The following is a 226,000-nucleotide window of genomic DNA, read 5'->3' as shown; positions in this document are numbered from 1 at the left end:
AACGTCCTTCAGCCCGGCGCTCTCGACGATTTCTTCGCGAGCCTCAATCAGATTGATGTGCTCGTGAATTGCACCGGCGTCAGCCGCGATCGCGACGAATGGAAGAAAGAGAAGTTCGATGAGGTCATAGCAATCAACCTGACGTCCGTCATGGATTGTTGTCGCTTGGGCCGCAGCCGGATGACATCCGGTTCGTCCATCATCAACATTGCGTCCATGTATTCGACGTTCGGCGCCGCAGATCGGCCAGGTTATTCGGCCAGCAAGGGAGCGATCGTACAACTGACAAAGTCGTTGGCGCAGGAGTTTGCGGCGGAGAATATCCGCGTCAATGCCGTCGCGCCGGGCTGGATCGTAACGCCGCTGAGCCGGGCATTGTTTGCCGATGAAGTCGTTTCGGCGCCGATCAGAAACCGCATACCGGCGGGACGATGGGGCGAGGCGGCGGAAGTCGCCGACGCGATCGTCTTTCTGTCGTCCGAGGCAGCACGCTACATAACCGGCGTCTGCCTGCCGGTCGACGGCGGCTACCTGACCTCATGAGGAAGACAGCATGGAACCGGTTTTCTCATCCGTTAAAGTTGCAGGGGGAAGGGATTTTCCGAGCGTTGCCCGCAGCTTGTTCGGCAATGTGCGGCTCGATTTTCAATCGGGTGACGAAGATCAAAGCCGGCTGTTGTCGGCAATGCTCGGCACCTGCCGCCTGACGCTGCTGGAAGCCGATACGCACACGGTTTTTGGCGAGCACGTGACCCTCGGCTCGGACTCTCCCGATGCCATCAAATTGGTTTTCCAGACACATGGCTTTTCGTCCCTCAACCAAAATGGCCGTAGCGTTCCAGTCGGCGCCGGCGCGAGCATCATGTATGATCCAAGCCGTCCCTATGTGCTGACCAACAGAACGGCTGTCCGCCTGCTTCTCCTGCAATTGCCCCGTCGCGCGCTTCCAGTTCAAGCGGTCAACCGGCTGATGGAGCCGTTTGTCGCCATGCCCGAACATGCGGGGATGCAGCGCATCCTGCTTTCGCTGATGGATTCGACAATCCGGGAGATCGGCAGGTTGGACGACACGGTGCGTGCCAGCCTCGGCCAGACGATGATCGAGCTCGTTCGCACCATGATCGGCGATCCGCAGCGGGAACGATCAAGCGCCCATTCCCTTGACCTGCTGCGACGGCGTGTGAAGGACTTTGTCTCGGACCACATCTCGCGGCCCGATCTCGATGTCGGCATGATCGCGCGCCGTATGGGTTGTTCCATTCGCTACGTCTATCGTGCATTTGAGGCCGAGGGCACGACGCCGGCCGACTATATCTGGAGCCTGCGGCTGGAAAGAGCCGCATCCCGACTACGGGACGCTGCATGCCGCCCGGGCGAAATATCGGAGATTGCCTTTGCGCTTGGGTTTTCTTCGAGCGCGCATTTCTCCCGGGCGTTTCGTGGCCGCTATGCGCTTTCGCCCTCCGATTGGAGAAAGGGCGGCCCGGCGTGAATCCGCGAGGCCGCCACGCGTTTATCGCATTGCGTCCGCTACACGCAGCGTGTCGGTGAATTGTTCGAAGCGCCGGATCTTGTCGTCTGCGACGCTCCAGACGTGAACGACACGCGCCTTGAAGGACTTGCCGGTCTGTCTGTAAGTCCCGGCATAATCACCGATTCCGATCACGTCGCTGCCTGCATCCAGCAGCCGTTCCAGGGCGAACGTGTAGCCGTCGAAGGCTTCTCCGAGTGCGAAAAAAACGTTTTTGAGAACCTCTTGCGGACCGACATAGGTGCCGGCACAGGGAAAGCCATCCATTTCCGTCCATCGGCAATCGGCGGCGATGTCGGCAAGCATGCCGTCCATATCCCGGCGCGCGTTGGCGTCGTAGTGTGCCTTCACGATTTCATAGGCTGTGCGCATCGTTCTGCCTCAAACTGGTTCCTGCCCGGGGAGATAGTAGGTCATCGACGCCTTGCGGATGAAGGCGCCCGCCGGGGTGTTCTGGATATGGCCATCACCAGTGATGCCAAGGAATTTGCCTGTTGAACGCATATCCTTGAAATTGTAGAAGAATGTCGAGGCGACAGCGATCTTGAATTCGCGGAAGGTGAAGATGTACTGATCATCGTCGAACTTGTAGGTGGTCGTCAGGTCGACGTCACCGTGCCCGCGTTGCACGCCGACAAGGCATTGCCATGCATAGCGTTGCGACGACAGATAGGTATGTTCGTAGACGTGGTTCGGGCTATAGGTGAAATGCGCCCTTAGCCCGATCAGATCCCGGCTTTCGGCGGGCACCGGTCCGCTGACCGCGCCGCCTTCGAGAATACCGGGTCGGAAAATCTGCGCCACCTGCGGCTCTCCGACGGATTGCTCCTTTTCGCGAACAATCGAATAGATCGAGAGAACGCGGCGGCTGGAAACGTTCAGGATCAAGGTCTCGGCTTCTTTGGGTCGACCCGCGAAAATGACTTCGACGAAGAAGGTGTCGGGCGCAACCTCGATGACTTCGACCTTGTCGGTTGCGCTGTCATCGCCGTCCGACCATTGCACATTGTCATCGTGGAAGGTGAGTTGAAGCTTGCGTCCGTCGTCAAAGGCGATCGCGTGGGATGAGCCGGAAAGGGCATTCGTCGCCGGCAGTCGGTTCGCGTCGATCCCGTATGCGAACTGATCGTAGGTTTTCCAGTCTTTCGGATTCTGGTTCATTATTGTCTCCTCCTCAGGTGAATGCGAGCGTGGGCAGATCGACAGTCCCGGCTCCGCCGTCGACGGTCAGGATGGCGCCGTTGACCATTGCGGCTTCCGCCGAGGCCAGGAAGCAGACTGCATTGGCGACATCTTCAGGCGTTGCGGGACGGCCAAGCGGCACGTCCTTCGTCACCAGGGCATAAGCGTCCTCGATGCTCTTCAGCTTGAATTTTTCCATGATGAATTCCATCTGCTCGTCGGCCATCGCCGTCGTCACCCAGCCGGGGCAGACGGTGTTGGTCCTCACGCCAAGACGGCCGTAGTCCCGAGCCAGCGACTTCGCCAGGCCGATACACGCATGTTTCATAGTGACGTAGCCTGCGGCATCCGGACCGGCAAAAAGCCCCGCTATCGAGGCAAGTACGACGATATTACCTTTGCTCTCGATCAAATGCGGCAGCGTTTCGCGCGCACTGACGAAGGCCGTGTTGAGGTTGAGCCTGATGGCCAGATCCCAGGTCTCGTCTGACATGCTGACAGTAGGGCCGACACCATGGCCGCCGGCATTGGCCACGAGAATATCCAGGCTGCCGAACTGCTCGGTGACGGCAAGAGCGGCAGCCTTCATGCTGGTGCCGTCGGCTGCATCGGCGACAACGACCGAGGCTCCGATCTCTTCGGCAACTGCGTAGAGTGGATCGGGACGTCGCCCTACGAGCGCGACATTCCCACCCTCCAACCGAATCCGGCGGGCGACCGCCGCACCGATTCCCGTTCCCCCGCCCGTAATCAAGGCGGTCTTGTTCTTAAAGCGCATGATGTCTCCTCTCACCTTGAGGAATATCATGGCCCAAAGCGGCGGAGCCGTCGTGTCCACTTCTGCAGTAAGTTTTGACTGAGAGTGCACAGACCACGGTGAGCAGACGATGTCGATTGGCCTGCCTGCGCCTAGGCCACCATATGCATTCCATATATAGGCGTTACGCCTCAGAGATATCCTCGAATCTCGACCAATTTTACAAGTCTCTGTGCGATCAGGCCCCCGCAACCAACGATACTTGAATATTTGCCCATGCAAGTCGCTTGACAGAAAGCTCCTCCGCGTAAGCGTCGAGGAGCTTTTTGCGTTTCTGCTGGGTGTCCAGTTCCCCGGACGCCAGCTGACCTGCCACGGAACTTTCATCAGGCAGCGATGAGAGCCTCGGCGGTTTTTGAACCGCAAGATGGCGTGGTGCAACCGGCGGAAACGCGAAGCTTTCATCTTGCACAGCGAACCACTCGTCGCAAAACGTCCTGAGCCCGGACACATCATAACCAGCGACGACATAACTGCGACGGCATTGTATGAGGTGCGTCGCCGTTGTACCATGTAGTCTGACAAGTGCGCGCGGTGCTCATTGTATAGCCGGAGCCAAAGTCCGGTCGTGCGCTTCAACCCGATGAATAAGTAGCCGGGATCATGGAACTTATCGTCGCCCTTGGCCTGATCGTCTTGAAGGTCGCGTTGCTGATTGCGATCCTGCTGTTGCTACCCTTGCCGCTAACCTGGCTGGAACGCAAGATCGCCGGGCACATGCAGCAGCGGATGGGGCCGATGCGCGTGGGATGGCACGGGCTGTTGCAGCCGGTGGCGGACGGAATCAAGCTCCTGACCAAAGAGGATCACATCCCGGCCGAGGCCGACCGGTTCCTGTTCAAACTGGCGCCAATCCTGGCGCTCGCCCCGCCCTTTGTGGTGTTCGTCGCGATCCCCTTCGGCGAAACTGTCTCGGTCCTCGGCCACGAGATCACGCTCTACGTCTCCAACATGAATGTGGCGCTCCTTTTTGTTTTCTCGGTGATCGGGATCGAGGTTTATGGCGTCATCTTCGGCGGCTGGGCCTCCAACAGCAAGTACGCTGTTCTGGGCAGCCTCAGGACCTGCGCGCAGATGATCAGCTACGAGATCCCGATGGGGTTCGCGGTCATCGGCGTGGTCATGCTGGCGCAATCCATGAGCCTGCTCGAGATCGTGCGGGCGCAGGCCGATGTCTGGAACATCGTCTACCAACCGGTCGGATTCTTCGTGTTCTTCGTCGCCGGGCTCGCCGAAGCGCAGCGCATTCCCTTCGACCTGGGGGAGGCGGAGGGTGATCTGGGGGCCGGGTTCCATACCGAATACAGCGGTATCCGCTTTGCCTTCTTCATGGTCAGCGAATATGCCATCGTATTGCTTGTGTCGGTCCTGGTGGTGATCCTGTTCTTCGGCGGTTGGAACGGAGTTCTGATTCCCTTGCCACCGCTCCTGTGGTTTGTGCTCAAGATCGCGTTCTTCGTCTATGTGTTTATCTGGTTCCGCTTCACTTTCCCCCGCTACCGCTACGACCAACTGATGGCGATCGGATGGAAAGTCTTGCTTCCTCTTTCAATGGCGAACATAATTATAACCGGTGTACTTTTAGGGGTCGTAGCGGCTCCGTAGCGAGGCGGCGATGTCGCGCGCGCAGGACAGAGTTGGAACATGGATTGGTTGGGCGTTCTTTGCCGATCTGGCGAGCGCCTTGGCTCTGACCTTCGGCTACATGTTCTCCAGATCCGTGACCATGCAGTATCCGGACAAGGAAAAGTGGCTGCCCTACTCCCGCTATCGCGGGCATCACTTCCTGACGCGTGATGAAGAGGGCGAGATCAAGTGCGTGGCCTGCGAACTCTGCGCGCGGATCTGTCCCTGCGACTGTATCGAAGTCGTCCCCTACGAGGACGAGAAGGGCAAGCGGCACCCGGCCAAATTCGAGATCGACACGGCCCGCTGCCTGTTCTGCGGGCTGTGCGAAGACGCCTGCCCGGCGGACGCGATCGCGCTTGGCCAACAATACGAATTCTCGAGTTTTTCCTCAGCTGACCTGGTGATCGGGCGCGATGATCTGCTCGCCAAGCCGGGTAAGGCGGCAACCGGCGGCGGCGTGGTTGCCGCGCGCCTGAATACGAAGAAGGACGTACTTGTCGAGACGAAAGAGACGCAGGGCTACAACTGGTGGCGGAATATCCGGCGAACATGAACGCGCGCCAGCTGTCAAACCGAAGCGCTCGAAAAGGAGGCTCAGATGTTTGTCGGTGAAATCATGAAAAACAAGGGTGTCGGTGTCATCGCAGTTGCTCCCGATCAGACGATGGTGGAGGTACTGCGGCTGTTTCGAGACAACAATATCGGCTTCGTCGTCGTCAGCCGATCGAACGGCAGATACCTCGGTACGCTGTCGGAGCGGGACTGCTGCAATGCGGTGGCGGAATACGGGGCCGAGGCGGCGGCAAAGCGGGTCGCGGACATCATGAATCGCAATGTGGCGACGTGTTCGACACAGGATTTGCTGCCCGTCGCGATGGGGATCATGACCCAGCGGCGTACGCGCCATGTGCTGGTCACGGATGGAGGCGACGTTGTCGGCGTGGTCAGCATCGGCGACGTGGTTAAACACAGGCTCGACGAAGCGCAGCGTACAGAGCAGGATCTGCAGGATTACATTTGCGGGACCAGGTATCACTGACGTCGCCAACTCGATGTGAAGACGCTGGGGCGGGCAGCTTGCCGCCGAGCCTTGCGGTGCCCCGACCCCAAATCTTCAGACCCCACGCCAGATCCGGCCTGGGCGGTCGACCTCAGGAGTGGCATGCGCCTTCTGGACTTCCACCGCGCATGGATATTCGCCCCGCCGCAGCAGGCTGTTGAGACGCAAGGCTCTATAGTTTTCCGGAACGAAGACGAGGCCCTTGGGAAACCGCCTGTCGACCTTGAGCTGCGCCGTCAGTTCGCCCTGGCCGGAACGCACGATTACCTGATCGCCATCCGAAAGGCCAAGCTCCGCGGTATCCTGCGCGCTCATCGCGACATAGGGATCGTTGGCGACCGTGTTCAGGATGTCCGACCGTTCGGAAAGATATCCGTTGTGGAACAGGCAGTCGCCGGTGATCAGCATGAGCCGGTCGGCTGCTGTCGGGACGGGCGGCGGCGCAGGGAGCATGCCAGCCGGTAGTGTTGGCACCGCCTTGGTGAAAGCGCCGTCGGCGCCAAGCCCGTCCTGCGTCAACCCCTGATAGGCCGGAACCAGCCGGGCAATCTCGTCGAAAATTTCGGCTTGCGTCGATGGCCGCAGCGCCTGGTTGCGTAGCGCCGCGACGAAGTCGACAATCGCCAGATTGCCTCGCGCCTCGAAAACGGGCTCACGGAATTTGCGAACATTCTGGATCCGACCCTCGTTGTTGGTGAACGTTCCGGATTCCTCGCCGTAGCCCGCCGCGGGCAAGACGACCTCGGCCATGCCCGCCGTATCCGTGAGGAACGCGTCCTGCACGATCAGGAGATCGGCGGCGCCAAGCGCCCGCGTCGCAAAGTCCCGGTCGGGATAGGCGACCAGGGGGTCGGTTCCGACGATGTAGAGCGCGCCCATCCGCCCACCGACGCAGAGTTCCAGCATGGCGTCGAGACCCGCGCCCGGCTCAGACGGGATTTCGGCGCCCCAGTTCCGTGCAAGAGTTGCGCGCGCCGCATCATCGGCGACCGGCCGCAGCCCCGGCAGAGCCGCTGGCAGACCCCCCATGTCCCAGGCGCCCATCTGGTTGGCACGGTCGAAGAGAAACTGCATCGCCGGGCCTTTGCCGAGCAGGCGGAGAACGTGCAGCAGGTTGTTGAGCTGCTGCAGCGTCGCGCGCGCTTCGGGTGATCTCAGGAGGTCGACGCTGACAAGCACGGTGACGCTGCGGCCTTCCTGGAGCGCGGCGGCCAGGCGATCCGGCCCGTCACTGCCGGCGCCCGCCGCCGGCCTGCCGATTGCCGCGTCGATGTCCGCAAAAGCGCCGCCCGGCAAGGCCTGACCAGCTGCCGCCACGAGACCGGCCACCACCGCCGCAAGGCTTGCCGCTTCACCGCCCGGAGGCACACGAACCACCACCCTGGCATCGGCGTCCAGACGCGATGGCCGCGCCGATAGCATGAGCAATCCGGTCTGCCGCCGCCGCGCGCCGTCCCGCAGCAGGTATTCGGTGACCGGGTTCTCCTCGGTTATATTGCCTCCGACGACGAGCACGCAGTCGTTGCCGATTACGTCGTCCAGCGGCGTGCGGCTGTAGAAAGTTGCCAATAGCGGGCCGAGCGTATCGAAGGGCGCGGCCCAGCGTGACGAACAATCAATGTTGTTGGTCCGGAATACTGTTCGCATCAGCTTCTGGAACTGATAAAGCACCTCGTTGGGCAGGCGAGGCGAGGCCAGCCCGCCGGCATCCTTGCTCTCGACGGCCAACAGTCGCCGACGCAGATAGTCCCCCGCTTCGTCCCAGGAAACCGGAACCAGGGCGCCATCCTGACGGATCATTGGCAGCTTGATCCGGTCCCGGCTTGCAACGAAATCGAGGCCGAAGCGTCCTCGCACGCAGAGAGTTTCGTGGTTGACACCTTCGTCCCACTTCGAGCGCACTCGCATGAACTCGCCCTTGCGCGTGCCCACCGTCAGCTGGCAACCGGTGCCACAATGCGGGCAGACCGTGTCGGTCTCTACGAGATCCCAGGGGCGCGCCTTGTAGCGGTAGGGGAAGCTCATCAGCGCGCCGACCGGGCAGACCTCGACGCAATTGCCGCACTGGTCGCAACTCGCCAGACTGCCCTCGAAGCCGGTGACGGCGGTATCCATGCCTTTTTCGACGGTGCCCAGCGCCACCGCACCGACGACCTCCTCACACATCCGGACGCAGCGCTGGCACTGGATGCAGCGGTTGACGTTCATGATGATGACCGGGCTCAGACGAATGTCCTCGGAGTGGAACACACGTTTGTCATCGCGGAATTGGCTTTCGCGGGGCCCGTAGGCCATTACCATGTCCTGAAGCTCGCATTCGCCGCCCTTGTCGCAGATCGGGCAGTCGAGGGGGTGGTTGGCGAGCAGCATGTCGAGCATGGAAGAGCGCGTTTCCTCGATCAGAGGCGTGTTCGTCCGCACGACCATGCCATCGGTGGCCGCAGTGGCGCAGGACGGCTGCAACCGCCGCACGCCCTCGATCTCCACCAGGCACATGCGGCACGAAGCCAGCGGCGGCAGCCGCTTCAGATAGCAGAAGGTCGGGACGTCGATGCCCAAACGCTGGGCGGCCTGCAGCACTGTCGAGCCAGCCTCAACTTCCAGCGTTTGTTCGTCGATCGTGACTTTAAGCATGGTTTCCTCACAACCCTGATCCAGCACACTCCTTCAGTGAAACGGGCACCTCCGCTCCTCGACATGGGCGACGAATTCATCTCGGAAATGCGCGAGTGCTGCACGCAATCCCATCGCTGCACCGTCACCCAAGGCACAAAACGTATTGCCGAAAATGCCCTTGCAGAGCATCTCCAGCTGCTCCAGATCGCCGGGTGCGCCATCCCCGCCTTCAACCCGGCGCAGGACCTTCACGACCCAGTTCAATCCTTCCCGGCAGGGCGTGCACTTGCCGCAGGACTCATGGTGGAAGAACTCGATGATCCTGGTGGCGACCTTGACCATGCAGGTGCTATCGTCGATCACGATAACGCCAGCCGAACCGAGCATCGAGCCGGCGGCAGCCAGCGAGTCAAAATCCATCCTCACGTCCAGCCCGTGCTCAGGGATGACCGGCGCTGAGACCCCGCCCGGGATCACCGCCTTGATCTTGCGTCCCGGCAAGGCCCCGCCGGCATGTTCCTCGACCAGTTCGCGCAGTGGTATGCCCATCGGCAACTCGTAGAGGCCGGGTTTGCGCACCTGCCCACTGAGGCAGTAGAGCTTCGGGCCGGGGCTCTTGTCCGGGCCGATGCCGCGGAACCAGTCCGCGCCCCGCGCCACGATATGCGGCACGCAGGCCAGCGTCTCGACATTGTTGATCACAGTCGGGCTGGCGTAGAGCCCGGCCACGGCCGGAAACGGCGGCTTCAATCGTGGCTGCGCCCGCTTGCCCTCGAGCGACTCGAGCATCGCAGTCTCCTCGCCGCAGATATAGGCGCCTGCGCCGCAGTGGATGTGGACGGCGAAATCGAAATTCGAGCCCAGAATGCCCGTTCCCAGATAACCCTTTTCGTGTGCCTCGGCGATCGCCTGCTCCAGGCGACGGATCGCCGTCACATATTCTCCGCGGATGTAGACATAGGCGGTTTTGGCTCCAATCGCATAGGCGCTTACCGCCAGCCCCTCGATGAGTTGATGCGGATCGCGCTCCATGATGATCCGGTCCTTGAAGGTGCCTGGCTCGCCCTCATCGGCGTTGCAGCAAAGATATTTCGGCTTGTCGACCTGCTTCGGCACGAAACTCCATTTCATGCCCGTCGGGAATCCGGCACCGCCGCGACCGCGCAGGTTGGACTGTTTGACGAGGTTAACCACCTCGTCAGGCGTGTATTCGCGCAGCGCCTTCGCCAGTGCCTGGTAGCCGCCGCTAGCCTCGTAAGTCGACAGCAGGTGACTGTCCGGCACGGCGACATTCTTGAGGAGAACCGGCTCGAACATGGCGCTACTCTCCCTGCGGTCGCGCAGAGGGCTCGATGCTCGCGACCCGTTCCGTCGTAGCCCGCAGGTTGTCCAAAAGTGCATCTATCCGCGCGACATCAAGGGCGCCATGGTAATCGTCGCCGACCTGCATCACCGGAGCCATCTCGCAGGCACCGAGGCACTCGACGGAGGAAAGCGTGAACAGCCCGTCCGGCGTGGTGTCGCCCTTCCTGATCGCCAGCGCCGTTTCCAGATGCTTCAGCAGGTCCTCGGCTCCGCACAGCATGCAGGAAACATTGTCACAGAGTTGCAGGTGGAACATGCCCACCGGCTCGGTATGGAAGAGCGTATAAAAGGTCGCCAGCTCGTAGACCCAGATCCGTTCGACTCCGAGAGTGTCGGCGACTTCTTCCAGCACCTGACCAGGCAGATGGCCATGCTCCCTCTGCGCGATCAGAAGCGCGGGCATGATCGCAGAGCGCTGGTCGGGATACCGCGCCGCCGCCTCTTTTATCTTTTCGCGCATGGTCATCGCATTCAAATCCTTGCTACTTGTCCACCTCCGCCATCACCGGGTCGAGGCTGCCGAGCACGGCGATCATGTCCGCCAGATAGCGGGCGTTGGTGACCCCGAAGAGGGCCTGAAGATTGACGAAGGAGGGTGCCCGCACCTTCATGCGGAACGGTTTTGGCGACCCGTCGCTGATGATATAGAAGCCAAGCTCGCCCTTTGGCGCCTCGATCGCCGAATAGACCTCGCCCTTCGGCACCTTGAAACCATAGGCCGACAAGTCGAAATGCTGGATCAGTGCTTCCATCGAGCAATGCACCTTGTCCTTGTCCACCGGGAAGGCGATTGTTGGCATGTCGATCTGGAACGGCCCCTCGGGCATCTGGTCGAGGCATTGTTCGATGATCCGGACGCTCTCGCGCATCTCATCGACGCGGCATCGCCAGCGCGCATAGCAATCGCCCTCATCGCGGGTAATGACGTTGAACGCGAGCCGGTCATAGATCTCGTAGGGCTCGTCGCGGCGGATGTCCCAATCGACGCCCGAGGCGCGCAGGTTCGGGCCGCTCAGGCCAAGATCGATGCCGTCCTCGGCGGAGATCACGCCGATCCCCCGCGTGCGCTTCAGGAACACCCGATTGTTATCGACCAGCCGTTCATAGTCGCGAATCCGGTTCGGGAAGATGTCACAAAACTCCCGGATCTTGGGAAAGAACCCGTCGGGCAGATCCTCGCGCACACCGCCGACCCGGCAGAAGGAAGTGTGCATCCTCGCGCCGCTGATCATCTCCAACAGATCCATGATCATTTCGCGCTCGCGCATGACGTAGAGCAACGCGGTCATGGCGCCCAGGTCCAGCGGCAGCGCGCCGGTGATCAGGAGATGACCGGAGATCCGTGCCAGTTCGGCCATCATCACGCGGATATATTGTGCGCGGATCGGTGCTTCTATGCCGAGGAGTTTCTCCACTGCCAGCGCGAAAGCCAGGTTGTTCGAAGGCGGGCAGAGATAGTCGAGCCGGTCCGTCAGCGGGAAAATCTGGGTATAGGTGAAGCTCTCCGCCAGTTTTTCGGTGCCGCGGTGGAGGTAGCCGATATGCGGGTCGACGCGCTGGACGTACTCGCCGTCCAGTTCGAGGACGAGCCGAAGAACCCCATGCGTGCTGGGGTGCTGCGGGCCGAGATTGAGAAGCACTTCCTTGGTATTGAGCGCTTCATCTTCCGGCCTGCTGAGTTCGGTGACTTCGGTCATCTCAACTTTCCGGCGTAGAACGGCCTCCCTTACGGAATGTCCCTGGTGGCAAGGTCGGGCTGTGTTGGCGGCGGACCTTCGGCCCCGAAGGGGTTCAGCTTGTCCTTGTAGCCCCTTAAGGGGAAATCCTTGCGCTGGGGAAAGCCCTCGAAGCCTTCCCACATGTAGATCCGGCGCAGATCGGGATGCCCCGCGAACCTGATGCCATACATGTCCCAGGCCTCACGCTCGTGCCAGTTGGCGGTGCGCCAAACTCCGGTGACCGAGGGAACCTGTGGGGGATCGCCAAGCCGGCACTTGATGCGAACCCGCCAGCCGTTGGGCAGCGAATAGAGGTGGTACACCGCCTCGAACCGCGGTGTTTCGGGATAATGATCAACCCCGCAGATGTCCGAGAGGAAGTTGAATTGCAACGCCGGATGTTCTTTCAGAAACCGGCAGAACTCGACGATCTTCTCAGGTGGAACAGCAAACGCGTGAATCCCGTGCGCGGCGCCGAGGTCCTCGACGGCTTCCCCGAAACGCTCCATGATCGGAGCGCGATTGAGGGACGGCTCCACACTCATGACGCTACAACCCGATCCAGAGGCGTCCCGGCCAGCGCGCGGGACCTCTTGATCTTCTCTTGAAGCAGGAGGAAGCCGTGCATCAGCGCCTCGGGCCGCGGCGGGCAGCCGGGCACATGCACGTCCACCGGCACGAAAGTTTCCGCCCCCTGCACCACGGCATAGGTGTTGTAGACCCCGCCCGAGATGGCGCAGGTGCCCATGGCGATGACCCAGCGGGGTTCCGGCATCTGGTCATAGAGCCGGCGCACCACGGGCGCGAACTTCCGCGTTATGGTGCCGGCAATGATCATCACGTCGGACTGACGGGGCGATGGCCGGAAGACGACGCCGAACCGGTCGAGATCGTAGCGGGCGCACCCCGCCGAGATCATCTCGATGGCGCAGCAGGCAATTCCGAAGGTCTCGGGCCACAGCGCCGACTTTCGGCTCCAGTTGATCAGGCTGTCGGCCGTGGTGAACAGCACGCTGTCGCGAATCGCGTTGTTTACGCCTCCCATTCCAGCGCTCCCTTTAGCCAAGCGTAGGCGAAGCCCACGAGAAGCAGCAATATGAAGATGAACATCTCGACATAGCCGACCAGCCCGATCTCTTTCAGGACGACGGCCCAGGGAAAGAGGAACACCGTCTCGACATCGAAGACCACCAGCAGGATCGCAAGGATAAAGAACTGCACCCTCAAGCGGCCCCCGGCGGCGTCGCCGGCGGCGTCCATGCCGCATTCATAGGGCATGTTTTTTGCGGGATACGGATTGGACGGGCGCAGGAGCGAGGAGACAAAAAGCGTCACCCCCGCCACCAGAACAACTCCGGCGACCATGAAAAGAACCGGTAAAAATTCCATTGCAGCCATATCGCACTGCACCGGTCACCCATCGGGGGCTTTCCTCACGCCGCGACCGACCCCGTTCGGGACCGGTAATGCGGTCGTCCTGGGAAGCGACCTGGGCAATCCTTTCTTGAGTTGCCAGTTTATTCCGTCGGGTTGATCATTGCAAATCCAATCGATTAGCCACCAAACACTGCATGCTGAGCAAGCCTCAGAAACCACGCCGGAAATAGGCCGATGCCGATGGTGCCGGCGGCGGTGAAGGCCAGCGTGGCGCGCACCAAGGGCGTCAGTGCGGGGTCGAACGTCCTCTCCGGCTCGCGCATGTAGATCACCATGACGATGCGGATGTAAAAGTAGGCGGCGACGACACTCAGCAACACTGCGATCACCGCCAGCATGACGAAACCTCGCTCGACGAGCGCGACCAGCACGTAGAACTTGGCGAAGAACCCGGCCGTCGGCGGAATGCCGGCCAGCGAGAACAGATACAGCAGCATCAGAAGCGCCAGCCCGGGATGCGACTTGGCGAAACCCGCATAGTCTTCGATAATCTCGCCCGAGAAATCGCCATTCCGCATCATGATGACGGTGGCGAAAATGCCGAGATTCATGAAAGAGTAGATCAGTAGGTAAAGCATCACGCTGGCGATCCCGTCCGCACCGCCGGCGGCTACCCCGAAAATGGCGAACCCGGCATGGGCGATGCTCGAATAGGCCAAGAGACGCTTGAAATTGTCCTGCACCAGCGCCACGAAACTGCCGAGTGCCATCGTCACCACCGCAATGACGGCGAGGATGATCCAAATGTCTGAGGCTGCGACCAGAGGATTGAGGAACACCCGCAGGATCACCGCAAACCCCGCTGCCTTGGGGCCCACCGACATGAAGGCGGTGATCGTCGTCGGCGCACCTTCATAGACGTCCGGCACCCACATATGGAATGGAACCGCGCCGACCTTGAAGACTAGCCCCGCGACAATGAAGACCACCGCAAGCAGCAATCCGGGATCGAGCGGATCGTCGGTCACGGCCGCAGCCATCCCGTCCAATTGCGTTGTGCCGGTGAGCCCGTAGACCAGCGAAACGCCGTAAAGGAAAATCCCGGTCGAGACCGCGCCAAGGATTACGTATTTCAGTGCTGCTTCGTTCGACCGCCGCTCATGCCGCAGGAAGCCGGTCAGCACATAGGTGCAAATCACCATCAGTTCGAGGCTCACATAGATCGACAGGAGATCGGTCGCGGAGGCCATGATCATCATGCCCGAAAGCGCGAAGAGCAGCAGGACATAGTATTCGCTGCTCCCGATCCCTTCGATGTCGGCATATTTTCGCGAAAGGAGGAACGTCAGAACGGTGGCTAAGTAGAAAACGAACTTGAAGAAGACCGCGAAGCGGTCGGCGATGAACATGCCCGTGTATGCCGGCCGCACTTCGCTTGCCAGCATGAGTGTCGCCAAGGCGGCAGTCAACACGACCGCGACCGACGCCCAGACAAGGAAATGTTCCTGTCCCTTTCGCACAAACTGTCCCAGGATGAGCAGGATGCAGGCGCCGGTGATCACCACGATCTCGGGCAGGCTCGCTAGGGCCGACTGGAAAAGCGTGGCGGCGGTCATTGGCCGCTCCCCCTACTGTGCACGTGCGTCAGCAGATGCTGCACCGAGGCATCGATGACGTTGAGAAAGGGTTTCGGATAGAGCCCAACCCAGAGTACGAAGACGGCCAGCGGCAGGATCGCAACCATCTCACGGGCGTTCACGTCGCGTATCGTCAACCGGGCGCCGACGCTGGCCGGGCCGAGCGCGACTTTCCCATACATGCCAAGCAGATAGGCAGCCCCCAGCAATGCGCCCAAAACGGCGGCCGAGCCGGCGACCAAGTTGGCCGCAAACCCGCCTGACAGCACCAGCAACTCGCCGACGAACGAATTCGTTCCCGGCAGCGCCATCGACGATAGGGTAAACAGTGCCAGAAACGTGGTGTAGACCGGCGCCACCTTCATCAACCCGCCATAGTCGGCGATGCTGCGGGTATGGGTCCGCTCGTAGATCAGCCCGACGAACAGGAATAGGGCGCCTGTCGTCACGCCATGATTGAACATCTGCAGGATACCGCCCTCGAGCCCGCGGAGGTTCAGCGCAAAAATCCCCAGCGTCACGAAGCCCATATGGCTGATGCTGGAATAAGCCACCAGCTTCTTCAGATCGTCCTGCGCCAGCGCGAGCAATCCGCCATAGACGATCGCAAGCGCCGAAAGCGCCAGCATCAGCGTCGAATAATACATCGATGCCTCCGGCAGCATCGGCAGCGAGAACCGCAGGAATCCGTAGGCGCCCATCTTCAGGAGCACTCCGGCGAGGATAATGCTGCCCGCCGTCGGCGCCTGCACATGGGCGTCCGGCAGCCAGGTATGGACCGGCACCATCGGCACCTTGACCGCAAAAGCGATCAGGAAGGCGAAGAACAGCCAAGACTGGACCCGGAACGGCAAATCCTGCGCTGTGAGGGCGAGGATGTCGAAGGTCTCGCCGCCGTTGAAATAGAGCACGATGACACCGATCAGGAACAGGACGCTGCCCGCCAGCGTGTAGAGGAAGAACTTGAATGCCGCATAGACCCGGCCGTCGCCGCCCCAGACGCCGATGATCAGGTACATCGGGATCAGCATCGCCTCCCAAAAGACGTAGAACAAGAACAGGTCGAGCGCGCAGAACACCCCCAGCATCAAGGCCTGCATAGAGAGCAGACTGATCATGAACTCCTTCACCTTGCGCTCGATCGCGACCCACGATGCGAGGACGCAGATCGAGCCCAACAGCGTGGTCAGGAAAACGAAGAGCGCGCTGATTCCGTCGACGCCGAGCGCATAAGTGATCCCGAGCGTGGGCACCCACGGGCGCGTCTCGGTGAACTGCATCTGGTGGGTCGTGGTGTCAAAGCTCGTCAGCATTGCAATGCAGAGAGCGAGGTCGACAACGGTGACACCCAGCGCGGTCCACCGTACGGCATCGTCGCTGCGGAGAAACATCAAAACCGCTGCTCCGGCGGCCGGCGTGAATACGATGAGGCTCAGTAGCGGGAATCCCATCGCACCCCCTACCGCCACACCACGGCGAAGACGATGGTGGCCGCGACTACACCGGCGATCATCGCCAGAGCGTAATGGGTCACGACGCCGGTCTGGAACCGCCGCAGCGCGTCGCCGCCGCGCAGGATCGAGCGGGCGACGCCGTTCACGACGGCGTCCACGCCGGTGAGATCGATCCACAGTCCCGCCCGTGCCGCCCCATGCAGGAGGGGTAGCGCTGCGGTCTCCGACACGTCACTCACCGCCTTTTCGTAGCGTGCCAACGGTTTTTCGGCGAACCACATGAAGAGCCGCGCGCCCTTGCGATAGAACCAGTCGGTGTCGAGGCTGATCGTGTTCTCGGGGTCGAGCGCCCTGAGGAACACCACGAATCCCAGGGCGGTGAACATCAGCAGGCCGAGGCTCTCCGTGATATGGGGGCCTGTGTAGGGTTCGAAGTCGACTGGATAGGGCAGAAGCGCATAAAGTGGCTGGGGAAACACCCCGATTGCAATGCAGAGCACCGCCGCCATGCCCATTGCAACCAGCATATTGCGCGGCGGCTCCCGCGCCTCCAGTTTCCGGTCCACGCCGAAAAACATGTAATACGGGAGCTTCAAGCCCGTGTGCAGGAACGTCCCCGACGACGCCATCGTCAGCGCCAGCACGACAAACGCCCGATGATCCTGTCCGGCAGCCGCAATCACCATCGATTTGGTGACGAAGCCCGAGAAGAACGGGAACGCCGAGATCGCGAAGGCGCCGACCATGTAAAGCGCCACGGTCAGCGGCATGGTCTTGTAAAGCCCGCCGAGCTCGGTGAGTTTGCGACGGCCGGTGACGTAGATGACTGCCCCGGCACCCATGAACAGAAGTGCCTTATAGAGGATATGCGCGAAGGCGTGGCCGGCAGCCCCATTCACCGCCATCTCGGTCCCGATGCCGATACCCGCGATCATATAGCCCACCTGGCTGACGATGTGATAGGCGAGCAGCCGCCGGCAGTCGTTCTCCAGCACGGCGTAGATGACGCCGTAGAGTGCCATCGCGGTGCCGAGCCAGACCAGAATCTCAGTCCCCGGAAACGCCCGCGCCAGCACATAGACGGCGGTCTTGGTGGTAAACGCGCTCATGAACACCGCCCCGGTGACGGTCGCCTCCGGATAGGCATCGGTCAGCCAGGCATTGAGCGGCGGCACGGCCGCGTTGAGGATGAAGCCGGCGAGGATCAGGTAGTCGCCGACCCCCATTCCCCCGTTGGTGAGGCTCCCCGCGATCGGGCCGAAAAGCAGTGAACCGGTGGCGAGCCCGTGGGAAATGATGCCGCCGAGCAGGACGACGCCGCCGGTGATATGGACCATGAGATAGCGGAACCCGGCCCGGATCGCCGGCCCGCCACGCTGCGCGAAGACCAGATAGGCGGAAGCGAACGCCATGCCCTCCCAGAACAGGTAGAGGGTCAGGTAGTCACCGGCAAACACCACGCCAAGCGCGCTGCCGACATAGACGAATGCCGCCACGTGCTGGCCGGCATCCGTCAGATGCAACGCGTAGACCATGCCGATCAGCGCCATGATGGTGAAAACGGTGGCGAAGACGATGCTGAGCTTGTCCACCTTTGCGATCAGGATCTCCTGCCCGATGAACCGCGCTTCGCCATAGCTGCCCGGCTCCATCGCAAGCACGACAAGGATCGCCAGCGCAGGGATCAGAAGCAGATAGGCCTTGCGGACCGACCCGCTGAGGAACGGGATCGGTAGGGCGCCAAGAATAAAGAGCAGAGCTGGATGGATGAAGTTAGTCATAATAGTCCTCGCGCCGCATCAGCCCGACGCGATGGCCGAGAAACTTGGAAACGAAGATAAGCAGGACGCAGGAGACGAAGCCGTAGACGGCCGACCAGCCAGGCACGCTGTCCCACAGATATTCGGCGTGTTCGCGGAAGACCAGGAAGTCGGCGACGACGATCAGGACGAGCACCAGATAAAACAGCCGGCGGCGGCGTGTCGCATATGCCTCGTTGCCGAAATAATCGACGATGCTATTGATCATCTGACCACTCCTTCCGCCAAAGCCAGAAAATAGCCCGGGAAAATGCCCATCAACACCGACAGGAGGGCGGTTACGACCAGCGGGATCGTCATCATTGGAATTTCACGGACCGTAGCCGAACTTTCCTGCTCTTCCGTCCCGAAAAAGGCGGCATAGCTAACCGGCAGGAAGTAGGCGGCGTTCAGGACCGAGCTCACTAAGAGCACGATCAGGAACGCAATTTCTCCCGCCTCCACAGAGCCCAGCGCCAGATACCATTTGCTGACGAACCCCGCGGTTGGCGGCACGCCAATCATGCTGAGCGAGGCGACGAAGAATGCCCCCATCGTCCAGGGCAGCCTGCGGCCGACACCGGCCATGTCGCTGATGTTCCTTTTGCCGGACGCGCAATAAATCGAGCCGGCGCAGAAAAAGAGTGTGATCTTTGAGAATGCGTGAGCCGCGATGTGGATGATCCCGCCGACCATCGCGACCGGCGACAACAGAACCGCGCCCAGCACGATGTAGGAGAGCTGGCTGACCGTCGAATAGGCGAGCCTGGCCTTCAGGTCGTCCCGCGTCAGGGCGTAAACCGACGCCATCAGGATCGTGAACGAAGCCAGATAGGCCGTTACGATGCCGAGGCCCAGCCCGCCCACTAGCCCCGTGCCGAAGACATGGAACACCACCCGCAGCACGCAGAACACGCCCATCTTGACCACTGCCACTGCATGCAAAAGCGCGCTGACCGGTGTCGGCGCGACCATCGCGGCGGGCAGCCAGGCGTGCATCGGCATCACAGCGGCCTTGGCGAAGCCGAAAAGATAGCAGAAATAGACGACCGTCAGCAGCGCCGCCGAGGCATCGCTCCCCGCCAGCAGCCCTCCCGCGACAAAGTCGAGCGACCCCGCAATATGGTAGGTCAGCGCCAGTGCGGCGAGCAACGCGCTTTTCGAGGCGCCCATCAGATAGACGAGGTACTTGCGGCTGCCCCTCCATCCCTCTTCGTCCTCGTGGTGGTAGACGAGCGGATAGGTAACGAGGCTGAGCACTTCGTAAAAGATCACCAGCGTAAACAGATTGGCGGCGAAGGCGCCCCCGGCGGCGGCCGCAAGACTGCTGGCGAAGCAGGCGAAGAACCGGGTCTGCGCATGCTCGTTCAAATGCCGCATGTAGCCGACGGAATAGATCGCCGCCACGATCCACAGCAGCGACGAGACGGTGGCAAACACCATGCCGAGCGCATCGACCCGGAAAGCAAAGTCAATCCCCGGCAGAATCTCGAACAGGCGCAGTTCGACCGTCCCGCCCGCGAGCACCGTGGGCGCCATCGACACGACAATCGCGAACATGGCGATCGCGGCCAACGGCGAGACCAGATCGCGAAGTCTCTCGCGCTTGTTCAAAAGGAGAACGGCAAGGGCCGCCAGACCGGCGACGGTGACGGCAAGCAACGGCCGGATCGATACAACCGGGTCCAAAGCCGCTATCCTTTCATCACCGTCACGTCGTCGACCTTGAGGGTGGATTTGTTCCTCACGAGGGCGACCAGGATTCCGAGGGCGACGGCAACCTCCGCCGCGGTGATTGCGATGACGAAGATCGCGAAGATCTGCCCGCGGAAATCGGCGTGGTAACGCCCGAAAGCGATGAAATTGATGTTGACCGAGTTGAGCAGCAGCTCCAACGACATCAGTACGACTAGAATATTGCGCCTGAGCAGCACGCCCGCCGCTCCGATCACGAACAGGACCACTCCGAGCACAATATACCACCAGAGCGGAACCATCACCCCTGCTCCTTCCGCGCCAGCATGATGGCGCCGACCAGGGCTGCCAGCAGGATTACGGAGGCGGTTTCAAACGGCAGGAGATAGTCGGCGAAAAGTGCTGTGCTAAGCTGCCGGATGCCATCGCCGCCGCGCATGACGACGGGCTCCATGACCGAAAAGCGGTCGCTCCAGAGCAGCAGCACGAGCATCTCGACCCCGAGCAGGACGAGCAGTACCAGAGCCGGGAGGTTGCCGCCCGGCAAGAATCGCTGCAACACGGCTTCGCGCACATCGATCATCATGATCACGAACAGGAACAGGACCATGATCGCGCCGACATAGACGAAGATCTGGATGACCGCGAGCAACGGTGCCCCGAGCAAGACGAAGATTGCCGAGACCTGCAGGAAACACGCCATCAGCGCCAATGCGCTGTGAACCGGATTGCGCGCCAGGACCACCGTCAGGGCCGTGATCACGGATACCGCAGCGAACAGAAGAAAGAACCCCTGATCCATCGACGCCGACCCTCCGACGCGAACTGGTACCCGGCGCGAGACGGCCGGATTCGAGATTGCGCCGCAAATTCCGATGCGTTCACAAATTGTGCCCTAATATCGGATTTTTCACAAGATTATTGTCATTGGCGGAGCAAACCAGGCCGGTCCGGATGTGGCGAAGGTCGCTTGCGAAGCGCGCGCTTTCGATAGCGCCGTACCGATTTTATTGTTCCATAGGCAAATGGCTTGGGCCGGTCGGTACCGACGTTTTGTTACGGCGTAGTGGGAAATTTCTTCCAAATCACACCGGCTGTTCCGCCGAAGTTACAAGTCTCTGTGGCTTCAGGCCCCCGCAACCAAACTTTCCTTCCAAAAATCAAAGCGCTCCTCGTGGAGCAGCCCGCTCGGCGGGCAATCGATTCACTGGATCGATTGCTTATCCGCCTCGCCTCGTCAGGCTCATAACCTGAAGGCCGCAGGTTCAAATCCTGCCCCCCAACCAGAATTTACCAATTATCTAATTATCAACAAGAAAGCCCTCCCATCGTGGAGGGCTTTCTTGCGTTTAAGGCCTGGCACACGGCTAGCATTGGGTAAACGCCTCGGGCACGAGCGTCACCTGATTGACCAAGGTGCGGGGAAATTCGCGCTTAGTGCGGCTGCAAAGCCGATGAAAGATAGTTGATGAAAGTTCAATACGGAGAAGAAGTGGCGAATCACTCTGACCCCGAGTCATGCGGGGCACATCGCGAGGTGTGCGTCGAAGCGTTGACAGGGGAAACCGGCAGGCCGGCCATTGAGCCGCGAAATGATCAGTTCGGGATGCCGACGCTGTTAAGCGAAGCGGAAGGCAACACGGTGCATGGCGTCAATCGCAAGCCATGCCCCGATCCCGCGCGGTCGGAGACCCTGTGCATGCCGGGAAGTCTTTCATACGGAAGCAGCGAGATCTCATCAGTGTCCAGTGCAAATGGACTGGACGGGACTGGGAAGATCGTTGATCACAATCCAGTCGTCAACGCTGATGAGAAGTCGGATACGCCCATAGTACTGCAGAAGTTGCCGAACAAGGGAGATGATCCTGCGGAGGCGATGGAGGGAAGGGGTGTAATCGGAGGGAACGCCTTCGAAACTCCAGCGTGCCGGACACAGAGCCGGATAAGACACGCTTCGATGGGGATTGAAGGTGTACGGGAAGCCGCCAAGCGGAACCCGAAGATGCGTTTCACGGCGCTGATGCACCACGTCACTCCGACGCTGTTGGTGAAGAGCTTCCATGCGCTTCGCAAGCAGGCGGCGAGTGGAGTGGACGGCGTGACGTGGTACGATTATGAGAAGACCCTCGAAGGGCGCGTGCACGAATTACATCTGGAGATTCAGTCCGGTGCGTATCGTGCACAACCGTCCCGACGGGTCTACATTCCGAAGAATGACGGAAGACTCCGTCCCCTCGGTATTGCAGCACTGGAAGAAAAAGTCGTGCAGATGGCCGTGTCCACGGTTCTGAACGCGATTTATGAGCAAGACTTCCTGGGCTTCTCATACGGGTTCCGACAAGGAAGGGGGCAGCATGACGCGCTGGACGCCTTGTGGGTTGGGATCGACAAGCGGAAGATCAACTGGATACTGGACGCGGATATTCGCTCGTTTTACGATGAAATCGATCACGAGTGGATGCTTCGTTTCCTGTCGCATCGAGTGGGTGACCGCCGGCTGATACGTCTGATCTACAAATGGTTGAAAGCGGGCACGATTGAGGATGGCCGCCGCGTCGCATCAACGCGAGGAACTCCTCAAGGCTCTGTAATTAGCCCCGTGCTATCGAATATCTATCTGCATTACGCATTGGATTTATGGGTCCAGCAATGGCGTATCCGAAACGCTAAAGGCGACGTGATCATTGTACGTTATGCCGACGACAGCGTGATTGGGTTCCAGTACGAAGGAGAGGCGCAGCGCTTCCTGCAAGCATTGCGGGAGCGTCTCGCTCAGTTTGGCTTGCAACTACACCCGGAAAAGACGCGGCTAATACGCTTTGGGCGGTATGCTGCGCGAAACTGCCGGGAGCGTGGGATCCGCAAGCCAGAGACCTTCGACTTTCTGGGATTCACACACTGCTGTGGTAGGCGGCGCAATGATGGGGGCTTCAAGATTGTCCGTCTGACAATCAAGAAGCGCATGCGCACGACGCTGATGGCCATTCGGGAAACGCTAATGCGAAGACGCCATGAACCGATCGCAGTAGTAGGTCGATGGCTACGGCAAGTGTTACAGGGGTATTTGAACTACCATGCGGTGCCAGACAATCTAAGACGATTGGGAGGGTTCCGCTGGGAAGTTGGTCGAGCTTGGCGACACGCTTTGATGCGTCGAAGCCAACGAAACCGGCTGTCTTGGGATCGTTTCCAAAGGCTGCTTCGCAAATACCTGCCGCCATGTCGCTTGTTGCACCCGCATCCAGATGCTCGGTTCACCGTCACAACATCCGATAGGAGCCGTATGCGGTAGTGCCGCACGTACGGATCTGGCCGGGGGGCGATGGGTAACCATCGTCCCTACCGGGACCACTCTTCCGGTGCAAATCGAGATTGTAGTTCTCCAGAATCCGTGAGATTCTTCAAAGTCGGATGAAAATAGCGTGCGAACAACAAAGCGTCTCGACGTTTTCGGCGGGCGTCCAAACGCAGGTCGTGCCCTGATTGTCTGACGGGCTGCTTAACCCGCCAAGGGAGGACGACAATGACTGTACGGCCAGACCGGACTTTCCACGCGACTGCCAAGCTCGCAATGCAGGCTCCAGTCGAAAATTTTGCGTACACTTTGATGTTGAGTCCCGACTTCTCTCGGCCTGATGGATTAGCAATAGTTGACGTAGACCCGAAGTCAAAGGACTACGGCAAGGTCGTCCATAGCGTGATAATGCCAAACAAGGGCGACGAGTTTCACCACTTCGGCTGGAACGCGTGCTCTTCGGCCCTTTCGCCGCTGAACGGTCACCCGTTTCTCGAGCGCCGGTTTCTGATCATTCCCGGTATTCGATCTTCGCGCATCTACGTAATAGACACCAAGGGCGGACCGACCAAAGCCAAAATCCACAAGGTCATCGAGCCAGAAGAAGTGTTTGCCAAGACGGGCTATTCTAGGCCTCATACGATTCACTGCGGTCCGGAAGGTATTTATGTCTCGACGCTTGGGGGCGGTGGCCCTGAGGGCACCGACGGACCTCCCGGCATCTTTGTCATGGATTGCGAGACGTTCGATGTCATCGGGCGCTATGAGATCGATCGTGGGCCACAGGACAAGCAGTATGATTTCTGGTGGAACCTGCCACGCGACTACATGGTATCGAGCGAGTGGGCACTTCCGCCCCAGTTCGAGAAGGGCATCGTCCCGGAAGATCTCCTGTCGAACAAATACGGACACCGGGTGCATTTCTGGGATTTGCGCGAACGCAGGAACGTGCAGACCATTGATCTGGGAGTCAATCACCAGATGGCACTGGAAGTCCGCCCCGCCCATGACCCGGTAAAAGAATACGGTTTCCTTGGAGTGGTCGTTGACACGACAAACCTTGAGGGATCGATCTGGACATGGTGGCGCGAGGATGGCAAATTTCATTGCGAAAAGACGGCGACTATCCCGCCCGAGGCAGCTGCGAAAGATGACCTTCCCCCGCTTTTGCAGGGCTTCGAGGCGGTCCCGCCGCTGGTAACCGACATAGACCTATCGCTCGATGACCGCTTCCTCTACGTATCCTGCTGGGGGACCGGTGAGATGCGCCAATATGACGTCACCGATCCTATGAAGCCTAAGCTTGCAGGGTCCGTCCATATTGGCGGCATCACGCGCAAGACCAAGCATCCCGGCGGCGGCGACTACAGGGGCGGCCCGCAGATGGTCGAGATCAGCCGCGACGGCAAACGCGTTTACTGGACCAACTCTCTGTATTCGACCTGGGACGACCAGTTCTATCCCGATGGTATCCCGGCAGCCATGGTCAAGGCCAGTGTCGGCGAGAACGGTGGGATCACCCTGGACAAGGACTTTTATGTCAAGTTCCCCGAGGGGTATCGCTCGCACCAGATTCGTCTGGAAGGCGGCGATTGCTCGACGGATTCATTTTGCTATCCATCGGTGTAACCGACTGCTCGGGTCAATGAAGCGATGAGCGAGTGGACGACTGCCGGGTCTCTCTGGTTGGCCGTCATCGCCAGCGGCATTTATCACGGCGTCAACCCCGGCATGGGCTGGCCGTTGGCCGTCTCGGCCGGATTGTTGGACAGACGTGCCAGCGAATTGTTCCGGGCGCTCGGCCTTTTGGCAATGGGCCACTTTGTGGCGATGATTGGCATCCTGCTGCCCTTCGGCGCGATGCTGACGCTGATTGTCTGGGAACGACAGATCCGCATCGCGGCCGGGTTGATCGTGATCGCAGCCGGAATCTATCTCTTGATCAACCGGCGCCACCCGCGTGTTCTTGCCCGTATACCGCCGGCGCAACTGGCGTTGTGGTCCTTCGCGGCTGCCACCGCGCATGGCGCCGGGCTGATGCTGGTGCCGATTTATCTGGGCCTGTGCTTGGCCGGGGAACCGGATGTCGGACACCAAGCGGCTGCCACGCTCATGACTGGTAATCTGATCACCGCCACGGCCGTCTCCGTGGTCCACGCGGCCGCCATGATTGTAAGTGGCGGCGTTATCGCCATTGCCGTCTATCGATGGCTCGGACCCAAGTTCATCTCACAAAGCTGGTTCAATCTCGATATCGTGTGGGCCGCGAGCCTGATCCTGGTGGGGGGAATTGGGATCGCGAGTCTCGGATTCGCTCAGTAGGCCCGAGGCCCTCGATGGTAACGACAAGCGCATAGCACATGATGTTGTAAGCGCAATTGCTGAGCAACGGTCCGCGAGCGAGCCAATGGTTGCATACGGGCCCAATCATATCGGCTGGATCGCCACAGAGTTTCTGACAACTTTCGCGGGTTCTGCCGATGACCGCTTCTGCTTGGTCTTCCGGTCCGCCTGATCGCCAGTCCCGGCCAGCGCCACGACATCGCGTTGGCCGAGGATCTCATCGACGGCATCAATGCCGATGCAGCCATTGCCGACAAGGGATATGACGCAGACCATCTCGTCGACAAGATCACCGGAGCCGGAACCCAAGTCGTCATCCCGCCCAAGTGCAATAGGAAAATCCTGCGCTCTTACAACGTCGATCTTTACAAGGAGCGCAACAAGATCGAACGCATCTTCAACAAGCTTAAGCAGTTCCGACGCGTCGCAACCAGATACGACAAGCTCCTCGCCAACTTCATGGGCTTTGTAAAACTCGCCGCAATCGCCATCTGGCTCAAATAGTTAAATCGTCACTACGACCTAGTATCGATTGAAACTTTTTGCATCGGAATTACGCCGCCAATTTCGGTACATAGCGTTCGACTAATCGCAGGAATCGGGTGTTGCGAGCCCCCGCAACCAAATTCCTCTCTAAAGATCAGCACCTATCTTTTTATCGCTGGCGGAAAAGCTTCGCTTTCCCTGGCGATGTTAGCTCCTCGTTCGCAGAGCTCACCATAACCTGAAGGGTGAGAGGTCGATCGGGCCCCGCCCGATAAAACAGTCCAGTGGACTGTTTTAAGACCCGAACGGGGCAAAGCCGGCCCCCGCAACCAAACATTCCCAAATACACATACTTAAAAGCCCCGGACCGCAAAAACGGCCGGGGCTTTGCTGCTTTTGCCAAATGACGTGGCCATGCGAGATTTGACGTTGGGAACCGCTGCAGCAAACTCAGCCACGTTCCGGCAACTGTCGTGAAACATGCCCGATCGGTCCTCGGCGCCTTTCCTGGTCGGGATACTGTTTCCAGACAGCGTATCGCCACACATTGCGCTTTACAACTATATAACATAGTTGCTACGTTTCTAGCAATAGCGAGGCGGGCCTGCTGACCGGTTGTTTGGGCTGCCGTTAATGAAGGAAGCTGCGACGATGTCTGGGGCCTATGCTACTTTTTCCGACGATAGTTTTGCAGGCCGAACCGTCCTTATCACGGGCGCAGCGAGTGGAATGGGTCTTGAAACTGCAAGGGCGTTTGCCAGCAAGGGCGCGGAAGTCGTCATGGCCGACTGTGATGAGGCGGGGCTGAAGCGCTACGGTGCGGAACTGTGTAATGGCGGCGCGGTTGTTCACACGGTGACGGTGGATGTCAGCAATCAGGAAAGCATCGATAAGGCCTTCGACTATTGCGACGCCAATCTGGCGCGTCTCGATAACGTCGTGACATGTGCGGCGATCATCACAGCCAAGCGTATATTCGAGCAGGATCGGGCGCATTGGCACCGCGTGCTCGATGTCAATCTGCTCGGCACCTTCTTCGTCGTGCAGGGCGCAGTCAAGCGCATGCTCGACAACCCCGATGGCGGCAACATCGTCTGTATCGCCTCGGATGCCGGCGTGCATGGCGGCGGCGGCCTGATTGCCGATACCGCCTATGCGGCATCGAAAGCCGGGACCCTGTCGATGGTCAAGTCGGTGGCGCGCGAACTTGCGGGCAAGAAGATCCGCATCAACGCGCTGAATCCCGGGCCGACGGATTCCCCGATGCACTCGCATATCGATCAGTCGCTGAAGGACCGCATCGCCGGTAATCTGCCGATGCGGCGCATGGGGCGGCCGGAGGACATGGCGGCGGCAATCATGTTCCTGTGCTCGGATGCAGCCAGCTTTACCTACGGTGCCGCGCTCGATGTCGATGGCGGATCGATGTTCCGCTAGACCGGGGAGGGGATACAGGCATGCAGCAGACAGCCCGCCGTTACGCCTATTCGGCTGATATTCCCGAACTCGATGATGTCGATGTGCTCGTCATCGGGGGCGGACCATCGGGATTATCGGCTGCGGTCGCGGCGGCACGTCTTGGCGTGCGGGGACGCCTCGTGGAGCGCTACGGCTTCCTCGGCGGCAACCTCACGGCGGGCCTCGTCGGCCCCTGCATGACCTCCTATTCGCTCGATGGCAGCCAGCAACTGATCCGCGGCATCTACGAAGAATTCGTTCAGCGGATGATGGCGCTTGGCGGCGCGCTGCATCCGAGTACGATCCCGGCAGGTTCGGCCTATTGCGGCTTCATCGTCTACGGCCACGACAAGGTGACGCCTTTCGAGCCTGAGGCGGCGAAGGTCGCGGCGCAGCGCATGTGCATCGAGGCGGGAGTGGAATTGCTGCTGCACACCATGGTCGTCGATGCGATCGTCGACGATCATGATGCGGACAATCCCCAGGTGCTCGGGGTTGTTTGCGCCGGCAAGGGCGGGCTGAGGAGCATTCGTGCCAAGGTCGTCGTCGACTGCTCGGCCGATGGCGATGTCGCCCATTATGCCGGAGTCCATACCCGCCAGGGGCGGGAAAGCGACGGCCTTTCCCAGCCGCAGACACTGTTCTTCCGCGTGCAGAACGTCGATGACCAGGTGGTGGAGGATTACATCCGCGCGCATCCGCAGGATTTTCGGCCCTTCGCCTCGATCGTCGCCAAGGCGACGGCAGAGGGCCGCTTTCCCGTGCCTCGCCGCGGCATCGGTCTCTACAAGACCATGGAACCCGGCGTCTGGCGCATCAATACCGGCCGCGTCTTGCGCCGCAATGGGGCTGACGCCCTTGAGCTCTCGCTTGCCGAGGTTGAAGGCCGGGAGCAGACCGTGGCGCTGCTCGATTTCTTCCGCAACAACCTGCCCGGCTTCGAGCAGGTGGAACTGCGGGACACGGCAACCCAGATCGGCGTGCGGGAAACGCGACGGATCGATGGCGCCTACGAACTGACACTGCAGGATCTGCATTCCGGCCGCGCCTTCGACGATGTCGTGGCGTTGTGCGGCTATCCGCTCGATATTCACGACCCCACAGGCTCGGGCGGTGGTACCGGTGGCGCGGGGCTTGATGCGGCCAATATCTACCAGATACCTTACCGGGTCATGCTGCCGCGCTTTCATGAGGGCCTGCTGGTGTCCGGCCGCGCCGTTTCGGCGACGCATGAGGCGCTCAGCGCCATTCGTGTCATGCCGCCCTGTTTTGCGCTCGGTCAGGCAGCTGGTGTTGCCGCGGCGCTTTCGGTCGGTAACAGGGCCAGCCCGCGGCATGTCGACTACGCGGATTTGCGCAGGGAACTTCTGGCCCAGGGCGCCTATCTTGGCTGACGGAAGGAGAAAGCGCGGAAGTTATTCCCGCGTTTTCTCAAATCAAGCCTTCAGATGAAGGGTCACCAGCACGGTGCATTCAGCGCCATCGGCAAAGCGGGTTGCAACGCGCAGCCAATTGCCGAAGGTGTTGAGCCGGGCCACGGCAACGCCGTCCTGTTCGCCCGGCATGGCGAATTCCGTTCCTTCTCGAACCCAGTGCATGCCGTCAGGCGAGATCTCCACCCAGCCCTTGGGTGCAGCGCCGATGGGAGGCTTCAATGCCCGAATAAAGAACACGGCTTCATGCGCCCAGCCGGCCTCATAGGGTTCGCTCGCGGCGTCACCGCTCCAGCGCTCATTGCGGGTTATCACCGCCGTGATGTTTTCGGGAAGCATCAAAAATCCCCTGAAATGCAGATGGAATCGACGTAGAGAAAGGCACGCTTGGCGACATCCGTCTCGGCGAACAGGCAGAAGTTCAGCATGCACCAGAGGTTTTTCATCGCCGGAATCCGGATCGACTCGAAGCCGGATACGTCGAAATTCCGGTCGTTGCACTGCAAGCCGATCGCCTTCATGGAGGCGAGGTCGAAATCGAAGCGCATATAGCTCCAGTTCACCTTCGTCGGGATCTCGTTGTAGCAGAGCCGTTGTTCACCATCCGGCAAGTCCAGCCAGCCTTCGGGCGCCAGGTGATAGTGGCTTACGGTCTTGTCTTCCCGGCCGATGGCGGTGAAGGACGTGGTCTCACGTTTGTACTGCCATTTCTGCAGGTGCTTGCCGTCGAGTGCGTTGAGAAAGCGCAGATGTGGCATAACCCGCTCGCCGTCTCCGTCGCGATCGCCGCATTGCAGGTCGAACAGGAAGCCGACCGATCGCACGTCGGTTTCCGATAGTTTCAGCTCCGTCGCCTCCGGCTTGAACGTGAAGAAAATCTCGAAGCGGATCGGCCCGCGCTTGCGGAAGGTATGACGCTTGATTGCAACGTTCTGGGCACCCGGTTTTGCCTTTGTGGCGATCTTGAGCGCATAGGACGAATCCATGCCGCCGTGGGAGCCTGCATCCCAATGCCCGAGAGTTGAGAGCATGGCGCTCGAGTGCTGGGCAAAACCGGGCAGCATGACGTCGAGTGTGTCCTCGTAATTGCCGACCAACTGTGACCAGCCGCAATGCCCGCGCGAAAAATCGTCAAACGACAGGATGCGCGGCAGAGGATCGAAACGGCTGAGCGCCGGATCTGCGCGAAGCATGGCGAGCCTCATGGCTTCCATTATGTCGGCTGTGGAAGAGGGGGCTGATGTCGTCATTATGGTGTTGACCTCACTGTACGCGGAGCCGTTTGACGGCGTCCCAATCGATTTCGATGCCGAGACCCGGCCGTGTCGGCACGTCGAGCTGGCCATTCTTCTGGCGCAGGCAGCCGGGCGCCAGATCGGCCAGGTCGCGCTTGAAGGGGCTAAGATCGCATTCGCATTCCATCACCCGGAAATTCGGAAGGGCGGCGGCCAGATGCGCGCTGGCCGTCTCGCAGATAATGCCGGACATGCCGATATGCGGGGCGTAGCCCACATCATGGAGAGCGGCATAGTCGGCCATGCGCCGTGTTTCGGATATGCCGCCGGCACGAGCGACATCTGGCTGCAGGATGGAAAGGGTGCGGTTGGCGACAAGACGCTGCGCCTGATCGGCGGTAAAGTTGCTCTCTCCGGCTGCGAGCGGCACGTCGCAGCGTTTGCGAAGTTCTTCGTAGCCTTGCTCGTTTTCCGGCGCCAGTGGCTCCTCGAACCAGAAGTAGCCGTTGGCCGAAAGTGCCCTGCCGACCTCGATCGCCTGGTCCAGATCATAGGCCCAGTTGGCGTCGACACAGAGCTCGATATCGTCGCCGGCGCGTTTGCGCAGCCGTTCGATGCGCCGGCAGGCTTCCCTGACGGGATTGGCCATCTTGACTTTGATGCGCGGGAATCCTTCGCCGATATAGCGCTCCAGTTCCCGATCTGCCTCAGCATCGTCGACCCAGTTTACGGCGGCGGCATAGACCTCGATTGCTTCCCGACCGATGCCGCCAAGCAGCTTGGCGATCGGCATGCCGGCGGCCTTGCCCATGATGTCCCACAGCGCAATGTCGACGCCAGCGATCGCCTCGATCAGCATGCCGCCGGCGCGGCCTGACAGCGAGCGCCGCATGGATTGCCAGAGCGCGCCGATGTTGCGTGCGTCCTGTCCGATCAGCCGTGGTTTTAACGAGGTTTCGATCAGTTCCGCATAGGCCTTGGGCGAAAATCGGGCCAGCACCTCACCGACGCCGACGGCATCGGTGCGCACCTCGATGAGAACCATCGAGACCTTGTGATAGGTGCCCCAGGACGTGACGGTCGGTTTGGGCAGCATCTGGCTGAGCGGATGAGCGACGACATCTGAAATGAGGATCGCCTGTCCGATCGAACGTTGCACGGAATCCATCGGCTCTTTCGTTCCCAATGTTTTGCTTGTTGCTCCGGGTTTTGCTCGCTGCTTTGGGGCGCGTCTGTTATTCCTAGCTAGATGTTGGCGACTTGGCAACTGATAAACCTAGTTGCTAAGTTGGAAACTGCATGTTAGCTTTGTGAATATGAGGACCGAGATGACTGAAATTCCCGAAAGGAAGCCCGTTTTCACCGCCAAGCCGCCGAACCCTTCTCGGTTGGCGGATGGGGTGTCCGATGCGATTGCCGCAGCACTCTTTGATGGGCGCATTTCGCCTGGCGAGCCGTTGCCGCCCGAAGGGGAGATCGCCAGGGAGTTCGGCGTCTCGAAGCCGATCGCCCGCGAGGCGCTTCGTCAACTGACGGCGGCCGGGCTGATCTTCACCCAACAAGGCAAGGTTGCCCGCGCCAAGGCGCTGAGCGGCGACTCGATGGACAAGATTTACGGCTACGCGGTCCGCTCCAGTCTCAAGCGGCTGCGCGAAGCCAATGAAATGCGCCGCGTCGTCGAGACGGGAATTGCCCGGCTCGCCGCCGAACGTCGCGATCCGGAAGGTCTGGATATCATGCGGCAGGGCCTGGCGGGAATGCTGGCTTCCGTGCAGGAGCCCTCCAGCTTTACCGCCGCCGACATCCTGTTTCACCTTGGCCTTGCCATGACGACGGGTAATTACATGATCCGCGTGCACATGGAGAGCATGCGTTCCGTGCAGCGCGAGGTGTCGGAATTGTTTTCACGTCGCGCCAATCGCAGCGACGCTGACTGGCGGGCAACGATTGACCGGCATCAGGCGATCTACGACGCAATTGCAGCTGGCGATGCCGACCTCGCCGAGCAAAAAATCCGGGAGCATTTCGAAGCTGCCGACATTGCCTCGCTCGAGGTGGCCGACAAGCTGAAAGATGCCGAGTGATGAGCGCCGCGCGCTTCTCATTGAAAGGCCGGCGGGTGCTGGTAACCGGTGCCAGTTCCGGCATTGGCCGGGCTGTTGCGCTTGGCCTTGCGGAGCATGGAGCGGAACTGATCCTGCATCATTTCGGTAATAAGACGGGCGCGCGTGAGGTGGCCCGGGCGACCGGCGGCACAGCGCCGGTACTGGAAGCAGACTTCACCGACGGGCGTGCGACGCAGGCTTTTGCCGATGAAGTGCTCAAAACACACGGCCCGATCGATATCCTCATTGCCAATGCCGCCATCGAACATCGGCGGCCCTGGCAGGAATTCGATGAGGCGCATGTCAGCGCTCATGTGGCATCGAATTTCTCGGCGCTGCTGATGCTGACGGCAAAGCTGGTTCCGCCGATGGCCGAGCGGGGTTGGGGCAGGGTCGTCGCCACAGGCAGTATCATGGCGGTGCGGCCGCGGGCGGAAACGGTTGTTTATGCGTCGCTCAAGGCGGCGCAGTTGACCGCGATCAGGTCGATTGCGCGCGAAACCGGCCATCGCGGCGTCACGCTGAATGTGGTTTCGCCGGGTGCGATCGAGATCGAAGCCAATGCCGCGCGCTACGGCGACCCGGCGTTCCGCAAAGCGGTTGCCGCCAAGATCCCTATGGGCAGGCCGGGCCAGCCGCAGGACCTGGTGGGGGCGTTTGTCTTTTTGTGCAGCGATGCTGCCAGCTACATTACGGGTGCAAATATCCCGGTCGACGGAGGATGGTCGATTGGAGACGCGCCCGGGAGCCTTCCGCACGCTGCCGGGTGAGCGGCCTGCGGCAAGGTTTTCGAGATCATGCGGCGAAGCCATCCGCCGCAGCTTGCAGCCAAATTCCAGGCGAATGCCGTTTGCATTCAGTCGGCGAAGGCTGCTTGCCCACGACCAAAAAGGGAGGAAACCATGAAGGCCGCATTAGCAGGTATCGCAGCATCCGCGTTGACATTGTGCATATCGACGTCTGCCGTCTTCGCGACGGATCTCCGCATGACGGTCTGGACCGGGAGCGAGGCTCATCTGAAGATGCTGAATGGCATTGCGGAGAGCTTCAAAGCCACGCATCCCGACGTGAACGTGAAGTTCGAGACCGTGCCAGTCAACGACTACACGCAGAAACTGACCTTCCAGATCGCCGGCGGCAATGCTCCCGACATAGCCTGGATGATGGAAGATGCCGCTCCGGCTTTCGAAAATGCCAATCTTCTGATTGACCTCGGCCCGACGCTCAAGGCGGCGGAAGGCTATGATTTCGACGATTTCTCGAAGCCGGCCATGGGCCTCTGGCAGAAGGACGAAACAGTCTACGGCATTCCGTTCTCCACCTCGCCTTTCATGATCTACTACAACAAGGACATGTTCGACAAAGCGGGACTCGAAGATCCGCTGACGCTCGCCGCCAAGGGCGAATGGGACATGGACAAGTTCCAGGAAGTCTCCAAGAAGCTCGCGCAAGCCAATCCCGGCAAATGGGGCTTCGAGTTCAAGGATGGCGAAGGCTATGCCTCTCGCATGACCCATGCCCTTCTGCCGCCAATCCGCGCCTATGGTGGCGATATCTGGTCGAACAAGGAATGCGGCTTCGACAAGCCCGAGGCAGTCAAGGCGGTCAAGCAGCTGCATGACATGGTCTTCAAGGACAAGTCCATCGTTCCGCCGGGCGAACAAGGAGACTATTTCTCCGGCAATTCGGCGATGACGGTCAACCAGATTTCCCGTGCTTCGAAGATGGCGGAAGCCGGCTTCAAGTGGGGCATCGCACCGTTGCCCACCGGCCCAGGCGGTGAGTCACCCGTTATCGGCCAGGCCGGTCTTGTTGTGTTCGCCCAAGGCAAGAATACGGAAATCGCCGCAGAATTCGTGGCGCATATGACCAACAAGGAAAACGTCGCCACCATGGCGCAGTTCTTCCCGCCCGCCCGCAAGAGCGTTCTGCAGGCCGATGCATTCATCAACGGCAACAAGCTTGTATCGCCCGAGATGATGAAGAATGTGGCTGCCGCTATAGAAAAGGGCCGGGTGGTCTCGGCTAACGAAAAAGCGCCACAGATCCTTGCCGCCATGGCGCCTCGTGTCGATGCTCTGTGGAAGCCGGATGCCGATGTCGATGCCGCCATCAAGGGCATCTGCGCAGCAATCCAGCCGCTGCTTTGATCAGAACGAAGATGGCCGATACCGTTCATAACTCCGTTCGAACGGGCCAAAAGACCTGGCTGACGTTGAAGGTGAGAGAGATGATGGAGGCGTGGCTGTTCGTCAGCCCCACCTTCATCGGGTTCCTCATCTTCTTCCTCGGTCCGCTCTGCGCAGTGGTCTATTATTCAATGACCGAATGGAACCTGCTCAGCCAGCAGGCCACCTTCGTAGGCCTTGCCAATTTTCAGAATGCGCTCCTCGAAAACCCTGACTTTTGGCTTGTGGTACGCAATTCGGTTATTTTCGCGATCGGTCTCGTGCCGCTCAACATGGCGCTCGCGCTCGCCTTGGCGCTTGCCCTTTCCCGGCCGTTCTTTGGCGTCGTATTCTTTCGCACGGTGTTTTTCGCTCCCGTCATCACCTCGGCCATCGCCTGGGCGATCGTCTGGAAATTTCTGCTGCAGGGAGAAGGCGGTTTCATCAACCAGGTACTGGCGCTGGTCGGAATCACCGGTCCAAACTGGCTGCGTGAACCGAACTGGGCAATGGCGGCGGTCATCGTCACCCGCGTCATCAAGATGGTGGGCCTCAACATGATCCTCTACATTGCGGCGCTGCAGGCGATCCCGCGGGACTATGAAGAGGCAGCGCGTCTGGAGGGCGCCTCGCGCCGGCAGATCTTCAGCATGATCACCTGGCCGTTGCTGGCGCCGACCACGCTGGTCATCATGGTCATTACGACAATCGGCTCTTTCAAGGTCTTCGATCACATATACCAGATGACCAGTGGCGGCCCGGAAAACGGCACGCTGGTGCTTGCCTTCTACATCTACCAGCAGGGCTTCAAGTTCTTCAATGTCGGCTATGCCTCGGCGCTCGCCATGATCATGTTCGTGATGATCATGGCGCTGACCCTGGTGCAGGTGATGCTGCGGAGGAAGGGATCGGAGTGACCCAGCGCCAAATCCAGATCCTCTACCGCGCCTGCTGGACGATCGCACTGCTGATCGCCGCCATTCCTTTTGTTTTCCCATTCGTTTGGATGGTGTCGGCCGGCTTCAAGAGCGTGACCGAGATATTCGGCGCGCCGACGCTTATTCCGCGCGTCTGGCGCTGGCAGAATTTCGTCGAAGTGTTCACATACCAGCCGTTCGCGCGGCAGTATTTCAACTCGCTTTACATCGCGATCGTTGTAACGGCGCTCACTCTCGTCATCTCGTCCCTGGCCGGCTATGCGCTGGCGCGCATGCGGTTTGCCGGTGCCGGGCTGCTGATGCTTTTTCTGATCTCGGCGCTCATGGTGCCGGAGGAAGTGACGATCATTCCGAACTTCTTCCTGATGCGCTGGTTTGGTTTGGTGGATACTCACTGGCCGCTGATCCTGCTGCCCACCTTCGGCCCTCATGGGGTGATGGCAACGTTCCTGATGCGCCAGTATTTCCTGGCCCTGCCCAAGGAACTGGAAGAAGCCGGCAAGATGGACGGGCTCTCACGCTTCGGCGTCTGGTGGAAGATAGCGCTGCCGATGGCGCGTCCGGCCCTGGCTGCGGTTTCCATCATCACCTTTCTGTTCTCGTGGAACCTGTTCCTGGAGCCGCTGATCTTTCTGAGCTCGCTCGACATGTTCACGCTGCCTTTGGCCTTGTCGAACTTCAACGACAGCTACGGCTTACCGTTGTGGAACCTGCAGCTTGCCGCTACCAGCCTTGCCGTGGTGCCGATCCTGATCGTCTATCTGATCGCCCAGCGGCAGATCATCGAAAGTTTTGCGTTATCAGGCGTGAAGGGATGAGGAATTTTCGTTCATGAGCAGTGTATTGCTTAAAGGCATCGAAAAACGTTTCGGCGCCGTCGAGGTCATCCGCGGCGTCGATCTCAGGATCGATCCGGGCGAGTTCGTCGTATTCGTCGGTCCGTCGGGCTGCGGCAAGTCCACCTTGTTGCGGCTGATTTCGGGGCTGGAATATCTCAGCGGCGGTGAACTTGCGATTGGCGGCCGGGTGGTCAACGAAGTGCCGGCTTCGAAACGCGGCGTGGCCATGGTCTTCCAATCCTATGCCCTCTATCCGCATCTGACCGTCCGGGACAATATGGGTTTCGGGCTGAAGGTCCGCAAAGTCCCGGCACAGGAGCGTCAGAAGCGCGTCGATGAAGCAAGCGCCACGCTGAAGCTCGAAGCACTGCTCGATCGCTACCCCCGCGAGCTTTCCGGCGGTCAGCGGCAGCGGGTCGCGATCGGCCGGGCCATCGTCGGAAATCCTGATGTCTTCCTGTTCGACGAACCGCTGTCGAACCTCGATGCAGAGTTGCGCGTGCACATGCGTTCTGAAATTGCCGCTCTACACAAGCGGCTCTCCACGACGATGATCTATGTAACGCACGACCAGATCGAAGCGATGACGCTCGCTGACAAGATCGTGGTTCTGCGCGACGGCCGCGTCGAGCAGGTCGGCTCCCCCCGGGACCTATACGAGCGGCCGGCAAATACCTTCGTGGCGCAGTTCATCGGAAGCCCAAAAATGAATCTGCTCCCTGCAGATATCGCGCCTTTGCTGACAGGCGCAACGGCAATGGATGCCGCCGCCGAGACCATCGGGATAAGGCCGGAGCATCTGACGGTCGTGGAACCTCGAGACGGGACGCTACGCGGAACCGTCGGGCTTTGTGAATATACCGGGGCGGTAACGCTGCTCCACGTCAAGCTGCCGGACGGGCACGATTGCCTCGTCCTGCACGACGGTCATGACACGAAGGCGGGAATCCAAATAGGGCTCACCGCCGATGTCTCGAAGGTGCACTTTTTCAAGGGCAACGGGCAGACAACAAAGCGGACTGAACGAGGTCGGACTGCTTGAACGTACGGCCGCTCTTGGCGCGCTCGAGCCGCGGAAATCTCTTAAGAGCCGGGTTCGTCTACTCGCCCTGTCGTAAGTTGCGAAGTCGGTCGAAAAGGACGGCGAGCACGATTGCCCCGCCGATAAAGCAACCCTGCCAGAATGCGTTGATGCCGAGCAGGCCAAGACTGTTACGAATGACCTCGATGAGTGCGGCGCCGACCAACGCTCCAAAGGCAGTGCCGACGCCGCCGGCCAGATTGGCGCCGCCGATAACCGCGGCGGCAATGACCTGAAGTTCCATCCCGGCGCCGATGTTTGTGGTGACGGCGCCGAGCCAGCCGGTTTGAATGATGCCGGCAACCCCCGCCGACAGGGCAGAAATCATATAGACGATGACCTTGATCCTCGGCACGGGAACACCCGTCAGTGTCGCGGCGTGCTCATTGCCGCCGATCGCAAAGACATAGCGGCCGAACTTGGTCCAGCGCAGCACGAAACCGGTAATGAGTGCCAGCACGACCATGTAAAGCACTGGATTGGCGATGCCGAAAACCCAGGCGCCGCCACCGAGCGCCAGGAGCTTGTCGTGATCAGGCCCGAACTGGAAAACGACCGTATTGTTTGACGCAACCATCGCAAGGCTGCGGGCAATCGACAACATGCCGAGTGTGACGACGAAAGGCGGGAAGCCGAGATAGGCAATCAATACGCCGTTGAAAGCGCCGACCAGAAGAGCAGTACCGATTGAGGCGGCGATGCCGACTTCAATACTGTATCCCGCATGCATGACGACCGCCAGCACCATGCTGCACAGGCAAAGCACGGAGCCAACGGACAAATCGATGCCGCCGGTAATGATGACCAGCGTCATGCCGAGCGCGATAATGGCGACGAAAGTGACGTTGCGGGTGATGTTGTAGATGTTCTTCGCCGTCGCAAAGGAGTCCGTCGCCGTCGATAGAAAAATGCAGGCGAGAATGACTGCAATCAGTACCCAGAATGTCTGGCCGCCCATGATCGTCGCAAGCCAGCTCCGTTGTTTCTGTCCGATCGTTTGGTCAAGTGTAATCGCCATCGTCGACCTTCTTCCTTCCTGTTGCAACGGATAGCATCGATCACACCTGTTCAATGGCGCCGGTGATCAGTCCCGTCACTTCCTCCGGCGAACTTGCCGCAATCTGCTTGTCGGCAACTTTTCTGCCTCGCCGCATCACGATCACACGGTCGGCGACCGAAAAGACGTCGGGCATGCGGTGGCTGATCAGGACAACGACAATGCCCCGGTCCCGCAATTGGCGGATCAGGTTCAGAACCTCAGCCACCTGGCGCACTGAAATGGCTGCTGTCGGCTCGTCCATCAATACGATTTTGGCTTCAGACAGCATCGTGCGGCCGATTGCCACCGCTTGCCGCTGGCCACCTGACATTTGCTTGACGAGATCGCGCGCCCGCGTTTCGGATTTGAGCTCGCGAAATATCTCAGCGGCGCGCTTGTACATGCTCTTGTGGTCGAGGATGCGAAGAGGCCATACGCCGCGGCGCAATTCTCGGCCGAGGAACACGTTCGCTGCCGCCGTCAGATTGTTGCAAAGCGCCAAATCCTGGTGAACGATCTCAATGCCATTCAGGCGCGCTTCCTTCGGCTGATGAAGCACGAGATCGGCGCCGTCGAGCCGCATGGTTCCATGACTCGGTCGAAAGTTACCGGCAATCATCTTCACCAGTGTGGATTTGCCAGCCCCGTTGTCGCCCATCAGGCCGACGACCTGCCCCGCTTCGAGCGAAAACGAAACATCGTTGACTGCCTGGATGGCACCGAAATGTTTGGAAATATTGCTGAGCTCAAGAACCGCCACCAGCCTACGCGCCTCCCAAAACCTGCGGGCCATCCATCGCTCCGAACCCTGCTTGTCTTCGACGCAAGGCTCCGGCGAGTTCGCCTTTCCAATATCCTCCCAGGAAAAACGATTGGGAGCATTTACGCAAAACCCTGCGACAGCGTCAACTCATTGTCCCGGCCATTGATCTTATTGTCGCAAAAATCTGTTTTGTCAGACAAATATCATTTGACGAGAGTGGCGCCCGGATATTAGCTATCAATGGGGGAGAAAGAGCATGCTAATCCTTGTTACCGGTGCGACGGGCAAGGTCGGGCGGCGCTTCATTGCTGGGCTGCTTGACGATCCGAGATTTTCCAAGGCCCGTATTCGTGCGCTTTGTCATAATCGTTTGTACGAGGCGACCGACCGTGTCGACGTTTTCCAAGGCTCGATCGCTGATCGCGATGTCGTGGCAGCGGCGCTGGATGACGTTACCCATGTCGTGCATCTCGCCACATGCAAGGAAACGCCTGAAGACGTCATGGATGTCACGGTCAAAGGTCTCTTCTGGCTGCTCGAGGAGTTCCGTACGAGCGTCACGGCACGCCAGTTCATCCTGATCGGTGGTGATGCGGGTGTGGGACATTTCCACTATCGCCACGACGGCCCGATCACCGAGAACGCCCGCCATTGTGCCTATCCGGGAAGCTATGCGCTTTCCAAAGTCCTGGAAGAGGTCATGCTGGAGCAGTTTGGCATTCAGTACGGCCTCAATGGCTGTTGTCTGCGCGCGCCCTGGATCATGGAAAAGGACGATTTCAAGTATTCGCTGTCTTTTGGAGACGATATCTTTGGCGGTCCGGACTGGAAGACGCTCGTTCCCGAAGACGCGGCGCGGCGTTATGCAGCGATGGGTACGGTGCCGCTGCTGCTCGATGCCGATGGGCGTCCGCTGAAACGCAACTTCGTGCATGTCGACGACCTTGTATCGGCAATACTGGCAGCGATCGATAACCCGCGGTCGGAGCGGCAACTCTTCAATATCTGCATGGATCGACCTGTCGACTATGCTGAGGTCGCCGCCTATCTCCTGCGTACGCGCAATCTCGGCTCCATCGACATACCAAGCCGCTTCCATTCCAATTGGATGGACAACAGCAAAGCGAAATACCTGCTGGATTGGCGGCCAAACTACGATCTCGAAATGCTTATCGACTCAGCCTGGCAATACGAGCGTTCGAAGGAGGAGCCTCGCATCGTCTGGTATCCGGGTTGATTTCGTGTGGCGGGCACGCGGTGTCCGTCTGTTTCAAGGGAGGAAACTATGAGGAAGGCATTACTACTTACAGCCGCAGTCTTAGCACTCACCGCCGGGCAGGCCTTGGCCAAGAAGCAACTCGTCATCGTCGTCAAGGGCCTCGACAATCCGTTCTTCGAAGCAATCAATCAAGGTTGCCAGAAATGGAACAAGGAGAACCCCACGGCGGAATACGAGTGCTTCTACACCGGTCCGGCATCGACATCCGATGAAGCCGGCGAAGCGCAGATCGTTCAGGATATGTTGGGCAAGGCAGACACGGCAGCAATCGCAATTTCGCCGTCAAATGCAAAGCTCATCGCCCAGACCCTGAAGACGGCCAATCCAACGGTACCGGTGATGACGCTCGACGCAGATCTTGCCGCCGAGGATGCAGCCTTACGCAAGACCTATCTTGGCACGGACAATTATCTGATGGGCGCCCGCATCGGGGAGTACATCAAGAAGGCCAAGCCGAACGGCGGTAAGATCTGCACGATCGAAGGCAATCCGGGCGCAGACAATATTCTCCGCCGCGCACAAGGCATGCGCGACACGCTCACTGGCCAGAAGGGCTTGACCGCGCTGAAAGGCGAGGGTGGTTGGACTGAGGTTGCCGGCTGCCCGGTGTTCACCAATGACAACGGTGCCGCGGGTGTTCAGGCAATGACCGATATTCTCGCGGCCAATCCCGACATGGACGCATTCGGCATTATGGGTGGCTGGCCATTGTTCGGTGCGCCGCAACCCTATCGCGACCTGTTCAAGCCGATGGCCGACAAGATCGCCAGCAACGATTTCGTCATTGGTGCGGCCGACACGATCGGCGACGAGGTTGCCATTGCGAAGGAAGGTCTGGTGACTGCGCTGGTCGGCCAGCGGCCATTCGAGATGGGCTACAAGGCACCTTCGGTGATGATGGATCTGATTGCCGGCAAGCCGGTTGAAGATCCGGTCTTCACCGGGCTCGATGAGTGCACAAAGGATACAGTCGACACCTGCATTCAAAAGTAGGTTCACGGTTTGGCGCACCCGGTTCAAGGGTGCGCCGACTGTCCTCACGAGACGGATCGAGAGATCCGCAGGACTTGACGCGCCCTGAATTCCGCGCTTTGTGCCGGCGTCAATCGCAGGCGACTTCCTCGTTATTACGATTGTTTTGATCATACGTGCAGACAGTCGAAAGAATGCTGAGGCAGTAGAAATAAATGCCTGACAAAAAATCGGGAAAGCCAACGGCTGCGGTCGAGGTGGTGATGGTTGACCGCTCGGCCACCACAAGGCGCCCAAATTCTCCCCGCATGACTGGGGCGAGTGTTCATGTGTCTTTGGCAGGCGAGATCGGTCTCCGGATCGTGCGCGGCGACTATCCGCCGGGTACGATCCTGCCAAATGAGGCAAAATGGTCGGAAGTCTTTGACGTCAGCCGATCAGCGGTGCGCGAAGCGATCAAGATGCTGATGGCCAAGGGCCTGCTTTCTTCCCGCCCGAAAATCGGCAGCTGGGTCGAACCCAAGGAACGTTGGAACCTGCTGGATCGAGATGTCTTGGGCTGGTATGCCGCATCTCCTGATCGCGAATCCTTTCTGAGGGCCGTCCAAGAACTCAGGCATATGATCGAGCCGGAAGCGACTGCGCTTGCTGCGGAGCGCCGAACTGACGAGCAAATGAACGCGATCAGTCAGGCCCTGCATGACATGGATCAGGCGACATCGCTCCAGCAGCGAACAGAATCCGATGCGCGATTTCACATCGCGATCTTACGCGCCTCCGGAAATGATCTGTTGGTGCCGCTCGGCGTCCTGATCGAATCGGCGCTGAATCACCTCTTCGCCCATGTCACGCGGGAGGAAGACAACCTGCGATATGCGCTGAAACTTCATGAAAATATTGAGAAAAGCATTCGATTGCAGCGACCGAACATGGCGCGTAACGCAGTCCGCAAGGCGCTGGCAAATACCGACGACATTATAGCCCGGTGGTCACGCTAGACGGTTGTATCCTGTCGGGCTAGTTCCCTGAGGCCAGTCTTTCCTCGAGATCGTTCCGCACCTCGGCAAGATAGTGCCGGGTCATGAGATCGAGAACTTCCTGGAGCGCCACGATGCTGGCGATGAGGCCATGCACCTGCAACGCCCCGGGCCGATGGAGGGTGTCTCGCCGATCACGCGTTTCTCGACAAATTGGAGGACGATCGGAATGGCCGTCCGTTTTGTATCCTCTTCGCGCCCGTTGCTGGCTCGGAATCGGCTGGCACCATGCCGGAGACCGTCTATAGCAACATACCTCGAGGTTATTTCCTGAACCGCAAGGTTATGGATCTTTGCTTCTGCGCTGCAGGCGACCGATCAGGGGGAGGATAGCTGCGGTCGGCAAGAATGCGACAAGCGTAAGCAACTTGGCTGAAATGCCGGGCACAACGCGGCGACGGCCGGAGTTGAAACCGCTCCAGGCCCGCTCTGCGACATATTCAGCGTCCAGCTTGGGCAATATCTTGAAGAGAGCCGCCCGGTTCGCGCCGGCCTTTTCGAGGAATTCGGTGGACACCGGTCCGGGCGCGACACATGTCACCGTAACGCCAAAGCGGCGCACTTCCTGATGGAGCGCGTCCGAAAAAGAGTGCACGAAACCCTTGCTTGCGTAGTACAACGCCATATACGGCCCGGGAAACAAACCGGCTATGGAGCCGAGATTGATCACGCCGCCGCGTCCGCGCGCAAGCATTCCAGGCAGGAAGCGAAGGGTCAAATCCGTCAGGGCGCGTATATTGAGATCGACGATCCCAAGCTGATCGTTGAGGGGGAGTAATGTTGCTGCGCCTCGCAGGCCATACCCGGCACTGTTGACCAGCACGCCACAGACCAAATCATTGGCGGTCAGAAAAGCCTCGAGACGCTCGGACGCGTCGGCTGCAAGCAGATCCAGCTCCAGCGTGAAGGCCTCACCGCCGGCCTGCTGTACGTCGGCTGCCGCAGCGGTGAGGCCTTCAGGCGAGCGTGCGATGAGCACGACGACGTTGCGGTCGCGTGCGGCAACCTTTGCGATTGCTCGTCCAATGCCGCGGGAACCGCCAACCACGACGACAGCCGAACGGAACTCGTCGTGTGGGGTCACTTCGATGTTCCCACCGACGGTATGATGGTCATGGCTCCTCTCTGGACGAGGCTTTTTACTTCGTCGGTGACTTCGCCGTTCAAGATCCTTTCGAATCGTTCCAATGCCCGTGCCACATTCGCTCCATCCATAACCCTGTGGTCGTAGTGAATGCGGACAGTAACCGATCCATCCTCGCCGATCGGGCCGTAGTTGAAAAGTGTGGTCAGCGGACTGAGAGGGTTGAGAGACTCTGCTCCGAGACCCGAATAGACTGACAGTTGGAAGGTGCCGAAATAGCGCGCTCGCTTCCGTCCTATATTGAGTCCGAGCCACATGAGCAGCCACCTCACAGGGGCAGGTGCGCGAGCAAGCTTCAGCGCGCGCCGAAACTCCTTGATCTCCAGAACCGGAAGTGACCTCGCCGCACGGATCAGCGTCTCCAGCTCGGTGATTGAGCGTTGCTCGGGACCTTTGATGGTGCTCAGCAGAACGACCCGCTCTCCGTCATGCTCGCGCTCATGGGCAATGGAGGCCACGCTGGCCGGATATTCATAGAGTTGTGGCCACGGAAACTTGATATAAGCACGCCGCAATTCAGGAATTTCTTGAGAGAGCAGAGCGTATCCCTTCAAGAAAAGCACTGTCCAGGACGGCCGGGCATCCGCTCCGTCTCTTGCATCCAGGAGGGGCCGAAGGTTCATTTGCCGCTGGACCGTCACACGCGGCACCCCGATCGAGAATCTCATCAGATCTCCGACAAGGCGTCGCGATGCCGAGAGCTTGATCGTTCGGCCTCTCATCTTGCCACCTCTAATAAAGATAAGGGATGATGCGCTTGGTCTTCGCCATATACGCTTGATATTGAGGGCCGAAAACTTCCAGCATCATACGTTCTTCCTTGTCCACCCTTAGGAAGAATAGAACGGCGAAGCCGATCAGGCCCGCCATGCCTGCCACCCAGTTCGGCAGCAGAAACGCTTGTGAAAGCCCCATCAGAAGAAACGACGTGTACATCGGATGGCGGACAAGGGCGTACGGGCCAGCGCATATCAATTCGTGCTGCTGGCGGATCTCCAGTGTAATCGACCAGTTTCGTCCTAATTGCTTGTGGGTCCTTCGAAAGACCCACATCGCGGCGCAGAAGAGTATTGTCCCGATCACGACGGCCCACAAATGGGCGGTATAGTCGGCTGCCTCAGGGATGCCGGTCGCGACGTAAAATCCCGGCACGATCGCAAGTCCGGCGAGGGCTGCCGCAAGCCCGACCGCCTCTGAACCGGTACGGCGGTTACTGACGACCGGCACTCGCTTTGCGCGACGCTCAAATGGGTATCGAATGATGCACCATGCAACAATTCCGAGAACCCAGATGACCTCGCCGACGACGGCTGCTGATAAGTTCAAATCAAGTCACCAGAACCTTTCCACGATCTGCCTTCTTTGATGCCCGGTAATCAACCTGTATTCATCTCCCGAAGGTTTGTAATGAACTGTTGCGGCCTTAGCCAAATGCTGGGCGCCTTATAACCCATGTGCCGTGCGATATCCGCCACAAAGGCATTGCAGTTGTATACCGATGCCTCCCAGAGACGAGAGGTTGCCTGCAGTTTGCGTATATACGCAACTGTGTCGTTATATTCATTATCACTCAGCATCACACGCCAGCTTGCTGATCTGTACTGCTCTTCCAGGTCACCGTCCGTCGCTCCGGTCGTGGCCGGAACCGGTATGAAGTGGCCTATTACATACTGCGCGGCATCGGGAGAAGCTGGGGCAAGCCCTGCAACTTCGGGATTGATCATATTTCCGTTTTTATCCGCCTGCCCAAAAACGACGTAGGTGTGGCCGTAGGTCAGCGCATAGCGTGAGCGGAATTCGATGAAATGCCGATTTGATTTGTTTTCAGCCGCATTGATTGGAGCTACGCCTCTGCCATTCGACGTATAATGCGGTAAAGGCCTTTTGTCTTCTGTCTGGCATGACGATGCCACGACCGCCAACATAATAAATAGCGACCTACCGCCTCTTCCAAGCGCCATCACTAAGCTCCATATGCAGGCCCTGACGAATGGGAGCCCGACGTCAGCATATAAAATGCCACTCGTGCGCTGTGAGTCGCGAAGGAGCGCAAGCCTGGCGGTTTATGGTGCAAGAAGAGGAAGGGTCTATGTGACCCTTCCTAAATTTCAAACGCGATATGCTACTTATAGACTGCCTCTGCCGGCGGTGGGGCTTTCCCCTTGCCTTTGCCAATCGACCCGCAAGCACTCAGATTGGCCACCGCAAACATCGCAAGGATTACGATTAGAATTCTGCTCATCAAGAAGTCCTCTCCTCATCATGGCATAGCCTTCTAAGCTACACCTTAAAGTTTAGCGACACTCAGTACCCTGGATAGGGCAGACATGATGCAACATGCAACGAATCTACATTAGCAGATACATATTGCTATGGCCAACCCCACGATTTCAAATGGTAAACACCATCAGATGACAACCACGCGCGTGCCTACGCGTGCACGGGAGTAGAGGTCGACGATGTTTGCGTTCGTCAAGCGAATACACCCATTCGAAACAGCACGGCCTATCGACCAGGGGGCATTCGTTCCGTGCAACCGGAACAGTGTATCTTGTCCGCCTTGATAGAGGTAGAGGGCCGCTGCACCGAGAGGGTTGAGCGGTCCTCCCGGTACCCCATCGGCATATTTGGCCAGCCGGGGCTTGCGCTGAATCATGTCATTGGTGGGCTTCCACGAAGGCCACTCTGCCTTATAGCCGATGGTGGCCTCGCCCTTGAAACTCAGTCCTTCCTCTCCGACGGCAACGCCATAGCGAGTCGCCAGTCCGTCTGCCTCCACGAAGTATAGGTAGCGGCTCGCCGTATCGACGACGATAGTTCCGGGCGGTTCACTCCCCGTATAGGCGACCTCCTGTCGTCGATAGCGGGGATCGGAATCCGGATCCCTTGCGAATCGGTAGCCCAGTGGCGGTCCATCGCCCGAAGTACATCCAGAAAGCATGAGAGCCAGGCTCCCCAGCACGAGCCCCCGGCGTGTAATATGCTGTTTATCCATTTCCACCTGCCCAGTAATACCGTCGATCCCGTTCATTCCAAATTAGCCCGTTCATTCCAAATTAGATTGCGACATCTTTTGATAAAGACACTCAACTCTGTGGAGGATGAGTTCGCAACACTGGCAACATCTGAAGCTGCGCAATACCATGCCCCTCTATTTATCCGTGAAACCCCTTGCATCAACAATCGCGCCGATCGAATATTAGCATATCAACAAGGACGGAGACGATGAAGCTTTGCCTGGAAGGAAAAATCGCGATCGTAACGGGCGCAGGTTCCGGAATTGGTGCCGCCGTTTCTCGACACCTCGCTGAGGAGGGTGCCGAGGTTGTTGTCGCCGATATCAATGCTGACGCAGCACACACGATTGCCGCCGCGATCAGATCAGAGGGAGGCCGCGCCCGTGAATTTGTCGTCGATGTCAGTGACAGTGAAAGTGTGCAGAGACTTGTCGATTTTACCGTCGAGACATGTGGCGGCATGGATCTGGCGGTCAATAATGCGGGAATCGATGGGGTGCGCGCAGCGGTCGCAGACTATCCGCTCGATAATTGGCACAAGGTGATGAACGTCAATCTGAACAGCGTTTTCTATTGCATGAAGTCCGAAATTGGCGCGATGCTCAAGCTGGGCGGCGGCGCAATCGTGAATATGTCTTCCACTCTCGGGACCGTTGGATTACCCACCGCGGCGGCATACACCGCAGCCAAGCACGGGGTCGTTGGACTGACGAAAGTCGCTGCGATGGAGTATGCGAGATTGGGTATCCGCATAAATGCCGTCGGTCCCGGCTGGATCGAAACGCCACTTTTGTCGGAGCATCTTGAGGCGACGAGCACGCGACGCATGGCATCGCTTCAACCAATGGGCAGGCGTGGAAAACCGGAAGAGGTCGCAGCTCTTGTGTGTTTCCTTTTGTCCGAGCAGGCCAGCTTCATCACTGGAGGGCACTACCTAGTGGATGGGGCCTATACTGCTCACTGAAGAAAGGGCTTGAGAAGGATGCGACGATGTCCAACCTGTCTCTATTTTGCCAGATGGCGTGGCTGACTGGGATGGCCCGTGTTTTACACGACATCGCGGTCCTCTCTGGTGATCCTGTCGGCTATCGCCATCACCGTAGCTGAGATTGGAAATAGCGCGCAGCAACCGAATCGATGTCTCGTATCAAGCGGAATACTCACGATACGCGCTGCTTTCGCGAGGTTTTCGGTCCAAGCTCCTCCATCACGCCCCCCCCCGCTAATCTCGGTTCTTCAAAGAGAAGGCGAAGACATAGTCGCCGATATCCTTCGAATAGGGTGCGCCACCAACCGATATCAGAACATATTGCTTGCCTGTTTTCGGTGAGACATAGGTCATGGGCGTCGCGCTCGAACCGACCGGCAGGGGATATTTCCAGAGTTCGGTACCGTTCTCGGCATCATAGGCACGGATATAATAGTCCTGGAAGCCAGCGAAGAAGACGATTCCGCCGGCGGTCGCCGAAGTGCCGGCGTAGCTCGGCAGGCCCATCTGCATGGGCAGCTTGGTTTTGATCTTGAACGGCCCGAGTTCTTCGGCTGTGCCGGCCGGAACCTGCCATGCGATCTTGCGCGTATTCAGATCCACTGCGGTGACGGTGCCGAAGGGCGGTTGCGTGCAGGGAACGCGAAGCCTCGATGTCCACATCTCGGTGGCCATGGCGTAAGGCGTACCACGCTGGGGGGCGGAGGGGCCGTGCGCGGTTGTGGTCAGGGCAAAGTCGACGTATTCGGCGCGCGGAATGAGTGCGAAGAGACTGGGCACGCGAATATCGTTCATGAAGACCCTGTTGTTGGGCAGGTCTACCGATACGCTTCCCCAGTTGAGACCACCCAGATTTCCCGGCTGCTGGATCGCATACTGCGTGCCGATCGGGGTGAAATCGCCGTCGTAGCGCATCTTGCGGAATGCGATGCGGCATGCCAACTGATCGAACATCGTCAGGCCCCAGGCCGTCTGCTCGGTCACGCGTTCTGCACCGATCGTCGGCATGCCGACTGAGTAGGGCTGCGTCGGGGAGAGTTTCTCGTCCGGCGCGCCGCCTTGCTGCGGCACCGGCTTCTCCTGAACTTCGGCAAGGGGTGTGCCGGTTTGGCGGTCGAGGAGAAAAAGCTGCCCGCGTTTGGTGGTCTGCAGCAGAGCAGGCACGGTGGCGCCATTGCCGTCAGGCAGGTCGATCAGGATGGGTTGGGCCGGCAGATCATAGTCCCAGATATCGTGATGCACGGTCTGGAATTTCCATTTCTCCCGACCCGTCGTCACATCGAGCGCCACCAATGTCGCGTTGTATTGATCGGCGAAGGCAGGGCGATTGACGCCGTAATAATCCGGCGTGGTATTGCCGAGCGGTGCATAGATGAGGCCAAGCTTGTCGTCGAATGCGGCCGTCGTCCACATGTTGGGCGTGGCTCGCGTATAGGTCTGGCCCTCCGGCGGGAGTTTGGTGATCTCGGGGTTGCCAAGATCCCATGCCCATTCGAGCTCGCCCGTGACCACGTTGAACGCGCGGATGACGCCCGAGGGCTCGCCGACCTCCTGATTGTCCGTGACCCAGCCTCCGACGACGATCAGGTTGCGGGCAATCAGCGGCGCTGATGTCTGGAAGTAATAGCCTGTCTTGACTTCGCCCATGCCCTGGGAAAGCTGCACGGTGCCATTGTCTCCGAAGCCTTTGCAAAGTGCGCCGGTCTTGCTGTCGATCTCCAGGAGACGGGCATCAATCGTCGTCTGCACCAAACGCTCGTTACAGAGACCATCGGCGGACTGGGTTTCCTTTGGCATCTTGTAGTAGCCGAGGCCGCGGCAGCGCTGCCAGTAAGGCGCCGTCGCCTTGGGGTCAAAGGTCCAGCGGGGTTTACCCGTATCTGCATCGAGCGCTGCGATCACATCTGTCGGCGTACAGGTGTAGACCGTATCGCCGATCTGCAGAGGCGTGTTCTGATCGGCGCCATCGCTTTTTCCGGTGCGATATGTCCAGGCAAGATCGAGCTTGGACACATTGCCGCGGTTGATCTGATCGAATGGCGAATAACGATCTCCTGCGGTGGTGCGGCCATAGGATGTCCAATCGGAGGGAGCGTTGTCACCCTTGGCGATCTTGTAAGCGGTGATGTCGGCGGTGGGACGGATGATCCCATGCGGCACGAAGCTCAGGCCGAAACCGGCGACGAACAGGATCGCCGTGATCAAGGCGCCGCCATAAAAGAGCTTCCGGTTGGCGGTCGGGGAAAGTGACGGCGCAAAAAAAAGCGCAAAGCCCGCCAGCGCGATGGGGGACATCAAGCGGGCAAAAAGTGCCCAAAAATTGAGACCCGACTCCCATAGCGCCCAGGGAAGGGTGAAAACGGCGACAAGCAGGACGATGAGGCTACCTGACATCTTCCGCCGCCACAGCAGAAACGCGCCAACCACATAAGCAAGCCCAACGATCGCGTAATAGGGCGAGCCGCCGAGGCGCAACAGCCAGGCGCCGCCTCCGATCAGCCCCAATCCGATAAAGGCGAGAACAAGACAAAACAGGGTGGCCAGAAAATTCATAGTCTCCTCATCCAATCCGCTGCCCGATCACCTGGATTCCAACTCCGACCGTCGCAGGGCACCTCGGGAAGCACAGGGCCATGGGTTGATGGTCAAATACGCATCTTCGCGAGAGGGGCGCTCTCGTTCAATTTTTAGCTGATGTACCTGTGGTCACTGACACACGGCCACCATCCGGCAATGATGCGGTCGCCGCTCTGCTACGACGGCTTGCCATCCAAATCGAGTTAATACTTCTGAAAGGGGCACAGATGTTTCTCGGCGAAAAGCTTGATCAAGCGAACGGGCGACCGACAGGATTCGATTATATGCGATTACTGTTAGCCTTTTCAGTGCTTTGGATACATACAGCCCGCGTCACGTACGGCGATGACCTGTTTCTCTGGGAGTCACCCTTCCGCCCTGTTATCAAGTCAGTGCTGCCCATGTTCTTTGTCCTGAGCGGGTTCCTGGTGGCTGGCAGTCTTGAACGATCGAAGACATTGATCTCCTTTCTCGGTAACCGATTTATCCGGATCTACCCTGCTCTTGCGGTTGAGGTATTGCTGGCTGCCTTTATACTCGGAGCGATCTATACAGAGTATGACCTGCGTGACTATTTCACCGATCCTCAGTTCTTTACATATCTGATGAATGTCACAGGGCACATTCACTTCAATCTTCCCGGGGTATTCCTGGATAATCCTGATGCCGCGATGGTGAACGGACAGCTCTGGACGGTGCCCTTCGAGCTTGAGTGCTATGCGGTGATCGCCGCCCTCTTCTTGCTGGGCGTGGTCAGGCGGCGGGTGATTGCCCTTATCGCAACGCCGGCCTTGATCATAAGCTTCGGTATCGCAAGATATTGGAAACATGAAAGTGATTGGGCGAATATGCCGACGACCGCGTCGGGCAATCTGCTCATTTGTGCTTTTCTTGTGGGGGTGACCTTCTATCTCTACAAGGACAAGGTTCTTTGGGATATCCGAATTTTCCTCGCCTCGGTGGCATTCATACTGTGGGCCTATTGGTTCACCTCCTTTGGGGACTTTGTTGCCATTCCGGCCATGGGATATGTCACGGTCTTCCTTGGTCTCACCTCGCCCCGCAAGCTTGGCGTCCTGCGTGGAGCCGACTACTCCTACGGCGTCTTCCTCTATGGCTATCCGATCCAGCAGGCGTTCGTAGCGCTCGGGCCTTGGGCGCATAACTGGTGGCTGAACGGCATTGTCTGCAGCATCATTGCCACTTGCTTTGCCGCCTTCTCGTGGAGATTCATCGAAAAGCCGGCGTTGAAATTGAGGAAACAAGTCACCTGGCTGGAAAACCTCAGTCTCCAACGCGTCGCAAAACGGCAATTGGCCGGCGCGGTCTCGAAATAGGCTTGTCGACACCGGCCTCGATGCCGGCAATTCATCGCAGGTGTTCAACCGGCAAGGACATCAGCGGGGCTCGTCATAGCGGCGGGCCCTGTTTCGTTGTTGCGCGCCGATCACCTCAGATGAACAATCCGGGTCCATCGTAGGAGCCGAGTTTTGCGTAGGCTGTTGCTCAACCCTGATGCCGTCGCGCTTGCCGGACGAGCGTAAGCCCGATCGTTGCCAGCGCACATGCGCTCGAGCGTAAGCCTATGGCCAAAATTCATCTTTTCAGGAACACAACAAGTGAACGTTCAGTTCGGCGAGAGAACGCCGGAGCTGCATTGCCGGCTCCTGTATAAGCCGCCGGTGCCTAAATCTTTCTGACTGCAATATCCAAGGATTTCTTGGGTTTAATCGGTAGAGCGGCCCTGCTGGGTGAATAGTCGAATATTATCCGACGTGGTTCAATCGACTTGCTGGGCGGATATTAGCAATATTTTAACCGTAATAGATAAAATACTTTGATCGGACTTCGTTTCGACTTTGGGTTTTGTCATGTCATTGAGGGCTGGCGGTGGCTTGAAGGAGGTGTGAAGAGAGGATCAGAATAATGCTGAAGAGCACGCTCGTCGTGGTTGCCGTCTCCATCGCTGCCGGAGCGACCATTCGCGCCTCGGCCTTTGCAATTTTTGCATTTCTGGTGGTCACGGCCTTGGGCGGCGTGATCCTGCTGAAAGGTACCTCCTTGACGGAGGCGGTCGTTTCCTGTGTCGAAGTGCTTGTATTGATGGAGATATGCTATCTGGTGGGTCTATTTGCCTTCTCCTTGTGGCATATTCAAAAGCGCCGGAAAAAGAACTCCATCACGGAGCGCTCCCATGTCACGGGCAAACGTCCTCATGGGTAATGACATGACCGAGGCCGCCGGATGCTCGGCCAAGCGAGGCGCGAAGCTGAAAGATTGCGACGCGCTTTAGGAATCCACCCTGGGCAGTAAGGCGTGCCGGGAAAGCAGGGCGGAGAGCGTCTTTGCCATGATCACGAAATCCAACGCCAGCGTCCATTTGGACAAATACTCGACGTCGAGGGAAACTCTATTCTGGTAGCTGACGTCATTGCGCCCGCTGGTCTGCCAATGGCCAGTCAGGCCGGGACGGACGGCCATGTAGGCGTAAGCATGTTCACCGTAATGTGGCAGCTCTTCTTTGCTAATGGCGCGGGGCCCGACGAGGCTCATTTGACCCAGCAACAGGTTGATAAATTGCGGAAGCTTGGCGAGGCTCGATCGTCTCAAAATATCGCCGACGACAGTGACCTGTGCTTTGGCCGTTGCGTCGGCTCTTGTCGTACGAAACTCGAGGCAACCAAACTCTTTTCCCTTATGACCGAGCCGACGATGGGAATTGAATACAGGCCCCCGATCACTTAGCGTTATGATGACTGCCACCGACAGAAGGAGCGGCGACAGAAGGAATAGGACACTTGCCGCAATGATGATGTCAAATGCACGCTTCAGAATTCTGCTGATCCTATGGGATTGTGACGAATTGAATGGACGCCTTTCCTGTCGAGCCCTGGCGAAATCCCGCCAAGGTTTGGTCGGGTTGACGCCCTGATTTTTTCCCGCCATCCGCGTCTCCGTTAGACAAACCCCAGAAATCACAGCCAAAGCTTGTTTTAATGCAAGTTTGATGTCTGTGACCGAGGTCATAATCTTCAATAAATTCCTTATACTCTGAAGAAATTCTTTTGACTATTTAAAATATTACCTTTGTTATTGAAATATATAACGGAGGCGTCATTCATATTTATTTTATATTCTTATATTACTCTTATAGTTGTTAACTTATTCTACAGGTAGGCAATTGTCATAAATTGTATAAAAACCGTCGCGCAGCTTCAAGGATTTTCTTGTGATAGAATTCAATATGAATTTTATTATATATAAATGTGAGGAGTCGTCATAATTATGTATAGTTTAAACACGAGATTTTTATTTTATTATTGTTTGACTTTTTAATTCAACTTATTACGAATGTCTCTCGAGATAGTAAGTCAATTAGTCTGCGTGGAGTTGCACTTATGGATGGGGCGATTAGCATCAGAGACGACAGGACTAGAGGAAGCGCGGCGCGAATTGGCGAAGCGATTACTTTCGGGACTGTAGGTATTGTTTACGGCGACCGGGGGGATTTGGATCACGAGTTCCCGTTTTGCCGCTCGAGTGTTCGAAAGTTTCGTCGCGGTGAGCTTATTGCCAGCGCCGGTGTTCTCATCGACATGTTCGCCCGCGTGCAGCGCGGAATGGTGAGTGCAAGCACCCCGCTTGCCGATGGACGAGAGTTCATCGTCGAAATCATTCCTAAAGGTGGCTTGATCGGCGAATTGGAGGTGCTGCGCAAGCAGTCTCTCAGTTTGGAATATCGGGCCTCCTCGGACTGCGAACTCCATTACTTCGACGGTCGGTTACTGCGCGACTTGTGTGCGAACGATCCGCAATTTCAGGTGAAGATCCTGTCAAAGGCGCTGGCGCGTGTTTCCGAACTCGAACTGCGGATCATTGCCAATGCCGGATCGAGTCTAAGGCAGAGAGTGGCCCGGACGCTGCTGCGTCTTTCTGCCCTGTACAGAATGGATGCGGAGAGTAGCGGCGATGAGCTGATCATCTCCCAACATGACCTGGCCGCAACGCTGCCGGCGTCGCGTGAGAAGGTCAACCAGTGCCTGCGGCGTTTGCGCGAGAGCAAAGTGGTCGACGGGACACAGGGCAAAATCCGCATTCTCAACCGGAAGGCGCTAGAAGCTTACGCCGAGGGTGTGACGTCTCTCGTTTGAGGCGGCGCCTCGATAAAATAAACGGAACGGCAGAAGCCTCAACAGAACCCGCCGCCGGCGGGTTTTGTGTTTGATGGGGATTTGATAGTCAGACGATGCAGGCTGAAAGCTCGGGTTGACGTGTTGGCTCTTGTCTTCATGCGCGTCGTCCCAAAACCGCTGCGCATTTTTGGGCGACTTGCATTAGACTTCGGTCTCGGAAGCATTCCTCCAGTATTTCCAGCCTTCACCCTGTATGAGCCCGTGATCGGACAGGTCCTTCCAGCTTCGGTAGGTCCCCGTATCGTCATGGACGAAGTCATCCATGTCCTTGCCTGAGGAGTATACGGTGTATTCTTCCGTATGTTGGGACCGGTGTGCCGCATCGGCAACCTTGTGCACGAAGGTCGACAGAAACTTGAAATGCAGAAGGGCGCCGGATACGCCGAGCGCTCCGCGCATGTCGCCCAAATTCAGCGAGAGCGGCCAGACCTGGTGCGATGATTTGAGAAACAGACGTTCACCCTGGACATAGACGAGAGGTATCTTGTTGAGCGCGGGGCCGTCCCACAGCCGGTCGTGGAAGTAGACCCGCCCGCGAACGCCACCCTTGATCCATATTGTTCGGTCGCGTTTGTCGAAATGCGCGACGTAGCCGGATCGGTCGAAGAGATTGCAGACCTCGAGCGGGTTGCGACCGGGCTCGCAGATGTTCTCGAGAACGGGATGCGGGCTATACATGTCGATCATGACCGAGCGGAGCGAGTGGCCGCCCATGGATTCGATATAGGCGGTCAATTGATCGATCGGCCGGGTGTCGCAATGGGGATAAACCAGAAATTCATCTGCATCAACGTACAGGACCCACTTCTCCCGGCAGTGCCGGTTGATGACTTCGTTGATCCAGTCGTTTCCGAATCTCGCCGCCTTGTAGGACCCATGAGCTGAAAGAAGGGAGACGTCGTCGAAGCTGGACAGCAACTCGGCCGTGCCGTCGTTCGAGCCGTTGTCGATGCAGATGAAGTGCTCGAAGCCGAGATCACGATAATACCGCAGGAAGAAGGCCAGGCGGTGCCCTTCGTCGCGGATGACGCAGATGACGACGTGACGCGCCTGCTTGAGCCCGCTGCGCAGCAGGTCATAGCGAACCTGCCGAGCCTTGAGCGACCGGCGCAGGCGGGCTTTCACATAATGCGAGATACTGGCGGCGGAAGCCCTATAACTCATATTCTGTCCTGAACATTATCCATTCCTGGAATGAATGGATGAATACTTGCGCTTCCGTCTGCAAATCCACGGCTCGACCGGCGACGCTAAGTTCAGTTTCGCGAACATTCAGGTCGGACCAGCAATACATCATCATACGGCATAATCGCCAACCAGCAGGCTCTGAACCCGAGGATTGGATTCGTTTTTCTCAATCGCGTGTTCGATGCGCGCCCGTATCGATCGATATTTATACAGCATCTTACGGTCGAAGCTTATTCCGCGATACAGCGAGTTGTAAATCGGATGTGCTTTGCGCAGGTCGACGTACACTTGGCTTTCTTTATCGGTCCATGGAAAGAAGGTTCCGTGCCATGGCTTCGGATGCGCCATATAATGGACGATCGACAAGGAGGACATGGTCACCAGATGAAGGAACTGTTTGGGGAAGTTCCACCGGTTCGATACGAGGATGAGCGATGAACCGCAGACATAATTCAAAGCGCCCTGATCATGTTTGCCCTCGCAGGCCTCGGGATTTCTAGCAAAAAGCTCAAGCGCCTCCTGTCCGATCCAGCCGTGGCGATGGAATTTCAGGACCCCTGCATTGAAATAGTGGCTGTCCTTTCCTGTGTCGAGGAAGTCATGGATCGCCGTGTAATCGCGCGCCGCGAAAAACCTGCCTTCGGGCACAGTTGTACTTTCGAAAGCACCCAGATCGCTGACGATCTGGGTATCCCCATCGAGGTAGATGATCTGGGTATAATGGGCAGGCAGGATCTCGCAAAGGACCAGCTTGGCCATCGTGCTGACGCTGATGCGCCCCTGGAAATGCGAACTGTCGAGCTTGCCGAGCGAGTCCTGCAGCGCCTCAGTCGCATCGATCAATATGACCCCGTTCGTTGCGAGCAGGCCTTTCAGCTCCTCGAAATTGTCGAGATGTTCCGACATGAGGACGCAGACATCGGTCGCGGGGCTTGCGAATTTGCGAGCCTGAAGCGCCGAGAGAATGGTCGGAAATGAATACTCGACATCCGTGACGTAGACGACGCACTGATTGTTCATGTCATCACCCTTCCGATTGTGCGCAATACGATTGAATCGGCATTGTCTTTGCGAGGCGAGGGAACAGTTGTGAATTGAGCCGACAGCTCTGTCATATGAAGGCCCTGTTCAGTATATATTGCCGACATCCAGTCCAACTGGTGCTGAATCGGTGTCTCGCTGACGGCGGCTTTTGTGTGTTTCATTGTTGAGGTATTCATTGTGAAGAATGCCTTGTCTGTCATAAGGCTGTGTTTCGACATATCGTTTCGCGGTACGACGATTGGTGCCGGGACGTTTGGTGGAATGCGGAGGGGAGGGGGATTGTCATGTTGATCACCATACTTGTGGCAGCCGTCATTTCGATCGCTGCCGGGGCTTCCATCCGCGCCTGGGCTTTCGCAATTTTTGCATTTCTCGTGGCAATCGGCTTCGGCAGTGTGGCTTTCGCCGACGGGTCTTCGGTGATTGCGGCAATCCTCTTTGGTGTCGCCATTCTCTCGCTTATGGAAATCGGCTATCTGGCGGGCGTGTTCCTCTCGGGGTTTTTGCGACGCAGTGCCAGGCTGCGGGAAAACAATTCCGCTGCAGATAGTGTCGCGACCACCCGTGAGCGCCCGCAAGGCTAATATCGACATAGAATCCGCCGCATAGCCCTCTGCGGATGGCCTTGCGGGACGGCGTTCGTTGGCCAGGTTGTTTTTACAGGCGATTCTTGAAAGATGCGGCGCGGCCGGCCGGCTTCGGCCCCGTGCCGGCGCGCCAACGGCTTGATGAGATTGCCATGCTACGCCATGGCGGAGCTCCACAGCGGGCGTCATCGTGTTGAGAACATCGGCGCTCTCATCAGAGATGTCGATGTCTCCAGTGGAGTCCGGTTGGCAAGCGATCGGGTCGCGCGGCGTGGCGAGGTATTGGTTGCCGCCAGGCAGCCGGCCGCCAGACCGGCCGTGGTGCTGAACAGCAAACCGAGATCGGTGCCGCTTCCCGATATCGCCGCCGAGGCGACCTGGGCGATGGATGCCATCACCGCCGCGTTTCCGATCGCGTGCATCTCCCGATCGCCTGACCTATGCCGGCCGGAGGCTCTCACGAGGCTGTACAGGAAGGCGGCGAAGAGAAGAGTGCCGGTCAATCCGACATTGGAAAGCAATGCAGCGATGAAGCTCGATGCTCGAACCGTGCCGAGTCCGGCGCCGAAGGTGGCAGTATCGACGAATGCGATCAATGCCAGCGTGTTCCAGGCAGTGCGCTCTTCGCCGGATTGCGATTGAAGCTTGTCCGACAAGGTGGTGTTCACCAGGCCGGCGATGGAATCCCACGCATCGGGGACAAGGCTGAGCGCGACGATGGCGCAGGGAATCAAGAACAGCGTGATCACCAGGAGTGTCACGTGCGGGGTCGTGGCCGGGCCGCCGATCAGTCGCTTCAAGCAATACAGCACGAACATGCAGACAATGAAGATGCCGGCGATATAGGCGGTTGTCGATGTGCAAAGGACGATCGTCGGGCCGATGAAAAGCGTTGCAAGTCCCGCCATGCGGCTTTGGACGCGCTCCAGCCAAAGCATGAGCGTGAAGGAAAAATAGGCCAGTGCGACCGCGCCATAAGTGCTTGCTTCGGGGAACGAACCGACGATGCGTTTGAAGCCACTGATCGTCTCGGCCGTATGCATCGTATAATTCGCATTTCTGATGACATCGAGCAGGTAGGACTGGTCAGTCAGGAACGTTCCGATATCGATCAACGCCAGGGCAAAACATGCGATCGAGGCGACGATCAACTGCAGTGCGATAAAACGGGCATAGCCGAGCCTGGCAAGCCCCGAGATGACGGCAAAGCAGGCGAGGTCGCCGAGCAGGTAGACGGACTGGCTGAGATTAGACGAACCCGGCGACAAGGGAGCGGCCACCGTCGACATCATGCCCGTGGCGTCTCGTGCAGAGGAGTAGACCAGGGTCGCGCCTGCAAAAATGCGGGGCAAAAAGAAAGACGATGCCACAGAAAACAGGATGTAGGCGGCAAACCAGAAACCGGGACCCGGATAGGCGAGGCTGGTCAGCATGGCCTGTGTTTGAGCCGGGCGCAGCAGGGCGGCGGCCACGAGAAAAAGCACCAGAAGATGGCTCGGCTGGATGCTGCTGCCGCCGAGCGCGGGCAATTGGAGAGCCGCTGCGGCCCCCAGCAGCGTCGACAGGCAAAGGGTCGCGACCGCAAAACGCGCGCCGTTGACCATGCCGAGCAGGCCGAGCAGCAGAACGATGAAACCGATCGGTTCTATCGACATGCTTCAGATCCCGATCCGGACGGCGAGCGGCGGAGGCATCGGTTTTGCCGAAGACCGGCATCCGCCTTTCGGCGCGATGCTTGAGGCGGAAGCCGCCAGCTGTCGTCGATGCTCACAACCGCCCCCTAATTCGATCCCGTCTGGGATATCCAGCCGGCAGCCGCTTGATTATCGCCTGCCACATTCGACAGCGGGACGGTCGAGCTTTGCTGCTGCGGTACGGACTGCAGCTGCAGCGGAGGCGACGGCGTCTGAAGGTCGGTGTCGATGCCGATTTCGACGACATCATGCGGCCGCAAGGTGGTCGTCTCGTCCGCCTCGATGTTGCGATAAGTGCCGTCTTCGTTGCGACGCACGATCCTGTAGTTCTTCTGCGCTCTGCCAAGACCCGGCGTTTCCGTATTCATCTGGGCGAGCTGGGCGCTGTAGCCAGCCTGCTCGCCCAGAAGCTGGGCCACCTGGATATCGATCGCCGCCCTGCCGATCGCCAGATTGACCTGGTTCAGCAGTTCCTGGTTTTCGCTGTTCTGCCGGTTGACGATATTGATCTTCGAACGGTCGGCTTCGCTGAGCCCCTGGCGAGCCGTGGTCAGGGCGACTTCGAGATCGATCAGGGTACCTTGCGCATCCGCGACCCCGCGGTCGACCGAGACCTGACGGGAATTGCTGACCAGGCCCTTGCTCACCAGGCTGTTGACATTGTCCAGTTCCTTCTGCGCCAGGTCGATCTGCCGTTTTTGCGAATTGATCTTGGCCTCGAGAGACTGGACCTGCTGGCCGTAGAGACGGCTGAGGTCGTTTGCCGCTTCGATCTGGCTTTCGATATCGACACGTCGCAGCCGCATCAGGTTCAATTCCTGCGCCTTCAGCTTGTCGACATCGGGCGTTCCGGCGAGCTCGGCAGGGATCTCGAAACTCTGTTCGCCGGCAATCTCGGCGCGCAACCGCGCCTGGCGCATCAGAAGATCGCGCCGGTTGAGAATGGCGGTTCGATAGGCGCCGGCGGCCTGGATCCGGTCGCGCTCGAAGACGGTATTTTCCTCGCGCTCCCGAAGGAAGCCGCCAGCGATGCTGACAGCCTTCATGACCGTCATATCGGCCTCAAAAGCATAGCGCCCAGGGGTCTGCACGGTTCCGGTTACGAAGATCGGTGCATGTTGAGCGATCTCCACCGCGATGAACGGTTTTCCCGGCAGTTCGGCCTTTTCGGAGAGCGCAGTGGCGATCGCATCGGAAACCTGTTCCGTCGTCTTGCCGATCGCCTGCACCTGGCCAGCGATCGGGATCGCCAGATTGCCGGTATCATCGACTGTATATGTCCCGCCGAGTGCCTCCCAGCTGGCATACCGGGCATCCGAAGATCGCCATTCGACGACACGCAGTCGCACCTGATCTTCCGGCACGAGGGTATAGTTTTCCGCATGAGCGACGCTCCAGCCGGTCAGGCAGGAAGATACCAGCAAGGCAAGGGCGGCGCAGATGAGGCGATCGGACAAGGATGTGCGCTGCATGTCTGCTATCTCCGTTTCGTTGCGATCGGCGGCGAAGGCATCTCGCGCGGCGAGGGATTGCCGAATTCGAGAATGCGGGACGGAGAGGCGCGACCGACAAGAAGATCGGACAGGGCCAGCAAATTGCCGTTCAAACGTCCCCAACGGTCGATCAAGCGATCATTGAACAATAGGCCCCGCGTATTCGCCAGGATGTTACGGCCGATCTGTGCAACGGCACGGCCCTTCGACATCGTGCCCTTCCGGATCAGGTAGACAGGATTGGCAACCTGCGAATAGCCGAGTCTTCGGCCGGGTTGGCGCCCGGACCTGACGCCGAGATGCACCCCGCGGGCACCTTCGACACGTACCGACCTGCCATAGCGGGCGATGGACCGGCTGAAATCGACATCCTCGAGCCAGCCGTAGAGCGGCAATTGTTCATCAAAGGCCAGCGCGTGCTCGAGAATGGGTGAAAGGCGAACCGCCATGTTGCATCCGTAGGCGTTATAGACATCCGTCACCTGCTCGGCTCCTTCGGCCGCAGTTTCAAGAACCTGCAGGGCGTTTGACATGCTGAGGCCGCCGTCGAGGATGCCATCGGCCAGAACTTCACCGGTGGCGATCGCCACGTCGGGGTTTGCCGCAAAGACAGCCGCCATCCGCGACAGGAAGGTCGCGGCGGGAATGAAGTCGTCATCCAGGAAGATCAGAACATCCGTATCGGCGGCGGCCGCCTGGATGATCCTGTTGCGCTGAGAGGTCAGGCCGCGGCTGCCGACGATGACTTCCACGTCGCGGCGGTCGGCGAGCCCGGCTGCGTCGTCGATCACGGGCACGCAGACGATCAGCCGCTTGGCCTGATCCTGCAGGGCCGTGAGATAATCCACCGTCTCCCGCAGTATCGAGGGGCGGCCGGCCGAAGCGATCCCCACGGCCATTCGCAATGGGCGGCTCGCGTACCCCGCCATGGCTTCAGCGCCGCAAGGAACAGGCGCCGGTCCGATCGCGCTGTCCTGCCTGGTTGCTTCTGCCGAAGGTGAGGTCATGACTCTATTCTTTTCGGTGCATGATTGATGATCGCGCCGAGGATCTCCGCGCCGACATTCCGCAGGGTGTCGATGACGCGCATGGTGTCGTCGATCGAGGTGCGCCCGTGCGAAGTGACCACGAGGACACCGTCCAGTTCCGGCGCGATCGCATTGGCATCCGGCGACGCGGAGAATGCGGAAATGTCGACGAATATGGCGTCGAACTCCTTTTTCAGGTCGGCGAAACTCAACTGCGTGCGGCGGGAACTGAGGCGTATGGCTGGCGTCACCGCTTCGACCTTGCCGAGGGGAAGGAATTTCAGCGTCGGGGTGAGGGCCAATGCCGCCGTCTGGATCAGTTCGCCATTTTCGAGAACTTCGACGAGGCCTGTGGAACTATGGGGGGCAATCGATTTGCTGAGCGACGATTTCTGTGCGGCTGCATCGATCAGCAGCGTGTGAGCGCCTGATATCGAGGACAGCGCCGCAAGTTCGCATGCTATGGTCGACGCCCCGCCGCCGGGATTGACGGCGACGATTCCAATGACGACCCGGCGTTTGCGCCGAAGACCGACGACCGTCGCGCTCAGTTCCGCCATGCCTGGTATGACAGGATAGGCGGCTGTGCTGCTGCTGCCAGTACCGGCGGCGAGGAAACGTGCAGGATGACCATTGCGGATCCGCCTCGATGTCGCCAGCAAAGTGACAAAGGGCAGTCCACCGGCTTCCGCGATCTGATGAGGGCGGATGATCCGGCGATCGCCGGCGTGCCTGATCATGGCGAGTGCCAGGCCGACGCCAAGACCAACCGCCGACGCAAAGGCGATGATGAGCGCGCTGCGTGGTCTAGCCTTCGAAAGAGGCAGTGTGGCCTGCGAGACGATCGTGGCATCGGACACCGGGTAGGTGATGCGCTGCCGGGCTTCCGTCAACTGGTTCAAGGTGTTTTCGTAGAGGGTGCGGCGGGCGTCCGTTGCACTCTGCAGCTCCGCTAGCTTGAACTGATCGCGCGGGTTGCTCGTGAAGCTGGCCAGGGCGCTGGCAGCTTCGGCCAGTCCACGCTGCTGCTCGCTTACGAATCTTGCCAGCCATTCGCTGTATTGCCGGGAAGCACTGGCCTTCATCGCGATATTCTTCTGGATATATTGCCTGGCGAGCATATCGGCGATGTCGACGGCCCTCTGAGGGGTCGACGCAGCAGCCGAGATCTCGATGATCGTCGAACTCCCGACCCGGCGTATTCCTATCATGCTCAGCAGCGTAGCGATCGCCCGATCCTGGATCCGCTCGTCCTCGGCCTGCGGCTGTGCTTGGCGCGGCCCTGTGCCTACTGCTTCCTGCGATTCCGTATCCGATTCAGAAGAAATCCCCATCAACCAGTTCTTTGCCCTATCTTGCAGCGAAGGCGCCTGATCGACAAAGTCAGGATCGGTATCGAGACCAAGTGCCCTTACCGTTTCGCCGATGACATCGCTGGATCTGGCGATCTCCAGCTGTCCCTCTATGAATGCGTCTTCGGCGAAAGACCTTTGTGCTTCGGTGCCGCTCACCTGCGGGAAAATCACAAGTTGCGTGCTGGCAACGAAAGTCGGCTCGGCGGTCAGCACATAGATCCCTGCCATTGCGAGGAAAACGAACGTCGTCGCCACAATCCACCGCCAGCGCATCCTGAGAAAGAAGAGCATATCTCGCAAGGTCAGCGGCGAATTTTCGCCAGTGGCTGCGGCAGGCAGAGATATCGGAGAAACACCGCTGAAGATCGTGCTTGAGGTCATGTCGTCCTAATCCAAAATGGCGAGATCACGGAGTAACCAGGGAGTGGCAGCTTGGAGGGGACGGGGGCAGCGTGTCTTCCGATTTCAAGCATGGTCGGCAGCTTCCCCTTGAATGCTCAGTACGAGCCGCGCTGCGAAAACAGAGCGGGAATGGTCTTGGCAATGATGACGAAGTCCCGGCCGAGCGACCAATTGTCGAGATAGTGAACGTCGAGGGAAACCCGGTACTCATAACTGACATCGTTGCGCCCGCTGGTCTGCCAGTGACCGGTCAGGCCCGGACGGACGGCCATGTAGGCCCAAATATGCTCGCCGTAGCGCGGCAATTCCTCGGCCGTGATCGGCCGGGGGCCGACAAGACTCATGTCGCCACGCACGATATTGATCAGCTGGGGAAGCTCGTCGATGCTGGACCGCCTCAGGATCTCGCCGACGGCTGTGACCCTCGGATCGTCCTTCAGCTTGCGTGTCTCTTCCCATTCGCTTCGCGCAGCCGGGTTGTTTTGCAGCAATTCGGCAAGCTGAGCACTCGCATCGGTCTTCATCGTGCGAAACTTGAGGCACCCGAACGGTGCTCCGCCGACGCCGATACGCGTATGGGAATAGAAGACCGGGCCGCGGTCGCTCATCTTCACGATTATTGCGACGATCAACAGAAGCGGGGAAAGCAGGATCAGCGCCGTGATTGCGATGAGAAGGTCTATCGCGCGCTTCGACGATCTGCCTGCCGCACGAGGCCGGGACGAATGGAGATCGCCGCCTTTCGCGGACCGTCCGACACGCGACCAGGCCTCGAAACTATGTGCTTCCCATGTCATCGGTGGTCTCCAAAATATTCCGATTAAGAACCGTTCAAAGTTTGCTGCGCCGCACTCTGGTTGTCTGTTACCAAGGTCATAATCCTTAATAAATTCTTTATGCTACTAACGGGCAATAGAGAATTTGGATTACATCTTGATGGCCTTCTTTTCATTTCAAACGACAATCTAACCTAATTCGGAGCGATTATCTGCTGATACTTATTTATCAGTTTTGATATCATCATTTCGATTATTGCTTTTTTTAATTCAGTAAGCCGTTTTAATAGGCAGTCATATTCGATCACAAGGCGGTTTTTTGGCTTCATTGAGATTTTGAATTCAGTTCATGATGTATATTTTGTTTTGAATCTAAATAGATGCTTTATCTTTACGTCAAATTTCGGTGATGTTGTTTGACTCTCATATTAAGACAATATAAATGATGCAGTGCAGCATTTTCTATGGTTATTCGAGTACTCGGAGTTATGCGCATGGATGGGGCGACACACACATCAGATCGCAGGGCCGGCATCGGCAAGCCGGCGATATCGGCTAACGGCAGCATTCATCTCAACAGCCGCATCGTCATCGACGACGAATTTCTTTCCTGCCGGTCGAGCGTCCGGCGATTCCGGCGCGGCGAAGTCATCGCCGGGGCCGGCGTCCTCGTCGATACCTTCGCGCGCGTCCATTCGGGGGTGGTCAGCGCCAGCACGATGCTGCCCGACGGCAGGGAATTCATCGTCGAGATCATTCCGAAATCCGGCCTCATCGGCGAGCTCGAGGTTCTGCGCAGGCAGACGTTGAGTCTCGAATACCGCGCCGGTTCCAACTGCGAACTGCATTTCTTCGAAGGCCGGCTGCTGCGCGACATGTACGCCAGCGACCCCTGCTTTCGCGAAAAGGTTTTCTCCAGGGCGCTGGCGCGTATTTCAGAGCTTGAACTCCGGATCATTGCCAATGCGGCGTCGAGCCTGCAGTCGAGGCTGGCCAGCACGCTGCTGCGGCTCTCCGCTGTTTATGGAAAAGATGCGGCAAATAGCGGCGACGAACTAATCATCTCGCAAAATGACCTGGCCGCGACGCTGCCGGCGTCCCGCGAGAAGGTTAATCAATGCCTGCGGCGCCTGCGGGAAAGCAAGATCATCGACGGGGGGCAGGGCAAGATCCGCATTCTCAACCGCAAGGCGCTGGAGGCCTGTGCCAATGGCGCGGTTTCGGTGAAGTAATGCGCCCATCGCTTCCCGAGGCTCTCCGATCCGCAGCAAGCGTCGGCCGCTTTCCCGGCCCAGGCACGACAAAGATCGATCGCGTGGTCATCATCGACGACTACTCGGTGGCCAGAGGCGGCGCGACGGCGCTGGCGGTGCTGTCCGCCAAGCTTTTTCGGGGGCTCGACATCCCCGTGACCTATATTTGCGGGGATGACGCCGCCAACGTGGAGCTTGTCGCGCTCGGGGTTTCGATGGTCGGTCTGAACAGCCGCGACCTGCTCAGCGCCGAGCGTGCGAAGGCTTTCGTGACCGGCATTCACAATGGCGCCGCCGTCCGTATGGTCGCGAACTGGATTGCCGCAAACGACACCGCCAATACCGTCTACCATGTCCATGGCTGGCACCAGATCCTGTCTCCGGCGATTTTCAGAGCACTGGCGCCGGTCGCCGGACGATGCGTGGTTCACGCGCATGATTTCTTTACCGCCTGCCCCAACGGCGCCTTCTTCGACTATCAGGCGCAGGAGATCTGCCTTCGGCGCCCGCTCGGCGGAAGCTGCATTGCGACGGCTTGCGACAAGAGAAGTTATTCGCACAAATTGTGGCGGGTCGCCCGCGGCTCCAATATCCTGCGGCTGCTGAAGGATCAGGCCGATTTCGGCCGGATCATCCTGCTGCACGAGAAGATGGCTGGCTTTCTCGTCGGCGCCGGATATCGGCCCGAACGCCTGACGACGATCCGCAATCCCGTCGCTCCGCTATCCATCAAACGCATCGAGGCGGAGGCCAACGACGAGTTCGTCTTCATCGGGAGGCTGGATGAGGAGAAGGGCATAGAAGACGCCGTGGCCGCCACGCGCAAAGCCGGCGTCCGGCTCTGCGTGATCGGGGACGGGCCGCTGATGCCGCTGGTCGCAGCTTCGGGAGATGACGTCAGGGCCGTCGGCTGGCAGTCGCATGCGGAGATCGGCCCGATCATCCGCAAGGCGCGCGCACTGTTGATGCCGTCGCGCTATCCCGAGCCGTTCGGTCTCGTCGCTATCGAAGCGGCCAGGAGCGGTCTGCCGGTCATCATGTCGCGCAGCGCCTTTCTCGCCGAGGAAATGCAAAGAGCCGGCATGGCGCTTGCCTGCGATACGGCTGACGAAAGCGCCTTTGCCGATACTTTGACGAGATTCAGCCAAATGCCGAGAGATGAGGTCCGCGCCATGAGCGAGCGGGCTTTCCGGCTGTCGCCGGATCTCGCCTCGACACACGAGGAATGGCGCGACGCGCTTCTTGCCGAATACCAGAGCCTGATTTCGACGAATGCGGTTCCCGAGCTGACAGACGGTGTGGTGATACAAGGAGTATTGAGTTGACTCTTAAAGCAACAACCTCTCTTCCCGACGCGAGGGCATTTCTCGGCGATGCGCCTGTCATGGCGAAAAGACGTGTCGCCGAAGCCGGAGGCGCGAGCGACACAAAGCAGCTTCGTGTCGCCATCGTGCATTATTGGCTCGTTTCGATGCGCGGCGGCGAGAAAGTCGTCGAAGAGCTGTGCCGCATGTTTCCGCAGGCCGACATCTTCACCCTCGTCTGCAACCGGGATCGCATCAGCGATTTTCTGAAGACGCGGAACATCCGCACGTCCTTCCTGCAGAAGATCCCCGGCGCGCAACGGCATTATACCAAGATGCTGCCGCTGATGCCCTTCGCGCTCGAGCAGTTCGATCTGCAGGACTACGATCTCGTGCTGTCGAGTGAATCCGGACCCGCCAAGGGCATCATCACGCGCGCCGACGCGCTGCATGTCTGCTACTGCCACTCGCCGATGCGCTACATCTGGGATCAGTTCCATGTCTACCGTCATGGCCTGCCCTGGGTTGGGCGCGCCTTGATGTCGATCACCGCGCCCATGTTGCGCGCCTGGGACGTGACGACCTCCTCGCGAGTCGATGTGTTCGTCGCCAATTCCGATTATGTCGCAAGCCGCATCCGCCGTTTCTACGACCGGGAATCCATCGTCATCCATCCGCCCGTTGCGACGGACGATTTTGCGGTCGGGAAGGGAAAAGGTGAATTCTATCTCTATGCGGGGCAGCTGACCACTTACAAGCGGCCGGATATTGCCGTTCGCGCCTGCACCGAGGCCGGGCGGAAGCTGGTCGTGATCGGCGAGGGAGAACAATTGGCTTATCTGAAGTCGATCGCCGGACCGACCGTTGAGTTCCTCGGCCATCAGCCCTTCAACGTTCTGCGCGACCACCTGTCGCGATGCCGCGCCCTGTTGTTTCCGGGCACGGAGGATTTCGGCATCCTTCCGGTGGAAGCCATGGCATCGGGGCGGCCGGTCCTGGCTTTCGACGCCGGCGGCGCCAGAGAAACCGTTTCCTCGCCGCAGGTCGGTTTTCGCTTCGGGCAGCAGACCACGGAAGCTCTGTTGGAAACGATGGCGGCGTTCGAAGAGGTGGAGGACGATATCGATCCGCATGCCATCCGCGCGCACTCGCTGAAATTCTCTTCCGCCGTGTTCCGCGACCGTCTGTCCAGCCTGATCGAACAACAACTGTCCACCCATGGCGACCGATCCGCCGAGGTCTTCAGAAGACGGCCGGGCTGACGGGAAAGGGCGGAGCTGCCTGTCTTGCCGCTGCGACCGAAACCGTCTCAATCCGTCGACGAGGAATAGAAGATAGATCATGTCAAGCGTATCTCAGAAGACGGCGACGGCGAGTATCTGGACCATCGGCGGAAAATTCCTGGCGCGACTGCTCGATTTCGTCAGCCTCCTGATCCTCGCACGGCTTTTGAGCCCAGCGGATTTCGGCCTTGTCGCCATCGCGACCTCGGTTCTGGTCATCGTCGAGACAATCCTGGACCTGCCGCTGACGCAGGCCCTGATGCGCCAGCCGTCGCCTTCGGACGATATGTTTGCCACGGCCCTTACCCTCAGCCTGCTTCGAGGCGTGGCCATCAGCATACTGATGATGATCATTTCCTGGCCGATGGCTTTGATCTATGACGATTCCCGGCTTTTCTCGCTTGTCGCCGTGCTCTCGATTGCGCCTGCGATGCGCAGTGTGATCAGCCCACGCATGGTTCTGTTCATGCAGCGGTTCGATTTCAAACGCGAGTTCGCACTCGATCTCATCACCAAGGGTTCCACACTGCTGTTCGGTGTCGGGGTGGCGGTCGCGACCGGCAGCTATTGGGGACTGGCGATCGGCGCGGTTGCAGGCCCGACCGCTGCGGCGATCACCTCCTATGTCTTTGCACCGATGCGACCGAGATTCAGCCTTTCCGAGTGGAAGCACTTTCAGGACATGATCAGCTGGAACACCGTCTCGCAGGTGCTGAGTTCGATCAACTGGCAACTGGACCGGCTGCTTTTGCCACGCTTTACCGGCTTGTCGACGTTCGGCGCCTTCAGCGTCGCCGACAATATTGCCGGTATTCCATACCAGACCTTCGTCGGGCCATTGTTGCGCCCGCTGATGGCGGCATTCTCGACCGTCGATGACCGTCGTAATCTGATCACTGCCTATCTGAAGGCGACGAACGCGATCACCTTCGTGGCCGCGCCCATCCTCATCACGCTCGCGCTTCTTGCCGAGCCGGCCGTACGGATCATCGTTGGCGAGAAATGGGCATCCGCCGCGCCGATTCTGCAATGGCTGTGCATCGTCAGTCTGCTCGGTCTTCCGACGAATATGATGCCGCCGTTGGCCATGGTCCTGAACAAAACCCGTTATCTCGCTCTCCGGATGTTTGCCGAGTTTGCCGTCAGGGTTCCGGTCACCGTCTTGGGCATTGTCTATTTTCAGGTGGCAGGAGCATTGGGCGCGCGGATCGTGGCGGTGCTTGTCGCCTATGCCGCATCGCTCATCATCACGCGGCGGCTGATCGGCGCGACGTTTGCCGCTCAGTTGCACGCCTTTTTACGGCCTCTGGCCGCGAGCTTGCCGATGATCGCTTTCCTGCTGTGGATGGCGCCGATGCTCGCCGTCATGCCTGTCGGCCTCAACCTTGTCGTCAGCCTGGCGCTTTGCGGCGGAGCGGCAGTCACGATCTTCTGGGCCTTTGCGCTGCTGCTGTGGCAGATTCTGGGAAGGCCCGACGGCATCGAGACCATCGTCGTCCAAAGGCTCATGCCGCGACGAAACGGGGTTCTCACCTTTTGATCGAGACAAGTGTAGTCCAACGATTGGTTTGGCGTTTTCGGAGGAGCAGGATGCGTTACGGGATATCTTCTAAGGCTCTGGGTTTGCTCATCGTTCTCGGTCTGGGGGCGTTGCCCGGCCAGCCCAGCGTGGCTCAGCAACCACTCAATATCAATGCGTACCAGCTAACGTTCGAGGAGAGCTTCGATAGTCTGGACGTCTCGGCCTGGGGGGAGAGAAGCTCCCGCTGGATCGCGCATACGCCCTGGAACGGCGATTTCGGTGACGCCCGGTTCACAGATCCGGCGCCGGGCTTTCCGTTTACCACCGATCAGGGAGTTCTGAAGATCGAAGCGCGCAAGGAGGCCGATGGAACCTGGCGCTCGGGCCTGTTGTCGTCGGTGAACCCGAAAGGCGAAGGATTCTCGCAGCAATTTGGTTACTTCGAAGCGCGGATGAAGCTGCCGCCGGGCAAGGGTGTCTGGCCGGCCTTCTGGCTCATCGGGCTTGACCGGTCGAAATACACCGCCGAGATCGACGTCCTGGAATATTATGGACGCGCGCCCTACGAATTCAGCATGGGCTTTCATATCTGGCGTCAGAGCCAGGGCGGCCAGAACACGACCGGCGGCCATTGGCAAACCGTCCAGGACGGAATTTTGAACAGCGAATACCACACCTACGGCGTCGATATCCAAGCTGACAAGACGAGCTTCTACCTCGACCGTCAGTTCATCTGGAGCTTCGATACGCCGAAGGAGTTCCACATGCCGTTCTATCCGCTGGTGAACCTGGCACTCGGCTCGGGTTGGCCGATCGATGAAACGCCGAATCCTTCCATCCTGCTCGTCGACTATATTCACGTCTACCAGCGGAAGCCGACTGACGCAGCGAATTGAACAACTGACGGGATAACCGTTCGGTCGCTAAAGCGCGTCGCGATCTTTCAGATTCGCTCCTCGCGCTTTAGGTCCTTGTTTTTACGCATGTCGTTGTCGCAAAACCGCTGCACACTTTTGCGCGACATGCTCTAGCGGCCGCAGCTGAGACCTGTTTCCGGGTCGAAGAGATGCATTGCCTCCTCGTCGAAAAAGAGAGTGAGCTTTTCGTTGTCGCGGATCGGCGTGCGTGGCGGCAGACAGGCCATCAGGCGCTGATTTCCGGCAAGGGCGGTGACGACGAGTTCCGGGCCGGTCAGCTCTGCGACCTCAAGGGTTGCCTCGATCGACGGGCCGGCGCCGTCCGTGCGAAGCGCCTCGGGACGGATGCCGAGGATAAGGTCGCAGCCATTGCCGGCCGCTTCGCGGAAACGGGCGGGCAGGGGCAGGATCGCATCCGAGCCTGAAAGCGCCAGGCGACCGTCGCGCGCCGTCGCCTTCAGCAGGTTCATCGGCGGCGCGCCGACGAAGGTCGCGACATAGAGCGTTGCCGGATGGTTGTAGATCTCCTCCGGCGGGCCCAGCTGCTCGATGCGGCCGTCGCGCATGACGGCGATGCGGCTTGCAAGCGTCATCGCCTCGATCTGGTCATGGGTGACATAGACGACTGTCGTCTTCAGCATCTGGTGCAGCCGCTTGATCTCGGTGCGCATCTCCATGCGCAGCTTGGCATCAAGGTTGGAGAGCGGCTCGTCGAAGAGGAATACCTCCGGCTTGCGCACCAGCGCACGGCCGATCGCGACGCGCTGGCGCTGGCCGCCGGAAAGCTGGCTCGGCTTGCGGTCGAGGAGGCTTTCGATCTGCAGGAGCTTTGCGGCATCATGCACGGCCCTGTCGCGCTCCGGCGCCGGCACCTTGCGCATTTCCAGGCCGAAGCCGATGTTCCGGTGCACCGTCAGATTGGGATAGAGCGCGTAGGATTGAAAGACCATGGCGATATCGCGGTCCTTCGGATGCACGCTAAGCACCGAGCGGCCGCCGATCCTGACATCGCCGCTCGTTGCCTCGGCAAGGCCGGCGATGATGTTCAGCAGGGTGGACTTGCCGCAGCCGGAGGAACCGAGCAGCACCAGGAACTCGCCGCTTTCCAATGAGACGTCGATGCCTTTCAGCGTCTCGACGTCGCCATAGGTCTTGCGGATGTTCTGAATTTCGAGCGCGCTCATCGCACAGGCTCCTCAGGAGATGACGGGCCGCCGTAGTTGCGGGGAAGGGTGGAGATGGCGCGCGAGGCGACTGCGGTTCCCGCCTCCAGGCAGGACATCAGCGGCTCATCGCTTGCGAGTGCGGCGAGGAAAGCGGCGTTGAAGACATCGCCGGCGCCGATCGTATCGACGACCTCGACAACGGGTGCCGCCACCGAAACCAACAGGCCGTCCGGCCCGATCGCGAGAGCGCCGTCCGGGCCGCGCTTGACGACGATGATTGCACCCTCCGGCATATGCGACCTGATGTGACGGGCCGCCTCGATCGGATCGGCGATGCCGGCAAGCGTCGTCGATTCGACCTCGTTCAGCAGCGCGATACCGCTGCGGGAGAGCCAGGCACGTGTCGCCGCGCAATTCTCGTCTGTCCAGCCGTCGAGCGGCCAGCCGGTATCAAGCGCGACGGTGATGCCATGGCTGTCGGCCCAGTCGAAGAAGGCGCCATAATCTGCTGTCAGGTCGTCGGTCAGGAACGAGCCGCAGAGAAGGGCGTAGCCGCCCTGCAGCCTTGCACCCTCGATGACCGCGAAGACATCTGCCAGGCTGAAGCGCGGCAGGTGGCCTTTTGTGGTGAAGAAGGTGCGCTCGCCGTCCGGATGGGTGATGCCGACGGAGAGCGTCGTTTTCTCCGGACGTACCGGCCACTTGTCGGAACGGTGGCCGAAGGCTTCGCTCAGCCAGCGGCCGAACTGGTCGCTGCCGATATTGGCGGCGATCTCGAATTCGACGCCGAGTGCCTGCCAGGCGAGCGCGCTGTTGCCGGCGGCTCCGCCGACCCGCAACTCGTCATGATTGACGATGATTTCCGTCCCTGCCTTCGGCCAGGGGGCGGCCGGTCCAAGGATCAGGTCGATGTTGACGTTGCCGATGACTGCAAGCGGCTGCATTCATTCGCTCCGGGTGATCTTGGTGGAGCGGACCGGCGTTCCGGCATTCACCACGCGGGCATCGGCAAAGGCGATCATCAGCCGCTGGGCGACCGGCAGCATGGCGAAGATCGCGGCAAGACCGGTTGCAGGCGCAAAGCGGATCGTCACCGCGCCGGCGACCGGCGCTTCGCGCGAGGCGTCGAACAGGATGACCGGGGCGCCGGTCTCGACGGCGGATGTCGCCATCGCCGTTACCAGGCCGGCCGTCTCGTCCAAGCCGCGGAAGAGCACGACGCCGATCTCCGATCCCAGCATCTCCATCGGTCCGTGGCGCAGCTGGCCGCCTTCAAGCGAGAAGCAGGGACGGCGCGACAGCTCGGTCAATCCGAGCGCGAGCGCCTCGGCAACACCCTGCAGCCGGCGGCCTGAGGTGACGACGGTCGCGACGTTTTCGAGTGCCGAGAGGGCGGCGGTGATGTCACGGTCTTCCGGTGCCTTGAGGGCGGCAAGTGCGGCGTCGGGATTTTCGCCGAGGCCGGCGAGGATAGCCAGATGCAGGGCGAAGGTCACCGTCAGGCTGCGGGTCGCGGCGAAGGCTAGCTCGGTGCCGCCGGCGCCGACCAGCGACGGGGCGGTTCTTGCCAGGAAGGAGCCGCCTTCGAGCGTCAGGCCGAAGGTCTCTTCCGTGCCGCCGGTCTCGTCGAACCAGCGCACGACCTCGGCGCTTTCGCCGGATTGCGAGGTGACGAAGATCGTTCTGCCGGCGATCGGCAGCGGCTGGCCAAGCTGCTCGGACAGCGGCAGGGCGACGGCATCGATGCCGAGGGCCCGGTAGAGCGGCTCGACGGCGCGGTTGACGGCATGCGAGCCGCCCATGCCGATGAGCAGCAGCTTGCCGGTCTTTTTCAGCGAGGCGGCGGCCCTTGCCGCCATTGGCTGGGCCGCTTCATAGGAGGCGATCGCATCGGCATGCTGGCGTGCCATTTCGCGATCGATCGCGGCAAGCCCGGCCGGCCGGGTTCTTTCTGCTGTCATGATCATCCCTTGACGCCGCCGCTGGTGAGCCCCGAAATCAGGGCGCGTTGCATGACAAGACCGATCAGCACCGGGGGCAGGGCGGCGAGCACGCCTGCCGTCGCAATCAGTCCGTAATCGGAAACGCGGCCGCCGGCGAGATCGGCAATGGCGACGGTCAACGTCTTGGCGCGCTGGTCCGAGGTGAAGAGCAGCGCATAGAAGAATTCATCCCAGGCAAGCAGGAAGGCAAAGAGGCTTGACGTCGCGACCACGGGGGCTGCCAGCGGCAGCGTGATGATCCGCAGCGTCTGGAACAGGCCGGCACCGTCGATCATCGCGGCGGATTCGATCTCGCGCGGGATGGAATCGAAACCCGATTTCATCAGCCAGGTGGTGAAAGGCGCAAGGATGGTGAGATAGACGAGGGCGAGGCCGAAGACGTTGTTCAGCAATCCTAGATAGGAGAGGCCCATATAGAGCGGCACGGCAAGCGCCACCGGCGGCAGCATGTAGGTGGCGATCACCATCGACAGCGACCAGCCGACCGAAGGCGTGCGCGACACAGCCCAGCCGGCCGGAATGGCGAGTGCAATGGCGGCGATCGTCGCCATGCCCGCCACTTCGATGCTGTTTCGCAGCGACGAGGTGAAGGCGTCGCCGGCGCTGTTTTCGAGCGTCGAGAGCAGCACGCCGTAGCGAGAGAAATCCGCCGTCTGCGGCCACCAGCGCAGCGGCTTTGCCGCAAGGTCGGCGGCCGGCGAGATGCTCATGATGAACAACCACAGGATCGGCGCCAGGATGACGGCGGCAAGCAGCAATGCGCAGAGGTGGATGAAGGCGGAAAAGAGCGGGCTCTGGCGTTCCATCAGGCCGCACTCCCCGCCGTCTTGCGCACCAGAGCGGCGTAGCCGGCAGCAAGCAGCGTTACCAGCAGCGTGACGATCAATGCCAGCGAGGCGCCGGAGCCTGCCCGCTGGAAGGAGAAAGCTTCCTGATAGACCAGGATCGACAGCGTGCGCGTGCTGTTGGCCGGGCCGCCGCGGGTCATGACCCAGATGATGTCGAACACCTTGAAGGCCTCGATCGTGCGCAGCACCAGCGCCACCATCAGCGGACCGGCGAGATAGGGCAGAATGACGAAGCGGAAGCGGGCGAAAGCGCCGGCGCCGTCGACCAGCGAGGCGGCGGTGATGTCGCGCGGCACGGCCTGGAGTGCTGCGAGCGCAATCAGCGCCACCAGGGGGAAATTCTTCCAGCAGTCGGCGACGATGAGGGCCGCCAGCGCGGTGCCCGGTTCGCCGAGCCAGGAGCGGTAGGCCTCCAACAGGCCGAGTTGGGTCAGCGCGGCGTTCAGTGCGCCGTATTCCGGATTGTAAATCAGCCGCCAGAGCGTGGCGTTGACGACGGTCGGCAGCGCCCAGGGCAGGATCATCAGGGCGCGAAGCGCAGTGCGGCCGCGAAACTGCTGGTTCAGCAGCAGGGCGGCAAGCACGCCGAGCACCATTTCGGCGGCGACCGAGACGATCGCGAACCATGCAGTGGTAATCAGCGTGCGCTGGAAATTCGAGCCTGAGATCATCTTCGCGTAATTGTCGATGCCGACGAAGTTTCCTTCCGTGCCGACGAGCTTGGCATCGGTGAAGGAGAGGCCGACGGTATCGATCAGAGGCCAGCCGATGACTGATATCATGACCACGAGAAGCGGCAGCATCAAAAGCCACGCGCGGGTTGTCAGCCAAGTGCCCGACATCAAGGCGACCCTTCTTCATTACAGGTTTTGGAGACCGGGCGACGGCAGGCGCCGCCCGGGTTTTCATGGCTCAATCAGAGGCCGCTATTGTCTGCGGCCGACTTCAGCGCGTCCTCGGGAGAGGACTGGCCGAGCAGCGATTCCTGGATCGCCTGCTGCAGCGCGGTCGAGAGCTCCTGATATTTCGGCGTCGTCGGACGCGGATACATCGCGGCCAGGCCGATCTTGGCGGCGGAGATCAGCTCTTCCTGGCCCTTGGTGACGGCTGGGTCCTCATAGGACGACGCCCAGATCGGCAGGCTGAGCTTGGCATAGGCATTCTGCGTCGCCTGCGAGGTCATGAAGGTGATGTATTTCCAGGCCTCATCAGGATGCTTGCTGGCCGAGGTGATGCCGAGGCCCATCGAACCGTTGACGGCCGAAGCCTCACTCTTACCGGCAACACCCGGCGCCGGCACGACGCCGACCTTGCCCGCGACCTTGCTGTCTTTCGGATCGTTGGCCATGTTGTACATGTAGGTCCAGTTCAGCGCGAAGGCGGCATCGCCGTTTTCGAAGACCTTGCGGACGTCCTCTTCCAGGAATTCCTTGGAATTCGGATTGGTCAGGCCGGAGGAATAGCTGGAGACCATGTACTTCAGGGCATCGAGGCCGCCGCCGGTCTGGAAGGCCGGCTTGCCATCCTTCAGGAAATCGCCGCCATAGGCGCTGACGAGCGTGGTGTAGTCGCAGATCGCGGCTTCGGCCTGTGACCAGCTCCAGGCGATCGGCGTGGCAAGCAAGCCCTTGTCCTTGATCGTCTTTGCCTGTTCGGTCAGTTCGTCCCAGGTCTTGGGCGGAGCCTTGATGCCGGCCTTTTCGAGGATTTCCTTGTTGTAGAACAGATATTTGGTGTCGAGGATCCACGGCATGCCGTAATATTTGCCGTCATATTGCACGGTGGTCCAGGCACCCGGCAGCACGCCCTTCTTCATGTCGTCGGTGACGCGAGAGGAGACATCGACCAGCACCTTGTTGGTGGCGTATTCGGCCGGCCAGATGACGTCGAAGAGGACGACGTCGTAGCCGCCGCCGGAACCTTGCGCCAGCACCGTCTTGTCGTGCAGGCCTTCATAGGGGACGAATTCGAGATTGACCTTGATGTCGGGGTTCGCCTTGGCGAAGGCGTCGGTCATGGCGCGCACGTCGGCCTCGCTATAGGCGGCCTGCGCCATGAAAAGCGCGTTCAGCGTCGTTTCGGCGAAAGCGTGCGGCGCAAGGGATGCGCCGATCAAGGCCGCACCCAGAAGCGTCTTGTTAAAGGATTTCAGCATTGCAGCCTCCAGTTTTTGACATTTACGCATTGCCGAGGGCGGTCCTCCGCCATCGGTGTTCGAGAAGGCACGCGCGAAAACGTGCCGGTTCGTCGTCTCGGAGCGTCGTCGGAGCGCCTTGCGGGCTCCTGCGTTCCCTGGAACTCTCCGGTTCCTCATTAAGTCAAGTGTCTTGACTTATTACTTCTTCAACATTCTATTGGAGTCAAGAGGGAATTGCACATGAATGACAGCCGCCCGATCCGGGCCAAGAGCGGCACCAATCACGAAGGCACTAGCGCGCATAACCGGCGTGTGATGATCGATGCCCTGAGGATCAACGGTGCGCTTTCACGCGCCGATCTGGCACGGGCGACGCGGCTGACCAAACAGACGGTGTCCAATATCATCGAAGAGCTCGAGCGCGACGGTCTCGTCAGTTCGCAGGAGGCGGTGAGGAGGGGCAGGGGCCAGCCGTCGACACCCTACGGCCTGGTGCCCGAAGGCGCCTTTGCGATCGGCTTGCAGATCGACCGACATGTGACGCGAGCGGTCGCCGTCAATCTCGTCGGTAGCGTTCTCGTGCGTGATGAGGCAGGCCTCCCACCAGGCGGTCCGTCGAACGGGACGAAGGTCGTCCTCGATCTCGTTGCCGGTGTGCGGTCAAAGCTTGCAGGGATCGTCCAGCAGTCGGAAAAACGGCTTGTCGGTCTCGGCGCCGCCATGCCAGGGCCCTTCGGGGTCGCCGGCAGCGGCGACGATCCGTGGATGATGGAGGCCTGGCAGAAATTTCCGTTGTTGGAAACGCTGACCGCCGGCACCGGGCTCGATGTCGGCCTGCAGAACGATGCGGCGGCGGCGGCGACCGCCGAGCGCATGGTGGGAGCCGCCCATGGCCTCGATCATGCCGTCTGCCTCTTCGTCGGTTATGGCATTGGCGCCGGCCTCATTCTGAACGGCGAGCTTTACCGCGGCACCAACGGTAATGCCGGCGAGATCGGCATGGCGCTGTTATTTGCCGACGGCAAATCGACGCCGCTCGAACATCGAGCTTCGCTCGCCTCGCTTTATCAGCATCTATCGGTCGATCCCGCCGATCCTCATCTGCACGCACATATCAACGATCTTGCCTTGAGAGGCGATCAAAGCATCCACGCCTGGGTCGAAGCAGCGGCATTGGACCTGCGCTGGAGCATCCATCTCATCGAGACACTGTTCGATCCACAGACGGTGATCCTCTGCGGCAGCGCGCCGGAAGCGCTGGTGAACAAGTTGATTGCGGCAATCGGGCCGTTGCTGCCCTCGATCGCCGAACGTCGTGGCCGGACGCTGCCGCGCCTGCAGCCCGGCATGGCCGATCCCTGGTCGGTGGCGCTTGGCGCTGCCGCCGGACCGATCAGCCGTGCATTCGATCCGCGTTTTGCGGCGATCCTCAAGGATTCCCTTCAATCCTGAGGCCTAAACCCTGAGGTTGCACACCAGTGCAATGGCGAAAATGCCAGCGTTTTTACAAGTTTCGTTGCGGCGGAGTAGCCGAATAAAGGCACTCTGTTGCAATATAAATAAATATTAAATATCCCCTAAAATTCCATTGTTTCGAATATAGCTGTAATTTATTGGCAATATGCTGAAGCAAGCTTCGAATTTTCTCTAAATATTTCCCTGAGATTTGCGAATAATGGTTGTGTGAAGGTTTTATGACAACTGTATTTAGATAATTTCATGTCATGTAATATTCATTGGCCGCGGCAATTTGAACCAGCTAATAGGGCGTGCGCTGAAAGTGCGCGTCCCTTTTACGTTCGAGGTTCTCATGCAAGCCAAGCTTCTCGGCGCCGTTGGCGCCCTTCTCGCTACAGCGTTTCTTGCTGGTCCCGCTGCCGCCGCCGATAAGACCAAGATTGACTTCTGGTTCGGCAATTCCGGTGACATCGCAAAGCGTGTCCAGGAGCAGTGCGATCGCTTCAACCAGTCGCAGGCCGACTACGAAGTCGTCTGCACCAGCCAGGGCAGCTACGACGCGTCCCTGCAGAACACCATTGCTGCCTTCCGCGCCGGCAAGCAGCCGACCATCGCCCAGGTCTCCGACGCCGGCACCCTCGACATCATGCTCTCCGGCGCCTACTACCCGGCCAACAAGCTGATGACCGACATGGGCTACACCGTCGACTGGAAGGACTACTTCTCCGGTATCTCCGGCTACTACGCGACATCGAAGAGCGAGATGTACTCCTTCCCCTTCAACTCCTCGACCGCTCTTCTCTACTGGAACAAGGACGCCTTCGCCAAGATCGGCAAGGATCATGCTCCGGCGACCTGGAAGGAAGCAGGCGAGGACCTCAAGGCTCTGAAGGATGCAGGCTATGCTTGCCCGCTCGGCTTTGACATATCCAACAACGAAGTCTGGCAGTACATCGAGCAGTTCGAAGCCGTAAACGGCGAAGCCATCGCCACGAAGAAGAACGGTTTTGAAGGTCTCGACGCCGAGCTGGTGTTCAACAAGAACCCGCTTCTCGTCAGCTACGTCAAGGATCTCAAGTCCTGGTACGACAACAAGCTTGCGATCATCAAGAACAAGGCTGTCGGCCAGACCTTCGTCGAAGCTTTTGCCGCTGGCGATTGCCAGGTCATCCTGACCTCGGTCGGCGACCACGGCAATGTTGGCCGCACCGCCAAGCAAGGCATGAACTGGGACGTTGCCATGCTCCCGACCTACGGCGACGCAACCCGGCACAGCTCTTACGTTGGCGGCGCTTCGCTCTGGGTTCTGAAGGGTCATTCCGACGCTGAATACAAAGCTGCCGCTGCCTTCTTCAACTTCATCGCAAAGCCGGAAGAAGCTCTTACCTGGTCGACCGTTACCGGCTACATCCCGGTTCGTAACTCCGGCTTCGAATATCTGAAGAAGCAGGGCTTCTACGACAAGGCTCCTTATGCCGGCCGCGAACTCGCCATTCAGAGCCTGACCGCATCGCCTGCTGGCGATGCTGCTCCGCACGGCATCCGCCTCGGTGGCCTGCTGCAGGTCCGCACCGAAATCGCCAATGGTCTGCAGGCAATCTTCGTCAACAATGCCGATATCCAGGCTTCGCTCGACAGCGCTGCTGAACGCGGCAATACGCTTCTGCGTCGGTTCCAGCAGACCTATAAGAACGTTCAGCTCCCCTGATCGCTTGATATGAGCCGCACCCGGCCCGCGTTTCGCGCGCCGGGTGCGTCCTTGTAAGTTATTTAGCCAGCCGCGGATGCGAACTTGCCGCCCGCGCCTAAAGCGCGCCGCAATCTTTCAGATTCGCTCCTCGCGCTTTAGATCTCTATTTTGACGCATGTCGTTACCGCAAAACCGCTGCACATTTTTGCGCGACATGTTTTAAACCAAACCAGGACGAAAACGACCACTCATGGAAAAGCGCGTCACTTTCTCCTCAACGACGATCGGGCTGCTCTTCGCATTTCCGATGCTGTTGCTGATCTTCGTCTTCTTCTATTGGCCGAGTGCGCAGGCGCTCTATTGGGCGTTTACGCTCGAGCAGCCATGGGGCGGCGGTAATGCCTGGGTCGGTTTCGACAATTTTAAACAGCTGCTCACCGATCCGATCTATTGGGACTCGATCACCCGCAGCATGATCTTTGGCTTCAGCTCGACGGCCATTGCCATGGGGCTGGCGCTTATCCTGGCGCTTTTGACGGATCGTGAACTGCGCGGCCACAAAGTCTACCGGTCAGTCTTCATCTGGCCTTACGCAATTGCGGCTCCCGCTCTCGGCCTCGCCTTCCGCTTCATCCTGGCGCCGGAGGCCGGCCTTCTGTCGGTCATCAACCACGTCTGGCCCGGCCTCTGGAACCCCGCACTCGACGGCAAGGATGCGATGATCGCCGTCATCGTCGCCTTCTCCTGGAAATATATCGGCTACAACTTCATCTTCTTCCTCTCGGCGCTGCAAGGCATTCCACGCTCGCTGATCGAGGCCGCCGCGATGGATGGTTCGGGGCCGATGCGCCGGATCTGGGATATCCAGCTGCCCCTGCTGACGCCGACGCTGTTCTTCCTGCTCGTCATCAATATCACCGAGAGCTTCCAGGATTCCTTCGGTATCGTCGACGTCATGACGCAGGGCGGCCCGGCGCGCGCCACCGAACTCATGGTCTACAAGATCTATTTCGACGGCTTCAGAGGTCTCGATTATTCGGGCGCCGCAGCGCAGTCCATCATCCTGATGGTGCTCGTTGTTCTTCTCACCATCTTCCAGTTCCGCTTCATCGAGCGGCGCGTGCATTACAAGTGAGGTCGCGAACATGATCGAACGCACGCCGATATTCAACTTCATCTGCTATACGCTTCTCGCGCTCGGCATGGTGATCGCGCTTCTGCCTTTCGCCATCGTCATCATCGCGTCGACACTCGATCTGGAGACGGTCAATCGCGTGCCGCTGCCGCTGGTTCCAGGCTCGCATTTCTGGGAAAACGCGCAGACCGCCTGGGTTCGCGCCGATCTCGGCAACAAGCTGTTCCACAGCATCATCTTCGCCGCAACCGTCGGCGCCGGCAAGGTCATGCTGTCTTCCATGGCAGCCTTCTCGATCGTCTACTTCCGCTTCCGTGGCCGGTATGTGATTTTCTGGATCATCTTCATCACGCTGATGCTGCCGCTGGAAGTCCGTATCGTGCCGACCTATTCGATTGCGGCCAATGCGCTGCAGCCTTTCCAGACGATCCTCGACGTTACCGGCATAAGCTGGCTCATTGCGCAGATCACCGGCGTCCAGATCAAGCTCGAATGGGGTCTGCTGAATTCCTATCCCGGTCTCGTTCTGCCGCTGGTCGCAACCGCGACCGGCACCTTCCTCTACCGGCAGTTCTACCTGACGGTTCCGGACGAGCTTGCCGAGGCTTCGAAGATGGACGGATCGGGCCCGGTCCGGTTCTTCTGGGACATTCTGCTGCCGCTCTCGCGCCCAAATATGATCGCGCTCTTCACCATCATGTTCGTCTGGGCCTGGAACCAGTATCTCTGGCCGCTGCTGATCACCACCGATCCGAATTTCGGCATCGCCGTGACGCAGCTCAAGACCCTCATCCCGTCCGAATTCGGCCTGCCCGACTGGAACGTCGCCATGGCCGGAACCCTGATCATCATGTCGCCGCCATTGATCCTCGTCATTCTGATGCAGCGCTGGTTCGTACGCGGCCTTATCTCCACCGAGAAGTGAAGGAGTACTCCCTTGGCACCGATCTCCATTCGTGGCGTGAAGAAAAACTACGGCAAGACCCCCGTCGTTCACGGCGTCGATCTCGACATCCAGTCGGGCGAGTTCATCGTCATCCTCGGCCCGTCCGGGTGCGGCAAGTCCACGCTGCTGCGTATGATCGCCGGCCTCGAGGAAATCACCGGCGGTGAAATCGCCATTGACGGCCGCGTCGTCAACCAGCTGGAGCCGCGCGAGCGCGGCTGTGCCATGGTGTTCCAGAACTATGCGCTTTATCCGCATATGAGTGTTGCCGAGAATATCGGCTACGCATTGAAGGTGGCCGGCGTCTCGAAGGCGGAGCGTCAGCGGCGCATCGGCGAGGTCGCCAAGGCGCTCAGCCTCGAACCCTTCCTCGACCGTCGGCCCGCCGCTCTTTCCGGCGGTCAGCGCCAGCGCGTCGCCATGGGCCGCGCGATGATCCGCGAGCCGAAGGTGTTTCTCTTCGACGAGCCGCTGTCGAACCTCGACGCCAAGCTGCGCATCGCCATGCGCGCCGAAATCCGCCGCCTGCACCGCCGCCTCGGCGCCACGTCAATCTTCGTCACGCATGACCAGACCGAGGCGATGACGCTGGCCGACCGGCTGGTGGTGATGAATGGCGGCAGGGTGGAGCAGGTCGGCACGCCGGAAGAGGTTTATCATCATCCGGTCTCGCGTTTCGTTGCAGGCTTCGTCGGCACGCCGGCGATGAACCTGCTCGAGGGCACAATCAATGACGAGGGCGTCTTCGTCTACGATCAAAGCCGCAAAGTCGCGCTGCCGCGCGAGCGCGCCGCACCGCTGAAAGGCAAACGCGTCGTGCTCGGCATGCGCGCCGAGGCCGCCCGGCTGGTCGCCCCGGATGCTCCCGGCGCCCTCACCGCAACGGCCGATTTCATCGAAGAGCTCGGCGCAAGCCGCGTCGTCCACGCCGATTTCGATGGGCTGCCCTTTGCCGTGGCGCTGACTGAGGCCGTGAAGGTGAAGTCGGGCGATCCGATCGGCATCGCGATCGATTACGACCAGATCCACCTCTATGCCGCCGATACCGGCCGGGTCATCGAGAACCCCGCCATGAGCGGTGTCGGTGCTGTTCACGCCTAAAGCGGTCTGCGATGATCCTTTGCGAGGATCTTGGCAGAGCGTTCGGCGGCTGAGGATGTCAGCCGCTTGCTCGATCGTGAATTGCTCTATCGGTGGATCGGGTCGATCCACGCAACGTCTTCCGGCTTTTCGACCGGCTCGATGTCGAGGTTGACGACGACCGGTTCCTGGCCTGAGCGGACGAGAACGCACTCCAGCGTCTCGTCGCGGCTGGCGTTGATCTCTTGATGCGGCACATAGGGCGGAACGTAGATGAAGTCGCCGGGGCCGGCCTCGGCGGTATATTCCAGATGCTCGCCCCAGCGCATGCGGGCCTTGCCCTTGACCACGTAGATGATGCTTTCGAGATCGCCGTGGTGATGGGCGCCAGTCTTGGCATTGGCATGGATCGTGACCGTGCCGGCCCAGATCTTCTCGGCCCCGGCGCGCGCATTGTTGATCGCGGTCGCGCGGTTCATGCCCGGCGTCTGCGTGGTGTTCGGATCGAGCGAATTGCCGGGAATGACCTTGACGCCATGTTCCCGCCAGTCGACATGATGATGCTCGTGATCGTCGCTCATGCCTTGCCTCCAGCTTCGATTTTATCAGTCTAGGCTCGAGCTGGGCGGTGGCCAAGTGGATTTGCGGCTGTGCTGCCGCACATAGCTTCTGTGCACAAGGAAAGGACGGACCCGATGAGCCACCTCCCGCAGATCGATTACGATACCGCTTCGGAAGAGGTTTGTGCGGCGCATGACGAGGAAGTCAGGCTGCGCGGGCGGATGACCAACATGAAGCGCACACTGCTGCATTCGCCAGCCGCCCATCGCATCTATGCCGAATGGTTCACGCTGCGGGCCGAGCTTGATCCTGCTGTCAGCGACCGGGCGATCTGGATCTTCTCGCATGCGATCTCGAAGGCGGCGAAATCGAAGATCGCCATCACCTTCTTTCGCCGGGCGCTGATCAACAAGGGTTTCAATCCCGATGCGCTGAAGTTTTCAGACGAGGAAGCGCTGCTCGACACCTTCGGCAGGGCGATCGTCGCGGATTCCAACGCCGTTCCCGCCAAACTCTGGGCAGAGCTGAAAGAGCGCTACGAGACCAAGGTGCTCGTCGATCTCGTCGCCTTCGCCGGCATCATGCTGGCGACCGCCGTCTTCAACAATGTCGTCGAGGTCGATTTCGATCCCGAGCTTGAAGCCTTTGCCGAAGGCGCCAGTTCATCCGCATCCTGAAGTTTCAGCTATCAAGCGGCAGGATCAGCACATCGCGCGGCGGCACCTCGATGCCACTATTGCCGATATGGTCCATCGGCCAGACTGCCTGGCTTTGCGCAAGCGTTCCCCGGGCGAGCGTCACCTCGGTCTTCTGCGCCGCCCTTGTCGGATTGACGAGCCAGAGGAAGCTGCCCTTTTCTCCCTCGTGGATACGGGCGAAGAGTGCAGCATTCGACAGCGTCACGTGGCGCTTCTTCCCGCTCCATCTCAATAGCTCGGCGAAGAAAGCGCCGTTCGCCTTCCCCTGCGTGCGGTAATAGGCCACGGAAGGATTGGTGCCGATCAGCAGCGTGCGGCCCTTGCCATAGGCATTTTCGACGACGGCAAGACGGCCGTCGGTGAAGTGGCCGCGTCCCGTTCCGCCGGTCAGCCGATAAGACTGCAGGAAGCCGCCACCGTCGACCGCCGCGCCGTCGAGATCGAAATGGATGCGGTCGCCGATATCGGGCATGAATTCGACGTCCTCCTCGCGCGCGCCGAAGACCTCGTCGAGGCCCATGTTCGGCTGCACGGTGCCGACATGGCCGCGATCGCCGAAATAGCCGGGGCATGCCTCGGCAATCAGCGTGCCGCCGTTTTCGACCCAGGCTTTCAGGCTCCTTGCCTGCTCCGATGTGAACATGATCGGATAGGGGAAATAGAGGAAATCATAGGCTGCGATATCGTCGATATGCACCCAGTCCGGCTGCACGCCATTTTCGAGAAAGGCGCGATAGGCCCCCCACATGGCTTCGGGATAGGGCTTTTCCTTGCGGTCGTGGTTCAGGAGGTGGTCAAATTCCTGCGTTTCGCGAACGACGAGGATGCCGACCTCGCCGCGCACGGGCTTTGCTTCCCAGAGGGGGCCTTGCGCCTTGTCATTTGCCCATTTCGCCATGGCGCTTGCCATATCGGAGCGCGGCGTGCGCGAGCCGTCCATGCCGTAGGAGCCGAAAGCGCCGAAGAGCGGACCGTCGAGCAGCGGGCGCCAGCGCAGATTGATCACGCCGCGGGCGCCGCCGGCAAGTGAGGTCATGCTCCAGAGGCGGATATCCTCGGGCTCGACGACGCGGCCATCCTCCTTGTCGCGGCCGATCACCTGCGGCTGCAGCCAGAGCGGGCCGCCCTGGCGTTCGGCATGCCAGAACGGCTTGCCGCGGGCGGCGGCGCGGTTGATGTCGACGCCGTACCAGTTCCTCCAGGCTTCCGACCCCTTGCGGGCCTGGATCCAGGTGAAGCCGTAGACCTCGACCTTGGAGGCGGCGAGCCAGTCGTCGCAGCCGTTGGCCGCCATGTTGGGAATTGCGCCCGATATGCCGTGGGCGGCGATCACATTCTTGCTGTCGACGGCGCGGATCGTGTCGATGCGCCACTGCATCTGGTCGTAGAAATTGTCGCGCTTGAACTGCAGCCAGTCGATGCATTCGGGATAGGGCGCCATGTGCACCGGCGGCTCGATATCGTCCCATTCGGCATAACTGTAGCGGTACCAGGCTTTCGCCAGGACCTTCAGGCTGCCGTATTTCTTTTCCAGCCATTTGCGAAAGGCTGATTTGGCATAGGGGCTGTAATCGACATCGGCGGAATAGTTGCACTCGTTCCAGACGTCGTAGCCATAGATCGCCGGATGATCCTTATAGCGGGTGGCGAGCGCGGTCAGGAACTTGCCGGCGGCTTCCTTCACTTCGGGGCAGTTTAGCGTCAAGGCGCCGGCGCCGCCACCATTGTTGGAGAAGCCGCCGGTCGCCGACGAGACGCCCATATAGGAACCGAGTTTCGTGCCGTCGGCATTGACCTGCAACGCATAAGCGTATTTGCGCACCGCCCAGTCGGGCACGGCATGGATCAGCTCGGCGATAATGGTCTTGATGCCGTTTGCGGCGGCAAGGTCCATCTGACGATCATATTCCTCCCAGTCATAGACGCCGGGAGCAGTTTCGATCGCGCTCCACATAAACCAGTGGCGGAAGATGTTGAGGCCGTCCTGCCCAGCGGTGGCGTAGTCGCGTTCCCAATCCTCGCGGGGCGGATTCGACTTGCGGAAATAGACGGCGCCGTAGGGCAACTGGATATCTTTGTTGAGCATTTTCCTATCCTTTTCTATCGATGCCCGGACATGGCTTCGCCGTCCGGAAAGAAGGCTCCGGCAGTCGGCAATCGAAGATGTCGTCCGGTTATTCTAAAAAGCGTTGATCTAGCGCGGTCCTCCGGCGAGGAGTTCCAGGGTGCGGATGAGGGCGGAATGGTCGCGTTCGCCGTCGCCATTGGCGATCGCCGCATTCATCAGCTGTTGCGTGGCGGCCGTGTTCGGCAGCGACAGATCGAGTGCGCGGGCGGCATCGACGGCAAGCGTCATGTCCTTGCGGTGCAGGCGGATGCGGAAGCCGGGCTCGAAGGTCTGCTTGACCATGCGCTCGCCATGCACTTCCAGAATGCGCGAAGCGGCAAAGCCGCCCATCAGTGCAGAGCGCACCTTGGCCGGATCGGCGCCGGCACGCTTGGCAAACAGCAGCGCTTCGGCAACCGCCTCGATCGTCAGACCGACGATGATCTGGTTGGCGACCTTGGCCGTCTGGCCGTCGCCGCTACCGCCGACATGGGTGATGCTCTTGCCCAAATTTTCGAAAAGCGGCTTGGCGCGCTCGAATACCTGCTCCTTGCCGCCAACCATGATCGTCAGCGATGCGGCCTTGGCGCCGAGCTCACCGCCGGAAACCGGGGCATCGAGATAGTCGCAGCCGAGCGCCTCGATGCGTTTGGCGAAAGTCTTGGTGGCGACCGGCGAGATCGAGCTCATGTCGATAACCAGCTTGCCCTGGGAGAGGCCGGAGGCGACGCCGTCTTCGCCGAACAGCACCGCCTCGACATCTGATGTATCCGGCAGCATCAGGATGACGATGTCGGAGGCGCGCGCCACCGCCCTGGCGCTGGCGGCGGCTTTGCCGCCCTTGTCGACAAGATGTTGCGAAGCCTCCTTCACCCGGCTCAGGTGCAGCGTGTGGCCGGCGTCGATCAGGTGTTCCGCCATCGGGCGGCCCATGACGCCCAGTCCGATAAATCCGATGTTCATGCTGTCCTCGCTGACTTCAGATAGGGTTTCATCCAGCCGAGGCCTTCGCTGGTGCCGGATTTCGGCTTGTACTCGCAGCCCACCCAGCCGTTGTAACCGAGGCGGTCGAGCTCGGAGAGGATGAAGTGGTAGTTGATCTCGCCGGTGCCGGGTTCGTTGCGGCCGGGATTGTCGGCGATCTGCACATGGGCGATCTTCTCCTTCAGCCTTGTGAAGGTGGGGATCAGGTCACCCTGCATGATCTGCATGTGGTAGAAATCATACTGGATGTAGAGATTGTCCGAGCCGACCCGGTCGAGAATGCGTTCGGCATCAGCGGTGGTCGACAGGAAGAAGCCGGGAATATCGCGCAGGTTGATCGGCTCGACCAGCAGCCTGACGCCGACGTCGGCACAACGCTTTGCTGCATATTTCAGATTATCGACCAGCACCGTTTCCAGCGTTTGAAGGTCCGCACCCTTCGGCGCCAGCCCGGAGATGACATTCACCTGCCGGCAATCGAGCGCTGCGGCATAATCGAGCGACTGCGCGATCCCGTTGCGGAACTCCTCTACTCGCTCCGGCAGGCAGGCGATGCCGCGCTCGCCGCCGGCCCAGTCGCCTGATGGCACGTTGAAGAGCGCCTGTTTCAGGCCGCTCGCCTTCAGCGCCTCGGCGACCTTCTCCTTGGGTTCGGCATAGGGGCCGAGATACTCGAGGGCGCCGAAGCCGTCCTTTGCGGCTGCCGTGAAACGGTCGAGAAAGGGCAGGTCCTGGTAGAGGAAGGAAAGGTTGGCAGAAAATTTCGGCACGGGATCGTCCTTAAATATTGGCAGGCGCGACGAAACGATGCCGGTGCAGCATGCGCTTGTCGCGAGGGTCGGGATTGGGCACGGCGGAGATGAGGCTCTTCGTATAGGCCTCTTCGGGAGCGGTGCAGATCTGTTCGGCCTCGCCAAGTTCGACGATTTTGCCGCGATGCATGACGGCGACGCGATCGCAGAAATAACGCACGACCGAAATATCGTGCGAAATGAAGATGAAGCTCAGGTTCAGCCGCTGACGGATATCGAGCAGCAGGTCGAGGATCTGGCTGCGGATCGAGACATCGAGTGCCGACGTCGCCTCATCGGCGATGATGATGCGCGGATCGAGCGCAAGGGCGCGGGCGATGCCGATGCGCTGGCGCTGCCCGCCGGAGAAGGCATGGGGATAACGCTCCATAGCTATCGGGTCGAGGCCGACCAGACGCATCAGTTCAGCGACGCAGTCCTCCAGCGCCTTGCCCTTGGCCAGCCCGTTGACAACAAGCGGATCGCCGATCACTTCCTTGACGGTCATGCGCGGATTGAGCGAGGCGAAAGGGTCCTGGAAGACCAGGCGGACCTCGCGGTGGAAGGTGCGGAGTTCGCGCTTGGTGAGTTTCGTGACGTCGATCTCGCTACCGTCCTTGCCGCGATAGCTGATGCTGCCCGATGTCGGCTCGACGGTGCGCAGGATGAGCCGGCCGAGCGTCGTCTTGCCGGAGCCGCTTTCGCCGACGATACCGAGGTTTTCGCCGGGATAAAGATCGAAGCTGGCGTCGTCGACGGCGCGCAGCGTGTTTGATTTGCCGTGCCAGCCGTAGATCTTGCCGAGATTGCGGACGGACAGGATCGGCTGCGGCGCCTCCGGCGAGAGCGCCACGGCGGGCAGCCGGCCTTCGACATGGTGGGTGAGCTTGATCGTCGAGGCCAGCAACTGCCGGGTATAGGGATGCTCGGCGGCATGGTAGATCGCATCCACTGGGCCGCGTTCGACGATGCGGCCGAAGCGCATGACGGCGACGTCATCTGCCACTTCGGCGACGATCCCCATGTCATGGGTGATGAGCAGCATGGCCATGCCGCGTTCGACCTGCAATCGCTTGATCAGGTCAAGGATTTCGGCCTGGGTGGTGACGTCGAGCGCCGTCGTCGGTTCGTCGGCGATGAGAATGTCGGGATTGCCGGCAAGCGCCATGGCGATCATGGCGCGCTGGCGCATGCCGCCGGAGAACTCGAAGGTGTAGCGGTCGGCCATCTTGTCCGGATTCGGAATTTCGACCTGGCGCAGCAGTTCGATGGTCCTTTCGCGGGCGGCACGCTGATCGAGATTGCTGTGCAGGCGCACGGCCTCGATGATCTGCGAGCCAATGGTATGGACCGGTGACAGCGAGCTCATCGGCTCCTGGAAGATCAGGCCGATACGACGGCCGCGGATGGCGCGCATCGCCCGGTCGGACGGTTTCAGCGCGGCGATATCGGTGATGCCGTTACTCCCGGTGACCCCGTCGCCGTTGCTAAGCAGGATGCGGCCGGAAACGATGCTGCCGGGGCTGTCGACGATCTGCAGGAGCGAGCGGGCGGTGACGCTCTTACCGGAGCCGCTTTCGCCGACGAGGCAGAGCGTCTCACCGCGCTTCAGCTCGAAGCTGACATTTTCGACGGCGTGCAGGATGTGGGTGCGCAGCCTGAAATCGATCGAGAGGTTTTCGACGGAGAGAACGACGTCTTCTGAAAGATCGGTCATGGTTTCCTCCTCAATTGTCATAGGGGTCGGCGGCATCGCGCAGGCCGTCGCCGAAGAAATTAAAGGACAGGACGGCGATGACGACTGCGAGCGACGGCCAGATCAGCAGCCACGGCGCGGTCGCGACGGTGCGGATGTTCTGCGCATCTTGCAGCAGTACGCCCCAACTGACGACCGGCGGCTTGAGGCCGATGCCGAGGAAGGAAAGCGAGGTCTCGGCGACGATCATGGTCGGCACGGCCAGCGTCACGACCGCAAGGATATGGCTCGTCAGCGATGGCAGGATATGACGGAAGATCAGCCGCGCCTCGCTCGATCCGTCGAGCCGGGCGGCAACGACGAAATCCTCGCTGCGCAGAGCCAGGAACCGGCCGCGCACCTCTCGCGCCAGGCTGGTCCAGCCAAGCAGCGAGACGATGATCGTTATGACGAAGTAGACATTGACCGGCGACCATGTCAGCGGGATCGCCGCCGCCAGGCCAAGCCACAGCGGAATGGTCGGCATGGCGCTGACGACCTCGATGACACGCTGGATCAGCGTATCCACCCAGCCGCCGTAAAAGCCGGAGATGGAGCCGAGCACGACGCCCAGGATCAGCGACATGGCGACGCCGACGAGGCCGATCGACATGGATACGCGGGTGCCGTAGACGAGGCGCGAGAAGACGTCGCGGCCGAGCCGATCGGCGCCGAGCAGATACATCGGGTCGTTCTGGTTGAGCGGGCCGATCAGATGCCGGTTCATCGGGATCAGGCCCCAGAGGTCATAGGCCGCGCCTTTGACGAAGAAGCCGATCGGCACCACCTTGGTATCGTCGACGACGAAGGTGCGGCGCAGCGCCACCTTGTCGATCTCGACCTTGTAGCCCTTCACATGGAAATTGAACTCCGAACTGCCGTCCGGCTTTTCCACGAAGAAGCTGAAGCCTTGCGGCGGGGCATAGGTATATTGCGGCCGAGAGGTCATCGGCAAAGCCGGCGCCAGGAATTCGGCGAAGAGGCCGACCAGATAGAGGAAGAGGATGATGGCGCCGGCCACCATCGCCACCTTCTGGCGGATCAGTTTGCCGGCGACCAGCCGCCAAGGGCCGATCGCGGCGGTCGAGACGGTCTTGCCCTGTTTCAGCGGGCTGATCGACGGGCCATCGGCAACAGTGTGAAGCGGACCCGCGTGGTTTCCGAAGGTTTCGTGCGTGCTCATCGCGTCCCCCTCAATTGAACCGGATGCGCGGATCGAGCAGCGCCAGCAGCAGATCCGACAGCAGCATGCCGACGAGGGTGAGCGCGCTCAGAAGCAGGATGAAACTGCCGGCGAGATACATATCCTGCGAAATCAGCGCGCGGAAAAGCAGCGGGCCGGCGGTCGGCAGGTTCAGCACGATGGCGGTGATCGTCACGCCAGAGACGAGGTGCGGCAGAACCCAGCCGATCGCCGAGACGAAGGGATTGAGCGCGATTCTGACCGGATATTTCAAGATGACCTTGTATTCCGGCAGTCCCTTGGCGCGGGCGGTGACGACATATGGTTTGTGCAGTTCGTCGGTCAGGTTGGCGCGCAGGATGCGGATCATCGCTGCCGTTCCGGATGCGCCGATGATAATGATCGGGATCCAGAGATGGGCGAGGAAATCGCCGACCTTGGCGAGGCTCCAAGGCGCCTCGGCATACTCAGGCGAGATCAGCCCGCCGACGCTCTGGCCGAGATATTTATAGGCGATGTACATCAGCGTCAGCGCCAGGATGAAGTTCGGCACCGCAAGGCCGATGAAGCCGAGAAAGGTGAAGACGTGGTCGCCGATGGAGTGGCGGCGGACAGCGGAATAGATGCCGATCGGCAAAGCCACGACCCAGACGAAGAGCAGGCTCAAGAGCGAGATTACCAGCGTCGAGCCCATGCGCGCCCAGATCAGCCCGGAGACGGGCTGGCCCCACTCGAAGGAGTAGCCGAAGTCGCCGCGGCTGACGATGCCCCAGATCCATTTCAGATATTGGACATAGAAGGGGTCGTCGAAGCCGTAGATTTCCTTCAGCCGCTCGATCTGCGCCGGATCGACGGTCTGGCCGCTGTCGCTCATGGTGGCGATCATCGACGTTAGATAGTCACCCGGCGGCAGCTGGATGATCAGGAACGAGATCAGCGACATGCCAAACAAGGTCGGGATCATGTAGAGCACGCGCTTGAAGATATAGCCAAGCATCGAAACGTTTCTCCTCCCGTCGGGAACGCTGTGAGGCGATTCCCCCGGATCTTCACCCGCCTTCGGCCCTCCAGGCCGAAAGCGCTCCTCCGTCGCGTGTCACCTCATTTCCAGGTGATGTGCAGGACCTCCAGCCGATCGATACCAGGTACCTCCACCTGGGCGCGGCCATTCCCGAAGCTGAAGCTTGCGGCGCGGTCGGCAACGACGAGCCACGCCTTCGCCACCGATCGGCCCTCCGGAATCTCCACCGAAACGGTCTGCGCTGCCAGAGGGTAATTGTCGCGGATCGGACCTTTCATCATCATCGGATTGGTGAGGTTGAAGAGGCTGAGCGCCAGGCCCTCACCGTTTTCGCGCAGCGCCAGATCGATGACGCCCTTGCCCTTGACGGTGACACGCGGCGTCTTGCCGAGTGCCCAATGGACGGCGTTGGCGATGAGCCGCGCATGATCGACCGCAAAGACCTCCCAGAAGATCTCGCCGATGTTCCAGGGGATGTAAACCGTGCGGCCACCCTTGCCAGTCTCGCGGGCGATGACGGCAGCGCCTTTCGGCTCTTCACGCGGATAGACCTCTTCCATCGGCAGATCGGGAAAGTCGGGGATATAAAGGAAGGGAGTCTTGGCATCGGCCGACGGTTCGGCGTGGATCAGGCGGGTGCCGCCCATGATGCGTTCGGCGTCGTCGAAATCCCGATTGATCGGGTGATCGCCGGAAAGGGCGACATAGGTGTTCTTGACGATGCCGCGCGGGCCGGAGACGTATTTGGCGCCGAGCACGTCGGCCAGGCCGAAGTCGGCACGCCTCTTGCCGAATTCATCACGCAGCGAGGTCTCATAAGAGGCAATCACGCTGCCGCCACGATCGACATAGGCGCGGATCGCCGCGTTCTGCGCATCCGAAAGGCAGGAGGCGTTGGCGAGAATGATCAGCTTGAAGCGGTCGAGGTTTTCCTCGGTCAGCACCTGGTCCGAGAGCAGCTCGAAGGGCAGCCGGGCTTCGACGAGGGCGTGATAGAGACCGAGATCGTGCTTCTCGGCGGAATGCCGCTCTTCCGGCGCCCAGTGGCGCAGCGTTGTCGAGGGATCGATGACGGCGATTTCAGCGGTCGGCTTCATGCTTTCCAGCACGGGCTCGACGGCTGCCTGCAGGCCGAAGGCGTCGGCCACCGGCTCGACCCAGCGTTTGTCGGGCACGACACCGTTGAACTTGGTGAACCAGGCATAGAGACCGTGGGCAGTGCCGTCATTGATCCAGAGCTGCATCTCCTCACCCGAGGTGACGGCATCCTTCCAGCGATATTCCTCCTCCGGGCCGATCGAGGTGATCAGCACGACCGGGCGGTCGGGGAAGGTGGCGCGAATGCGCTTGCCGTTGCGGCCGGCCGACCAGCCGAGCTCGAGCCCCTTGCGGCCCTGATGGTCGACGACGAGGAAGGGGCAGTGCCTGGCGATGACCGAGAGGTCGAATTCCATCAGCGACGCGCCGCCCATGTTCGGAATGAAGCTCGCATGCGGGCGGATCGCTTTGACGGCATCGTCCCATTGCGCGATCATGTCGGTGAGCACGCGGCGGCGCCATTGCACCCAAGCCTGCCAGGCCGGATCCTCGGCATCGGGTTTTACCGGCAGGGCGTGGCCGGACATATCCTTGAAGCGGCGGGCGCTGTCTTCGCTATAATCGACGCCGTGGCCCTGCCAGCGATTGGCGAAGACCGCATCGATATCGTATTTGCGGACGATCTCCTTGACCACCTCAGGCATGAAGAGGCTGTTGTAGTCGCCATAGGCATTGGTGACCCAGACATCGGGATAGGCCCAGTGGCGGCGCGGCGTGCCGTCGGCATTGATCATCACCCATTCCGGATGGGCTTTGGCGGCATCGTCATGGATCGCATGCGGGTCGACGCGGGCCATGACATGCATGTCGAGCTTGCGGGCGGCGTCGACGAGCGCGCCGAAGATGTCCTTGTCGCCGAGATATTTGCTCACATAGTGGTAGGGCACGTCGCTCGGATAATAGGCGATATAGCCGCCGGCGCTGAGGCAGACCGCGTTCGATTTCGTGCGTTTGAAGACATTGATCCAGAAGGCCGGGTCGTATTTCTCCGGGTCGTCTTCCACGAAGGTCAGCTGGGTCCAGCGGGTCGCGGTCTTGAACCAATCCGGCGTCCTCAGCGTGTGGGTGTTCTGTTTTCTGGCGTCGAGCATCGTCTTCATCCAATCATTGGCAAAGAAGGCCCCCGGCGCCGACCGGCTCGTCGGGCGCCTGGTATGGCTCATGAGGTTGAAGGCCATTAGGCCTTGTAGAACTGCTCCGGCATGGTCGGAGCGGGCGTCGGCCAGCCGAAGGAGTTCGGCATGATCTTCGTGATGTTCTTCATGTTGTTCTTGACGATGCCGTATCCATCAGGCGGCAGCGAGATGCCGAAGACATAGAAGTTGTCGGCGGCGCCTTGCAGGATCTGCTTCATGACCTCGCGCTGGCCTGATGAGTCGGAAGTCGCCTTCAGCTTGTCGTAGAGCGCAAGCTGGCTCTTCGTGCTTTCCGGCGGTTCCTCGGCATTGGCATTGGCGCGGTCGCGATACCAGAGTTGCCAGGCCGGGGCATACATGGCGTTGGCATCGGTCGGCACGTAGTAGCGTGGGTCGAGCATGGCGGCGACGCCGCCATTTGCGCCGAACTGGTGGGCGGTCGCGTCGAAATCGCGGCCCTGGCGGACGCGCGTCTCCCAGAGCGAACGGTCCATCGAGCGCATCTGCGCATCGATGCCGACCGCCTGGAACATCGGAATGACAAGCTGGAAGAGATCGAGGAAGACGGCGCGCGCCTGGTCGATCTCGAAGATGATCGTCAGGCGGCGGCCCTTTTCGTCGAGGCGGAAGTTCTGGTCGTCGCGCTTCGGCACGATCTGGTCGAGCATGGCATTCGCCTTGTCGACGTCATAGGCCGTGAACTGCGTGGCGAGCTGCTCGTTGTAAAGCGGATCTTCCTTCTTGATCGACGGCTGGGCAGCCGCCCCCTGGCCAACGAGGACGGCATCGATCAGCGACTGCCGGTCGAGTGCGGTCGAGAGTGCCGCACGGAAATCCTTGTTCCGGAAGAGCGTCCGCTTGGTCTCGTCATTGTGGTTCAGGTTGAAGATGAAATTCATCACATTGGCCTCGGTCGAAGTCAGCGTGTAGAAATCATAGCCGCCCTGCTCGCGCGCATCGTAGAGAACCGACTTGTTGTTGGGTGTGGCGATATACTGGTCCATCAGGTCGACTTCACCCTGCATGGCCTTCAGCAGCAGAACCTGCGGGTCGGCGACCATCTGGTAGACGATGCGGTCCATATAGGGCAGCTGGTTGCCCTCGGTGTCGACCTTCCAATAGTAGGGATTGCGCTCGGCAACGGCGCGTTCGGTGTTTTCGCCGGGCGCTATCGTGAACATCCAGGCATGCACGCAGGGCTTCTTCGAGGAGTTCAAGAAGAAGGCGTTGTCGTCCTGGAAACCGGCGGCCGCCTGGAAAGAGGCGATCCAGCTTTCGAAGCCGCGTTGCTTGGCGAGTTCATCGGCCTTCGGATTGAAGTCGATGTGGAACTGCTCGAGATAATGTTTCGGCGTGCGCGTCGTCTGGTCGTTGTTGGCCCAGGCGACCTGCAGCGGGAAAAGACCGTTCGGCTTGTCGAAGGTGACCTTGAAGGTCTGCTCGTCGACGATCTCCAACTTGGCCGGCTTGCCGCCGGACTTCCAATGATCCTGGCCGACGAAGGCGACGCGCTTGTCGGTAAAGACGGTGTCGTACCAGAACTTGATGTCGGCGGTGGTGTAGGGATGACCGTCCGACCACTTCATGCCCTTGCGCAGGCGGATCGTATAGACTCTGGAATCGGCGTCACCCTCGAAGGACTCGGCAACGTTCAGCGTCACGCCGGACCAGTCGGGCGTATAGCGCAGCAGCGGCTCATAGGCCTGGTAGCGGAACAGCATCGACAGCGAGCCACCGCCGACCAGCGCCATGTTCCAATCGCCACCGTATTTGCCGACGCTTTCGACCGGTTTGACGACGAGCGGATTTTCGGGAAGCCGGTCCTTCAGGGCCGGCAGGGCGCCGCTCGACACCTTCGTTTTCAGGATATCGGCTTCCTTGAACTCTGTGGCGAAAACCGGCAGCGCCGGCAAGATGAATACGGCCGATGTCCCGGCCAGAAACGCACGTCGTTTCAGCTTGATCATAGGGGTTATCCTCCAAAAATCCGTGCCCTTATTCATTATTTTGCTGTTGGGCTTGGGATGAGGGAAAGATTACATTTGGATATTGTTAGGTAAAGCGTTATGTTTTCGTTAGTGCGAAAATTTGCTTTTGGGATGCGGTTGATATAGCCAGCGTCCCATCAACCGAATGTAGGGGTGCCACGTGGGAAGCAGAGGCCGGGTTACATTGCAGACGATCGCGCGGGAGGTCGGCCTGTCGAAATATGCGGTGTCGCGGTCGCTTGCCGGCAAGAGCGGCGTCAGCGAGGAAACGCGCGCACTGATCCGCGAGACGGCGCAGCGCCTCGGCTATACGAGGCCAGCCGGGCAGGGTGCTGCAGGCGAGGTCGCCGTGGTCTTTCACGACCTGGATGCCGTCAATAGCGAGCTTTATATGCAGGTTCAGAACGGCGTGCAGCGCGAGGCGCACCGGCTGGGCATGACGCTGCGCCTCCGCTGGACCCATAATCAGGGGCAGTTGGAAGAGCTGGCACGCGCCTGTGACGGACTGATCCTCGTCGGCCCCCATGACCGCGAGGCAGTGGCGGCGGCGAGTGCCACGGGCGTTCCGATCGTACGTTTTGGCTGGGTCGATCCGCTGGAGCAGGCCGACCAGGTGACGGGTACGGATCATGAGGCGGGGCAGGCGGTGATCGAATATCTGGCCGGTCTCGGCCATCGCTCGATCGTTTATGTCTATGGCACGCCGGGCTTTCGGGGGCGGCAGGAGCGCTATTACGGTGCCCGCGAAGTCGCCGAACGTTATTCCGATGTTACCCTACACGTTATGCAGTTCGACGAGCAGAACGGCTTCGCGACGGCCTACCAGGCACTGAAGCAAAGGGGCATCCGGCCAACGGCCTTCTTCTGCGCCCATGATGGGTTGGCGCTGACCGTGGTGTCCGAACTGCTCGGTCAGGGATACCGCATTCCCGACGACGTCTCGGTCGTCGGTTTCGGCGATTTTTCGCCGGCGACGCAGATCTCGCCGGCGCTGACGACGGTGCGCATGGAGGGGCAGGAGTGTGGCGCCGTCGGCCTACGTCTGCTGCTCGAACGCATCGAGAATCCACGCCTGCCGGGCATGCCGGCACGACGCATCATGATCGCCTCGCGGATCATCGAACGCCGCTCGGCCGGCCCCTGCAAGGTGGCTGTGAGCCTCGACGTTGCCGATGCCTAGCCAAGCGAAGCGATCGCTGCCTTGACGGCGTCCGCACCCGGCTTTGTCGGCCGGTATTCCAGACCGACTGCACCGTTATAGCCATTAGCGAAGATCCAGCCGAGGCGGCGGGCAAGGTCGATGCTGCCTGAGCCCGGTTCGTTGCGACCGGGATGATCGGCGACATGGACATGGATAACGCGGTCGAGGCGACAGCCAAGCACCTCCTCGGTGCTCTCGTCCATGACGGCGGAATGGTAGATGTCGTAGACGATACCGATCTCGGGGCGGGCGACGGCATCGATGATGTCGAGGCCTTCGCGGGTTGAATCGAGGAAATAGCCGACATGGTCGATGCGAATGTTGAGCGGCTCGACGCCGAGGCGCACACCGCTGCCTTTGAGGATATCGGCGCCCGCTCTCAGCGTTTCGGTGATCGCCCGGCGCTGTTCTTCGCGGGTCAGGCCCGGGAGATCGTCGCCCGCCTGGGCAATCAGCACCGGCGCGCCGAGGCGCTTTGCGACAGTGACGGATTCGGCAAGACCTTTCAGCCAGGTCTGCCGGTTGGCGGCGTCGGTCAGCGCGATCATCGGTTCGGCGACGAGGCTGGAGACGGCAAGGCCGGTTTCCTTCAGCGCCGCCTCGATCGCGTCCAGATCCTTGTCGGTCCAGCGCCAGAATTCGATCGCCGTCAGGCCGGCCGCATGGGCGCGGCGGATGCGATCGGGAAAGCTGTCGCCCTCTTCGGCAAACAGCCACTCTATGCAGGCTGAATAACGTCGCATGAAAACTCCTCCCATCAGTTGATGCAGGCATGCGACAGATCGGCGTCTGCCGCAAGAGGAGCGCGGGCGCTTGACGCCCGGTGTTCATTGGCGGAACACTCAGCACATCAGGCCGGGATCTCCGGCCGTTTGCGGAGGAAGACATGGATCTCGGATTGAAGGGAAAGACTGCCGTCATAACGGGTGCGTCGGTCGGCATCGGACTGGCGATCGCCGAGGGGCTGGCGGCCGAGGGCGCCGACCTCGTGCTGGCAGCACGCGGCGGCGTACGGCTCGAGGCGGAAGCCGCCCGTATCGCCGATAAGTACGGCGTCAGCGCCGCGGCTGTCGCAGCCGATGTGGCGACGGTTGGGGGAACCGAGGCGATCATCGCGGCGGCGGCCGCAAAAGGCGGCGCCGATATCCTCATCAACAATGCCGGCACCGGATCGAACGAGACGGTGATGGAGGCGCCCGACGAGAAGTGGCAGGACTATTGGGACCTGCATGTGATGGCCGCCGTGCGGCTGGCGCGCGGCATCGCGCCACAGATGAAGGAACGGGGCGGCGGTGTGATCCTGCACAACGCCTCGATCTGCGCCGTCCAACCGCTCTGGTACGAGCCGATCTACAATGTCAGCAAGTCGGCGCTGATGATGTTTTCGAAGACGCTCTCGACCGAACTCATCAAGGACAATATCCGCGTCAACTGCGTCAATGCCGGCCTTATCCTGACGCCCGACTGGATCAAGACCGCCAAGCAATTGACGGCGGAAACCGGCGGCAACTGGGAAGGCTATCTGCAGAGCGTCGCCAACGAGCACGCCGCCTCCAAACGGTTCGGCACGCCGGAGGAACTGGCAAACGTCTTTGTCTTCCTCAGTTCGGAGCGTGCGAGCTATTGCATCGGCTCGACCTATTTCGTCGATGGCGGCATGCTGAAGACGATCTAACCGAAGAGGTCGGAAAGCGCGCGGCGGCCGGTCTTTCTCGAGGCTGCCGGGCGTTTCTGTGGACGTTGCCGATACAAGCTATAAATAATAGCTATTTTGTTGTATGTTCACGCTTTTGACGCTATTTGCCTGCTATTGGCAGGATAAATACTGCGATTTCTACAAGGCGACGACGATGCTGACGAAAAAGGGAAAATACGGGCTGAAGGCGCTGGTCGACCTGGCACGGCTGGCGCCGGGCGAGACCGCCTTCATCAATGACATCGCCGCCCGTAACAATATCCCGAAGAAGTTTCTCGATACGATCCTGCTCGAATTGCGCAATGTCGGCATCCTGCGCTCGAAGAAGGGGCCGGGCGGCGGCTATTCCCTGTCGCGGCCGGCCTCTGAAATCCGCATCGGCCATGTCATCCGCACGCTCGACGGGCCCTTAGCGCCGATCCGCTGCGCCAGCCGTACGGCTTACGAGGCCTGCGACGACTGTGCCGATCCGGAAACCTGTCAGGTGCGGCGCTCGATGACCGATGTTCGGGACGCGATCGCCGCCATTCTCGACAATATGACCCTCGAGCAGTTCGTCGCCGACGGCGGCCGCGTCGAAGGCGCGAAGGAAGAATTCCCAATCTCCGCGGCCAGCTGAATTAGAGCCTGCCGGGCTTCGACATATATTCGCCTGCGGTGTGCAACAGCTTATCCCGCGGCAGCGATAGCGCGTGAATGCGGGCATTGCGCCAATGGCGGTCGAGATTGAGGCCGATGCCGGCCGATGTTTCTCCTGCAAGTTCAAACAGCGCGTTTGCGGTGTCGAGTGCCGTTTCCCCGGCAAGGATTGCGGCGGCCGAGGCGGAAAAATGTGCGTCCGCCATTGCGGCCTCCACAGGATTGACCTGGGCAATGTCGAGTTTGCGGCCAGCCCGTTCCAAGGCTGCCGCCGTCGTTTCGATGCGGATGGCGTGCTTGCCGATCCCGGGCAGGACGGGCGTGCTGGGATCGCCGATCGCGGTCATCAGGTCGCTCCATGCAGCCCGGGCGATGCCCAGGCTAACGCCCGCCTTCAGCAGCAGGCCGAGCGAGATGCCGGTCGAATATCCGGACGAGGGGGCAGGGACAATCGCATCTGCATTGACGTGAAGCGTGCCGACGATCGCCGTCGCCGATCCATTGGTGCGCTGGCCGAAGCCATCCCAATCGTCGACCACCTGCACGCCTTCGTCGGTGCGTGCGAGGTAGAGTGTCACCGGGCGGCTGGGCGGAGCGGTGGCGGCAGCGGCGATCCAGTCGGCGAATAGAATACCGGGTGCCTGCCGCGTGCGCCCGCTCAGGCGGTAGCCTGGGCCTTCGGCGGTCAGTTCGGCCCCGTCGGTGAAGGCGGCGCCTGAAAGGCGGTCGCCGAGCAGCACACGGGCAAACAGCGATGCCTTCAAATCCTCGGCAGCCTGGGTGCGGAGCGTTTCCAGCGCGCAAAAATGATTTTCCAGCGCCTCGCCGATCGAAGCATCGCCCTCGGCGATGATTGCAACGATTTCGGCGAGCAGGGCGTTCGACACGTCGAGCCCTTCATGGTCTGGCGGAACAGTGATTGCCGTCAGTCCCGATACCGACAGCGCATCAAGCTCGGCAAAGGGCAGGATGCGGTTGATATCGCGCTCGCTCGCCTGATGCCGGAATGCGGCGGCGAGGCCCCGGGCCGTGGATATCGCCTCCTCTTCGCTTTCGATGCGATGCGCGGGAGGCCTCAGGCTCTCATGAAACTGCGATACCGTTCCCATCGGTCACTCTTTTCTCGACGGATACAGGAGTGAGGGATTGCCCCTCGAATGATAAGGCCGGTTTTTCTACAAAACGCGGGTGCTTTGAATTTTCTTACCAGCTTGATTGCCTTGTCCTTCACTCTACTTACGGTTAGGTGGGGCTTCCTTGATCGAGAAATATGATGAGCGACTCTCGTGCTCGCAACAGCGAGGTTTCGAAAATGGCACGCCAGCCGAGACCGCGCCTGACGCTGGATATTGCCGCTATTCCAACCTATGCGATCGGCGACATTCACGGTCGGTACGATCTGCTTGTGAAAGCCGAAGAGGCGATCCTGCGTGATGGCGCGCAGTTGCCCGGGCGTAAGCTGATCGTCACGCTCGGCGACTATATCGACCGCGGCCCGGAATCGTCACAGGTGATCGCCCATCTTATGGAGCCACCGCCAGATGGATTCGACCGCATCTGCCTTGCCGGCAATCACGAAGTCGCCATGCTCGACTATGTCGACGGCTGGATCTCCTATGACGATTGGATGCAGATGGGGTCAGCGGAGTCGCTCAAATCCTATGGCCTCGATCCGGAGCACCTGCCGCTGGTCTTTCCCTCCGGCGCGAAGCTCGATGCCTTCATCCGCCAGTCGCTGCTGCGGACGCATATCGATTTCATGCGGGCGATGCCCGTGCTGCTGGAGACCCCGAGCGTGATTTTCGTGCATGCCGGCATCAATCCGAAGCTGCGGCTCAGCGAGCAGACGGACGAGGATCTGGTGCTCATCCGCCAGCGGTTTCTCGAAAGCCGGGTGCCGTTGCCGAAACTCGTCGTTCACGGTCATACGCCGAACGACGAACCCGACATACGGCCGAGGCGGCTCAATCTCGATACGCGCGCCTTTCGCAGCGGCAAGCTCACCGTCGCCCGCTTGTGGCAGGGCAAGGTCCATCTGTTTTCGACCTGACTTCTGTGCCTGTTTCCCAGCCGATGCGTCGATTCAAAGCGTTGCAGCGTCCTTTGCGCGTCTGAAAAGACGCGCGGCGCTGCAGAGCCGGGCGGGATCGTCTCAGACGACCCCTTCCTCGACCGGCTCTGTCTTCGCTGGTTCTACAGTGGCCGGGCGGTTGCGGCGCCAGCCGCGCAGCACGACGTAGAAGACCGGCGTCAGGAACAGGCCGAAGAAGGTCACGCCGAGCATGCCCGAGAATACGGCGGTGCCGAGCGACTGGCGCATTTCGGCGCCGGGGCCGGTGGCGATGGCAAGCGGCAGAACACCGAAGATGAAGGCGAATGCCGTCATCAGGATCGGGCGCAGGCGAAGATGGCTGGCCTCGATGGCCGCCTCCACCGGCGACTTGCCCTCGTCTTCCGCCTGCCTGGCGAACTCGACGATCAAAATGGCGTTCTTGGCCGCAAGGCCAATCAAGACGATCAGGCCGATCTGCGTCAGGACATTGTTGTCCATTCCCCTCAGCGAGACACCGATCAATGCCGCGAGCACCGCCAGCGGGACGATGAGAATGATCGCCAGGGGCAGAACCCAGCTTTCATATTGTGCCGCCAGCGCCAGGAAGACGAAGACGACGGACAGGGCGAAGATATAGATGGCGGTGTTGCCGGTGTGGGTCTCCTGATAGGCAAGTTCCGTCCATTCGAAGGTGGTCCCCTGCGGCAGGATCTTGGCTGCCAGCGCTTCCATCTTGGCGATGGCATCGCCCGTCGACGTGCCTGGCGTCGGATTGCCCTGAAGCGGCACCGAGACATACATGTTGTAGCGCTGGACAAGCGCCGGGCCGCTGGCATCCTGGATGTCCATCAAGGTTCCAAGCGGAACCAGCGCCCCGGTCGCCGACCGGACCTTCAGGGCGAGGATGTCTTCCCGGTCCATGCGGTATTGCCGGTCGGCCTGGGCGCGAACTTGGTAGACGCGGCCGAACGCATTGAAGTCGTTGACATAGGCGACGCCGAGATTGATGGAAAGGGCGTTGAAGATATTGGGAATCGGCACATTCAGGAAACGCGCCTTGTCGCGGTCGATCGCCAGGAAATATTGCGGGCTTGCATCGGAGAATGTCGTAAAGACGCCGGTCAGCCCCTCGGTCGTTGCCGCCGCACCCATCATCTGCCGAGCGAGGCCGAGCACGCGCGTCATGTCGGCGTTTTCGAGATCGGAAATCTGCATCTTGAAGCCGCCGGAATTGCCGACGCCACGCACGGATGGCGGGGGGATGGCAATGATGAAGGCTTCCTGGATGCTTTGCAGCTTGCCGTAAAGCTCGCCGATGATCTTGTTGGCGTTCTCCCCGCCTTCTTCACGTTCGGCGAAGGACTTGAACGGGACAAAGACGACGCCGGCATTCGAGGCATTGGTGAATGTCGCTCCGCTGAAGCCGGCAAATTGCACGGCATTGCCGACGCCGGGCACGGTGCGGGCGATATCGCCCACCTGTTTGACGACGGCATCGGTACGGGCGAGCGAGGCGCCGTCCGGTAGCTGTATGACGATGATGGCGTAACCCTGGTCCATGGTCGGGATAAAGCCCGCGGGAACTTTCGTGCCCATATACCAGGTTGCTCCCAGCAGGCAGACGAAGGTGACCATCGCGGCTGTCAACCCTACCCAACTGCTGACCAGATGCCGAACGGTCCACGAATAGCCGGAACTCAGCCGATCGAATCCATGATTGAAGCCGTCTGCAAGCCCTCTTCCCAGACGGGATGCGACATTCGTGCGCTTGGTTTCGTGGTCATGGGTTTTCAGCAATATGCCTGCGAGCGCGGGCGACAGTGTGAGCGAATTCAATGCGGAAATTGCAGTGGTGACGGAGATCGTGACCGCGAACTGCCGGTAGAACTGGCCAGAGATACCTGGAATGAAGGCTGTCGGCACGAACACGGCGATCAGCACCAGCGAGATGGCGACGACGGCGGTTCCGACTTCGTCCATCGTGACATGGGACGCCTGCTTCGGCGTCATGCCGCGTGCCAGATTGCGCTCGACGTTTTCCACCACCACGATCGCGTCGTCGACGACGATACCGATCGCCAGCACGAGACCGAACAGGGTGAGCATGTTGAGCGAGAAGCCGAAGGCGAGCAGGACGGCGAAGGTGCCGATCAGCGATACCGGGATGGCAATGATTGGAATGATCGCGGTTCGCCAGGATTGCAGGAAGACAAGAACGACGATTGCTACCAGGATGGCCGCTTCGGCGATGGTTCTATAGACCTCGGTGATCGAATCCGAGATGAATTCAGTCGTGTCGTAGACGATACGATATTCCAGACCCGGCGGGAAATTCTGGGATATGTCCTTCATCAGCGTCTGGACTTGATGGGCCGTGTCCAGGGCGTTGGTTCCCGGCCGGGCGAAGATGCCGAGAGCAACTGCGGGATCGTTGTTGAGATAACTGTTGGTGACGTAATCCTGTGCGCCGAGTTCTATCCGGGCGACATCCTGCAACTGCACGAGCCGGCCCGAAGTCGTCGATTTCACAATGACATATCGGAACTCGCGCACGTCGGAGAAGCGGCCGTCCGTTCGCACCGTATATTCGAATGCATTCTTGCCGGTGACGGGTGGGGCACCGATCTTGCCGCCTGATACCTGAACGTTCTGGTCTCTCAATGCGGAGACGACGTCATCTGACGTCATCCCGTAGGCGGAGAGCTTTTCCGGATCCAGCCAGATTCGCATCGAATACTGGCGTTCGCCAAAGATCTGCACGTCGCCGACGCCGTCTAGGCGCACGAGAACGTCGCGGATGCGGTTGCGGGCGTAGTTCGAGACGTAAAGCTGATCATAGCGGTGCGACGGCGAAAGCAGATGCACCACCATCATCAGATCCGGCGAGCTTTTGTCGGTGGTCACGCCAAGTCGCTGGACTTCTTCGGGAAGACGGGGAAGGGCGATGGAAACGCGGTTCTGGACGAGCACCTGGACCTTGTCGAGATCGGTGCCGAGCTTGAAGGTGATCGTCAGCGACATGGCGCCGTCGGCGCTGGAGTAAGAAGACATATAAAGCATGTCTTCGACGCCGTTGATCTGTTGTTCGAGCGGCGTCGAAACGGTATCGGCGATCGTCTGTGGGTCGGCACCCGGGTAAGAGGTGCGCACGACGATGGTCGGCGGCGCTATCTCCGGATACTGCGATACCGGCAATTGCGTATAGGCAATGCCGCCGACGACGAGAAGAAGGATCGAGATCACGGCCGCAAAGATCGGCCGGTCCACGAAAAAATGAGCAAATCTCATTGTCCGCTCTCCGCGCCGGCGGTTTCGGGCGCAGTGTCCTGCCGCTCCTGCGGCAGTTCGGTCATCTGAGGCGTGATCTTTGCACCTGGCCGGGCGCGCATCAGGCCGTTGACGATTATCGTCTCGGTGCCATCAAGGCCCTCGCGTATGACCCGGTAGCCGTAGAGACGCGGTCCGGGCCTTACGGGCTTGGTCGAAACCGTGCCGTCTTCGGCGACGACATAAACAACGCGCTCATTCTGGTCCGAGCCGATCGCCTCGTCGGGGACAAGAATGGCCTGGTAGGTGTTGGAAGCTTCGACTTGTATGCGACCGAAGAGGCCGGGCTGAAGGACGAGATCGGGGTTGGGGAAGCGGGCACGCAGACGAATGGTGCCGCTCTCATTGTCGACCCGATTCTCGGCGAAATCGAGCTTTCCCTTGAATGGTTTGGCATTGGGATCGGAGATCGTGACGGATACATCCAGTCCGCCACCGCCCTGCTGGAGATCCTTGCCCAGCTTGCGCGCCGTGTCGGCGAAATTCAGCAGGCGGCGCTCATCGACGTCGAAATAGAAATCGATAGGGTCGAGAGAAACGATCGTCGTGAGAATGGTCTGGTCGGTTTGCACGAGGTTGCCGGCGGAGATCAGCCGGCGGTCGATACGGCCGCTGAGCGGCGCTTTGATTTCGGTATATTCCATGTCGAGAGATGCGCGATCGGCGGCAGCCTGGGCGCCGCGGACATTGGCCTGGGCCGAATCGAATTCGCGGCGACGATCGTCCAGCGTCTGCGCCGATTGGCTGCCGCTCGAAGCAAGCGATTGCGCGCGCTTATACTGCGCATCGGCAAAGACCAGGGCGGATTGCGAGGCTTCGAGTGCTGCCTTTGCCTGATTGAGCGCGGTTACGAACGGCCGCTGGTCGATGACGAAGAGCAGATCGCCCTGCTTGACCAGGGCGCCGTCCTGGAAATGGATTTCCTGCAGGTAACCACCGACGCGCGAACGGACGGAGACTTCGTCGACGGGCTCGAAACGGCCGATGAACTCGTCGCTGTCGACGACATCGCGCACGACAGGCTTGGCGACGGTGACGGGCGGGGGCGGCGGGGCGCTCTGGGCCAGCGCGGGGAGAGGCATGAATGCGGCAATACAGCCAAGCACCACCATCTGTCGAAGCGCGTAAGTCATACCGGTCCTCCAATCTCGACGGCCGATTCACTGCCGCCAACCTCAAGATGAAGTGATGCTGTTCATGTCTTGCTGCTTTGAACGAGGGTCTCTGCCCCCGTGATTCCCCCGGCATTCAATCCCCTGGAAAAGGAAGGCCGGCACGCAATGCACATCGGAAAAATCGTAACCCTATGGAATTGGACTATAAACGGCAGCGGCGAAAAATTGCAAATGCCAATTGGTAACGATTCCGGAATCCATCAAAACGTCACAGAGGGCATCAGCTCTCGACGATCTCGTCTCTGCCGGGGTGGCAGGGCGGCGAGTTCGGCCCCAGTCGAGCTCCTGTTCCAGCATGTGAAAGACATCATCGTCGATCTCGTCGGCGCGAGAGAAAGGGAGGAGCCGCAGATATGCTTGACCCAGTCTGCGGCATTTTCGCCGCTGCCGTTGAATCTGCCGTTCATGCCCTTGTACAAGGCGCATGCTCAATATATCTACCGATATTATAAGTATGCTTATAAATAACGGTTACAGGTTTTCATGAACGCCACTCCGACCCTCGGTTTCCTTCTCCACGATGTCGCACGGCTGCTGCGCAAGCGGTTCGAGCAACGCGCGAAGTGCCTTGGGCTGACCCGGTCGCAATGGCAGACGCTTGCCTATCTCTCGAATAACGAAGGCATTCACCAAGGCGGCCTTGCCGAAATCCTCGAAGTCGAGCCGATCACGCTGGTGCGCATTCTCGACAAGCTCGCCGAACGCGGGCTGATCGAGCGCCGCCAGCATCCGACCGACCGCCGCATCTGGCTGCTCTACATGCGCGACGAGGCGCACCCGCTGCTCGCCGAAATGCGCGAGCTCGGTGACACCACCCGCGCAGAAGCGTTGCAAAGCGTTTCGGCCGAGCAGCGCGAGCAGCTTTTCCACATCCTATCCGTAATGAAGACGAACCTGGTTCAGGCATGCCGGAGCCCGGTTGACGAGAATGAGACGAACGATGGCTGATCAATCTCCCCTCCGCGTCGTTGCCGACGCCAATGCCAAGATCACGACTCCTGTCGAAGAAAACCAAGCGAAACAGCAGGAAACGGTAGCCGAAGCGCCTTCATCCAATTCAGCGCCGGCTGCCGCCGTGGCTGCGCCTGGCGGCAACAAGGTCCGCCGCCGGCGCAGTCTCACGCGGCCGATCCTGTTTGCATTGCTGCCGGTGGCGCTCGTCGTCGGCGGTTATTATTACGTCAATGGTGGTCAGGTGATGTCGACGGACAACGCCTATATCCAGGCCGATATGGTCGGGCTTACCACCGATGTCTCGGGCATCGCCGACCAGATCAACGTGCATGAGAACGAGGCGGTCAAGGCGGGGCAGGTGCTCTTCCGCCTGCGGTCGGATTCTTTCAAGATCGCGCTCGATGGCGCAAAGGCGCAGCTCGGCGCGCAGCGCAACCAGATCATGAATCTCAAGGCCAGCTATCAGCAATCGCTTGCCGAGATCACGCAGGCGCAAGCCGATCTGCCCTATTATCAGGATCAGTTCGACCGGCAGCAAAACCTCGTCAACAACGGCAGCGCGACGCAGTCGGCCTATGACGAAGCCAAGCACAATCTGGAAGCCGCACAGCAGAAGGTTGCCGTCGCCAAGGCGGAAGCCGCAACGACGCTCGCCCAACTCGGCGGCAATGCCGACCAGCCGGTCGAGGAAAACCCGCTCTACCTGCAGGCCAAGTCGCAGGTCGACAATGCCCAGCGCGAACTCGACCACAGCGTCGTCAAGGCGCCGTTCGACGGCATCGTGACCAACGTCAACGCGCTGCAGGTCGGCTCCTACCTGGAAGCCTCGCAGCAGGCCTTCTCGCTCGTCGGCACCAACCATCTCTGGATCGCCGCCAGCCCGAAGGAAACCGAACTCACTTACGTCAAGCCCGGCCAGACGGCCGATATCTCCGTCGACACCTATCCGGGTGTGGTCTGGAAGGGCAAGGTCGAGAGCATCAGCCCGGCCTCCGGCTCCAGCTTCTCGCTGCTGCCGGCGCAGAACACCACGGGCAACTGGGTGAAGGTCGTCCAGCGCATTCCGATGCGCGTCAGCATCGAGGACACGGACGGCAAGCCGCCGCTTCGCGTCGGCATGAGCACGGTCGTCGATGTCGAGACCGGCCACGTCCGCGGCCTGCCCGATTTCGTCAACGCACTTCTGGGCCGGCCTCAGGGCAAGGGTCATGAGTAACGCTCCCGCTTCCCCGGCAGCCCCGATTGCCAATCGGGGTGCGATCACCGCCTGCGTCATCCTCGCTGTCATCATGCAGGCGCTCGATACGACGATTGCCAACGTGGCGCTGCCCTATATCCAGGGCAGCGTGTCGGCCTCGGCCGACCAGATCAACTGGGTCCTGACCTCCTATATCGTCGCGGCGGCGATCATGACGCCACCTTCCGGCTTCCTTGCCGCCAAGTTCGGCCGCAAGCGCGTGCTGCTCGTCGCCATTGTCGGTTTCGTGGTCGCTTCCGTCCTCTGCGGCCTTGCGCAATCGCTGAACCAGATCGTCGCCTTCCGCCTGCTGCAGGGCTTGTTCGGCGCATCGCTGGTGCCGCTTTCCCAGGGCATCCTCCTCGACATCTATACCGTCGAGGAGCGCGGCTCGGCCATGGCCCTTTTCGGCGTCTCGGTCATGGTTGGGCCGGTGCTTGGGCCTGTCATCGGCGGCTGGCTGACCGACAATATCAGCTGGCGCTGGGTGTTTTATATCAACGTGCCGATCGGCGCGCTCGCCTTCATGGGCATCGTCGTCTTCGTCACCGAGACCAAGCGGGATCTGCTTGCCAAGCTGGACTGGTTCGGCTTTGGGATGATGAGCCTCGGCATCGCCGCGCTGCAGCTCTTTCTCGACCGCGGCGAGCAGCTCGACTGGTTCTCTTCGGGCGAGATCGTCATCGAGGCGCTGATCTGCGCTGCCGCCTTCTATCTGCTGGTCGTGCATACGCTGACGGCGGAGAAATCCTTCGTAAACCCGAAGCTGTTTCTCGACCAGAATTTTTCGATCAGCATGATCTTCATCTTCGTGATCGGCATCACCTATCTCGCTTCGCTGGCGCTGATGACGCCCTATCTGCAAACGCTGATGGGCTATCCCGTGATCACCGCCGGCATCGTGATGGGGCCGCGCGGGCTTGGCACCATGCTCTGCATGTTCATCGTCGGACGGCTGATCGGCAAGGTCGATACGCGCTTGCTGCTGGTGCTCGGTCTCGGTCTTACCGCCTGGGCGATGTACGACATGACCGGCTGGACGCCCGATGTCTCACAATGGACGATCGTCTCCGTCGGTTTCATCCAGGGCGCCGGCCTCGGCTTCCTGTTCGTGCCGCTGACGACGATCGCCTTTGCCACGCTGCCCGCCCATATGCGCGGCGACGGCACCGGCCTCTATAACCTGTCGCGAAACATCGGCTCGTCGGTCGGCATCTCGATCGTCTCGGCGCTGATCGTCGAAAACACACAGAGCAATCATGAATCAATCGCAGCCTATGTGACGCCGTTCAACCACGCCTTCAACGCGGCGGCGGCGCAGGGGCTCAGCCCGCTGACGGCGGCCGGACGCGCGTCACTCAACGAGATCATCACGCTGCAATCGACGATCATCGCCTATATGGACGATTTCAAGCTGCTGATGCTGATGTCGCTTGCGGTCATTCCGCTGGTGCTCCTGCTGCGCAAACCCAAGGCAGCGCCTGCCATCGACCACAGCGCGGTGATGGAGTGAACTCCAGGCGTTGCCGCAATTCCGGGGAAAACCGCGTCGCACTTTTCGGCATCATGTTCTAGCGGAACGGCTTGCTGAGATATCGCGATCCCTGAATGCCGAAGCGCCATGGTGCTTCGGCATTTTTGGTGATGCCGATGCGTTTTCCCGAGACGATCGGCACGGGCGCGGACGGCGCGATCACATAGGGCGGGCGATCGAGCAGCCTGTCATTGATCGTTATATCGATGCCGAGCGCCTGGCAGAGCTTGCCGGGACCGCTGCAGAGCGACGTCAGCATATCGGTGCCGCGCCGCGCCATCATCACAGGGATTCCCGTTTCCGGCTCCAGGGCGCGAATGAGGGCAGCCGAGCCCGGATGGCAGACGAAATTCAGGCACCAGTACATGCCGTAGATGCGGTAGATATAGACGTTGCCCGGCTTGCCGTACATGGCGCCGTTGCGCTTGGTCGGGCCGCGGAAGCTGTGCGAGGCCTCGTCATCGGGGAAATAGGCTTCGGTCTCGGTGATGCGTCCGCCGACGCCATCCACGGTCAGATGGCAGCCTAGCAGGTCGCGAGAGACGGTGATCGCATCGCGCTCGAAAAATTTTCTGAGGCTTTCGCCGGCAAGTGCGCCGACGCCGATCGCGCCATTCGTCATTGCATCCGTCATGATGAACGCCGATAGCATTCCCCTTGCCGATCTGCCAAGCCGCGTCTAACGGCCGGCATTCGGATCGCGCATCGGGATCGACGATGAGGTGACCGAGATGGGGTCGCTCGCGGGGAAAGAATCTTCCAGACCCTCCTCCAGCTCTTCTTCGAGCAAAGCGGGATCCTTGCCGCGGGCGCTGTCGCCATGGGCAGGTTCGATCGCCGCTGCGAGCAGGGCCTTGGCCCGCAAGACGGCGTTTTCCGGCGTCAGTTCAGGCGTGCTGCGCAGCGTCACTGCAACGCTGTCTTCGCCTTCGCCGCCGAATTCGACAACGAAGCCGTCCTCCGTTTGGTAGACGGTGATATCGTTGAGTGCCATGGCCGTTCTCCGAGGGCGCTCATATTAGCAAAGCGCATTTTAGTGAAGCGCGTTTTCAGAATTTTGTCGAGCGAAGACCTTCACCAGCCAGTCGATGAAGACGCGTACGCGCGGCGAAAGCTGGCGGTTACGGGGATAGAGCAGGGACACCGGTGTTTGCATCGGCGGAAAATCCGGCAGCACTTGGACCAGCGTGCCTTCGGCCAGATCCTTTTCAGCGTGATAGCGCGGGATCTGGATCATGCCGAGGCCCAGCCTGGCCGCTGAAATATAGCTTTCGGCGGCATTGACGGCGACGGTCGCCGGAATGCCGATGTTGGCTACTGCGCCGTCGACGATAAATTCGAGCGGCAGCAGACTGCCGGTGCCGCTGGAGCGGAAGCCGACCATGCGATGGCCGGCAAGCCGGTTCGGATGCTGCGGCTGGCCGTGACGGGCGATATAGGCGGGGGAGGCGAGTGTCACCTCAACAAGCATGGCGACGCGCCGGGCGATCATGTCGCTGTCCTGAGGCGTGCCGACGCGCAGCACGCAGTCAATGCCCTCGCGCACCAGGTCGACCAGCCGGTCGCCCTCGCTCATGTAGAATTCGATCTCAGGATAGGTCTCCAGGAAGGACGGCAGGCTCGGCAGCACGAAATGGCGGGCCAGCGTGCCATGCACGTCGACGCGCAGCATGCCCTTCGGTTTGGCGCCGGCAAAGGCGCCTTCGGCTTCCTCGATATCGGCGAGGATCGACAGGCAGCGCTGGTAATAGGCTTCGCCGTCGAGCGTCGGGCTGACATGGCGCGTCGTACGCTCGAGCAGGCGCACGCCGAGACGGGCTTCGAGCTGTTTCACCGCATCGGTGACGGTCGAGCGCGGCAGGCCGGTATCTTCGGCCGCAAGAGTAAAGCTGCGGCGTTCCACGACGCGGGAAAAGACCCGCATGGCATCGAATCTGTCCATCTTGTTTGTTCGTCATTCCCGGATAGTGATGCCGGATAATGCCTGATTATCCGCCCAGAGAAAAGCGGCATCTTCTCCTCATCGAAAACGCGCTGCGGCGCATCCCTGAAGGAGAACGAAAATGGCCAGCAACGAAAACAAGGTCGCACTGGTGACTGGCGCTTCCCGCGGCATCGGCGCAGCAGTCGCAGAGCGCCTCGCCAGAGACGGCTTTACCGTTGTCATCAATTATTCCGGCAACGCCGCTCCGGCCGAGGAATTGGCTGAGAAGATCGAGCAGGCGGGCGGCAAGGCACTGACGGCGAAGGCCGATGTCGGCGATGTCGAAGCCGTCCGCCGCATGTTCGATGCTGCGGAAACCGCCTTCGGCGGCGTCGATGTGCTCGTCAACAATGCCGGGATCATGATGCTGTCTTCACTTGCCGAGGCCGACGACGTTAATTTCGACCGCCAGATCAGCGTCAACCTGAAGGGCACCTTCAATACGCTCAGGGAAGCCGCCAAGCGTCTGCGCGACGGTGGCCGGGTCATCAATTTCTCGACATCCGTCGTCGGCCTGAAGCTCGAAACCTATGGCGTCTACGCCGCTACCAAGGCTGCCGTGGAAACACTGACGGCGATCATGGCCAAGGAGATGCGCGGCCGTAACATTACCGTCAACGCCATCGCGCCCGGTCCCGTTGCAACTGACCTCTTCCTCAACGGCAAGTCGGACGAACTCGTTGCCCGGATGGCGAAGATGAACCCGCTGGAGCGTCTCGGCACGCCCGACGACATCGCCGCTGCGGTCGCCTTCCTCGCCGGCCCTGATGGCGGCTGGATCAACGGCCAGACGCTGCGCGCCAATGGCGGCGTGATCTGACGAAAGACCGACGACGGTCTTCCGGCCGTCGCCCGCCCAAGCTTCCACTTCAGCCAACCCCAATCGAACCTAGAAGGAATACGATCATGAGCAAGCAAGTCATCGTCATAACAGGCGCTTCCAGCGGTTTCGGCGCTCTTACCGCCCGCGCGCTGGCCAGGGCCGGTCACACCGTCTATGCCGGCATGCGTACCACGGAAGGCCGCAACGCTGCCGCCGTCGCCGACGCTGCTCAATTCGCCAAGGACAATAATGTCGATCTGCGCAGCGTCGAACTCGATGTCGCCTCCGACGCTTCGGTTGTATCAGGCATCGCCAGGATTATCGCCGATGCTGGTCGCCTCGATGTCATCCTCCACAATGCCGGCCATATGTCCTTCGGCCCGGCAGAAGCCTTCACGCCGCAACAGTTCGCCGAGCTCTTCGACGTCAACGTGCTCTCCACCCAGCGTGTGAACCGCGCTGCACTTCCCTATCTTCGCAGGCAGGGCAGGGGCTTGGTGGTCTGGGTATCGTCGTCGAGCAGCCGTGGCGGCACGCCTCCCTATCTCTCGCCCTATTTCGCCGCCAAGGCGGCGATGGATTCACTTGCCGTCTCCTATGCCAGCGAGCTTACCCGCTGGGGCATCGAGACCTCGATCATCGTGCCTGGCGCCTTCACCAAGGGCACCAACCATTTCGCCCATTCCGGCTCGCCGGATGATACTGCCCGCGCCGCCGAATATAATGAAGGACCCTACAAGGGTGTGCCGGAGCAGGCGCTGCAGGGCCTGGCAGCGCTTGAACCGGCCGACGCCGATGCCGGCGCGGTAGCCGCCGCCATCGTCGATGTCGTCGGCAAGCCCTTCGGTACGAGGCCGTTCCGCGTCCATATCGATCCGTCCGAGGACGGCGCGGAGATCGTCAACGGCGTTGCCGACCGTGTCCGGGCGGAATTGTTCCGCCGCATCGGCCTCGAGGACCTGCTGAAGCCGGCTGTCAGGAATTGAAACCTGGACCGCCGCCCCGCGCGGAAACATGGGAGCCAGGCCCTCATCGCAATTATGTGAACGCGATTGCGGAATTTTTTCTTACAATCCTGCGGGGAGTGCGTATATCTGTTTTATCGCGAGAGAGTGGAATTCCCTGCCGCTCTCTTCCGAACCTCCAGAGCCTGCCGCGCCCTTGCTACCGTGCGACAGGCTTGATGTTCAAAGTTGTACATTGCGGCCCGTCGAAGGTTCCCCTGCCTTCCGGGCCGTATTTGTTTTGGCGCTCAGACGTCGTTCAGTCTCGCCTCGACCAGAAGCTTCACCAGCCAGTCGACGAAGACGCGGACCTTGTTGCTGAGGTGGCGGTTCGGCGGATAAACGACATAGAGCGGCAGCGGATCGCGACGCCAATCCGGCAGCACGCGGACGAGCTCGCCCCTTGCCATCGGCTCGCGCGCCATGAAGATCGGCACCTGCGCGATGCCGAGACCCGTCAGCGCAGCCGTCAGATAGGTGCGGCTATCGTTGACCGAGGCGATGTAACGCGGACTGGTCTCGATCACCTCGTTGTGCCGGCGAAATTCGAAGGGCAGCGTCCGGTTGTTCTGGGCGCGGAAATAGTTGACGGAGTAATGATCCGCCTCCAGATCTTCCGGCCGCTCGGGCATGCCGAATTTCTGGATGTAGCTCGGCGAAGCACAGGTGATCATCTCGACTTCGGAGACGCGCCGCGCAATCAGCGACTGGTCGGCCGGCGTGCCGGCCCGCAGCGCACAATCGACATTTTCTGCAAGATAATCGACCGTGCGGTCGCCGACACCGAGGTCGATACGGATATCGGGATAACGCTGATAAAAATCGCATAGTGCGGGGACGACGATCCAATCGGCAAAAGCGCCGGCCATCTCGACGCGGAGCCGCCCGCTCGGCAGGCTCTGTGAATTGGAAAGGCTGCCGTCGAGTTCCTCCAGTTCCGAAATAATCTGGGCGGCGCGTTCGTAATAAAGCGCGCCGTCCGTGGTCACCATCACCCGGCGCGTGGTACGATTCAAAAGCTTGGTGCGCAGATGCGCCTCCAGGCCTTGGATGAGATTGGTTACCGTCGCCTTGGGCATGGCGAGCATGTCGGCGGCGCGAGTGAAATTGCCCGTCTCCACGACGCGAATGAAGACGCGCATTGCCGAGAGCTGATCCATCGGTTTCAAATCCGCAGTTTGCGTTGCACCATTGTTCGAGATCTGGAACAGTGTTATCGCGATATAGCTTCTTATTCCTTGGTTGGAATAACAATATCTTTTTTGTACAAAATGCAAGCGGCAGGCGTTGTCTGCTTGTGGCCGACGCAAAAGAGACCGGAAGCATGACGGTGGAATGGAAAGATATGATGCTGGACAAGGTGGCCATCGGCCCCGTTTCCGCACGCATCTACCAGGGCGCCGATTACGGCAAGGGTCCGCCGATTGTGCTTTACCTGCACGGCGGCGCGTTTCTGGATAGCGACAAGAACGTCGACCGGCCGGTGGCGATGAGTCTCGCCAAGGCTGGCGCCATCGTCGTCGCTGCTGACTACAGCAGCCTGTCCGGCAACCTATTCCCGCAAGCGCTGGAAGTCTCCTTTTCCGTTTTCACCTATCTCGCCAACAAACGCGCCGGTCTCGGCGACCGGAAATCGTTGCTCTTCGTCGCTGGCGAAGAAGCAGGCGGCAATGTCGCCGCCGGTGTGGCGCTGAAGGCGCGCGACCAGATGCCGGACGCGCTCGACGGCCAGATCCTGATTTCGCCGCTGCTCGATCCCTTCATGGGCACGTCCTCGATCCGCAAGGCCGAAGCCATCGGCATGCGCCAACGCTGGACGGAGGGCTGGAGCCACTATCTGAGCGGCGGCGGTTGCCACCCTTATGCGGCGCCTTGCCTCTGTTCTCGTATTTCGGGCGTCGCGCCGGCGTTGATATTCACTGCCGAGGACGATCCTCTGCACGACGAGACAATTGGTTACGGTGCCCGCCTGAAACAGGCCGGCGTCGGTGTGCGCCAGCATGTCCTTCCCGCCGGGACGGGCTGGCCCTCGATTTATGGTGGGAAATCCGATGGAGCGCCCGACTGGCAGGAAAACGTCAGCCGCCATTTCGGAAGCTTCCTTCGGGACGTAAGCGTTCAACCGCAATTGCATTGAAGAAGACCTGATATTTCGGCGGCCTTGAGCCGTAAGGAGAGTACCGATGACGTCCAGAAAGAAGCGCTGGGCCCTGGTGGGCGCCGGCATAGGCCTTGTTGCGTCCGTGTCCGGCGCCGCATTGTTTTTCGAATTGCCGATGAGCACGACCGCCACGGCCGCTTCCGCCCCTGCACAGGCTCCCGCTGTGCCGGTGACGGTGGCCGTCGTTGCGGCGCATGATGTGACGGCCTGGGAGAATTTCTCCGGCCGTCTGGAAGCCGTCGATCGTGTGCAGGTGCGTTCCCGTGTGGCCGGCGCCATCCTGTCGGTGGCTTTCCGTGAAGGGGCGCTGGTGAAGCAGGGCGACCTGCTCTTCACCATCGACCCGGCCCTCTACCAGGCGAGCGTGGCGCAGGCGCAAGGCCAGGTCGCTTCGGCCGAAGCCAAAGTTAGCCTGGCGCAGACTGAACTCGACCGCGGCCGCAGGCTTTCCGACAACCGCACCATCTCCCAGAGTGATCTCGATCAGCGTCAGAGTTCGCTGGCCGAGGCTCAGGCGGGGCTGCGTTCGGCGCAGGCCGCACTGCAGTCGGCCCAGCTCGATCTCGATTATACGCAGGTGCGGGCTCCGGTTTCCGGCCGCATCGGCAAGATCGAGGTGACCGCCGGTAACCTCGTCGCGGCCGGTTCGACCTCGCCGGCGCTGACGACGCTCGTTTCCGTCGATCCGATCTATGCGAGCTTCAATGCCAGCGAAGAGATGGTGACGCGCGCGCTTGCCCAGCTTCCGCAGACGGATAGCGCCCTGCCTGCCGTCGAGCAGATTCCGGTCGAGGTCGGTACGCTGACCGACAGCGGCACGCCGATCAAGGGCAAGCTGCAGCTGATCGACAACGAGGTCGATGCATCAAGCGGTACGATCGGCGTACGCGCCGTCTTCGATAATCCGGGTGGACGTCTCATCCCCGGCCAGTTCGTGCGGGTGCGCATGGGTCAGCCGAAGGCCGAGAACAAGATCGTCATCAGCGACCGTGCCGTCGGCACGGACCAGGACAAGAAGTTCGTCTTCGTCGTCGATGGTGAGAACAAGGTCGCCTATCGGCAGGTCCAGCTCGGCACGCTGGCCGACGGCCAGCGTGTAGTCGAAAGCGGCCTGAACGTCGGCGAAAAGATCGTCGTCAACGGTCTGCAGCGCATCCGTCCAGGTGCAGTCGTCGCACCTCAGATGGAAGAGAAGGTCGCGACCGCGCAGTAAAGACTTTGCCTTCCCCTCCGGGGGAAGGCCAATACCCGAAATGATATGACCCGCCGGCGACTCCCAAACCGCCGGAGAGGGACGTTGCATCCATGTTCACCCCGGAGAGGGCTTTGATATGAACATCTCCAGATTCTTTGTCGACCGCCCGGTCTTTGCCGGTGTTCTTTCGGTCCTCATCCTGGTTGCCGGCTTGATCGGCCTGCGCGCGCTGCCGATTTCCGAATATCCGGAGGTCGTGCCGCCGTCGATCGTCGTGCGCGCCACCTATCCCGGCGCCAACCCGTCCGTCATCGCCGAAACGGTGGCGACGCCGCTCGAAGAGCAGATCAACGGGGTCGAGGGCATGCTCTACATGGCCAGCCAGGCGACGTCGGACGGCGTGCTCAACGTCACCGTCACCTTCAAGCTCGGCACCGACCCGGACAAGGCGCAGCAGCTCGTGCAGAACCGCGTTTCGCAGGCCGAACCGCGTCTGCCGGCGGAAGTCCGCGCGCTCGGCATTACGACAGTCAAGAGCTCGCCCAACTTCATCATGGTCGTCAACCTCGTCTCTGACGGGGGCGATCACGACATCACCTATCTTCGCAACTACGCGACCCTGAACATCAAGGATCGGCTCGCCCGCATCGCAGGCGTCGGTCAGGTACAGGTCTTCGGCGCCGGCGACTATTCCATGCGTGTCTGGATCGACCCACAGAAGGCCGCTGAGCACAATCTCGCCGCCAGCGACATCAGCAGCGCGATCAGCTCCCAGAACATCCAGGCCGCCGCTGGTATCATCGGCGCATCGCCAAGCCAGCCCGGTGTGGACCTGCAGCTCAACGTCAATGCCCAGGGTCGCCTGCGCACGCCTGAGGAATTTGGCAACATCATCGTCAAGACGGGCGCCAGTGGCGAGATCACCCGCCTTCGCGATGTCGCCCGCATCGAGCTCGGTGCTGCGGACTACACCCTGCGTTCGCTGCTCGACGGCAAGCCGGCCGTCGCCGTTGCTGTTCTGCAGGCGCCGGGTTCGAACGCGATCGAAATCGCGGACAATGTGAACGCGACCATGGATCAGTTGCAGCTCGCCATGCCTGCCGGCGTCAAGTACGAGATCGTCTACGATACGACGAAATTCGTGCGCGCCTCGATCGAGAAGGTCATCGACACGCTGCTCGAAGCCATTGCGCTCGTCGTCCTCGTCGTCATCCTGTTCCTGCAGACGTGGCGCGCCTCGATCATCCCGCTGATCGCGGTTCCGGTATCGATTATCGGCACCTTCGCGGTCATGTATGTCTTCGGCTTCTCGATCAACGCGCTCAGTCTGTTCGGCCTGGTGCTTGCGATCGGTATCGTCGTCGACGACGCGATCGTCGTGGTCGAAAACGTCGAGCGCAATATCGAACAAGGCTTGTCCCCGCGGGCCGCCACCTACAAGGCGATGAAGGAAGTCTCCGGTCCGATCGTCGCGATCGCGCTGGTGCTCGTCGCGGTCTTCGTGCCGCTCGCTTTCATCTCCGGCCTGTCAGGTCAGTTTTATCGCCAGTTCGCGCTGACGATCGCAATCTCGACCGTCATCTCGGCCTTCAACTCGCTCACCCTGTCTCCGGCGCTGGCAGCCCTTCTCCTGAAGGGCCATGATCAGCCGAAGGACTGGCTGACGCGGTTCATGGACGCCATCTTCGGTTGGTTCTTCCGCGGCTTCAACCGTGTTTTCGGCGCGGGCTCGAATGCCTACGGCAAGGGTGTAGGTGGGCTCTTGTCGCGCAAGAGCATCGTCATGGTGATCTATCTGGCACTGGTCGGTGCGACCTACAGCCTGTTCAGCACGGTTCCGGGCGGCTTCGTGCCGTCGCAGGACAAGCAGTATCTGATCGGCTTCGCCCAGTTGCCGGATGCCGCAAGCCTTGACCGCACGGAGGACGTCATCAAGCGCATGACCGAAATCGCGCTGGCGCAGCCGGGCGTTGCCAATGCGATCGCCTTCCCAGGCCTGTCGATCAACGGCTTCACCAACTCCTCGAATGCCGGCATCGTCTTTGTGACGTTGAAGGACTTTGAGGAGCGCAAGACGCCTGATCTCTCGGGTGGTGCAATCGCCATGGCGCTGAACCAGAAGTTCGGCGTCATCCAGGATGCCTTCATCGCCATGTTCCCGCCGCCGCCGGTCAATGGTCTCGGCACGACAGGCGGCTTCAAGCTGCAGATCGAGGATCGTGCGGGCCTCGGCAACCAGGCACTCGACGAGGCGACCAAGGCAGTGCTTGCAAAGGCCTATCAGACGCCTGAACTCGCCGGGCTGTTCTCCAGCTTCCAGATCAACGTGCCGCAGCTCTACGCCGATCTCGACCGTGCCAAGGCCGAGCAGCTCGGAGTTTCCGTCACCGACGTCTTCCAGACGCTGCAGATCTATCTCGGCTCGCTCTATGTGAACGACTTCAACGCTTTCGGCCGCACCTACAGTGTCCGTGTGCAGGCCGATGCGAAATTCCGCGCCCAGCCGGAAGATATCGGCCAGTTGAAGGTTCGTTCGGCATCGGGTGAGATGATCCCGCTTTCGGCCCTTCTGAAGGTGGAGCCGAGCACCGGTCCTGAGCGTGCAAACCGCTACAACGGCTTCCTCGCTGCCGACATCAACGGCGGCCCGGCACCGGGCTTCTCGTCCGGCCAGGCGCAGGCGGCAATCGAGAAGATCCTTCACGAAACGCTGCCTGCGGGCATCGACTTCGAATGGACGGATCTGACCTACCAGCAGATCCTTGCCGGTAACTCCAGTATCGTCGTCTTCCCGCTGGCTCTGCTGCTCGTCTTCCTGGTGCTGGCTGCCCAGTATGAGAGCCTGACGCTGCCGCTCGCGATCATCATGATCGTGCCGATGGGTGTTCTGGCTGCCTTGACCGGCGTCTGGCTCACCGGTGGAGACAACAACATCTTCACTCAGATCGGTCTGGTGGTGCTTGTCGGCCTATCCGCGAAGAACGCGATCCTTATCGTGGAATTCGCCCGCGAACTGGAGTTCGAGGGAAGGACACCGCGGGAGGCCGCGATCGAGGCCAGCCGCCTTCGCCTTCGCCCGATCCTCATGACCTCGCTCGCCTTCATCATGGGCGTCGTGCCGCTCGTCGTCTCCACTGGCGCCGGCGCGGAAATGCGCGCGGCCATGGGTGTCGCGGTCTTCTCAGGCATGATCGGCGTGACCTTCTTCGGCATCTTCATGACGCCTGTCTTCTACGTGCTGCTGCGGCGGTTGACGGGCAACCGTCCGCTCGTCCAGCACAAGCCGGACGAACACAAGGAAGAAGAGGCGGAGGTCATCCGGCTCGCGGCGGAATAAACGGAATTCAACCTTCCTTTGTCGGGTAAATCGGGCGGGAACTTCGGTTCTCGCCCGTATCGTTTTCAGAGCATGATGCCGAAAAGTGGGCGCGGTTTTCGGACGACATCATCCGCATCTAAGGACACACCACAAAAATGGGTTACGTCCGTCAAAACGGTTTGCAACGGTGGGCGAGGGGACTATCAAAGACGGACAACAGTTGGGAGGACTGAATGACAGGTTCGAGAAAAGGTGATGAGGGCAGGCGGATCGCCCTTCTCGGCACCGGCCTGATGGGGGCGCCGATGGCTCGCCGGCTGCTTGGCGCGGGCTTTGCCGTCACCGTCTGGAATCGCGATCCCGGCAAGGCCGAGGCGCTTGCGGGAGACGGCGCGGTTCGCGCGAAAACACCGGCGGATGCCGTTTCAGGCGCCGATGTCGTCATCACCATGCTGACTAACGCCGAGGCGGTGAAGGACGTGTTGTTCGACCGTGGCGCGGCCGATGCGATGACGCCTGGTGCTACCGTCATCGACATGAGTTCGATTGCCCCGCATTTCGCCCGTGACCATTCGGCGAGGCTTGCCGAGCGCGGCGTCGATCACGTCGATGCGCCGGTATCCGGCGGCGTCGTCGGGGCGGAAGCCGGTACGCTCGCGATCATGGCGGGTGGCGACGAGGACGTGATCGACCGGCTTGCGGATATCTTTGCGCCGATGGGGCGGGTAACCCGCGTCGGTCCGAGCGGTGCGGGCCAGCTTGCCAAGCTCGCCAACCAGCAGATCGTCGCGGTGACGATCGGCGCCGTCGCCGAAGCGATGATGCTGATCGAAGCGGGCGGCGGCTCGCCGGCGGCCTTCCGGGACGCCATTCGCGGCGGCTTTGCCGAGAGCCGCATCCTCGAACTGCACGGCAAGCGCATGGTCGAGCGGCAGTTTACCCCAGGCGGTTCGTCCAGCAACCAGCTGAAGGATCTGAATGCCGCCATGGAGACGGCCAAGACCCTGTCGCTGACGCTGCCGCTGACGGCGGCGGTGCATGCCGAATTCAGCGAATTCGTCGCCAATGGCAATGGCGAAAAGGATCACAGCGGCCTGCTCCTCCATCTCGAGGAGAAGAATGCCCGGCCGGGAGGAAAGCAGTGACGGACAGCCATTCGCCGAAGCGGCGCCTGCGTTCGCAGGACTGGTTTGACAATCCCGATCATATCGACATGGCAGCGCTCTATCTCGAGCGCTTCATGAATTACGGCATCACGCCGGAAGAGCTGCGCTCCGGCAAGCCGATCATCGGGATTGCCCAGAGCGGCAGCGATCTCACGCCTTGCAACAGAGTGCATGTTGAGCTTGCCAAGCGGGTGCGCGACGGCATCCGCGACGCCGGCGGCATTCCGATCGAGTTTCCGACGCATCCGATCTTCGAGAATTGCAAGCGCCCGACGGCGGCACTCGACCGCAATCTCGCCTATCTCGGCCTCGTCGAAATCCTCTACGGCTATCCGCTCGACGGTGTCGTGCTGACCACCGGCTGCGACAAGACCACGCCTTCAGCGATCATGGCTGCTTCGACGGTCGATATTCCGGCGATCGTGCTCTCCGGAGGGCCGATGCTCGACGGTTGGCACGAGGGGGAGCTGGCGGGCTCCGGGACGGTGATCTGGCGGATGCGGCGGAAATATGCGGCAGGCGAGATCGATCGGGAAGAGTTTCTTCAAGCGGCGCTCGACTCGGCTCCCTCTGTCGGCCACTGCAATACGATGGGCACCGCTTCGACGATGAATGCGCTGGCCGAGGCGCTCGGCCTTTCGCTGACCGGCTGCGGCGCCATTCCGGCCGCTTACCGCGAGCGCGGCCAGATGGCCTACCGCACCGGGCGGCGTGCCGTCGAGATCGTGTTCGAGGATCTGAAGCCGTCGGATATCCTGACGCGCGAGGCTTTCTTAAACGCCATCCGCACCAATTCGGCGATCGGCGGCTCGACCAACGCGCAGCCGCATCTGGCTGCGATGGCGAAGCACGCCGGCGTCGAACTCCATCCCGACGACTGGCAGGTGCATGGTTTCGATATCCCGCTGCTGGCCAACGTCCAGCCGGCGGGCGCCTATCTCGGCGAGCGCTTCCATCGCGCCGGCGGCACGCCGGCGATCATGTGGGAACTGCTGCAGGCCGGCAAGCTCGACGGCAACTGTCGCACGGTGACGGGCAGGACGATGACAGAGAACCTACAGGGTAAGGAAGCACGCGACCGCGAGGTCATCAAGCCATTCGCCGAGCCGCTGAAGGAGCGGGCGGGCTTCCTCGTTCTCAAAGGCAATCTCTTCGATTTCGCGATCATGAAGATGAGTGTGGTCTCGGAGGATTTTCGCCGGCGCTATCTTGAGGAACCCGGGCACGAGGGCGTCTTCAAGGGCAAAGCGGTGGTTTTCGACGGTTCCGAGGACTATCACAAGCGCATCAACGATCCCCAACTCGGCATCGACGAAAATACCATCCTCGTCATCCGAGGCGCCGGGCCGATCGGCTGGCCTGGTTCGGCTGAGGTCGTCAACATGCAGCCGCCGGATCATCTCCTGAAGCGCGGCATCCGCAGCCTGCCGACGATCGGCGATGGCCGCCAATCGGGCACGGCAGACAGTCCCTCGATCCTCAACGCCTCGCCGGAAAGTGCCGCCGGCGGCGGCCTCGCCTGGCTTCGTACCGGCGATGTGATCTGCATCGACTTCAACCACGGGCGCTGCGACATGCTGGTCGATGACGCCGAGATCGAACGGCGTAAAGGCGACGGCATCCCGCCGGTGCCGGCGGATGCGACGCCGTGGCAGCAGATCTACCGCCGCTCGGTTACGCAGTTGTCGGATGGTGCGGTGCTGGAGGGAGCGGCGGAATTCCGCCAGATCGCGAAAAATCCGCCGCGGCACAACCACTGATCTTGAAGCTGCCGTCGACTGCAAGCCCTTTGATCCAAAAAGGGAAAGTCGTAACGAACAGTTCACCTAGTCATTAGTTCGGTGGTCAAGACAAGGCTTCATTAATGGCGGCCTGAGACCATATTGCCGTTATGTAAGCTTCTAAGGCTGGGACCGCGTTGCCAGAGAACAAAGCCACACGATCCGAACGAGAGTTTCAGGATCTTCTGCGTCGGCTCGAACTCGCTCTCGATGCATCCCAGATTGGTGTCTGGGAGCACAGCATCGAGCAGGACGGGATCTTGTGGGATGCACAGATGCATCGCCTTTACGAGACTGGCGAGACCTGCCGGCTGGTGGCGGCATCGCTCTGGTCGAATGCCATCCATCCCGATGATCGCGAGCGGGCCGAACGCGACTTCGAGCAGGCGATCGCGACGCGCGGCGCCTATAACTCACAATTCCGAATCGTGCTGCCGAGCGGCGAAATCCGTCATTTGCGTTCGCGAGCGCATTTCTATGTCGATGCGGGGGGGCTGCCCTCCTTCATCGGCGCCGAATGGGATGTGACGGCCGACGTACTGCTCAACGGGGAGCTGGCGCGGCAGAAGGTGGTGGCCGAGGCGCGGGCGCTGGCGCTCGAGGAAAGCAATGCGCGCATCGAGCATGTCGCCGATCACGACTATCTCACCGGCCTGCCGAACCGGCGCCTTCTCGACAAGCGGCTGGCGGAACTGCCTGCCGACAAGAGCATCACGACGCTCGCGGTCCTGCATCTCGACCTCGACCAGTTCAAACAGATCAACGACAGCCACGGTCATGCGGCAGGCGACGTCGTTCTCAGGGCCGCAGCCCTTCGCATCACCGCTGCCATTCCTGTAAATGGTATGGTTGCCCGCGTTGGCGGCGATGAGTTTGTCATCGTGCTGGTCAATTTCACCGATCTCACTGAGCTGAAGCTGATCACCGAGGATCTCCAGCGCCGGCTGCGGAAGAAGATCCGCTTCGGCCAAGAGATGCTGCAATCCGGCGCCTCGATCGGCGTTTCCTGGAGCGGCGATCGGCGGGCTCGCAACTTGCTTGCCGAATCCGACCTGGCGCTCTACCAGGCCAAGAAGCTCGGGCGGAATCGCGTCGAATTCTTCACGCGGCAACTGCAGGAGGATCTGCGCTCCAAGCGTCGTCTCGCCGAAGAGCTGAAGCTTGGGCTGGAGCGCGGCGAGATCGTTCCCTATTATCAGGTGCAGCTCGACGCCCGGACGCGGGAAGTCATCGGCTTCGAGGCGCTGGCGCGCTGGAAACATCCCGAGAAAGGCGTGCTCGCCCCGGGGGTATTCCTGAAGATCGCCGATGAGCACGGACTTGCGGCGGAGATCGACGCGGCGATCCTGAAAAACGTTCTCGAAGACCGGCTGTTCTGGCTGTTGCGCGGCCTTGCGGTACCGCGCATCGCCGTCAATATCTCGGCGTCGCGTCTTGCTGATCCGGCGCTGCTCGACAAGCTGAGGAAACTCGATATCCCGCCCGGCGTGATCGTCTTCGAACTGGTGGAGACGATTTTCCTCGACGACAGCGACGAAAAACTGCTCGATCATATCGGCGATATCAAACAGATGGGCATCGATATCGAGATCGACGACTTCGGATCGGGCCATGCCTCGCTCATCGGTCTCGTCAAGCTGCGGCCGAAGCGGCTCAAGATCGACCGGCAGCTCGTCACCGAAGTTGTCAGCTCTGCCGAGCAGCGGCGGGTGGTGGGTTCGATCGTGGAAATCGCCAAGGCACTCGATGTCGAGGTGATCGCCGAGGGCATCGAGACCGAGGCGCATGCCGTCGTGCTGGCGCAACTCGGTTGCGACGGCCTGCAGGGTTACGCGTTCGGCTATCCCGCACCGGCGGCCGAGACAGGACGTCTTTTCTCATCGATAACGAGCGGGATTGAAAAGCAGAGGACCGCGATGGGCAGCTGAACCGGCTGATTCGTCAGCGGGTGGCCGTCGTCGTGCCTGGTTGCAACAACGTCCTTGCCGGGTCGCGGAGGTGTTTTCTGCCGAAATGCTCTCCTCGCCGTTCAAATCGCGCAGGCGCTATTTTTTCGGCGCGTCATTTTATTCGCATCGGCAGGAAGATAATTGGCGCGCAAGTAATTTTCTTGAGCTTGCAACGGCATTGTTTCATGGTAATGCGGAAACGAAGATTTCTGCATTGCATCGAAAAATGATTATACGCGTCATCAAGTCCATGAACGCGGCTCTCCATCATTCGCAGGTGCAATCGGGGAGCTGGGACCTGACAATTGCTTTGCCGTTGCCGGGATGGACTTGCGGGACATTCAATCTGGGAAGGTCGCATGAATTCGGAATTTGCCGTTCGTTCGATGCGGCCCGGCGAACTGGAACTCGTGCTCGAATGGGCGCGTCAGGAGGGCTGGAACCCCGGCCTCGACGATTCGCTTGCGTTCCTCGAGGCCGATCCATCAGGATTTTTCGTCGGCTCTATCGGTGAAGTCCCCGTCGGCTCGATCTCGGTCGTCAAATATGGCGAGAGTTTTGCCTTCCTGGGCCTCTACATCGTCCATCCCGATTTCCGCGGCAAGGGTTACGGCAAGGCGATCTGGGCGGCAGGCATCGCCAGTGCGGGAGACCGCACGATCGGTCTTGACGGCGTCGCCGCACAGCAGGACAACTATCGCAAGGCCGGCTTCGAACCCGCCTATTCCACCATTCGCTACGGCGGCGTCGCCAACTCCTTGCCTGTCTCGACGCTTGTCGCGCAACCGGTGCTGGATTCGCGTCTCGAGGGATTGCAGCGCTATGATTCGGCGATTTTTCCGCAGCCGCGGGATGCCTTCCTCACCTCCTGGTGCACCGGTCGCAAGGGTCGCCGTTCGGCGGTGGTGCGCAAGAGCGGCAAGATCCGCGGTTACGGCACGATCCGCCGCTGCTACGAGGGCTACAAGATCGGCCCGCTCTTTGCCAACGATGCCGACAGCGCCGCAGCGCTGCTTGCCGAATTGATCCCCGAGGCGAAGGGGGCCGTGGTCTTCATTGATATTCCCACGGCGAACCACGAGGCAGTCGCGCTTGCCGAAGGGCTCGGTCTTCAACCGGTGTTCGAGACGACACGCATGTATCGCGGGCCGGCGCCGGCCATCCCGCTGAAGCACGTCTTCGGCGTGACAACGCTGGAACTCGGTTAGGCTCTAATCCACGGGTGAGGCGGGCACGGTTTGTGCCGAAGCTTTCGGCCGGCCCTTTTCGGCGATCGCGATGCCGCCCAAGGTCAGCACCAGCGCGATCACATGGAACGACTGCAGCTGCTCGCCGATCAGCGCGACGGAGAGCAGCGTTCCGAACACCGGCACGAGATTGATGAACAAGCCGGCCCGGTTGGCGCCGATTGCCACGACGCCCTTGATATAAAGGATCTGCGCCACCAGCGATGGGAAGATCGCCGTGTAGAGAGTGATGACCCAGCCGGCCTGGTCTGGCCACTGCGCAGCGCCACGGCCGGCCTCCCAAAGGAGCAGCGGCAGCGAGGTCAGCATGGCGCCGAGCGCCGGGACCGCCATCAACGTGCGCCAGTCGAGCGGCGGCTTCCAGCGCAGGAAGATCGTGTAGACCGAATAGGCGGCAATGGCGATCAGCATCAGCCCGTCGCCGCGGTTGAGGCCGAGTTGCAGCAGCGTTGAGAGGTCACCATGCGCAGCGGTCAGGGCGACGCCGATCAGCGTCATGCCGAAGCCGAGACATTGCGCCAGCGAGATGCCGGTACGGAAGAACATGAAATTCAGCAGGAAGATCAGCATTGGGATGCCGGCCTGCTCGATGGCGACGTTGATCGCTGTCGTATATTGCACAGCCGAATAAAGCATGGCGTTGAAAAGGGTGTAGCCGATGACGCCGTAGAAGAGGAGCAGCGGCAGGTTCTTCCTGACGATCGGCCAGTCCTTCCGCAGTTGCGGTACCGAAATCACGGCGATCACCGCCACAGCGAGGAACCAGCGCAGGAAGGTCAGCATCATCGGACTGATATGCCCGAGCGCGAGTTTGCCGGCGACGGAGTTGCCACCCCAGCAGAGGGTGGCGATAACGAGGCAGATATAGGCCGTGGCTTGCAAGAGCGTTCTTCCGTCTTTCCGCGATCGCCGTGCGGCGTTTTGTGAGGGGAAATAGCCTGTCGGCTGCTGATTTGTCACGTAAAAAGCCCAATCTGCTGTGACAACAGGGTCGCTTTCCAAAAAACAAAGCTTTATAGATGCGCGGGTTTGAGCAGGTGCGCGGTTCCGCGCCGGTAACAGGAAGAGTTGGATGACGAACGTAGTCGTGGTCGGTTCGCAATGGGGTGACGAAGGCAAGGGCAAGATTGTCGACTGGCTTTCGGAGCGTGCTGATATCGTTGTGCGCTATCAGGGCGGACACAATGCCGGCCATACGCTCGTCATCGACGGCACCAGCTATAAGCTCTCGCTCTTGCCGTCCGGCGTCGTGCGCCCGGGCAAGATGGCCGTCATCGGCAACGGTGTCGTCGTCGATCCGCATGCGCTGATCGCCGAGATTGGCCGGCTGGAGGCGCAGGGCGTGACGGTTACGCCTGACAATCTGCGCATTGCAGACAATGCGACGCTCATTCTGTCGCTGCACCGCGAGCTCGACGCGATGCGCGAGGATGCTGCGTCGAACAGCGGCACCAAGATCGGCACGACGCGCCGCGGCATCGGTCCGGCCTATGAAGACAAGGTCGGCCGCCGCGCCATCCGCGTCATGGATCTTGCCGATCTCGACAGTCTTTCCGGCAAGGTCGACCGTATTCTGACACATCACAATGCGCTTCGCCGCGGCCTCGGCGTCGCCGAGGTCAGCCATCAGGCGATTATGGAAGAGCTGACTTCGATCGCCGATCGGGTGCTGCCGTTCCGTGATACCGTCTGGCTCTTCCTCGACAAGGAGCGCCGTAAGGGCTCCCGCATCCTCTTCGAAGGTGCACAGGGCAGCCTGCTCGACATCGATCACGGTACTTATCCTTTCGTCACCTCGTCGAACACGGTGGCCGGTCAGGCAGCAGCCGGTTCAGGCATGGGACCCGGCTCGCTCGGCTATATCCTCGGCATCACCAAAGCCTATACGACGCGCGTCGGCGAAGGCCCGTTCCCGACCGAGCTGAAGGATGCGATCGGTGAGTTCCTTGGCGAAAAAGGTCATGAGTTCGGCGTGGTGACCGGACGCAAGCGGCGCTGCGGCTGGTTCGACGCTGCACTGGTGCGCCAATCGATCGCCACCAATGGCATCACCGGCATCGCGCTCACCAAGCTCGACGTGCTCGACGGCCTCGAGGAATTGAAGATCTGCGTCGGCTACATGCTCGACGGCGAACAGATTGATCATCTTCCGGCAAGCCAGGGAGCGCAAGCTAGGGTCGAACCGATCTACATCACGCTGGAGGGATGGAAGGAATCGACCGTCGGCGCCCGCAGTTGGGCGGATCTGCCGGCACAGGCGATCAAATATGTTCGCCAGGTCGAAGAGCTGATCGGGGCGCCTGTCGCGCTCCTGTCCACCAGCCCGGAGCGGGATGACACCATACTTGTGACCGATCCGTTTGAGGATTAAGCTCACGGGTCACTGTGGAGGATGGTTCGGTAGAGTGCCGGACTTCTTGAGAAAGTACTAATGGCGGATTTTATTGCAGTCATTCGGCGGGCCGTCGACGGCCTGGCTGAAAATACCCCTGAGATGCGGGTGAAAGTCTACGAACGTGCCCGCGGCGCAGTGCAGCGGCAGCTCGAGAACATGAAGCCGCGTCCGCCGGAAGCCATGCTGCAACGCCAGCTCGAAAAGCTCGAGGCCGCCATCCGCGAAGTGGAAGGCGAACATTCCGAGGCGATGCCGCTCGATGAGCCGATTGCGGCCGTCACCGCGTCGGAATCCTTCGAAGAACAAGCGGTTCCCGACGAAAGCGACCCGGCGTCGACGCCGGAGACGGTTGTCGAGGAACCGGTCTACGAAGCCTATGCGGAACCGCAGGCGGCCGAGGCCGCCGACGAGCCCGATCACGTGGAAGCCGCCGCGCCAGAGGAAGCTGAGGAAGAGGTCGCTGCCGAGGAGCCCCTTTCCGCGGAAGAACCTGTTCCCGCCGAAATCCCTGTTGTCGCAGAGACAGCGGTTTTGCCGGAGACATCCGGTCCCGCCGAGACATACTGGCACCCCTCGCATGAGGAGGAAGCGCCGGCCGAGGAATGGCATGCCAGTGAGGCGCGCGACGTCGCTGCCGAAGATGTGCCCGCCGAACATGACGGCTGGGAGGCGCCTGCCGAGCATCGCAGCGAGCAAGCCGACGAAGACCGTGCTGACGAGCAGCATCCCGTGGAAGCCGAAGAGATCGCGGCCGAACCGGCGGCGGTGGAAAGCGGGGAGCCGGAGGCCGAGGAGGCTTACGAGCCCGTTGAGCCGTTGCAGCCGACCACCCGCGGCATAGACCATGCATCCAACCGGCTGGTGGAGCCGGTCGCCGATTTCGATCGTCCGCAGGAGTTCGTCGAGCACAGCCGCGAGGAGCCGTTGCAGGCCGACGCCGCGGCGCATTTCGAACCGGTCTGGGCCGAGCCCGTTGCCGAAACGCCGGCTCCGCCGCCCAAGGATGCGGAGACCGAATGGGCCGAAGAGGAACTCCGGCAATATTCGGAGACGGCGCCGGCGCCGATTACTGCCGATGCCTCGGCGCGCGCCTTCGAGGAGGTGATATCGAGCCTCGAAAAAGTGGCCCCCGCGGCCGTCATGCCGGCCGCCAAGGAAAGTTTCTCCTGGGAGACGGCCGCCTTCGACGATCTGCCGCCGATCGAGGCAGGCACCAATAAGAAGACGCCGGTTGCCTCGCATTTCGACGATGTCGATATCTTCGCGGAAGTGCACAACGGCAAGCCGGCGCCTGCTGGCGGCGCGCCGAGCGAGGACTGGCGAGAGGCGAAGGCGCTGCGCGGCTACGACCGCCGCGGCTCGGTCGCCGCTGACGACGATGACGCCAATCCGGCAATGGATATCGATCAGATTGTTGCCTCCAAGATGCAGGGCAAGAATTTCCGTATGGAGCCGAAGCGCCGCCGCTTTGGTATCGGTACCGTGATCACGCTCATCTTCGCACTCATCCTGATCGGTGGCGGCGCCTATGCCGGCTGGATGAACAGAGAGGCGCTGGTGGCGATGGTCGATGGGCTCGTCAGCTCGGCACCGTCGCAGGCGACCAGGAACGAGGCGGCAACGCCGCCGGCTGGTTCCGCGACGCCCGTGCAGCCGGGCGCGGTGACGCCAGCCCAGCCGACCACACCAGGAGCGCAGAATACCCCAGCGACGCCGGCGCAGCCGAACCCGAACCCGAACCCGCAGGTAGCGTCAATGAACAATGACGGCGCTGCGGCCAATTCGAAATTCACCCAACGGCTGCTGACCGATGGGACCGAGGTCGACAGCGGACCGGCAACTGTGCCGGGAACACCGACCGCGGAAGGAAAATCGGTCGCCGAACAGAATGTCGCGGCAGCAGACACGCCGCCTGCCAGCGCGCAGGGCGATGCGGCACCCGCCGAAACGCAGACGCCGAACGGCCCGGTGGCATCGCCGCAGCAGACCGCACCTGTCGGTTCGTCGCAAAAGATGTTTCTCTATGAGGAGCGCATCGGCCAGAGCTCGCCGACGGCGATCGAGGGATCGGTCGTCTGGAGCGTGCAGCACGAGGCCGGCCAGGACGGCCGGCAGGAGGCGACAGTGCAGGGCAACGTTACCGTTCCCGAGCGCAATCTCTCGGCGCTCGTCACCTTCAAACGCAATTCCGATCCGTCGCTGCCGGCAAGCCATCTGGTCGAGATCGTCTTCTCGGTGCCGCCGAATTTTGAAGGCGGCAGCATCGACAGCGTCCAGCGCATCTCGATGAAGCGCACGGAACAGGATCGCGGCGATGCGCTGATTGCGGTTCCAGCCAAGATCACCGACGATTTCCACATGATCGCGCTCAACGACTATCCGGATGCGCGCAAGGCCAATCTCGACCTGATGTCGACCCGCAATTGGATCGATATTCCGATTACTTACCGCAACGGCCGCCGCGCGCTGCTGACGATGGAGAAGGGTGGTACGGGGACGGACGCCTTCAATACCGCGATCAAGGAGTGGACCGCACTTGGGGATGTCTCGACGAGCCAATGATGGCTTTTCCGGGAATGCCGGTGTTGCCGGTAACGGACCGGGGTGCAGCAGAGATCAATGAAAAGAAAAGGCGGGCCGCAAGGCCCGCCTTCTTCAATTCTATCATGCGGCAGGTTTATGCCGTCGCTTCGACGACGCGGACGGCCTTGGCGCGTTCCAGGGCTTCCTTGCGCACGGCGTCCTGCACCTTTTCGAAGGCGCGGACCTCGATCTGTCGGACGCGTTCGCGGCTGATGTCGAACTCGGTCGAAAGGTCTTCCAGGGTCACCGGATCCTCGGCGAGGCGGCGAGCCTCGAAGATGCGGCGTTCGCGCTCGTTCAGCACGCTCATCGCTTTCGCCAGCATGCGCCGGCGAGTGTCGAGTTCGTCCTGTTCGATCAGCACGTCTTCCTGGCTGTCATGGTCGTCCACCAGCCAATCCTGCCACTGGCCGCCATCACCTTCGGCTGCCTTGATCGGCGCGTTCAGCGAGGCGTCGCCGGAGAGGCGGCGGTTCATCGAAATGACCTCTTCCTCCGAGACGTTCAGCTTGGTGGCGATTTCCGAGACGTGCTCCGGCTTCAGATCGCCGTCATCAATTGCCTGGATGCGTCCCTTCAGCCGGCGCAGATTGAAGAACAGGCGCTTCTGGTTGGCAGTCGTGCCCATCTTCACCAGCGACCACGAGCGCAGGATATATTCCTGGATCGAGGCCTTGATCCACCACATGGCATAGGTGGCCAGGCGGAAGCCGCGCTCGGCATCGAACTTCTTGACGGCCTGCATCAGGCCGACATTGCCCTCGGAGACGACTTCGCCGATCGGCAGGCCATAGCCACGATAACCCATCGCAATCTTCGCGACGAGGCGAAGATGGCTGGTGACGAGCTTGTGGGCAGCGTCGCGGTCGCCATGCTCGGCATAACGCTTGGCGAGCATGTATTCCTGCTGCGGCTCCAGCATCGGGAACTTGCGGATTTCGTCGAGGTAACGATTGAGACCGGCTTCGCCGGCGGTAATGGACGGCAAGGTATTTCGGGCCATAGTGCACCCTCCTAAAGTGAATTCCGGTTCCCGATGGAAACGCATCCTCGCGTTAAAAAAGGCAAACCGGGACGTGCGGCTCTCTCCGAGCCCGCACTAAGTCAATGTACAGATAAGTGTGGCGAAACAGCGGTTCAAGATGCCGCTCACGCAGGTGTGAGGCGGGCAGGCGACATTTCGGAGCCGCCTTTATCGCCGCAGCGCTTCGATCAGTTCGACCATATCATCCGGCAGCGGCACCTCGAAATGCATGAGTTCGCCGGTGCGGGGATGCTCGAACTGCAGCATGAAGGCATGCAGCGCCTGGCGGCCAAAACCGTTGACGATCTTGCGGATCTCTTCCGGCAGGAGATTGGCCTTGGTCTTGAAGCCGGCGCCGTAAACCGTGTCGCCGAGCAGCGGATGGCCGATATGGGCCATATGGACACGGATCTGATGGGTGCGGCCGGTTTCGAGGCGGCACTCGACCAGCGAGGCGAACGCGGTCGCATCCGGCTTCTCATGGAAGCGCTCAATCACCTGGTAATGCGTGATCGCCTCGTCGGCGTCCTGACTGTCGGGGCGCTTGACGGCGCGACGCGTGCGGTCGCCGGCGGCGCGGCCAAGTGGCGCGTCGACCGTGCCTGTCAGCGAGCGCGGCCGGCCCCAGACGACTGCCTGGTAGGCCCGCTCCAGCGGCATAGTGCGGCCATGGTCGGCAAATTGCAGCGAGAGGTGGCGATGGGCAATGTCGTTCTTGGCGACGACCATGACGCCTGTCGTGTCCTTGTCGAGACGGTGGACGATCCCGGGGCGGCGCACCCCGCCGATGCCGGAGAGCGTATCGCTGCAATGGTGGATCAGCGCGTTGACCAGCGTGCCTGTCCAGTTGCCAGGACCGGGATGGACGACGAGACCGGAAGGCTTGGAGATGACGATGACGTCATCATCCTCATGGAGGATATCGAGCGGGATGTCTTCGCCCTGCGGCGTGGGGTCTTCCGGCTCGGGCAGCGTGATCTCGAAGCTATCGCCGCTGCGCACCTTGCGCTGTGGGTCGGTGACGGGTTCGCCGCGCAGAAAAACCTGGCCGTCCTTAATCAGCGTCTTGATGCGGCTGCGCGAAAATTCCTCGCCGACCTGCCCCGTCAGCCAGGCGTCCAGCCGGCCTTCGGCGCTTTCATCGGCGGTCAGGACTTTTCTATTGCCGGCTGCTTGTTTAAAGGGGTCGCTCAAGACGCTTCTTCTCCGACGTATTTTTTTAGAACGGGACGCACAGATGACAGCAATCGAGCCAGACGACCAGGAAGAGAAGCCCCTTGATCCGGCGATGGAAAGTGTCCGGCGCAAGATGGTCCGCCTGCAGATCGTATCCGGCGCCATCATGTTCGTGAGCCTTATGGCGGTCTTCGGCGCCGTTGTCTACAAGGCGATGCACAGCGAGCCGAAGGAGACGGCATCCGCTGTTGCCGCCTCCGGCGTGCCGTCGGATGCGCCGCTTGCGGCGACCGTTTCCCTGCCGTCCGGCTTCAAGGTGCAGTCCACATCGTTTTCATCAGGGCAGATCTTGTTCTACGGTGAAACGGTCGAGGGCAAGAACAAGGCGCTGGTCTACGATCTCAGGACCGGCCGCACCGTTGCCGACGTCACTGTCGCGGGCAATTGAGGCCGGCATGGCCGCCGTTCCGATCGACATCGACAGCGCCGACGATCCACGCGTCGCTGAATTCCGCGAGATCCGCGAGCGCGACCTGACGGGCCGAGAGAACCGCTTCATCGCCGAGGGCACCGTCGTGCTACGCATGCTCGCCGAGGCGCATGCGGCAGGCCGCGGCTTTTTCGCCGAGAAGATCCTGCTGCTGCGCAACCGCGTCGAGGGCGTCCTGCCGATCCTGGAGCGGTTTCCGGCCGATGTGCCGGTCTATGTCGCCGGGGCGGATGTGCTCGATAGCGTCGTCGGTTTCCATCTGCATCGCGGCGTTCTTGCGCTCGGCCGGCGGGAGGATCGCGGGGAGGCGGCACTTCTCGACGCGCTGCCGGAACGGGCGCTGGTGCTCATCGGTTGCGGCATTTCCAATCACGACAATGCCGGCTCGATGTTCCGAAATGCGGCCGCCTTCCGAGCGGATGCGGTGCTGCTCGACGAAACCTCCTGTGATCCACTCTACCGCAAGGCGTTGCGTGTCTCGGTCGGTTCGGTGCTGAGTGTTCCGCACCGGCGTGGCGGCAAGGCCTTGGATGTGCTCCTGGCGCTTGCCGAGCGGGGCTTTGCCATCTGGACGCTTTCGCCACACGGCAAGACCGATATCCGCGCCATTCCGGCTTCAATGCGCATGGCGCTCGTCGTCGGCACCGAGGGCGAGGGGTTGCCGGAGGCGCTGCTTGCGCGCTTCCAGAGCGCGCGCATTCCACAGTCGGAGGAACTCGACAGTCTCAACGCCGCGACGGCGACAGGGATCGCGCTGTTTTCCATGGCCTCCGCGATGGGGCGGATCTAGCCTATACGCCCGAAAATCGGCATTGATTTTTGGAATTGTGCCAATTCAAAATGATGAGGCGCCGCTCGTCCTATCCGACGCGCGCCGCGCTAAAGGCGTCAGCGCGGGGGATCGGCGATGATCGCCGCTGCCCTGTCGGCAAGGCTGACGCGATCGTTGGGGTTCTTTTCCGCGGCATCTACGAGCAGCGTGCGGATCGGCGAGGAAGGTCCCTCGTTGAGTGCGGTCAGCGCCACCATATTGGCGGCGATCGAGGCGATCTCCTCGCGGATCGCGCCATCGCGCCCGGTTACGGCCTTTGCCTTTTGCAGGCGCTCGGTAAGGGCGGCGCTGCGCTTGCGGACATCCTCGCCCATCTCGGCCGTGACGGCGGCGGTGTCGAGCGCGGATGCGGTCGTGTCTTCGGCCATCATTTCCGCCGGCAGCTCCGCGACCATCCCGGCAAGGCCGGCGTCGCGCAACACCCGGTTGACCTTGCGGATCTCGGCGTTAGCGGCCTTCAACTGCTCCTTCAATTTGGCGATCTCCTGCTGGCGGCGAACGACCAGGGTTTCCTTTTCGGTGGCGGAAGCGCTCTCGCGCGCGGCCTTATCCTCCAGGCGGATCACCATATGCTGCTGTTGCGTCAGTTTCTGTTCGGCATCCTTGGCGCGCTTCTGCAGCAGGCTGACGTCCTGGCGCAGCGTGTCGCGTTCGTCGCGCAGCGCGTTGACGCGGAATTTCAGGCTCTCCGCTTCGGTCTCGCGCGCAGCCAGGTCGATCCTCAGCCCATCGGCCTGTTCACCGAGTTTGCTCAGCCGCGTCCGCATCGTCGCCAGTTCGCTGTCCTTGTTGGCAGCGGACTGCTCGGAAATATGCAGATTGGTCTTTAACTGGCTGATATAGTTCTCGTCCTTGCGCAGATGCGAGCGCTGGTCGGCGGCCTCGACATGCATCTCGCCGATCTGGGTCTGCAATTCGCCGATCTCGGCGGCAAGCCTGCCGGCATCGACGGCGAGTGCGTCATGGCGAAGCTGGAGCGACAGAGATTTCTCGCGCTCACGCAGAAGGTCCTGGGCCGTGCGGGCGTTTTCGGCGGCATAGAGCGCACGCACCATATCCTTCTGGGCGCGAACCTCCTGAGGGCTCAGCGGCATCGTCGCTTTCAGCCGGTTCTCGGTATACCAGACAATGCGGCGGTGAACGGCGGGCGAGACCAAAAAGACGAGGAAGGCCGCGGTCAGGAAGCCCAATCCGAACAAAAGAGCATATTCGATCACGGCGCGGCCATCGGTAAGAAGGTTGATACGGGGTCAGCCGCGATGATTAAGCACGCATGACACGCATGGCAAGGCCGCCGGTGTGAACGGCGGCAGATTCCAGTGGCTTTGCGGCCTCAGAAAGGGTTCCAGGTCGGCGCCTGGGTGATCTTGAGATAGCCGACATTGACGCCGAGGCGGGCGCCGACGCCAGTGCGGATCGGCACGACCAACACGTCGTTGTTCTTGAGCAAGGTCATGCCGAAGCCGGCAATCACATAGGCCGAGCCGCTGACGCCGCCGAAGCGCGCATAGATGCCGTTGACGGAGGGCAGGTCGTAGACCAGCATCATCACGCGCGAGCCCTGGCCGCCGTAATCGAGGCCGAGCGAAGGTCCCTGCCAGTAGAGATTATGTTCGCCGGCGTTCTTGGTGTTCAACTGGCCTTCGCCATAGGTAAGACCAGCGATGAAGGCGCCGCCGCCTTCCTGTCCGAGGATATAGCCGTTTGGCAGGCCGTATTTCTGGAAGGCACTCTCGACGACCTTGGCAAGTCCGCCGCTGGCGGAGCCGAAGAAGGAGTGGCCGGCGTCGACGATTTCCTGCATCGTGTACTGGCCGTTGTCCTGGGCGGCAGCCGGCCCGGCAACCATCAGCGAGGAGAAGACGAGGGTCGAAAGCAACCTGAAGAAGCCGATGAATCGGTGCGGAAATCGAGGGCGCATTGTGTCATCCGTTCGTCGTTTGGCTGAGAGCGGGCAAACGCTCGCGGCGATTGGTGCATTTTGCCCCGATGATCTTAACAATCGGTTTACCAAATATGGTGTCTTTATGGCACCAAGTACGATCGCAAACTTCGCGCAATTTTGATGAAGCATATTCCGGGCGCGATGAAATTGCCGCCCCTCAGGAGACGATGATGTCCAAGAACCCAAATCTTACCCTGTCCGGCCCGGATCTGGCCGCGCTTCTTTGCAGCCGCGTTTGCCACGATGTCATCTCGCCCGTCGGCGCGATTAATAACGGGCTGGAGCTCCTCGATGAAGGCGGCGCCGATGCCGATGCGATGGACCTGATCCGCACCAGCGCGCTCAACGCTTCCGTCCGCTTGAAATTTGCACGCCTGGCCTTCGGCGCATCGGGTTCCGTCGGCGCCTCGATCGACACCGGCGAAGCCGAACGCGCTGCCAAGGATTTCGCCGTCGCCGAGAAGAAGACCGAAGTGATCTGGAACGGACCGCGCGCCATCGTCGCCAAGAACCGTGTCAAGCTGCTGCTTAACCTCTTCCTCGTTGCCTATTCCGCCATTCCGCGCGGCGGCGTGCTCGAGGTAACGCTCGAAAATCCCGAGTTCGACGCAAGGTTCAAGCTCACGGTCAAAGGCAAACTGATGCGCTTGCCGCCGAAATTCGTCGAGATATCGACAGGCTCCATCGAGGAGGCGATCGACGCCCATTCGATCCAGCCCTATTACACCGTGCTTCTGGCGCAGGAGTGCGGAATGACCCTTGAGCACAGCGCTAGCGCCGACGAACTGGTGTTCACGGCGGTGGCCGCGGCAGCCTGATTTCGGCGCGCGGACGCGTGTCTGCGCTCGTCCGGTAACGATTCCTTAGCCTGATGGACCTATTCTCCAGGGTTGTAAGAGGCCTCCTGCTACGACGAATGCGGGGGCAAAGGAGCGGCCATGCAAAGGTTCATGATCACCGATAATTCGGACATCGTCCGCAAGGTCGGCAAGCGCATTCTCTCCGAACTCGACTTTCTCGTCAGCGAAGCTTCCAACGCCGGCGAGGCGCTGCAGCGCTGCCAGGCGGAGCTGCCGGAATATCTGATCGTCGATTCCGGCATGGAAGGCGCGCTCGACCTCATCGCCGCCATCCGCGCCATGGAGGGCGGCAAAGAGGTCAAGATCTATTACTGCGTCGTCGAGGCGGATCTGAAGAAGCTGATGGCAGGCAAACGGGCCGGTGCCACCGACTTCCTGCTGAAGCCGTTCGACCGCAAGATCCTGACCGCCGTTTTCGGAAACCGCGCGATCGCCGCCTGACCGGCACAGCCTCTTCCCCGCCGATATCGGCGTCCCTGGAGCATGACGCCGAAAGTGCAAGCACGTTCGACGGCTGCCACGTTCTATTTTCTTCACCGAGATACAGGGCACTTCAGGCCGATTCAGCCTAAGATCCTCTACAACAGGGTAGTCTCTCCCAGCGCAGGCAGAAACGAAAAATCCCGCCGAAAAGGCGGGATCTTCGTTTGTCCGATAAGGGGGATCGGAAAAAAATATCAGGCGGTTTCTGCGTATTCGGCACCATCCGGCTCGCGAAGAACGTAACCACGGCCCCAGACGGTCTCGATGTAGTTGGCACCGCCGGCAGCATTGGCGAGCTTCTTGCGGAGCTTGCAGATGAAAACGTCGATGATCTTCAGTTCCGGCTCGTCCATGCCGCCGTAGAGGTGGTTCAGGAACATTTCCTTGGTGAGGGTGGTGCCCTTGCGGAGCGAAAGCAGCTCCAGCATCTGATATTCCTTGCCCGTCAGGTGGACGCGCTGGCCGCCGACTTCGACAGTCTTGGCATCGAGGTTGACGATCAGCTCGCCGGTCATGATGACCGACTGGGCATGGCCCTTGGAGCGACGGACGATGGCGTGGATACGGGCGACGAGCTCGTCCTTGTGGAACGGCTTGGTCATGTAGTCGTCGGCGCCGAAGCCGAGGCCACGAACCTTGTCTTCGATGCCGGCCATGCCCGACAGAATGAGGATCGGTGTCTTGACCTTGGACAGTCGGAGAGTGCGAAGCACCTCATATCCGGACATGTCGGGCAGGTTCAGATCGAGAAGGATGATGTCATAATCATACAGCTTGCCCAGATCGACGCCTTCTTCACCGAGATCGGTGGTATAAACATTAAAACTCTCTGATTTCAGCATCAACTCGATGCTCTGCGCCGTCGCGCTGTCATCCTCGATTAGAAGTACCCGCATAATTATCCCCTTTACCGCCGCCGAAAGGTGGTCTGGCCCCCTACACGATACCGAACACGCTACGTGATTTGGAAGCTGCCACGAAATGGTTAACAAATTCTAATTCACTCTGGCAAGGAGTATCGAATTTATTAAATAATTTTTCCATTTCTCTGTTTTCCAATAGGAATCTCAAAAAGGCGTTCCTCAACTTTAACATTAGGAAACAGCGCTAAGTGATTCATCCGACTCGCCAATGAAAAGGTTCGAATTTCATGCCTCGGCATTTACCGACCCTTAAATCATCGGGCCTATCATTAACGATGCCCGTAAACGAAAGGTTACCAGCGGTAGGTATTTGTTAATATCGCAGGAAATTTTTTAGCAAACCGTGTCAAAGCGGCGCGCAGGGCGGTTTCAAGTTGAGCCGGGGTCTCGCATCACGGGAGTAATGCGTATGAAGTCGCGAGAAAGTCTCGTTCGCCTGAAGGAATTTCAGGTGAACGAAAAACGACGTCAGCTGCAGCAGTTGCAGATGATGATGTCCGAATTCGAACGGATGACGAAGGATCTGGAGAGCCAGATCGTCGTCGAGGAAAAGAAGTCCGGTATTTCCGACCCGAATCACTTTGCTTATCCGACCTTCGCCAAGGCCGCGCGTCAGCGGGCTGACAACCTGCAGGTTTCGATCAAGGAACTGAAGATGCAGGAGGAGACGCTGGAAATGGCGCTCGAGGAGATGCAGGCGGAATATGCAAGGGCCACAGCGCTGGAAGAGCGTGACGGCGCCGCCCGCGCAAGGGCGTAAGAGAAACGGCGGGCGCCGGCTTCGGCGCTCTGGGATCGCCACTGAGAAGCCATGTATGATGGGCGCGCTGTCCGTCATACATGGCTTTTGGTGTTTGCGCCCTCGGGCAGCTCTCGCCGAAATCGAGGTTGTCACGCCGCGAGCGATCGAAGAGGCTACGTGCAGAGCGGGTCACATCGAGCGTGATTCACGCGACGCGATTCATGCCTTTTTGCGCGTGTTCCAAAACCGCGGCATGTCTTTGAGCGACGCGCATTAGAGCGCCGCGCGTCCTTTCGGACACGCGAAGGACGCTCTAACTCTTTCAATCCTCGCATCGTGCTTTTCCGAAAATCGATTCCGATTTTCGGGCCGATGGCCTAAAGCGCGTCGCAATCTTTCAGATTCGCTCCTCGCGCTTTATATCCTTGTTTTTACGTATGTCGTTGTCGCAAAACCGCTGCACAGTTTTGCGCGACGTGCTCTAGTTCACGACGTCCTTCCATTCCGGATGGCGTTGCGCCTGCGCCTTGAAGAAGGGGCAAAGCGGGATGATCTTCCAGCCACCGGTGCGGGCTGCTTCCACAGCGTGGAGCGCCAACGCCTGGCCGACGCCCTTGCCGCGTAGCGCATCGGGAACGCCGGTGTGATCGATGATGACCAGCTTCGGCGATGTGCGTGAATAGGTCATCTCCGCCTCGTGTCCTTCGACCTCGGCCGCATAACGGCCGCCGGAGGCGCCTTCCTCGTTTCGAATGTCCATTGTCTTTCCTCGTAACGGATATTGTCGTGGCGGACCGTGACATGGCGGCGCGGTCGTGCCAAGCCGTGGAGGCAATAGAGGCAGGAAACGGAGTGTTCATGCAAAATATCGGGTCGATACGAGGTTCGGGGCAATGAAGGCGCTTTCGATGATTCGCCCCGTGCTTCTCGTGGCCGCGCCGTTCTTCCTGGCGCTCGGCCTCGTCTTGCCGCTGGTCCGTTTCGAGACGCTATATTTCTTCGACGATACACCGTCGCTCATCGAAATCATCGTCTCGCTTTGGCAAGGCGGGGATGGGCTGCTGGCGGCGATCGTCGCGCTGGTTTCGATCCTGCTCCCGCTTCTGAAGATGATCGGCATCACCGTGGAGGCGATGGGGATCACCGCAGAAGCGACGGCCGCCGCCGATCGGGTCGGCAGCCTGTTTTATCGTCGCGTCGTACCGCATCTGTCCAAGTGGTCGATGATGGACGTGCTGCTGGTCGCGATCGTCATTGCTGCGGCGAAGACGACGGGGCTGGCGGATGCCTTCACGCAGCCCGGCCTCTGGTGCTACGCGGCCTCGTCAATGATTTCGGGCCTTCTTCATTCCCTCATGGGAGATGCGTCCGGCCCGAAATAGATGTCGTCGATGCTAGGTGTGATCAGTGACGATATTGCTGAATGCGCGTGGTGCGCAGGCCAGCGAGACCGTGGCTGTTGATCGACGACTGCCAGGAGAGGAATTCTTCGACCGTGAGCGTATAACGCTCGCAGGCCTCTTCCAAGCTCAACAGGCCACCGCGAACAGCCGCGACAACCTCTGCCTTCCGGCGAATCACCCAGCGCCGCGTATTGGGCGGCGGAAGATCCGCAATCGTCAGGGGGCTGCCATCGGGGCCGATGACATATTTCACTCGGGGACGTATCATTTCGGTCATTGGACTCTCTACACAACGCAAGACCACGAACCCCACTCTAGCCTGCCACATTTAAAAATTGCCTAAACCCATCGTAAGACTTTGATAACAAATTTAGACGCCCGCCCTGGCCGGCGATTTGGAGCGGCCGCCTGCCGCTACGTCAATTTGTGGCGCCTGCATGGGAGCCATGCGGAATAAATATTAGCTGATTTCCCGGGATGATCTTATAAGCGCTGCAACATAAGAATGAGCGCAAGACTTCGTCTCCGTTCTTCCCGCTGTATCAGTCCAGTTCGCGCTTTTGATGCTTCGTGTCCTCGGGATGCGGGGCAGAAGCCGTCTTTGCTGATGCTCCGGCGCGAGCTTTTCGCCGCCGGCAGCGAGGCCGAGCCGAAGCTGGCCATACGAGGATACGAAGATGAAAAGACGTGAGCGCGCAGTCTACGACTGCGCTGAGGATGCTGCATTTTCGCCTTCGCAGGCCGATGGCGCCGGGGTTTCATTCAACGATGGCAAGGAACGGCTCGGCGAGATGGCGAAGCTTGCGGGCTTCGATTTCTATCTGCTCTCGGCTTTCCCGCGGGGCGACCGTACGGCCTTCACCGAAAACCGGCTGATCAGCAACTGGCCGCAAAGCCTTGTCGGCTTTTACGAGGCCGCCGATCTCTTCTATTGCAGCAGACTGGTGACCGCGATGAAGCGGACGATCGTACCGGTCTTCTGCAAAGAGGGGTCATTTGCAGGCAGCGCCGCCAATCAGGAAAACCGCAGACTCAACACGCTCTTTCAGATGCACGGGCTAAAGAATACCTTCGCCTTCGCGCTGCACGACGCTGACCTGAAACAATACATCTTCGCCTTCTCAGGCGGCTGTCCTATGCCCACACGGGAGCAGGCGATGGCGCTGCTCTACGGCTGCATGGAGCTTCTGGACAAGGTTTCGCGCAATGGCGGCGGGGAAGACGGTCCGTCGGAGGCGCTTACCCGGCGCGAAATCGAATGCCTGCGCTGGTCGGCGGCCGGCAAGAGCAGCGACGAGATCGCGATCATTCTCGATCTCTCGTCGCATACGGTGGCGGGTTATCTGAAGAGCGCGATGCGCAAGCTCGATTCGGTCAACCGCATGCAGGCGGTCGCCAGAGCATTCCGGTACCGGCTGCTCTAGGCTCCAAACCCAATCAAGCCATTGATCAAAATGGATCGCTGTGATTCATTGTGATGACAATGGGAGTTTTGATGATGGCAGGAGAGTTCTGGCTTGATGATCAGCAGTGGGCGGTGATTGCGCCTCTACTTCCCACGAACCAACCCGGTGCTCATCGCACTGACGACCGTCGAGTGATTAGTGGAATCATCCATGTCCTGCGATCGGGTTGCCGATGGCAGGATTGTCCCGCTTGCTACGGGCCTTCAACAACCATCTACAATCGCTTCCATCGCTGGTCTGCGAAAGGAATATGGCGGCGGCTGTTTGAAGCTCTGGCGCAAACAACCGATCGGGATCTTCATATGATCGACAGCACCACCGCCAAAGCCCACCGATCAGCCGCTGGCGGAAAAGGGGGGCGGATGCCGAGGCAATCGGCCGCTCGCGAGGCGGCAGATCGACAAAAATCCATGCTGTTGTCGATGGTTGCGGCCGTCCAATCGCGCTGCGAATAACGCCCGGGCAGCGCGGCGACGCACCCGTTGCCGTTCCACTGCTCACGCGCTTGCCTGCGAGCCGCCTATGTGCCGCAGACACCGCTTATGACAGCGACACATACGCGACTTCCTCACCGCCCGCGGCACGCAGCCGGTCATTCCCAACAATCCTACTCGAAAGCGCATGCAGCCCTTCGACCCCATTGCCTACAAGCGCAGGAATATTATTGAACGCACCTTCTGCCGCCTGAAGGATTGGAGGCGCATCGCAACACGATACGACAAGCTTATGATCAACTTCGAGGCAACTTGCTACATCGCTGCTCTCGTCATTTGGTGGGCATGATTGAGTCTGGAGCCTAAAGCGCGTCACATCGCGCTTTAGGTCGTCGTCTCATGCATGTGGATTTCCCAAAACCGCTGCACATTTTTGGGCGACATGCGTAAGGCAGCCGGCCCTTTCTCACAAAGCTTAAAGCTTAGAAGCCTTTACCACCGGTCAGCTCCGACATTACGGTTCCGACAATGATGCGCATGTCCATCCAGATCGAGAAATTCCCGACGTAGTAGAGATCGCTGGCAATGCGGGCGCGCGCCTTGGCGGGACGATCGGTCGGGCCGCGCAGGCCACGCATCTGGGCAAGACCCGTCATGCCGGGGCGCATCGCATGGCGCTGATGGTATTCCGGTACGAGCTCTTCGTAGAGCACGCCGCCGGCGCGCATGCCGATTGCATGGCAACGCGGGCCGACGACCGACATGTGGCCCAGCAGCACGTTCAGCAGCTGCGGCAACTCATCGACATTCGTCCGGCGCAGGATGGCGCCGATGCGGGTGACGCGCGGGTCGTCCTTGACCGTCTGGGCAACGCCGGAGACGTCGCAGAGGTCGGTGCGCATGGAACGGAACTTGTAGACCTTGATGGCCTTGCAGTTCTTGCCCCAGCGGGTCTGCTTGAAGAGCACCGGTCCCGGGCTGTCGAGCTTGATCAGCATGGCGACGAACAGAAGGAACGGGGCGAGGACGAGGAGGGCGCTCAACGACGAAAAAATGTCGAACGCCCGCTTCAGGACCAGATCCACCAACGGCGCCTGCGGCGCATCGCTATGGATAACAGGGGTCTGGATCTTCAGGCTCGGCTGCTGGCGGCGGCTCGGCCGGAAGGACTCTGTCGAAATGCTGTTGTTTAGTTCCGTGATGCTCAAGGATCGTACTCTGTTGTCTTCGAGGGGGCGCGGCGGCAATAGGCGATCAATGGTTAACCCTGTCACCAGGGCTGCACTTAGGTCTTGGTAACCCTACTAAAACGGAAAAATGCGACAATTGTGTAATGGTGTCCAGAGAAATATCGCATCGCAACAAATCTTTCGCACTTGCGTTAAGTTGAGGCAAGCTCATGATATTTCGTTAATAATTGGAATTTTGTCAAAGTTTTTAGGCCTTTGGCAGGGGTTCACCGAGGGTTGGCGACGTGCCGTTTCGACACGTGACCCGGGTCTCTTAACCGTATTTCTTAACGGAACACGAACCGAAATTTTTCGGATGAAGATATCGAGCACTGTCGAAGCGGTGCCGAAATGTGACAAAATCAAGGCAGGATTGTTGGCGCGCGGCGTCTTGAAAAGATGCAGGGCAACGAATTCGCCGCCCGAATCGCTCAATGAGGGCCGATAACGCGAATCACTTCACAGCTGGAATGGGATCGTGGACGCGCTTTAAGGAGGGACGCTTGCTCAGTTGAGGCGCGCACGCCGGAGGTCGGTCGCGGATTGTCGCGACAGGTCTGAGCTCATGGTTACGATGCAGAGAATCGCGCCGCTTGCCGGTATTCAGCGATGCTAAGGATGGTCACGCCGGTTCGAGGACGCGTTTCCTGCCGCCCCAGGAGATGAAGTTCGGGTTGGCAAAGTCGAAATCGGCCGCCGTTCCCGTCTTGCCATAGGTCAGCGGCGTTCCGTCCAGCGTCACCGTCGAACCGCCGGCGGCGCGCAGCACCGCATCGCCGGCCGCGGTGTCCCATTCCATCGTGCGGGTAAAGCGCGGATAGACGTCGGCCTTTCCTTCGGCCAGCAGGCAGAATTTCAGCGAGGAGCCGATATTGGTGCATTTGAAGATCGCGTGGTCGGCGAGGAAGCTTCCGGTCTCGGGGCTGTTGTGGCGAAGGCTTGCAAGCGCCAGCCTGTCGTCGGGCTGTTCGCGCACAGTGATTGTGCTGCGAGCGCCAACTGTGAAATCCTCCGTGACGACGAGCCTTTCGGCGTGGCCGCGCTCTCCCGAGAAGGCAAGCCCGAGCGCTGGCGCGTAGACGATGCCCGCCACCGGGGCGCCGCTCTCGATATAGGCGATGTTGACGGTGAATTCCTGCCGTCCGTCGACGAACTCGCGCGTGCCGTCCAGAGGGTCGACCAGGAAGAAGCCACGGCCTGCAATGTCGGGCACCTTGCCGGCGGCAACTGATTCTTCCGCAACGACGGGTATTTCGGGATAATCTCTGGCGAGATGAGCGAGGATGATGCGTTCGGCCTCCTCGTCGGCGATCGTGACCGGACTTGCATCCGCCTTCATGGTGACAGGGAAGCCTTCGCGCAAGACCGTGATGATGGCCTGGCCGGCTTCGAGCGCCGCCTTTTCAAATGTCCTCAGCATTGTCCTTTTGCCGTTCGCCACGCGGCGAGCACCCCGCTGTCGCTCGTCCGCAAACCATCCCTGTCACATCCAGATACTTAATTTATATGGTGTTCCCCGTCGTGCTCTGCATCCCTCAATACAAAGCTTGATGATGCTACCATAAGTTTTCAGCCTTGTCAGACGAAGATGGCGGGCATTTGCCTGTGAAATGGCATTCGTCAAAAAGGCTGCCTTGAGGTCTGAATTTGCTCCATCTTCCAATTCTGTGGAATAGCTTACGCAGCAAACAGCGCAGGAAATCGACGGCGACATCTCCGTATGGTTAAGCCAGTGGCAGTTTCTGACTAAAAATAGATCCTGCTTTGCCGTTTTTCTGTGGATTTTGGTTCAAAACGCGCCATTTAGGCCTGTTCTGACAAGAATCTGTCGGAGTAAATCCTTTTTGTCTTCACATTTCCAACGAAACCGCTATGCATTCGGCCTATGAGGTTCTCTGAAACGGAGAACTGAAGAACCAAAAAGAGATGCAGCATTTTAGGCTCGCATCCAGGGGAAAACGACATATGGAGTATTTCGTCCAGCAGCTCTTAAATGGGCTGACGCTCGGATCCATCTATGGCCTTGTGGCTATTGGCTATACGATGGTTTACGGCATTATCGGCATGATCAATTTCGCCCATGGCGACATCTTCATGCTCGGTGGTTTCGCCGCTCTTATCGTCTTCCTCGTCCTCACATCCATCTTCGCAGGTCTCCCGGTGGCAGTTCTGCTGCTGGCGATGCTTGTCGTCGCGATGTTGATGACGAGTTTGTGGAACTGGACGATTGAGCGCGTCGCATACCGTCCTCTGCGCGGTTCCTTCCGCCTGGCGCCGCTGATTACCGCGATCGGCATGTCGATCACGCTGTCCAACTTCATCCAGGTGACGCAGGGCCCGCGCAACAAGCCGATTCCACCGATGGTGAGCACGGTCTACCAGTTCGGCAACATCTCGGTGTCGCTGAAACAGATCATCATCATCGTGATCACGGCAGTGCTGCTCACGATCTTCTGGTACATCGTCAATCGCACCGCACTCGGCCGTGCCCAGCGCGCCACAGAGCAGGATCGCAAGATGGCGGCGTTGCTCGGCGTCAACGTCGATCAGACGATCTCGATCACTTTCGTTATGGGTGCGGCACTCGCAGCCGTCGCCGGCACGATGTATCTGATGTATTATGGCGTCGCCTCGTTTAACGACGGCTTCACGCCTGGTGTGAAGGCCTTCACGGCAGCCGTTCTCGGCGGTATCGGTTCGTTACCCGGCGCCGTCTTCGGCGGCCTCCTTATCGGCCTTATCGAGTCGCTGTGGTCGGCATATTTCACCATTGCCTACAAGGACGTCGCGACCTTTGCGATCCTGGCTTTCGTGTTGATCTTCAAACCGACCGGCATCCTCGGGCGGCCGGAAGTCGAGAAGGTATAACGTCATGGCAAACATCGAAAATTCTGCAGGCAAGCCCGATGCCGGACTTGTCCGCAAAGGCCTTACCGAAGCTCTTTTCGCCGCCGTTCTGTCGTTCGGCATGTTCGTTCTCTATGTCGGCCTCAAGACCGACCAGAACATCAGCAACGAGCTGATCATTGTCCAGCGCTGGGGCCTGCTTGCGATCTTCGTCGCGGTCGCCGCCATCGGCCGCTTCGCGACGGTGGTTTTCCTGCGGCCGCATCTCGACAACCGCAAGCTGGCGAAGGCGAGACAGGGCGAACTCGACATCTCAACCGAGAAGAGCTTCTTTCACCGGCATTTCCTGAAGATCGCGCTGATCGCGCTGCTGCTTTATCCCATGGTGGTGGTGGCGTTCAAAGGCCCTCAGGGCTCGCTGACATATGTCGACAATTTCGGCATCCAGATCCTGATCTATGTGATGCTGGCTTGGGGGCTGAACATCGTCGTCGGCCTCGCCGGCCTGCTCGACCTCGGCTATGTCGCCTTCTATGCCGTAGGCGCTTATTCCTACGCGCTGCTTTCGAGCTATTTCGGCCTGTCCTTCTGGGTGCTGCTGCCGCTTTCGGGCATCTTCGCGGCACTCTGGGGCGTCATTCTCGGCTTCCCGGTGCTGCGCCTGCGCGGCGATTACCTCGCCATCGTGACGCTTGCCTTCGGTGAAATCATTCGTCTCGTCCTCATCAACTGGACTGAAGTGACGAAAGGCACCTTCGGTATCTCGAGCATCCCGAAGGCAACACTCTTCGGCATTCCCTTCGATGCGACGGCCGGCGGCTTTGCCAAGCTCTTTCACCTGCCGATCTCCTCGGCCTATTACAAGATCTTCCTCTTTTATCTGATCCTGGCGCTCTGCATGCTGACGGCCTACGTCACCATCCGGCTGCGCCGCATGCCGATCGGACGCGCCTGGGAAGCCTTGCGCGAAGACGAGATCGCCTGCCGTTCGCTCGGCATCAATACGGTGACGACCAAGCTCACCGCCTTTGCGACGGGCGCGATGTTTGCCGGTTTCGCCGGCTCGTTCTTCGCCGCCCGCCAGGGCTTCGTTTCGCCGGAATCCTTCGTCTTCCTGGAATCGGCCGTCATTCTCGCCATCGTCGTTCTCGGCGGCATGGGTTCGCTGACCGGCATCGCGATCGCCGCCATCGTCATGGTCGGCGGCACCGAGTTGTTGCGCAGTATGGACTTCCTAAAATTGATCTTCGGACCCGATTTTACGCCGGAACTCTACCGCATGTTGATCTTCGGCCTCGCCATGGTCGTCGTCATGCTGTTCAAGCCGCGCGGCTTCGTCGGCTCGCGTGAGCCGACAGCCTTCCTCAGAGAGCGCAAGGCGATATCCGGAAGCTTCATCAAGGAGGGCCATGGTTGATGAGCCCCGTAACGAATACGATGTCTGACGACACTCTTCTCAAGGTCGAACACCTGTCGATGAAGTTCGGCGGCCTGATGGCCATCAACGACTTCTCCTTCGAAGCCAAGCGCGGCGATATCACCGCGCTGATCGGGCCGAACGGCGCCGGCAAGACCACCGTCTTCAACTGCATCACCGGCTTCTACAAGCCGACGATGGGCATGATCACGTTCAACCAGAAGAGCGGCAAGCAATATCTGCTCGAGCGCCTGCCGGACTTTCGCATCACCAGGGAAGCCAAGGTCGCACGCACCTTCCAGAACATCCGGCTCTTCTCCGGCCTGACCGTTCTCGAAAACCTGCTGGTTGCCCAGCACAACAAGCTGATGAAGGCATCGGGTTATACGATCCTCGGCCTTATCGGTGTCGGCCCCTATAGGCGGGAAGCGGCCGCTGCAATCGAGCTCGCCCGTTTCTGGCTCGAGAAGGCCGACCTGATCGACCGCGCCGACGACCCCGCCGGCGATCTGCCCTACGGCGCCCAGCGGCGTCTCGAAATTGCCCGCGCCATGTGCACCGGTCCGGAGCTGCTTTGCCTGGATGAACCGGCTGCCGGCCTCAACCCACGGGAATCGGCAACGCTCAACGCGCTGCTGAAGAGCATTCGCGCCGAAACAGGAACGTCGATCCTGCTGATCGAGCACGACATGTCGGTGGTCATGGAAATCTCCGACCACGTCGTCGTCCTCGAATATGGTCAGAAGATTTCCGATGGCACGCCGGATCACGTGAAGAACGATCCGAGGGTCATCGCGGCCTATCTCGGTGTCGAGGATGAAGAAGTGGAAGAGGTGATCGCAGCCGTCGAGCAGCTCGAAGGAGGCGCAAACTGATGGGCGATGAAGTAATGACGGGTCAACCGCTCCTTCAGGTGAATGGCGTCGAAACCTATTACGGCAATATCCGGGCGCTGGCCGGCGTCGATGTCCACGTCAACAAGGGCGAGATCGTCAGCCTGATCGGCGCCAATGGCGCCGGCAAGTCGACACTGATGATGACGATCTGCGGCAGCCCGCAGGCCCGCACCGGTTCGGTGGTCTTCGAGGGCCGCGACATCACCCGCATGCCGACACATGAAATCGCCCGTCTACGCATTGCACAGTCGCCGGAAGGCCGCCGCATCTTCCCGCGCATGACGGTTCTGGAAAATCTTCAGATGGGCGCAGGCCTCGACAATCTGAAACACTTCGCCGAAGACGTCGAGAAGATCTTCACGCTCTTCCCGCGTCTCAAGGAACGTCACGCCCAGCGGGGCGGAACACTTTCGGGTGGTGAGCAGCAGATGCTGTCGATCGGCCGCGCGCTGATGGCGCGCCCGAAGTTGCTGCTTCTCGACGAACCCTCGCTCGGTCTTGCGCCGTTGATCGTCAAGGGCATCTTCGAGGCGATCAAGAAGCTCAACGAGGCGGAGGGGCTGACCGTTTTCCTCGTCGAGCAGAACGCGTTCGCCGCCCTCAGGCTTTCTCACCGCGCCTACGTGATGGTGAACGGCAAGGTGACGATGAGCGGCTCCGGCAAGGAGCTTCTTGCCAATCCCGAGGTCCGCGCCGCCTATCTCGAAGGCGGAAGACACTAGGTCGAAAGGAGAGTTTGACATGCAGGGACTTTTCTTCGAAGCGGATGCCGGCCCCCTTGTGGCGATCCGTGTCATCGTCTTGCTCTTAGGCTTCTGGACGGCCTGGCGCGCCGGCAAAGCGGTTGCCGAAGGCTGGGCCGACTATCCGTTGGTCATCGTCTATACATTCCTGCTCGCCTGGGCGATGCAGTTCCTGCATCATGCCCTGTTCAATGGTCCGATGCTCAACGCCTTCTACTATATCCTCGACTTCGTGACGCTGCTGGTGTTCTCGACGGCCGGCTTCCGCTACCGCCGCACCAATCAGATGGTTAACAACTATTACTGGCTGTACGAGAAAACTTCCGCGTTTTCGTGGAAGGACAAACATTGACAGTCCGTTGAAACTAGGCATGAATTGCCTTCCGAGTGGAACAGCTTTCCTGGCGCAGTCAATGGTGGGTAGTGCGCTGGGCCTTGGACCGGAACCCGCCCAAAAATTGGGAGTAATAATATGAAGAAGTCTCTTCTGTCGGCAGTGGCTCTGACGGCGATGGTCGCCTTCAGCGGCAACGCGTGGGCCGACGTTCTCATCGCTGTCGCTGGTCCGCTGACTGGCCCGAACGCCGCGTTCGGCGCTCAGCTCCAGAAGGGTGCTGAACAGGCAGCCGCCGACATCAACGCGGCTGGCGGCATCAACGGCGAGCAGATCAAGATCGAACTCGGCGACGACGTCTCCGACCCGAAGCAGGGCATTTCGGTTGCCAACAAGTTCGCGGCTGACGGCGTCAAGTTCGTCATCGGCCACTTCAACTCGGGCGTTTCGATCCCGGCTTCGGAAGTCTATGCCGAAAACGGCATCCTCGAAATCACCCCGGCCGCGACGAACCCGACCTTCACGGAACGGGGCCTCTGGAACACGTTCCGCACCTGCGGCCGTGACGACCAGCAGGGTGCCATCGCCGGCAAATATCTTGCCGATCACTTCAAGGACGCCAAGATCGCTGTCGTTCACGACAAGACCCCCTACGGTCAGGGCCTTGCCGACGAAACCAAGAAGGCTATGAACGCCGCCGGCGTCACGGAAGTCATATACGAAGGCATCAATGTCGGCGACAAGGACTTCTCGGCCCTCATCGCCAAGATGAAGGAAGCCGGCGTCTCGATCATCTATTGGGGTGGTCTGCACACCGAAGCCGGTCTCATCATCCGCCAGGCGGCTGACCAGGGCCTGAAGGCGACGCTGGTTTCGGGCGACGGTATCGTTTCGAACGAACTGGCCTCGATCGCTGGCGACGCCGTCGCCGGTACGCTGAACACCTTCGGCCCCGATCCGACGGCGAACCCTGCGAACAAGGAACTCGTCGAAAAGTTCAAGGCCGCTGGTTTCAATCCGGAAGCCTACACGCTCTATTCCTACGCTGCGATGCAGACGATCGCCGGGGCCGCCAAGGCTGCCGGTTCGCTGGATCCTGAGGCCGTTGCCAAGGCCATGAAGGAAAAGGGCCCGTTCCCGACCGTTCTCGGCGACATTTCGTTCGACGAAAAGGGCGACCCGAAGATTCCTGGCTACATCATGTACGAATGGAAGAAGGGTCCGGACGGCAAGTACAGCTACTTCCCGCAGGGCATGTAAGCCTCGCTCCCCTTTATGGGATAAGATTATCGAAGCCTGGTTCCGACCGGGCTTCTTTCTTTTTGCGAGCGTTTCAATTTTCGCCTGGCTGGTCTAACTCTTGGCATCGTTTTGAAGCATTGAGCGGAACCGTCCATGTCCAAACCCCGCATTCTCGTCACCCGGCGCTGGCCAGCCACGGTGGAAACTGTCCTTGCCGCGCGTTTCGATGCGACGTTCAATCGTGACGATATTCCGCTCGGCGAAGACGAGCTGCGGCTGGCGCTCTCGACCTATGATGCCGTATTGCCGACGGTATCCGATCGGTTGCCCGCCGCCGTCTTCGACGGCGTGCCCGTCGTCACCAAGATCCTCGGCAATTTCGGCGTCGGCTACAATCACATCGATATATCAGCTGCCAAGAAGAGAGGCATTGCGGTCACAAACACGCCGGGCGTGCTGACCGACTGCACGGCCGATATCGCCATGCTGCTGCTGCTCGCCGTTGCCCGGCGCGGCGGTGAGGGCGAGCGGCAGGTACGCGCTGGTGAATGGAAGGGCTGGTGCCCGACGCATATGGTCGGCACCAAGGTGACCGGGAAGACGGTCGGCATCATCGGTTTCGGCCGAATCGGCAAGGCCTTCGCGCAACGCTGCCATTTCGGCTTCGGTATGGATGTGGTGTTCTTCAACCGTTCGCCGATCGATCCGGCGGAGGCGGCGCGTTACGGCGCGCGGCAGCTGCCGACGATCGAGGCCGTGCTGGCGGTGGCCGATTTCGTCTCGCTGCATTGCCCTGGTGGAGCAGAGAACCGACACCTGATGAATGCGGCACGGCTTGCGGCGATGAAGCCGGGCGCCTTTCTCATCAATACGGCGCGTGGCGACGTGGTGGACGAGGCGGCGCTGATTGCAGCGCTCGAGGCGGGCACGATCCGCGGCGCCGGGCTTGACGTCTACGAGGCGGAACCTGATGTGCCGGAGGCACTGCGGCGGATGGAGAACGTCATGGTGCTGCCGCATCTTGGCAGCGCTACGGAAGAGACGCGGACCGCCATGGGCATGAAGGTGGTTGACAACGTGACGGCGTTTTTCGAGGGCAGGGATGCGCCGGATCGGGTGGTTTAGCGCCTAGATGTGAGCTTTCCGGAGGTTGTCCATTCGGAGCGGATTTAGGAGACTGGAGTTACCACACCTCAGTTTTCCAGGATCACTCCGAATGAACATCCATAAGAATGCCCGACTGACCCCGTTGCGTCGAGAGGAAATGGCTTTGGCCGTTGCCAAAGGCCAAGTGTCCAAAGCCCAGGCTTCCCGCCTTTATGGTGTCTCGTCAAAGATCGTTTCGCGCTGGGTCGAACGGTTCAGGGCACAAGGACGCGCCGGGATGGCGGACCGCTCGTCCCGGCCCAAAATCAGTCCACGTCAGACGGGTCAGTCCTTGGCAGAGCGCATCGTCGCACTTCGCCGTCAGCGCCGGACAGGCAAGCACATCGCCATGGAAACAGGCGTGTCGCCCGCCACCGTCAGCCGCGTTCTCAGGCGTGCAGGCCTGTCACGGATGAAGGATGTCGATCCCGCCGAGCCGATTGTACGTTACGAATATGCCGAGCCGGGTGGTCTGATCCATCTCGATATCAAGCGCCTCGGCCGCTTTCATCGCGTCGGCCACCGCATCACCGGCAACCGGACCGGCCAAAGCAACTCGCGTGGTGTCGGCTGGGAATACGTCCACATCTGCATTGACGATGCCTCCCGCATCGCCTTTACCGATATCTTCCCCGACGAAACCGCCGTTAGCGCCATTGCCTTCCTCAAGGCGGCCGTCACCTATTATCAGAGCCTGGGCATCACAGTCACGCGGGTGATGACCGACAACGGCGCCTGCTACAAGGCCAAGGACTTCGCAACCACCTGCAAGGCACTCGGCCTCAAGCACATCCGCACCAAACCCTATACCCCCAAAACCAACGGCAAGGCGGAGCGCTTCATTCAGACGGCTTTGCGAGAGTGGGCCTATGCATGCGCCTATCCGTCATCCGAACACCGAAAAGCCCATCTGCCAAGCTGGACCCATATGTACAATTGGCATCGTCCGCACGGCAGCCTCAAATCAAAAACACCCATCAGTCGCCTCGGCCTCAACCGAGACAACCTCTTGAGCATCCACACCTAGAGCATGATGCCGAAAAGTGTGAGCGGTTTTCGGCCGACATCATGCCCTAGCTATTTAATTTAGAACAGGATTCAGATTTTAGGCCGAACAGGCCTAAAATCATGCTGTTCTAGCCTCCAACACCATCTTACATCTCGTACAGCACATGCGTGGCTTTCACGGCGGCCGAGGCCCGGTTCTCGACGCCGAGCTTCACGTAGATCTGTTCGAGGTGCTTGTTTACCGTCCGCGCCGACAGTCCCAATATTTCGCCGATGTCGCGGTTGGCCTTGCCCTTGGCGATCCAGAGCAACACTTCGGATTCGCGCTGGGTAAGCGAAAAGCGCTGGCGCAGTACCTCGTCGTCGCTGCGCTGATTGGCGGCAGTGAGGCGGAAGAGATATTCGTCAGGGCCGATTGCGCCGAGGAAGGCGAGCTGCAGTGCCGCCTGGCCAGCATGGGCGATCGAGATGATGCCATCGCGCACGGCCGCGACGCGGTCGCGCATCCAGCCAGCGATATGGCGGACGACGATTTCCATGCCGTCGTCGCTGCCCATCGCGGCATTGACCAGCCGTGTCGCCTGCGGCGTTGACCAGTGGATGGCGCCGTCGCCTTTGACGGCCAGCAGATGGCGGCCGGCTGCGTCCAGCGCGATGCGGGCGCTTTGGGCTGAGCGAGCGTTGCGCAGATGGACACGGATGCGGGCACGCAGTTCGTCGATGTTGATCGGCTTGCTGAGATAATCGACGCCGCCGGATTCCAGCGCGTGCACGACATGCTCGGTCTCGGTCAGGCCGGTCATGAAGATGACAGGTACCTGCGCCGCCGCGGCGTTCGCCTTCAGCCGACGGCAGGTCTCGAAGCCGTCCATGCTCGGCATCACCGCGTCGAGCAGGATGAGATCGGGCGTGATGCGCTCGACGATACCAAGTGCCGCCGTGCCCGACGTGGCGATCAGCACGGAGAAGCCGGATTGTTCGAGTGCGTCGGTCAAGAAGCCGAGTGCTTCGGCCGAGTCGTCGACGAGCAGAACGATGTCGCGGGGGAGGGAGGCCGGCTCAGCCAATGGATTCCACCTTTTCGTCGAAGTCGTGCAGGAAGGTCATGAAGCCGGCGAGGTCGAAGGCGGCGACATAGGCGCGAAGTTCCTCTGTGAATGGCTGATTTGCCTCCACCTTGGCAAGGTCCGAAAGCTTGGCTTCGATGCCTCTGATATAGCCGATCTCGCCGAGCCGCAGCAGTTCCTGCACATGGGCAGCACCGGGGCTCAGCATCGGCGCTTCGATCTTAACGGGAACGGCTGGCGCGGCATCGGCATAGATCCATTTCAGGCCAAGATGCAGGGCGAGCTTGTCACGGAGTTGGCGGATGTCGACCGGCTTGCCGATTGCATCATTGTGGCTGTCGTCGCTGTCGCTGAGAACAGCCGCGTCACCGATATTGGCCGAGAGCATCAGCACTGTCGCCGTCTGGCCGGCCTCACGCAGACGCGAGACGAGCTGCCAGCCGTTCATGCCGGGCATCAGGATATCGACAAGGAAGAGGTCCGGCATAATGCCCTCGATCAGCGTCAGGCATTCGCCGCCGCTCGCTGCCGTCAGCACGATGAAATCGAGCGGCGCCAGGATTTCGCGCATCATCTCGCGATGGTCCTCGTTATCGTCGACGACGACGACCGTCCGACGCGGGCCGTCATAGCTGACAATGCGCTTTTCCTGCGGTGCGGCGGCCACGGCGCGCATGACGGCGGACAGCATCAGCCGGACGCGGAAGGTCGAGCCTTCGTCTCTCACGCTCGAAACCGAAATCTCGCCACCCAGCGTGTTGGTCAGAAGCCGGGTGATCGTGAGGCCGAGGCCAAGCCCTGGCATTGGCCGCACGCTTTCGGCCTCACCGCGTTGGAAAGGTTCGTAGATGCGGGGGAGGTCTTTCTCCGTGATGCCTCGGCCGGTATCGGCAACGGTGAAGGTCGCGACCTGGCTGCGATAGCCGACATCGAAGGTGACGCTGCCTTCGTCAGTGAATTTGATGGCATTGGAGAGCAGGTTGACGAGGATCTGGCGCAGGCGCTTTTCGTCGGTGCGGACGAATTGCGGCAACGCCGGCGAGCGCTCATGGATGAAGACGAGCCCCTTCGCCTGCGCCTGCGGGCGGAACATATCGACGATCTGGTCGAGGAAATCCTGGATGTTGATCTCGTTCGAATAGACCTGCAGGCGGCCGGCCTCGATCTTCGAGATATCGAGCAGGCCGTCGATCAGGCCGGAGAGATGTTCGGCGCTGCGGCGGATGACCTTGATCGAAGACTGGCGCGGCGTCGGGATCGTTTCGTCGCGCTCGAGGATCTGGGCGTAGCCGAGCACGGCGTTCAGCGGTGTGCGCAACTCGTGGCTCAAGCCGACGACATAGCGGCTCTTTGCCCGGTTGGCGGCCTCGGCGGTTTCCTTGGCGTTCTGCAAGGCGGCGTCGGTCTTCTTGTGGGCGGCGATTTCCTTGAGCAGCAGCGTGTTCTGGCGCGAGGATTCCTCCTCGGCGACGACGCGACTGTCATGGGCAAGCACATAGAACCAGCAGACGACGCCTGATATCACCGAGAAGACGAAGAAGACGATGAGGATGGTGCGGTTGACGACCTCGGCCGTTTCAGGCGAAGCGGCGGCGACCTGATGGGCGATCATCGCCAGGATAGCGCCGATGGCGGTCAATGCCAGCACGACGGCGATGCCGTAGCGGCCGAGGCGTGTCGTCAGCTTCTCGATGATGGTCTGAGGCAGCAGCACCTTGGCGACGGTGCCGACTTGGGCGTTGAAACGGGCCGCCGGCTTGCACATGTCGTGGCAGCGGCTGTCGAGCGAACAGCAGAGCGAGCAGATCGGCGCGGCATAGGCCGGACACCAGGCCATGTCCTCCGGTTCGAAGGGATGTTCGCAGACCGAGCAGGTGATGCTCGTCAGGTTCTTCCAGCTGTGGCGCGGCTTGCGGGCGAGATAGAACTTGCCTTTGGTCGCCCAGGCGATGACAGGCGAGGCGATCAATGCGACGACGAGGGTGATATAGGGCGCGAGCGAGGCGGCAATATCGCCGAAGGCGCCGAAATGAGCGATCAGCGACACGGCCGCCGACAACGTCATGGCGCCGAGGCCGACGGGGTTGATGTCGTAGAGATGGGCGCGCTTGAACTCGATGCCGGGGGGAGCAAGGCCAAGCGGCTTGTTGATGAAGAGATCGGCGGAGATCGTGCAGAGCCAGGCCATAGCGATGATCGAGAAGATGCCGAGCGTTTCCTCCAGCAGCCGGTAGATGCCGAGTTCCATCAAAAGCAGGGCGATCGCGACGTTGAAGACCAGCCAGATGACGCGGCCGGGATGGCTGTGGGTCAGCCGCGAGAAGAAGTTCGACCAGGCGAGCGAACCGGCATAGGCATTCATCACGTTGATCTTCAGCTGCGAGACGACGACGAAGGCGGCCATCAACAGCAGCGCGGCATTATGCCAGGGGACCATGTAGCCGAAGGCAGTCAGATACATCTGCGCGGGGTCGGCGGCGCGATCGAGGGGGACGCCCGAGGTGAAGGTCAGCACGACCAGAAATGAACCGGCAAGCAGCTTCGGCGCGCCGATGATGACCCAGCCGGGCCCGGCGAGAAAGATCGCCAAGCGGTGGCGCCACTTGCGCTGCGGGTCCGGCGGCAGGAAGCGCAGGAAGTCGGCCTGTTCGCCGATCTGCGACATCAGCGCCAGGATGACGGCGGAGGCGGCGCCGAACTCCACCAGATCGAATTCGGCGATGGTGCCGGGCGGGCCGGAGGCATGGCGGATGCCGGCGAAGGCGCGCCAGAGATCGAACTTTTCCCAGTCCAACAAGGCGATGAAGATGAAGGGAAGGATATTCAGCACGATCCAGAAGGGCTGGGTCATCAGCTGGAACTTGCTGATCAGCCGCACGCCGTGCGTCACCAGCGGGATCACCATGACGGCGCTGATGATGTAGCCGATCCAGAGCGGGATGCCGAGGGTGAGCTCCAGCGCCCCGGACATGATCGATGCCTCGATCGCAAACAGCATGAAGGTGAAGCTCGCATAGATCAGCGAGGTGATGGTCGAGCCGATATAGCCGAAGCCTGCGCCACGCGTCAGAAGATCGATGTCGACGCCGTGGCGGATGGCGTAGCGGCTGATCGGCAGGCCGATCGCCAGCATGGCGGCCGAGGCGACGATAATGGCGTAAAAGGCGTTGGTGGTGCCGTAGGAGAGAGTGATCGCCCCGCCGATCGCCTCCAGCGCCAGAAAGGAGATCGCGCCGATCGCCGTCTGCGAGATGCGCTGCGAGGAGAAATGGCGAGCGCTCTTTGCGGTGAAGCGCAACGCGTAATCTTCCAGCGTCTGGTTGGCGACCCAGCGATTATATTCGCGTCTCACCGGAATGATGCGTTGGCGCGCTGCCATGTCTTCCTTTCCGGCATTCCGGTTGGGCTCATCGTCTCTCCGGCAGTTTTGGCGGGATGGTTGGGAAAGGCAAGAGGCGGGCACCGACTGGTTCACAGAATGGCAATATTTTTGCAATTGATCTGTCACATAAGGGCTCTAACTCTCCCGGCGTTCGTTCAATCATTTCGGGTATCGCCATGTCTGCTTTAAGCCTTTGCCGCCTGAGCACCGCCCTCGTCTGCCTTCTTTCGATCGTGCCATCGCTTGCCAGCGCCGAGCAGACCACGGCGGCGAAAGCGCCTTATGCGCAGGCCGGAAACACCAACAAGCGTGGTGACGCCTGCTTCTCGACGGTGGACAGCAACGCCGCCGTTCATCTTCTCTCCGGCTTCCTCGAAATCTGGACCCCGCGCACGCCTTTCGTCGATGCGGGTGTCGAAGCCCCTGCCAAGGATAATTGCCCGGCGGTCGCCAAGACGGATTGGGACGGCATTCCTTCTAGCAAGACCGACGGCCATATCGTCAACCAGGCCGTCCATGACGCCAACATCGCCTATGTCGTCAAAGCGACGCGGGCGCGGACTGCCGATCAGGCGGTGGCCGCCTATCTCGACGATCGGCGCGGCAAGAATGCCAGCATCGTCGATGGCCTCGGTCCGCTGACAGATGCCTGGAAGGCCGGCTCGAAGCAGATCACCACGATCACCGAGGTGGCGGCCGACGCGACGACGGTCAAATATGACGACAAGGGCAACAATCGCGGCGCCGGCAGCAAGCCGGACGCGGAAAACAAGACCGATGCCAACCCCGACATGGGCCTTGCAATCGACTTCATCAACGCCGCAAGCGGTGATGGCTCGACGGAGCCGGCCAAGCGCTATTTCAAGTATGGCCGTCCCTACCGCTGGAGCCAGGACGTGTCGGTCGTCCCGACGCTGGAGCCCGCCAAGAGCGGCAAGCCGGTCGAGGACGGCGGTTTCCCGAGCGGGCATACGGCGGAAGCCTGGCGGGATGCGCTGGCCATGGCCTATCTCGTGCCGCAGCGCTTTCAGGAAATGATCACGCGCGCCAGCGAACTGGGTGAAGACCGCATCCTCGCCGGCATGCATTCTCCTCTCGACGTGATGGGCGGCCGGATGCTCGGCACGGCTACGGTCGTCTACAATCTGAATAAGCCCGATAATGCCGCGCTGAAGAACGACGCTTACAGCCAAGCGCAGTCATGGCTTATCGCCAAATCAGGCGTTGCGGATGCGGGCGCGCTCGAAGTCGCTGCCCATGCGGCACCGCTGGCTACAGATCGTTTCGCCGATCATGACGCCAATCGCGCTTACGTGCTGCAGCGCTTGAGCTACGGCCTGCCGACGATCCATGCGACCGATCAGCCGGCGCGCGTGCCGCAGGGCGCCGAAGCGCTTCTCGAAACGCGTCTGCCCTATCTGGGCGGCGAGCAGCGCCGCGACGTGCTGAAGACAACGGAAGTCGCCTCCGGCTATCCGCTCCTCGACGATGCGGAAGGTTACGGCCGTCTCAACCTCTTTGCCGCGGCCGACGGTTATGGTGCGTTCGAGCAGGACGTGACGGTGACGATGGACGCGGCAAAGGGCGGTTTCAATGCGATCGACACCTGGCGGAACGACATCACCGGCAAGGGCAGGCTGGTGAAGCGCGGCGAAGGCATCCTCGGGCTGTCGGGCGCCAACAGCTATGCCGGCGGTACCGTGCTGGAAGAGGGCGCGCTGGTGGCCCTCTCGCCGTCGGCCTTCGGTACCGGCGGCCTGACGGCTGACCGCGGTTCGCTCGTTCTGGCAGTGGACAAGCCCGTGACCATCGGCGGCGACTATCAGCAGCTTGCCACGGCCGTGATGAAGCAGAGGCTCGGCGCGAACGGCGAGGGTACGCTGATCGTCCATGGCAAGGCGGTGCTGGCCGGCGAGCTCGATGTGACGCTTGCCGACGGTTTTGTCCCGACGCCTGGAACGAAGATCGAGATCCTGAAGGCGAGCGCCGTAACTGGCGCCTTCGAAAAGCTGACCGTCGCAGGCCACAGGGCGAGCCTCTCTTACGGTCCGACGGCCATCGTCTTGACGATCGACGGATAATTCTTCCGAGAGAATCGACAGGGCATCTCCCGCGGTGGGGATGCCACCTCTCCCGGCCTGCTGCCTGTTTGCCCCCCGCGCCTACGTCAATCGACGTATGTGTTTTCGCGCTGCAGCACCCGATAGTTCTCTAAGCAACAGTTAATCTCCGTTTCCGGTCTGTTGCGGAACAAGAAGAGGGGAGTTCAACCAGATGAATCTCAAATCCACTATTACGGGCGCAGCGCTCGGCGCCATCATGGCGGCGTCGGCCGCCTTTAGCGGTGCAGTTGCCGCCGATGACACGATCAAGGTCGGCATTCTGCACTCGCTCTCCGGCACCATGGCCATCTCCGAGACGACGCTCAAGGACGCCATGCTGATGCTCATCGACGAGCAGAACAAGAAGGGCGGCCTTCTCGGCAAGAAGCTCGAGGCCGTCGTCGTCGACCCGGCTTCCGACTGGCCGCTGTTTGCCGAAAAGGCACGTGAGCTGATCCAGAAGGACAAGGTTGCCGCCGTCTTCGGTTGCTGGACGTCCTCGTCACGCAAGTCCGTTCTGCCGGTTTTCGAAGAGACCAACTCGATCCTCTTCTACCCGGTCCAGTATGAAGGCGAAGAGTCCTCGCGCAACATCTTCTACACCGGTGCTGCTCCGAACCAGCAGGCCATTCCTGCCGTCGACTACCTGATGGAAAAAGAAGGCGTCAAGCGCTTCGTTCTCGAAGGTACGGACTATGTTTATCCGCGCACGACCAACAAGATTCTCGAGGCATACCTGATTTCGAAGGGTATTCCGAAAGAAGACATCATGACCAACTACACGCCGTTCGGCTTCTCCGACTGGCAGACCGAAGTTTCCAAGATCAAGGAATTCGGTTCGGCCGGCAAGAAGACCGCCGTCGTCTCTACGATCAACGGCGATGCCAACGTTCCGTTCTACAAGGAACTGGGCAACAAGGGCATCAAGGCAACCGACATCCCCGTCGTCGCCTTCTCGGTTGGCGAAGAAGAGCTTGCCGGCCTCGACACCAAGCCGCTGGTCGGCCATCTCGCTGCCTGGAACTACTTCGAGTCGGTCGAAAGCCCTGCCAACAAGAAGTTCATCAAGGACTGGCACGCTTTCACCAAGAACGACAGGCGCGTGACGAACGACCCGATGGAAGCTGCGTATATCGGCTTCAATGCATGGGTTAAGGCCGTCCAGGCTGCCGGCACGACCGATACCGACAAGGTTCTCGACACCATCATCGGCGTCAGCGTTCCGAACCTCTCCGGCGGTTATGCGACCGTCATGCCGAACCACCACATCACCAAGCCGGTGCTGATCGGTGAAATCCAGGCCGACGGCCAGTTCGAAATCGTCCAACAGACACCTGCCGTCGTCGGCGACGAATGGTCAGATTTCCTGCCTGACTCCAAGGATCTGATCTCCGATTGGCGCAAGCCGATGTCCTGCGGCAACTTCAACGTCGCTACGGGCAAGTGCGGTGGCAAGGGCTCCTGAGTACGACCCCGATCCGATGATTGCCTGAAGGATTCCGTCCGGGTTTGATCCCGGGCGGAAGCTCCGTCCCAGCGATTGCGCCGCGAGGCCAACACTATCAAGGGCGAGAAAGCCGATGTATCGCGCCATAAAGATTTTCCTCATCACGGTTTGCCTGACATTTTCGGGCCTGACATTTTCGGGCGTGATAATCTCGAGCGAAGTCCAGGCCCAGGACGATATCCACGTGCTTATCGACGCGCTCGGCGTCGGCGACTTCCCGGAACGAGAAGCGGCCATCAAAGCGCTGGTCGCTTCCAAGGACCAGCATGTCAGCCAGATCCTGCAGCAGTTGAGCGACGGCCTTCTCTACGTCAATTCCGATGGCGGACCCGTTCTTCTCCAGGGCGGTACCGATGACGAACCGACTTATTCCGATCCGATCACCGGCGAAGCCGCTGCCGATGTCGATCCGGATCTGATGACGAAGGTCAAGATCAATAACGCGCTTCGCGGCGTCATCGGCGCCGCCACCAGCCAGTTGACGCTGATGAGCCCGGACCGTTCCGCGCGGCTTGCCGCAGCGCAGGGCCTTCTGAAGGATGCCGATCCCGCCAATCTCGACCTGCTGAACTCGGCGCTTGCGGCCGAAAAGGACGCTGAGATCAAGAATACGATGGAAGCGGCCCGCGCAGTGTTGCTGCTCAAGACGGATGCGAGCGTCGAAGACAAGAAGGCTGCGATCGATACGATCGCGGCGCGCGGCAATCGCGATGCGCTGACCATCCTCACGACCACACTCGAAACCGCGCCTGACGACCTGAAGCCGGCGATCCAGGCGGATATCAGCTCCATCAATCGCAGCCTGGCGCTGTGGGATATCGTCCAGAACATCTGGTACGGATTGTCTCTCGGCTCGGTGCTGCTGCTTGCCGCGATCGGCCTTGCCATCACCTTCGGCGTCATGGGCGTCATCAACATGGCGCATGGCGAAATGGTGATGATCGGCGCCTACACCACCTATGTGGTGCAGGAATACATCACCTCCGCCTTTCCTGAACTTGCCGATTATTCGCTGGCCTTTGCCGTGCCTGCGGCCTTCGTCTTTACCGGCTTCGTCGGCCTGGTGATCGAGCGCGCCGTCATCCGTTATCTCTACGGCCGGCCGCTCGAAACGCTGCTCGCCACCTGGGGCGTGTCGCTCATCCTGCAACAGGCGGTGCGCAGCATCTTCGGCCCGACCAACCGCGAGGTCCGCAATCCGACCTGGATGTCCGGCGTCTTCGATCTCGGCGGGCTCTCCATCACCTGGAACCGACTGTGGATCATCGTCTTTTCGATGGTGGTCTTTGTAGCGCTGCTTCTGCTGCTCAAGCGGTCCGCCTTCGGCCTGCAGATGCGTGCCGTTACGCAGAACCGGCGCATGGCGTCGTCGATGGGCATCCGCACCGGCTGGGTCGATGCCTTCACCTTCGCGCTCGGCTCGGGCATTGCCGGCATCGCCGGCGTGGCGCTCAGCCAGATCGACAATGTCTCGCCGAACCTCGGTCAATCCTACATCATCGACAGCTTCATGGTCGTCGTCTTCGGCGGTGTCGGCAATCTCTGGGGTACGCTGGTCGGTGCACTGTCGCTCGGCGTCGTCAACAAGTTCCTCGAGCCCTTCGCCGGTGCCGTGCTCGGCAAGATCCTGGTGCTCGTCCTCATCATTCTCTTCATCCAGAAGCGTCCCCGCGGACTCTTCGCACTCAAAGGAAGGGCGGTGGAAGCATGATAACGGCCTTCCTTCTCCGATCACTCGATCGCAAGATCGTCATTGCCATCGCCCTCCTGCTTCTGGTCGCCGTCCTTGTGCCGGTCCTGAACCTGATGACGGGGCCGACCAATCCGCTACACGTGCCGACTTATATCATGTCGCTGTTCGGCAAGTATCTGACCTATGCGCTGCTGGCGCTGGCGCTTGATCTCGTCTGGGGCTTCTGCGGCATCCTCTCGCTCGGCCACGGGGCCTTTTTTGCGCTCGGCGGCTATGCGATGGGCATGTATCTGATGCGCCAGATCGGCACGCGCGGCAGCTACGGAGACCCTGTTCTGCCCGACTTCATGGTGTTCCTGAACTGGAAGGATCTGCCCTGGTTCTGGTACGGCTTCAACCATTTCTGGTTTGCGGCGCTGATGGTGCTCGTCGTGCCCGGCCTGCTCGCCTTCGTCTTCGGCTGGTTTGCCTTCCGCTCACGCGTCAACGGCGTCTATCTCTCGATCATCACCCAGGCGATGACCTACGCGCTGCTGCTGGCCTTCTTCCGCAACGACATGGGCTTCGGCGGCAATAACGGCCTTACCGATTTCAAGGACATTATCGGTTTCAACGTCCAGGCTGACGGTACGCGTGCAGTCCTCTTTGCGGCAACGGCTATCTTCCTTGCTCTGTCGCTGCTGCTCGCCTCGGCGATCGTGCGCTCGAAGTTCGGCAAGGTGCTGGTCGGCGTGCGCGATGCGGAAAGCCGCACCCGCTTTCTCGGTTACCGCGTCGAGCACTTCAAGCTCTTCACTTTCGTCGTCTCGGCGATGATGGCTGGTATTGCCGGTGCGCTCTACGTGCCGCAGGTCGGCATTATCAATCCCGGCGAATTCGCGCCTGCCAATTCGATCGAAGTCGTCATCTGGACGGCTGTCGGCGGGCGGGCGACGCTGATCGGCCCGATCATCGGCGCGATCCTCGTCAACGGCGGCAAGACGATCTTCACCGGCCTCTTCCCGGAGTTCTGGCTGTTTGCGCTCGGCGGCCTCTTCGTTGCCGTCACGCTGTTCCTGCCCAAGGGCGTCGTCGGCACGATCGCCCAATATCTCGGAAAGCGGAAGAAGGTCTCCAATTCTGCTCCGCCGGCGGTGCAGGAAGATGGCATCGAGCCGAAAATACAGGCAGCGGAGTGAGCACCATGATCCCCGACGTCAAACCCAACAGCGTACTTTATCTCAACGGCGTCTCGGTTTCCTTCGATGGCTTCAAGGCGCTGAATTCGCTGTCGATCGTCATCGAACCCGGTGAACTCAGAGCCATCATCGGCCCGAACGGCGCCGGCAAGACGACGATGATGGATATCATCACCGGCAAGACCAGGCCCGACGAGGGCGAGGTTTTCTTCAACGGCACGATTGACCTCACCAAGAAGGACGAGGCCGATATCGCCCAGCTCGGCATCGGCCGCAAGTTCCAGAAGCCCACGGTGTTCGAGAGCCATACGGTCTGGGACAATCTGGAGCTGGCGCTGAACCGCCGTCGCGGCGTGTTCTCGACGCTGTTCTACCGGCTTTCTGGCGAGGACAAGGCGCGCATCGAGGAAATCCTCGAAACCGTGCGGCTGACGCATCGCCGCGACGAATTCGCCGCCAATCTCTCGCACGGGCAGAAGCAGTGGCTGGAGATCGGCATGCTGCTGGCGCAGGAGCCGAAGCTCCTGCTCGTCGACGAGCCGGTGGCCGGCATGACCGATGCGGAGACGGCGGAAACTGCGATCCTGCTCAAGGATATCGCCAAAACCCGGTCAGTCGTCGTCGTCGAACATGACATGGGTTTCATCCGAGACCTCGGCGTCAAGGTGACCTGCCTTGCTGAAGGATCGGTGTTGGCGGAAGGCTCGATCGACTTTGTGAGTTCGGATCCGAAGGTCATCGAGAACTATTTGGGGCGGTGATGATGCGGTCGATGTTTCTGGATTGGTCTGAAAGGGGAGCGACATATTCCCTCTTCTCCCCAGCGGGGAGAAGGTGGACCGAAGGGTCGGATGCGGGGGCCGCACGGCACGCCGCTGATAACCTTTCGCCTTCGCTCGAGGTGCTCGTCGCTGTTGCTTCTCAGCCCCCTCATCGCCTCGCTGCGCTCGGCACTTCTCCTCGCGGGGGAGAAGAGGGTGCTCGCATCGCCGGCACGGCAAACAAGGATGTCGCATCATGCTGACAGTCGAAAACGCAAACCTCCACTACGGCGCCGCTCAGGCGCTGCGCGGCATCTCGATCAAAGCGGAGATGGGCAAGATCACCTGCGTGCTGGGGCGTAACGGCGTGGGGAAGAGTTCTCTTCTGCGCGCCGTTACCGGCCAGCATCCGCTGTCGGCCGGCACCGTCACCTTCAATGATACCAAGCTCAACGGCCTGCCGCCCTTTGCCCGCGCCAAGCAGGGCATCGGCTATGTGCCGCAGGGGCGTGAAATCTTCCCGCTGCTCACCGTCAAGGAAAATCTCGAAACCGGCTTTGCTCCGCTTGGCCGCCGCGACCGCAACATCCCCGATGACATCTTCAGTCTCTTCCCGGTGCTGAAGTCGATGTTGTCACGTCGCGGCGGCGATCTTTCTGGCGGGCAGCAGCAGCAGCTGGCGATCGGGCGAGCCATGGTGACGCGGCCTCGGATTCTCGTGCTCGACGAGCCGACCGAAGGCATCCAGCCGTCGATCATCAAGGATATCGGCCGGGCGATCCGCTATCTGCGCGACTCCACAGGCATGGCGATCCTGCTCGTCGAGCAGTATCTCGATTTCTGCCGCGAGCTTGCCGACTACGTCTATATCATGGACCGCGGCGAAATCGTGCATGAAGGGCTTGCCGAGACGCTGGATACGCCAGAGGCCCGCCGCCATCTGACTGTCTGACCGGCAGATGCCGCATTTTGCAGCAGAGGGCGCGGCGCCTGGAAAACCGTCCGCCGCCGCCAGAGGCCTGCTCGGGGCGGCATAGGAATTGCTTGCTTTCCGCTATCCACGCGCTTGAATGAAAACCAGGGGCGCGACCGAAAGGGACGATATGACGATCGCGGCGGCAGGCACGAGACCGCAAAGAGCGGAAGGGCGCGGGCATCTGGCGGCAAAGCTGTTCGATGGCCGCACGCGCATCCGTGAACTCTATCAGGAGGGGGCAGCGAAAATCCGCCTGCCCGATACCTTCGATGCCTCCATGGAAGCCGTCATCATCAATACCGCCGGCGGGCTGACGGGCGGCGATCGGATGGATTGGAGCGTTGATGCCGGCGCCGGCACGCGCATCGACGTCACCACTCAGGCTTGCGAGAAGATCTACAAGGCATCGGCCGGCATCGCCGAGGTGGCGACCAGCATCAAGGTCGGAGCCCAAGCCCGCGTCGACTGGCTGCCGCAGGAAACGATCCTCTTCGACCGGGCCGCACTTTTCCGCCGGCTGGATGTCGATCTTGACGAGAGCGCCGAATTTCTGGCCGTCGAAGCCGTGCTGCTCGGCCGCAAGGCTATGGGTGAGGCGGTGGTATCAGGGCTCTTCCGCGACCGCTGGCGCATCCGCCGTTCGAGCCAACTCATCCACGCCGAAGAACTCAGACTTTCCGAAGGCGTGGCGGCGCTGGCGGCGCGGCAGGCCGTGCTCGGCGGGCAGGTGGCCTTTGCGACGTTGCTTTATGCCGGGCCGCTTTCAGAAGCCTATCTCGGCAAGGTCCGGCCGCTCGTCGAAGGATCGATGGGCGGTGCGAGCGCTTGGAATGGCAAGCTCGTCGTCCGTCTTGCAGCAGCCGACGGCTTCTCACTCAGAAAAATCCTGATCCCCGTCATTTCCGCCTTGCGCAATGGTGCGCCTGTGCCGAAAGTCTGGAATCTATGAACCAGAGCATGATGCCGAAAAGTGTGAGCGGTTTTCGGGCGACATCGTGCTCTAACTCTTTAATGTAGAACAGGATCATCCTGTTCTAGGCATGAAGCAGATGGATAAGCGATGAACCTCACTCCGAGAGAAAAAGACAAGCTGTTGATTTCCATGGCGGCGATGGTGGCGCGGCGGCGGCTGGAGCGCGGCGTCAAGCTGAACTATCCCGAAGCGATCGCGCTGATCAGCGACTTCGTCGTCGAAGGCGCCCGCGACGGCCGCCCGGTTGCCGAGTTGATGGAAGCAGGCGCCCATGTGATCGGCCGCGACCAGGTGATGGAGGGGATTGCAGAGATGATCCACGACGTGCAGGTGGAGGCGACGTTCCCGGATGGAACCAAGCTCGTCACCGTGCACGAGCCGATCCGTTGAGGAGAGAAGAATGCTCGCGCTCAGGCCCAATTGCGAATGCTGCGACAAGGATCTGCCGCCTGATAGCATTGAGGCACGGATCTGCACCTATGAATGCACCTTCTGCGCCGATTGCGTGGACGGCGTGCTGAAGGGTGTCTGCCCGAACTGCGGGGGCAATCTCGCCGCCAGGCCTATTCGGCCGGCGGTGATGCTCGCCAAAAATCCGGCATCGACGAAGCGCGTACTGAAGGCCGAGGGCTGCGCCCAAGGCGGCTTAAGGAGGACGAGATGATTCCAGGCGAGATCATTGCCGCAAGCGGCGACATCGAACTGAATGCCGGCGCGCCGACGGTGACGCTGGAGGTTTCCAATACCGGCGATCGGCCTGTGCAGGTCGGCAGCCACTATCATTTCGCCGAGACCAATGCCGGGCTTTCCTTCGATCGCGCGGTAGCACACGGCAAGCGGCTCGATATCCCGGCGGGGACGGCGGTGCGCTTCGAGCCGGGGCAGACGCGCTCGGTGACGCTGATCCCGCTTTCCGGCAAGCGCGAGGTCTACGGTTTCCGTCAGCTGGTGATGGGCGAGCTTTAAGAACAAAATACGGGAGAAGTGCATGCGCTTGAATATCTGCCTCGTCGGGGCGGCGATGCTGCTGACGGCAGGTGCTGCCTCTGCTCAGGATATGAATTGCAACAATCCCAAGACGCAATCGGACATGACTGGCTGCGAGGCGGCGCGCCACGAGACTGCCGACAAGGCGCTGAATGCGCAGTATAAGAAGACGCGCGCCGCCCTGGCGGCGATCGACAAGGACCTGGATGGCGACATGAAGGGCGCAGAGCAGGCGCTGGTCAAGGCGCAGCGCGCCTGGATCGACTATCGTGACGCCGAATGCGACGCCTTTGGATTTCAGGCCCGTGGCGGCACGATGGAGCCGATGCTGGTCGCGGGGTGTCTCGCCAACATTACGGACAAACGCACGAAAGAGCTGAAAGAGCTCGAAGATACGATGAGCAACTAGGGTGATCAGGAAAATCATGATCGTCGGCAATGGCGACATCGAGGAGGGCGGGGCTGGCATCATCGATGCCGCCGATATCGTCATCCGCTTCAATGATTGCCGCTCCTATGGCGCCGGCGGCAGCCGCACGGATGCCGTCGCGGTCTGCAATACCGGCAGGCCGGCAAAGGCGATGGTCGGTTCGCGTGAGTGGCGGGCCCATCCGGGCGTCGTTTCGGCTGGCGAAATCTGGAGCGTACGCGACCCGGAAAAATTCGCCGCGATGCGGGCGCCGCTTGCCGTCTCTCATCCGGAACTCGATGATTTCTGCGACGACTATACCGCTGAGTTCAGCGCCTTCTGCGCAGACACCGGCAAAAGGCACGTCGTCATCGGCAAGGCGGTTCACGAGGCCGTCGATGCCTCGCTTTCGGCCTTTGCTCCTTCGCCCTATGTCGTGCCGAGCAGCGGGATGATCGTCATTGCCGAGGTGCTGAACACATATGCCGAAGCCGAGGCGACACTTGCCGGCTTTGGCCACGTCGGCTGGGAATGGCACCCGTTTTCGGCCGAACGACAGCTTGTCGATAGCTATATTGCCGCTGGCCGCCTCAAGCGGCTCGGCGGAGAAACACTCGTCTCTTCCTCCCAAGGAGCCTGATAGATGCCCTACAAGATCTCGCGCGCCGCCTACGCCGGCATGTTTGGACCGACCACCGGCGACAAGGTGCGCCTTGCCGATACGGAGCTCTTCATCGAGATCGAGAAAGATTTCACCACCTATGGCGAGGAGGTGAAGTTCGGCGGCGGCAAGGTGATCCGCGACGGCATGGGCCAGAGCCAGGTGACGCGGGCGGATGGCGCGGTCGATACGGTCATCACCAATGCGGTGATCGTCGATCATTCGGGCATCTACAAAGCCGATATCGGCCTCAAGGACGGGCGTATCGTTGCGATCGGCAAGGCCGGTAATCCCGACATGCAGCCGGGCGTCAACATCATCGTCGGCCCCGGCACGGAGGCGATCGCCGCTGAAGGCAAGATCGTCACCGCTGGCGGTATGGACAGCCATATCCATTTCATCGCACCGCAGCAGATCGAGGAAGCGCTGATGAGCGGCATGACCTGCATGCTCGGCGGCGGCACGGGACCGGCGCACGGCACGCTTGCCACCACCTGCACGCCCGGTCCCTGGCATCTCGCGCGCATGATCGAAGCGGCCGACGCCTTCCCGATGAACCTTGCCTTTGCCGGCAAGGGCAATGCCTCGCTGCCAGGGGCGCTGACCGAAATGGTGCTGGCCGGCGCCACGTCGCTGAAGCTGCACGAGGATTGGGGCACGACACCAGGCGCCATCGACTGCTGCCTGTCGGTTGCCGACGAATACGACGTGCAGGTGATGATCCACACCGATACGCTGAACGAAAGCGGCTTCGTCGAGGATACGATCGGCGCCATCAAGGGCCGCACCATCCATGCCTTCCACACGGAAGGAGCCGGCGGCGGGCATGCGCCTGACATCATCAAGATCTGCGGCCAGCCGAACGTCATCCCGTCGTCGACCAATCCGACGCGTCCCTATACGGTCAATACCATCGCCGAGCATCTCGACATGCTGATGGTCTGCCACCATCTGTCGCCGTCGATCCCCGAAGATATCGCCTTTGCCGAAAGCCGGATCCGCAAGGAGACGATCGCCGCCGAAGACATCCTGCACGATATCGGCGCCTTCTCGATCATCTCGTCCGACAGCCAGGCCATGGGCCGCGTCGGCGAGGTGGCGATCCGCACCTGGCAGACGGCCGACAAGATGAAGCGTCAGCGCGGCCGGCTGAAGGAGGAAAAGGGCGACAACGACAATTTCCGCGTCCGCCGCTATATCGCCAAATATACGATCAATCCGGCGATCGCCCATGGTCTCAGCCGTGAGATCGGCTCGGTCGAAGTCGGCAAGCGCGCCGACCTCGTGCTGTGGAATCCTGCCTTCTTCGGCGTCAAGCCCGATATGGTGCTGCTCGGTGGGTCGATCGCGGCCGCGCCGATGGGTGATCCGAACGCCTCGATCCCGACGCCGCAGCCGGTACACTACCGGCCGATGTTTGCCTCCTATGGCAAGAGCCTCACCAATTCCTCCGTCACCTTCGTCAGCCAGGCCTCGCTCGATGCCGGCCTGAAGGGACGGCTCGGCGTTGCCAAGGAACTGGTCGCGGTGAAGAATACGCGCGGCGGCATCTCCAAGGCATCGATGATCCACAACGACCTGACACCCGAGATCGAGGTCGATCCGGAGACCTACGAGGTCAGGGCGAACGGCGAATTGCTGACATGCGAGCCGGCGACGCTGCTGCCGATGGCGCAGCGCTATTTCCTGTTCTAAGCCCGCGCCCATGTGCGACGGACGGTTCCTATGAGGACAGGCATCCGCTGGTTGTTGCGGATCGTATTTCTGCTTGTGCTTTCGGCGGCCTGTGGGACCTTTATTCCCCGGCCGTTGATTGCGCCGGTCGAGGCGTCGTCTGCCGCAGTGACGCATCGGATTCTGGTGCTGTCGGGCCCGATCCATACCGATATTGCCATTCCGCTCGACGCGGAAACGCGGGCGGCCTTTTCCTTCCTCGACAATACTGGTTTTCCGCTCGGCCATCCGAATGCGGAGTGGCTCATTATCGGCTGGGGCGGTCGTGCGTTCTATCTGGAAACTCCCACATGGGCGGAGCTGAAGCCGCTGCCGGTGTTACGCGCGCTGACGATCGACCGTTCGGTGCTGCATGTGGACCTTGCCGGTCATATCACGGAGCCGCAGTCCACCGTTACGGCATTCAATGTCAGTGAGGATCAATTGGTGCAGCTGCGCGATTTTATCTCCGAGAGCTTCGTCCGCGACGCGGGCGCGGTGGTGCCGATTCCGGATGCGGGTTACGGCGAGATCGACCGGTTCTTCGAGGCCAGGGGATACTTCAACGCCCTCTTCGGCTGCAACACCTGGACTGCCGCTGCCCTGCGCTCGGCTGGGCTTCGAACCGGCATATGGAACCCGCTTCCACAAGCATTGCGATTGTCTGTTGCTGTCTACAATTGAAGCAGCCGTCGGGCCGGTCCGCTCTTAAAGTGAATTGTGAATAGCACTCTCCATATGGTTGTAAAAATCGGTGGAAAACCCGGTATTTTCTCAAGCTAAGCCATTCTGGAACAGCTGCATCGGGAAGCTTGATAAACCCCTTTTATATCAATCGTTTAACTGTCTCTCCCCACTGTTCGATTCAGGGATTGGAAAGCTGCATCCCCTGCTAGAAAAATTCTGTCCATCGAAACGTCCGAAACCGTTCGAATTTTAACGAGTCAATTAAGACACCCGCAGCAATTGGGCTCTTATCAATGCCTGGAAACGCCGAGCAGGAAGGTTGATTCTCATGAGAAACTGGATTTCGCTGCAGGCCGATTTTGGCGATCTTCAATACCGCAAGAACGTCTATGTCTTCGCCCTGAAGATGGCTTTTCTTGCCGTTATTCTCTCAGGAGTCATTATCGCATTGACGATGCCGTCGCTCGATCTTCTCGGGCTTCTACCGGTGACGCTCGCCCATGCAATCGGCTTCAGCGCGATCTTCTCCTGGCTGATCGGCGGTACCGTTTCCGGCATGCTCTCGCTGTTTGCCGGCTTTGCCATGCGCGATCTCGCGCTCTCGCGGGCGGAATTCGAAAAGCTCAGCCGCACGGATACGCTTTCCGGACTGCTCAACCGGCGCGCTTTTACCGAGGCGCTTGAGAATACCGATGGCAACGCGTCGCTGGTCATTTTTGACGTCGACCGTTTCAAGACGATCAACGACCGCTTCGGCCATGGCTGCGGTGATGCCGTCATCATCGCCGTTTCGGCCATGCTGACATCCGCCTTCGATGAGATGTCCGTCGTCGCACGGCTGGGTGGGGAGGAGTTCGGCGTCATCGTCTCCGGGGAGCCGCTCGAGGCGCGTATGGAGCGCGTCGAAAGCGTCCGAGCCCGGATCGCCGGCGGCGCCATGAAAGCCGAGGGGCACGATATCCGCATCACCGTTTCCGGCGGCGTTGCCGATCTCGTCGCCGGGCGCACCAAGCAGGCGGCCTATGCCTCCGCCGACCGGGCGCTCTATCTCGCCAAGGCACTTGGGCGCAATCGCGTCGTCCACGAACGGGAAGGTCTGCATCACGCCTGGCACGGGCTTGTCGACAACGGCGTCGATGGCGAGAACAGAGGCCCGGAGAGCGACAATGTGATGCAGGCTTACGGAATATAAAAGCCGCACCCGGACGAAAGGGCATTGGTGCTTGCATCGGGAAGAGCTATTTTGCATGGTCGTCCTCTCAGCAAAACGGACATATCATGCAGCGCGTCACCTCTTATCTTCCCGCCGGAACCCCTTCCTCCCATCCGATCGCCCAGGTCAAGCTGCCGCATGATCTGCGCCATCTGCGCCGCAAACTGCTGCATCTGGAAAATGGCGAAATGGTCATGCTCGATCTCAAGGATCCGGTGCTTTTCGCCAATGGCGACCTGCTGGTGCGCGACGACGGTGAACTGATCGAGATCCTCGCCGCCGACGAGAAGCTCTTCGAGGTTCGCGGACGCGACCGAACGCATCTGGTCGAGCTCGCCTGGCATCTCGGCAACCGGCATCTTGCGGCCCAGATCGAGGAAGACCGCATCGTCATCCTGCGCGATCATGTCATCCGCACCATGCTGCAGGGCCTCGGCGCCGTCGTCCTCGAGATCGATGAGCCGTTCCAGCCGGCGCGCGGGGCCTATCATTCCCAAGGTGGGCATTCTCATGGGCATGATCACGATCACAATCATGACCGCGGGCATGATCACGACCTTGATCATAATCACGGCCATGACCATGATCATGAACATGGCTACGAGCATGAGCATGAGCACCGCCACGATCGCGGTCATGATCATGACCACGGGCAGGATCATGGTCATGTCCACGGACATCAGGACCACAAGCACGACTGAGCCTTGATGACCAGGGATCGCGAGATGCAGGCACTGCTGCGCCTGACGGCATGGCTCTCACCGGCCTTTCCGATCGGTAGCTTTGCCTATTCGGGAGGGCTGGAGCGGGCGGTAGCCGACGGGTTCGTTACGGATGCGACCTCGCTTGCGGCCTGGATCGGCACTTTGGTCGGCAACGGTTCGGTCTGGAACGATGCGGTGCTTCTGGCCGAAAGCCACAGGCAACAGGCAGAACCCGCACGTCTTGCCGAAGTCGCTGCACTCGCTGAGGCGCTGGCCGGATCGCGCGAAAGGCATCAGGAAACGATGCTGCTCGGCGAGGCTTTCCTCGCGGCGGCGCGGGCCTGGCCGGACGGCGTGTTCGAGCGGCTACCTGACAAGGTCGCTTATCCCATTGCGGTCGGGGCGGTGACGGGCGCGCACGGTATCAGGCCTGAGAAGGCGCTCGTCGTCTTCTTGCATGCCTATGCCTCACAAGCGGTTTCATCAGGCATCCGCCTCGGCGTCGCTGGGCAAAGGGGTGGCGTTGCCGTGCTTGCCGGCCTCGAAGAGCACCTCGCGGAGATCGCCCGGCGGGCGGCGACCTCGACGCTCGATGATCTGGGTTCGGCGACGGTGCAGGCCGATATTGCCAGCCTGCGCCACGAGACGCAGGCGACGCGGCTGTTCCGCTCGTGATTGTCCGAAATTATCGCTGCGGCGAGAGCAATTCCAGCAAAAGTGCGCAGCGGTTTTGCGTCCGGAATTGCGTGAAAACAAAAAGATAGAGCGCTTCCGTGATTCGAAGAAAAACAAGCGCTCTAAGTCATTTGACGGTGGCGCGGGCGGGCGGCTTCGTTATCATCGGGGTTCGATTGGAGTAAGGCACATGAAATCAAGAAACGGACCTTTGCGTGTCGGCATCGGCGGGCCGGTCGGCTCGGGCAAGACGGCGCTGACCGAAAAGCTCTGCAAGGCGATGCGCGACGACTATTCCGTCGCCGTCGTCACCAACGATATCTATACGACCGAGGATGCCGAGGCGCTGGTGCGGATGCAGGCATTGACTTCGGACCGCATCGTCGGCGTCGAGACAGGCGGCTGCCCGCATACCGCCATTCGTGAGGATGCGACGATCAATTTGCAGGCGATCGCCGGCCTCAACCAGCGGATCCCCGATCTCGACGTCGTCTTCATCGAATCCGGCGGCGACAATCTGGCGGCGACCTTTTCGCCTGATCTTGCCGATATCACCATCTATGTCATCTCCGTCTGTCAGGGCGAGGAAATCCCGCGCAAGGGCGGGCCCGGCATCACCCGGTCGGACCTGCTCGTCATCAACAAGAAGGATCTGGCACCCTATGTCGGTGCCGATCTCGACGTGATGGACCGGGATGCGACGCGCATGCGCGCTTCGCGCCCCTTCGTCTTCTCCGACATGAAGCGCGGCGACGGCGTCAGCTCGATCGTCAGCTTCCTCAGGGAGCAGGGCGGGCTCTAGATCCGGATTTAGGCCGGATCGGCCTAAAAACATCCGGATCAAAATCAAAGAATTAGAGCATGATGTCGTCCGAAAACCGCTCACACTTTTCGGCATCATGCTCTAAAAACCGCTGCACACTTTTGCGCGACATGCGTTGGAAATGAACGAAAAACGAAACGGGCCGGGAGATCGCCCCCGGCCCGTTCATTTCCTGGGTTTTGCTTATTCCGCCGCGAAGGGCGGCAGGCGGAGCACGTTGGTGTCGTTGCCCTTGGCGCTCTTGCGTTTGCTTTCCGGCTTTTCGATCGCGGTCAGGCGCTCTTCCAGCGAGTCGATGTCGCTGCTGTTCTCGCGGGTGACGCGGGTAAGATCCTCGCGCGACAGCGGCAGTTCCTCTTCGTCCTTCCTGCCGACCAGGCGGCCGAAAGCCCAGCCGAGCAGGCGGGACAGATCGTCCATGATCAGGAAGAAGGAGGGCACGACGACGAGCGAGAGCACGGTCGAGACGATGATGCCGCCGATCACCGCAATCGCCATCGGCGCGCGGAACGAGCCGCCTTCGCCGACACCGAGCGCGGAGGGCAGCATGCCGGCCGACATGGCGATCGAGGTCATGATGATCGGACGGGCGCGCTTGCGGCCGGCTTCGACCATGGCCTCGACGCGAGGCATGCCCCGGTGGCGCATCTCAATCGCGAAATCGACGAGCAGGATCGCGTTCTTGGTGACGACACCCATCAGCATCAGGATGCCGATCATGACGGGCATCGACAGCGGATTGTTGGTGACGAGCAGGCCGGCTGCGACGCCGCCAATGGCGAGCGGCAACGAGAACAGGATGGTGAAGGGCTGGATCACGTCCTTAAAGAGCAGGATCAGCACCGTCAGCACCAATAGGAGACCCATCAGCATGGCGTTGACGAAGCTCTGCTGCATCTCGGTCTGCACCTTAGTGTCGCCGCTTTCGGCAAGGTGCACCGTGGCGGGGATGTTGGCCCCATTGACGATCTCGCGGAAGCGGGCCGAAGCTGTGTCGAGCGCCACGCCCTGCGGCAGGTCGGACCCGATCGAGACGACGCGGTAGCGGTTGTTGCGCTTGATCGAGCTTACGCCTTCCGAATAGTCGATATTGGCGACGCTTGCGAGCGGCACGGTGCCGCCGCTGGCGGTCTGGATCTTCAGCGCCCGGATCGCTGCGAGATCGCGGCGCATGTCGAGTGAAGTCTGGACACGGATCGGGATCTGGCGATCGTCGAGCGAGATCTTGGCAAGGGCTGCGTCGACATCGCCGATGGTGGCGACGCGGATCGTCTCGGAGATCTGCTGCGGCGTGATGCCGAGGCGGGCCGCCTCATCCTTGCGCGGATGAACCTGCAGTTCCGGACGGGGCAGGGCACCGTCGGCGCTGACATTGGCAAGCAGCGGATCGGCGCGGAGCTTGGCTTCGAGAATACCGATGGCGTCGTTCAGATCCTTGTCACTCTTGGAGAGGAAGTTGAAGGAGAGGTCGCGTTCGCCGCGGTCATTGAGCTTCAGGATATGGACGTCGGGAATGTCGTGCAGCTTGGCGAAGACTTCCTTTTCGATATTCCACTGCGGACGTTCGCGGCCGTGGACTTCCACCTTCGGCAGCATCGGGCCGATGACCGGGATATGGCCGAGCACGTCGTTGACCATCTTCTTGACCAGCGATTGGTCGAGCTTGTCGAGTGCCAGCGTGACGGTCGCACGGCGCAGTTCGAGATCGCCCTTCGGCGATGCGCCGCCGAGAACGAAGACGCTATCGACCCCGTCAATGTCCTTGACCCTGTCGTAGATCGCATCCGTCGTCTTCTCGGTGTCGTCAAGCCGTGCATTGGGAGGCAGTTCGACGGAGAGAACGATGCGTGAAGCGTCTTCCGGCGGCAGGAAGCTGCCGGGAACCTGCATCAGCAACATAACGGAGCCGACCAGGAAGGCGAACGCGACAATCAGCGTCGCATAACGCGTGTACCAGCGTCCCGTCGTGCCACGTATGAGACGGGTGTAGCCGCGCATCAACAGGCCGTCATTGTCGTGATGATCTTCCATGCCGTCTTCGGCGCGCATCAGATAGGCGGCCATCATCGGGGTGATGAGGCGCGCGACCATCAGCGAGAAGAAGACGGAGAAGGCGACGGTCAGGCCGAACTGGATGAAGTACTGGCCCGGAATGCCCGGCATGAAGGAAACCGGCACGAAGACGGCGATAATGGTGAAGGTGGTGGCGATGACGGCAAGGCCAATTTCATCGGCGGCCTCGATCGCCGCTCGATAGGGCGTCTTGCCCATCTTGATGTGGCGGGCGATGTTTTCGATTTCGACGATCGCATCGTCGACGAGGATGCCGGTCGCGAGCGTCAAGGCGAGGAAGCTGACGAGGTTCAGCGAGAAGCCCATCAGGTCCATGATCCAGAAGGTCGGGATCGCGGACAGGGGAAGGGCGATTGCCGAAATCAGCGTCGCGCGCCAGTTCCTGAGGAACAGGAAGACGACGATAACGGCGAGCAGCGCGCCTTCGAGCAGCGTATGGATGGCGGCTTCGTAGTTGCCATAGGTGAAATAAACCGAATCGTCGATCAGTTCGATCTTCACGTTCGGGTTTTCGGCCCGCACCTTGTCGAGGCTTTGGCCCACGGTTTCGGCGACGCTGACCTCGCTGGCACCCTTGGAACGGAAAACGCCGAAAGTGACGACGGGCGTATCGTTGAAGCGCGAGAAGGACTTCGGCTCCTCATAGGTGTCCTTGATGACACCAAGATCGGACAGCTTGACGAAGCGGCCGTTCGGCAGCGCGATCGTCGTGTCGGCGAGCTCGGCGACGTTGCGGGCGTCGCCCAGAACGCGGATCGCCTGTTCGCTGCCGGCCACCTGGCCGCGGCCGGAGCCGAGATCGATGTTGGTGCCGCGCAGCTGCTCGTTCACGCTTGCGGCGGTGATGCCATAGGCGTTGAGCTTGTCGGGGGTGAGTTCGATGCGCACTTCGCGCTCGGCGCCGCCGTAGCGGTCGACGCGGCCGATGCCGGCCTGGCCCTGCAGCGAACGCTTGATCGTGTCGTCAACGAACCAGGAGAGTTCTTCCAGCGACAGGGCAGGCGAGGAAACGGCGAAGGTCTGGATCGCCTGGCCTTCGACATCGACCTTGGAGACGATCGGTGCTTCGGCGTTTGCCGGCAGATCGCTGCGGATGCGGTCGATCGCGTCCTTGGTGTCCTGCACGGCCTGTTCGGTCGGCACTTCCATGCGGAACATGACGTTGGTCTGCGAGCTGCCGTCGGTCACCGTCGACTGGATCTCGTCGATGCCGGTGATCGAGGCGACGGCGTCTTCGATCTCCTTCGTCACCTGCATTTCGAGTTCAGCAGGCGAAGCGCCGCTTTGAGTCACGCTGATCGAAACCAGCGGTACGTCGATGTTGGGAAAGCGGGTGATCGGCAGCGAGTTGAAGGACTGCATGCCGATGAACACCAGCAGGCAGAAGGCCAGCAGCGGTGCGATGGGGTTTCGAATGGACCAGGCTGAAAAATTCATCGGATGGTCTCTTTAGTTGGAAGCCGGGGGCTGTTCACGCACCGGAGTGATGTGGTCACCGTCACGGACATAGGCGCCCGCCTTGGCCACGACCTCATCGCCGGTCTTCAATCCATTGACGATCTCGACATAGGCACCGTCCTGGATGCCGGTCTCGACCTTGGCGTATTTCACCACCCCATCCTCGACCCTGCGAGCGGAGGAGCCTTCATTGCTGGTCAGTACGGCGGTCAGCGGAAGCGATACGCCCTCAGTCTCGCGCACGATGATCTCGGCGCTGCCATACATGCCCGAGCGCGCCTTGCTGTCGTCGTCGATGGAGATATGGACGAGCCCGAGGCGGGTGACCGGATCGACGGTCGGCGAGACCAGGCGCACGGAGCCGGACAGCTTCTCGCGGCTGCCGGAGAGCGAAATCGTCGCCTTCTGACCGGCCATGACCCTGACGATGTCGCTTTCGGCGACTTCGGCAACGAGTTCGATATCGCCGTTACGAATGATGGTGAAGAGCGGATCGCCGTTGCCGGCGGCGATGGCGCCGACCTTGGCGTTCTTGGCCGAGATCGTGCCGGAGACCGGTGTCTTCACATCGGTGCGCGCCAGTTTCAGATCGGCATCGGCGATCTGGCTGTCGAAGACCTTGAGATCGGCTACGGAAACTTCGATCGCCTGTTCGGCGGAGGATACGCGGGCATTGGCGGCGGCGGCAGTCGCATCGGCCTGTTCGACCTGGGCGGTGGAGACCGTGCCCTTCTTACCCATTTCCTGGGCGCGGGCCTGCTGCTGTCTTGCCTGTTCGGCATTGGCCTGCGCCTCGATGAGCTGGGCGCGCAGCTGGGCAAGGCTTGCCTCACCCTTGGCTCTCGTCGCCAGCATCTGGCTCTGATCCAGGATCAGCGCGTCGTCGTTCAGCGTGGCCAGCGTGCTTTCCGCCTCAACCTTGTCGCCGACATCGGCCTTCAGCGTGCGGATGGAGAGGCCTTCGACCTGCGGCTGGATATAGACTTCCTCGACGGGTTTGACCGTTCCCGTGCCGATGACGCGGTCGACGAGGGTCCGGTTCGTCGCCTGGGTGACGACGATCGCCGGCAGGTTCTGCTGCGGCTTTGCGACCGGCGTCTCCTGCGAAAATGCGGTGGATGCAGCAAGTGCCGCTGCAAAAAGAGTAGAGGCGCCTAGAATTCCAATCGGCTTGCGTGCCATGCGTCTTCGTCCAATCTTGTGATAAGGTTGGCCGAACTCGAGCGTCTGCCACTCAGCGCGCGATCAGGCCACTGCCCTTCCTGCATTCTCAGAGGTATCCGCCGATCCTTTGCCGTCTTCATCCCTCGCCGGCAAATTCGGCTTGTAGGTGGTATCGATTTGCTCGATCTACAAGTCCGGCAGAAAACAATTCCCCATTAGGCGATAATAATTACCATTCCGACGTCAATCAATCACCGCAAGGTTATGTCAACATTACGAAGATTGATCGCGCCTCATCCCTAAGACGTTTGACGCCCGATAAATGCGACAGTTGCAAGGCATTTTTTTCGGTTGTTGGATGCAGATGATTTAGGCCGACCGACCGGAAATCTGAATCATCATCTAAATCAAATAGATAGAGAATGTCGTCCGAATGCCGCGGACACTTTTCGGCATCATGCTCCAGAAAAAGACAAAACGCGCGAGAAATCTCCCGCGCGTTTTGCTTCGCAATCCTGCCGAAATTATTTGGAAGCGGCGTCGGTGATGTCGTGCGTCCAGGCGCCCGACGGCTCCTTGCTGATGATCTTCTGGTCGAGCAGTGCCTTTGCCGTGCGAGCATAGAGGGCCTCGTCCAGCTTGCCGGAGCTGTCGCCGACCAGCTTGGCGACTTCACCCATCATGCGCTTCTGATGGTTGTCGTCCTGGCCGCCATTGTCCATGACGATCTCGGCGGCTTCGTCCGGATTCTCGGTGGCATATTTCCAGCCCTTCATCGAAGCGCGGACGAACTTGACCATCTTCTCCTTGAAGGCCGGGTCTTTCAGCTTGTCTTCCATCGCATAGAGGCCGTCTTCGAGAAGGTCGTTGCCCATTTCAGTGTAGTTGAAGACCGTCAGTTCTTCCGGCTTGAAGCCGGCATCGATCGCCTGCCAGTATTCGTTATAGGTCATGACGGAGATGCAGTCGGCCTGCTTCTGGACAAGCGGCTGCACGTCGAAGCTCTGCTTCAGCACCGTGACGCCGTTCGGACCGCCTTCTGTGGACAGGCCGAGCTTGTTCATCCAGGCGAAGAAGGGATACTCGTTGCCGAAGAACCAGACGCCGAGCGTGTGGCCCTTGAAGTCGGCTTCGGTCTTGACCGGGCCGTCCTTGCGGCAGACCATTTCCAGGCCCGCCTTCTGGTAGGGCTGGGCGATGTTGACGAGCGGAACGCCCTTTTCGCGGGCAACCAGGGCGCCGCCCATCCAGTCGACGATGACATCGGCGCCGCCGCCGGCGATCACCTGCTCGGGGGCGATATCGGGGCCACCCGGCTTGATGTCGACGTCGAGGCCTTCTTCCTTATAGAAGCCCTTTTCCTTGGCGACGTAGTAACCGCCGAACTGGCTCTGCGTGACCCATTTCAGCTGCAGCACCACCTTGTCGGCGGCCATGGCATGGGCCGATGCGAGCGACATCGCGCTCGCCATCATTGCAACCATCAACTTTCTCATTTTCTTATCCTTACCCTCTGAAGTTATGCCCGGACCCGTTTCTGGAGCCCGCGCGCGCCTAGCCACCACGGATAGACGGATGCCAGAACGTCACCGCCCGTTCGGTCAGGGCGATGATGCCATAGAAGATCGAGCCGGCCAGCGCCGCGACGGCGATTTCCGCCCAGACCATGTCGACATTCATGCGGCCGATCTCGGTGGAGATACGGAAGCCCATGCCGACGATCGGCGTCCCGAAGAATTCCGCAACGATGGCACCAATCAGCGCCAGCGTCGAGTTGATCTTCAGTGCATTGAAAATGAAGGGCATTGCCGCCGGAAGCCTGAGTTTCAGCAGCGTTTGCCAATAGCCGGAGGCATAGGTGCGCATCAGGTCGCGCTCCATGCTGCCGGAGGCGGCAAGGCCGGCGACGGTATTCACCAGCATCGGGAAGAAGGTCATGATGATGACGACGGCGGCCTTCGACGGCCAGTCGAAGCCGAACCACATGACCATGACAGGGGCGACGCCGATGATCGGCAACGCTGAAACCATGTTGCCGATCGGCAGAAGGCCGCGGCGCAGGAAGGCGATGCGGTCGGCCAGCACCGCGACGACGAAGCCACTGAGACAGCCGACGATATAACCGATCAGCACCGCCTTGAAGATCGTCTGCCTGACGTCCGCGCCGAGGATCGGCAGCGATGCCATGAACCGCGCGCCGATGGCGCTCGGCGGCGGCAGCAGGATGAAGGGAACGCCGGCGCCACGTGTGACCGCCTCCCAGAGAATGAGGATCCAGGCGCCGAAGATCGCCGGGATCAGGAGCTGGAGTGCTGACTTGCCGGAAGTGGTGACGGGCTGCAGTTTCGACAGCTCGGTGACACATCGCCAGGCAAGCAGCCAGCAGGCGAAGAGCAGCAGGAAGAAAGCCCGCGTCGCCGCGCCCTCGTTGCCGGAAAGAGCCGAAAGCAGCATCCAGGCAGCCCCATGCGCGCCGATAAACAGCACGGTGGCACGATAGGCCGGCGGCTGCGGCGCTAGAGACAGCAGGGCAGCCGCGACGACGATGATGAAAATGAGGCTTGCCGTGCCATCGGTGAGGGGTCGCGTCGCGCCGTCGGCCAGGAGCGGCAGGGCCGTCAGTGCTCCGATGCAGAGGAGGAGAGCAACCACGGCTTGCCAGGAGAAGGTCAGATGTCTCATGCCGGCCTCCCGCCCATGGCGCGGTCAACGATTTTCGCCGCAACACCGACGATCGCGACCAGGATGCCGGCAAGCAGCGATCCGGCGACGAGGGCCGCCCAGATATCGATGGTCTGGCTGTAATAGGAACCGGCGAGCAGCTTCGAGCCGATGCCGGCGACAGCCCCCGTCGGCAACTCACCGACGATGGCGCCAACGAGGCTGGCGGCAATCGCAACCTTCATCGAGGTGAAGAGGAAAGGGATCGAGGCTGGAACGCGCAGCTTCCAGAAAGTCTGCATCGGGCTGGCATAATAGGTGCGCATCAGGTCGAGATGCATGATCTCAGGCGAACGCAGCCCCTTCACCATGCCGACGGCGACCGGAAAGAAGGAGAGGTAGGTGGAGATCAGCGCCTTCGACACGAGCCGGGAAGCGTCGGAATCGAGATTGAGGAGATGTGCAATGGCATTGTCGCCGGTCAGCACGTTATAGGAGATGATGACGATCATCGGCGCGATGGCGAGGATCGGTATGGTCTGGCTCGCCACCAGCCAGGGCATCAGCGAGCGGTCCATGGCGCGGTTATGGACGATCAGCACGGCGAGAAGGATGCCGAGCAGCATGCCGAAGCCGAAGCCGAGCAGGGTGGAGGAGAGCGTTACCCAACTGTGATAGACGAGGCTGCGGTTGCTCGAAAGGCTGCGCAGGAAGGTGTTCTCGTAGACGTTCTGCGCCACCTGATGCGGCGCCGGCAGGATCGGCTTCGGCTGCGCCAGCGTCTTGCCGATGAATTCGAGGGTCGAAGGTGTGACGCCGGCGCGGCCGTCCATGTCGCGCTGGAACGGCGCGTTCATGAGGATGGCGGCGACATACCAGATGACGACGAGGGCCAGCAGGATGGTGGTGACGGGGACGATCTTGTCCTTGAAGGTGTCGGGTTTCATAGGATTCGCTCCCATGTGGTGTTTGGCCTGCTGAGCCTGGAAATCAAACCCCTATTCCTCATGCGTGTCCCGTCCTCAACCCTTCGCGGACGCGATGGGCGATCTCCAGGAACTCGGGGGTTTCGCGGATGTCGAGCGGTCGTTCGGCCGGCAGAGTCGAGTCGATCACATCGGTCACGCGGCCCGGGCGCGGAGACATCACCACGATCTTGGTCGAGAGGTAGACTGCCTCGGGGATGGAATGGGTGACGAAGCAGATCGTCTTGTTGGTGCGGGTCCAGAGTTTCAGCAGCTCTTCGTTCAGATGGTCGCGGACGATCTCGTCCAGGGCGCCGAAGGGCTCGTCCATCAACAGCAGATCGGCGTCGAAGGCGAGTGCGCGGGCGATCGAGGCGCGCTGCTGCATGCCGCCGGAAAGCTGCCAGGGGAATTTCTTCTCGAAGCCCGAAAGACTGACGAGATCGAGCGCTTCGGCGATGCGCCGCGTCCGGTCGGCGCCGGAATAGCCCATGATCTCCAAGGGCAGGGCGATGTTGTTTTCGATGGTGCGCCAGGGATAGAGCGCCGGCGCCTGGAAGACATAGCCGTAGGCGCGGGCCTTGCGCGCCTCCTCCGGCGTCATACCGTTGATCGAGATCTCGCCCGAGGTGCTCTTTTCGAGATCGGCGATGACACGCAGGAAGGTGGTCTTGCCGCAGCCCGACGGGCCGATGAAAGAGACGAAATCGCCCTTGCGGACATCGAGATTGACATTGCTCAGTGCACTCACCGGGCCATCATTGGCCTGGTAGGTGAGACAGAGATCCTTGGCGGATACGACGGAGGGTGCTTGCATCAATGCGACCAGTCTTGTTTTCGCCGCGGGAACGCGGTTTGCGTGCTATTATTACCGCCGGTTTTATCGACGACACACTCCATGGAGGATGAGGATGGACGTGACATCAAAGCCCACCTGCCACATCGTTCGCCCCAATCATGCCTATGACGGCAAGCAGGGGCTGAGCTATTTCGCAGGCATCGCCGCCGAAACGGTCGGCGCCAAGGGCATCTGCATGCATCTGTTGACGATCCCGCCCGGCGTGCGCGCCAAGGCGCATCTGCACGAGGCGCACGAGACGGCGATCTACATGCTCTCCGGCGAGGCCCATACCTGGTACGGAGATCGGCTCGAGCATCACGTTATCGTCCATGCCGGCGAACTTTTCTATATCCCGGCCGGCGTGCCGCACCTGCCGGCGAACCTCAGCAGCACGCCGTGCACGGCGATCATCGCGCGCACCGATCCGAACGAGCAGGAAAGCGTCGTGCTTCTGCCGGAGTTGGACGCTTTGGTGCCGGCGTGAGGTCATTGGCATAGAGGCAGCGGTCCCCGGTTGATGGCCGTATCGTCATGCGCCATCGTCATACGCCGCTTGCCGGAATACCGCTCCGCGTCACCTTGCGCGGCGCGGTGATATCCTTCCACTGGGAAAGCGCCTTGCTGACAGCCGTGACCGGCTCGCGCCTGACGAATTCGCCGTGGCCCTCGCGGGTCTTGATCGCGCCTTCCTCGATCGCGACGACGCCGCGCGTCAGCGTATAGCGCGGCAGGCCGGTCACTTCCTTGCCTTCGAAGACGTTGTAGTCGATCGCCGACTGCTGGGCCTTGGACGAAATGGTCTTGGAACGTTGCGGGTCCCAGACGACGATATCGGCATCGGCGCCGACAAGGATCGCGCCCTTCTTCGGATAGATGTTGAGGATCTTGGCAATGTTCGTTGAAGTGACGGCAACGAATTCGTTCATGGTCAGCCGGCCAGTGTTGACGCCATGCGTCCAGAGCATTGGCATGCGGTCTTCGAGGCCGCCGGTGCCGTTCGGGATCTTGGTGAAGTCGCCGACGCCGAAGCGCTTCTGCGCCGTGGTGAAGGCGCAATGGTCGGTGGCGACGACCTGCAGTGAGCCGGAGGCAAGCCCTGCCCAGAGTGAATCCTGATGCTGCTTGTTGCGGAAGGGCGGCGACATCACCCGGCGGGCCGCATGATCCCAGTCGGGATTGGAATATTCGCTCTCATCGAGCGTCAGGTGCTGAATCAGCGGTTCGCCATAGACACGCATGCCCTTGGCGCGGGCGCGGCGGATCGCCTCGTGCGCCTGTTCGCAAGAGGTGTGAACGATATAGACCGGGCAGCCGGCCATGTCGGCGATCATGATGGCGCGGTTGGTGGCTTCACCTTCCACTTCGGCCGGGCGGGAATAAGCATGCGCCTCTGGGCCGTTATTGCCCTCGGCGAGCAGCTTTGCCGACATTGAGGCGACGACGTCGCCGTTTTCTGCGTGCACCAGCGGCAGGGCGCCGAGTTCGGCGCAGCGCTGGAAAGAGGCGAACATCTCGTCATCGTCGACCATCAGCGCACCCTTATAGGCCATGAAGTGCTTGAAGGTGTTGATGCCCTTATCGCGAACGATGGTCTCCATCTCCTCGAAGACCTGCTCGCTCCACCAGGTGACCGCCATGTGGAAGGAATAATCGCAATTGGCGCGGGTCGATTTGTTGTCCCACATGGTCAGCGCTTCGAGCAGCGACTGGCCGGGGGCGGGCAGGGCGAAATCGACCACCATGGTCGTGCCGCCGGAAAGGGCGGCGCGGGTGCCGCTCTCGAAATCGTCGGAGGAGTAAGTGCCCATGAAGGGCATTTCGAGATGGGTGTGGGGATCGATGCCGCCGGGCATGATATAACAGCCGGAGGCGTCGAGTGTTTCGTCGCCGGAGAGGTTCGGACCAATCTCTACGATCTTGCCGCCGTCGATTTTGACATCCGCCTTATAGGTCAGGTCGGCGGTGACGATGGTGCCGTTCTTGATGACTGTGGTCATGGCTGCTGTTCCTTTTCCCTGCGGTCTTATTGTCTTACGGCTCCACTGCCATCGTGGGCGTGCCGTTTCTAAAGAGCGCCGCACCCTTGGCGATAAGGCTGTAGACGGCCTCCTCACTCAACTCATCCGGCTTGTCGTGCTTTTCCTCGTAATACCAGTCGGGCTGTTCAACGACGTCGATGCCACCGACAGACAAAGACCAAAAACCATCGCTTTCGCGAAAGTAAAAATCCTTGCCATCGATCAGCCCGGTTGATTGTACGGGTTGGCTGCCCTTGGGACGTTCGATCAGTATGCCGGGCATGGAAGGACCGAGTTCGATCCGAACGATATCAATGGAGCCAGGCCGCCCAGTGACATAATAGGTTTGGTGGGGCGCGTCCCGGTCATCTGGATCGGCCAGCTGAATGCTAGAAGGTTTATAGCGCCAAAAGCTCGATATTTGCGGAAGCTTGATCCGCTCGCCTGCCGTGTTGATGCCAATGTAGAAGATCTGCACGCCAGGTATATCGTCCCACGGACCTTCGTTCACCGGCGTCGCATTGGCATTAGCCCATGCAAGGTCGTCGGCAGTTCGCTGAGTTTCGAACTTAAAGATATCAGCATAATCGAGATAAGTCGTTGGCAGGTCTGGCGCCATCACACCACGATCTCCGCCGTCTCGACCACCGCATGAAACAGCACATCGGCGCCCGCGGTCGCCCATTCCTTGGAGATTTCTTCCGCCTCGTTATGCGAGAGCCCGCCGACGCAGGGGCACATGACCATCGTTGCCGGTGCGACCTTGGCGGCCCAGCAGGCGTCGTGGCCGGCGCCGGAGATGATGTTCATGTGGCTGTAGCCGAGCCGCTCGGCGGCGTCGCGCACCGATGTGACCAGTTTGGGATCGAAGGTGATCGGCTCGAAGTGGCCGATCGCCTCGATGGAACAGCCGACGCCGAGTGCATCGGTGATCTCAGGCGCTTTCGCCTCGATCTTTGCCCGCATGCGGTCGAGCTTCTCCTTGTCGGGCGAGCGGATGTCGACGGTGAAGACGACCTTGCCCGGCAGGACGTTGCGGGAGTTTGGCGAGAAAAACACCTGGCCGACGCCGCCGACGGCGCCCGGCTGTTCGCTCATCGCCACGTCCTGGACCATTTCCAGGATGCGGGCCATGGCGAGGCCGGCATTCACGCGCAGGTTCATCGGCGTCGAGCCGGTATGGGCTTCCTTGCCGGTCAACGTGAATTCCAGCCACCAGAGGCCCTGGCAATGGGTGACGACGCCGATCTGCTTTTCCTCGGCTTCGAGAATCGGCCCCTGCTCGATGTGATATTCGAAATAGGCGTGCATCTTGCGGGCGCCGACTTCTTCGTCGCCGACCCAGCCGATACGCTTCAATTCGTCGCCGAACAGATTGCCCTCGGGGTCCCTGCGATTATAGGCAAAGTCCAGGCTGTGCACGCCGGCGAAGACGCCTGACGCCAGCATGGCAGGGGCAAAACGCGCGCCTTCCTCATTCGTCCAATTGGTCACGACGATCGGATGTTTGGTCTTGATGCCGAGATCGTTCATCGTGCGCACGACTTCGAGGGCCGCAAGTACGCCGAGCACGCCGTCATATTTGCCGCCGGTCGGCTGGGTGTCGAGGTGCGAGCCGACATAGACGGGCAAGGCATCGGGATCGGAGCCGGGGCGGGTGGCAAACATCGTGCCCATGCGGTCAACACCCAAGGTCAAACCGGCATCGTCACACCATGTCTTGAAGAGGCTGCGGCCCTGCGCATCGGCATCCGTCAGCGTCTGGCGATTGTTGCCGCCTGCTATGCCGGGGCCGATCTTCGCCATGTCCATGAGACTGTCCCAGAGACGGTCGCCATTGACGCGCATGTTCTCGCCTGGTGCTGCCACCATTCTTTATGCCCTCACCTGTTTGCGGCAGTCATGCAAAGAGGCATGCCCGCCTGTTCCCGTGGTCCTTTCCTGCGCCCCCTTATTGGTTTTGTCGAGCGCCGGAAAATCGCCAGTTGCCTTTGTTTTACATCTGACGGATAATTTGACCGATTGGTAAACATTACAACTTCCACCGCCGGGCTCAAGACGAAAATCACGAAAATCGCCGATAAAAATGCGGGCAGTTGCTCAAGGAAGCGGCGAGGGTCGTCCCCAACCCAAACTTGAGCGAAGAAGTTGAATTTCAAGGGGAAACGACAGCCTGTGACCATACCGAGAGCAGCGAAAACCCTGAGGCGGACGCGAATCCAGGAAGAGAAGGAAGAGCAGATTCTGGAAGCGGCGCTCGATGTGTTTTCGGCAAGCGGCTTTCGCGGCTCGACAATCGACCAGATTGCCGAAGTGGCCGGCATGTCGAAACCCAACCTGCTCTATTATTTCCGCACCAAGGAAGCCATGCACCGGGCGCTGATCGACCGGGTGCTCTATACCTGGCTGGAGCCGCTCCGCGCCTTCGACGCCGAAGGCAATCCGGAGACGGAAATCCGCAGTTACATCCGCCGCAAGCTGGAGATGGCCCGTGATTTCCCCCGCGAGAGCCGGCTTTTCGCCAACGAGGTGCTGCAGGGCGCGCCGCATATCGAGGACGAGCTGAAGGGCCCGCTGAAGGAACTGGTCGACGAGAAGGCGGAGGTCATCCGCGCCTGGGCGAAATCAGGCAAGATCGTCAAATGCGATCCCTATCACCTGATCTTCTCCATCTGGTCGACGACGCAGCATTACGCGGATTTCGACGTCCAGGTGCGCGCGGTGCTGGGGCAGGAACATTCGGGCGAAGGGCGTTTCGAGGATGCGGCGCGGTTTCTGGAGCAGCTCTTCATCGGCGGGCTGCGACCGGATCCTCTCGGAGGGTGAGGGTTTTACCCGCTCCTGCGAAGCTGCACCCGGGCAAGAAAATCCGTCACGCCTTCCATCGTATAAGGCTTCTGCAGCACGGGTGCATCCGAGTGGGTGTTTGCCTGGGCGATGCCTTCCCCATACCCCGTGGCAAAAACGAAGGGCACGCCATCAGCTGCCAGCCGGTCGGCAATCCCGAAACTCGTCTCATCGCCAAGATTGACATCGAGAAGCGCCAGATCGAAGGACTGGCCGGCCAGGATTTCCATCGCCTCGGTGACACTTGGTGCCGTTGCGACGTCGGCGCCCAGGCGGCGCAGGATATCCTCCCCATCCATGGCGATGATCAGATTGTTTTCCACCAGCAGCACGTTCAGGCCGCAAAGCGGCTGATCGTCGGGAATCGTCTTGCGTCCGGTTGCTCCGACCGGAGGCGGATTTGACCGTTCGCTCGTCGGGCCGACGACATGTCGCGCCGGAATGCAGAAATCGGCCTCGAGCCCATCCCTGAGGTAGCGGACCTCGGCCTTGCCGCCGAGGTCATAGGGGATCGAGCGGCGGATGATGGTCGAACCGAAGCCATGGCGTTTGGGTTCGACGACGGGCGGACCATGCTTTTCGCGCCAGCCGATGCGTAGATTACCCTCGTCGTCGCGGTGCCAGCCAAGTTGGACCGTGCCGCTGCCGGTGCCGGAAAGGCTGCCATATTTGGCGCTGTTGGTCATCAGCTCGTGGAAGACAAGGGCGGCGGTGGAAAAGGCGTGCGGTTCCAGCAGTACATCCTCGCCGCCCATCTGGATGCGTTGCGCATTTTTCCCGAGATAGGCGGCTGTCTCTGCCAGCAGCAATTGCCGGAGCGAAGCGGGCGCCCAGTGATCGCGGGTGATCTGGTCATGGGCGCGGGCAAGCGACTGAATGCGGCCCTCGAGCTGGCGGATGTAGTCGCCAAGGCCGACCGACGTTGCCTGTGACTGCCGGATGATGCCGGTGATGAGGCTCAATATGTTGCGGACGCGGTGGTTCAGCTCGGCGATCAGCAGTTCCTGGCGCTCGTTTGCCGTCTGGCGCGCCATACTGACCTCGTCGGTGAGGCGCAACACCACCTCGATCAATGTGACGCGGATGGTTTCGGCGACACGGCGCTCGGCCTCGGTGAAGGGGAGGGAGCGGCCGCGCACCAGTTCCGACCAGGCTTCGAAACTCTTGCGCGGCGTCAGCCGCGGGCCATTCGGACCGTATTCCACCGGCTTGTGCGGATCGCCGCCCCAGCGAACTGTGCGCACCAATTCCTGACGGAAAAGCACGACATAATCGCGCGGCGAACGCGAGATCGGAATGGCGAGCATGCCTGCTACAGCATCGTCGACCTCAAGATCCGGATAGGTTTCCGCGAGCCTGTCCACGGCATAGATGCGGCCGGCGGCGTTGCGGTTGAGGTGGCGGACGAGGGCTGCGAAGCCTCTCTCATTCGGCCCGTTGCCGGCAAGTGCCAGCCGGCCGTTGATCCAGACGCCGATCCCGTCGGCAGGAATGGCGTCGGCGAGCGCCTCGATCAGCCAGGCCGGATCGTCGAGCAGGCTCGCATTGTCTGCGACGGAGGTGAGAAGCCGGTCGGCAATGCGGCGCGCCTTGGTCTCGTAGTCGAGAGCCAGTCGCCGTTCGCGGCTTTCAAGGCGCGACGCAAACATCTGGCCGAAGAGTTCGGCAGTGGAGCGGCTTTGGGCCGAAGGCAGACGCGGGCCGTAGTGATGGCAGGCAATCAGGCCCCAGAGCTTGCCGTCCACGACGATCGATATGGAAAGCGAAGCGCCAACGCCCATGTTTTTCAGATATTCGATATGGATCGGCGAGACCGAACGCAATACCGACATGGAGAGATCGAGCGGCCGGCCGTGCTCGTCGAGCTGCGGCAGGATAGGGACCGCGACGGCGTCGACATCGGCAATGATGCGGAACAGGTTGCGCAGATAAAGCGCGCGCGCCTGTACCGGAATGTCGGAAGCCGGATAGTGCAGCCCGAGGAATGAACCGATGCCGGCCCGGGCGGCTTCCGCCACCACTTCGCCGGAACCGCCTTCGTCGAAACGATAGACCATAACCCGATCGAAACCGGTCAGCGCCCGCGCCTGTCTTGCACCTTCACGGAAGAAAGCTTCCAGTGTTTCCGTGTGGTCGAGGCGCGACATCATGCTGCGCATGGAGAGCGACGCGGCGTCGCGCCTGTCTTCCTGGCGGCGCTCGCCTTCGATGATGACCTCACCTCCGTTCAGGTGCACGGCAAGGTCGAACGTGTTTTGATCGGGAATCAGGGCAATGCCGAAAATGCGCTCGACGACGTCGGAACCGCGCAGCGTGGTAAGCTTGTTGCGGATGGCGTGGAGTGCCTCGGGTGTGATCAGAGAGATAACGGGACGGCCGATCGCGTTGGCCTGCGCAACACCAAGGAACTCCGGCAGATTTGCGGAGGCGCGCGTGACAACCCAGTCTGAGGATACCGCCAGGAGAAAGCCAAAGGGCTGGACCGAGCCGAGCTGGTGGATCGGCTCACGGTCGCAATTGGTAAGATCGACGGGTTCGTGCGAGCCGCTCATGGGACGGCTTCCAGTTCGACCTGCCCCGCTTTGAGGAAGAGATCGAAGACACCGCGGGCTGCGGCGACAGCCGCACCGGGATCGTCCACCTTGCTCGCGTCAAGACGATCCATGAAAAGGCGCATGGCGCCCTTTGGGCCTTGCGGGCTCAGGTAGCTGCTGGGCAAGTGGTCGGGCACGGCCTTGGCGAGCAGCGCGCCGTCGAGCTTGGAGCCTTCAAGGACATAGGCGGCGCCCCAGACCGCTGCTTCACAGCGCAATGCCAGTTGCGGAAGCAGTACGGGCAATCGATCATCGAGTTCCTGGATGTCGGCAGCCAGCAGGTGCGTGCGCCTTCGTTCCGGCCAGTCTGGCAGCAGGCGGCCGATTCCTCCCTTCTCAAGCGCATGTTCGACTGATGGTACGACCCGGGCATGCGCCCGAAGGAACGCCTTGTAATATTGCGTGCGTGAGAGGTTGAAACTGCCGAAGAGGGTGTCGACCGCGGCGTGGCAATCTGCAGTTTGTGCGCGGAGGGCGCTGCGAAGTAACATGCTGACGTTTTTCCGAGTGATATGGCGGCCGTCCAAAAAGGACGGTGAATGAGCGGATATACTGCGGCATCGCGTTATTTCCAGAGAAACGCCTAGGAATAACATAGGTTTCTCGTCGCTCGCAGACACGCGGCGAGCGCGTCAGCCCATCGTTGCTGGCAGTCCCGCAGCGAGTGTATCGATCGCGAGCCGCACCTTCGGCAGCATGACCGGCGAGCGCAGCCAAACGGCATGGGCATCGAAGACATTGGCCGGTTCGTGCTTCAACACCTGAATGAGCCGGCCTGCCAGCACCTCCTCGCGGACCAGCCAGCAGGGGAGCCAGGCAAGACCGCGCCCGGCGACGGCCGCATCGGAAATCGAAGCGAGGTCGTCGAGCCGCAGTCGCGCCTGTGGCGCCAGCCGCCGCCCGGGATCGGCTGCAGTCGGAAAGATCCAACCCTTGTCATCATCGCCCCGCCTGTAGACGATGCCTTCATGCCGCGGAATATCGAAGACCGTCTGTGGCGCGCCATGTTTTTCCAGATAGGCGGGCGATGCGCAGACCGTCATGCGCTGGCGGGCAATCGCCCGGGCCATCAGATCCGGATTGTCCTTCAGCGGCCCGTTGCGGATGACAAGATCGAACCCGTCCTCGAGCAGGTCGACGATACGGTCGTTGAAGGACGGGTCGAGTTCGAGGTTCGGATGTTCATCGAGCAGGCGTGCCAGAATCGGCGCGATGCAATGGCGGCCGAAAAGCACGGGCATCGAGATGCGCAATCGGCCGCGTACGTCACGCCGGCCGGATTCCAGCATGGCTTCCCCGAGGCGGATTTCCTCAACCGCCCGCAAGCAGCGCTCGTAGAAGAAGCGGCCTTCCTCGGTAAGGCTCTGCATGCGTGTCGTACGGTTGAAGAGGCGCACGCCGAGACGCTGTTCCAGACGTGCGATCGTCTTGCCGACGGCCGAACGCGTGAGATGGAGCCGCTCGGCGGCAGCCGAAAAGCCACCTGCCTCGACGGCTTCGACAAAGATCGAGATACCCTTCAGCTGTTCCATTTGTTTCCTCTTTGGAACCATTCTGGTGAATTAATATCGCAACTGGTGCAAAATATTCAACGATATCCTTGTCCTCCCTGCAATGAACAAGGAGCAAGGCAATGCAAACAACACGGCAATGGCAGATCGATGCGGTTGGGCCGGAGCGCCAGCTGACGATCGGCGAGCGGAGGCTCGAACCGGTTTCGGGAAACAGGGTTCTGGTCCGGACGGAAGCTGTCTCGCTCAATTTCCGCGACCGGCTGGTGATGGAGAGCGGCATGGGGTTGCCACTGCAATTTCCCTTCGTGCCGGCTTCCGATATGGCGGGGGTCGTCGAGGCAGTCGGACCCGAGGTCAGCCGTTTCAAGCCGGGCGATCGGGTCATCTCGACGTTTTCGCCCGACTGGATCGACGGACGCGGGTTAGGCGATGCGCGCACGCCACCTTACAAGACGCGCGGCGGCTTTTATCCCGGCGTCCTCTCGCAATACACCGTGCTTTCCGAAGAATGGTATTCACGCGCGCCTGACACGCTCGATGCGGCGCAGGCGAGCACCTTGCCCTGCGCCGGGCTGACTGCCTGGTTCGCACTGATCGAACGCGGCGGTCTGAAGGCCGGCGACAAGGTGCTGGTGCAAGGCACAGGCGGGGTGGCGCTCTTCGGTCTGCAGATCGCCAAGGCGCATGGTGCGGAGGTCTTCATCACATCAGGTGGCGCGGAGAAGCTCGAGCGTGCCGTTGCCCTTGGCGCCGATCACGCGATCAACCGCCATGGGGGCGACTGGGTGGAACAACTCTATCAGTTGACCGGCGGCTATGGCGCCGATCACGTGCTTGAGATCGTCGGCGGCCCGCATCTCGGCCAGGCGTTGAAGGCGGTGGCGATCAATGGCCGCATTTCCGTCATCGGCGTGCTCGAGGGGTTCGAGGTTTCCGGCCCGGCCGGCCCGCTGCTGCTCAAGGCGCCTGTCGTGCAGGGCATTTCCGTCGGCCATCGCCGTGCGCTTGAAGATCTGGTGCGGGCAATCGACCAGACCGGGCTGAAGCCTGTGATCGACAAGCGCTACGCCTTCGACGAATTCCCTGAGGCACTCGATCATCTCTATCGCGGACCTTTCGGCAAGGTGGTCGTCGAGTTCTGACGGTCGCGATTTTCCCTTCTCCCCGCTGCAGTAATTGGAGGGGGAGACGGGAGGCCATCAGGCGGCAGCGGGGATGCCTTGTTCGAAGGCGAAGCCTTCATCGGCCCAGCCGGTCATGCCGCCGATCATCAGCTTGGCCTGGAGGCCGAGATTGGCGAGCCGGAAGGCAGCCTTGTCGGCGCCGTTGCAGTGCGGACCGGCGCAATAGACGACGAACAGGGTATCGCTTGCCCATGTCGACATTCGATGCGCCGTCATCTTGCCGTGCGGCACGTTGATGGCTCCGGGAATGTGGGATTCTGCGAAGAGCTGCGGCGAGCGCACGTCGAGGAGAACGAAATCGACTTTCCCGGCCGCAAAGGCGGCATGCACGTCCGAGCAATCGGTTTCGAAAGCGAGCTTGGCGGCAAAGTGAGCGACAGCGGCATCCGGGGCTGCAGCAGGTATTTGGGAAACGGGGCTTGGCATCGGTTTTTCCTTTTTCTGAAGTTGCGGCCCGGTATCGCCGATGCTAAAGCTTTGCGAAATTGGCCATCATGACCGACAGCGTAAAGATCATGCCAAACTCATCGTCGCAGCAGACCAAAGGACCGCTGGTCGCCGCACTAGCCTATGACGGGCTCTGCACATTCGAATTCGGCATCGCCTACGAGGTCTTCGGCCTGCCGCGGCCGGAAATGGGCGAAGACTGGTATCGTTTCTCGGTCTGCGGCATCGAACCGGGTCCGCTTCGCGCTGCGGGAGGGCTGACGGTCGCAGTCGACAAGGGACTGGAAGTGCTTGACGAAGCGGACCTGATCGTCGTGCCGGGTTGGCGGTCGATCGATGCCGCCGTTCCCGAGCCGCTGGTTTCAGCACTCCAGGCAGCGCATGAACGCGGTGCACGAATCATGTCGCTTTGCTCGGGTGTTGCCGTTCTTGCCGGGTCGGGTCTGCTAGCGAACCGCAGGGCGACGACGCATTGGCGTTATGTCGCCTCGATCGCCGCGCGTTATCCCGATATCGCACTCGATGCCGACGTTCTCTACATGGACGAAGGCAGCCTGCTGACGGCGGCGGGCAGTGCTGCCGGCATCGATCTCTGCCTGCATGTGGTGCGCGGCGATTTCGGTTCGGAAGCCGCAAACAGCGTTGCCCGCCGCCTCGTCGTGCCGCCGCACCGCGAAGGTGGACAGGCGCAGTTCATTCACGCGCCGGTTCCCGAGGAACGCGAAGGCATCCGCCTCGGGCCGCTGATCGAATGGATGCGCGAAAGCCTTTCCGAGGAGCAGCCGATCAGCCTGCTTGCGAAAAGAGCGGGCATGAGCATGCGCACCTTCCAGCGGCGCTTCGAAGCGACGACGGGCCTCAGCGTCGGCGAATGGCTGCTGAAGGAGCGGCTGCGGCATGCCCGCGATCTGCTGGAGAAGGAACTTGCCGTTTCGCTCGACGACATCGCCGCCGCCAGCGGCTTTGGAACACTGGCGACGATGCGGCATCATTTCCGCAGGCGGCTCGGGACGAGCCCCAATGCCTATCGGAAGTCATTCGGCGGTTAGACTGGCCCTGACGCTTCGAATGTTGGCGACAGGATACAACGCCGCGGATCGATCTACTCCGCGGCGTTGCAGATTCTTACTCCGCCGCCTGGCGCGCCATCGGGTTGTTCGGGTGCGTGGTCCAGTTGGCGTAGTTGGGGTCGACGACCCGGCCGGTGCGTTTGTCGAGGGCGCCGGCGGGAAGCTGCTCCATGGTGATGCAGTTCTCGACCGGGCAGACGCTGACGCAGAGATTGCAGCCGACGCATTCCTCGTCCATCACCTCGAAATGGCGAGCGCCATCGACGAAGTTGGTGATCGCCTGGTGCGAGGTGTCCTCGCAGGCGATGTAGCAGCGGCCGCATTTGATGCAGGCGTCCTGATTGATCTTCGCCTTGGCGATGTAGTTGAGGTTCAGATACTGCCAGTCAGTGACGTTGGGCACGGCGCGGCCGGTGATGTCGTCGAGACTGCGGTGGCCCTTTTCGTCCATCCAGTCGGAGAGGCCAGTGATCATCTCCTGGACGATCTTGAAGCCGTAGGTCATCGCCGCAGTGCAGACCTGAACGTTGCCGGCGCCGAGGACGAGGAATTCGGCCGCGTCGCGCCAGGTGGTGATGCCGCCGATGCCCGAGATCGGCAGGCCGTAGGTTTCGGGATCGCGGGCGATCTCGGCCACCATGTTGAGTGCGATCGGCTTCACCGCCGGGCCGCAATAACCGCCATGGCTGCCCTTGCCGCCGACCGTCGGGTTGGGGGCGAAGTTGTCGAGATCGACGGAGACGATCGAATTGATCGTGTTGATCAACGAGACGGCATCGGTGCCGCCGGCCTTGGCGGCGCGGGCGGGGCGGCGGATATCGCTAATGTTGGGCGTCAGCTTGGTGATGACGGGCATGTGGGTGTACTGCTTGCACCAGCGCACGACCATCTCGATATATTCCGGCACCTGACCGACCGCGGAACCCATGCCGCGCTCGGACATGCCGTGCGGACAGCCGAAGTTGAGCTCGATGCCGTCGGCGCCGGTCTCTTCGACCAAGGGCAAGATCGCCTTCCAGGCCTCTTCCTCGCAGGGTACCATGATCGAGGCGATCAGTGCCCGATCCGGCCAGTTCATCTTCACCTGCTTCATTTCCCGCAGGTTGGTGTAGAGGTCGCGGTCGGTGATGAGCTCGATATTGTTCAAACCGAGCAGGCGGCGGTCGGCGCCCCAGATCGCGCCGTAGCGCGGGCCGTTGACGTTGACGACCGGCGGGCCTTCCTCGCCCAGCGTCTTCCAGACCACGCCGCCCCAGCCCGCCTTGAAGGCACGCTCGACATTGTAGGCCTTGTCGGTCGGCGGCGCCGATGCCAGCCAGAACGGGTTCGGGGACTTGATGCCGACGAAATTATTGCGGAGATCAGCCATTGTTCATTCTCCCCTTCAAGCAACCGCGACAGCCGGAGCGGCTGCGGCATTAAGGGCACGAGTGATGGATTCGGCCGCATCGCGGCCATGGGCGACGGCGGAGACGGTGAGGTCATTGCCGCCGAAGACGCAGTCGCCGCCGGCCCAGACGCCGTCGAGCGAGGTGCGGCCTTCCGCATCGATGGCGATACGGCCGCTCTCCATGCGCAGCTGACCCAGGCTCGAGGCTTCGAAGGTCTGGCCGATTGCCTTGAAGATCTGGTCGGCGGCAATCACGCCGGTCTCGCCGGTGCCGACGAGGCGGCCATCGACGATTTTGGTGTATTCCACCTCGATCGCGGCGACCTTGCCGTCCTGCGACAGGATCGATTTCGGCGCCAGCCAATGGCGGATGATGACGCCCTTGGAGCTTGCCAGATCCTGCTCGTATTCGGAGGCGTTCATGTGCTCCTTGCCGCGACGGTAACAGATCGTCACCTCCTCGGCGCCGAGCAGCTTCGCCTGCACCGCGGCGTCGATCGCCGTCATGCCGCCGCCGAGAACGACGACGCGGCGGCCGATGGCGATTTCGCCCTTGTCTTCGGCCTGGCGGAGTGCCGCGATGAAATCGACGGCGTCATCGACGCCTGCAAGGTTCTCGCCTTCGACACGCAACGCGTTGACGCCGGCAAGGCCGATGCCGAGGAAGACGGCGTCATACTGCGCCTGCAGATCGGCAAGCGAGAGATCCTGGCCGAGACGCTCGCCGTTGCGGACTTCAATGCCGCCGATCGAGAGGACGTAGTCGACTTCCTTCTGGGCGAAATCGTCGACCGTCTTGTAGGTGGCGATGCCGTATTCGTTGAGGCCGCCGGATTTTTCCCTGGCGTCATAGATGACGACCGAATGGCCCTTGACGGCCAGGCGATGGGCGGCGGCAAGGCCGGCAGGACCGGCGCCGATGACGGCGATCGTCTTGCCAGTCGGTTCGGCCCTGGCATAGAATTGCTTGTCGGCCTGCATGGCGGCATCGGTGGCGTAGCGCTGCAGGCGGCCGATCTCGACGGGCCGCTCTTCAGCCGTGTTGCGCACGCAGGCCTGCTCGCAGAGTTCTTCGGTGGGACAGACGCGCGCGCACATGCCGCCGAGAATGTTCTGGTCGAAGATCGTCTTTGCCGAACCGATCGGATTGCCGGTCGAGATCTGGCGGATGAACAGCGGAATGTCGATCGAGGTGGGACAGGCCGTCATGCACGGCGCGTCATAGCAGAAATAACAGCGGTCGGCGGCGACCAGAGCCTCATGATTGTCGAGGCGTGGATGCAGATCGGAAAAATTAGCATCATACTCGGCGGGCGAAAGCCGGCCGGCATGGATCCCGGTTTCCAGTCGTTCCATTGAAGTTCCCTCATTATTGGTAAACGGCCTGTGAGGGAAAGCGTAACTCAGGTTTAAAAATTTATCAAACGGTAAAATTTTGACGATTTTCCCTTGCTGCCTCGCAAATAATCCGCTGTTTTTAAAGGGAAAATTTATCCGGCCTACATCGGTGAAACGGCTGAGCACGCGATGAGGGAAGGGCATCCGAAAAAAGATTCAAAAAAGTCGAATTTTTTTCGGATGGAAGGGAACCAAAGTTTAATGTCGTCGTTATTGCGATATCCGGATGGTGATCGCATCGACCCAACATGCGCGCCCCCAACCCACTATCCGGACGTACTCACGGTCCCCTCCCGGTGAGTGAAGACAGCCGGTGCGCCGCCCTCGCACCGGCTGTTTTTCGGTTCTCGGCTGTCTCCAGGGCTTTCACACCCGCTTGAAGATCTCGAATTCGGTTTCCGGAATGGTCAGACGGTATTCGATGCGGCCGGGAATGAGGTGCAACTCCGCTTTGCCATTGACCGACGAAGGCACGACACGCTCCAGCACTGTGCGGCCGAAGCTGTTGTCGCTAAATTCGTGGACTTCCGACTGATCACGCAGAACTTCCGCCCAGGCGACTTCGATCGCCTTCCTGTCGTTGATCGTGGCTTCGCGGCAATTCAGCGTGATGGATGCAGCGCCGCCTGATATCGCGCCGAAGGAGGCGGAGTTGACAATGAGTTCGTGGAGGGCGAGCCCGAGATGCACGGCGGCATTCGGTGTCAGATGAGCGTTGATGCCATAGATCGGCATGGAGCCGGCCGTCTCCGGCCAATAGGGGGCGAACTGCTTTTCGGCGAGTTCGAAGAGATAGGCGCCGCGCCAGCTCGAATCCGTGATCAGGTCCTGCGAATTGGAAAGCGATTGCAGCCGTCCGCGGAACTTGAGGAGGAAGCTATCGAGAGAGAGCGTGTTGCGCGCCGTCTGCGTGGCAATGCCCTGGATGATGGCGAGAAGGTTCTTCGAGCGGTGAGAGAGTTCGCGCAGCAGCGATTTCAGAACCTTTTCGCGATGCCGGCTTTCGGTGACTTCAGTCATGACGGACAGGAGTCCATATGCGCCGCGCTCGCCGGTGCGCTGGATCTTCAGTTCATAAGTGCGCCTTTCGCCGTCGACATCGATCTCGACCTCGGCATTGTTGGGGATGCCGGTTTCCAGCACCTTGTGTTTCAGCGCTGTCAGATATCGCCCATGGGCGTCGCCGAAAAGGGCGGCGTCGCTGCCGCCGGGCATAAAGAGCGCTGCGAAATGCGGCGGCAGATTTTCGGCGTAGAAGATCGACAGTCGGGCGTCCTGGCAGAGGATCGAAATCCCGGCGCTGCCGAGCGCGCGTTCCATCATTGCGGCTTTGCCTTCGAAGGTAAAAGGCATGCCGGACAATGGTTCAGTCGTATTCACTCGGCCGCCTTTCCTTGTGACATCTTGAACGTCGCTGAAGGGAGCGCCCTTACAGACACCGCCTGCCAACTCTAGAACAAAGCGCTGCAAAAAACCGTTAAAGCCACCGGAGCGTCCCGGTAGCACCGGAACGCCTGCTTTGGCGATTTGGTTCCGAAGGCCGGAAAATTGCGTCTCAGGCGGCTACTCTGGTCGATTCATTGAAGAAAAGAGCTTGGCTGATCAGCGCCTTGACCATGTCGGGATTGAAGGGCTTGGTGACAAGGAAAGTCGGTTCCGGGCGCTCGCCGGTCAGAAGCCGTTCCGGGAAAGCGGTGATGAAGATCACCGGCACGCTCGACGTCTTGAGGATGTCGTTGACTGCGTCGATACCAGAGCTGCCGTCGGCAAGCTGGATGTCGGCCAGCACCATGCTCGGCTTGGTCTTATTGTAGAGCGCCACGGCCTCGGCATGCGTACGGGCAATGCCGGTGACGCGATGGCCGAGGCTCTCGACCATCTGCTCGATATCCATGGCGATCAGCGGTTCGTCCTCGATGATCATGATATCGGTTGCGACCTGACGGGAAATCTCCTGCGACGCCACGTCGAGCAGATGCATGACATCCTGTTCTTCGGTTTCCAGGATTTCGGCGATTTCAGCGACGCGGAAATTCTCTACGGAGGCGAGCAGGAAGGCCTGACGGGCGCGCGGCGAAACCTTGGAAAGGTTCAGCGTGGCGCGTTGCTCCCAGGCATAGGGCGAGGTCGGCTCTGGAATCTGGACTGCGGTGGAACCAAACAGTTGCGTGAACAGTTTGTAGAGTGCGACCCGGTCATTCGCCGTATCCGGGAAAATCGACAGATCGGCGATGATGGCTTCGAGAACGGCGGCGACGTAAGCGTCGCCCGAAGTCTGAGTGCCGGTAAGGGCGCGGGAATAGCGGCGCAGATAAGGAAGGTGCGGCGCAATCCGAGTAGAAAGTGTCATTCATGGCTCCTGCATACAGGCCGGCATTGGCTTCAATGAGCGGTTAACGTCGCCTTGATAAAAAAGTTCCGGAACGGGAGGAACTTTTTTCGTCGCGCCGCATTATTCCAGCCGACGAAGAAAGGGCGTAGCGTTTTGACCCATGCAGCGGCAAATACCAGCGACATCGACAATCGAACGTTCGATGTCGATGGTTGAAATCGTGATTGATCCCATCCACGCGCCCTAGAACAGGATGATTTTAGGCCGGGTCGGCCTAAAATCTGAATCCTGTTCTAAATTAGAAAGTTAGAGCATGATGTCATCCGAAAACCGCTCACATTTTTCGGCATCATGCTCTGGACAGACAACCGGCGAGAAGACGAATTGATGACTACACGCAAGAAAGAAGCAGCCGATCAGCGAAAGCTGGAGCTGCGGGCGAGCGACATCCTGGACCCGAACAATCAGATCGGCGTCAGGCTGCGGTCGCTTTATGCGGCCGCACAGGATGAGGCGATCCCCGATCGTTTTCTCGACCTTCTCGAAAAGCTCGACCATGCTGAAATGATGGCTTCTGCCAAGATGGCCGAATAGGATCGCCGCATGGAAGACAAATCGCAACCCAGCTTCAAGCGGGAACTGCTGGCGGCACTCCCAAGTCTTCGCGCCTTCGCGATCTCGCTCATCGGGCGGCACGACCGTGCCGACGATCTCGTCCAGGACACCATCATGAAAGCCTGGGCCAAACAGGATCATTTCGAGATGGGCACCAATATGAAGGCCTGGCTCTTTACGATCCTGCGCAACGAACTCTACAGCCAGATGCGCAAGAGCGGCCGTGAAGTGCAGGACAGCGACGGGCTGTTCACCGAATCGATGGCGATGCACCCCTCGCAGTATGGCGCACTCGATCTGCAGGACTTCAAGAAGGCGCTCGACCAGCTGCCGCCGGATCAACGCGAGGCGATCATCCTCGTCGGGGCCTCGGGCTTTTCCTACGAGGAGGCGGCCGAAATCTGCGGCTGTGCCGTGGGGACCATCAAGAGCCGCGTCAACCGGGCCCGCCAGCGGCTGCAGGAGTTGCTGCAGATATCAGGCGAGGCCGATTTCGGCCCCGACGCGACCTCGGCGCCGCTGACGTCGAAGGCCTTCGCATTCTGAAAAGAATTACATTTGGGAGGAAAGCCGGTCGCCCTTCGGGGCGCCGGTTTTTTGGTTGTCGGTTATGGCATTGATATAGTTGTGTATCCGCCCCTCATCTGCCTGCCGCCGCCTTCTCCCCGCAAGCGGGGCGAAGGGACATGCCGTACCCACCTCGCTCTCGCAGAGCACGTCCCCTCTCCCCGTTTTACGGGGTCCGGAGGACGGGTCGAGAAGAGTGACCCGACCCTGAGGGGCAGCCGCTTGCCTTCACGCCTCCTCAATCAATCCTCGCGCTTCGAGCCGACAAGATTGGCTGCGACAATTGCCGCCAGAACACCGGCGGTCAGGAGCGGCTGGGCACGGATAAGGCCGAGCCCGACCGTTGCCAGCGATTCCAGCGCCGCGCGGCGTTCCCGGGCGCGGCGCGCTTCCCGGGCGTTGATGATTGACATTACCACCAGCGCGATGATGGCGATCAGCAGCGCGCAGGCGGCCAGGAAAAGAGCAGCGCCGACCGGGCCGTATATGCCGGCGAGCCAGATGGCGCCGGCAGTGACGGCCAGCGCGTAGGCAGTAAGGAGGAAGAGCACGGCAAGCGCAATGAAGATGCCATTGCGCTTGGCGCGCCCAACGGTTCGGTGCACGCTTGTGCCCGTCAATAGGCTGAGGATCGAGAAGAGCATCGCGCTTCCTCAGCGCCGGGCGAGGAAGGCGATGGCAAGGCCGAAAGCGGCTGCAGCGCCGATGGTTGCCAGCGGATGCTTGCGCACCGTCTCACGCATTTCCGTCGCTCCACGCTCATAGCCGTGCTGCAATTCGCGCAGCAGATCCTCGCTGCGGCCGAGCAGTTCCTCGTAGCCGGCACCGGCCTGGCTACGGATTTTCTCACCCTGGTGGCGCGAGCTCTTGCCGACGAGGCGCGTCAGTTCTGCGAGTTCGTCGCGTAGCGCTTCGATCTGCTCCTCGATGCCGGATTCCAGATTGTGGAAGGTGCCGTTGCGGCGGCTGCGGCCGGACTGGAAGATAGAATAGCTCATGGTTGTCTCCATTGACTGGGGCGCGCACAAGCCCGCCTGTTTCGCACGAGGGTCACCACCGTCCGTTGCATGAATGATATCGCCCGGCATTGACCCAGATCATGCCGGAAACGTGCCGGGCGATCAAAAGTTCCGCTCGCGCGGTGCTCAGGGGCGGGAAACGGCGCTGTGGGCGAGCACGAAGGGCGTGCCATCGGCCGGCACCTGGTTGATGCGCAGCGCGCAGCCGAACACCGAGAGCATCGTTTCGTTCGTCAGCACGTCAGCGATGCTGCCGGCGGCCGCGAGCCGGCCGGATTTCATCAGCACGATGCGGTCGGCAAAGAGCGCCGTCAGGTTGAGATCGTGCATGACGGCGATAACGCCGCCGCCGCGTTCGCAGAAATTGCGGGCAAGCGTCATGATGGTCAGCTGATGGCTGATGTCGAGGCTCGAGACCGGCTCGTCGAGCAGCAGCCAGCATGGCTTGCCGTCGACGACGGGCTCGGCGATCTGGCAGAGCACGCGGGCAAGCTGCACGCGCTGCTGCTCGCCGCCGGAGAGCTCCTGATAGAAACGGCCTTCGAAGCCGGTCAGGTCGACGGAGGCAAGCGCTGCGGCCGCCGTCTGCTCGGCCTTGTCGGGATGCAGGTTGAAGCCCGAAGTCAGTCCCATGCGGACGATCTCGCGCACGGTGAACGGAAAGAAGATCGTGCTTGCCTGTGGCAGCACGCCACGAATGGCGGCAAGCTGCCAGGGTTTCAGCCCCTTCACCTCGTCGCCGCCGATGCGCACCGAGCCGCCATAGGCAAGTTCGCCGGAGATGGCTTTCATCGTCGTCGTCTTGCCGGAACCATTCGGCCCGGCAATCGCCGTCAGTTCACCCGCCTTTGCCGTGAAGGCGACGTCGCCGATGATGGTTTTGCCGGAAAGGCGCACGGAGACGCCGGAAACTTCGATCATCTCAATGTCACTCACGGGGGTCACTCACGTGGTCACTCACAGGGCAAGGCGCGAACGCTGCCTCAGCAGGATCCACAGGAAGAACGGCCCGCCGACTGCCGCGGTGATGATGCCGATCGGCAGCTCGGCCGGGGCGACCAGGGTGCGCGCCAGGACGTCCGCGAATATCAGCAGGGAGCCGCCGAGAAGAGCTGCGGCCGGCAGCAGGAAACGATGGTCGGGGCCGATTGCCATGCGCAGGATATGCGGCACGACGATCCCGACGAAGCCGATGCCGCCGCTGACGGCGACGGACGCGCCGGTCGCCGCGGCGACGCCAACGATCGCAACATTCTTCAGCCGCTGCACCGGCACGCCCATATGAAAGGCGGCCGCCTCGCCGAGCGTGATGGCATTGAGGCCGCGGGCCATGAAGGGCAGGGCGGTGAAGGACAACAGGATGATCGGGCTGGCGGCGGCGATCTTCGTCCATGTGGCGCCGGCAAGCGAACCCATGCTCCAGAAGGTCAGGTCGCGTAGCTGCTGGTCGTTGGCCATATAGATCAGCAAGCCTGTTATGGCGAGGGCGAGTGCGCCGAGCGCGATACCGGCAAGCAGCATCGTCGCCACCGAGGTCTGGCCATGACGGGTGGCGATCCTGTAGAGCAGCAGCGTCGTGACGAGGCCGCCGCCGAAAGCGGCCGCCGGCAGAGCGTAGATGCCGAGAAGCGCCTGGAGCGGAGCAGCGATGCCGCCGCCGAGCACGATCATCGCGACTGCGCCGAGGCTTGCGCCGGAGGAGACGCCGACGAGACCGGGATCGGCCAGCGGATTGCGGAACAGGCCCTGCATCACCGAACCGGAGACGGCAAGCGAGGCGCCGATCAGGAAGCCGAGGATTGCCCTCGGCAGGCGGATATCGAAGATGATGATCCGGTCACGCGTGCTGAGCGCCGTCTCGGAGCCGGCCATGTTGCTGATGACATCGAGCATCGAGGCATCCGAGGCGCCTGTCGTCACCGAAATCAGCATCGAAAAGACCGAGCCGACGAGGAGCAGCGCGATCGCCAGCAAGGCGAGCCGCGTCCTGTCGCCTGCTTGCCTGATTGCGCGGATGTCCGGCATCGGAAATGGTCGCCTTCGTTCCGTCATGGCTTGCGGCAGGGCCATGATCAGCCCCTGTAGATCGCCGTGTTGAGCTCACGCGCGGCGGCTGCGGTGCGCGGGCCGAAGCCGAGCAGGTAGACGCCATCCATTCGGATGATCGCTTTCTTCTCGCCTGCCGGCGTCAGCGCGATCGCCGGCTGAGCCAGCAGGTCCTCGTTCTTGGTGCCGGCGCCATCGCCGCGGTTCATCATCAGGATGATGTCGGGCTTGGCTTCGATGATCGCCTCGTCCGTCAGCGGCTTATAGCCCGGGAATGCGCCGACGGCGTTGATGGCGCCGGCGAGCTTGACGATGCCATCGGCGGCCGTGCCGGTGCCCGATGCCATGATCCGGCCGTTCTGGGCGCTGAGGATGAAGAGAACGCGCTTGCGCTCGGCCTCCGGGCGCTTTTCGGCATCGGTGATCGCCGCGTCGAGATCGGCCGCGACCTTTGCTTCAAGCGCCTTCGCCTTGTCGGGCACGCCGAGCAGCGTGCCGACACGGTCGATCTTGGCGATGATACCGTCACGGGTAAAGGCGCTCGGCACGGTCTCGAAGGGCACGCTGGCATTCTTCAGCACGGTCAGCGCTTCCTGCGGGCCTGAACCTTCGACGGCGATGATCGCCGTCGGGTTCATGGCGAGGATGCCTTCCGGCGAGAGCGCGCGCATGTAGCCGACGTTGGGCAGCTTCAATGCCGCCTCCGGATACATGCTGGTCGTATCGCGGGCGATCAGCCGGCTTTCCTCGCCGAGCGCATAGACGATCTCGGTGATGTCGCCGCCGACCGAAACCAGGCGCGAGGTGTCGAGCTTCTTTTCGTCAGCGTGGGCGGCGCGGACGAAGGCGAAGCCTTCGATTGGTCGCGCCATCGGGATCAACGGCAGTGCCATGACGGCCGCCGTCAGGGCCAGTTCCCAAGGGCGGATCCGGCGCAGATTGTTACGCATCGTCATCGTTGCGATCCTTATGCTGCCACGCTTGCTGCCCGCGGCAGGTTTTCCATGATCTCGCGCCATGCGGCGCGTTCGTCGGAACCTTCCTGCCGCTTGCCGAAGAACTGGATGATCATCTCGCCTTCGGCATTGTAAGCCTCCAGCGAGGTGACGTGGCCGTCCGTGGTCGGCTTGCGCACGGCCCAGGTCTCGGCGATGTGATCCTGGCGCAGATGCAGATGGAAGGTCGGGTCCATGATATTGATCCACGGTCCCATCGACTGCACGTTGAAGATCGGGCCGGAATGGATCTGGACGATGCCGTCATTGGCGACGAAGCACATGATCGGCAGGCCAGATTTCACAGAGGCATGCATCATCTCTGCCGTCGCGCTGTTGTCGAGCTTCCAGGCATAGTCGTCGCCGACAGTGCGCACGGCCGCCTGGCGGCCGATCTTCAGGCGCTTCAGCATGCCGAAGAACTGGTGCGTATCGGTGAGCTTGCTCCAGTTGTCGCGCAGTTCGTCGCGGCTGACGTCGGCGGTATCATCGGCGGCGTTCGAGGTTTCAGCCTCGACAAATTCCTGCGACTGGTCTTCCAGCTTCAACTCGGCGACGATCGCGTGATAGGCCTCGACATTCGAGCTTGGGCGCAGGTGCACCTTGTGCACGGCGTTGCCGGCCTTGTCGAAATATTGCAGGCTGAGGCGCTCCTGATCGCCATCCTTCTTGGATACGGCGAAACCATGCTCCCAGCGGCTCGGGAAGATGCGCAGGTCGATATTCTCGCCGAGAACGATCGCGGCCTGCGCGCCGCTCTTGATGTTTTCGAAGACGCCGATCTTCTCGTGCACGGCACTTTCGTTGCGCGACAGCGCCATCACTTCGCCGAGGCCGGCCACGCGTTCGAGAAGCTTCAGTGCGCTGCCATCGATGCGGGTCACGCTGATGCCGGTTTCGGCGGCGACGAGGGCTGCCTCGGAAATCTTCAGCTGGGCGGCGATATCGCGCTCGCGCATTTTCGGATTCTCGGCGCGAAACGCACGGATTTCGGCTGGCGCCGGTCTTGTCTGTTCGGTCATATCCTACCCTACTTATTGAGAATGAGCTTGCCCTGACGAGTGATCTTCAGGCGATAGACCAAGCCGTCATGTCTAATCATGATCTCGTTCGTGCCGCGGAAGAGATCCGCGCTTTCGACGATCCGGTGCTGTGCCGCAGGCTCGCTCTGCAGCGGCACGTGCTTAAAGTTATCTGGCTTTTCAACCATCATTTCAGTTGGCAATTCCGTGAGACCGGTGATCTGGGTCCCCGGTTGTGATGACAATTATCTTGACTTTCTTACTCATAGTTTTTTAAAGACGCAATAGGAGACTAATACAGTCAAGTTTTTGAGATTGCTGATATGAGGCCGCCTGGCGGCGGTTCGCGACAATGGCGGAGAAGATGATGGTGAGGTTTGCGGCTGTTGCAGCCGGCATGGTGATGGCGGTTTCAAGCGTATGCCAGGCGCAGGATGCGGCAACAGCCAAGCTCGATGTCGAACTCAACGCTCTGGCGCCGTCGCAAAAGGGCTGCATGATGACCTTCGTCGCCGAGAACAATCTCCAGGCGCCGATCAACAAGATCTCCTTCCAGCTCGCTTTCTTCAACGACAAGAATGCCGTCGACCGCATCACCGTGCTCGACTTCCGCGATCTGCCGCAAGGCAAGAAACGCGTGCGCCAGTTCGATATGCCGAATGTGAAGTGCGAGACGGTCACGCGCATCATCATCAACGACACGCCGGTCTGCGACGGCCCGGCGGCGGGCGAATGCATGAAGGGTCTCGTCACCCGTTCACAGATTTCCGTTCCCTTCGAGGGCTAAGGATACGCCGGGAATGATCCCCGGCGGACATGTTTCAGGCTGTCCGAGGCATACAAATGACAATTTCAGCGAAGACCAGATCGAGACAGGTGCTCATCGGGGAGCCGGACGCTGACGGCGGTCTGAACGACAATACCATGCATCCCGGCCACGAGCTTTCCGACCTGCGCAATGTGCAGCGGCAGCCGGCCGGCGAAGCGGTGGTCCACTATGGGCGTTTCGCGCAGATACCCTCCTTTCCCGATCATCCGGAAGCCGAGCCGGCCGCTCCCGTTCCCGCGCCGCCGATGGATGCCGCGGTGAAAAAGCAGGAAGACGAGAAGAAGCCGGTGCGGCGTCGGGTGGCGCTTGCCTGCGTTTGTTCGCTGATTTTTCACGCGACGCTGGCCGCTGTATTGATCATCGCCTTCCCTAAGGTGCCGGAGGAGACACTGATGGAGGCAGGCGAAGCGATCAGCGTCGTCATGCTCGGCAGCTCTGACGCCGATCAGAGCGCCGCCGGCGAGACCGAGGTGACCATACAGCAAGAAATTGTTCCGGAAGCTGTCGATCCCGATACGGTCAAGCCAGTGGAAACAACGGAGATGCAGCCGGAGGCCGTCCAACCGGAAACTGTCCAGCCGACTGATGCAGAGCCGGTCGAGGCCGTTCAGCCCACGCAGGAGGTGACGCGCCAGTCAGCGGAGACGGTGACGACTGCGGAACCAGAGGTGCTCGTATCGGAAACCCCTGCGGAAACGTCAGTTGCGCAGCCAATGTCGACAGTGGTGCCGGAGCAATCCCCGGAGATGCCGATAACATCCGCCGAACCACTCGCCGCAACCGCGACGCAATCCGAACCGGAAGAGATCAAGCCTCTCGAGACGGCCGCGATTTCTCCCGAGCCGGAACCGCCAGCAGAGATCGCCACGCCACAACCAAAGCCGAAGCTGGAAAAGCCCGCGGAAAAGAAGCCGGCCGAAAGAAAGCAGCCTCCAAAGAAGGCACAAGGTTCAGAGGGAGAGGCCAAACAGGAGTCACGCAGGGGCGCCGCGGACGGGCAGGCAGACGCCAACTCCGACAATAATTCACGCACGTCGGGCGGAAGGAATGGATCGGGCGGTGCATCCGAAGCCAATTACAAGGGCAAGATCGTCTCGCGACTGTTTCGTTGCGTTGACCGGATTGAATCGCGATATCGTCGCGATTCTGCATCCTTGAATGTTCGCATCACGATCAATCGCAACGGAGATATCACCGCATCGGGCCTTGTCCGAGGTTCGGGCTTGGCCGAGGTGGATGGTGCCGTTATGTCCCGGATCGCTTCCTGTAATCTTCCCGCTATGCCGGATGACTGGGCCGGATCCTCGCGGTCGTACAGTTTTCCGGTTCAAGTCACGGCTCGATAAAATATGATAAAAATAATCAACTTTATACTTTACTCTAAAAATCAAGTTTAATAAGGTCCGCTCGCACACGCAGGAATCGTGTGACGATCAACGAGCGAACGGGTGGCATATGGCTCGCAAGGGCAAGAAGGGTTCGAACCGGGAGGTCCGCGACAGCGCGGGCGAGGACGCCGGTCAGGCGTCCTCCGGGCGATCCAAACTGGATGGCCGCAGTTTCCTCTATGTCGGCGGCCGCGACTGCCAGGTGGCGCATCTTCGCCAGATCTGCAGCAATTTCGGTGCCGAGCTTATTCATCACGACGGCGGCTTACGGGAAGCGGTTTCCCGCATCGATACCGTCCTTCCCTCGGTCGACTGCGTGTTCTGCCCGATCGACTGTATCAGCCACGATGCCTGCCTGCGCGTGAAGACCGGCTGCAAGAAGTTCGGCAAGGCCTTCATCCCGCTTCGCAACGGCAGCAAGTCCAGCCTGGAGCGTGCGCTGCAGACGATGAACGAACGAGACAATTCCCGATGAACGACCAGCGCCCCGACGGCTTCACCATGATCGGCCTGCACAAGCTTGCCGCCCAGACAGGCGAGGGCCTCGTGTCCGAACTCTACGAGCTTTTCCAGCAGCATGCCGAACGCCAGCAGATCTACCAGAATGTGATGTTCTTTCCGACCTGGGAAGCGCGCATGCCCGGAGAGGCGGCAACAAGACCGCTTGGCCCGGCGGCGGCAAACGGCGATAATGTTCTCGCCTTTCCCTCGCGTGGGGCAAGGGCGGGCAAAAGGAAGGCGTAAGGAGATTTCATGTATATCGCAATGAACCGCTTCAAGGTGGCGACCGGGAGCGAAGGTGATTTAGAGGCGGTCTGGCGCAACCGCGATTCAAGCCTGCCCGAGGTGCCCGGTTTCGTCGAATTCCGCCTGCTGCGCGGCAAGGTCAACGACGAGGAAGGCTATACGCTCTATTCCTCGCACACGGTCTGGAAAAGCGAAGCGGATTTCCAGAACTGGACGAAGTCCGAGAGTTTTCGCGCAGCGCACCGCAATGCCGGCGATCATAAGGCGATCTACAAGGGACCGCCGGTCTTCGAAGGCTTCAACGTCGTCGACGGCATATGATTTTGGTCGACACGGTTTTGGCCTGCCGTTCGGCGCGGAAAGCGAATGAGGCTTGGCTCCCTCTTCTCCCCAGCGGGGAGAAGGTGGCCCGAAGGGTCGGATGAGCATCTGTGTTTGGTGTCAAGGTGGATTTGGTGTCCAGATACGGTTTTTAGTGATGAGGGTATTTGCGAGCACGATGAGCTTTCGCATGACGGCGACGAGGACGACCTTGTTGGGTTTCCCGGCCTTCTTCAGTCTTTCGGCGAAGTGCGCGAGGTCGGGGTTGTGACGGGAGGCGGACAGGGCAGCCATGTAGATGGCGTTCCTGGGTGCGGGGCGTCCGCCCCTGATGGCGCGATGTCCGGCCCGCTCGCCACTTTCGCAGGCGAGCGGCGCAAGGCCAGCCAGCATGGCCGCCTGCTTGCCGGAGCAGGCGCCAAGTTCGCAAAGGCCAGCGATCAGGCTTGCGGCGGTGACGGCTCCGATGCCGGGAATGGAGATGAGGATGTCGAGGCGGCGGCGCATCTCGGGCTCGGCGCCGATGCTGCGCTCGATCTCGGCATCCAGTCTTGCGATATGGGTATCGAGCGCGGCAAGCCGGCGCGTCAGTTCCTTGCGCAGGAAGGCGGTCACGGCCGTCTTCATCCGGTTGGACAGGGCGGTGCGTTCGCCGTTGGCCGCAGATCGCGCATTGACCAGTTCCTGCAGGGCTTCCAGCGCTTGGTCCTGCGGTGGGGTCTGTGCGGGCTTGAGGGCTTCTCCCATGATGGCCAAAAGCCGCGCATCGAGCCGATCGGTCTTGGCGAGAAAGCCGCAAGCTTTGGCAAACAGCCGGGCGCGCAACGGATCGACGACCGACACGTAAAAGCCATCGGCATGCAGAGAACGCTGAACGGCGCGATGCCACTTGCCGGTCGCTTCCATGACGATGTGCAGCGTCGAGCGCGGCATCTGGTCAAGCGCATCGAGCTCCCGCTTGAGGCGGCGCAGACCGGCCGTGTCATTGGTCACCCGAAAACTGCGGCCGAGAGGATGCAAATGAATGTCCAGCCACTCTTTACAGACATCGATACCGACATAAACTGTCGCCATCGCGGTGCGTTCGGACGATACCTTGCCTTGCATACGGGACCTGCTCCCCACTATCTGTTCAGGACAAACGCGAAGGACGGGCGGACCAGGCTCATCCCCGGTTCAAGCCAAGGGGGTTACGGTCCCGCCCGTCCGACCCCTGGGGGATGGCCATCCCCCAGGGGTCGCACCCATCATCAAACAATGAATGCAGTTTGAACATGCAAGGGGGCCACACGGCACGCCCTTCATTGCTCTTCGCTTGCGCTCAACGCATTCGCGGCTTTGCCACTCACCCCCTCAACCGCCTGCCGGCCCCTTTGTAACTTCCCTTTATCCGCTCCTGGCGCTGTAATGCCTGTTGCGGTGGCGGATGGAAGACCGATGCACCTTTGGGACACCAAGCCCGTGGGAGAGCCTGGGTCTCCGTCCGCCGTTCCATTGAACCCGAACAGTCGCCAGGGCCGCTTGCGAAAGCAAAGCCCGATTAGGCAAGGATGGGATCAGATGGAGATTGTTGTTGGGATCGACGTTTCGAAAGAGCGCCTGGATGTTGCGATCCTGCCGCAAGAAGAGGTCTTTGCCGTCGGCAACGACCATGCCGGCATCGATGAACTGGTCGAGCGGCTCAAAGGCATTGGTGTTGATGCGATTGCGCTGGAAGCGACCGGCGGCTTCGAGATGCTGGCGGTTGCCGGATTGTCCGCAGCCGGATTGACGGTGCTCGTCGTCAATCCGGCGCAAGTGCGCGCCTATGCCCATGCGATCGGCCGCAGGGCCAAGACCGATCCGATCGATGCCGCCGTCATCGCCGCCTTCGTTTTGGCGACGAAGCCCGAGATCCGGCCGTTGCGCGATGCCGAGACACAGGCGCTTTCCGAGCTTGTGGCTCGCCGGCGCCAGATCGTGCAGATGGTCGTGGCCGAGGAGAACCGGTTGCGCATGGCGCTGGCAAAGCAGGCGCAGGAAAGCATCAAGCGCCTGCTGAAAGCCTTGCGGCGCGAGCTCGAAAGCCTCGATGCCGATCTCGACAGCCATATCCGCAAGTCGCCGGTCTGGCGGGTGCGCGAGGCGCTGTTGACCTCGGTGCCGGGTGTCGGAGCGACAACAGCGCGCACGCTGCTGGCCGAACTGCCCGAGCTCGGCAGCCTCGACCGACGCCAGATCGCCTCGCTGGCTGGTCTTGCCCCATGGACGCGGCAGTCGGGAAAATGGAAAGGCAAGAGCTTCATCGGCGGCGGCCGCGGCAAGGTACGCGCCGTCCTATTCATGGCCGCCCTCGTCGCCAGCCGATACAACCCTGACCTCAAGGCCTTCCGCGACAGGCTGGTCGCGGCCGGCAAGCCCAAGATCGTCGCCACCGTCGCAACCATGCGCAAGCTGCTCACCATCCTCAACGCCATCATAAGGGACGGACGACCATGGCAAAACGCTTGACAAACAAGACAGTCGCTCTCCCCGCTGGGGAGAAGAGATCTGTGGCAACGTCTTCGCCCTCCTTCTCCGTCGAGTGAGAAGATCGGAGCTGTTCGTTGAGCAACGCTCCGAACCGTCGATCTCAGGTCCTGACGCGGAAGACAGCGCCTGCCGCAACGGCCAGCCAGCCAAGCATCATCGCCCAGCCGCCGGTCGGCGCGGCATAGGGGAAGAGGCTGGAGCCGGTGAAGCGCAGGGTGACGAGATCGCCCGCAAAAAGCAGCGTTCCGACAATCATCAGGAAACCGGCCAGCCAGGCGGTTCTGAACCTGGCGTTGCCGAGAGCCAATGCCAGCAGGGCAGGGGCGTGGGCAAGGCACATGGCAGATGCGGATGCCGCAAGATTGGCCTCGCCGCCACCATGGGCAGCAAGGGCGGCGAGCGCCACGCCGGCTACGCCAAACAGGCCGGCAAAGAGATAGAGCGCCGGCTCCAGACGCGCATTCATGCTCATGGTTGTTCCTTGTTGTCAGAGGCCTTGTTCTGCATGTGATAAGCGAGCCGTTCCACCGGCGGCCAGATGAGATCGCGCAGCGCTTGGCTTGCGATCGTCTCGTCCAGGGCGCGGCGGAAGCAGAGCAGCCATTCGTCGCGCTCGACAGGACCGATCTCGGCGACGAAATGGCGGCTGCGCAGGCGCGGATGACCGCGCTTATCGGTATAGAGCGGCGGGCCGCCGAGATAACCGCTCATATATTCGTAGAATTTCTCTTCACTGCCGGTAAGGCTCGGCGGATGCACGGCGCGCACGTTTCTCGCCTCCGGCAGCCTGTCCATCAGCGCGTAGAAGCGGTGCGTCAGCGCCCGTACGACAGGATCGCCGCCGATCGCTTGATATAAGGTGGTGACCTTCTCCGTCACGAAACCATCCCCACTGCCTGGACCAACCCCGGCCTCTTCATGCACCGGGGGGGAAATGATCGCAACTGTCATCAAGGCGCCGCGGCATTTCGCGCATAATGCCGGGACGGTAGGGATCGCGGCCGATTCTGCTTGACAAAACCGTCCGGACGGTATCTTTTATCTGAATGTCGAACGCTCATCATCGCAAGAAGCAGCCCGCCCTCGTGCGCCAGCAGTTGCTGGATGTCGCCGCGCGCCTTGCTGCCAGCGACGGCATGGCCGCCGTCACGCTCGATGCGGTTTCCGCCGCGTCCAGCGTCAGCAAGGGCGGGCTGCTGCATCACTTCCCAACGAAGAATGCGCTGCTCGATGCGCTGTTCGAGAGCCTGCTCGAAAAGTTCGATGCCGATATAGAGGAATTGATGCGCGGCGATCCTCTGCCGCAGGGCCGCTTCACCCGCGCCTATCTCAGGGCGGTATCCGGTCTCAAGGAGCGTCCCGACGATTCCCGGAGTTGGACGCAGGTGACGATCGCGCTTCTTGCCGAACCCCGGCTGCGTCTTCGCTGGCGCCAATGGGTGCAGGCGCGGGCGGAGGAATATATCGGCACCGACTCCTCCCTCGACGCACAAGTCGTGCGTTTCGCCGCCGACGGACTTTGGTTCGCAGATACGTTGGAAAGCCATGATATCAACGGTGTTCTGAGGCGGGATCTTATCGATCGCCTTGTCGAACTGACCGGCAAGTAATTCGAAAAGGAATTCGCCATGAGCCAGGCCGCCGTCTACGGGCTGCTGTTTGCAGCCATCGTGCTCGAGGTCATCGGCACGACCGCGCTGCAGCTGTCGCAGCAGTTCACCCGCATCGGGCCGACGGCGCTCGTGGTCGCCTGTTATGCGGCTGCCTTCTATTGCCTGTCGTTGACGCTGAAAAGCATCCCCGTTGGTATCGCTTATGCGATTTGGAGCGCTTTGGGAATCGTGCTGATTTCCTCGGTCGGCCTGGTCTTCTTCAAGCAGCGCCTCGATCTGCCAGCAATCGCCGGGCTCGGGTTGATTATAACAGGCGTTGTGGTCGTCAATCTATTTTCTAAATCGGTTTCGCATTGATATTGCTGCCATATTGCCAGGCGTTTTTTCCGTCTTCGGCCGGTAAATTTTCCCCTTTGTCAAAATACTGACAAAGGTCTATGTGTTCCTTGGACGTGGAGGAGACGAGGCGCAGCCAGCGCCGTTTTCCAAAGCGCTTTGAATCCTGCCTTCCCGCCTATCGATACTTCCAGGTTCTACAGGAGCACATCATGGCCATTCGCACCGTCGTCTGGGGAGAGAATATCCACGAGAATACCAATGCCGTCGTCCGGGGGATCTATCCCGAAGGCATGCACACGACGATCGCCAACGCGCTGAACACCGATCCCAGCATTTCGGCGACGACAGCGACGCTGCAGGAGCCGGAACACGGCCTCAGCGAAGCCCGTCTTGCTGAGACCGACGTCTTGACCTGGTGGGGCCACAAGGATCACGGCGCGGTCTCCGATGTCGTTGTCGAGCGTGTCGCCAAGCGCGTCTGGGAAGGCATGGGCCTGGTGGTGCTGCATTCCGGCCATTTCTCTAAGATCTTCAAGCGGCTGATGGGCACGCCCTGCGCGCTGAAATGGCGCGAGGCAGGTGAGCGCGAGCGTCTGTGGACGATCAACCAGCGCCATCCGATCGCCGCCGGTATCGGCGAACATTTCGAGCTTGAGAACGAGGAAATGTACGGCGAGCAGTTTTCGGTGCCGGAACCGCTCGAAACGGTGTTCATCTCCTGGTTCCAGGGCGGCGAAGTGTTCCGCTCGGGCCTGACCTGGCGCCGCGGCGCCGGCAACATCTTCTATTTCCGTCCCGGCCACGAGACCTATCCGACCTATCACGACGTCAATGTCCAGAAGGTGCTGATCAACGGTGTGAAGTGGGCCTATAATCCCGAGGGTGCATTGAAGAGCATTACCGATGCTCCAAATGTGCCGGTAGAAAAAGCACTGGAGCCGATCGTCGAACGCGGCCCGAGACTGCACCAGGCCGGCGAAGCCGGTTACCGCTGAGGAGCATCCATGCGACTACTCGTTCTTGGCACGGGGGTGATGGCGAAAAACCAGCTCGCCCGCTTCCCCCTCATCGACGGCGTGACGGTGGTCGGCGCCGTCGACACCGATCCCGAACGGCTTTCGGCCTTCGCCGACAAGTTCAACATCGAAAAGCGGTTTCTTTCGCTGGAGGAGGCGATCGCTTGGGGTGAATTCGATGCGGCGACAAATGTCACGCCTGACCGCATCCATCACCCGACGACGATGGCGCTGATTGCTGCGGGCAAGCACGTTTTCTGCGAAAAGCCGCTGGCAGAGAACTATGCGAAGGCGCTGGAGATGACGGAGGCGGCCGAAAGGGCCGGCGTCATCAACATGGTCAACCTCACCTATCGCAACGTCGCGCCGTTGCAGCGCGCCCGTGAGATGGTGCTCGCCGGCGAGCTCGGCACGATCAGACATGTGGAAGCCTCCTATCTCCAGAGCTGGCTGGTGTCGCGCGCCTGGGGCGACTGGCGCACGGAATCGACCTGGCTGTGGCGGCTTTCCACCGGCCATGGTTCGAACGGCGTGCTCGGCGACGTCGGCATCCATATTCTGGATTTCGCCGCCTATGGCGCGGCGACCGACATCGATCACGTCTTTGCGCGGCTGAAGACCTTCAACAAGGCGCCGGGCGGCCAGATCGGCGAATATCTGCTCGATGCCAATGACAGCTTCACCATGTCTGTCGATTTCGCCAACGGCGCGCTCGGCGTCATCCATGCCAGCCGCTGGGCGACAGGGCATCTGAACGAGTTGAAGCTGCGTATCTATGGCGAGCGGGGCAGCCTTGAGGTCATCCATCGTCCCACCGGTTCCGAGCTGCATGGCTGCCTCGGCGAGGATGTCGAAACTGCCACTTGGACGAAGATCGAGGTTGAACCAGTGGCGACCAACTACGAGCGTTTTGCCGAGGCCGTGGCAAGCGGCGTCCAGCCGGATCCGAACTTCCGTCACGCTGCCAACCTGCAGAAGGTGCTCGATCTTGCAATGGTGACCGAGCGCGAGCGGCGCGAGCTGAAGGTCTGATCCGCCCGATCAAACGGCACGACCGCCGTCCTTTCGGGGCGGCGGTTTTCGCTTAGAGAAGAAAGGGTCCGGAGGCGGACCCTTTCTTCTCGTTTATTCAATCACCTGCACCACGCGGTGGGTGCGCGGTTCGACAATCACGCGTTGATTGTTGATGACCGTATAGGCATATTTCGGATTGTCAGGCACCGGCGTCACGACGACGTCTGCCGGAAGCGGCTTGCCGACGACGATCGGTTCCTGGACCACCACGGAGGCGGTCGGGGCTGGCTGCTGCTGGACATAGGTAACGACCTCGCGCGGCGGAGGATCGACAACGGCACCGGCGACACCGCCGGCCACGCCGCCAATGGCAGCACCCACGGGGCCGCCGACGATTGCGCCGGTGATGGCGCCACCGGCTGCACCGGTCACGGCTCCATCAGCGAGCGCATTGGTTGCAAATGACGACAGCGCAAGGGCGCTGGAGACAAGTAGGACCTTGTACATTTTGCTTCTCCTTTGCTGGGGTTGCGTTTGGGTAACGACCACGCCAATCCGAGGTTCCAGCAGGAGAGAGTCACGCTTTGGAAGGCCGGTTCACATTATGTGAGGCGGCGGAAGCATGGGTTGGGAGGCGTTATTCCAGCCGCCGGCGGAAGAGCCAAGCGGCGGCGCTGAGCGTGACGGCGGCGATCAGCGCTAATGGGATTGTCTGGTTCACCACTTCGCTTAAGGGGATATCCTTGAGGAAGACGCCTTTGACGATCACCAGGAAATAGCGCAGCGGATTGATCAGGGTCACCGGCTGCAGCCATCCCGGCATGTTTTCGATCGGTGTCGCAAAGCCGGAGAGCAGCATGGCTGGAACCATGAAAAGGAAGGCGCCGAGGATCGCCTGCTGCTGCGTCATCGACAGCGCCGAGATGAAGAGGCCGAGGCCGGCGACCGAACCGAGATAGAAGATCGCGCTGCCGTAAAGCAGGAAGAGCGAGCCGCGCAGCGGCACCTCGAAGAGGAACACAGCAGCCAGGATATAGACGGTGATATGGAAGAAGCCGATCATCATCGGTGGAATCAACTTGCCGATCAGAATCTCGTGCATACGCAGCGGCGAGACCATCAGCTGGTCGAATGTGCCAAGCTCGCGCTCGCGGGCGATCGACAATGCCGTGACGATCAGGCCGATCAGCAGCGCGATGCTGGCGATCAGGTTCGGCACCATGAACCATTGGTAGGTGAGGTTCGGGTTGAACCAGTTGCGCGGCACTGTCGAGACAATGTCGGCGCCGGCACGTTTGCCGGCCGGTGTCTCGGCGGCGAGGGCGGCACCGATCTGCGAGAGATAGCCCGCGACGATCTGCGAGGCGTTGGAGCGCCGGCCGTCGAGCACCATCTGCAGATCACCAGGCGCTCCCGCCTCGATATTGCGGGAAAAGTCAGGGCCGATCTCAACGGCGGCAATGGCCGTCTGGTTGTCGATTGCCACCCGGACCTCCGCCTGGTTGGAGGCGATCTCGATCTTCCGGAAAGTCGGCGAGCCATCGATGCGCTCGATCAGTTCCTGGCCCCAGTGGCCGCTGTCACGGTTGAGGATCATCACGTCGACATTTCGGACTTCGAGTGTCGCCGCATAGGAAAAGACGAGAAGCTGGACGATCGGCGGGCCGATCAGGATGGCGCGGCCCTTCGGATCACGCAGCACGGCGAGCAGCTCCTTGACGATCAGGGCGTAAAGCCTTGTCCACATCTCAGCCGATCCTCTTTCTGGTGCTGCGGGCTGCTAGCACGAACATGATGGCGCCGATCGTCAGCATCACGCCGATCGCCTGCAGAAACATCGGCCAGATGTCGCCGGCGAGGAATACCGTCTGCAGGCTGGGGATCAGGTAGCGCGCCGGCACGATGAAGGTGATCCACTGAATCACGGTCGGCATGGAATTGATCTCGAAGAGGAAGCCAGACAGCAGGAAGGCCGGGAGGAAGGCCGAGATCAGTGCCAGCTGCGAGGCGAGGAACTGGTTCTTCGTGACCGTCGAGATCAACAGGCCCTGGCCGAGAGCCGGGATCAGGAAAGCGGCCGACAGCGCGTAAAGAGCGGCGACGGAGCCGCGGAACGGCACCCCGAAGAGGAAGACCGCAAGCAGCACGCAGAGCGTCATCGAGGTGAGGCCGAGCAGGAAATACGGCAGGATCTTGCCGGCAAGCAGTTCGACCGCCGTCACCGGTGTCGCCATCATTGCTTCCATCGTGCCGCGCTCCCATTCGCGGGCGACGACGAGCGAGGTGAGAAGCGTGCCGACCAGTGTCATGACGATGGCGATCGAGCCCGGCACAAGGAAGTTGCGGCTGGTCAGTTCAGGGTTGAACCAGAAACGCTGCTCGACCGGGATGGCAGGACTATGGGAGGCAACGTCCGCCTGCCTCTGCCGCTCCCAGTTGGCAACAGTGCCTTGGGCATAATTCTGCACGAAATTCGCGGTGTTCGGATCGGAGCCGTCGACGATCACCTGGATATCGGGCCGGTTGCCGGCGGTGTAGCGGGTGGTGAAGTCGGACGGAATGACGACGATGCCGCGCACCTTGCCGAGCACGAGGTCTTCCTCGAACAGACGCCGGTCGCGGCCCATGGCCACATCGAAACAGCGCGAAGCCTGGAAACTGGCCGACAGATCCTGCGTCAGCGGCGTCATCTCCTCGGTCACGAGGCCGATGCGGGTACGGGTGGTATCGAGCGAGACGCCGTAGCCGAAGAGAAAGAGCAGGATCAGCGGCAACACGAAGGCGATGAGGATGCTGCTCGGATCGCGGATCGCCTGGAAGCTTTCCTTGCGCACGAGGGCCAAGAGGCGTCGCGTCCGGCCGGAGGAGGTGCTCATACTGCATCCTCCTTCTCGGATTGCTGCACCAGGGCGATGAAGGCGTCCTCCATCGTCGGGTCCGGCTGCTCCTTGGTCGCGACCCGGGCCTTCAATTCGTCAGGCGAACCGAGCGCGATCGAGCGGCCGCGATAGATCAGCGAGATGCGGTCGCAATATTCCGCCTCGTCCATGAAGTGGGTGGTGACGAGCACGGTGACGCCTCTTTCGACAAGCGCATTGATATGCGTCCAGAATTCGCGCCGGGTGATCGGATCGACGCCGGAGGTTGGTTCGTCGAGGAAGAGGGCGCGGGGCTCGTGCATGACGGCGCAGGCAAGCGCCAGGCGCTGTTTCAGGCCGAGCGGCAGATCCTTGGCGGGCTGGCCGATATGGCGGCCGAAATCGAAGATGCTCGCCATCAGGTCGATGCGTTCGCGCCGGTGTTTTCCGCCAAGGCCATAGACGCCAGAGAAGAATTCGAGGTTTTGCATGACGGTGAGATCGCCATAGAGCGAGAATTTCTGCGCCATGTAGCCGAGCTGGTTGCGGGCTTCGGCCGCATCGCGGCCAAGGTCGAAACCGGCGACGCGGCCTTCGCCGCCTGTTGGTTTCAGCAGGCCGCAGAGCATCTTGAAGGTGGTGGACTTGCCGGCGCCGTTCGGGCCGAGCAGGCCGAAGATCTCGCCGCGACGGATATCGAAGCTGATATCGTCGGCAGCGGTGAAATCGCCGAAGCGCTTGGTCAGTCCCTTGGCCTCGATCACCGGCCGGTCGTTCTCACCCTTCAACGGTTGCTGCGCCTCTGCGAGCCTGGAGCGGCCGCCGGGACCACCGCCCAGCATATCGATGAAGGCATCTTCGAAGCGAGGCGGCGCAGGAGCGAGTGTTGCGCCATCGCCGGCCTTGCCGATATCGGGCTTCTTGTCCTTCGCCGTGACGAGACGGATCGCCTCGCCCTGGATGACGCCGTCGATGACGCCATCGGCCTGCAGGAGTTCGGCGAGCACCTGCCGACGGCGGCCGGTGACACCAGATACCCGGAAGACCCGGTCTTTGACGCGCTCGGTCATCTCCATGGGTTTTCCCGAGAAGAGCAGCTTGCCCTGGTTCAAAAGGAGCACGTGGTCGCAGGCCTCCGCTTCGTCCAGATAGGCGGTCGACCAAAGGACGCCGATGCCTTCCTTGGTCAGATTCTCGACCATCTTCCAGAGGTCGCGGCGCGAGATCGGATCGACGCCGACGCCGGGCTCGTCGAGCAGCAGCAGGCGCGGCTTCTTCAGAAGGGCGCAGGCAAGACCGAGCTTCTGCTTCATGCCGCCGGAGAGTTTTCCAGCGAGCCTGCCGGTGAAACGCTTGAGATCGGTGAAAGTCAGCAATTCGTCGAAAGCGGCGGCCCGCTCGCTTTTCGGCAGGCCACGCAGATCAGCATAGAGGTCGAGGTTTTCCTGCACCGACAGATCCTCATAGAGGCCGAAGCGCTGCGGCATATAGCCGATCGCCGCCTGGATACCGGCGGCATTCTTCCTGGTGTCGAAGCCGAGAACCTCCATCGTTCCCGTGTCGGGCAGCATCAGACCGGTCATCAACCGGATCAGCGTCGTCTTGCCGGCGCCATCAGGGCCGACGAGGCCGGTGATTGCGCCGCCGCCGATGACGCCGGAGACGGCGTCAAGGGCGGCTGGCGCGGCGCCGAAGCGTTTGGTGACGCCGTCGATCCGGACGAGCGGCTTGTCGTCCCGGCCGGTCTCGGCGGCGGTCATTGTCCGCTTGCCGTCAGTGTGGGAAAACGCATGGTGACCGGCATGCCCTGACGTAGATCTGGGCCGGGCCTGTTGATGACGATCCTCAGACGATAGACGAGGTCGGTCCTGAGTTCCGGCGTCTCCACCGATTTCGGGGTGAATTCGGCGACCGGCGAGATGAAGCCGATGGTGCCTTCATAGGGCTTGTCGGGCGAGGTGTCGGAGGCAACAGAAACCTTCATGCCGGGATGGATACGGCCGAGATTGGGCTCGGCGACATAGCTGCGCACCCAGACAGGTTCGGTCAGGGATAATACGAAGACGGTGTCTGCCGGCGAGACGATCGCGCCATTTTCCCGGACGCGGGAGAGGATAACGCCGTCGTTCGGGGCGTGCAGCTCGGTATCATCAAGCGAAGTGCGGGCGGCGGCGAGCGTTGCCTGAGCCGCCTTCAGTTGGGCGTCGGCAGCGGCGATATCCTCGACGCGCGAGCCCTCCTGCAGCAGTTTCAGCGCCTCGTTGGCGGAATCGGCGCGTGCGGCGGCCATTGCCCTTGCAGCGGTTGCCTGGTCGAGACTGGCCTCGGAAATCGTGCCCTGTGGGCGCAACTGGCGGGCGCGGTCATAGGCGAGGTTGGCATTCGCCAGATCGGCGAGACTTTCGTCATAGGCGGCGCGTGCCTGGGCGATCTCAGTTGGGCGCGGCCCGGCTTTCAGCTTGTCGAGCGTTGCCTGGAGGGCTGCGACATTGGCCTCGCTCGAACGGACGGCGAACTCATAGGGTGCTGCATCGAGCTTCGCCAGAACCGCTCCCGTTTTGATGACGTCGCCTTCGTCGGCGTGGAGTTCGGCGAGACGGCCGCTGACGCGGAAACCGAGCGAGACCTGGCGGATATCGACATTGCCGTAAAGGACGAACTCGTGGCGGGCCTCAGGCCACCAGCCGAGCTTTTCGGGCAGGCCGTACCACCAGGCGGCGGCGCCCACCACAACGAGGAGAAGGATGACCAGGGAAAGGATGCGTTTCACGCTGCACCTCCTTTCAGCGGGCCGATGGCATTGACCAGCTCTGCGGCAAGGCCGCGCACGGTTTCCACCTGTTTCGGGCCGACGCCGTCCCACTCCATCTGGGCGAGCACGGCCGCATGGGCGACACGAAAGACGAGGACGCTGCCGAGAAGGGTGAAGGTGCGCAGGCGCACATGTTCCGAGGCGGGATCCTCATGAAGGATGGCGCCGATCAGCCGCCGGCCCATCTCGATCATCGGACGCATGAGGCCCTGATAGACTCGTGTGAAGGCTTCTGTCGGCTCCATTTGCTCGCGGATCAGGAAGCGCGCCCAGGGTTCGGATTCCTTGCCGACGAACAGCGTCACCATGGTCCGGAGGATTTCGGTCAGGAAGAGGCGGGCCTCAGCTTCACCAAGCGGTTTGCCCGCAGCATCGAGCGCCAACAGATGCGCGCCGACGCGCGCCCTCATGTCACCGACATGCGTGTCGATGCGGCCCATCAGATATTCGGCGGTGGCGATGTAAAGACCTTCCTTGCTGCCGAAATAATAGGGGATTGCCTGCAGGTTCACCCCGGCCGCCTCGGTAAGCTGACGCGTCGACGCGCCGTCAAAGCCGTAGCGGCCGAAGACGTCGAGAGCCGCGGATAGCATCTTCTGGCGCGCGATCTCGGCGCGGGCGGAGGCCGGTGGCTGGTTGTCGTGTTCTTGGGTCATGAGAATTTTATAATACCGATAATAAAATAAGTCAATCGATTGATTTGTATGCTTTGAGCGCTGCTTAAGCGAGGTTGCCGATACACAGGTCGCGAAGGGCATGCGTCATGCGCATTAGGTGATTTCAGCCATCCACCCGAAAAACACACTGGAAGACAACGCAAAGAGGCCCGTGGGGAACGGACCTTTCAGGGTTCTCGGGGTGGGGAAGAGGAACCAAGCCTCGGCGTTGGCTGCTAGCAGTTAACGCTGCATTATCGCTAATTTTCGCGACGCCAATATATCTGGCGGAGTGGTTGCGAACAAAAAGCTTGTCGGTTGTTTTCGTCATTCCAACGGCCATGTTTTGACACAAAACTGCCTTGCTCTTTCCGTATCGCCAGTTCGATGCGTATTCAGATTTATATTATCGCGCTACTGCTCAGCGCCATCATGTGGTCGATCTCGTTCGATGCGGCGCGAGAATCCTATCATGCTGCGCAAAGTGCGGGATTGATGCCGAACCTGCACATCAACAAGAAGCTGGATCGCGTCCTGTAGACTGCGATGCCGCGTCGAGGCCATCGGCCTTTCCGCGTTTTTCCCGTGGATTCCGAACCGGTGCGACCGGAAAATCAAATTTCGTAAAATTTGACCGATCTGCTTAAAAGCCCTGAAAATACTGATGTGTAGAGTGGTCTCATGAAAGCGACCGAAGCGTGGACAGACGCGTCGATCGCTTGGAGCCGGGCGGAAAGCCCGACGATCCGCAAACGGGGACTTCGACATGCACAGAACTCTCGCCGTCATCGCCTTGAGCCTGACCATCACTGCCGCTGCCGGGCCGGCTTTCGCGATCGGTCCCGCCAGCCTTGCCCGCGACCTGATGTACACCTCCGCCATCGGCCATTCGAGCGAGGTGCCGCTGACGACTCGCGCCGGTTTCGTGCGCCCAGGCGTTCCTTTCGTTCTGCGCAGCCCGGCTCAAATCGAGGGCGAGAACAACCAGCTCAAGATCTATTCGCAGAGGCTGACCGTCGTCGTCGACTACATGTTCTCGAAGGCGGTCGCGGCTGTGGACGCCGTCACGTTTCTTCGCTGAAACACCGGTCTTTGTTGAAACATTGGGCCGGCTGGAAATAGTTCGGCTTGTCGCATCCTCCGCGACCGCCGGGATCGACTAGGCGTCAAGCTGGCCGCGTACGTCGAGATACCAGTCGACGAAGGCCCTGACGCCGACATCCAAGGTCGTATCCGGCTTGTACCCCGTCAGCGCGACAAGCAGATCGGGGGCTGCGAAGGTGCGCGGCACGTCACCCTTCTGCATCGCCAGCATCTTGCGGATGGCAGGACGGCCGAGCGCCTTCTCCACCGTTTCGACGAAATCCATCAGGCTGACCGGCTGGCCCCCGCCAATATTGACGACGCGGAAGGGCGCTTGGCGCGAAAGCGTTTCGACAGCTACGTTGTCAAGACGGTTTTCCTCACTTGGGGCGATTGCCGACAGCCTGACGATCGCCTCGATGAGATCGTCGATATAGGTGAAGTCACGGCTCATATTGCCCTCGCCGTAAATCTCTATCGGCTGGCCTTCGAGCATGTTCTTGGTGAATTTGAACAGCGCCATGTCGGGCCGGCCCCATGGGCCATAAACCGTAAAGAAGCGAAAAGCCGTGGTCGGAATCTTGTGAAGATGGGCATAACTGTGCGCCATCAGTTCCATTGATTTCTTCGTTGCGGCATAAATGGTCAGCGGCTCGTCGGCGCGATCGGTCTCGTGAAAGGGGACGGTCGCATTGGCGCCATAGATCGATGATGTCGAGGCCAGCATCAGATGGCGGATTTCGACGCGCCGCGCGATTTCCATGATGTTCCACGAGCCTTCAACGTTCGAACGAAGATAGGCCTCTGGATTTTCCAGGCTGTAGCGGACGCCAGCCTGTGCGGCGAGGTGGATCAAAATGTCGGGCTTGGCCTCCAGAACGGCCGCTTCCAGCGCTGGGCGGTCCTCAAGCATAGCGATGACGGGTTTGAAAGCCGGAAACTGGGAGAGTGCCGCATGGCGCATCTCCTTGAGCTTGACGTTGTAATAGGGAGTCAGGCCGTCGAAGCCTGTGACGTCGTGCCCTTCCTGCAGCAGGCGCCTGGCCAGATGAAAACCGATAAAGCCGGCAGTCCCTGTAATGAAGTAGCGCATTCCCACCTTTTCTCGGCTCCCTGCCGACGGCAAAGAGCCGATTCC

The 226,000-nt window shown here is 60.8% G+C and carries 211 protein-coding genes and 2 pseudogenes (1 of these 213 only partly in view); 107 read left to right on the top strand and 106 right to left on the bottom strand.

What is annotated here, in order from left to right:
• Positions 1-543: the 3' portion of an SDR family NAD(P)-dependent oxidoreductase gene (locus tag J3P73_RS20005; protein ID WP_130675703.1), read on the top strand. The gene continues 174 nt to the left of window position 1, outside the view; 543 of the gene's 717 nt are visible here — the last part of the coding sequence; its start codon lies off the left edge, out of view; it ends in the stop codon at positions 541-543.
• A 10-nt stretch (positions 544-553) separates the two neighbouring features.
• Positions 554-1,492 (top strand): helix-turn-helix domain-containing protein, encoded by a 939-nt coding sequence (locus J3P73_RS20000; RefSeq protein ID WP_024323628.1) that lies wholly within the window; start codon positions 554-556, stop codon positions 1,490-1,492.
• A gap of 21 nt (positions 1,493-1,513) precedes the next feature.
• Here J3P73_RS20000 and J3P73_RS19995 read toward each other — a convergent pair whose 3' ends face one another.
• Genes J3P73_RS19995 through J3P73_RS19985 form a run of 3 tightly spaced genes read right to left on the bottom strand, consistent with a single transcriptional unit; the run spans position 1,514 to position 3,491 of the window.
• Entirely contained in the window at positions 1,514-1,903 is a 390-nt protein-coding gene (locus tag J3P73_RS19995; RefSeq protein WP_024323627.1) for a nuclear transport factor 2 family protein, read from the bottom strand.
• 9 nt (positions 1,904-1,912) lie between these two features.
• On the bottom strand, positions 1,913-2,692 hold the full coding sequence (locus tag J3P73_RS19990) for a MoaF C-terminal domain-containing protein (protein ID WP_130692553.1): 780 nt from the start codon (positions 2,690-2,692) through the stop codon (positions 1,913-1,915).
• A gap of 13 nt (positions 2,693-2,705) precedes the next feature.
• A complete protein-coding gene (locus J3P73_RS19985) occupies positions 2,706-3,491 on the bottom strand; it encodes an SDR family NAD(P)-dependent oxidoreductase (protein ID WP_207579690.1) in 786 nt (261 codons plus the stop codon).
• 642 nt (positions 3,492-4,133) lie between these two features.
• Between J3P73_RS19985 and nuoH the strand changes: the two genes are divergently transcribed.
• From nuoH to J3P73_RS19970, 3 genes are read left to right on the top strand one after another with little or no spacing between them, the layout of a single operon-like run.
• A complete protein-coding gene (nuoH, locus tag J3P73_RS19980) occupies positions 4,134-5,135 on the top strand; it encodes an NADH-quinone oxidoreductase subunit NuoH (RefSeq protein WP_130659370.1) in 1,002 nt (333 codons plus the stop codon).
• A 10-nt stretch (positions 5,136-5,145) separates the two neighbouring features.
• Entirely contained in the window at positions 5,146-5,712 is a 567-nt protein-coding gene (locus J3P73_RS19975) for an NADH-quinone oxidoreductase subunit I (protein WP_017961924.1), read from the top strand.
• Between the two features lie 45 nt (positions 5,713-5,757).
• Positions 5,758-6,198: a CBS domain-containing protein gene (locus J3P73_RS19970; RefSeq protein ID WP_018073594.1), complete on the top strand. Its 441-nt coding sequence runs from the start codon at positions 5,758-5,760 to the stop codon at positions 6,196-6,198.
• 75 nt (positions 6,199-6,273) lie between these two features.
• Here J3P73_RS19970 and nuoG read toward each other — a convergent pair whose 3' ends face one another.
• The 14 genes from nuoG to J3P73_RS19900 all read right to left on the bottom strand — a co-directional run bounded on the left by nuoG (position 6,274) and on the right by J3P73_RS19900 (position 20,682).
• Positions 6,274-8,853: an NADH-quinone oxidoreductase subunit NuoG gene (nuoG, locus tag J3P73_RS19965; protein ID WP_130692549.1), complete on the bottom strand. Its 2,580-nt coding sequence runs from the start codon at positions 8,851-8,853 to the stop codon at positions 6,274-6,276.
• A 33-nt stretch (positions 8,854-8,886) separates the two neighbouring features.
• Positions 8,887-10,152, bottom strand: coding sequence for an NADH-quinone oxidoreductase subunit NuoF (gene nuoF / locus J3P73_RS19960; protein ID WP_130656121.1), 1,266 nt, complete (start codon positions 10,150-10,152; stop codon positions 8,887-8,889).
• A 4-nt stretch (positions 10,153-10,156) separates the two neighbouring features.
• Positions 10,157-10,666, bottom strand: a complete 510-nt coding sequence (nuoE, locus tag J3P73_RS19955) for an NADH-quinone oxidoreductase subunit NuoE (RefSeq protein WP_018073597.1) — start codon at positions 10,664-10,666, stop codon at positions 10,157-10,159.
• Positions 10,667-10,682: 16 nt separating this feature from the next.
• Positions 10,683-11,897, bottom strand: coding sequence for an NADH dehydrogenase (quinone) subunit D (gene nuoD, locus J3P73_RS19950; RefSeq protein ID WP_130656119.1), 1,215 nt, complete (start codon positions 11,895-11,897; stop codon positions 10,683-10,685).
• Positions 11,898-11,926: 29 nt separating this feature from the next.
• Positions 11,927-12,463, bottom strand: a complete 537-nt coding sequence (locus J3P73_RS19945) for an NADH-quinone oxidoreductase subunit C (RefSeq protein ID WP_018483158.1) — start codon at positions 12,461-12,463, stop codon at positions 11,927-11,929.
• Positions 12,460-12,963, bottom strand: a complete 504-nt coding sequence (locus J3P73_RS19940) for a NuoB/complex I 20 kDa subunit family protein (RefSeq protein ID WP_018073600.1) — start codon at positions 12,961-12,963, stop codon at positions 12,460-12,462. Before J3P73_RS19940 ends, J3P73_RS19945 begins: the two co-directional genes overlap by 4 nt.
• Positions 12,951-13,316 (bottom strand): NADH-quinone oxidoreductase subunit A, encoded by a 366-nt coding sequence (locus tag J3P73_RS19935; RefSeq protein WP_130692547.1) that lies wholly within the window; start codon positions 13,314-13,316, stop codon positions 12,951-12,953. Before J3P73_RS19935 ends, J3P73_RS19940 begins: the two co-directional genes overlap by 13 nt.
• 155 nt (positions 13,317-13,471) lie before the next feature.
• Entirely contained in the window at positions 13,472-14,911 is a 1,440-nt protein-coding gene (locus tag J3P73_RS19930; protein WP_130656118.1) for an NADH-quinone oxidoreductase subunit N, read from the bottom strand.
• A complete protein-coding gene (locus tag J3P73_RS19925) occupies positions 14,908-16,383 on the bottom strand; it encodes an NADH-quinone oxidoreductase subunit M (RefSeq protein ID WP_026171019.1) in 1,476 nt (491 codons plus the stop codon). The genes J3P73_RS19930 and J3P73_RS19925 overlap by 4 nt, the downstream gene beginning before the upstream one ends.
• Positions 16,384-16,391: 8 nt before the next feature.
• A complete protein-coding gene (locus J3P73_RS19920; protein WP_207579689.1) occupies positions 16,392-18,167 on the bottom strand; it encodes a Na(+)/H(+) antiporter subunit D in 1,776 nt (591 codons plus the stop codon).
• Entirely contained in the window at positions 18,160-18,414 is a 255-nt protein-coding gene (locus J3P73_RS19915; RefSeq protein ID WP_018073605.1) for a hypothetical protein, read from the bottom strand. The genes J3P73_RS19920 and J3P73_RS19915 overlap by 8 nt, the downstream gene beginning before the upstream one ends.
• Complete coding sequence (locus J3P73_RS19910) at positions 18,411-19,874, bottom strand: monovalent cation/H+ antiporter subunit D family protein (RefSeq protein WP_018483151.1); 1,464 nt, start codon at positions 19,872-19,874, stop codon at positions 18,411-18,413. The genes J3P73_RS19915 and J3P73_RS19910 overlap by 4 nt, the downstream gene beginning before the upstream one ends.
• 5 nt (positions 19,875-19,879) lie before the next feature.
• Positions 19,880-20,182, bottom strand: a complete 303-nt coding sequence (nuoK, locus tag J3P73_RS19905; protein ID WP_007819572.1) for an NADH-quinone oxidoreductase subunit NuoK — start codon at positions 20,180-20,182, stop codon at positions 19,880-19,882.
• A complete protein-coding gene (locus tag J3P73_RS19900; RefSeq protein WP_018073607.1) occupies positions 20,182-20,682 on the bottom strand; it encodes an NADH-quinone oxidoreductase subunit J in 501 nt (166 codons plus the stop codon). The genes nuoK and J3P73_RS19900 overlap by 1 nt, the downstream gene beginning before the upstream one ends.
• Positions 20,683-21,348: 666 nt before the next feature.
• On the opposite strand from J3P73_RS19900, the gene ltrA reads away from it, so the two are divergent.
• The 6 genes and pseudogenes from ltrA (at position 21,349) to J3P73_RS19870 (ending at position 28,856) form a co-directional block, all read left to right on the top strand.
• A complete protein-coding gene (gene ltrA / locus J3P73_RS19895) occupies positions 21,349-23,172 on the top strand; it encodes a group II intron reverse transcriptase/maturase (RefSeq protein ID WP_018482305.1) in 1,824 nt (607 codons plus the stop codon).
• A 231-nt stretch (positions 23,173-23,403) separates the two neighbouring features.
• Positions 23,404-24,804, top strand: coding sequence for a selenium-binding protein SBP56-related protein (locus tag J3P73_RS19890; RefSeq protein ID WP_018073608.1), 1,401 nt, complete (start codon positions 23,404-23,406; stop codon positions 24,802-24,804).
• Between the two features lie 24 nt (positions 24,805-24,828).
• A complete protein-coding gene (locus J3P73_RS19885) occupies positions 24,829-25,497 on the top strand; it encodes a hypothetical protein (RefSeq protein WP_018073609.1) in 669 nt (222 codons plus the stop codon).
• A gap of 171 nt (positions 25,498-25,668) precedes the next feature.
• Positions 25,669-26,022: pseudogene (locus tag J3P73_RS19880) on the top strand (IS5 family transposase); the annotation flags it as partial.
• 615 nt (positions 26,023-26,637) lie between these two features.
• Positions 26,638-27,441 (top strand): SDR family NAD(P)-dependent oxidoreductase, encoded by an 804-nt coding sequence (locus J3P73_RS19875; RefSeq protein WP_130673048.1) that lies wholly within the window; start codon positions 26,638-26,640, stop codon positions 27,439-27,441.
• Positions 27,442-27,461: 20 nt separating this feature from the next.
• A complete protein-coding gene (locus J3P73_RS19870; RefSeq protein ID WP_130692543.1) occupies positions 27,462-28,856 on the top strand; it encodes an FAD-dependent oxidoreductase in 1,395 nt (464 codons plus the stop codon).
• Positions 28,857-28,898: 42 nt separating this feature from the next.
• Here J3P73_RS19870 and J3P73_RS19865 read toward each other — a convergent pair whose 3' ends face one another.
• The 3 genes from J3P73_RS19865 to J3P73_RS19855 are packed head-to-tail and all read right to left on the bottom strand — an operon-like array spanning position 28,899 to position 31,298.
• Positions 28,899-29,234, bottom strand: a complete 336-nt coding sequence (locus J3P73_RS19865) for a hypothetical protein (RefSeq protein WP_130656112.1) — start codon at positions 29,232-29,234, stop codon at positions 28,899-28,901.
• Positions 29,234-30,100 carry a DUF6772 family protein gene (locus tag J3P73_RS19860; RefSeq protein WP_130693102.1) on the bottom strand — a complete coding sequence of 289 codons (867 nt, stop codon included), beginning with the start codon at positions 30,098-30,100 and terminating at the stop codon, positions 29,234-29,236. Before J3P73_RS19860 ends, J3P73_RS19865 begins: the two co-directional genes overlap by 1 nt.
• A gap of 58 nt (positions 30,101-30,158) precedes the next feature.
• Positions 30,159-31,298, bottom strand: coding sequence for a mandelate racemase/muconate lactonizing enzyme family protein (locus J3P73_RS19855; RefSeq protein WP_130771815.1), 1,140 nt, complete (start codon positions 31,296-31,298; stop codon positions 30,159-30,161).
• Between the two features lie 160 nt (positions 31,299-31,458).
• On the opposite strand from J3P73_RS19855, the gene J3P73_RS19850 reads away from it, so the two are divergent.
• The 6 genes from J3P73_RS19850 to J3P73_RS19825 all read left to right on the top strand — a co-directional run bounded on the left by J3P73_RS19850 (position 31,459) and on the right by J3P73_RS19825 (position 37,222).
• Complete coding sequence (locus J3P73_RS19850) at positions 31,459-32,214, top strand: FadR/GntR family transcriptional regulator (RefSeq protein ID WP_024319320.1); 756 nt, start codon at positions 31,459-31,461, stop codon at positions 32,212-32,214.
• Positions 32,214-33,005, top strand: a complete 792-nt coding sequence (locus J3P73_RS19845; protein ID WP_130692539.1) for an SDR family NAD(P)-dependent oxidoreductase — start codon at positions 32,214-32,216, stop codon at positions 33,003-33,005. Before J3P73_RS19850 ends, J3P73_RS19845 begins: the two co-directional genes overlap by 1 nt.
• A gap of 132 nt (positions 33,006-33,137) precedes the next feature.
• Positions 33,138-34,385, top strand: a complete 1,248-nt coding sequence (locus J3P73_RS19840) for an ABC transporter substrate-binding protein (RefSeq protein ID WP_130692537.1) — start codon at positions 33,138-33,140, stop codon at positions 34,383-34,385.
• Between the two features lie 11 nt (positions 34,386-34,396).
• A complete protein-coding gene (locus tag J3P73_RS19835) occupies positions 34,397-35,320 on the top strand; it encodes a carbohydrate ABC transporter permease (protein WP_130771814.1) in 924 nt (307 codons plus the stop codon).
• Complete coding sequence (locus J3P73_RS19830; RefSeq protein WP_011653282.1) at positions 35,317-36,159, top strand: carbohydrate ABC transporter permease; 843 nt, start codon at positions 35,317-35,319, stop codon at positions 36,157-36,159. Before J3P73_RS19835 ends, J3P73_RS19830 begins: the two co-directional genes overlap by 4 nt.
• A gap of 13 nt (positions 36,160-36,172) precedes the next feature.
• Positions 36,173-37,222 (top strand): ABC transporter ATP-binding protein, encoded by a 1,050-nt coding sequence (locus J3P73_RS19825; protein ID WP_130692533.1) that lies wholly within the window; start codon positions 36,173-36,175, stop codon positions 37,220-37,222.
• Positions 37,223-37,280: 58 nt separating this feature from the next.
• Here J3P73_RS19825 and J3P73_RS19820 read toward each other — a convergent pair whose 3' ends face one another.
• Together J3P73_RS19820 and J3P73_RS19815 are read right to left on the bottom strand one after the other, a co-directional pair.
• Positions 37,281-38,279: an ABC transporter permease gene (locus J3P73_RS19820; protein ID WP_130692531.1), complete on the bottom strand. Its 999-nt coding sequence runs from the start codon at positions 38,277-38,279 to the stop codon at positions 37,281-37,283.
• Between the two features lie 40 nt (positions 38,280-38,319).
• Positions 38,320-39,060 carry an ATP-binding cassette domain-containing protein gene (locus tag J3P73_RS19815; protein WP_130693101.1) on the bottom strand — a complete coding sequence of 247 codons (741 nt, stop codon included), beginning with the start codon at positions 39,058-39,060 and terminating at the stop codon, positions 38,320-38,322.
• 259 nt (positions 39,061-39,319) lie between these two features.
• Here J3P73_RS19815 and J3P73_RS19810 point away from each other — a divergent pair, with 259 nt between their 5' ends.
• The 3 genes from J3P73_RS19810 to J3P73_RS19800 all read left to right on the top strand — a co-directional run bounded on the left by J3P73_RS19810 (position 39,320) and on the right by J3P73_RS19800 (position 42,312).
• Positions 39,320-40,300, top strand: coding sequence for an NAD-dependent epimerase/dehydratase family protein (locus tag J3P73_RS19810; protein WP_024319324.1), 981 nt, complete (start codon positions 39,320-39,322; stop codon positions 40,298-40,300).
• 48 nt (positions 40,301-40,348) lie between these two features.
• The gene (locus J3P73_RS19805) at positions 40,349-41,335 is read left to right on the top strand and encodes a substrate-binding domain-containing protein (RefSeq protein WP_130665025.1); all 987 of its coding nucleotides are present in this window, start codon (positions 40,349-40,351) and stop codon (positions 41,333-41,335) included.
• 194 nt (positions 41,336-41,529) lie between these two features.
• Complete coding sequence (locus J3P73_RS19800; protein WP_130656109.1) at positions 41,530-42,312, top strand: FadR/GntR family transcriptional regulator; 783 nt, start codon at positions 41,530-41,532, stop codon at positions 42,310-42,312.
• Between the two features lie 322 nt (positions 42,313-42,634).
• Here the strand turns inward: J3P73_RS19800 and J3P73_RS19795 are convergent, their stop codons facing one another.
• From J3P73_RS19795 to J3P73_RS19775, 6 genes are all read right to left on the bottom strand, one after another.
• Positions 42,635-43,435: an SDR family NAD(P)-dependent oxidoreductase gene (locus J3P73_RS19795; protein ID WP_018485524.1), complete on the bottom strand. Its 801-nt coding sequence runs from the start codon at positions 43,433-43,435 to the stop codon at positions 42,635-42,637.
• Positions 43,432-44,217, bottom strand: coding sequence for a hypothetical protein (locus tag J3P73_RS19790; RefSeq protein ID WP_024319327.1), 786 nt, complete (start codon positions 44,215-44,217; stop codon positions 43,432-43,434). The genes J3P73_RS19795 and J3P73_RS19790 overlap by 4 nt, the downstream gene beginning before the upstream one ends.
• A 10-nt stretch (positions 44,218-44,227) precedes the next feature.
• Entirely contained in the window at positions 44,228-44,821 is a 594-nt protein-coding gene (locus J3P73_RS19785) for a protein-S-isoprenylcysteine O-methyltransferase (protein WP_018073630.1), read from the bottom strand.
• Positions 44,822-44,871: 50 nt separating this feature from the next.
• The gene (locus J3P73_RS19780) at positions 44,872-45,456 is read right to left on the bottom strand and encodes a hypothetical protein (protein ID WP_018073631.1); all 585 of its coding nucleotides are present in this window, start codon (positions 45,454-45,456) and stop codon (positions 44,872-44,874) included.
• Positions 45,457-45,617: 161 nt separating this feature from the next.
• Positions 45,618-45,737, bottom strand: a complete 120-nt coding sequence (locus tag J3P73_RS37650) for a hypothetical protein (RefSeq protein ID WP_026171022.1) — start codon at positions 45,735-45,737, stop codon at positions 45,618-45,620.
• A gap of 165 nt (positions 45,738-45,902) precedes the next feature.
• Positions 45,903-46,490, bottom strand: a complete 588-nt coding sequence (locus tag J3P73_RS19775) for a L,D-transpeptidase (RefSeq protein ID WP_024319328.1) — start codon at positions 46,488-46,490, stop codon at positions 45,903-45,905.
• Positions 46,491-46,720: 230 nt separating this feature from the next.
• Here J3P73_RS19775 and J3P73_RS19770 point away from each other — a divergent pair, with 230 nt between their 5' ends.
• Positions 46,721-47,476: an SDR family NAD(P)-dependent oxidoreductase gene (locus J3P73_RS19770; protein WP_018073633.1), complete on the top strand. Its 756-nt coding sequence runs from the start codon at positions 46,721-46,723 to the stop codon at positions 47,474-47,476.
• Between the two features lie 258 nt (positions 47,477-47,734).
• Here the strand turns inward: J3P73_RS19770 and J3P73_RS19765 are convergent, their stop codons facing one another.
• Positions 47,735-50,053, bottom strand: a complete 2,319-nt coding sequence (locus J3P73_RS19765; RefSeq protein ID WP_130692527.1) for a membrane-bound PQQ-dependent dehydrogenase, glucose/quinate/shikimate family — start codon at positions 50,051-50,053, stop codon at positions 47,735-47,737.
• Positions 50,054-50,304: 251 nt separating this feature from the next.
• Between J3P73_RS19765 and J3P73_RS19760 the strand changes: the two genes are divergently transcribed.
• Both J3P73_RS19760 and J3P73_RS19755 read left to right on the top strand, forming a co-directional pair.
• A complete protein-coding gene (locus J3P73_RS19760; protein ID WP_018073635.1) occupies positions 50,305-51,414 on the top strand; it encodes an acyltransferase family protein in 1,110 nt (369 codons plus the stop codon).
• A gap of 589 nt (positions 51,415-52,003) precedes the next feature.
• Positions 52,004-52,300, top strand: a complete 297-nt coding sequence (locus tag J3P73_RS19755) for a hypothetical protein (protein ID WP_018073636.1) — start codon at positions 52,004-52,006, stop codon at positions 52,298-52,300.
• 66 nt (positions 52,301-52,366) lie between these two features.
• Here the strand turns inward: J3P73_RS19755 and J3P73_RS19750 are convergent, their stop codons facing one another.
• Positions 52,367-53,023 (bottom strand): sugar transferase, encoded by a 657-nt coding sequence (locus J3P73_RS19750; RefSeq protein WP_024319330.1) that lies wholly within the window; start codon positions 53,021-53,023, stop codon positions 52,367-52,369.
• A gap of 452 nt (positions 53,024-53,475) precedes the next feature.
• Between J3P73_RS19750 and J3P73_RS19745 the strand changes: the two genes are divergently transcribed.
• Positions 53,476-54,228 carry a Crp/Fnr family transcriptional regulator gene (locus J3P73_RS19745; protein ID WP_018073638.1) on the top strand — a complete coding sequence of 251 codons (753 nt, stop codon included), beginning with the start codon at positions 53,476-53,478 and terminating at the stop codon, positions 54,226-54,228.
• Between the two features lie 183 nt (positions 54,229-54,411).
• Here the strand turns inward: J3P73_RS19745 and J3P73_RS19740 are convergent, their stop codons facing one another.
• Positions 54,412-55,434, bottom strand: a complete 1,023-nt coding sequence (locus J3P73_RS19740) for a glycosyltransferase family 2 protein (protein ID WP_130692525.1) — start codon at positions 55,432-55,434, stop codon at positions 54,412-54,414.
• Positions 55,435-55,566: 132 nt separating this feature from the next.
• On the bottom strand, positions 55,567-56,478 hold the full coding sequence (locus J3P73_RS19735; protein WP_027689281.1) for a glycosyltransferase family 8 protein: 912 nt from the start codon (positions 56,476-56,478) through the stop codon (positions 55,567-55,569).
• Between the two features lie 308 nt (positions 56,479-56,786).
• Here J3P73_RS19735 and J3P73_RS19730 point away from each other — a divergent pair, with 308 nt between their 5' ends.
• Positions 56,787-57,086, top strand: a complete 300-nt coding sequence (locus J3P73_RS19730; protein WP_024319334.1) for a hypothetical protein — start codon at positions 56,787-56,789, stop codon at positions 57,084-57,086.
• 188 nt (positions 57,087-57,274) lie between these two features.
• Here J3P73_RS19730 and J3P73_RS19725 read toward each other — a convergent pair whose 3' ends face one another.
• From J3P73_RS19725 to J3P73_RS19705, 5 genes are all read right to left on the bottom strand, one after another.
• Positions 57,275-58,744, bottom strand: a complete 1,470-nt coding sequence (locus J3P73_RS19725; protein WP_018073644.1) for a hypothetical protein — start codon at positions 58,742-58,744, stop codon at positions 57,275-57,277.
• Between the two features lie 125 nt (positions 58,745-58,869).
• Entirely contained in the window at positions 58,870-60,255 is a 1,386-nt protein-coding gene (locus tag J3P73_RS19720; protein ID WP_130692523.1) for a polysaccharide biosynthesis/export family protein, read from the bottom strand.
• 5 nt (positions 60,256-60,260) lie between these two features.
• Positions 60,261-61,283, bottom strand: a complete 1,023-nt coding sequence (locus J3P73_RS19715) for a glycosyltransferase family 2 protein (protein ID WP_174826291.1) — start codon at positions 61,281-61,283, stop codon at positions 60,261-60,263.
• Entirely contained in the window at positions 61,280-63,040 is a 1,761-nt protein-coding gene (locus J3P73_RS19710; protein WP_130692521.1) for a GumC family protein, read from the bottom strand. Before J3P73_RS19710 ends, J3P73_RS19715 begins: the two co-directional genes overlap by 4 nt.
• A 116-nt stretch (positions 63,041-63,156) precedes the next feature.
• Positions 63,157-63,858, bottom strand: a complete 702-nt coding sequence (locus J3P73_RS19705; RefSeq protein ID WP_018073648.1) for a sugar transferase — start codon at positions 63,856-63,858, stop codon at positions 63,157-63,159.
• 473 nt (positions 63,859-64,331) lie between these two features.
• On the opposite strand from J3P73_RS19705, the gene J3P73_RS19700 reads away from it, so the two are divergent.
• From J3P73_RS19700 to J3P73_RS19680, 5 genes are all read left to right on the top strand, one after another.
• Positions 64,332-65,069 (top strand): Crp/Fnr family transcriptional regulator, encoded by a 738-nt coding sequence (locus J3P73_RS19700; protein WP_026171024.1) that lies wholly within the window; start codon positions 64,332-64,334, stop codon positions 65,067-65,069.
• A complete protein-coding gene (locus J3P73_RS19695) occupies positions 65,069-66,415 on the top strand; it encodes a glycosyltransferase family 4 protein (RefSeq protein ID WP_024319338.1) in 1,347 nt (448 codons plus the stop codon). Before J3P73_RS19700 ends, J3P73_RS19695 begins: the two co-directional genes overlap by 1 nt.
• The gene (locus tag J3P73_RS19690; RefSeq protein WP_018073651.1) at positions 66,412-67,656 is read left to right on the top strand and encodes a glycosyltransferase family 4 protein; all 1,245 of its coding nucleotides are present in this window, start codon (positions 66,412-66,414) and stop codon (positions 67,654-67,656) included. Before J3P73_RS19695 ends, J3P73_RS19690 begins: the two co-directional genes overlap by 4 nt.
• A gap of 79 nt (positions 67,657-67,735) precedes the next feature.
• Positions 67,736-69,217 carry a lipopolysaccharide biosynthesis protein gene (locus J3P73_RS19685; protein ID WP_018073652.1) on the top strand — a complete coding sequence of 494 codons (1,482 nt, stop codon included), beginning with the start codon at positions 67,736-67,738 and terminating at the stop codon, positions 69,215-69,217.
• 50 nt (positions 69,218-69,267) lie between these two features.
• On the top strand, positions 69,268-70,095 hold the full coding sequence (locus J3P73_RS19680; RefSeq protein ID WP_026171025.1) for a glycoside hydrolase family 16 protein: 828 nt from the start codon (positions 69,268-69,270) through the stop codon (positions 70,093-70,095).
• 131 nt (positions 70,096-70,226) lie between these two features.
• Here the strand turns inward: J3P73_RS19680 and J3P73_RS19675 are convergent, their stop codons facing one another.
• The 6 genes from J3P73_RS19675 to J3P73_RS19650 all read right to left on the bottom strand — a co-directional run bounded on the left by J3P73_RS19675 (position 70,227) and on the right by J3P73_RS19650 (position 76,288).
• On the bottom strand, positions 70,227-71,300 hold the full coding sequence (locus tag J3P73_RS19675) for an ABC transporter ATP-binding protein (RefSeq protein WP_018073654.1): 1,074 nt from the start codon (positions 71,298-71,300) through the stop codon (positions 70,227-70,229).
• Complete coding sequence (locus J3P73_RS19670; RefSeq protein WP_130692519.1) at positions 71,297-72,226, bottom strand: PfkB family carbohydrate kinase; 930 nt, start codon at positions 72,224-72,226, stop codon at positions 71,297-71,299. Before J3P73_RS19670 ends, J3P73_RS19675 begins: the two co-directional genes overlap by 4 nt.
• Positions 72,227-73,249 carry an SIS domain-containing protein gene (locus J3P73_RS19665; RefSeq protein WP_018073656.1) on the bottom strand — a complete coding sequence of 341 codons (1,023 nt, stop codon included), beginning with the start codon at positions 73,247-73,249 and terminating at the stop codon, positions 72,227-72,229. It abuts the gene before it with no gap.
• Positions 73,246-74,091 (bottom strand): carbohydrate ABC transporter permease, encoded by an 846-nt coding sequence (locus J3P73_RS19660; protein ID WP_018073657.1) that lies wholly within the window; start codon positions 74,089-74,091, stop codon positions 73,246-73,248. Before J3P73_RS19660 ends, J3P73_RS19665 begins: the two co-directional genes overlap by 4 nt.
• Positions 74,091-74,975 (bottom strand): carbohydrate ABC transporter permease, encoded by an 885-nt coding sequence (locus tag J3P73_RS19655; RefSeq protein WP_130692517.1) that lies wholly within the window; start codon positions 74,973-74,975, stop codon positions 74,091-74,093. The genes J3P73_RS19660 and J3P73_RS19655 overlap by 1 nt, the downstream gene beginning before the upstream one ends.
• A gap of 74 nt (positions 74,976-75,049) precedes the next feature.
• Complete coding sequence (locus J3P73_RS19650) at positions 75,050-76,288, bottom strand: extracellular solute-binding protein (protein ID WP_018073659.1); 1,239 nt, start codon at positions 76,286-76,288, stop codon at positions 75,050-75,052.
• Positions 76,289-76,510: 222 nt separating this feature from the next.
• Between J3P73_RS19650 and J3P73_RS19645 the strand changes: the two genes are divergently transcribed.
• The 5 genes from J3P73_RS19645 to J3P73_RS19625 all read left to right on the top strand — a co-directional run bounded on the left by J3P73_RS19645 (position 76,511) and on the right by J3P73_RS19625 (position 82,600).
• The gene (locus J3P73_RS19645; RefSeq protein WP_207579688.1) at positions 76,511-77,722 is read left to right on the top strand and encodes an ROK family transcriptional regulator; all 1,212 of its coding nucleotides are present in this window, start codon (positions 76,511-76,513) and stop codon (positions 77,720-77,722) included.
• Between the two features lie 358 nt (positions 77,723-78,080).
• The gene (locus tag J3P73_RS19640; RefSeq protein WP_130771812.1) at positions 78,081-79,436 is read left to right on the top strand and encodes an extracellular solute-binding protein; all 1,356 of its coding nucleotides are present in this window, start codon (positions 78,081-78,083) and stop codon (positions 79,434-79,436) included.
• Positions 79,437-79,668: 232 nt separating this feature from the next.
• Entirely contained in the window at positions 79,669-80,553 is an 885-nt protein-coding gene (locus J3P73_RS19635) for a carbohydrate ABC transporter permease (RefSeq protein WP_017965892.1), read from the top strand.
• Between the two features lie 10 nt (positions 80,554-80,563).
• Positions 80,564-81,478 (top strand): ABC transporter permease subunit, encoded by a 915-nt coding sequence (locus J3P73_RS19630; RefSeq protein ID WP_018073662.1) that lies wholly within the window; start codon positions 80,564-80,566, stop codon positions 81,476-81,478.
• Between the two features lie 12 nt (positions 81,479-81,490).
• Positions 81,491-82,600, top strand: coding sequence for a sn-glycerol-3-phosphate import ATP-binding protein UgpC (locus J3P73_RS19625; RefSeq protein WP_018073663.1), 1,110 nt, complete (start codon positions 81,491-81,493; stop codon positions 82,598-82,600).
• An 86-nt stretch (positions 82,601-82,686) separates the two neighbouring features.
• On the opposite strand, the gene J3P73_RS19620 is transcribed toward J3P73_RS19625, so the two are convergent.
• Positions 82,687-83,160 (bottom strand): cupin domain-containing protein, encoded by a 474-nt coding sequence (locus J3P73_RS19620; protein ID WP_018073664.1) that lies wholly within the window; start codon positions 83,158-83,160, stop codon positions 82,687-82,689.
• Between the two features lie 114 nt (positions 83,161-83,274).
• Here J3P73_RS19620 and J3P73_RS19615 point away from each other — a divergent pair, with 114 nt between their 5' ends.
• Positions 83,275-83,817 (top strand): carboxymuconolactone decarboxylase family protein, encoded by a 543-nt coding sequence (locus J3P73_RS19615; RefSeq protein WP_018073665.1) that lies wholly within the window; start codon positions 83,275-83,277, stop codon positions 83,815-83,817.
• A 4-nt stretch (positions 83,818-83,821) separates the two neighbouring features.
• On the opposite strand, the gene J3P73_RS19610 is transcribed toward J3P73_RS19615, so the two are convergent.
• From J3P73_RS19610 to J3P73_RS19575, 8 genes are all read right to left on the bottom strand, one after another.
• Positions 83,822-85,924, bottom strand: a complete 2,103-nt coding sequence (locus tag J3P73_RS19610; protein WP_075225453.1) for a beta-galactosidase — start codon at positions 85,922-85,924, stop codon at positions 83,822-83,824.
• 108 nt (positions 85,925-86,032) lie between these two features.
• Entirely contained in the window at positions 86,033-86,908 is an 876-nt protein-coding gene (locus tag J3P73_RS19605; protein WP_130673028.1) for a 2-hydroxy-3-oxopropionate reductase, read from the bottom strand.
• On the bottom strand, positions 86,905-87,699 hold the full coding sequence (otnI, locus tag J3P73_RS19600; RefSeq protein ID WP_130692511.1) for a 2-oxo-tetronate isomerase: 795 nt from the start codon (positions 87,697-87,699) through the stop codon (positions 86,905-86,907). Before otnI ends, J3P73_RS19605 begins: the two co-directional genes overlap by 4 nt.
• Positions 87,700-87,709: 10 nt before the next feature.
• Positions 87,710-89,437, bottom strand: a complete 1,728-nt coding sequence (locus J3P73_RS19595) for an ABC transporter ATP-binding protein (protein ID WP_130692509.1) — start codon at positions 89,435-89,437, stop codon at positions 87,710-87,712.
• A gap of 10 nt (positions 89,438-89,447) precedes the next feature.
• Entirely contained in the window at positions 89,448-90,638 is a 1,191-nt protein-coding gene (locus J3P73_RS19590; RefSeq protein WP_024319347.1) for an ABC transporter permease, read from the bottom strand.
• 10 nt (positions 90,639-90,648) lie between these two features.
• A complete protein-coding gene (locus J3P73_RS19585) occupies positions 90,649-91,635 on the bottom strand; it encodes an ABC transporter permease (RefSeq protein ID WP_018073671.1) in 987 nt (328 codons plus the stop codon).
• A 104-nt stretch (positions 91,636-91,739) separates the two neighbouring features.
• A complete protein-coding gene (locus J3P73_RS19580; RefSeq protein ID WP_024319348.1) occupies positions 91,740-93,848 on the bottom strand; it encodes a family 10 glycosylhydrolase in 2,109 nt (702 codons plus the stop codon).
• An 86-nt stretch (positions 93,849-93,934) separates the two neighbouring features.
• Complete coding sequence (locus J3P73_RS19575) at positions 93,935-95,860, bottom strand: ABC transporter substrate-binding protein (RefSeq protein WP_018073673.1); 1,926 nt, start codon at positions 95,858-95,860, stop codon at positions 93,935-93,937.
• Between the two features lie 181 nt (positions 95,861-96,041).
• On the opposite strand from J3P73_RS19575, the gene J3P73_RS19570 reads away from it, so the two are divergent.
• Complete coding sequence (locus tag J3P73_RS19570; RefSeq protein WP_024319349.1) at positions 96,042-97,061, top strand: LacI family DNA-binding transcriptional regulator; 1,020 nt, start codon at positions 96,042-96,044, stop codon at positions 97,059-97,061.
• On the opposite strand, the gene J3P73_RS19565 is transcribed toward J3P73_RS19570, so the two are convergent.
• Positions 97,058-97,825 (bottom strand): TIM barrel protein, encoded by a 768-nt coding sequence (locus tag J3P73_RS19565; RefSeq protein ID WP_130692507.1) that lies wholly within the window; start codon positions 97,823-97,825, stop codon positions 97,058-97,060. The genes J3P73_RS19570 and J3P73_RS19565 overlap by 4 nt on opposite strands.
• 143 nt (positions 97,826-97,968) lie before the next feature.
• Here J3P73_RS19565 and J3P73_RS19560 point away from each other — a divergent pair, with 143 nt between their 5' ends.
• Positions 97,969-98,757, top strand: coding sequence for an SDR family NAD(P)-dependent oxidoreductase (locus J3P73_RS19560; protein WP_018481735.1), 789 nt, complete (start codon positions 97,969-97,971; stop codon positions 98,755-98,757).
• 175 nt (positions 98,758-98,932) lie between these two features.
• Positions 98,933-99,397, top strand: a complete 465-nt coding sequence (locus J3P73_RS19555; protein ID WP_024319352.1) for an RrF2 family transcriptional regulator — start codon at positions 98,933-98,935, stop codon at positions 99,395-99,397.
• Between the two features lies 1 nt (position 99,398).
• On the opposite strand, the gene J3P73_RS19550 is transcribed toward J3P73_RS19555, so the two are convergent.
• On the bottom strand, positions 99,399-100,526 hold the full coding sequence (locus J3P73_RS19550; protein ID WP_024319353.1) for a monooxygenase: 1,128 nt from the start codon (positions 100,524-100,526) through the stop codon (positions 99,399-99,401).
• A 164-nt stretch (positions 100,527-100,690) separates the two neighbouring features.
• On the opposite strand from J3P73_RS19550, the gene J3P73_RS19545 reads away from it, so the two are divergent.
• Positions 100,691-101,467 carry a metallophosphoesterase family protein gene (locus J3P73_RS19545; RefSeq protein ID WP_207580014.1) on the top strand — a complete coding sequence of 259 codons (777 nt, stop codon included), beginning with the start codon at positions 100,691-100,693 and terminating at the stop codon, positions 101,465-101,467.
• Between the two features lie 102 nt (positions 101,468-101,569).
• Here J3P73_RS19545 and J3P73_RS19540 read toward each other — a convergent pair whose 3' ends face one another.
• Positions 101,570-104,758 carry an efflux RND transporter permease subunit gene (locus J3P73_RS19540; RefSeq protein ID WP_018073680.1) on the bottom strand — a complete coding sequence of 1,063 codons (3,189 nt, stop codon included), beginning with the start codon at positions 104,756-104,758 and terminating at the stop codon, positions 101,570-101,572.
• Positions 104,755-105,930: an efflux RND transporter periplasmic adaptor subunit gene (locus J3P73_RS19535; RefSeq protein ID WP_018073681.1), complete on the bottom strand. Its 1,176-nt coding sequence runs from the start codon at positions 105,928-105,930 to the stop codon at positions 104,755-104,757. Before J3P73_RS19535 ends, J3P73_RS19540 begins: the two co-directional genes overlap by 4 nt.
• 147 nt (positions 105,931-106,077) lie before the next feature.
• On the opposite strand from J3P73_RS19535, the gene J3P73_RS19530 reads away from it, so the two are divergent.
• Genes J3P73_RS19530 through J3P73_RS19515 form a run of 4 tightly spaced genes read left to right on the top strand, consistent with a single transcriptional unit; the run spans position 106,078 to position 109,676 of the window.
• Positions 106,078-106,440: a hypothetical protein gene (locus tag J3P73_RS19530; RefSeq protein ID WP_024319355.1), complete on the top strand. Its 363-nt coding sequence runs from the start codon at positions 106,078-106,080 to the stop codon at positions 106,438-106,440.
• Positions 106,441-106,455: 15 nt separating this feature from the next.
• Positions 106,456-106,920: a MarR family winged helix-turn-helix transcriptional regulator gene (locus J3P73_RS19525; RefSeq protein ID WP_018073683.1), complete on the top strand. Its 465-nt coding sequence runs from the start codon at positions 106,456-106,458 to the stop codon at positions 106,918-106,920.
• Entirely contained in the window at positions 106,913-108,142 is a 1,230-nt protein-coding gene (locus J3P73_RS19520) for an HlyD family secretion protein (protein WP_130692505.1), read from the top strand. Before J3P73_RS19525 ends, J3P73_RS19520 begins: the two co-directional genes overlap by 8 nt.
• A complete protein-coding gene (locus tag J3P73_RS19515) occupies positions 108,135-109,676 on the top strand; it encodes a DHA2 family efflux MFS transporter permease subunit (protein WP_018073685.1) in 1,542 nt (513 codons plus the stop codon). Before J3P73_RS19520 ends, J3P73_RS19515 begins: the two co-directional genes overlap by 8 nt.
• A gap of 58 nt (positions 109,677-109,734) precedes the next feature.
• Here J3P73_RS19515 and J3P73_RS19510 read toward each other — a convergent pair whose 3' ends face one another.
• Genes J3P73_RS19510 through J3P73_RS19500 form a run of 3 tightly spaced genes read right to left on the bottom strand, consistent with a single transcriptional unit; the run spans position 109,735 to position 111,639 of the window.
• Complete coding sequence (locus J3P73_RS19510) at positions 109,735-110,349, bottom strand: DNA-3-methyladenine glycosylase (RefSeq protein ID WP_130692503.1); 615 nt, start codon at positions 110,347-110,349, stop codon at positions 109,735-109,737.
• A gap of 27 nt (positions 110,350-110,376) precedes the next feature.
• Positions 110,377-110,691 carry a hypothetical protein gene (locus tag J3P73_RS19505; protein WP_018073687.1) on the bottom strand — a complete coding sequence of 105 codons (315 nt, stop codon included), beginning with the start codon at positions 110,689-110,691 and terminating at the stop codon, positions 110,377-110,379.
• A gap of 39 nt (positions 110,692-110,730) precedes the next feature.
• Positions 110,731-111,639 (bottom strand): LysR family transcriptional regulator, encoded by a 909-nt coding sequence (locus J3P73_RS19500; RefSeq protein ID WP_018073688.1) that lies wholly within the window; start codon positions 111,637-111,639, stop codon positions 110,731-110,733.
• 121 nt (positions 111,640-111,760) lie between these two features.
• Between J3P73_RS19500 and J3P73_RS19495 the strand changes: the two genes are divergently transcribed.
• On the top strand, positions 111,761-112,501 hold the full coding sequence (locus J3P73_RS19495; protein WP_018073689.1) for an SDR family oxidoreductase: 741 nt from the start codon (positions 111,761-111,763) through the stop codon (positions 112,499-112,501).
• A gap of 86 nt (positions 112,502-112,587) precedes the next feature.
• A complete protein-coding gene (locus J3P73_RS19490; RefSeq protein WP_207579687.1) occupies positions 112,588-113,490 on the top strand; it encodes an SDR family NAD(P)-dependent oxidoreductase in 903 nt (300 codons plus the stop codon).
• Positions 113,491-113,756: 266 nt separating this feature from the next.
• Here the strand turns inward: J3P73_RS19490 and J3P73_RS19485 are convergent, their stop codons facing one another.
• Positions 113,757-114,668: a LysR family transcriptional regulator gene (locus J3P73_RS19485; protein WP_003561999.1), complete on the bottom strand. Its 912-nt coding sequence runs from the start codon at positions 114,666-114,668 to the stop codon at positions 113,757-113,759.
• A gap of 164 nt (positions 114,669-114,832) precedes the next feature.
• Between J3P73_RS19485 and J3P73_RS19480 the strand changes: the two genes are divergently transcribed.
• From J3P73_RS19480 to J3P73_RS19450, 7 genes are all read left to right on the top strand, one after another.
• Positions 114,833-115,645, top strand: coding sequence for an alpha/beta hydrolase fold domain-containing protein (locus tag J3P73_RS19480; RefSeq protein WP_018495559.1), 813 nt, complete (start codon positions 114,833-114,835; stop codon positions 115,643-115,645).
• A 46-nt stretch (positions 115,646-115,691) separates the two neighbouring features.
• The gene (locus J3P73_RS19475) at positions 115,692-116,882 is read left to right on the top strand and encodes an efflux RND transporter periplasmic adaptor subunit (protein ID WP_207579686.1); all 1,191 of its coding nucleotides are present in this window, start codon (positions 115,692-115,694) and stop codon (positions 116,880-116,882) included.
• Positions 116,883-117,000: 118 nt separating this feature from the next.
• The gene (locus tag J3P73_RS19470) at positions 117,001-120,201 is read left to right on the top strand and encodes an efflux RND transporter permease subunit (protein WP_130662104.1); all 3,201 of its coding nucleotides are present in this window, start codon (positions 117,001-117,003) and stop codon (positions 120,199-120,201) included.
• 215 nt (positions 120,202-120,416) lie between these two features.
• A complete protein-coding gene (locus tag J3P73_RS19465) occupies positions 120,417-121,328 on the top strand; it encodes an NAD(P)-dependent oxidoreductase (RefSeq protein WP_130662103.1) in 912 nt (303 codons plus the stop codon).
• On the top strand, positions 121,325-123,109 hold the full coding sequence (locus J3P73_RS19460; protein ID WP_018073695.1) for an IlvD/Edd family dehydratase: 1,785 nt from the start codon (positions 121,325-121,327) through the stop codon (positions 123,107-123,109). The genes J3P73_RS19465 and J3P73_RS19460 overlap by 4 nt, the downstream gene beginning before the upstream one ends.
• Before the next feature lie 158 nt (positions 123,110-123,267).
• The gene (locus tag J3P73_RS19455) at positions 123,268-125,058 is read left to right on the top strand and encodes a putative bifunctional diguanylate cyclase/phosphodiesterase (RefSeq protein ID WP_026171028.1); all 1,791 of its coding nucleotides are present in this window, start codon (positions 123,268-123,270) and stop codon (positions 125,056-125,058) included.
• Between the two features lie 380 nt (positions 125,059-125,438).
• The gene (locus J3P73_RS19450; RefSeq protein WP_018481715.1) at positions 125,439-126,287 is read left to right on the top strand and encodes a GNAT family N-acetyltransferase; all 849 of its coding nucleotides are present in this window, start codon (positions 125,439-125,441) and stop codon (positions 126,285-126,287) included.
• Between the two features lie 3 nt (positions 126,288-126,290).
• On the opposite strand, the gene J3P73_RS19445 is transcribed toward J3P73_RS19450, so the two are convergent.
• Positions 126,291-127,208 carry a DMT family transporter gene (locus tag J3P73_RS19445; protein ID WP_064247308.1) on the bottom strand — a complete coding sequence of 306 codons (918 nt, stop codon included), beginning with the start codon at positions 127,206-127,208 and terminating at the stop codon, positions 126,291-126,293.
• Between the two features lie 190 nt (positions 127,209-127,398).
• Between J3P73_RS19445 and J3P73_RS19440 the strand changes: the two genes are divergently transcribed.
• Positions 127,399-128,697, top strand: a complete 1,299-nt coding sequence (locus J3P73_RS19440; RefSeq protein ID WP_130665003.1) for an adenylosuccinate synthase — start codon at positions 127,399-127,401, stop codon at positions 128,695-128,697.
• Positions 128,698-128,757: 60 nt separating this feature from the next.
• The gene (locus J3P73_RS19435) at positions 128,758-131,283 is read left to right on the top strand and encodes a hypothetical protein (RefSeq protein WP_130692499.1); all 2,526 of its coding nucleotides are present in this window, start codon (positions 128,758-128,760) and stop codon (positions 131,281-131,283) included.
• A 115-nt stretch (positions 131,284-131,398) separates the two neighbouring features.
• Here the strand turns inward: J3P73_RS19435 and rpoH are convergent, their stop codons facing one another.
• Both rpoH and J3P73_RS19425 read right to left on the bottom strand, forming a co-directional pair.
• A complete protein-coding gene (gene rpoH / locus J3P73_RS19430) occupies positions 131,399-132,307 on the bottom strand; it encodes an RNA polymerase sigma factor RpoH (RefSeq protein WP_003542378.1) in 909 nt (302 codons plus the stop codon).
• A 189-nt stretch (positions 132,308-132,496) separates the two neighbouring features.
• Positions 132,497-133,522 (bottom strand): RluA family pseudouridine synthase, encoded by a 1,026-nt coding sequence (locus J3P73_RS19425; RefSeq protein ID WP_018073700.1) that lies wholly within the window; start codon positions 133,520-133,522, stop codon positions 132,497-132,499.
• 43 nt (positions 133,523-133,565) lie between these two features.
• Here J3P73_RS19425 and J3P73_RS19420 point away from each other — a divergent pair, with 43 nt between their 5' ends.
• Positions 133,566-133,952: a hypothetical protein gene (locus J3P73_RS19420; RefSeq protein WP_018073701.1), complete on the top strand. Its 387-nt coding sequence runs from the start codon at positions 133,566-133,568 to the stop codon at positions 133,950-133,952.
• Between the two features lie 7 nt (positions 133,953-133,959).
• Complete coding sequence (locus J3P73_RS19415) at positions 133,960-134,784, top strand: TrmH family RNA methyltransferase (protein ID WP_018073702.1); 825 nt, start codon at positions 133,960-133,962, stop codon at positions 134,782-134,784.
• Between the two features lie 98 nt (positions 134,785-134,882).
• On the opposite strand, the gene J3P73_RS19410 is transcribed toward J3P73_RS19415, so the two are convergent.
• Positions 134,883-136,043 (bottom strand): coiled-coil domain-containing protein, encoded by a 1,161-nt coding sequence (locus J3P73_RS19410; RefSeq protein WP_130664999.1) that lies wholly within the window; start codon positions 136,041-136,043, stop codon positions 134,883-134,885.
• Positions 136,044-136,159: 116 nt separating this feature from the next.
• Entirely contained in the window at positions 136,160-136,747 is a 588-nt protein-coding gene (locus J3P73_RS19405) for a DUF1134 domain-containing protein (RefSeq protein WP_018073704.1), read from the bottom strand.
• 194 nt (positions 136,748-136,941) lie between these two features.
• Here J3P73_RS19405 and chpT point away from each other — a divergent pair, with 194 nt between their 5' ends.
• Positions 136,942-137,589, top strand: a complete 648-nt coding sequence (chpT, locus tag J3P73_RS19400; protein WP_024319370.1) for a histidine phosphotransferase ChpT — start codon at positions 136,942-136,944, stop codon at positions 137,587-137,589.
• Positions 137,590-137,709: 120 nt separating this feature from the next.
• A complete protein-coding gene (locus J3P73_RS19395) occupies positions 137,710-138,072 on the top strand; it encodes a response regulator (protein WP_003542364.1) in 363 nt (120 codons plus the stop codon).
• A 236-nt stretch (positions 138,073-138,308) separates the two neighbouring features.
• Here the strand turns inward: J3P73_RS19395 and ctrA are convergent, their stop codons facing one another.
• A complete protein-coding gene (gene ctrA / locus J3P73_RS19390; protein WP_003542362.1) occupies positions 138,309-139,010 on the bottom strand; it encodes a response regulator transcription factor CtrA in 702 nt (233 codons plus the stop codon).
• Positions 139,011-139,446: 436 nt separating this feature from the next.
• Here ctrA and J3P73_RS19385 point away from each other — a divergent pair, with 436 nt between their 5' ends.
• Positions 139,447-139,797 carry a hypothetical protein gene (locus tag J3P73_RS19385; protein ID WP_024319371.1) on the top strand — a complete coding sequence of 117 codons (351 nt, stop codon included), beginning with the start codon at positions 139,447-139,449 and terminating at the stop codon, positions 139,795-139,797.
• 463 nt (positions 139,798-140,260) lie between these two features.
• Here J3P73_RS19385 and J3P73_RS19380 read toward each other — a convergent pair whose 3' ends face one another.
• Entirely contained in the window at positions 140,261-140,539 is a 279-nt protein-coding gene (locus J3P73_RS19380) for a GNAT family N-acetyltransferase (RefSeq protein WP_017965846.1), read from the bottom strand.
• A gap of 55 nt (positions 140,540-140,594) precedes the next feature.
• Here J3P73_RS19380 and J3P73_RS19375 point away from each other — a divergent pair, with 55 nt between their 5' ends.
• Positions 140,595-141,161, top strand: coding sequence for a paraquat-inducible protein A (locus J3P73_RS19375; protein WP_018073707.1), 567 nt, complete (start codon positions 140,595-140,597; stop codon positions 141,159-141,161).
• 22 nt (positions 141,162-141,183) lie between these two features.
• On the opposite strand, the gene sciP is transcribed toward J3P73_RS19375, so the two are convergent.
• Positions 141,184-141,459 carry a CtrA inhibitor SciP gene (gene sciP / locus J3P73_RS19370; protein ID WP_007533628.1) on the bottom strand — a complete coding sequence of 92 codons (276 nt, stop codon included), beginning with the start codon at positions 141,457-141,459 and terminating at the stop codon, positions 141,184-141,186.
• Positions 141,460-141,859: 400 nt separating this feature from the next.
• On the opposite strand from sciP, the gene J3P73_RS19365 reads away from it, so the two are divergent.
• The gene (locus J3P73_RS19365; RefSeq protein ID WP_207579685.1) at positions 141,860-142,606 is read left to right on the top strand and encodes a helix-turn-helix transcriptional regulator; all 747 of its coding nucleotides are present in this window, start codon (positions 141,860-141,862) and stop codon (positions 142,604-142,606) included.
• Between the two features lie 74 nt (positions 142,607-142,680).
• Positions 142,681-143,431: pseudogene (locus J3P73_RS19360) on the top strand (IS5 family transposase).
• A 133-nt stretch (positions 143,432-143,564) separates the two neighbouring features.
• On the opposite strand, the gene J3P73_RS19355 reads toward J3P73_RS19360, so the two are convergent.
• Both J3P73_RS19355 and cysQ read right to left on the bottom strand, forming a co-directional pair.
• Positions 143,565-144,290, bottom strand: coding sequence for a sugar transferase (locus tag J3P73_RS19355; RefSeq protein ID WP_026171029.1), 726 nt, complete (start codon positions 144,288-144,290; stop codon positions 143,565-143,567).
• A 643-nt stretch (positions 144,291-144,933) separates the two neighbouring features.
• Entirely contained in the window at positions 144,934-145,731 is a 798-nt protein-coding gene (gene cysQ, locus J3P73_RS19350; protein ID WP_130692497.1) for a 3'(2'),5'-bisphosphate nucleotidase CysQ, read from the bottom strand.
• Positions 145,732-146,276: 545 nt separating this feature from the next.
• Here cysQ and J3P73_RS19345 point away from each other — a divergent pair.
• The 8 genes from J3P73_RS19345 (at position 146,277) to J3P73_RS19310 (ending at position 153,963) form a co-directional block, all read left to right on the top strand.
• Entirely contained in the window at positions 146,277-147,179 is a 903-nt protein-coding gene (locus J3P73_RS19345; protein WP_003561974.1) for a branched-chain amino acid ABC transporter permease, read from the top strand.
• Positions 147,180-147,183: 4 nt separating this feature from the next.
• Positions 147,184-148,575: a high-affinity branched-chain amino acid ABC transporter permease LivM gene (gene livM / locus J3P73_RS19340; RefSeq protein ID WP_018073713.1), complete on the top strand. Its 1,392-nt coding sequence runs from the start codon at positions 147,184-147,186 to the stop codon at positions 148,573-148,575.
• Positions 148,575-149,450, top strand: a complete 876-nt coding sequence (locus J3P73_RS19335; protein ID WP_012758697.1) for an ABC transporter ATP-binding protein — start codon at positions 148,575-148,577, stop codon at positions 149,448-149,450. The genes livM and J3P73_RS19335 overlap by 1 nt, the downstream gene beginning before the upstream one ends.
• The gene (locus J3P73_RS19330; protein ID WP_018073714.1) at positions 149,450-150,193 is read left to right on the top strand and encodes an ABC transporter ATP-binding protein; all 744 of its coding nucleotides are present in this window, start codon (positions 149,450-149,452) and stop codon (positions 150,191-150,193) included. The genes J3P73_RS19335 and J3P73_RS19330 overlap by 1 nt, the downstream gene beginning before the upstream one ends.
• Before the next feature lie 19 nt (positions 150,194-150,212).
• The gene (locus J3P73_RS19325; RefSeq protein ID WP_003561969.1) at positions 150,213-150,566 is read left to right on the top strand and encodes a DUF6867 family protein; all 354 of its coding nucleotides are present in this window, start codon (positions 150,213-150,215) and stop codon (positions 150,564-150,566) included.
• Between the two features lie 120 nt (positions 150,567-150,686).
• Positions 150,687-151,808, top strand: a complete 1,122-nt coding sequence (locus tag J3P73_RS19320; RefSeq protein WP_003542332.1) for a branched-chain amino acid ABC transporter substrate-binding protein — start codon at positions 150,687-150,689, stop codon at positions 151,806-151,808.
• Positions 151,809-151,943: 135 nt separating this feature from the next.
• Positions 151,944-152,915, top strand: a complete 972-nt coding sequence (locus J3P73_RS19315; RefSeq protein ID WP_018073715.1) for a 2-hydroxyacid dehydrogenase — start codon at positions 151,944-151,946, stop codon at positions 152,913-152,915.
• Positions 152,916-153,006: 91 nt separating this feature from the next.
• On the top strand, positions 153,007-153,963 hold the full coding sequence (locus tag J3P73_RS19310; protein WP_130769800.1) for an IS481 family transposase: 957 nt from the start codon (positions 153,007-153,009) through the stop codon (positions 153,961-153,963).
• Positions 153,964-154,090: 127 nt separating this feature from the next.
• On the opposite strand, the gene J3P73_RS19305 is transcribed toward J3P73_RS19310, so the two are convergent.
• Positions 154,091-155,011, bottom strand: coding sequence for a response regulator transcription factor (locus tag J3P73_RS19305; RefSeq protein ID WP_017965834.1), 921 nt, complete (start codon positions 155,009-155,011; stop codon positions 154,091-154,093).
• Complete coding sequence (locus J3P73_RS19300; RefSeq protein WP_130692495.1) at positions 155,004-158,390, bottom strand: hybrid sensor histidine kinase/response regulator; 3,387 nt, start codon at positions 158,388-158,390, stop codon at positions 155,004-155,006. Before J3P73_RS19300 ends, J3P73_RS19305 begins: the two co-directional genes overlap by 8 nt.
• Positions 158,391-158,569: 179 nt before the next feature.
• Between J3P73_RS19300 and J3P73_RS19295 the strand changes: the two genes are divergently transcribed.
• The 18 genes from J3P73_RS19295 to ureG all read left to right on the top strand — a co-directional run bounded on the left by J3P73_RS19295 (position 158,570) and on the right by ureG (position 175,434).
• Complete coding sequence (locus J3P73_RS19295; protein ID WP_130692493.1) at positions 158,570-160,474, top strand: acid phosphatase; 1,905 nt, start codon at positions 158,570-158,572, stop codon at positions 160,472-160,474.
• A 193-nt stretch (positions 160,475-160,667) separates the two neighbouring features.
• Positions 160,668-161,960: an urea ABC transporter substrate-binding protein gene (urtA, locus tag J3P73_RS19290; protein WP_207579684.1), complete on the top strand. Its 1,293-nt coding sequence runs from the start codon at positions 160,668-160,670 to the stop codon at positions 161,958-161,960.
• Positions 161,961-162,075: 115 nt separating this feature from the next.
• Positions 162,076-163,713 carry an urea ABC transporter permease subunit UrtB gene (urtB, locus tag J3P73_RS19285; RefSeq protein ID WP_018073719.1) on the top strand — a complete coding sequence of 546 codons (1,638 nt, stop codon included), beginning with the start codon at positions 162,076-162,078 and terminating at the stop codon, positions 163,711-163,713.
• Positions 163,710-164,873, top strand: a complete 1,164-nt coding sequence (gene urtC, locus J3P73_RS19280) for an urea ABC transporter permease subunit UrtC (RefSeq protein WP_018073720.1) — start codon at positions 163,710-163,712, stop codon at positions 164,871-164,873. The genes urtB and urtC overlap by 4 nt, the downstream gene beginning before the upstream one ends.
• Positions 164,874-164,878: 5 nt before the next feature.
• Positions 164,879-165,634, top strand: coding sequence for an urea ABC transporter ATP-binding protein UrtD (gene urtD, locus J3P73_RS19275; protein ID WP_020397630.1), 756 nt, complete (start codon positions 164,879-164,881; stop codon positions 165,632-165,634).
• Between the two features lie 256 nt (positions 165,635-165,890).
• Positions 165,891-166,586, top strand: coding sequence for an urea ABC transporter ATP-binding subunit UrtE (gene urtE, locus J3P73_RS19270; protein WP_003542323.1), 696 nt, complete (start codon positions 165,891-165,893; stop codon positions 166,584-166,586).
• Positions 166,587-166,737: 151 nt separating this feature from the next.
• Positions 166,738-167,559 (top strand): urease accessory protein UreD, encoded by an 822-nt coding sequence (locus J3P73_RS19265; RefSeq protein WP_020051339.1) that lies wholly within the window; start codon positions 166,738-166,740, stop codon positions 167,557-167,559.
• A gap of 111 nt (positions 167,560-167,670) precedes the next feature.
• Complete coding sequence (locus tag J3P73_RS19260) at positions 167,671-167,973, top strand: urease subunit gamma (RefSeq protein ID WP_003561955.1); 303 nt, start codon at positions 167,671-167,673, stop codon at positions 167,971-167,973.
• 10 nt (positions 167,974-167,983) lie between these two features.
• On the top strand, positions 167,984-168,247 hold the full coding sequence (locus J3P73_RS19255; RefSeq protein ID WP_130692491.1) for a DUF1272 domain-containing protein: 264 nt from the start codon (positions 167,984-167,986) through the stop codon (positions 168,245-168,247).
• The gene (locus J3P73_RS19250) at positions 168,244-168,549 is read left to right on the top strand and encodes an urease subunit beta (protein ID WP_024319378.1); all 306 of its coding nucleotides are present in this window, start codon (positions 168,244-168,246) and stop codon (positions 168,547-168,549) included. Before J3P73_RS19255 ends, J3P73_RS19250 begins: the two co-directional genes overlap by 4 nt.
• Positions 168,550-168,571: 22 nt before the next feature.
• Entirely contained in the window at positions 168,572-168,979 is a 408-nt protein-coding gene (locus J3P73_RS19245) for a lysozyme inhibitor LprI family protein (RefSeq protein WP_018073724.1), read from the top strand.
• Positions 168,980-168,995: 16 nt separating this feature from the next.
• Positions 168,996-169,619 (top strand): hypothetical protein, encoded by a 624-nt coding sequence (locus J3P73_RS19240; RefSeq protein ID WP_024319379.1) that lies wholly within the window; start codon positions 168,996-168,998, stop codon positions 169,617-169,619.
• 3 nt (positions 169,620-169,622) lie between these two features.
• Entirely contained in the window at positions 169,623-171,335 is a 1,713-nt protein-coding gene (ureC, locus tag J3P73_RS19235; RefSeq protein WP_018481688.1) for an urease subunit alpha, read from the top strand.
• A 30-nt stretch (positions 171,336-171,365) separates the two neighbouring features.
• The gene (locus tag J3P73_RS19230) at positions 171,366-172,037 is read left to right on the top strand and encodes a TIGR02117 family protein (protein ID WP_130692489.1); all 672 of its coding nucleotides are present in this window, start codon (positions 171,366-171,368) and stop codon (positions 172,035-172,037) included.
• A gap of 331 nt (positions 172,038-172,368) precedes the next feature.
• A complete protein-coding gene (locus J3P73_RS19225) occupies positions 172,369-173,232 on the top strand; it encodes a GGDEF domain-containing protein (RefSeq protein ID WP_018073728.1) in 864 nt (287 codons plus the stop codon).
• Between the two features lie 86 nt (positions 173,233-173,318).
• On the top strand, positions 173,319-173,954 hold the full coding sequence (ureE, locus tag J3P73_RS19220; RefSeq protein ID WP_018073729.1) for an urease accessory protein UreE: 636 nt from the start codon (positions 173,319-173,321) through the stop codon (positions 173,952-173,954).
• A 6-nt stretch (positions 173,955-173,960) separates the two neighbouring features.
• On the top strand, positions 173,961-174,632 hold the full coding sequence (locus tag J3P73_RS19215) for an urease accessory protein UreF (protein ID WP_018073730.1): 672 nt from the start codon (positions 173,961-173,963) through the stop codon (positions 174,630-174,632).
• A 190-nt stretch (positions 174,633-174,822) separates the two neighbouring features.
• Positions 174,823-175,434, top strand: coding sequence for an urease accessory protein UreG (gene ureG / locus J3P73_RS19210; protein ID WP_017965817.1), 612 nt, complete (start codon positions 174,823-174,825; stop codon positions 175,432-175,434).
• 204 nt (positions 175,435-175,638) lie between these two features.
• Here ureG and J3P73_RS19205 read toward each other — a convergent pair whose 3' ends face one another.
• The 6 genes from J3P73_RS19205 to J3P73_RS19180 form a co-directional block, all read right to left on the bottom strand.
• Positions 175,639-178,965 carry an efflux RND transporter permease subunit gene (locus J3P73_RS19205; protein ID WP_018073732.1) on the bottom strand — a complete coding sequence of 1,109 codons (3,327 nt, stop codon included), beginning with the start codon at positions 178,963-178,965 and terminating at the stop codon, positions 175,639-175,641.
• A gap of 12 nt (positions 178,966-178,977) precedes the next feature.
• Complete coding sequence (locus J3P73_RS19200) at positions 178,978-180,168, bottom strand: efflux RND transporter periplasmic adaptor subunit (protein WP_130662095.1); 1,191 nt, start codon at positions 180,166-180,168, stop codon at positions 178,978-178,980.
• Between the two features lie 506 nt (positions 180,169-180,674).
• Positions 180,675-181,646: an ABC transporter substrate-binding protein gene (locus J3P73_RS19195; protein WP_018073734.1), complete on the bottom strand. Its 972-nt coding sequence runs from the start codon at positions 181,644-181,646 to the stop codon at positions 180,675-180,677.
• Positions 181,647-181,704: 58 nt separating this feature from the next.
• Positions 181,705-182,832 carry an ABC transporter permease gene (locus tag J3P73_RS19190; protein WP_024319385.1) on the bottom strand — a complete coding sequence of 376 codons (1,128 nt, stop codon included), beginning with the start codon at positions 182,830-182,832 and terminating at the stop codon, positions 181,705-181,707.
• Positions 182,829-183,758 carry an ABC transporter permease gene (locus J3P73_RS19185; protein WP_018073736.1) on the bottom strand — a complete coding sequence of 310 codons (930 nt, stop codon included), beginning with the start codon at positions 183,756-183,758 and terminating at the stop codon, positions 182,829-182,831. Before J3P73_RS19185 ends, J3P73_RS19190 begins: the two co-directional genes overlap by 4 nt.
• A gap of 58 nt (positions 183,759-183,816) precedes the next feature.
• A complete protein-coding gene (locus J3P73_RS19180; protein WP_020397631.1) occupies positions 183,817-184,593 on the bottom strand; it encodes an ABC transporter ATP-binding protein in 777 nt (258 codons plus the stop codon).
• A 94-nt stretch (positions 184,594-184,687) separates the two neighbouring features.
• Between J3P73_RS19180 and J3P73_RS19175 the strand changes: the two genes are divergently transcribed.
• Complete coding sequence (locus J3P73_RS19175) at positions 184,688-185,101, top strand: cupin domain-containing protein (RefSeq protein WP_018073737.1); 414 nt, start codon at positions 184,688-184,690, stop codon at positions 185,099-185,101.
• Positions 185,102-185,159: 58 nt separating this feature from the next.
• Here J3P73_RS19175 and hydA read toward each other — a convergent pair whose 3' ends face one another.
• The 3 genes from hydA to J3P73_RS19160 are packed head-to-tail and all read right to left on the bottom strand — an operon-like array spanning position 185,160 to position 188,507.
• A complete protein-coding gene (gene hydA, locus J3P73_RS19170; protein ID WP_130692487.1) occupies positions 185,160-186,614 on the bottom strand; it encodes a dihydropyrimidinase in 1,455 nt (484 codons plus the stop codon).
• A 34-nt stretch (positions 186,615-186,648) separates the two neighbouring features.
• A complete protein-coding gene (locus tag J3P73_RS19165; protein ID WP_130682190.1) occupies positions 186,649-187,254 on the bottom strand; it encodes a hypothetical protein in 606 nt (201 codons plus the stop codon).
• The gene (locus J3P73_RS19160) at positions 187,254-188,507 is read right to left on the bottom strand and encodes a Zn-dependent hydrolase (protein ID WP_024319388.1); all 1,254 of its coding nucleotides are present in this window, start codon (positions 188,505-188,507) and stop codon (positions 187,254-187,256) included. The genes J3P73_RS19165 and J3P73_RS19160 overlap by 1 nt, the downstream gene beginning before the upstream one ends.
• A 276-nt stretch (positions 188,508-188,783) precedes the next feature.
• On the opposite strand from J3P73_RS19160, the gene J3P73_RS19155 reads away from it, so the two are divergent.
• Entirely contained in the window at positions 188,784-189,461 is a 678-nt protein-coding gene (locus J3P73_RS19155) for a TetR family transcriptional regulator C-terminal domain-containing protein (RefSeq protein WP_018073741.1), read from the top strand.
• 5 nt (positions 189,462-189,466) lie between these two features.
• On the opposite strand, the gene J3P73_RS19150 is transcribed toward J3P73_RS19155, so the two are convergent.
• From J3P73_RS19150 to J3P73_RS19140, 3 genes are all read right to left on the bottom strand, one after another.
• Positions 189,467-192,034: an HWE histidine kinase domain-containing protein gene (locus tag J3P73_RS19150; RefSeq protein ID WP_130692485.1), complete on the bottom strand. Its 2,568-nt coding sequence runs from the start codon at positions 192,032-192,034 to the stop codon at positions 189,467-189,469.
• Positions 192,031-192,567, bottom strand: a complete 537-nt coding sequence (locus tag J3P73_RS19145) for a biliverdin-producing heme oxygenase (protein ID WP_130692483.1) — start codon at positions 192,565-192,567, stop codon at positions 192,031-192,033. The genes J3P73_RS19150 and J3P73_RS19145 overlap by 4 nt, the downstream gene beginning before the upstream one ends.
• A gap of 141 nt (positions 192,568-192,708) precedes the next feature.
• On the bottom strand, positions 192,709-193,608 hold the full coding sequence (locus J3P73_RS19140) for a LysR family transcriptional regulator (RefSeq protein ID WP_207579683.1): 900 nt from the start codon (positions 193,606-193,608) through the stop codon (positions 192,709-192,711).
• Positions 193,609-193,709: 101 nt separating this feature from the next.
• Between J3P73_RS19140 and J3P73_RS19135 the strand changes: the two genes are divergently transcribed.
• On the top strand, positions 193,710-194,732 hold the full coding sequence (locus J3P73_RS19135) for a zinc-dependent alcohol dehydrogenase family protein (RefSeq protein ID WP_130692479.1): 1,023 nt from the start codon (positions 193,710-193,712) through the stop codon (positions 194,730-194,732).
• 57 nt (positions 194,733-194,789) lie between these two features.
• Here the strand turns inward: J3P73_RS19135 and J3P73_RS19130 are convergent, their stop codons facing one another.
• Positions 194,790-195,200, bottom strand: coding sequence for a rhodanese-like domain-containing protein (locus J3P73_RS19130; protein ID WP_130692477.1), 411 nt, complete (start codon positions 195,198-195,200; stop codon positions 194,790-194,792).
• Positions 195,201-195,268: 68 nt separating this feature from the next.
• Between J3P73_RS19130 and ftrA the strand changes: the two genes are divergently transcribed.
• Complete coding sequence (gene ftrA, locus J3P73_RS19125; RefSeq protein WP_027689269.1) at positions 195,269-196,270, top strand: transcriptional regulator FtrA; 1,002 nt, start codon at positions 195,269-195,271, stop codon at positions 196,268-196,270.
• 76 nt (positions 196,271-196,346) lie between these two features.
• On the opposite strand, the gene preA is transcribed toward ftrA, so the two are convergent.
• The 4 genes from preA to J3P73_RS19105 form a co-directional block, all read right to left on the bottom strand.
• On the bottom strand, positions 196,347-197,660 hold the full coding sequence (gene preA, locus J3P73_RS19120) for an NAD-dependent dihydropyrimidine dehydrogenase subunit PreA (protein ID WP_130692475.1): 1,314 nt from the start codon (positions 197,658-197,660) through the stop codon (positions 196,347-196,349).
• 15 nt (positions 197,661-197,675) lie between these two features.
• The gene (locus J3P73_RS19115; RefSeq protein ID WP_130692473.1) at positions 197,676-199,037 is read right to left on the bottom strand and encodes an NAD(P)-dependent oxidoreductase; all 1,362 of its coding nucleotides are present in this window, start codon (positions 199,035-199,037) and stop codon (positions 197,676-197,678) included.
• Between the two features lie 408 nt (positions 199,038-199,445).
• Positions 199,446-200,441: a sensor histidine kinase gene (locus tag J3P73_RS19110; protein ID WP_197726863.1), complete on the bottom strand. Its 996-nt coding sequence runs from the start codon at positions 200,439-200,441 to the stop codon at positions 199,446-199,448.
• A 193-nt stretch (positions 200,442-200,634) separates the two neighbouring features.
• Positions 200,635-201,429 carry a response regulator gene (locus J3P73_RS19105; protein WP_003542253.1) on the bottom strand — a complete coding sequence of 265 codons (795 nt, stop codon included), beginning with the start codon at positions 201,427-201,429 and terminating at the stop codon, positions 200,635-200,637.
• A 369-nt stretch (positions 201,430-201,798) separates the two neighbouring features.
• Between J3P73_RS19105 and J3P73_RS19100 the strand changes: the two genes are divergently transcribed.
• Positions 201,799-202,005, top strand: a complete 207-nt coding sequence (locus tag J3P73_RS19100; RefSeq protein WP_024319398.1) for a NepR family anti-sigma factor — start codon at positions 201,799-201,801, stop codon at positions 202,003-202,005.
• A 9-nt stretch (positions 202,006-202,014) separates the two neighbouring features.
• Entirely contained in the window at positions 202,015-202,572 is a 558-nt protein-coding gene (locus tag J3P73_RS19095; protein ID WP_003542247.1) for an RNA polymerase sigma factor, read from the top strand.
• Between the two features lie 263 nt (positions 202,573-202,835).
• On the opposite strand, the gene J3P73_RS19090 is transcribed toward J3P73_RS19095, so the two are convergent.
• The 7 genes from J3P73_RS19090 to hemP all read right to left on the bottom strand — a co-directional run bounded on the left by J3P73_RS19090 (position 202,836) and on the right by hemP (position 207,866).
• Positions 202,836-203,237, bottom strand: a complete 402-nt coding sequence (locus J3P73_RS19090; RefSeq protein ID WP_018481668.1) for a hypothetical protein — start codon at positions 203,235-203,237, stop codon at positions 202,836-202,838.
• Positions 203,238-203,246: 9 nt separating this feature from the next.
• Positions 203,247-203,591 carry a DUF883 family protein gene (locus J3P73_RS19085; protein ID WP_017965788.1) on the bottom strand — a complete coding sequence of 115 codons (345 nt, stop codon included), beginning with the start codon at positions 203,589-203,591 and terminating at the stop codon, positions 203,247-203,249.
• A 147-nt stretch (positions 203,592-203,738) separates the two neighbouring features.
• Positions 203,739-204,533 carry a heme ABC transporter ATP-binding protein gene (locus J3P73_RS19080; RefSeq protein WP_130693099.1) on the bottom strand — a complete coding sequence of 265 codons (795 nt, stop codon included), beginning with the start codon at positions 204,531-204,533 and terminating at the stop codon, positions 203,739-203,741.
• A 36-nt stretch (positions 204,534-204,569) separates the two neighbouring features.
• The gene (locus J3P73_RS19075) at positions 204,570-205,682 is read right to left on the bottom strand and encodes a FecCD family ABC transporter permease (protein ID WP_130771806.1); all 1,113 of its coding nucleotides are present in this window, start codon (positions 205,680-205,682) and stop codon (positions 204,570-204,572) included.
• 2 nt (positions 205,683-205,684) lie between these two features.
• Positions 205,685-206,614, bottom strand: a complete 930-nt coding sequence (locus J3P73_RS19070) for a heme/hemin ABC transporter substrate-binding protein (RefSeq protein WP_027689264.1) — start codon at positions 206,612-206,614, stop codon at positions 205,685-205,687.
• Positions 206,615-206,625: 11 nt separating this feature from the next.
• Complete coding sequence (locus J3P73_RS19065) at positions 206,626-207,675, bottom strand: hemin-degrading factor (RefSeq protein ID WP_130664981.1); 1,050 nt, start codon at positions 207,673-207,675, stop codon at positions 206,626-206,628.
• 8 nt (positions 207,676-207,683) lie between these two features.
• A complete protein-coding gene (gene hemP, locus J3P73_RS19060; RefSeq protein WP_012758649.1) occupies positions 207,684-207,866 on the bottom strand; it encodes a hemin uptake protein HemP in 183 nt (60 codons plus the stop codon).
• Positions 207,867-208,039: 173 nt separating this feature from the next.
• Between hemP and J3P73_RS19055 the strand changes: the two genes are divergently transcribed.
• The 5 genes from J3P73_RS19055 to hmuQ all read left to right on the top strand — a co-directional run bounded on the left by J3P73_RS19055 (position 208,040) and on the right by hmuQ (position 210,960).
• On the top strand, positions 208,040-208,462 hold the full coding sequence (locus J3P73_RS19055; RefSeq protein ID WP_130693098.1) for a hypothetical protein: 423 nt from the start codon (positions 208,040-208,042) through the stop codon (positions 208,460-208,462).
• Positions 208,463-208,518: 56 nt separating this feature from the next.
• Positions 208,519-209,850 carry a TonB C-terminal domain-containing protein gene (locus J3P73_RS19050; protein WP_130771805.1) on the top strand — a complete coding sequence of 444 codons (1,332 nt, stop codon included), beginning with the start codon at positions 208,519-208,521 and terminating at the stop codon, positions 209,848-209,850.
• A gap of 109 nt (positions 209,851-209,959) precedes the next feature.
• The gene (locus tag J3P73_RS19045) at positions 209,960-210,367 is read left to right on the top strand and encodes a DUF2325 domain-containing protein (protein WP_130662080.1); all 408 of its coding nucleotides are present in this window, start codon (positions 209,960-209,962) and stop codon (positions 210,365-210,367) included.
• Positions 210,364-210,636, top strand: a complete 273-nt coding sequence (locus J3P73_RS19040) for a hypothetical protein (RefSeq protein WP_130692467.1) — start codon at positions 210,364-210,366, stop codon at positions 210,634-210,636. Before J3P73_RS19045 ends, J3P73_RS19040 begins: the two co-directional genes overlap by 4 nt.
• 9 nt (positions 210,637-210,645) lie before the next feature.
• On the top strand, positions 210,646-210,960 hold the full coding sequence (gene hmuQ / locus J3P73_RS19035) for a heme-degrading protein HmuQ (RefSeq protein WP_130692465.1): 315 nt from the start codon (positions 210,646-210,648) through the stop codon (positions 210,958-210,960).
• Between the two features lie 120 nt (positions 210,961-211,080).
• Here hmuQ and J3P73_RS19030 read toward each other — a convergent pair whose 3' ends face one another.
• Entirely contained in the window at positions 211,081-212,067 is a 987-nt protein-coding gene (locus J3P73_RS19030; RefSeq protein WP_130771156.1) for an IS110 family RNA-guided transposase, read from the bottom strand.
• Positions 212,068-212,520: 453 nt separating this feature from the next.
• Here J3P73_RS19030 and J3P73_RS19025 point away from each other — a divergent pair, with 453 nt between their 5' ends.
• On the top strand, positions 212,521-213,450 hold the full coding sequence (locus J3P73_RS19025; protein WP_130691906.1) for an IS110 family RNA-guided transposase: 930 nt from the start codon (positions 212,521-212,523) through the stop codon (positions 213,448-213,450).
• Between the two features lie 121 nt (positions 213,451-213,571).
• Here the strand turns inward: J3P73_RS19025 and J3P73_RS19020 are convergent, their stop codons facing one another.
• Together J3P73_RS19020 and J3P73_RS19015 are read right to left on the bottom strand one after the other, a co-directional pair.
• Positions 213,572-213,943, bottom strand: a complete 372-nt coding sequence (locus tag J3P73_RS19020; protein ID WP_018481658.1) for a DUF423 domain-containing protein — start codon at positions 213,941-213,943, stop codon at positions 213,572-213,574.
• A complete protein-coding gene (locus J3P73_RS19015) occupies positions 213,940-214,350 on the bottom strand; it encodes a group II truncated hemoglobin (protein WP_026236716.1) in 411 nt (136 codons plus the stop codon). Before J3P73_RS19015 ends, J3P73_RS19020 begins: the two co-directional genes overlap by 4 nt.
• 167 nt (positions 214,351-214,517) lie before the next feature.
• Here J3P73_RS19015 and J3P73_RS19010 point away from each other — a divergent pair, with 167 nt between their 5' ends.
• From J3P73_RS19010 to J3P73_RS18995, 4 genes are all read left to right on the top strand, one after another.
• Complete coding sequence (locus tag J3P73_RS19010) at positions 214,518-215,081, top strand: TetR/AcrR family transcriptional regulator (protein ID WP_024319407.1); 564 nt, start codon at positions 214,518-214,520, stop codon at positions 215,079-215,081.
• An 18-nt stretch (positions 215,082-215,099) separates the two neighbouring features.
• The gene (locus J3P73_RS19005) at positions 215,100-215,441 is read left to right on the top strand and encodes a DMT family transporter (protein ID WP_024319408.1); all 342 of its coding nucleotides are present in this window, start codon (positions 215,100-215,102) and stop codon (positions 215,439-215,441) included.
• A gap of 191 nt (positions 215,442-215,632) precedes the next feature.
• Positions 215,633-216,418, top strand: coding sequence for a ThuA domain-containing protein (locus tag J3P73_RS19000; RefSeq protein WP_024319409.1), 786 nt, complete (start codon positions 215,633-215,635; stop codon positions 216,416-216,418).
• A 9-nt stretch (positions 216,419-216,427) separates the two neighbouring features.
• Positions 216,428-217,471, top strand: a complete 1,044-nt coding sequence (locus tag J3P73_RS18995) for a Gfo/Idh/MocA family protein (protein ID WP_075225024.1) — start codon at positions 216,428-216,430, stop codon at positions 217,469-217,471.
• 93 nt (positions 217,472-217,564) lie between these two features.
• Here the strand turns inward: J3P73_RS18995 and J3P73_RS18990 are convergent, their stop codons facing one another.
• The 6 genes from J3P73_RS18990 to J3P73_RS18965 all read right to left on the bottom strand — a co-directional run bounded on the left by J3P73_RS18990 (position 217,565) and on the right by J3P73_RS18965 (position 223,779).
• Positions 217,565-217,960, bottom strand: a complete 396-nt coding sequence (locus tag J3P73_RS18990) for a DUF1236 domain-containing protein (RefSeq protein WP_018481635.1) — start codon at positions 217,958-217,960, stop codon at positions 217,565-217,567.
• 130 nt (positions 217,961-218,090) lie between these two features.
• A complete protein-coding gene (locus tag J3P73_RS18985) occupies positions 218,091-219,200 on the bottom strand; it encodes an ABC transporter permease (protein WP_075225025.1) in 1,110 nt (369 codons plus the stop codon).
• Position 219,201: 1 nt separating this feature from the next.
• Positions 219,202-220,329 (bottom strand): ABC transporter permease, encoded by a 1,128-nt coding sequence (locus tag J3P73_RS18980; RefSeq protein WP_130692463.1) that lies wholly within the window; start codon positions 220,327-220,329, stop codon positions 219,202-219,204.
• Entirely contained in the window at positions 220,326-222,071 is a 1,746-nt protein-coding gene (locus tag J3P73_RS18975) for an ATP-binding cassette domain-containing protein (RefSeq protein ID WP_130692461.1), read from the bottom strand. Before J3P73_RS18975 ends, J3P73_RS18980 begins: the two co-directional genes overlap by 4 nt.
• Positions 222,068-223,081, bottom strand: coding sequence for a secretion protein HlyD (gene hlyD, locus J3P73_RS18970; protein ID WP_130692459.1), 1,014 nt, complete (start codon positions 223,079-223,081; stop codon positions 222,068-222,070). The genes J3P73_RS18975 and hlyD overlap by 4 nt, the downstream gene beginning before the upstream one ends.
• Positions 223,078-223,779, bottom strand: a complete 702-nt coding sequence (locus tag J3P73_RS18965) for a CerR family C-terminal domain-containing protein (protein WP_130692457.1) — start codon at positions 223,777-223,779, stop codon at positions 223,078-223,080. Before J3P73_RS18965 ends, hlyD begins: the two co-directional genes overlap by 4 nt.
• Positions 223,780-224,166: 387 nt before the next feature.
• On the opposite strand from J3P73_RS18965, the gene J3P73_RS18960 reads away from it, so the two are divergent.
• Complete coding sequence (locus J3P73_RS18960; RefSeq protein ID WP_003581757.1) at positions 224,167-224,319, top strand: hypothetical protein; 153 nt, start codon at positions 224,167-224,169, stop codon at positions 224,317-224,319.
• Between the two features lie 226 nt (positions 224,320-224,545).
• Positions 224,546-224,860: a hypothetical protein gene (locus J3P73_RS18955; protein WP_130692455.1), complete on the top strand. Its 315-nt coding sequence runs from the start codon at positions 224,546-224,548 to the stop codon at positions 224,858-224,860.
• A gap of 78 nt (positions 224,861-224,938) precedes the next feature.
• Here the strand turns inward: J3P73_RS18955 and J3P73_RS18950 are convergent, their stop codons facing one another.
• A complete protein-coding gene (locus tag J3P73_RS18950; protein ID WP_018073778.1) occupies positions 224,939-225,955 on the bottom strand; it encodes an NAD-dependent epimerase/dehydratase family protein in 1,017 nt (338 codons plus the stop codon).
• Positions 225,956-226,000: the final 45 nt, after the last annotated feature.

The sequence above is a fragment of the Rhizobium ruizarguesonis genome, assembly GCF_017357285.1.
GTDB lineage: Bacteria > Pseudomonadota > Alphaproteobacteria > Rhizobiales > Rhizobiaceae > Rhizobium > Rhizobium ruizarguesonis.
The sequence above is the reverse complement of the archived record's forward strand: the minus strand, read 5'-3'. Positions and strand labels throughout refer to the sequence as shown.

Excerpts from the sequence above, each read along its gene's own strand:
- J3P73_RS20000 (WP_024323628.1), top strand. The coding sequence starts at position 554 with ATGGAACCGGTTTTCTCATCCGTTAAAGTTGCAGGGGGAAGGGATTTT.
- J3P73_RS19995 (WP_024323627.1), bottom strand. The coding sequence starts at position 1,903 with ATGCGCACAGCCTATGAAATCGTGAAGGCACACTACGACGCCAACGCG.
- J3P73_RS19990 (WP_130692553.1), bottom strand. The coding sequence starts at position 2,692 with ATGAACCAGAATCCGAAAGACTGGAAAACCTACGATCAGTTCGCATAC.
- J3P73_RS19985 (WP_207579690.1), bottom strand. The coding sequence starts at position 3,491 with ATGCGCTTTAAGAACAAGACCGCCTTGATTACGGGCGGGGGAACGGGA.
- nuoH (WP_130659370.1), top strand. The coding sequence starts at position 4,134 with ATGGAACTTATCGTCGCCCTTGGCCTGATCGTCTTGAAGGTCGCGTTG.
- J3P73_RS19975 (WP_017961924.1), top strand. The coding sequence starts at position 5,146 with ATGTCGCGCGCGCAGGACAGAGTTGGAACATGGATTGGTTGGGCGTTC.
- J3P73_RS19970 (WP_018073594.1), top strand. The coding sequence starts at position 5,758 with ATGTTTGTCGGTGAAATCATGAAAAACAAGGGTGTCGGTGTCATCGCA.
- nuoG (WP_130692549.1), bottom strand. The coding sequence starts at position 8,853 with ATGCTTAAAGTCACGATCGACGAACAAACGCTGGAAGTTGAGGCTGGC.
- nuoF (WP_130656121.1), bottom strand. The coding sequence starts at position 10,152 with ATGTTCGAGCCGGTTCTCCTCAAGAATGTCGCCGTGCCGGACAGTCAC.
- nuoE (WP_018073597.1), bottom strand. The coding sequence starts at position 10,666 with ATGACCATGCGCGAAAAGATAAAAGAGGCGGCGGCGCGGTATCCCGAC.
- nuoD (WP_130656119.1), bottom strand. The coding sequence starts at position 11,897 with ATGACCGAAGTCACCGAACTCAGCAGGCCGGAAGATGAAGCGCTCAAT.
- J3P73_RS19945 (WP_018483158.1), bottom strand. The coding sequence starts at position 12,463 with ATGAGTGTGGAGCCGTCCCTCAATCGCGCTCCGATCATGGAGCGTTTC.
- J3P73_RS19940 (WP_018073600.1), bottom strand. The coding sequence starts at position 12,963 with ATGGGAGGCGTAAACAACGCGATTCGCGACAGCGTGCTGTTCACCACG.
- J3P73_RS19935 (WP_130692547.1), bottom strand. The coding sequence starts at position 13,316 with ATGGCTGCAATGGAATTTTTACCGGTTCTTTTCATGGTCGCCGGAGTT.
- J3P73_RS19930 (WP_130656118.1), bottom strand. The coding sequence starts at position 14,911 with ATGACCGCCGCCACGCTTTTCCAGTCGGCCCTAGCGAGCCTGCCCGAG.
- J3P73_RS19925 (WP_026171019.1), bottom strand. The coding sequence starts at position 16,383 with ATGGGATTCCCGCTACTGAGCCTCATCGTATTCACGCCGGCCGCCGGA.
- J3P73_RS19920 (WP_207579689.1), bottom strand. The coding sequence starts at position 18,167 with ATGACTAACTTCATCCATCCAGCTCTGCTCTTTATTCTTGGCGCCCTA.
- J3P73_RS19915 (WP_018073605.1), bottom strand. The coding sequence starts at position 18,414 with ATGATCAATAGCATCGTCGATTATTTCGGCAACGAGGCATATGCGACA.
- nuoK (WP_007819572.1), bottom strand. The coding sequence starts at position 20,182 with ATGGTTCCGCTCTGGTGGTATATTGTGCTCGGAGTGGTCCTGTTCGTG.
- J3P73_RS19900 (WP_018073607.1), bottom strand. The coding sequence starts at position 20,682 with ATGGATCAGGGGTTCTTTCTTCTGTTCGCTGCGGTATCCGTGATCACG.
- ltrA (WP_018482305.1), top strand. The coding sequence starts at position 21,349 with ATGAAAGTTCAATACGGAGAAGAAGTGGCGAATCACTCTGACCCCGAG.
- J3P73_RS19890 (WP_018073608.1), top strand. The coding sequence starts at position 23,404 with ATGACTGTACGGCCAGACCGGACTTTCCACGCGACTGCCAAGCTCGCA.
- J3P73_RS19885 (WP_018073609.1), top strand. The coding sequence starts at position 24,829 with ATGAGCGAGTGGACGACTGCCGGGTCTCTCTGGTTGGCCGTCATCGCC.
- J3P73_RS19875 (WP_130673048.1), top strand. The coding sequence starts at position 26,638 with ATGAAGGAAGCTGCGACGATGTCTGGGGCCTATGCTACTTTTTCCGAC.
- J3P73_RS19870 (WP_130692543.1), top strand. The coding sequence starts at position 27,462 with ATGCAGCAGACAGCCCGCCGTTACGCCTATTCGGCTGATATTCCCGAA.
- J3P73_RS19865 (WP_130656112.1), bottom strand. The coding sequence starts at position 29,234 with ATGCTTCCCGAAAACATCACGGCGGTGATAACCCGCAATGAGCGCTGG.
- J3P73_RS19860 (WP_130693102.1), bottom strand. The coding sequence starts at position 30,100 with ATGAGGCTCGCCATGCTTCGCGCAGATCCGGCGCTCAGCCGTTTCGAT.
- J3P73_RS19855 (WP_130771815.1), bottom strand. The coding sequence starts at position 31,298 with ATGGATTCCGTGCAACGTTCGATCGGACAGGCGATCCTCATTTCAGAT.
- J3P73_RS19850 (WP_024319320.1), top strand. The coding sequence starts at position 31,459 with ATGACTGAAATTCCCGAAAGGAAGCCCGTTTTCACCGCCAAGCCGCCG.
- J3P73_RS19845 (WP_130692539.1), top strand. The coding sequence starts at position 32,214 with ATGAGCGCCGCGCGCTTCTCATTGAAAGGCCGGCGGGTGCTGGTAACC.
- J3P73_RS19840 (WP_130692537.1), top strand. The coding sequence starts at position 33,138 with ATGAAGGCCGCATTAGCAGGTATCGCAGCATCCGCGTTGACATTGTGC.
- J3P73_RS19835 (WP_130771814.1), top strand. The coding sequence starts at position 34,397 with ATGGCCGATACCGTTCATAACTCCGTTCGAACGGGCCAAAAGACCTGG.
- J3P73_RS19825 (WP_130692533.1), top strand. The coding sequence starts at position 36,173 with ATGAGCAGTGTATTGCTTAAAGGCATCGAAAAACGTTTCGGCGCCGTC.
- J3P73_RS19820 (WP_130692531.1), bottom strand. The coding sequence starts at position 38,279 with ATGGCGATTACACTTGACCAAACGATCGGACAGAAACAACGGAGCTGG.
- J3P73_RS19810 (WP_024319324.1), top strand. The coding sequence starts at position 39,320 with ATGCTAATCCTTGTTACCGGTGCGACGGGCAAGGTCGGGCGGCGCTTC.
- J3P73_RS19805 (WP_130665025.1), top strand. The coding sequence starts at position 40,349 with ATGAGGAAGGCATTACTACTTACAGCCGCAGTCTTAGCACTCACCGCC.
- J3P73_RS19800 (WP_130656109.1), top strand. The coding sequence starts at position 41,530 with ATGCCTGACAAAAAATCGGGAAAGCCAACGGCTGCGGTCGAGGTGGTG.
- J3P73_RS19790 (WP_024319327.1), bottom strand. The coding sequence starts at position 44,217 with ATGAGAGGCCGAACGATCAAGCTCTCGGCATCGCGACGCCTTGTCGGA.
- J3P73_RS19780 (WP_018073631.1), bottom strand. The coding sequence starts at position 45,456 with ATGGCGCTTGGAAGAGGCGGTAGGTCGCTATTTATTATGTTGGCGGTC.
- J3P73_RS37650 (WP_026171022.1), bottom strand. The coding sequence starts at position 45,737 with ATGAGCAGAATTCTAATCGTAATCCTTGCGATGTTTGCGGTGGCCAAT.
- J3P73_RS19775 (WP_024319328.1), bottom strand. The coding sequence starts at position 46,490 with ATGGATAAACAGCATATTACACGCCGGGGGCTCGTGCTGGGGAGCCTG.
- J3P73_RS19770 (WP_018073633.1), top strand. The coding sequence starts at position 46,721 with ATGAAGCTTTGCCTGGAAGGAAAAATCGCGATCGTAACGGGCGCAGGT.
- J3P73_RS19765 (WP_130692527.1), bottom strand. The coding sequence starts at position 50,053 with ATGAATTTTCTGGCCACCCTGTTTTGTCTTGTTCTCGCCTTTATCGGA.
- J3P73_RS19760 (WP_018073635.1), top strand. The coding sequence starts at position 50,305 with ATGTTTCTCGGCGAAAAGCTTGATCAAGCGAACGGGCGACCGACAGGA.
- J3P73_RS19755 (WP_018073636.1), top strand. The coding sequence starts at position 52,004 with ATGCTGAAGAGCACGCTCGTCGTGGTTGCCGTCTCCATCGCTGCCGGA.
- J3P73_RS19750 (WP_024319330.1), bottom strand. The coding sequence starts at position 53,023 with ATGGCGGGAAAAAATCAGGGCGTCAACCCGACCAAACCTTGGCGGGAT.
- J3P73_RS19745 (WP_018073638.1), top strand. The coding sequence starts at position 53,476 with ATGGATGGGGCGATTAGCATCAGAGACGACAGGACTAGAGGAAGCGCG.
- J3P73_RS19740 (WP_130692525.1), bottom strand. The coding sequence starts at position 55,434 with ATGAGTTATAGGGCTTCCGCCGCCAGTATCTCGCATTATGTGAAAGCC.
- J3P73_RS19735 (WP_027689281.1), bottom strand. The coding sequence starts at position 56,478 with ATGAACAATCAGTGCGTCGTCTACGTCACGGATGTCGAGTATTCATTT.
- J3P73_RS19730 (WP_024319334.1), top strand. The coding sequence starts at position 56,787 with ATGTTGATCACCATACTTGTGGCAGCCGTCATTTCGATCGCTGCCGGG.
- J3P73_RS19725 (WP_018073644.1), bottom strand. The coding sequence starts at position 58,744 with ATGTCGATAGAACCGATCGGTTTCATCGTTCTGCTGCTCGGCCTGCTC.
- J3P73_RS19720 (WP_130692523.1), bottom strand. The coding sequence starts at position 60,255 with ATGCAGCGCACATCCTTGTCCGATCGCCTCATCTGCGCCGCCCTTGCC.
- J3P73_RS19715 (WP_174826291.1), bottom strand. The coding sequence starts at position 61,283 with ATGACCTCACCTTCGGCAGAAGCAACCAGGCAGGACAGCGCGATCGGA.
- J3P73_RS19710 (WP_130692521.1), bottom strand. The coding sequence starts at position 63,040 with ATGACCTCAAGCACGATCTTCAGCGGTGTTTCTCCGATATCTCTGCCT.
- J3P73_RS19705 (WP_018073648.1), bottom strand. The coding sequence starts at position 63,858 with ATGACATGGGAAGCACATAGTTTCGAGGCCTGGTCGCGTGTCGGACGG.
- J3P73_RS19700 (WP_026171024.1), top strand. The coding sequence starts at position 64,332 with ATGGATGGGGCGACACACACATCAGATCGCAGGGCCGGCATCGGCAAG.
- J3P73_RS19695 (WP_024319338.1), top strand. The coding sequence starts at position 65,069 with ATGCGCCCATCGCTTCCCGAGGCTCTCCGATCCGCAGCAAGCGTCGGC.
- J3P73_RS19685 (WP_018073652.1), top strand. The coding sequence starts at position 67,736 with ATGTCAAGCGTATCTCAGAAGACGGCGACGGCGAGTATCTGGACCATC.
- J3P73_RS19680 (WP_026171025.1), top strand. The coding sequence starts at position 69,268 with ATGCGTTACGGGATATCTTCTAAGGCTCTGGGTTTGCTCATCGTTCTC.
- J3P73_RS19675 (WP_018073654.1), bottom strand. The coding sequence starts at position 71,300 with ATGAGCGCGCTCGAAATTCAGAACATCCGCAAGACCTATGGCGACGTC.
- J3P73_RS19670 (WP_130692519.1), bottom strand. The coding sequence starts at position 72,226 with ATGCAGCCGCTTGCAGTCATCGGCAACGTCAACATCGACCTGATCCTT.
- J3P73_RS19665 (WP_018073656.1), bottom strand. The coding sequence starts at position 73,249 with ATGATCATGACAGCAGAAAGAACCCGGCCGGCCGGGCTTGCCGCGATC.
- J3P73_RS19660 (WP_018073657.1), bottom strand. The coding sequence starts at position 74,091 with ATGGAACGCCAGAGCCCGCTCTTTTCCGCCTTCATCCACCTCTGCGCA.
- J3P73_RS19655 (WP_130692517.1), bottom strand. The coding sequence starts at position 74,975 with ATGTCGGGCACTTGGCTGACAACCCGCGCGTGGCTTTTGATGCTGCCG.
- J3P73_RS19650 (WP_018073659.1), bottom strand. The coding sequence starts at position 76,288 with ATGCTGAAATCCTTTAACAAGACGCTTCTGGGTGCGGCCTTGATCGGC.
- J3P73_RS19645 (WP_207579688.1), top strand. The coding sequence starts at position 76,511 with ATGAATGACAGCCGCCCGATCCGGGCCAAGAGCGGCACCAATCACGAA.
- J3P73_RS19640 (WP_130771812.1), top strand. The coding sequence starts at position 78,081 with ATGCAAGCCAAGCTTCTCGGCGCCGTTGGCGCCCTTCTCGCTACAGCG.
- J3P73_RS19635 (WP_017965892.1), top strand. The coding sequence starts at position 79,669 with ATGGAAAAGCGCGTCACTTTCTCCTCAACGACGATCGGGCTGCTCTTC.
- J3P73_RS19630 (WP_018073662.1), top strand. The coding sequence starts at position 80,564 with ATGATCGAACGCACGCCGATATTCAACTTCATCTGCTATACGCTTCTC.
- J3P73_RS19620 (WP_018073664.1), bottom strand. The coding sequence starts at position 83,160 with ATGAGCGACGATCACGAGCATCATCATGTCGACTGGCGGGAACATGGC.
- J3P73_RS19615 (WP_018073665.1), top strand. The coding sequence starts at position 83,275 with ATGAGCCACCTCCCGCAGATCGATTACGATACCGCTTCGGAAGAGGTT.
- J3P73_RS19610 (WP_075225453.1), bottom strand. The coding sequence starts at position 85,924 with ATGCTCAACAAAGATATCCAGTTGCCCTACGGCGCCGTCTATTTCCGC.
- J3P73_RS19605 (WP_130673028.1), bottom strand. The coding sequence starts at position 86,908 with ATGAACATCGGATTTATCGGACTGGGCGTCATGGGCCGCCCGATGGCG.
- J3P73_RS19595 (WP_130692509.1), bottom strand. The coding sequence starts at position 89,437 with ATGACCGATCTTTCAGAAGACGTCGTTCTCTCCGTCGAAAACCTCTCG.
- J3P73_RS19590 (WP_024319347.1), bottom strand. The coding sequence starts at position 90,638 with ATGAGCACGCACGAAACCTTCGGAAACCACGCGGGTCCGCTTCACACT.
- J3P73_RS19585 (WP_018073671.1), bottom strand. The coding sequence starts at position 91,635 with ATGCTTGGCTATATCTTCAAGCGCGTGCTCTACATGATCCCGACCTTG.
- J3P73_RS19580 (WP_024319348.1), bottom strand. The coding sequence starts at position 93,848 with ATGCTCGACGCCAGAAAACAGAACACCCACACGCTGAGGACGCCGGAT.
- J3P73_RS19575 (WP_018073673.1), bottom strand. The coding sequence starts at position 95,860 with ATGATCAAGCTGAAACGACGTGCGTTTCTGGCCGGGACATCGGCCGTA.
- J3P73_RS19565 (WP_130692507.1), bottom strand. The coding sequence starts at position 97,825 with ATGCGACGTTATTCAGCCTGCATAGAGTGGCTGTTTGCCGAAGAGGGC.
- J3P73_RS19560 (WP_018481735.1), top strand. The coding sequence starts at position 97,969 with ATGGATCTCGGATTGAAGGGAAAGACTGCCGTCATAACGGGTGCGTCG.
- J3P73_RS19555 (WP_024319352.1), top strand. The coding sequence starts at position 98,933 with ATGCTGACGAAAAAGGGAAAATACGGGCTGAAGGCGCTGGTCGACCTG.
- J3P73_RS19550 (WP_024319353.1), bottom strand. The coding sequence starts at position 100,526 with ATGGGAACGGTATCGCAGTTTCATGAGAGCCTGAGGCCTCCCGCGCAT.
- J3P73_RS19545 (WP_207580014.1), top strand. The coding sequence starts at position 100,691 with ATGAGCGACTCTCGTGCTCGCAACAGCGAGGTTTCGAAAATGGCACGC.
- J3P73_RS19540 (WP_018073680.1), bottom strand. The coding sequence starts at position 104,758 with ATGAGATTTGCTCATTTTTTCGTGGACCGGCCGATCTTTGCGGCCGTG.
- J3P73_RS19535 (WP_018073681.1), bottom strand. The coding sequence starts at position 105,930 with ATGACTTACGCGCTTCGACAGATGGTGGTGCTTGGCTGTATTGCCGCA.
- J3P73_RS19530 (WP_024319355.1), top strand. The coding sequence starts at position 106,078 with ATGCACATCGGAAAAATCGTAACCCTATGGAATTGGACTATAAACGGC.
- J3P73_RS19525 (WP_018073683.1), top strand. The coding sequence starts at position 106,456 with ATGAACGCCACTCCGACCCTCGGTTTCCTTCTCCACGATGTCGCACGG.
- J3P73_RS19520 (WP_130692505.1), top strand. The coding sequence starts at position 106,913 with ATGGCTGATCAATCTCCCCTCCGCGTCGTTGCCGACGCCAATGCCAAG.
- J3P73_RS19515 (WP_018073685.1), top strand. The coding sequence starts at position 108,135 with ATGAGTAACGCTCCCGCTTCCCCGGCAGCCCCGATTGCCAATCGGGGT.
- J3P73_RS19510 (WP_130692503.1), bottom strand. The coding sequence starts at position 110,349 with ATGCTATCGGCGTTCATCATGACGGATGCAATGACGAATGGCGCGATC.
- J3P73_RS19505 (WP_018073687.1), bottom strand. The coding sequence starts at position 110,691 with ATGGCACTCAACGATATCACCGTCTACCAAACGGAGGACGGCTTCGTT.
- J3P73_RS19500 (WP_018073688.1), bottom strand. The coding sequence starts at position 111,639 with ATGGACAGATTCGATGCCATGCGGGTCTTTTCCCGCGTCGTGGAACGC.
- J3P73_RS19495 (WP_018073689.1), top strand. The coding sequence starts at position 111,761 with ATGGCCAGCAACGAAAACAAGGTCGCACTGGTGACTGGCGCTTCCCGC.
- J3P73_RS19490 (WP_207579687.1), top strand. The coding sequence starts at position 112,588 with ATGAGCAAGCAAGTCATCGTCATAACAGGCGCTTCCAGCGGTTTCGGC.
- J3P73_RS19485 (WP_003561999.1), bottom strand. The coding sequence starts at position 114,668 with ATGGATCAGCTCTCGGCAATGCGCGTCTTCATTCGCGTCGTGGAGACG.
- J3P73_RS19480 (WP_018495559.1), top strand. The coding sequence starts at position 114,833 with ATGACGGTGGAATGGAAAGATATGATGCTGGACAAGGTGGCCATCGGC.
- J3P73_RS19475 (WP_207579686.1), top strand. The coding sequence starts at position 115,692 with ATGACGTCCAGAAAGAAGCGCTGGGCCCTGGTGGGCGCCGGCATAGGC.
- J3P73_RS19470 (WP_130662104.1), top strand. The coding sequence starts at position 117,001 with ATGAACATCTCCAGATTCTTTGTCGACCGCCCGGTCTTTGCCGGTGTT.
- J3P73_RS19465 (WP_130662103.1), top strand. The coding sequence starts at position 120,417 with ATGACAGGTTCGAGAAAAGGTGATGAGGGCAGGCGGATCGCCCTTCTC.
- J3P73_RS19450 (WP_018481715.1), top strand. The coding sequence starts at position 125,439 with ATGAATTCGGAATTTGCCGTTCGTTCGATGCGGCCCGGCGAACTGGAA.
- J3P73_RS19440 (WP_130665003.1), top strand. The coding sequence starts at position 127,399 with ATGACGAACGTAGTCGTGGTCGGTTCGCAATGGGGTGACGAAGGCAAG.
- J3P73_RS19435 (WP_130692499.1), top strand. The coding sequence starts at position 128,758 with ATGGCGGATTTTATTGCAGTCATTCGGCGGGCCGTCGACGGCCTGGCT.
- rpoH (WP_003542378.1), bottom strand. The coding sequence starts at position 132,307 with ATGGCCCGAAATACCTTGCCGTCCATTACCGCCGGCGAAGCCGGTCTC.
- J3P73_RS19420 (WP_018073701.1), top strand. The coding sequence starts at position 133,566 with ATGACAGCAATCGAGCCAGACGACCAGGAAGAGAAGCCCCTTGATCCG.
- J3P73_RS19415 (WP_018073702.1), top strand. The coding sequence starts at position 133,960 with ATGGCCGCCGTTCCGATCGACATCGACAGCGCCGACGATCCACGCGTC.
- J3P73_RS19405 (WP_018073704.1), bottom strand. The coding sequence starts at position 136,747 with ATGCGCCCTCGATTTCCGCACCGATTCATCGGCTTCTTCAGGTTGCTT.
- chpT (WP_024319370.1), top strand. The coding sequence starts at position 136,942 with ATGTCCAAGAACCCAAATCTTACCCTGTCCGGCCCGGATCTGGCCGCG.
- J3P73_RS19395 (WP_003542364.1), top strand. The coding sequence starts at position 137,710 with ATGCAAAGGTTCATGATCACCGATAATTCGGACATCGTCCGCAAGGTC.
- ctrA (WP_003542362.1), bottom strand. The coding sequence starts at position 139,010 with ATGCGGGTACTTCTAATCGAGGATGACAGCGCGACGGCGCAGAGCATC.
- J3P73_RS19385 (WP_024319371.1), top strand. The coding sequence starts at position 139,447 with ATGAAGTCGCGAGAAAGTCTCGTTCGCCTGAAGGAATTTCAGGTGAAC.
- J3P73_RS19380 (WP_017965846.1), bottom strand. The coding sequence starts at position 140,539 with ATGGACATTCGAAACGAGGAAGGCGCCTCCGGCGGCCGTTATGCGGCC.
- sciP (WP_007533628.1), bottom strand. The coding sequence starts at position 141,459 with ATGACCGAAATGATACGTCCCCGAGTGAAATATGTCATCGGCCCCGAT.
- J3P73_RS19365 (WP_207579685.1), top strand. The coding sequence starts at position 141,860 with ATGAAAAGACGTGAGCGCGCAGTCTACGACTGCGCTGAGGATGCTGCA.
- cysQ (WP_130692497.1), bottom strand. The coding sequence starts at position 145,731 with ATGCTGAGGACATTTGAAAAGGCGGCGCTCGAAGCCGGCCAGGCCATC.
- J3P73_RS19345 (WP_003561974.1), top strand. The coding sequence starts at position 146,277 with ATGGAGTATTTCGTCCAGCAGCTCTTAAATGGGCTGACGCTCGGATCC.
- livM (WP_018073713.1), top strand. The coding sequence starts at position 147,184 with ATGGCAAACATCGAAAATTCTGCAGGCAAGCCCGATGCCGGACTTGTC.
- J3P73_RS19335 (WP_012758697.1), top strand. The coding sequence starts at position 148,575 with ATGAGCCCCGTAACGAATACGATGTCTGACGACACTCTTCTCAAGGTC.
- J3P73_RS19330 (WP_018073714.1), top strand. The coding sequence starts at position 149,450 with ATGGGCGATGAAGTAATGACGGGTCAACCGCTCCTTCAGGTGAATGGC.
- J3P73_RS19325 (WP_003561969.1), top strand. The coding sequence starts at position 150,213 with ATGCAGGGACTTTTCTTCGAAGCGGATGCCGGCCCCCTTGTGGCGATC.
- J3P73_RS19320 (WP_003542332.1), top strand. The coding sequence starts at position 150,687 with ATGAAGAAGTCTCTTCTGTCGGCAGTGGCTCTGACGGCGATGGTCGCC.
- J3P73_RS19315 (WP_018073715.1), top strand. The coding sequence starts at position 151,944 with ATGTCCAAACCCCGCATTCTCGTCACCCGGCGCTGGCCAGCCACGGTG.
- J3P73_RS19310 (WP_130769800.1), top strand. The coding sequence starts at position 153,007 with ATGAACATCCATAAGAATGCCCGACTGACCCCGTTGCGTCGAGAGGAA.
- J3P73_RS19300 (WP_130692495.1), bottom strand. The coding sequence starts at position 158,390 with ATGGCAGCGCGCCAACGCATCATTCCGGTGAGACGCGAATATAATCGC.
- J3P73_RS19295 (WP_130692493.1), top strand. The coding sequence starts at position 158,570 with ATGTCTGCTTTAAGCCTTTGCCGCCTGAGCACCGCCCTCGTCTGCCTT.
- urtA (WP_207579684.1), top strand. The coding sequence starts at position 160,668 with ATGAATCTCAAATCCACTATTACGGGCGCAGCGCTCGGCGCCATCATG.
- urtB (WP_018073719.1), top strand. The coding sequence starts at position 162,076 with ATGTATCGCGCCATAAAGATTTTCCTCATCACGGTTTGCCTGACATTT.
- urtC (WP_018073720.1), top strand. The coding sequence starts at position 163,710 with ATGATAACGGCCTTCCTTCTCCGATCACTCGATCGCAAGATCGTCATT.
- urtD (WP_020397630.1), top strand. The coding sequence starts at position 164,879 with ATGATCCCCGACGTCAAACCCAACAGCGTACTTTATCTCAACGGCGTC.
- urtE (WP_003542323.1), top strand. The coding sequence starts at position 165,891 with ATGCTGACAGTCGAAAACGCAAACCTCCACTACGGCGCCGCTCAGGCG.
- J3P73_RS19265 (WP_020051339.1), top strand. The coding sequence starts at position 166,738 with ATGACGATCGCGGCGGCAGGCACGAGACCGCAAAGAGCGGAAGGGCGC.
- J3P73_RS19260 (WP_003561955.1), top strand. The coding sequence starts at position 167,671 with ATGAACCTCACTCCGAGAGAAAAAGACAAGCTGTTGATTTCCATGGCG.
- J3P73_RS19255 (WP_130692491.1), top strand. The coding sequence starts at position 167,984 with ATGCTCGCGCTCAGGCCCAATTGCGAATGCTGCGACAAGGATCTGCCG.
- J3P73_RS19250 (WP_024319378.1), top strand. The coding sequence starts at position 168,244 with ATGATTCCAGGCGAGATCATTGCCGCAAGCGGCGACATCGAACTGAAT.
- J3P73_RS19245 (WP_018073724.1), top strand. The coding sequence starts at position 168,572 with ATGCGCTTGAATATCTGCCTCGTCGGGGCGGCGATGCTGCTGACGGCA.
- J3P73_RS19240 (WP_024319379.1), top strand. The coding sequence starts at position 168,996 with ATGATCGTCGGCAATGGCGACATCGAGGAGGGCGGGGCTGGCATCATC.
- ureC (WP_018481688.1), top strand. The coding sequence starts at position 169,623 with ATGCCCTACAAGATCTCGCGCGCCGCCTACGCCGGCATGTTTGGACCG.
- J3P73_RS19230 (WP_130692489.1), top strand. The coding sequence starts at position 171,366 with ATGAGGACAGGCATCCGCTGGTTGTTGCGGATCGTATTTCTGCTTGTG.
- J3P73_RS19225 (WP_018073728.1), top strand. The coding sequence starts at position 172,369 with ATGAGAAACTGGATTTCGCTGCAGGCCGATTTTGGCGATCTTCAATAC.
- ureE (WP_018073729.1), top strand. The coding sequence starts at position 173,319 with ATGCAGCGCGTCACCTCTTATCTTCCCGCCGGAACCCCTTCCTCCCAT.
- J3P73_RS19215 (WP_018073730.1), top strand. The coding sequence starts at position 173,961 with ATGACCAGGGATCGCGAGATGCAGGCACTGCTGCGCCTGACGGCATGG.
- ureG (WP_017965817.1), top strand. The coding sequence starts at position 174,823 with ATGAAATCAAGAAACGGACCTTTGCGTGTCGGCATCGGCGGGCCGGTC.
- J3P73_RS19205 (WP_018073732.1), bottom strand. The coding sequence starts at position 178,965 with ATGAATTTTTCAGCCTGGTCCATTCGAAACCCCATCGCACCGCTGCTG.
- J3P73_RS19200 (WP_130662095.1), bottom strand. The coding sequence starts at position 180,168 with ATGGCACGCAAGCCGATTGGAATTCTAGGCGCCTCTACTCTTTTTGCA.
- J3P73_RS19195 (WP_018073734.1), bottom strand. The coding sequence starts at position 181,646 with ATGAGAAAGTTGATGGTTGCAATGATGGCGAGCGCGATGTCGCTCGCA.
- J3P73_RS19190 (WP_024319385.1), bottom strand. The coding sequence starts at position 182,832 with ATGAGACATCTGACCTTCTCCTGGCAAGCCGTGGTTGCTCTCCTCCTC.
- J3P73_RS19185 (WP_018073736.1), bottom strand. The coding sequence starts at position 183,758 with ATGAAACCCGACACCTTCAAGGACAAGATCGTCCCCGTCACCACCATC.
- J3P73_RS19180 (WP_020397631.1), bottom strand. The coding sequence starts at position 184,593 with ATGCAAGCACCCTCCGTCGTATCCGCCAAGGATCTCTGTCTCACCTAC.
- J3P73_RS19175 (WP_018073737.1), top strand. The coding sequence starts at position 184,688 with ATGGACGTGACATCAAAGCCCACCTGCCACATCGTTCGCCCCAATCAT.
- hydA (WP_130692487.1), bottom strand. The coding sequence starts at position 186,614 with ATGACCACAGTCATCAAGAACGGCACCATCGTCACCGCCGACCTGACC.
- J3P73_RS19165 (WP_130682190.1), bottom strand. The coding sequence starts at position 187,254 with ATGGCGCCAGACCTGCCAACGACTTATCTCGATTATGCTGATATCTTT.
- J3P73_RS19160 (WP_024319388.1), bottom strand. The coding sequence starts at position 188,507 with ATGGTGGCAGCACCAGGCGAGAACATGCGCGTCAATGGCGACCGTCTC.
- J3P73_RS19150 (WP_130692485.1), bottom strand. The coding sequence starts at position 192,034 with ATGAGCGGCTCGCACGAACCCGTCGATCTTACCAATTGCGACCGTGAG.
- J3P73_RS19145 (WP_130692483.1), bottom strand. The coding sequence starts at position 192,567 with ATGTTACTTCGCAGCGCCCTCCGCGCACAAACTGCAGATTGCCACGCC.
- J3P73_RS19140 (WP_207579683.1), bottom strand. The coding sequence starts at position 193,608 with ATGGAACAGCTGAAGGGTATCTCGATCTTTGTCGAAGCCGTCGAGGCA.
- J3P73_RS19135 (WP_130692479.1), top strand. The coding sequence starts at position 193,710 with ATGCAAACAACACGGCAATGGCAGATCGATGCGGTTGGGCCGGAGCGC.
- J3P73_RS19130 (WP_130692477.1), bottom strand. The coding sequence starts at position 195,200 with ATGCCAAGCCCCGTTTCCCAAATACCTGCTGCAGCCCCGGATGCCGCT.
- ftrA (WP_027689269.1), top strand. The coding sequence starts at position 195,269 with ATGACCGACAGCGTAAAGATCATGCCAAACTCATCGTCGCAGCAGACC.
- preA (WP_130692475.1), bottom strand. The coding sequence starts at position 197,660 with ATGGCTGATCTCCGCAATAATTTCGTCGGCATCAAGTCCCCGAACCCG.
- J3P73_RS19115 (WP_130692473.1), bottom strand. The coding sequence starts at position 199,037 with ATGGAACGACTGGAAACCGGGATCCATGCCGGCCGGCTTTCGCCCGCC.
- J3P73_RS19105 (WP_003542253.1), bottom strand. The coding sequence starts at position 201,429 with ATGACACTTTCTACTCGGATTGCGCCGCACCTTCCTTATCTGCGCCGC.
- J3P73_RS19100 (WP_024319398.1), top strand. The coding sequence starts at position 201,799 with ATGACTACACGCAAGAAAGAAGCAGCCGATCAGCGAAAGCTGGAGCTG.
- J3P73_RS19095 (WP_003542247.1), top strand. The coding sequence starts at position 202,015 with ATGGAAGACAAATCGCAACCCAGCTTCAAGCGGGAACTGCTGGCGGCA.
- J3P73_RS19090 (WP_018481668.1), bottom strand. The coding sequence starts at position 203,237 with ATGCTCTTCTCGATCCTCAGCCTATTGACGGGCACAAGCGTGCACCGA.
- J3P73_RS19085 (WP_017965788.1), bottom strand. The coding sequence starts at position 203,591 with ATGAGCTATTCTATCTTCCAGTCCGGCCGCAGCCGCCGCAACGGCACC.
- J3P73_RS19080 (WP_130693099.1), bottom strand. The coding sequence starts at position 204,533 with ATGATCGAAGTTTCCGGCGTCTCCGTGCGCCTTTCCGGCAAAACCATC.
- J3P73_RS19075 (WP_130771806.1), bottom strand. The coding sequence starts at position 205,682 with ATGGCCCTGCCGCAAGCCATGACGGAACGAAGGCGACCATTTCCGATG.
- J3P73_RS19070 (WP_027689264.1), bottom strand. The coding sequence starts at position 206,614 with ATGACGATGCGTAACAATCTGCGCCGGATCCGCCCTTGGGAACTGGCC.
- J3P73_RS19065 (WP_130664981.1), bottom strand. The coding sequence starts at position 207,675 with ATGACCGAACAGACAAGACCGGCGCCAGCCGAAATCCGTGCGTTTCGC.
- hemP (WP_012758649.1), bottom strand. The coding sequence starts at position 207,866 with ATGATGGTTGAAAAGCCAGATAACTTTAAGCACGTGCCGCTGCAGAGC.
- J3P73_RS19055 (WP_130693098.1), top strand. The coding sequence starts at position 208,040 with ATGATGGTGAGGTTTGCGGCTGTTGCAGCCGGCATGGTGATGGCGGTT.
- J3P73_RS19050 (WP_130771805.1), top strand. The coding sequence starts at position 208,519 with ATGACAATTTCAGCGAAGACCAGATCGAGACAGGTGCTCATCGGGGAG.
- J3P73_RS19045 (WP_130662080.1), top strand. The coding sequence starts at position 209,960 with ATGGCTCGCAAGGGCAAGAAGGGTTCGAACCGGGAGGTCCGCGACAGC.
- J3P73_RS19040 (WP_130692467.1), top strand. The coding sequence starts at position 210,364 with ATGAACGACCAGCGCCCCGACGGCTTCACCATGATCGGCCTGCACAAG.
- hmuQ (WP_130692465.1), top strand. The coding sequence starts at position 210,646 with ATGTATATCGCAATGAACCGCTTCAAGGTGGCGACCGGGAGCGAAGGT.
- J3P73_RS19030 (WP_130771156.1), bottom strand. The coding sequence starts at position 212,067 with ATGCAAGGCAAGGTATCGTCCGAACGCACCGCGATGGCGACAGTTTAT.
- J3P73_RS19025 (WP_130691906.1), top strand. The coding sequence starts at position 212,521 with ATGGAGATTGTTGTTGGGATCGACGTTTCGAAAGAGCGCCTGGATGTT.
- J3P73_RS19020 (WP_018481658.1), bottom strand. The coding sequence starts at position 213,943 with ATGAGCATGAATGCGCGTCTGGAGCCGGCGCTCTATCTCTTTGCCGGC.
- J3P73_RS19010 (WP_024319407.1), top strand. The coding sequence starts at position 214,518 with ATGTCGAACGCTCATCATCGCAAGAAGCAGCCCGCCCTCGTGCGCCAG.
- J3P73_RS19005 (WP_024319408.1), top strand. The coding sequence starts at position 215,100 with ATGAGCCAGGCCGCCGTCTACGGGCTGCTGTTTGCAGCCATCGTGCTC.
- J3P73_RS19000 (WP_024319409.1), top strand. The coding sequence starts at position 215,633 with ATGGCCATTCGCACCGTCGTCTGGGGAGAGAATATCCACGAGAATACC.
- J3P73_RS18995 (WP_075225024.1), top strand. The coding sequence starts at position 216,428 with ATGCGACTACTCGTTCTTGGCACGGGGGTGATGGCGAAAAACCAGCTC.
- J3P73_RS18990 (WP_018481635.1), bottom strand. The coding sequence starts at position 217,960 with ATGTACAAGGTCCTACTTGTCTCCAGCGCCCTTGCGCTGTCGTCATTT.
- J3P73_RS18985 (WP_075225025.1), bottom strand. The coding sequence starts at position 219,200 with ATGTGGACAAGGCTTTACGCCCTGATCGTCAAGGAGCTGCTCGCCGTG.
- J3P73_RS18980 (WP_130692463.1), bottom strand. The coding sequence starts at position 220,329 with ATGAGCACCTCCTCCGGCCGGACGCGACGCCTCTTGGCCCTCGTGCGC.
- J3P73_RS18975 (WP_130692461.1), bottom strand. The coding sequence starts at position 222,071 with ATGACCGCCGCCGAGACCGGCCGGGACGACAAGCCGCTCGTCCGGATC.
- J3P73_RS18965 (WP_130692457.1), bottom strand. The coding sequence starts at position 223,779 with ATGACCCAAGAACACGACAACCAGCCACCGGCCTCCGCCCGCGCCGAG.
- J3P73_RS18960 (WP_003581757.1), top strand. The coding sequence starts at position 224,167 with ATGCGTATTCAGATTTATATTATCGCGCTACTGCTCAGCGCCATCATG.
- J3P73_RS18955 (WP_130692455.1), top strand. The coding sequence starts at position 224,546 with ATGCACAGAACTCTCGCCGTCATCGCCTTGAGCCTGACCATCACTGCC.
- J3P73_RS18950 (WP_018073778.1), bottom strand. The coding sequence starts at position 225,955 with ATGCGCTACTTCATTACAGGGACTGCCGGCTTTATCGGTTTTCATCTG.